The organism is Telluria sp. LT1R51-2 (genome assembly GCF_059685775.1).
Genome location: NZ_JCASIM010000001.1, coordinates 3780868 through 4009211 on the forward strand (window position 1 = coordinate 3780868; position 228344 = coordinate 4009211).

209 protein-coding genes, 2 tRNA genes, 1 pseudogene and 1 riboswitch (1 of these 213 running past the window's edge) are annotated in these 228344 nt (G+C 63.1%); of the genes and pseudogenes, 82 read left to right on the forward strand and 130 right to left on the reverse strand.

Going from position 1 to position 228344, the window contains the following annotated elements:
- Nucleotides 1-185: 185 nt before the first annotated feature.
- From AC56LH_RS16660 to AC56LH_RS16685, 6 genes are all read right to left on the reverse strand, one after another.
- Nucleotides 186-1457, reverse strand: a complete 1272-nt coding sequence (locus AC56LH_RS16660; RefSeq protein ID WP_499647831.1) for a glucan 1,4-alpha-maltotetraohydrolase domain-containing protein — start codon at nucleotides 1455-1457, stop codon at nucleotides 186-188.
- A 254-nt stretch (nucleotides 1458-1711) separates the two neighbouring features.
- Nucleotides 1712-3205, reverse strand: a complete 1494-nt coding sequence (locus tag AC56LH_RS16665) for an efflux transporter outer membrane subunit (RefSeq protein WP_499647832.1) — start codon at nucleotides 3203-3205, stop codon at nucleotides 1712-1714.
- Nucleotides 3205-6387, reverse strand: coding sequence for an efflux RND transporter permease subunit (locus tag AC56LH_RS16670; RefSeq protein ID WP_499647833.1), 3183 nt, complete (start codon nucleotides 6385-6387; stop codon nucleotides 3205-3207). The genes AC56LH_RS16665 and AC56LH_RS16670 overlap by 1 nt, the downstream gene beginning before the upstream one ends.
- A gap of 6 nt (nucleotides 6388-6393) precedes the next feature.
- Entirely contained in the window at nucleotides 6394-7593 is a 1200-nt protein-coding gene (locus tag AC56LH_RS16675) for an efflux RND transporter periplasmic adaptor subunit (protein ID WP_499647835.1), read from the reverse strand.
- Between the two features lie 416 nt (nucleotides 7594-8009).
- Nucleotides 8010-8855 carry an alpha/beta hydrolase gene (locus AC56LH_RS16680; RefSeq protein ID WP_183556212.1) on the reverse strand — a complete coding sequence of 282 codons (846 nt, stop codon included), beginning with the start codon at nucleotides 8853-8855 and terminating at the stop codon, nucleotides 8010-8012.
- Nucleotides 8852-9070, reverse strand: coding sequence for a hypothetical protein (locus AC56LH_RS16685; RefSeq protein WP_258835739.1), 219 nt, complete (start codon nucleotides 9068-9070; stop codon nucleotides 8852-8854). Before AC56LH_RS16685 ends, AC56LH_RS16680 begins: the two co-directional genes overlap by 4 nt.
- A gap of 140 nt (nucleotides 9071-9210) precedes the next feature.
- Between AC56LH_RS16685 and AC56LH_RS16690 the strand changes: the two genes are divergently transcribed.
- From AC56LH_RS16690 to AC56LH_RS16705, 4 genes are all read left to right on the forward strand, one after another.
- Nucleotides 9211-10164 carry a LysR family transcriptional regulator gene (locus tag AC56LH_RS16690; RefSeq protein WP_499647837.1) on the forward strand — a complete coding sequence of 318 codons (954 nt, stop codon included), beginning with the start codon at nucleotides 9211-9213 and terminating at the stop codon, nucleotides 10162-10164.
- Between the two features lie 62 nt (nucleotides 10165-10226).
- Complete coding sequence (locus AC56LH_RS16695; protein ID WP_499647839.1) at nucleotides 10227-10673, forward strand: Mpo1 family 2-hydroxy fatty acid dioxygenase; 447 nt, start codon at nucleotides 10227-10229, stop codon at nucleotides 10671-10673.
- Between the two features lie 81 nt (nucleotides 10674-10754).
- Nucleotides 10755-11693, forward strand: coding sequence for a DMT family transporter (locus tag AC56LH_RS16700; RefSeq protein ID WP_499647841.1), 939 nt, complete (start codon nucleotides 10755-10757; stop codon nucleotides 11691-11693).
- Nucleotides 11690-12181 (forward strand): GNAT family N-acetyltransferase, encoded by a 492-nt coding sequence (locus AC56LH_RS16705; protein ID WP_499647843.1) that lies wholly within the window; start codon nucleotides 11690-11692, stop codon nucleotides 12179-12181. Before AC56LH_RS16700 ends, AC56LH_RS16705 begins: the two co-directional genes overlap by 4 nt.
- A 249-nt stretch (nucleotides 12182-12430) precedes the next feature.
- Here the strand turns inward: AC56LH_RS16705 and hutI are convergent, their stop codons facing one another.
- The 8 genes from hutI to ada all read right to left on the reverse strand — a co-directional run bounded on the left by hutI (nucleotide 12431) and on the right by ada (nucleotide 22650).
- On the reverse strand, nucleotides 12431-13633 hold the full coding sequence (hutI, locus tag AC56LH_RS16710; protein WP_499647845.1) for an imidazolonepropionase: 1203 nt from the start codon (nucleotides 13631-13633) through the stop codon (nucleotides 12431-12433).
- Nucleotides 13626-14234 (reverse strand): HutD/Ves family protein, encoded by a 609-nt coding sequence (locus AC56LH_RS16715; RefSeq protein ID WP_499647847.1) that lies wholly within the window; start codon nucleotides 14232-14234, stop codon nucleotides 13626-13628. The genes hutI and AC56LH_RS16715 overlap by 8 nt, the downstream gene beginning before the upstream one ends.
- A 12-nt stretch (nucleotides 14235-14246) precedes the next feature.
- Nucleotides 14247-15605 carry a formimidoylglutamate deiminase gene (locus tag AC56LH_RS16720; RefSeq protein WP_499647849.1) on the reverse strand — a complete coding sequence of 453 codons (1359 nt, stop codon included), beginning with the start codon at nucleotides 15603-15605 and terminating at the stop codon, nucleotides 14247-14249.
- Complete coding sequence (hutG, locus tag AC56LH_RS16725; RefSeq protein WP_499647851.1) at nucleotides 15602-16390, reverse strand: N-formylglutamate deformylase; 789 nt, start codon at nucleotides 16388-16390, stop codon at nucleotides 15602-15604. Before hutG ends, AC56LH_RS16720 begins: the two co-directional genes overlap by 4 nt.
- A gap of 18 nt (nucleotides 16391-16408) precedes the next feature.
- Entirely contained in the window at nucleotides 16409-17941 is a 1533-nt protein-coding gene (hutH, locus tag AC56LH_RS16730; RefSeq protein ID WP_499647853.1) for a histidine ammonia-lyase, read from the reverse strand.
- A 4-nt stretch (nucleotides 17942-17945) separates the two neighbouring features.
- Entirely contained in the window at nucleotides 17946-19655 is a 1710-nt protein-coding gene (hutU, locus tag AC56LH_RS16735; RefSeq protein WP_499647855.1) for a urocanate hydratase, read from the reverse strand.
- A gap of 126 nt (nucleotides 19656-19781) precedes the next feature.
- The gene (locus tag AC56LH_RS16740) at nucleotides 19782-21449 is read right to left on the reverse strand and encodes an amidohydrolase (protein WP_499647857.1); all 1668 of its coding nucleotides are present in this window, start codon (nucleotides 21447-21449) and stop codon (nucleotides 19782-19784) included.
- Between the two features lie 97 nt (nucleotides 21450-21546).
- Nucleotides 21547-22650, reverse strand: a complete 1104-nt coding sequence (gene ada / locus AC56LH_RS16745; RefSeq protein ID WP_499647859.1) for a bifunctional DNA-binding transcriptional regulator/O6-methylguanine-DNA methyltransferase Ada — start codon at nucleotides 22648-22650, stop codon at nucleotides 21547-21549.
- 157 nt (nucleotides 22651-22807) lie between these two features.
- On the opposite strand from ada, the gene hutC reads away from it, so the two are divergent.
- The 10 genes from hutC to AC56LH_RS16795 all read left to right on the forward strand — a co-directional run bounded on the left by hutC (nucleotide 22808) and on the right by AC56LH_RS16795 (nucleotide 31237).
- Entirely contained in the window at nucleotides 22808-23521 is a 714-nt protein-coding gene (gene hutC / locus AC56LH_RS16750; RefSeq protein ID WP_499648505.1) for a histidine utilization transcriptional repressor HutC, read from the forward strand.
- Between the two features lie 85 nt (nucleotides 23522-23606).
- The gene (locus AC56LH_RS16755; RefSeq protein ID WP_499647861.1) at nucleotides 23607-24011 is read left to right on the forward strand and encodes a response regulator; all 405 of its coding nucleotides are present in this window, start codon (nucleotides 23607-23609) and stop codon (nucleotides 24009-24011) included.
- A 233-nt stretch (nucleotides 24012-24244) separates the two neighbouring features.
- Nucleotides 24245-24571, forward strand: coding sequence for a thioredoxin TrxA (gene trxA / locus AC56LH_RS16760; RefSeq protein ID WP_499647863.1), 327 nt, complete (start codon nucleotides 24245-24247; stop codon nucleotides 24569-24571).
- Between the two features lie 148 nt (nucleotides 24572-24719).
- Nucleotides 24720-25982: a transcription termination factor Rho gene (rho, locus tag AC56LH_RS16765; RefSeq protein ID WP_183556196.1), complete on the forward strand. Its 1263-nt coding sequence runs from the start codon at nucleotides 24720-24722 to the stop codon at nucleotides 25980-25982.
- Between the two features lie 188 nt (nucleotides 25983-26170).
- Nucleotides 26171-26440 (forward strand): type B 50S ribosomal protein L31, encoded by a 270-nt coding sequence (locus tag AC56LH_RS16770; RefSeq protein ID WP_183556195.1) that lies wholly within the window; start codon nucleotides 26171-26173, stop codon nucleotides 26438-26440.
- Nucleotides 26441-26581: 141 nt separating this feature from the next.
- The gene (locus AC56LH_RS16775) at nucleotides 26582-28300 is read left to right on the forward strand and encodes an ArnT family glycosyltransferase (protein WP_499647865.1); all 1719 of its coding nucleotides are present in this window, start codon (nucleotides 26582-26584) and stop codon (nucleotides 28298-28300) included.
- A gap of 267 nt (nucleotides 28301-28567) precedes the next feature.
- A complete protein-coding gene (locus AC56LH_RS16780; RefSeq protein ID WP_499647867.1) occupies nucleotides 28568-29035 on the forward strand; it encodes a hypothetical protein in 468 nt (155 codons plus the stop codon).
- A gap of 121 nt (nucleotides 29036-29156) precedes the next feature.
- A tRNA-Leu gene (locus AC56LH_RS16785) sits at nucleotides 29157-29241 on the forward strand.
- Nucleotides 29242-29415: 174 nt separating this feature from the next.
- Nucleotides 29416-30426: a tyrosine-type recombinase/integrase gene (locus AC56LH_RS16790; RefSeq protein ID WP_499647869.1), complete on the forward strand. Its 1011-nt coding sequence runs from the start codon at nucleotides 29416-29418 to the stop codon at nucleotides 30424-30426.
- 316 nt (nucleotides 30427-30742) lie between these two features.
- Entirely contained in the window at nucleotides 30743-31237 is a 495-nt protein-coding gene (locus AC56LH_RS16795; protein ID WP_499647871.1) for a hypothetical protein, read from the forward strand.
- Nucleotides 31238-31370: 133 nt separating this feature from the next.
- On the opposite strand, the gene AC56LH_RS16800 is transcribed toward AC56LH_RS16795, so the two are convergent.
- The 31 genes from AC56LH_RS16800 to AC56LH_RS16950 form a co-directional block, all read right to left on the reverse strand.
- The gene (locus AC56LH_RS16800; RefSeq protein ID WP_499647873.1) at nucleotides 31371-32435 is read right to left on the reverse strand and encodes an acyltransferase family protein; all 1065 of its coding nucleotides are present in this window, start codon (nucleotides 32433-32435) and stop codon (nucleotides 31371-31373) included.
- A gap of 123 nt (nucleotides 32436-32558) precedes the next feature.
- On the reverse strand, nucleotides 32559-32861 hold the full coding sequence (locus tag AC56LH_RS16805; RefSeq protein ID WP_499647875.1) for a hypothetical protein: 303 nt from the start codon (nucleotides 32859-32861) through the stop codon (nucleotides 32559-32561).
- A gap of 56 nt (nucleotides 32862-32917) precedes the next feature.
- Nucleotides 32918-33421, reverse strand: a complete 504-nt coding sequence (locus tag AC56LH_RS16810) for a hypothetical protein (RefSeq protein ID WP_499647877.1) — start codon at nucleotides 33419-33421, stop codon at nucleotides 32918-32920.
- Nucleotides 33418-34083 (reverse strand): glycoside hydrolase family 19 protein, encoded by a 666-nt coding sequence (locus AC56LH_RS16815; RefSeq protein WP_499647879.1) that lies wholly within the window; start codon nucleotides 34081-34083, stop codon nucleotides 33418-33420. Before AC56LH_RS16815 ends, AC56LH_RS16810 begins: the two co-directional genes overlap by 4 nt.
- On the reverse strand, nucleotides 34083-34463 hold the full coding sequence (locus AC56LH_RS16820; protein WP_499647881.1) for a hypothetical protein: 381 nt from the start codon (nucleotides 34461-34463) through the stop codon (nucleotides 34083-34085). The genes AC56LH_RS16815 and AC56LH_RS16820 overlap by 1 nt, the downstream gene beginning before the upstream one ends.
- Nucleotides 34464-34616: 153 nt before the next feature.
- Nucleotides 34617-35903 (reverse strand): phage head spike fiber domain-containing protein, encoded by a 1287-nt coding sequence (locus AC56LH_RS16825; protein WP_499647883.1) that lies wholly within the window; start codon nucleotides 35901-35903, stop codon nucleotides 34617-34619.
- 7 nt (nucleotides 35904-35910) lie between these two features.
- The gene (locus AC56LH_RS16830) at nucleotides 35911-36561 is read right to left on the reverse strand and encodes a DUF4376 domain-containing protein (protein WP_499647885.1); all 651 of its coding nucleotides are present in this window, start codon (nucleotides 36559-36561) and stop codon (nucleotides 35911-35913) included.
- A gap of 2 nt (nucleotides 36562-36563) precedes the next feature.
- Entirely contained in the window at nucleotides 36564-37271 is a 708-nt protein-coding gene (locus tag AC56LH_RS16835) for a hypothetical protein (RefSeq protein ID WP_499647886.1), read from the reverse strand.
- Entirely contained in the window at nucleotides 37271-37546 is a 276-nt protein-coding gene (locus AC56LH_RS16840) for a hypothetical protein (protein ID WP_499647888.1), read from the reverse strand. The genes AC56LH_RS16835 and AC56LH_RS16840 overlap by 1 nt, the downstream gene beginning before the upstream one ends.
- Before the next feature lies 1 nt (nucleotide 37547).
- The gene (locus AC56LH_RS16845) at nucleotides 37548-38987 is read right to left on the reverse strand and encodes a hypothetical protein (protein WP_499647890.1); all 1440 of its coding nucleotides are present in this window, start codon (nucleotides 38985-38987) and stop codon (nucleotides 37548-37550) included.
- On the reverse strand, nucleotides 38984-40369 hold the full coding sequence (locus tag AC56LH_RS16850; RefSeq protein ID WP_499647892.1) for a hypothetical protein: 1386 nt from the start codon (nucleotides 40367-40369) through the stop codon (nucleotides 38984-38986). The genes AC56LH_RS16845 and AC56LH_RS16850 overlap by 4 nt, the downstream gene beginning before the upstream one ends.
- A gap of 95 nt (nucleotides 40370-40464) precedes the next feature.
- The gene (locus AC56LH_RS16855) at nucleotides 40465-44379 is read right to left on the reverse strand and encodes a hypothetical protein (protein WP_499647894.1); all 3915 of its coding nucleotides are present in this window, start codon (nucleotides 44377-44379) and stop codon (nucleotides 40465-40467) included.
- Between the two features lie 12 nt (nucleotides 44380-44391).
- Complete coding sequence (locus AC56LH_RS16860; RefSeq protein ID WP_499647896.1) at nucleotides 44392-44736, reverse strand: DUF1799 domain-containing protein; 345 nt, start codon at nucleotides 44734-44736, stop codon at nucleotides 44392-44394.
- A gap of 17 nt (nucleotides 44737-44753) precedes the next feature.
- Nucleotides 44754-45086 (reverse strand): hypothetical protein, encoded by a 333-nt coding sequence (locus tag AC56LH_RS16865; RefSeq protein WP_499647898.1) that lies wholly within the window; start codon nucleotides 45084-45086, stop codon nucleotides 44754-44756.
- A 33-nt stretch (nucleotides 45087-45119) separates the two neighbouring features.
- A complete protein-coding gene (locus tag AC56LH_RS16870; protein WP_499647900.1) occupies nucleotides 45120-46082 on the reverse strand; it encodes a phage tail tube protein in 963 nt (320 codons plus the stop codon).
- 3 nt (nucleotides 46083-46085) lie between these two features.
- The gene (locus AC56LH_RS16875) at nucleotides 46086-46259 is read right to left on the reverse strand and encodes a hypothetical protein (RefSeq protein WP_499647902.1); all 174 of its coding nucleotides are present in this window, start codon (nucleotides 46257-46259) and stop codon (nucleotides 46086-46088) included.
- Nucleotide 46260: 1 nt separating this feature from the next.
- Complete coding sequence (locus AC56LH_RS16880; protein WP_499647904.1) at nucleotides 46261-46692, reverse strand: hypothetical protein; 432 nt, start codon at nucleotides 46690-46692, stop codon at nucleotides 46261-46263.
- A complete protein-coding gene (locus AC56LH_RS16885) occupies nucleotides 46689-46985 on the reverse strand; it encodes a head-tail joining protein (protein ID WP_499647906.1) in 297 nt (98 codons plus the stop codon). Before AC56LH_RS16885 ends, AC56LH_RS16880 begins: the two co-directional genes overlap by 4 nt.
- A 9-nt stretch (nucleotides 46986-46994) precedes the next feature.
- Entirely contained in the window at nucleotides 46995-47327 is a 333-nt protein-coding gene (locus tag AC56LH_RS16890; protein WP_499647908.1) for a DUF2190 family protein, read from the reverse strand.
- 40 nt (nucleotides 47328-47367) lie between these two features.
- Nucleotides 47368-49404: a prohead protease/major capsid protein fusion protein gene (locus AC56LH_RS16895; RefSeq protein WP_499647910.1), complete on the reverse strand. Its 2037-nt coding sequence runs from the start codon at nucleotides 49402-49404 to the stop codon at nucleotides 47368-47370.
- 119 nt (nucleotides 49405-49523) lie between these two features.
- Nucleotides 49524-49730: a hypothetical protein gene (locus AC56LH_RS16900; RefSeq protein WP_499647912.1), complete on the reverse strand. Its 207-nt coding sequence runs from the start codon at nucleotides 49728-49730 to the stop codon at nucleotides 49524-49526.
- Nucleotides 49730-52429, reverse strand: coding sequence for a hypothetical protein (locus tag AC56LH_RS16905; RefSeq protein ID WP_499647914.1), 2700 nt, complete (start codon nucleotides 52427-52429; stop codon nucleotides 49730-49732). The genes AC56LH_RS16900 and AC56LH_RS16905 overlap by 1 nt, the downstream gene beginning before the upstream one ends.
- Nucleotides 52430-52508: 79 nt before the next feature.
- A complete protein-coding gene (locus AC56LH_RS16910) occupies nucleotides 52509-52763 on the reverse strand; it encodes a hypothetical protein (RefSeq protein WP_499647916.1) in 255 nt (84 codons plus the stop codon).
- Nucleotides 52760-54226 (reverse strand): phage portal protein, encoded by a 1467-nt coding sequence (locus AC56LH_RS16915; protein ID WP_499647918.1) that lies wholly within the window; start codon nucleotides 54224-54226, stop codon nucleotides 52760-52762. Before AC56LH_RS16915 ends, AC56LH_RS16910 begins: the two co-directional genes overlap by 4 nt.
- Nucleotides 54226-54438, reverse strand: coding sequence for a phage head-tail joining protein (locus AC56LH_RS16920; RefSeq protein WP_499647920.1), 213 nt, complete (start codon nucleotides 54436-54438; stop codon nucleotides 54226-54228). Before AC56LH_RS16920 ends, AC56LH_RS16915 begins: the two co-directional genes overlap by 1 nt.
- 49 nt (nucleotides 54439-54487) lie before the next feature.
- Nucleotides 54488-54844 (reverse strand): Mor transcription activator family protein, encoded by a 357-nt coding sequence (locus tag AC56LH_RS16925; protein ID WP_499647922.1) that lies wholly within the window; start codon nucleotides 54842-54844, stop codon nucleotides 54488-54490.
- Nucleotides 54778-56775, reverse strand: coding sequence for a phage terminase large subunit family protein (locus tag AC56LH_RS16930; RefSeq protein WP_499647924.1), 1998 nt, complete (start codon nucleotides 56773-56775; stop codon nucleotides 54778-54780). Before AC56LH_RS16930 ends, AC56LH_RS16925 begins: the two co-directional genes overlap by 67 nt.
- Entirely contained in the window at nucleotides 56772-57332 is a 561-nt protein-coding gene (locus AC56LH_RS16935) for a hypothetical protein (RefSeq protein WP_499647926.1), read from the reverse strand. The genes AC56LH_RS16930 and AC56LH_RS16935 overlap by 4 nt, the downstream gene beginning before the upstream one ends.
- A gap of 118 nt (nucleotides 57333-57450) precedes the next feature.
- On the reverse strand, nucleotides 57451-58194 hold the full coding sequence (locus AC56LH_RS16940) for a hypothetical protein (protein ID WP_499647928.1): 744 nt from the start codon (nucleotides 58192-58194) through the stop codon (nucleotides 57451-57453).
- Nucleotides 58195-58452: 258 nt separating this feature from the next.
- Nucleotides 58453-61194, reverse strand: a complete 2742-nt coding sequence (locus AC56LH_RS16945; RefSeq protein ID WP_499647930.1) for a DUF5906 domain-containing protein — start codon at nucleotides 61192-61194, stop codon at nucleotides 58453-58455.
- A gap of 146 nt (nucleotides 61195-61340) precedes the next feature.
- Nucleotides 61341-61817 carry a YmfL family putative regulatory protein gene (locus AC56LH_RS16950; protein WP_499647932.1) on the reverse strand — a complete coding sequence of 159 codons (477 nt, stop codon included), beginning with the start codon at nucleotides 61815-61817 and terminating at the stop codon, nucleotides 61341-61343.
- A 459-nt stretch (nucleotides 61818-62276) separates the two neighbouring features.
- On the opposite strand from AC56LH_RS16950, the gene AC56LH_RS16955 reads away from it, so the two are divergent.
- The 14 genes from AC56LH_RS16955 (at nucleotide 62277) to AC56LH_RS17020 (ending at nucleotide 71958) form a co-directional block, all read left to right on the forward strand.
- Nucleotides 62277-63065 carry a S24 family peptidase gene (locus AC56LH_RS16955; RefSeq protein ID WP_499647934.1) on the forward strand — a complete coding sequence of 263 codons (789 nt, stop codon included), beginning with the start codon at nucleotides 62277-62279 and terminating at the stop codon, nucleotides 63063-63065.
- A gap of 111 nt (nucleotides 63066-63176) precedes the next feature.
- Nucleotides 63177-63608, forward strand: a complete 432-nt coding sequence (locus AC56LH_RS16960) for a hypothetical protein (RefSeq protein ID WP_499647936.1) — start codon at nucleotides 63177-63179, stop codon at nucleotides 63606-63608.
- 128 nt (nucleotides 63609-63736) lie between these two features.
- Complete coding sequence (locus AC56LH_RS16965) at nucleotides 63737-63886, forward strand: hypothetical protein (RefSeq protein ID WP_499647938.1); 150 nt, start codon at nucleotides 63737-63739, stop codon at nucleotides 63884-63886.
- Nucleotides 63886-64140: a hypothetical protein gene (locus tag AC56LH_RS16970; protein ID WP_499647940.1), complete on the forward strand. Its 255-nt coding sequence runs from the start codon at nucleotides 63886-63888 to the stop codon at nucleotides 64138-64140. The genes AC56LH_RS16965 and AC56LH_RS16970 overlap by 1 nt, the downstream gene beginning before the upstream one ends.
- A gap of 103 nt (nucleotides 64141-64243) precedes the next feature.
- Entirely contained in the window at nucleotides 64244-64432 is a 189-nt protein-coding gene (locus AC56LH_RS16975) for a hypothetical protein (protein ID WP_499647942.1), read from the forward strand.
- Between the two features lie 7 nt (nucleotides 64433-64439).
- Nucleotides 64440-65321, forward strand: a complete 882-nt coding sequence (locus AC56LH_RS16980; RefSeq protein ID WP_499647944.1) for a ParB/RepB/Spo0J family partition protein — start codon at nucleotides 64440-64442, stop codon at nucleotides 65319-65321.
- Between the two features lie 10 nt (nucleotides 65322-65331).
- Nucleotides 65332-65529, forward strand: a complete 198-nt coding sequence (locus AC56LH_RS16985) for a hypothetical protein (protein ID WP_499647946.1) — start codon at nucleotides 65332-65334, stop codon at nucleotides 65527-65529.
- A 2-nt stretch (nucleotides 65530-65531) separates the two neighbouring features.
- Nucleotides 65532-65900 carry a DUF551 domain-containing protein gene (locus tag AC56LH_RS16990; protein ID WP_499647948.1) on the forward strand — a complete coding sequence of 123 codons (369 nt, stop codon included), beginning with the start codon at nucleotides 65532-65534 and terminating at the stop codon, nucleotides 65898-65900.
- Nucleotides 65897-67777, forward strand: coding sequence for a DNA cytosine methyltransferase (locus AC56LH_RS16995; RefSeq protein ID WP_499647950.1), 1881 nt, complete (start codon nucleotides 65897-65899; stop codon nucleotides 67775-67777). The genes AC56LH_RS16990 and AC56LH_RS16995 overlap by 4 nt, the downstream gene beginning before the upstream one ends.
- Nucleotides 67778-67934: 157 nt before the next feature.
- Entirely contained in the window at nucleotides 67935-68222 is a 288-nt protein-coding gene (locus tag AC56LH_RS17000) for a hypothetical protein (RefSeq protein WP_499647952.1), read from the forward strand.
- Nucleotides 68219-68527, forward strand: a complete 309-nt coding sequence (locus tag AC56LH_RS17005) for a hypothetical protein (protein WP_499647954.1) — start codon at nucleotides 68219-68221, stop codon at nucleotides 68525-68527. Before AC56LH_RS17000 ends, AC56LH_RS17005 begins: the two co-directional genes overlap by 4 nt.
- Entirely contained in the window at nucleotides 68524-68829 is a 306-nt protein-coding gene (locus tag AC56LH_RS17010) for a hypothetical protein (RefSeq protein ID WP_499647956.1), read from the forward strand. Before AC56LH_RS17005 ends, AC56LH_RS17010 begins: the two co-directional genes overlap by 4 nt.
- A gap of 152 nt (nucleotides 68830-68981) precedes the next feature.
- Nucleotides 68982-70667, forward strand: a complete 1686-nt coding sequence (locus AC56LH_RS17015; protein ID WP_499647958.1) for an ATP-dependent nuclease — start codon at nucleotides 68982-68984, stop codon at nucleotides 70665-70667.
- A gap of 691 nt (nucleotides 70668-71358) precedes the next feature.
- Nucleotides 71359-71958 carry a DUF4114 domain-containing protein gene (locus AC56LH_RS17020; RefSeq protein ID WP_499647960.1) on the forward strand — a complete coding sequence of 200 codons (600 nt, stop codon included), beginning with the start codon at nucleotides 71359-71361 and terminating at the stop codon, nucleotides 71956-71958.
- A gap of 166 nt (nucleotides 71959-72124) precedes the next feature.
- Here the strand turns inward: AC56LH_RS17020 and AC56LH_RS17025 are convergent, their stop codons facing one another.
- On the reverse strand, nucleotides 72125-73393 hold the full coding sequence (locus tag AC56LH_RS17025; protein ID WP_499647962.1) for a sensor histidine kinase: 1269 nt from the start codon (nucleotides 73391-73393) through the stop codon (nucleotides 72125-72127).
- Nucleotides 73390-74931: an ATPase domain-containing protein gene (locus AC56LH_RS17030; protein WP_499647964.1), complete on the reverse strand. Its 1542-nt coding sequence runs from the start codon at nucleotides 74929-74931 to the stop codon at nucleotides 73390-73392. Before AC56LH_RS17030 ends, AC56LH_RS17025 begins: the two co-directional genes overlap by 4 nt.
- A 234-nt stretch (nucleotides 74932-75165) precedes the next feature.
- On the opposite strand from AC56LH_RS17030, the pseudogene AC56LH_RS17035 reads away from it, so the two are divergent.
- From AC56LH_RS17035 to AC56LH_RS17045, 3 genes and pseudogenes are all read left to right on the forward strand, one after another.
- Nucleotides 75166-77196, forward strand: a pseudogene (locus tag AC56LH_RS17035) (O-linked N-acetylglucosamine transferase, SPINDLY family protein); the annotation flags it as partial.
- A 201-nt stretch (nucleotides 77197-77397) separates the two neighbouring features.
- A complete protein-coding gene (locus tag AC56LH_RS17040; protein ID WP_499648507.1) occupies nucleotides 77398-78525 on the forward strand; it encodes a DegT/DnrJ/EryC1/StrS family aminotransferase in 1128 nt (375 codons plus the stop codon).
- 18 nt (nucleotides 78526-78543) lie between these two features.
- Nucleotides 78544-79728: an FkbM family methyltransferase gene (locus AC56LH_RS17045; RefSeq protein ID WP_499647966.1), complete on the forward strand. Its 1185-nt coding sequence runs from the start codon at nucleotides 78544-78546 to the stop codon at nucleotides 79726-79728.
- Here the strand turns inward: AC56LH_RS17045 and AC56LH_RS17050 are convergent.
- The 8 genes from AC56LH_RS17050 to AC56LH_RS17085 all read right to left on the reverse strand — a co-directional run bounded on the left by AC56LH_RS17050 (nucleotide 79725) and on the right by AC56LH_RS17085 (nucleotide 85723).
- Nucleotides 79725-80375 carry a hypothetical protein gene (locus AC56LH_RS17050; RefSeq protein WP_499647968.1) on the reverse strand — a complete coding sequence of 217 codons (651 nt, stop codon included), beginning with the start codon at nucleotides 80373-80375 and terminating at the stop codon, nucleotides 79725-79727. The two genes, AC56LH_RS17045 and AC56LH_RS17050, sit on opposite strands and share 4 nt — an antisense overlap.
- Nucleotides 80365-81513, reverse strand: a complete 1149-nt coding sequence (locus tag AC56LH_RS17055; protein ID WP_499647970.1) for an aromatic ring-hydroxylating oxygenase subunit alpha — start codon at nucleotides 81511-81513, stop codon at nucleotides 80365-80367. Before AC56LH_RS17055 ends, AC56LH_RS17050 begins: the two co-directional genes overlap by 11 nt.
- Nucleotides 81513-82160: a PglD-related sugar-binding protein gene (locus tag AC56LH_RS17060; RefSeq protein WP_499647972.1), complete on the reverse strand. Its 648-nt coding sequence runs from the start codon at nucleotides 82158-82160 to the stop codon at nucleotides 81513-81515. Before AC56LH_RS17060 ends, AC56LH_RS17055 begins: the two co-directional genes overlap by 1 nt.
- On the reverse strand, nucleotides 82151-82903 hold the full coding sequence (locus AC56LH_RS17065; RefSeq protein WP_499647974.1) for an SDR family NAD(P)-dependent oxidoreductase: 753 nt from the start codon (nucleotides 82901-82903) through the stop codon (nucleotides 82151-82153). Before AC56LH_RS17065 ends, AC56LH_RS17060 begins: the two co-directional genes overlap by 10 nt.
- On the reverse strand, nucleotides 82900-83646 hold the full coding sequence (locus tag AC56LH_RS17070) for an SDR family NAD(P)-dependent oxidoreductase (protein WP_499647976.1): 747 nt from the start codon (nucleotides 83644-83646) through the stop codon (nucleotides 82900-82902). Before AC56LH_RS17070 ends, AC56LH_RS17065 begins: the two co-directional genes overlap by 4 nt.
- On the reverse strand, nucleotides 83643-84680 hold the full coding sequence (locus AC56LH_RS17075) for a ketoacyl-ACP synthase III (RefSeq protein WP_499647978.1): 1038 nt from the start codon (nucleotides 84678-84680) through the stop codon (nucleotides 83643-83645). Before AC56LH_RS17075 ends, AC56LH_RS17070 begins: the two co-directional genes overlap by 4 nt.
- A gap of 4 nt (nucleotides 84681-84684) precedes the next feature.
- Nucleotides 84685-84909 (reverse strand): acyl carrier protein, encoded by a 225-nt coding sequence (locus AC56LH_RS17080; protein WP_499647980.1) that lies wholly within the window; start codon nucleotides 84907-84909, stop codon nucleotides 84685-84687.
- A gap of 115 nt (nucleotides 84910-85024) precedes the next feature.
- Nucleotides 85025-85723 (reverse strand): substrate-binding periplasmic protein, encoded by a 699-nt coding sequence (locus AC56LH_RS17085; protein WP_499647982.1) that lies wholly within the window; start codon nucleotides 85721-85723, stop codon nucleotides 85025-85027.
- 310 nt (nucleotides 85724-86033) lie between these two features.
- Between AC56LH_RS17085 and AC56LH_RS17090 the strand changes: the two genes are divergently transcribed.
- Nucleotides 86034-89396 carry an MHYT domain-containing protein gene (locus tag AC56LH_RS17090; protein WP_499647984.1) on the forward strand — a complete coding sequence of 1121 codons (3363 nt, stop codon included), beginning with the start codon at nucleotides 86034-86036 and terminating at the stop codon, nucleotides 89394-89396.
- The gene (locus AC56LH_RS17095) at nucleotides 89393-90388 is read left to right on the forward strand and encodes a response regulator (protein ID WP_499647986.1); all 996 of its coding nucleotides are present in this window, start codon (nucleotides 89393-89395) and stop codon (nucleotides 90386-90388) included. The genes AC56LH_RS17090 and AC56LH_RS17095 overlap by 4 nt, the downstream gene beginning before the upstream one ends.
- 398 nt (nucleotides 90389-90786) lie before the next feature.
- Here the strand turns inward: AC56LH_RS17095 and AC56LH_RS17100 are convergent, their stop codons facing one another.
- A complete protein-coding gene (locus AC56LH_RS17100) occupies nucleotides 90787-93099 on the reverse strand; it encodes an NADP-dependent malic enzyme (protein ID WP_499647988.1) in 2313 nt (770 codons plus the stop codon).
- A gap of 149 nt (nucleotides 93100-93248) precedes the next feature.
- Between AC56LH_RS17100 and thiL the strand changes: the two genes are divergently transcribed.
- Nucleotides 93249-94217 (forward strand): thiamine-phosphate kinase, encoded by a 969-nt coding sequence (thiL, locus tag AC56LH_RS17105; RefSeq protein ID WP_499647990.1) that lies wholly within the window; start codon nucleotides 93249-93251, stop codon nucleotides 94215-94217.
- On the opposite strand, the gene AC56LH_RS17110 is transcribed toward thiL, so the two are convergent.
- Complete coding sequence (locus AC56LH_RS17110; protein ID WP_499647992.1) at nucleotides 94199-96820, reverse strand: EAL domain-containing protein; 2622 nt, start codon at nucleotides 96818-96820, stop codon at nucleotides 94199-94201. The genes thiL and AC56LH_RS17110 overlap by 19 nt on opposite strands.
- A complete protein-coding gene (locus AC56LH_RS17115; RefSeq protein ID WP_499647994.1) occupies nucleotides 96817-98853 on the reverse strand; it encodes a sensor histidine kinase, YfiR-like protein-associated in 2037 nt (678 codons plus the stop codon). Before AC56LH_RS17115 ends, AC56LH_RS17110 begins: the two co-directional genes overlap by 4 nt.
- Before the next feature lie 401 nt (nucleotides 98854-99254).
- Here AC56LH_RS17115 and AC56LH_RS17120 point away from each other — a divergent pair, with 401 nt between their 5' ends.
- From AC56LH_RS17120 to AC56LH_RS17135, 4 genes are all read left to right on the forward strand, one after another.
- The gene (locus AC56LH_RS17120) at nucleotides 99255-99737 is read left to right on the forward strand and encodes a CinA family protein (RefSeq protein WP_499647996.1); all 483 of its coding nucleotides are present in this window, start codon (nucleotides 99255-99257) and stop codon (nucleotides 99735-99737) included.
- 165 nt (nucleotides 99738-99902) lie between these two features.
- Nucleotides 99903-102737 (forward strand): M16 family metallopeptidase, encoded by a 2835-nt coding sequence (locus tag AC56LH_RS17125; RefSeq protein WP_499647998.1) that lies wholly within the window; start codon nucleotides 99903-99905, stop codon nucleotides 102735-102737.
- A gap of 81 nt (nucleotides 102738-102818) precedes the next feature.
- Entirely contained in the window at nucleotides 102819-103169 is a 351-nt protein-coding gene (locus tag AC56LH_RS17130; protein WP_499648000.1) for an ArsR/SmtB family transcription factor, read from the forward strand.
- Nucleotides 103166-104179: a cation diffusion facilitator family transporter gene (locus AC56LH_RS17135; RefSeq protein ID WP_499648002.1), complete on the forward strand. Its 1014-nt coding sequence runs from the start codon at nucleotides 103166-103168 to the stop codon at nucleotides 104177-104179. The genes AC56LH_RS17130 and AC56LH_RS17135 overlap by 4 nt, the downstream gene beginning before the upstream one ends.
- 41 nt (nucleotides 104180-104220) lie before the next feature.
- Here the strand turns inward: AC56LH_RS17135 and AC56LH_RS17140 are convergent, their stop codons facing one another.
- Complete coding sequence (locus tag AC56LH_RS17140; RefSeq protein ID WP_499648004.1) at nucleotides 104221-104739, reverse strand: FKBP-type peptidyl-prolyl cis-trans isomerase; 519 nt, start codon at nucleotides 104737-104739, stop codon at nucleotides 104221-104223.
- A 48-nt stretch (nucleotides 104740-104787) separates the two neighbouring features.
- On the reverse strand, nucleotides 104788-105672 hold the full coding sequence (tcdA, locus tag AC56LH_RS17145; RefSeq protein ID WP_499648006.1) for a tRNA cyclic N6-threonylcarbamoyladenosine(37) synthase TcdA: 885 nt from the start codon (nucleotides 105670-105672) through the stop codon (nucleotides 104788-104790).
- 86 nt (nucleotides 105673-105758) lie between these two features.
- Between tcdA and pdxH the strand changes: the two genes are divergently transcribed.
- Nucleotides 105759-107045, forward strand: coding sequence for a pyridoxamine 5'-phosphate oxidase (gene pdxH / locus AC56LH_RS17150; RefSeq protein ID WP_499648008.1), 1287 nt, complete (start codon nucleotides 105759-105761; stop codon nucleotides 107043-107045).
- 3 nt (nucleotides 107046-107048) lie between these two features.
- On the opposite strand, the gene msrA is transcribed toward pdxH, so the two are convergent.
- A complete protein-coding gene (gene msrA, locus AC56LH_RS17155; protein ID WP_499648010.1) occupies nucleotides 107049-107591 on the reverse strand; it encodes a peptide-methionine (S)-S-oxide reductase MsrA in 543 nt (180 codons plus the stop codon).
- Nucleotides 107592-107747: 156 nt separating this feature from the next.
- Between msrA and AC56LH_RS17160 the strand changes: the two genes are divergently transcribed.
- Both AC56LH_RS17160 and AC56LH_RS17165 read left to right on the forward strand, forming a co-directional pair.
- Nucleotides 107748-108260 (forward strand): flavin reductase family protein, encoded by a 513-nt coding sequence (locus tag AC56LH_RS17160; protein ID WP_258835791.1) that lies wholly within the window; start codon nucleotides 107748-107750, stop codon nucleotides 108258-108260.
- A gap of 92 nt (nucleotides 108261-108352) precedes the next feature.
- Complete coding sequence (locus AC56LH_RS17165; protein ID WP_499648012.1) at nucleotides 108353-109546, forward strand: acyl-CoA dehydrogenase; 1194 nt, start codon at nucleotides 108353-108355, stop codon at nucleotides 109544-109546.
- Between the two features lie 37 nt (nucleotides 109547-109583).
- On the opposite strand, the gene AC56LH_RS17170 is transcribed toward AC56LH_RS17165, so the two are convergent.
- Complete coding sequence (locus AC56LH_RS17170; RefSeq protein ID WP_499648014.1) at nucleotides 109584-110462, reverse strand: LysR family transcriptional regulator; 879 nt, start codon at nucleotides 110460-110462, stop codon at nucleotides 109584-109586.
- A gap of 111 nt (nucleotides 110463-110573) precedes the next feature.
- Here AC56LH_RS17170 and AC56LH_RS17175 point away from each other — a divergent pair, with 111 nt between their 5' ends.
- The 4 genes from AC56LH_RS17175 (at nucleotide 110574) to AC56LH_RS17190 (ending at nucleotide 115300) form a co-directional block, all read left to right on the forward strand.
- Complete coding sequence (locus AC56LH_RS17175; RefSeq protein WP_499648016.1) at nucleotides 110574-111533, forward strand: 3-hydroxyacyl-CoA dehydrogenase family protein; 960 nt, start codon at nucleotides 110574-110576, stop codon at nucleotides 111531-111533.
- A gap of 2 nt (nucleotides 111534-111535) precedes the next feature.
- Nucleotides 111536-112228, forward strand: a complete 693-nt coding sequence (locus tag AC56LH_RS17180; protein ID WP_499648018.1) for an aspartate/glutamate racemase family protein — start codon at nucleotides 111536-111538, stop codon at nucleotides 112226-112228.
- 52 nt (nucleotides 112229-112280) lie between these two features.
- Nucleotides 112281-113246, forward strand: coding sequence for a Bug family tripartite tricarboxylate transporter substrate binding protein (locus tag AC56LH_RS17185; protein ID WP_499648020.1), 966 nt, complete (start codon nucleotides 112281-112283; stop codon nucleotides 113244-113246).
- An 89-nt stretch (nucleotides 113247-113335) separates the two neighbouring features.
- Nucleotides 113336-115300 carry a phosphatase PAP2 family protein gene (locus AC56LH_RS17190; protein WP_499648022.1) on the forward strand — a complete coding sequence of 655 codons (1965 nt, stop codon included), beginning with the start codon at nucleotides 113336-113338 and terminating at the stop codon, nucleotides 115298-115300.
- An 81-nt stretch (nucleotides 115301-115381) separates the two neighbouring features.
- Here AC56LH_RS17190 and AC56LH_RS17195 read toward each other — a convergent pair whose 3' ends face one another.
- Both AC56LH_RS17195 and AC56LH_RS17200 read right to left on the reverse strand, forming a co-directional pair.
- Complete coding sequence (locus AC56LH_RS17195) at nucleotides 115382-115729, reverse strand: hypothetical protein (RefSeq protein WP_499648024.1); 348 nt, start codon at nucleotides 115727-115729, stop codon at nucleotides 115382-115384.
- A gap of 245 nt (nucleotides 115730-115974) precedes the next feature.
- Nucleotides 115975-118251, reverse strand: a complete 2277-nt coding sequence (locus AC56LH_RS17200) for a DOMON domain-containing protein (protein WP_499648026.1) — start codon at nucleotides 118249-118251, stop codon at nucleotides 115975-115977.
- A gap of 560 nt (nucleotides 118252-118811) precedes the next feature.
- On the opposite strand from AC56LH_RS17200, the gene AC56LH_RS17205 reads away from it, so the two are divergent.
- Nucleotides 118812-120911: a putative bifunctional diguanylate cyclase/phosphodiesterase gene (locus AC56LH_RS17205; protein WP_499648028.1), complete on the forward strand. Its 2100-nt coding sequence runs from the start codon at nucleotides 118812-118814 to the stop codon at nucleotides 120909-120911.
- 48 nt (nucleotides 120912-120959) lie between these two features.
- Here AC56LH_RS17205 and AC56LH_RS17210 read toward each other — a convergent pair whose 3' ends face one another.
- The 11 genes from AC56LH_RS17210 to AC56LH_RS17260 all read right to left on the reverse strand — a co-directional run bounded on the left by AC56LH_RS17210 (nucleotide 120960) and on the right by AC56LH_RS17260 (nucleotide 132144).
- Nucleotides 120960-121643 (reverse strand): OmpW/AlkL family protein, encoded by a 684-nt coding sequence (locus AC56LH_RS17210; RefSeq protein ID WP_499648030.1) that lies wholly within the window; start codon nucleotides 121641-121643, stop codon nucleotides 120960-120962.
- Nucleotides 121644-121712: 69 nt separating this feature from the next.
- The gene (locus AC56LH_RS17215) at nucleotides 121713-123074 is read right to left on the reverse strand and encodes an SGNH/GDSL hydrolase family protein (protein WP_499648032.1); all 1362 of its coding nucleotides are present in this window, start codon (nucleotides 123072-123074) and stop codon (nucleotides 121713-121715) included.
- Between the two features lie 260 nt (nucleotides 123075-123334).
- The gene (locus tag AC56LH_RS17220) at nucleotides 123335-124366 is read right to left on the reverse strand and encodes an L-threonylcarbamoyladenylate synthase (RefSeq protein WP_499648034.1); all 1032 of its coding nucleotides are present in this window, start codon (nucleotides 124364-124366) and stop codon (nucleotides 123335-123337) included.
- A gap of 2 nt (nucleotides 124367-124368) precedes the next feature.
- A complete protein-coding gene (locus tag AC56LH_RS17225) occupies nucleotides 124369-125568 on the reverse strand; it encodes a 5-(carboxyamino)imidazole ribonucleotide synthase (protein WP_499648036.1) in 1200 nt (399 codons plus the stop codon).
- Nucleotides 125569-125572: 4 nt separating this feature from the next.
- On the reverse strand, nucleotides 125573-126070 hold the full coding sequence (gene purE, locus AC56LH_RS17230; RefSeq protein ID WP_332532801.1) for a 5-(carboxyamino)imidazole ribonucleotide mutase: 498 nt from the start codon (nucleotides 126068-126070) through the stop codon (nucleotides 125573-125575).
- Between the two features lie 3 nt (nucleotides 126071-126073).
- Nucleotides 126074-126970: a phosphoribosylaminoimidazolesuccinocarboxamide synthase gene (locus AC56LH_RS17235; protein ID WP_499648038.1), complete on the reverse strand. Its 897-nt coding sequence runs from the start codon at nucleotides 126968-126970 to the stop codon at nucleotides 126074-126076.
- Between the two features lie 149 nt (nucleotides 126971-127119).
- A complete protein-coding gene (gene fba / locus AC56LH_RS17240; protein ID WP_183556144.1) occupies nucleotides 127120-128184 on the reverse strand; it encodes a class II fructose-bisphosphate aldolase in 1065 nt (354 codons plus the stop codon).
- 109 nt (nucleotides 128185-128293) lie between these two features.
- The gene (pyk, locus tag AC56LH_RS17245; RefSeq protein WP_499648040.1) at nucleotides 128294-129742 is read right to left on the reverse strand and encodes a pyruvate kinase; all 1449 of its coding nucleotides are present in this window, start codon (nucleotides 129740-129742) and stop codon (nucleotides 128294-128296) included.
- A 53-nt stretch (nucleotides 129743-129795) separates the two neighbouring features.
- Nucleotides 129796-131010, reverse strand: a complete 1215-nt coding sequence (locus AC56LH_RS17250) for a phosphoglycerate kinase (RefSeq protein WP_499648041.1) — start codon at nucleotides 131008-131010, stop codon at nucleotides 129796-129798.
- A 38-nt stretch (nucleotides 131011-131048) separates the two neighbouring features.
- Nucleotides 131049-131393 carry an AzlD domain-containing protein gene (locus AC56LH_RS17255; protein WP_183556141.1) on the reverse strand — a complete coding sequence of 115 codons (345 nt, stop codon included), beginning with the start codon at nucleotides 131391-131393 and terminating at the stop codon, nucleotides 131049-131051.
- Nucleotides 131386-132144, reverse strand: a complete 759-nt coding sequence (locus AC56LH_RS17260) for an AzlC family ABC transporter permease (RefSeq protein WP_499648043.1) — start codon at nucleotides 132142-132144, stop codon at nucleotides 131386-131388. The genes AC56LH_RS17255 and AC56LH_RS17260 overlap by 8 nt, the downstream gene beginning before the upstream one ends.
- A 223-nt stretch (nucleotides 132145-132367) precedes the next feature.
- On the opposite strand from AC56LH_RS17260, the gene AC56LH_RS17265 reads away from it, so the two are divergent.
- The 3 genes from AC56LH_RS17265 to AC56LH_RS17275 are packed head-to-tail and all read left to right on the forward strand — an operon-like array spanning nucleotide 132368 to nucleotide 134185.
- A complete protein-coding gene (locus tag AC56LH_RS17265) occupies nucleotides 132368-132562 on the forward strand; it encodes a zinc-finger domain-containing protein (RefSeq protein ID WP_499648045.1) in 195 nt (64 codons plus the stop codon).
- A gap of 47 nt (nucleotides 132563-132609) precedes the next feature.
- Entirely contained in the window at nucleotides 132610-133593 is a 984-nt protein-coding gene (locus tag AC56LH_RS17270) for a YheT family hydrolase (protein ID WP_499648046.1), read from the forward strand.
- A gap of 4 nt (nucleotides 133594-133597) precedes the next feature.
- Nucleotides 133598-134185, forward strand: coding sequence for a DUF2946 family protein (locus AC56LH_RS17275; protein WP_499648048.1), 588 nt, complete (start codon nucleotides 133598-133600; stop codon nucleotides 134183-134185).
- A 51-nt stretch (nucleotides 134186-134236) separates the two neighbouring features.
- Here the strand turns inward: AC56LH_RS17275 and AC56LH_RS17280 are convergent, their stop codons facing one another.
- A complete protein-coding gene (locus tag AC56LH_RS17280) occupies nucleotides 134237-135823 on the reverse strand; it encodes a M48 family metalloprotease (RefSeq protein WP_499648050.1) in 1587 nt (528 codons plus the stop codon).
- A 75-nt stretch (nucleotides 135824-135898) separates the two neighbouring features.
- Here AC56LH_RS17280 and moaC point away from each other — a divergent pair, with 75 nt between their 5' ends.
- Entirely contained in the window at nucleotides 135899-136405 is a 507-nt protein-coding gene (moaC, locus tag AC56LH_RS17285; RefSeq protein ID WP_499648052.1) for a cyclic pyranopterin monophosphate synthase MoaC, read from the forward strand.
- Between the two features lies 1 nt (nucleotide 136406).
- Here the strand turns inward: moaC and AC56LH_RS17290 are convergent, their stop codons facing one another.
- Nucleotides 136407-137339, reverse strand: a complete 933-nt coding sequence (locus tag AC56LH_RS17290; RefSeq protein ID WP_499648054.1) for a MerR family transcriptional regulator — start codon at nucleotides 137337-137339, stop codon at nucleotides 136407-136409.
- A 168-nt stretch (nucleotides 137340-137507) separates the two neighbouring features.
- Here AC56LH_RS17290 and AC56LH_RS17295 point away from each other — a divergent pair, with 168 nt between their 5' ends.
- Both AC56LH_RS17295 and AC56LH_RS17300 read left to right on the forward strand, forming a co-directional pair.
- Nucleotides 137508-137963 (forward strand): fasciclin domain-containing protein, encoded by a 456-nt coding sequence (locus AC56LH_RS17295; RefSeq protein WP_183556134.1) that lies wholly within the window; start codon nucleotides 137508-137510, stop codon nucleotides 137961-137963.
- A gap of 156 nt (nucleotides 137964-138119) precedes the next feature.
- Nucleotides 138120-140186, forward strand: coding sequence for a S9 family peptidase (locus AC56LH_RS17300; RefSeq protein ID WP_499648056.1), 2067 nt, complete (start codon nucleotides 138120-138122; stop codon nucleotides 140184-140186).
- Nucleotides 140187-140293: 107 nt separating this feature from the next.
- Here AC56LH_RS17300 and AC56LH_RS17305 read toward each other — a convergent pair whose 3' ends face one another.
- The 6 genes from AC56LH_RS17305 to recA all read right to left on the reverse strand — a co-directional run bounded on the left by AC56LH_RS17305 (nucleotide 140294) and on the right by recA (nucleotide 145901).
- Nucleotides 140294-140767, reverse strand: coding sequence for a pilin (locus AC56LH_RS17305; protein WP_499648058.1), 474 nt, complete (start codon nucleotides 140765-140767; stop codon nucleotides 140294-140296).
- Nucleotides 140768-141073: 306 nt separating this feature from the next.
- Complete coding sequence (sucD, locus tag AC56LH_RS17310) at nucleotides 141074-141955, reverse strand: succinate--CoA ligase subunit alpha (RefSeq protein ID WP_332532790.1); 882 nt, start codon at nucleotides 141953-141955, stop codon at nucleotides 141074-141076.
- 19 nt (nucleotides 141956-141974) lie between these two features.
- On the reverse strand, nucleotides 141975-143144 hold the full coding sequence (gene sucC, locus AC56LH_RS17315; RefSeq protein ID WP_183556131.1) for an ADP-forming succinate--CoA ligase subunit beta: 1170 nt from the start codon (nucleotides 143142-143144) through the stop codon (nucleotides 141975-141977).
- A gap of 66 nt (nucleotides 143145-143210) precedes the next feature.
- Nucleotides 143211-143774, reverse strand: a complete 564-nt coding sequence (locus AC56LH_RS17320) for a DUF2889 domain-containing protein (RefSeq protein WP_332532788.1) — start codon at nucleotides 143772-143774, stop codon at nucleotides 143211-143213.
- A 513-nt stretch (nucleotides 143775-144287) separates the two neighbouring features.
- A complete protein-coding gene (recX, locus tag AC56LH_RS17325; RefSeq protein WP_499648060.1) occupies nucleotides 144288-144752 on the reverse strand; it encodes a recombination regulator RecX in 465 nt (154 codons plus the stop codon).
- Between the two features lie 75 nt (nucleotides 144753-144827).
- Nucleotides 144828-145901, reverse strand: coding sequence for a recombinase RecA (gene recA, locus AC56LH_RS17330; RefSeq protein ID WP_499648062.1), 1074 nt, complete (start codon nucleotides 145899-145901; stop codon nucleotides 144828-144830).
- A gap of 221 nt (nucleotides 145902-146122) precedes the next feature.
- Between recA and AC56LH_RS17335 the strand changes: the two genes are divergently transcribed.
- From AC56LH_RS17335 to AC56LH_RS17350, 4 genes are read left to right on the forward strand one after another with little or no spacing between them, the layout of a single operon-like run.
- Entirely contained in the window at nucleotides 146123-146863 is a 741-nt protein-coding gene (locus AC56LH_RS17335) for a response regulator (RefSeq protein ID WP_499648064.1), read from the forward strand.
- Between the two features lie 53 nt (nucleotides 146864-146916).
- Nucleotides 146917-148437, forward strand: a complete 1521-nt coding sequence (locus AC56LH_RS17340) for a sensor histidine kinase (protein WP_499648066.1) — start codon at nucleotides 146917-146919, stop codon at nucleotides 148435-148437.
- Nucleotides 148427-148741: a DUF4212 domain-containing protein gene (locus AC56LH_RS17345; protein WP_499648068.1), complete on the forward strand. Its 315-nt coding sequence runs from the start codon at nucleotides 148427-148429 to the stop codon at nucleotides 148739-148741. The genes AC56LH_RS17340 and AC56LH_RS17345 overlap by 11 nt, the downstream gene beginning before the upstream one ends.
- Nucleotides 148738-150804: a sodium:solute symporter family protein gene (locus AC56LH_RS17350; protein WP_499648070.1), complete on the forward strand. Its 2067-nt coding sequence runs from the start codon at nucleotides 148738-148740 to the stop codon at nucleotides 150802-150804. The genes AC56LH_RS17345 and AC56LH_RS17350 overlap by 4 nt, the downstream gene beginning before the upstream one ends.
- A 165-nt stretch (nucleotides 150805-150969) precedes the next feature.
- On the opposite strand, the gene tssK is transcribed toward AC56LH_RS17350, so the two are convergent.
- Nucleotides 150970-152445, reverse strand: a complete 1476-nt coding sequence (gene tssK / locus AC56LH_RS17355; RefSeq protein WP_499648072.1) for a type VI secretion system baseplate subunit TssK — start codon at nucleotides 152443-152445, stop codon at nucleotides 150970-150972.
- A gap of 52 nt (nucleotides 152446-152497) precedes the next feature.
- Here tssK and tssE point away from each other — a divergent pair, with 52 nt between their 5' ends.
- The 7 genes from tssE to AC56LH_RS17390 are packed head-to-tail and all read left to right on the forward strand — an operon-like array spanning nucleotide 152498 to nucleotide 162155.
- The gene (gene tssE / locus AC56LH_RS17360) at nucleotides 152498-152980 is read left to right on the forward strand and encodes a type VI secretion system baseplate subunit TssE (RefSeq protein ID WP_499648074.1); all 483 of its coding nucleotides are present in this window, start codon (nucleotides 152498-152500) and stop codon (nucleotides 152978-152980) included.
- Between the two features lie 20 nt (nucleotides 152981-153000).
- Nucleotides 153001-154842, forward strand: a complete 1842-nt coding sequence (gene tssF / locus AC56LH_RS17365) for a type VI secretion system baseplate subunit TssF (RefSeq protein ID WP_499648076.1) — start codon at nucleotides 153001-153003, stop codon at nucleotides 154840-154842.
- Nucleotides 154806-155912: a type VI secretion system baseplate subunit TssG gene (gene tssG / locus AC56LH_RS17370; protein ID WP_499648078.1), complete on the forward strand. Its 1107-nt coding sequence runs from the start codon at nucleotides 154806-154808 to the stop codon at nucleotides 155910-155912. Before tssF ends, tssG begins: the two co-directional genes overlap by 37 nt.
- 49 nt (nucleotides 155913-155961) lie before the next feature.
- Nucleotides 155962-158832, forward strand: a complete 2871-nt coding sequence (locus AC56LH_RS17375) for a type VI secretion system Vgr family protein (protein ID WP_499648080.1) — start codon at nucleotides 155962-155964, stop codon at nucleotides 158830-158832.
- A 45-nt stretch (nucleotides 158833-158877) separates the two neighbouring features.
- The gene (locus AC56LH_RS17380) at nucleotides 158878-160821 is read left to right on the forward strand and encodes a phospholipase D-like domain-containing protein (protein ID WP_499648082.1); all 1944 of its coding nucleotides are present in this window, start codon (nucleotides 158878-158880) and stop codon (nucleotides 160819-160821) included.
- A 1-nt stretch (nucleotide 160822) separates the two neighbouring features.
- Nucleotides 160823-161851 (forward strand): SEL1-like repeat protein, encoded by a 1029-nt coding sequence (locus tag AC56LH_RS17385; protein WP_499648084.1) that lies wholly within the window; start codon nucleotides 160823-160825, stop codon nucleotides 161849-161851.
- Nucleotides 161852-161876: 25 nt separating this feature from the next.
- Nucleotides 161877-162155, forward strand: coding sequence for a PAAR domain-containing protein (locus AC56LH_RS17390; RefSeq protein ID WP_499648086.1), 279 nt, complete (start codon nucleotides 161877-161879; stop codon nucleotides 162153-162155).
- A 37-nt stretch (nucleotides 162156-162192) separates the two neighbouring features.
- Here the strand turns inward: AC56LH_RS17390 and cysC are convergent, their stop codons facing one another.
- Together cysC and purM are read right to left on the reverse strand one after the other, a co-directional pair.
- Nucleotides 162193-162804 (reverse strand): adenylyl-sulfate kinase, encoded by a 612-nt coding sequence (gene cysC, locus AC56LH_RS17395; RefSeq protein ID WP_499648091.1) that lies wholly within the window; start codon nucleotides 162802-162804, stop codon nucleotides 162193-162195.
- 5 nt (nucleotides 162805-162809) lie between these two features.
- The gene (purM, locus tag AC56LH_RS17400; RefSeq protein ID WP_499648096.1) at nucleotides 162810-163853 is read right to left on the reverse strand and encodes a phosphoribosylformylglycinamidine cyclo-ligase; all 1044 of its coding nucleotides are present in this window, start codon (nucleotides 163851-163853) and stop codon (nucleotides 162810-162812) included.
- Nucleotides 163854-164043: 190 nt separating this feature from the next.
- Between purM and hda the strand changes: the two genes are divergently transcribed.
- From hda to AC56LH_RS17425, 5 genes are all read left to right on the forward strand, one after another.
- The gene (hda, locus tag AC56LH_RS17405; protein ID WP_183556114.1) at nucleotides 164044-164727 is read left to right on the forward strand and encodes a DnaA regulatory inactivator Hda; all 684 of its coding nucleotides are present in this window, start codon (nucleotides 164044-164046) and stop codon (nucleotides 164725-164727) included.
- The gene (locus AC56LH_RS17410) at nucleotides 164724-165398 is read left to right on the forward strand and encodes a histidinol-phosphatase (RefSeq protein ID WP_499648098.1); all 675 of its coding nucleotides are present in this window, start codon (nucleotides 164724-164726) and stop codon (nucleotides 165396-165398) included. The genes hda and AC56LH_RS17410 overlap by 4 nt, the downstream gene beginning before the upstream one ends.
- On the forward strand, nucleotides 165391-166854 hold the full coding sequence (pcnB, locus tag AC56LH_RS17415) for a polynucleotide adenylyltransferase PcnB (RefSeq protein WP_499648100.1): 1464 nt from the start codon (nucleotides 165391-165393) through the stop codon (nucleotides 166852-166854). The genes AC56LH_RS17410 and pcnB overlap by 8 nt, the downstream gene beginning before the upstream one ends.
- On the forward strand, nucleotides 166851-167324 hold the full coding sequence (folK, locus tag AC56LH_RS17420) for a 2-amino-4-hydroxy-6-hydroxymethyldihydropteridine diphosphokinase (protein WP_499648102.1): 474 nt from the start codon (nucleotides 166851-166853) through the stop codon (nucleotides 167322-167324). The genes pcnB and folK overlap by 4 nt, the downstream gene beginning before the upstream one ends.
- A 79-nt stretch (nucleotides 167325-167403) precedes the next feature.
- The gene (locus tag AC56LH_RS17425; protein WP_499648104.1) at nucleotides 167404-167943 is read left to right on the forward strand and encodes an NUDIX hydrolase; all 540 of its coding nucleotides are present in this window, start codon (nucleotides 167404-167406) and stop codon (nucleotides 167941-167943) included.
- Nucleotides 167944-168174: 231 nt separating this feature from the next.
- On the opposite strand, the gene AC56LH_RS17430 is transcribed toward AC56LH_RS17425, so the two are convergent.
- The 7 genes from AC56LH_RS17430 to AC56LH_RS17460 all read right to left on the reverse strand — a co-directional run bounded on the left by AC56LH_RS17430 (nucleotide 168175) and on the right by AC56LH_RS17460 (nucleotide 173518).
- The gene (locus tag AC56LH_RS17430; RefSeq protein WP_499648106.1) at nucleotides 168175-168546 is read right to left on the reverse strand and encodes a hypothetical protein; all 372 of its coding nucleotides are present in this window, start codon (nucleotides 168544-168546) and stop codon (nucleotides 168175-168177) included.
- Between the two features lie 200 nt (nucleotides 168547-168746).
- Nucleotides 168747-169160, reverse strand: coding sequence for a DMP19 family protein (locus tag AC56LH_RS17435; protein WP_499648108.1), 414 nt, complete (start codon nucleotides 169158-169160; stop codon nucleotides 168747-168749).
- Nucleotides 169161-169894: 734 nt separating this feature from the next.
- Complete coding sequence (locus AC56LH_RS17440) at nucleotides 169895-170440, reverse strand: hypothetical protein (RefSeq protein ID WP_499648110.1); 546 nt, start codon at nucleotides 170438-170440, stop codon at nucleotides 169895-169897.
- A gap of 166 nt (nucleotides 170441-170606) precedes the next feature.
- Entirely contained in the window at nucleotides 170607-171326 is a 720-nt protein-coding gene (gene arsH / locus AC56LH_RS17445) for an arsenical resistance protein ArsH (protein WP_499648112.1), read from the reverse strand.
- 13 nt (nucleotides 171327-171339) lie between these two features.
- Complete coding sequence (locus AC56LH_RS17450; RefSeq protein ID WP_499648114.1) at nucleotides 171340-172620, reverse strand: arsenic transporter; 1281 nt, start codon at nucleotides 172618-172620, stop codon at nucleotides 171340-171342.
- 56 nt (nucleotides 172621-172676) lie between these two features.
- Entirely contained in the window at nucleotides 172677-173156 is a 480-nt protein-coding gene (locus AC56LH_RS17455; protein WP_499648116.1) for an arsenate reductase ArsC, read from the reverse strand.
- Between the two features lie 35 nt (nucleotides 173157-173191).
- A complete protein-coding gene (locus AC56LH_RS17460) occupies nucleotides 173192-173518 on the reverse strand; it encodes an ArsR/SmtB family transcription factor (RefSeq protein WP_499456810.1) in 327 nt (108 codons plus the stop codon).
- A gap of 208 nt (nucleotides 173519-173726) precedes the next feature.
- Between AC56LH_RS17460 and panB the strand changes: the two genes are divergently transcribed.
- Nucleotides 173727-174614 carry a 3-methyl-2-oxobutanoate hydroxymethyltransferase gene (gene panB, locus AC56LH_RS17465; RefSeq protein ID WP_499648118.1) on the forward strand — a complete coding sequence of 296 codons (888 nt, stop codon included), beginning with the start codon at nucleotides 173727-173729 and terminating at the stop codon, nucleotides 174612-174614.
- A 13-nt stretch (nucleotides 174615-174627) separates the two neighbouring features.
- On the opposite strand, the gene AC56LH_RS17470 is transcribed toward panB, so the two are convergent.
- Nucleotides 174628-175779, reverse strand: coding sequence for an MFS transporter (locus AC56LH_RS17470; RefSeq protein ID WP_499648120.1), 1152 nt, complete (start codon nucleotides 175777-175779; stop codon nucleotides 174628-174630).
- Nucleotides 175776-176552 (reverse strand): DeoR/GlpR family DNA-binding transcription regulator, encoded by a 777-nt coding sequence (locus tag AC56LH_RS17475; RefSeq protein ID WP_499648122.1) that lies wholly within the window; start codon nucleotides 176550-176552, stop codon nucleotides 175776-175778. The genes AC56LH_RS17470 and AC56LH_RS17475 overlap by 4 nt, the downstream gene beginning before the upstream one ends.
- 181 nt (nucleotides 176553-176733) lie before the next feature.
- On the opposite strand from AC56LH_RS17475, the gene AC56LH_RS17480 reads away from it, so the two are divergent.
- The 3 genes from AC56LH_RS17480 (at nucleotide 176734) to AC56LH_RS17490 (ending at nucleotide 180051) form a co-directional block, all read left to right on the forward strand.
- Nucleotides 176734-177795, forward strand: coding sequence for a sensor histidine kinase (locus tag AC56LH_RS17480; RefSeq protein ID WP_499648124.1), 1062 nt, complete (start codon nucleotides 176734-176736; stop codon nucleotides 177793-177795).
- Nucleotides 177792-178532, forward strand: a complete 741-nt coding sequence (locus AC56LH_RS17485; RefSeq protein WP_499648126.1) for a LytR/AlgR family response regulator transcription factor — start codon at nucleotides 177792-177794, stop codon at nucleotides 178530-178532. The genes AC56LH_RS17480 and AC56LH_RS17485 overlap by 4 nt, the downstream gene beginning before the upstream one ends.
- Before the next feature lie 76 nt (nucleotides 178533-178608).
- Nucleotides 178609-180051 (forward strand): high affinity choline transporter 1, encoded by a 1443-nt coding sequence (locus AC56LH_RS17490; protein WP_499648128.1) that lies wholly within the window; start codon nucleotides 178609-178611, stop codon nucleotides 180049-180051.
- Nucleotides 180052-180108: 57 nt separating this feature from the next.
- On the opposite strand, the gene AC56LH_RS17495 is transcribed toward AC56LH_RS17490, so the two are convergent.
- A complete protein-coding gene (locus AC56LH_RS17495) occupies nucleotides 180109-180909 on the reverse strand; it encodes an SDR family NAD(P)-dependent oxidoreductase (protein ID WP_499648130.1) in 801 nt (266 codons plus the stop codon).
- A 66-nt stretch (nucleotides 180910-180975) separates the two neighbouring features.
- Here AC56LH_RS17495 and AC56LH_RS17500 point away from each other — a divergent pair, with 66 nt between their 5' ends.
- Nucleotides 180976-181584 (forward strand): TetR/AcrR family transcriptional regulator, encoded by a 609-nt coding sequence (locus AC56LH_RS17500; RefSeq protein WP_499648132.1) that lies wholly within the window; start codon nucleotides 180976-180978, stop codon nucleotides 181582-181584.
- Nucleotides 181585-181689: 105 nt separating this feature from the next.
- Here the strand turns inward: AC56LH_RS17500 and AC56LH_RS17505 are convergent, their stop codons facing one another.
- Together AC56LH_RS17505 and AC56LH_RS17510 are read right to left on the reverse strand one after the other, a co-directional pair.
- Nucleotides 181690-183060 (reverse strand): glutamine synthetase family protein, encoded by a 1371-nt coding sequence (locus AC56LH_RS17505; protein ID WP_499648134.1) that lies wholly within the window; start codon nucleotides 183058-183060, stop codon nucleotides 181690-181692.
- 55 nt (nucleotides 183061-183115) lie between these two features.
- Nucleotides 183116-183886 (reverse strand): gamma-glutamyl-gamma-aminobutyrate hydrolase family protein, encoded by a 771-nt coding sequence (locus AC56LH_RS17510; protein ID WP_499455813.1) that lies wholly within the window; start codon nucleotides 183884-183886, stop codon nucleotides 183116-183118.
- Between the two features lie 251 nt (nucleotides 183887-184137).
- Here AC56LH_RS17510 and gabD point away from each other — a divergent pair, with 251 nt between their 5' ends.
- A complete protein-coding gene (gene gabD, locus AC56LH_RS17515) occupies nucleotides 184138-185592 on the forward strand; it encodes an NADP-dependent succinate-semialdehyde dehydrogenase (protein ID WP_499648136.1) in 1455 nt (484 codons plus the stop codon).
- Between the two features lie 13 nt (nucleotides 185593-185605).
- Here the strand turns inward: gabD and AC56LH_RS17520 are convergent, their stop codons facing one another.
- The 10 genes from AC56LH_RS17520 to AC56LH_RS17565 form a co-directional block, all read right to left on the reverse strand.
- On the reverse strand, nucleotides 185606-186001 hold the full coding sequence (locus tag AC56LH_RS17520; protein ID WP_499648138.1) for a nucleotide pyrophosphohydrolase: 396 nt from the start codon (nucleotides 185999-186001) through the stop codon (nucleotides 185606-185608).
- On the reverse strand, nucleotides 185964-186662 hold the full coding sequence (gene can / locus AC56LH_RS17525; RefSeq protein WP_258836003.1) for a carbonate dehydratase: 699 nt from the start codon (nucleotides 186660-186662) through the stop codon (nucleotides 185964-185966). The genes AC56LH_RS17520 and can overlap by 38 nt, the downstream gene beginning before the upstream one ends.
- 226 nt (nucleotides 186663-186888) lie before the next feature.
- Complete coding sequence (gene dnaJ / locus AC56LH_RS17530; protein WP_183556085.1) at nucleotides 186889-188016, reverse strand: molecular chaperone DnaJ; 1128 nt, start codon at nucleotides 188014-188016, stop codon at nucleotides 186889-186891.
- Between the two features lie 119 nt (nucleotides 188017-188135).
- Nucleotides 188136-190088: a molecular chaperone DnaK gene (gene dnaK / locus AC56LH_RS17535; RefSeq protein WP_183556084.1), complete on the reverse strand. Its 1953-nt coding sequence runs from the start codon at nucleotides 190086-190088 to the stop codon at nucleotides 188136-188138.
- 93 nt (nucleotides 190089-190181) lie between these two features.
- Nucleotides 190182-190748: a nucleotide exchange factor GrpE gene (grpE, locus tag AC56LH_RS17540; RefSeq protein ID WP_482896417.1), complete on the reverse strand. Its 567-nt coding sequence runs from the start codon at nucleotides 190746-190748 to the stop codon at nucleotides 190182-190184.
- A gap of 196 nt (nucleotides 190749-190944) precedes the next feature.
- Entirely contained in the window at nucleotides 190945-192054 is a 1110-nt protein-coding gene (gene hemH, locus AC56LH_RS17545) for a ferrochelatase (protein WP_499648140.1), read from the reverse strand.
- 147 nt (nucleotides 192055-192201) lie between these two features.
- On the reverse strand, nucleotides 192202-192630 hold the full coding sequence (locus AC56LH_RS17550) for an organic hydroperoxide resistance protein (RefSeq protein WP_499648142.1): 429 nt from the start codon (nucleotides 192628-192630) through the stop codon (nucleotides 192202-192204).
- A gap of 77 nt (nucleotides 192631-192707) precedes the next feature.
- On the reverse strand, nucleotides 192708-194372 hold the full coding sequence (gene recN / locus AC56LH_RS17555; protein WP_499648144.1) for a DNA repair protein RecN: 1665 nt from the start codon (nucleotides 194370-194372) through the stop codon (nucleotides 192708-192710).
- A gap of 76 nt (nucleotides 194373-194448) precedes the next feature.
- Nucleotides 194449-195351, reverse strand: coding sequence for an NAD kinase (locus AC56LH_RS17560; protein WP_499648146.1), 903 nt, complete (start codon nucleotides 195349-195351; stop codon nucleotides 194449-194451).
- A 130-nt stretch (nucleotides 195352-195481) separates the two neighbouring features.
- Complete coding sequence (locus AC56LH_RS17565) at nucleotides 195482-196369, reverse strand: DUF3667 domain-containing protein (protein WP_499648148.1); 888 nt, start codon at nucleotides 196367-196369, stop codon at nucleotides 195482-195484.
- A 117-nt stretch (nucleotides 196370-196486) separates the two neighbouring features.
- On the opposite strand from AC56LH_RS17565, the gene AC56LH_RS17570 reads away from it, so the two are divergent.
- The 4 genes from AC56LH_RS17570 to ribB all read left to right on the forward strand — a co-directional run bounded on the left by AC56LH_RS17570 (nucleotide 196487) and on the right by ribB (nucleotide 198772).
- Entirely contained in the window at nucleotides 196487-196855 is a 369-nt protein-coding gene (locus AC56LH_RS17570; protein WP_499648150.1) for a hypothetical protein, read from the forward strand.
- A gap of 2 nt (nucleotides 196856-196857) precedes the next feature.
- Nucleotides 196858-197289 (forward strand): OsmC family protein, encoded by a 432-nt coding sequence (locus AC56LH_RS17575; RefSeq protein WP_183556076.1) that lies wholly within the window; start codon nucleotides 196858-196860, stop codon nucleotides 197287-197289.
- A 93-nt stretch (nucleotides 197290-197382) separates the two neighbouring features.
- The gene (gloA, locus tag AC56LH_RS17580) at nucleotides 197383-197796 is read left to right on the forward strand and encodes a lactoylglutathione lyase (protein WP_183556075.1); all 414 of its coding nucleotides are present in this window, start codon (nucleotides 197383-197385) and stop codon (nucleotides 197794-197796) included.
- A 71-nt stretch (nucleotides 197797-197867) separates the two neighbouring features.
- A riboswitch (FMN riboswitch) is annotated at nucleotides 197868-198020 on the forward strand.
- Nucleotides 198021-198124: 104 nt separating this feature from the next.
- Nucleotides 198125-198772: a 3,4-dihydroxy-2-butanone-4-phosphate synthase gene (ribB, locus tag AC56LH_RS17585; RefSeq protein ID WP_499648152.1), complete on the forward strand. Its 648-nt coding sequence runs from the start codon at nucleotides 198125-198127 to the stop codon at nucleotides 198770-198772.
- Between the two features lie 60 nt (nucleotides 198773-198832).
- Here ribB and AC56LH_RS17590 read toward each other — a convergent pair whose 3' ends face one another.
- From AC56LH_RS17590 to AC56LH_RS17605, 4 genes are all read right to left on the reverse strand, one after another.
- The gene (locus AC56LH_RS17590; RefSeq protein ID WP_499648154.1) at nucleotides 198833-200191 is read right to left on the reverse strand and encodes a TolC family outer membrane protein; all 1359 of its coding nucleotides are present in this window, start codon (nucleotides 200189-200191) and stop codon (nucleotides 198833-198835) included.
- Nucleotides 200192-200230: 39 nt separating this feature from the next.
- Nucleotides 200231-200554 (reverse strand): rhodanese-like domain-containing protein, encoded by a 324-nt coding sequence (locus tag AC56LH_RS17595; protein WP_499648156.1) that lies wholly within the window; start codon nucleotides 200552-200554, stop codon nucleotides 200231-200233.
- A gap of 10 nt (nucleotides 200555-200564) precedes the next feature.
- Complete coding sequence (locus AC56LH_RS17600; RefSeq protein ID WP_499648158.1) at nucleotides 200565-201218, reverse strand: protein-L-isoaspartate O-methyltransferase family protein; 654 nt, start codon at nucleotides 201216-201218, stop codon at nucleotides 200565-200567.
- Nucleotides 201219-201401: 183 nt separating this feature from the next.
- On the reverse strand, nucleotides 201402-202052 hold the full coding sequence (locus AC56LH_RS17605; protein WP_499648160.1) for a TetR/AcrR family transcriptional regulator: 651 nt from the start codon (nucleotides 202050-202052) through the stop codon (nucleotides 201402-201404).
- 182 nt (nucleotides 202053-202234) lie between these two features.
- Here AC56LH_RS17605 and AC56LH_RS17610 point away from each other — a divergent pair, with 182 nt between their 5' ends.
- Nucleotides 202235-202534, forward strand: a complete 300-nt coding sequence (locus AC56LH_RS17610) for a YkgJ family cysteine cluster protein (protein ID WP_499648162.1) — start codon at nucleotides 202235-202237, stop codon at nucleotides 202532-202534.
- Here the strand turns inward: AC56LH_RS17610 and AC56LH_RS17615 are convergent.
- Complete coding sequence (locus tag AC56LH_RS17615; protein WP_499648164.1) at nucleotides 202531-202968, reverse strand: hypothetical protein; 438 nt, start codon at nucleotides 202966-202968, stop codon at nucleotides 202531-202533. The genes AC56LH_RS17610 and AC56LH_RS17615 overlap by 4 nt on opposite strands.
- A 176-nt stretch (nucleotides 202969-203144) precedes the next feature.
- Here AC56LH_RS17615 and AC56LH_RS17620 point away from each other — a divergent pair, with 176 nt between their 5' ends.
- Complete coding sequence (locus AC56LH_RS17620; protein ID WP_499648166.1) at nucleotides 203145-203978, forward strand: undecaprenyl-diphosphate phosphatase; 834 nt, start codon at nucleotides 203145-203147, stop codon at nucleotides 203976-203978.
- 58 nt (nucleotides 203979-204036) lie between these two features.
- Nucleotides 204037-205881 (forward strand): DNA helicase RecQ, encoded by a 1845-nt coding sequence (recQ, locus tag AC56LH_RS17625; RefSeq protein WP_499648168.1) that lies wholly within the window; start codon nucleotides 204037-204039, stop codon nucleotides 205879-205881.
- A 57-nt stretch (nucleotides 205882-205938) separates the two neighbouring features.
- On the opposite strand, the gene trmB is transcribed toward recQ, so the two are convergent.
- Nucleotides 205939-206619 (reverse strand): tRNA (guanosine(46)-N7)-methyltransferase TrmB, encoded by a 681-nt coding sequence (gene trmB, locus AC56LH_RS17630; protein ID WP_499648170.1) that lies wholly within the window; start codon nucleotides 206617-206619, stop codon nucleotides 205939-205941.
- A 154-nt stretch (nucleotides 206620-206773) separates the two neighbouring features.
- Here trmB and AC56LH_RS17635 point away from each other — a divergent pair, with 154 nt between their 5' ends.
- Nucleotides 206774-207889, forward strand: a complete 1116-nt coding sequence (locus tag AC56LH_RS17635; RefSeq protein WP_499648172.1) for a succinylglutamate desuccinylase/aspartoacylase family protein — start codon at nucleotides 206774-206776, stop codon at nucleotides 207887-207889.
- On the opposite strand, the gene AC56LH_RS17640 is transcribed toward AC56LH_RS17635, so the two are convergent.
- From AC56LH_RS17640 to leuS, 16 genes are all read right to left on the reverse strand, one after another.
- Nucleotides 207861-208544, reverse strand: coding sequence for a DUF6064 family protein (locus tag AC56LH_RS17640; RefSeq protein WP_499648174.1), 684 nt, complete (start codon nucleotides 208542-208544; stop codon nucleotides 207861-207863). The genes AC56LH_RS17635 and AC56LH_RS17640 overlap by 29 nt on opposite strands.
- Nucleotides 208541-209470, reverse strand: a complete 930-nt coding sequence (locus tag AC56LH_RS17645; protein WP_499648176.1) for an aldo/keto reductase — start codon at nucleotides 209468-209470, stop codon at nucleotides 208541-208543. Before AC56LH_RS17645 ends, AC56LH_RS17640 begins: the two co-directional genes overlap by 4 nt.
- A 377-nt stretch (nucleotides 209471-209847) precedes the next feature.
- A tRNA-Gly gene (locus tag AC56LH_RS17650) sits at nucleotides 209848-209921 on the reverse strand.
- Between the two features lie 93 nt (nucleotides 209922-210014).
- The gene (locus AC56LH_RS17655; protein ID WP_499648177.1) at nucleotides 210015-211232 is read right to left on the reverse strand and encodes a TraB/GumN family protein; all 1218 of its coding nucleotides are present in this window, start codon (nucleotides 211230-211232) and stop codon (nucleotides 210015-210017) included.
- Nucleotides 211210-212754, reverse strand: coding sequence for a UdgX family uracil-DNA binding protein (locus tag AC56LH_RS17660; RefSeq protein ID WP_499648179.1), 1545 nt, complete (start codon nucleotides 212752-212754; stop codon nucleotides 211210-211212). Before AC56LH_RS17660 ends, AC56LH_RS17655 begins: the two co-directional genes overlap by 23 nt.
- Nucleotides 212751-213980, reverse strand: a complete 1230-nt coding sequence (locus AC56LH_RS17665; protein WP_332533217.1) for a putative DNA modification/repair radical SAM protein — start codon at nucleotides 213978-213980, stop codon at nucleotides 212751-212753. Before AC56LH_RS17665 ends, AC56LH_RS17660 begins: the two co-directional genes overlap by 4 nt.
- 108 nt (nucleotides 213981-214088) lie before the next feature.
- On the reverse strand, nucleotides 214089-215639 hold the full coding sequence (locus tag AC56LH_RS17670; RefSeq protein ID WP_499648181.1) for an SEL1-like repeat protein: 1551 nt from the start codon (nucleotides 215637-215639) through the stop codon (nucleotides 214089-214091).
- A gap of 6 nt (nucleotides 215640-215645) precedes the next feature.
- Nucleotides 215646-217847: a GGDEF/EAL domain-containing response regulator gene (locus tag AC56LH_RS17675; RefSeq protein ID WP_499648509.1), complete on the reverse strand. Its 2202-nt coding sequence runs from the start codon at nucleotides 217845-217847 to the stop codon at nucleotides 215646-215648.
- Nucleotides 217848-217876: 29 nt separating this feature from the next.
- Nucleotides 217877-220048 carry an HDOD domain-containing protein gene (locus AC56LH_RS17680; RefSeq protein WP_499648183.1) on the reverse strand — a complete coding sequence of 724 codons (2172 nt, stop codon included), beginning with the start codon at nucleotides 220046-220048 and terminating at the stop codon, nucleotides 217877-217879.
- Nucleotides 220049-220335: 287 nt separating this feature from the next.
- The gene (locus AC56LH_RS17685) at nucleotides 220336-221619 is read right to left on the reverse strand and encodes a multidrug effflux MFS transporter (protein ID WP_499648185.1); all 1284 of its coding nucleotides are present in this window, start codon (nucleotides 221617-221619) and stop codon (nucleotides 220336-220338) included.
- A 13-nt stretch (nucleotides 221620-221632) separates the two neighbouring features.
- Nucleotides 221633-222835, reverse strand: a complete 1203-nt coding sequence (locus AC56LH_RS17690; protein ID WP_499648187.1) for a THUMP domain-containing class I SAM-dependent RNA methyltransferase — start codon at nucleotides 222833-222835, stop codon at nucleotides 221633-221635.
- 99 nt (nucleotides 222836-222934) lie between these two features.
- A complete protein-coding gene (locus tag AC56LH_RS17695; RefSeq protein WP_258835892.1) occupies nucleotides 222935-223348 on the reverse strand; it encodes a CopD family protein in 414 nt (137 codons plus the stop codon).
- A 25-nt stretch (nucleotides 223349-223373) separates the two neighbouring features.
- Complete coding sequence (locus tag AC56LH_RS17700; protein ID WP_499648189.1) at nucleotides 223374-224639, reverse strand: glutamate-5-semialdehyde dehydrogenase; 1266 nt, start codon at nucleotides 224637-224639, stop codon at nucleotides 223374-223376.
- Between the two features lie 82 nt (nucleotides 224640-224721).
- The gene (gene holA / locus AC56LH_RS17705) at nucleotides 224722-225735 is read right to left on the reverse strand and encodes a DNA polymerase III subunit delta (RefSeq protein WP_499648191.1); all 1014 of its coding nucleotides are present in this window, start codon (nucleotides 225733-225735) and stop codon (nucleotides 224722-224724) included.
- A gap of 3 nt (nucleotides 225736-225738) precedes the next feature.
- Entirely contained in the window at nucleotides 225739-226302 is a 564-nt protein-coding gene (locus AC56LH_RS17710; RefSeq protein WP_499648511.1) for an LPS-assembly lipoprotein LptE, read from the reverse strand.
- A gap of 2 nt (nucleotides 226303-226304) precedes the next feature.
- Nucleotides 226305-228344: the 3' portion of a leucine--tRNA ligase gene (gene leuS / locus AC56LH_RS17715; RefSeq protein ID WP_499648193.1), read on the reverse strand. 603 nt of this gene lie beyond the right edge of the window; only the last 2040 of its 2643 coding nucleotides appear in the window; the start codon falls outside the window, past its right edge; the stop codon is at nucleotides 226305-226307.

Genomic DNA, 228344 nt, shown 5'->3' on the forward strand with positions numbered 1-228344 from the left:
GCGTCGTTCGCAGTGAATTGGTAGAAAGAACACGTGGCGTCGATGACGGGTGCAAGACAGGTGAGCACACATGCGGGTGCGCCCGCCATGGCTGCATTGTAACGCTGCCACGCACACGCCGCACCGCAGCGGCGTGCGAATAACCGGCCGCTGCCGTCAGCGGCCGGTCCGGCGACTGCGCCGCCCTACTTCATCCACACCGCGTAATTGCTGCCCGACGTCTGCAGCACCCAACCCGTGCCGGCCGGGCTCCAGGCGTTCGGCCCGATCTTCATCGCGAGCTGGCGCGTGTTGCCCGTGACGACTGCCGCATACAATCCCTGCGCTGCCTGCTGGATCGCCACCGGCGACGTCGATGTCACGCCAGCCGCCCGGCGTGCTGCCATCAGCGCAGCGATCGGGGTCTTCAGGCCCCAGTTGTAGATGTGCGGGTAGTACACGGTCGGAATGCCCGGGTGGCTCAGCACATAGGCGTAACCCTCCATCACCGCGCCACACGGCACCGCCCAGTGGTTCTGGCCGTTGCCGCAGCTTTCGGACGGACCGGTGTCGTGGTTGTCGACGAAGGTCACTGCCATCGCTGGCCACCAGCCAATAGCGCCCTGCGGCTTGCCGGCGGCATCCTTCAGGCGCCAGTAGTTGCCGTTGGCCAGTGCGTCGTTGAGCAGGCCCTTGGTAGTGAAGTCGAATGCGCCGCAGCTGTTGCTGGTCCCGTTAATCCAGTTCATGATTTCCTGGCGGTGTGCATCGACGTTGTTCAGGTTCAGGTCGTTCCACAGCTCGCCGACACAGAACTCGGCGTTGAAGGCATTCGCATACTGCCCGACGTAGCTGGGGCTGAAGCCGCGTACATAGTCCACCCGCATGCCGGTAAAGCCCACGGGTTTGAGCGTGTAGTTCAGCCACGTGGTGATGCCGTTCTGGACTTCGCCGACGTTGCGGTGGTCCAGGTCGCGCCCACCGTTGAAGCCGAGCGCCGTATCGGCGCTGCCCAGGCCGCAGTTGCACTCATCGTTGTTGACGATCGAATACGTGGTCCAGTTGGGATTGGTGAAATCCGACCAGCCGGTGGTGCCGACGCGGTGGTTGACGACGACGTCGGCCACTGCCTTGATGCCGCTGTTCGTGAAGGCGCGCACGACGTTGGTCAGTTCGGCCGAGCTGCCATAAGCGGAATTCAGATTGTTCAGCTGGCGCGGCAGATAACCCTGCGAGGCCGCCGAATCGGACGGCGGTGGGAACCAGACGTGGCTAAAGCCCATGGTCTTCAGCTCGCCAACATTGCCCTGCAGGGTGTTGTACCAGTTCGGGCTCCTGGCGCTCGACGAGTTCCAGTGGAAGCCCTGCAGCAGCACGGCTGAACTGTTGCCCGCCTGGGCAGGCGGGGTGGCGGCCAGGGCCGGGTTGCTCAGTGCCACAACGCTGGTGGCAAGCATGGCGATGATGCTTTTCTTCATTTTGTCTCCTCCGGTGTAATTGATGTGTTTCAGTCCTTCAGGACATCGACGGACGTACTGTTGGTCACGTAGATAAACTACGTAACCGGTTGCCGTGGTCTCTGAGCGGACACTTTCGGCCCACAGATTCTGTTCTTGTCGTTTAACCGAGTCAATTGAATCTGAATATTTTTGTAGTTTTGCTACACCGACGAAAAAAGCGGCGGTGCGTTCACACGCACCGCCGCAAAGGGCAAACAATTTTTATTCAGGGATCAGCGTTGCGCCACCGCCGCATTCACTGGCTGCGTCGCATCCCAACCGCCGCCCAGCGCGCGAATCAGCGCCACTGTCGTCAATGCGCGCTCGCCGCGCAACTGCACCGCCGTACGCTCCACGACCGCCAGGTTGCGCTGGGCGTCGAGCAGTTCCAGATAGCTCGAGCGGCCGGCGTCGTACAGCTTTTGCGCCAGATCGGCCGAGCGGCGCGCCGAGACCACGGCCGCGTCGATCTCACCGGCCTGCCCTGCCAGGATGCGCAGGCCGGCCAGGTTGTCCTCGACCTCGGCAAACGCCACCAGCACGCTCTGGCGATAGGTACCCACCGATTCTTCGAGCACCGCTTCGCTGCGCACGATGTTGTTGCGGTTGCGGCCACCGTCGATGATCGGCATCGAGGCCAGAGCCCCGAGCACCCACGAACGGCTGCTCCACTTGAACACTTCCGAGAACACGCCGCCCACGCCGCCGCCATCGGCATTGATGGTCAAGGCAGGGAACATCGCCGCGCGCGCCACGCCGATGCGGGCGTTCGACGCTTCCATCGCGCGCTGGGCGGCAACAATGTCGGGCCGGCGCTCCAACAGCGATGATGGCAGGCCGGCAGGAATTGCCGGCATCAGGCTCGCATCGAGCAACGGGCTCGGACCGGCCACGTAATCGGCTGCCGGTTTGCCCAGCAGGACTGCGAGCGCGTGCTCGGTCGTGGCGCGCTGGCGCTGCACGCCGATGGCTTCGGCGCGCGCCGTGGACAGCTCGGTGCGGGCCCGCGACAGATCGAATTCACCGATGTCGCCCAGATCGAAGCGGCGCTGCGTGACCTTGATGCTTTCTTCACGCAGCCGCACCGTGTCGGCCAGCGTCACCAGCTCGGCATCGAGCGCGCGCAGCCTGAAATAGGTCTGCGCAACGTCGGCCTGCAAGGCCAGCAGCACCGAGCGGAAGTTGGCTTCGGACGTCGCCGCATCGCCCCGCGCCGCCGACACGCCGGCTGCCACGCGGCCGAACAGATCGACTTCGTAGCTGGCCGACAGGCGCGCGCTGTAGCTGGTGTAAGCATCGGTCCCCACGCCTTGCGGCAGGTTCGATTCGCGCGGCGACAGGCGTGCACGCTGGGCGCCGATGCCCACGCCGACCTGCGGGATGCGGTCCGCTTCGGCGATACCGGCAATCGCGCGCGCCTGCTTGACGCGGCTGGCCGCAACCGACAGGTTGGCATTATTGGCGGCGGCTTCGTCGATCAGAGCCGTGAGGGCCGGATCATTGAAAGCCAGCCACCATTGGCCGCGCGGCTGCTGCTCGGCCGGCTGCGCCGGCTTCCAGCGCGCGCCGTCGATGCCGGCTACTTCCGCTGCCGGCACTGGTGCCTGCGACTCGCGGAAGGCGTCCGGCGTAGCGATGTGCGGCTGCACGAAGTCGGGCGTGGCGCAGGCCGTCAGCAGCAGCGCCGCCAGCAGGGGCGCGACGCCCTTTGCAATCATCGTATTCATCAGTGCACTCCTTCTGCGCTGTGCGCCACCGCAGGCGCGGTGTGCGCGGGTTTTTCAAAACGCTTGGCCAGCGAGCGCAGCAACACGTAGAACAGCGGCGTGAGGAACAGGCCGAAGAAGGTCACGCCCAGCATGCCCCAGAACACGGCGACACCGATGGCGTGGCGCATCTCGGCGCCCGCGCCGCTCGAGAACACCAGCGGCACCACGCCGGCGATGAACGCGATCGACGTCATCAGGATCGGCCGCAGACGCAGGCGACTCGCTTCCAGCGCAGCTTCGACGACGCTGCGGCCATGGTCTTCCAGCTCGCGGGCAAATTCGACGATCAGGATCGCGTTCTTCGACGCCAACCCGACCAGCACGAACAGTGCGATCTGCGTGAACACATTGTTGTCGCCACCGGTGAGCTTGACGCCGATGAGCGCGCACAGGATCGACATCGGCACGATCAGGATCACCGACAGCGGCAGCGTCCAGCTTTCGTACTGGGCCGCCAGCACCAGGAACACCAGCAGCACGCACAGCGGGAACACATAGATCATCGTGTTACCCGACAGGACGTCCTGGTAGGTCAGCTCGGTCCACTCATACGACACACCCTTTGGCAGAACTTCCTTGGCGATGCGTTCCATCGCCGCCTGCGCCTGGCCGGAAGACACGCCGGGCGCCGCGCCGCCATTCATCTCGGCCGACACATAGCCGTTGTAGCGCGTCACGCGGTCCGGACCATACGTGTCCTTCACGCGCATCATCGACGACAGCGGAATCATTTCGCCCGTATTGCTGCGCACCTTGAACTGCTCGATCTGCTCGCGCTGCGAACGGAACGGCGCGTCGGCCTGCACCCGCACCTGGTACGTGCGGCCGAACTGGTTGAAGTCGTTCACGTACAGCGAGCCAAGGTTCACCTGCAAGGTCTGGTTGATGCTCGCCAGCGGCACGCCCAGCTGCTTGGCTTTCACCCGATCGATGTCCGCGTACAGCTGCGGCACGTTGATCTGGAAGCCCGAGAACACGCCGGCCAGTTCCGGCGTCTGCGCGGCCTTGGCCGTCAGTGCCTGGACTGCCTTGTTCAGCTCTTCGTAGCCGACGTTGCCGCGGTCTTCGATCATCATCTTGAAGCCGCCCGTCGTACCGAGGCCATTGACCGGCGGTGGCGACAGCACCATGACGAATGCATCTTCGACGGCGCCCATGCGCTTGTTGATCTCGGCGGCGATGGCTTCGGCGCTTTTCGCCTTGTCCTTGCGCTGGTCGAACGATTTCAGGCCGACGAACACGATGCCAGCGTTCGGCGCATTGGTAAAGCCGTTGATCGACAGGCCCGGGAAGGCGATCGACGATTCGACACCGGGAATCTCCTGGGCGATCTTCGACATCTGGCGGATCACGGCGTCGGTGCGGTCGAGCGAAGCGGCGTCCGGCAGTTGCGCGAAGCCGATCAGGTACGCCTTGTCCTGCGGTGGCACGAAGCCCGGCGGCACTGCCTTGAACATGAACACCGCAGCCACAGCCAGCGCCAGGTAGACAGCGACCGAAGCGCTCTTGCGACGCAGGACACCCTTCACGCCATGTTCATAGCGCACCGACGAGCGGCCGAAGAAGCGGTTGAAGGCGCCGAAGAAGCGACCCAGCACGGCGTCGATCATGCGCGTCAGGCGGTCTTTCGGTGCGTTGTGCGGCTTCAGCAAGGCAGCCGACAGGGCCGGCGCCAGCGTCAGCGAGGCAAACGCCGAGATCACGGTCGAAATCGCGATGGTCAGTGCGAACTGGCGATAGAACTGGCCGGTCAGGCCCGACACGAACGCGATCGGCACGAACACGGCGCACAGTACCAGCGCGATGGCGATGATCGGGCCGCTGACTTCCTTCATCGCCTGGATCGTCGCATCGCGCGGATTCAGACCATCGGCGATATTGCGCTCGACGTTTTCCACCACCACGATCGCATCGTCGACCACGATACCGATGGCCAGCACGAGGCCGAACAGCGACAGCGTATTGATCGAGAAACCGAAGGCCAGCATCACGGCAAAGGTACCCACCACCGACACCGGCACGGCCAGCAGCGGAATGATCGAGGCGCGCCAGGTCTGCAGGAAGATGATCACCACCAGCGCAACCAGCACCACCGCTTCGAACAGCGTCACGATGACCGAGTTGATCGACTCGCGCACGAACTGGGTCGGGTCATACACGATCGAGTACTTCACGCCTTCCGGGAAGTCCTGCGACAGCGCTTCCATCGTCGTGCGCACGTCGGCGGACAGCTGCAGATCGTTCGCGCCAGGGGCGGCAAAGATCGGGATCGCGACGGCCGACTTGTTGTTCAGGAGCGAGCGCAGTGCGTACGAGCTCGAACCGAGCTCCATGCGCGCGACATCCTTGAGCAGCGTGGTGCCGCCTTCGGCATTGGTCTTCAGGACGATGTCGCCGAATTCGTCGGTGCTTTGCAGGCGCCCCTGCGTGTTGACGGTGAGCTGGAAATCAGCGTCCTTGGCCGGCCCCTGGCCGATCACGCCGGCCGCGACCTGCACGTTCTGTTCGCGGATCGCGTCGATGACGTCGCCCGCGCTCAGGCCGCGCGCGGCGACCTTCTGCGGATCGAGCCAGATACGCATCGCATAGTCGCCCGAGCCGAACAGCTGGACTTCGCCCATGCCCTTGATGCGGGCCAGCTGGTCCTTCACGTTCAGCACCGCGTAGTTGCGCAGGTACAGGTCGTCGTAGCGGCCATCCGGGGAGTTCAGGTGGACCACCATCGTCAGGTTCGGCGACGACTTCACGGTCGTCACGCCGATCTGGCGCACTTCTTCGGGCAGCCGTGGCAGCGCGCGCTGCACGCGGTTCTGCACCGCAGTCTCGGCCTGCTCGACATCGGTGCCGATTTTAAACGTGACGGTCAGCGCCAGCGCGCCGTCGGACGTGTTCTGCGACGACATGTACAGCATGTCTTCGACGCCGTTGATCTGCTCTTCCAGCGGCGTGGCCACCGTTTCGGCGATGACCTTCGGGTTCGCGCCCGGATACTGGGCGCGCACCACCACCGATGGCGGCGTGACTTCAGGGTACTCGGAAATCGGCAGCATGAAGATCGAGATCAGGCCGGCGACAAAGATGATCACCGACAGCACGACCGCGAAGATCGGTTTGTCGACAAAGAATTTAGGAAAGTTCATGGTGACTTATGCTCCCGTTGCGGCCGCTGGGGTGGCTGCGGCCGCAGCCGGTGCGGCGTTGGCCACCATCGGCACGACCTGCGCGGCGATCGGAGCGCCCGGACGCACGCGCTGCAGCCCGTTCACGACGATCTTCTCGCCTGGTTTCAGGCCTTCGCGCACGATGCGCAAGCCATCGTCCAGGGGCCCGAGTTTGACGCTGCGGTATTCGGCCTTGCCATCCTTGTCGACGACATACACGAACTTGCGGTCCTGGTCGGTGTTGATGGCGCGGTCGACGATCAGGATCTGCGGGGTCGGCGCACCGCCGGCGATCTGCACGCGGGCAAAGAGGCCCGGCGCCAGCGCGCGGTCGGTGTTGGCTAGCGTGGCGCGCATGCGTACGCTGCCACTGCGGCTGTCAAGCTGGTTGTCGACGAATTCGAGCTTGCCACTGTGCGGGAAGCCTTCTTCGCCGGCCAGGCCCACCTTTACGTCCACCGGCTGGCCGGCGTTGGTGCGGCGCGACACGCGCAGGTAGGTGGATTCATCGCCATCGAAGCTGGCGTAGATGCGTTCGAGCGAGACCACCGAGGTCAGGACTGCAGTGGCATCCACCAGGTTGCCCAGGGTGATCTCGGCTTTCGACACGCGGCCGTCGATCGGCGACGTGACACGGGTGTAAGCCAGGTTCAGGCGCGCCGTTTCGTGCTCGGCCTGGGCGGCGCGCACGCTCGCATCCAGTTCTTTCTGGCCGGCCGAACGTTCGTCGAACTCGCGCTGGGCGATGGCCTTGTCGGCCAGCAGGCGCTCGGCGCGCTGCAATTCCAGGCGTGCCAGGTCGGCGCGTGCCTGTGCAGCCGCGGCGACGGCCTTGGTGCGGTCGGCTTCGGCCTGATACGGCCGTGGATCGATCACGAACAGGACCTCGCCCTTTTTCACTTCGGCGCCCGGCTTGAAGTTCACGGCCGTGATGTAACCCGACACGCGGGGGCGGATTGCAACGACTTCGATCGCTTCCAGGCGACCGGAGAATTCCTGCGTTTCGGTCACGGCGCGCTGAATGACGACGGCGCTCGTGACTGGCGGCGCACTCGGTGCTGCCGCTGCCGGTGCGTCGTCGCTGGTGGCGTCCGCGCAGCCGGTGATACCGGCGCCCGCGAGACCTGCGATTGCCAGCGCGGCGATGATGACGCGCAGTTTGCCCATCCCTGATTGGTTATTCATGATTAACCCTTTTATTAGAAAAGATGAAGTACGACGATGAAGTACGACGATGAAAAAAAAGACAATAGAACCCCGTCCCGCGTCGCTGGCATGTCGGGCCAGACGAAACGCAGGCAAAACGAATCCCCTTCCGCGCCGGGGCGTGGAAAAATTTCTGTTATCTGATGTAGGGCCGGTGGCTTAGTCCGGCGGGTGGCTGTGCGTTATGTGCAGAGCAGGTGCTGCGACTGGGCGTTGTGATTCATTTGCACTCTCTTATTGTGATGAACTCTTACTTACCATTCTGGCGGCACCTGTAGGGTGGATGGCTACGCCGTCCACGCGTTCAAATCCATATGGTTTTGTGGCACGCCATCGTCCGTCGAACGCGTGGACGGGAAACCCGCCTCGCCGGCCGCGTCCACCCTACGGCGGCATCAAGCCCCCTGCCGCCCCTCCAGCCGCGCCAGGAAGTTGGCAATCTCGCCCATCGCCTGCCATTTGCAGGCGCATTCATTGCGGCCGTTCGGGTCTTGCAGATCGGCGGGCGCCATGCGCCGCACCGTGGTGCAGATGCCCGCATTGATCAGTTTTGCGCCATACAGCTCGGCTTCATCGCGCAGCGGGTCGTCTTCGGCCGACAGGATCAGCGCCGGTGCCAGGTTCTTCAGGCGGCTCGAATGCAGCGGCGCCGCGTAGGGATGCGAGCGGTCAGCGGCATGGGGCAAATAGCCGCGATAGGCTTCGGCGCAGATCGTGGCGGCCTTTTCGCGGTCGGAGCATTGCGTAAGCTGGCGCATCGAACCGGTGCTCAGGGCCGGATCGAGCATTGGCATGACCAGGATCTGGCCAGCGAGTGCCGGACCACCTCGATCACGCGACATCAGCGCGCACACGGCCGCCAGGTTGGCGCCGGCTTCGATGCCGGCCGTCACCAGCAGCTTGCCGTTCCAGCCAAGCTTGGTCTTGTTCTTCTTGGCCCACTGCAGAACCGCATGCGCATCCTCGACGGCGGCCGGGAACGGGCTGACGGTGGCCAGCGTGTAGCTCGGCGCCAGCACCAGCGGCAGGTGATCGCATTCGGCCAGCGAGCGCAGGAAGTCGTCCGCCTCGTCGAGGTCGCCGCTGTCGAAGCCGCCGCCGTGGTAGAACACGACGAGCATGTCGCGCTTGGCGGCCGGGCCGGCAGCGTACAGGCGCGCCGGCAGCGGGCCGGTGGCGCCCGCAACCTCGAGGTCGCGTACCTTCAGCGCGCGCTCCGGCATGTCGCCCACGGCATTCATCGCGGGACCTGCCCGAGCTCGAGTTCGACGATGCGTTCGTCGACGACGGCGCAATCGCCGACGCAGCTCATCTGCATCTGCATCGACAGCGCCCGCACGCCGCGTGCTTCGGCGCCGGCGGCGCGGGAGTAAGCATCCGTGCAAAGCAATCCCGCCAGCGCGACGCCGCTAAGCGTGACTGCAACCGTGGTAAAAATGCCATCTCGAATACTCATGTCCTGCTCCGTCTTCTCAAGTAAATACTTTGTTGCGATGCACACATAATAGTCTTGATCCCCAATCGGATAAAGATGACAATACCGAATTGATTGTTCAGATTCCTGAACAATGTCACCAATTTCAAATCAAAATCCGGATGAACAAGCTGCAAGCCATGGAAGTGTTCGTGCAAGTCGTCGATGCGGGCAGCTTCACGCGCGCTGCCGACACGCTGCAAATGCCCAAGGCGACGGTATCGACACTGATCCAGGCGCTCGAAACGTCGCTCGCCTCGCGCCTGCTCCACCGCACGACCCGCCACGTGTCCGTCACATCCGATGGCGCCGCCTATTACGAGCGCTGCGTGCGGATCCTGTCGGACGTGCGCGACGCCGAAGAATCGCTCACGCGCCACCGCTTCAGCCCGAGTGGCCGGCTGCGGGTGGATGCGCCCACGGGCCTGACCTGCGAAATCCTGATCCCGGCCCTGCCCGATTTTTTCGCGCGCTATCCCGATATCACGCTGGAGATGGGCAGCACCGATCGCCCGGTCGACCTGGTCGAGGAAGGCGTCGATTGCGCCGTGCGCGGTGGCGACCTGATCGACAGCAACCTGATTGCGCGCCGCGTTGGCGTGATCAACTTCGTCACCTGCGCAGCGCCCTCGTATATCGAGCGCTTCGGTATGCCGCTGCATCCGAACGATCTGGAGCGCCATCGCTGCGTCAATTATTTTTCTTCCAAGACGGGCAAGGTCAGCGGCTGGGATTTCACCCGCGACGGCGAGCGCATCGAGGTCATGCTGCCCGGCGCCATCGCGCTCAATGACTCGAATGCCTATATCAAGGCGGGCCTGGCAGGCCTCGGCGTGATCAATATGACCGACTATCTTTTGTCCGAGCAGCTCGCGACCGGCAAGATGGTGCGGCTGCTGCCGGATTGGCGCTGCGATCCGATTCCCGTCCACGTGGTGTATCCGCAGAATCGCCATTTGTCCGCCAAGGTGCGCGTATTCGTCGAATGGATCGCCGAGCTGTTCGCGAACCATGCCCATCTGCGCGTGCAACCGGCCGACACCATGGCGCCCACGCCGGCGCTGCCGCCACGATAGGCCGGCGAATGGGGGACAGCGGCGGTAGAATCGTCCTTACAACAATACAGGGAGACGCCGCCATGTACACCGCATCCACGCCCCGCGCCATCGATGTCCTGCTGGCGCGCTATGGCGAAAGCCACCGCAATCCCGTCAATGAACTGATCCACATCGTCTGCATCCCGGCAATCGTGTTCAGCATGCTGGGCATCCTGTGGGCGATCCATCCCGCGATGGCGCTGCTGGTCATGGCGGCGGCACTGGTGTATTACGTGACCCTGTCGCGCACGTTTGCCCTTGGAATGGGCGTGATGGCCGGCGCCATGCTGCTGGTGCTGACCATGTTGCCGGATGGGACCGTGCTGCCGACGTCGATCGGCGTGTTCGTGGCGGCCTGGCTTGGCCAGTTCGTCGGCCACCATATCGAGGGCAAGAAGCCATCGTTCTTCGACGATCTGCGCTTCTTGCTGATCGGGCCGCTGTTCGTGCTGAGCATCCTGTACCGGCGCATCCGGCTCGCGTGGTGATGTTGCATTTCTACTACATCGGCTGCTTGGGTCGATGAACTGATGCCGACAGGACCTTAGCGGGCCATCTATACTCCCGCGATGTCTTCCCCCATCCTCTTTACCATCGCGTCCCTGATCTGGGGCTCGACCTTCTGGGCCATCACCTTGCAACTGGGACACACCGCACCGGCGGTGTCGGTGGCCTACCGTTTCTTCCTTGCCGCCGCTGCCTTGTTTGCCGTATGCATCGCACGCCGCGAACGCCTGAGCCTGCCTTGGCGCACGCACCGCTGGATGGCGCTGCAGGGCGGCCTGACGTTCGGCATTTCGTATATCTGCACCTACCACGCGGAGCAGCATGTTGTCTCCGGCCTGGTGGCCGTGATGTTTGCGCTGATGGTGTTCTGGACGCCCATCTGGAGCCGCCTCTTCTTCGGCAGCGCCATCAACCGCCGCACCTGGACCTGCGGCGCGGCCGCCACGGTGGGCGTCGCGCTGCTGTTCTGGCACGCCATTGGCGACGCCTGGCAGGCGATCCAGGCTGGCGGCAACGGTCACTTCATTGCGGGCGTCGTGCTGGCGCTGGCCGCGACCATGGCCAGCGCGGGCGGCAGCATCGTCGTCACCAAGGTCAAGCAGCAGTGCGCGAACCTGCCGCTGACGATGGCGTGGTCGATGCTGTGGGGCGCGTCGATGGTGACGCTGTGGTCGCTCGCGAACGGCGACGCCTTCACGCTGCCCGACAGCGGCACCTACTGGGCCGGCCTGTTTTATCTGTCGATCTTCGGCTCCGTCATCGCCTTCTTTGCCTACTTCACGCTGATCGCCCGCATCGGCGCCAACAAGGCCGTGTACGTCACCGTCGTCACGCCCGTGCTGTCAGTACTGCTGTCGGTGCTGCTTGAAGACTACCGCCCCGGTGCGCTCGAATTTCTTGGCATGATCGTTTGCCTGGCGAGCGTGGCCTGGGCCGTGCGTGCGCCTGCGCCGAAGATCGTCCAATCCGCTAACCTGAACAATCCCATCGAATCACCATGACCGCTGCCCCATTTTCCATCCGCCCTGCCCGCCCAAGCGACGTCACCCACATCCACGCCATGATCGTGGAACTGGCCGTGTTTGAAAAACTCGAACACATGGTGGTCGCCACCGAAGCGCTGCTGCACGAAGGCCTGTTCGGCGCGCATCCATCGTGCGAAGCCATCGTCGGCGAAGAGAACGGCGAGGTGGTCACCTTCGCGCTGTTCTTCCATAACTTCTCGACCTTCCTGACCAAGAAAGGTTTGTACCTTGAAGACCTGTATGTGAAGCAGGCGCATCGCGGCAAGAACATCGGCACGCGCATGCTGCAACGGCTGGCGCAGCTGGCGGTCGAGCGCGGCTGCGGGCGTTTCGAGTGGTCGGTATTGGACTGGAACGAGCCTGCAATCAATTTCTACAAGGCGATGGGCGCTGACGTGATGCCCGAGTGGCGTATCTGCCGCGTGACGGGCGAGAGCCTGACGGCGCTGGCCGAACGCAGCTGATGTCGGCTGATTCGGCTGACGCTAAATCCGACCGACAAAGAAAAACCCACGACGCGTTGGCGCCGTGGGCAAACCCATTTTGGCAAATGGGGAGGGGAGAAGTTGAATCACGAGAAGGACTATAGCCAGCGATCCTTAACGATTGATTAAGCCTTACATTTGCTTACGGCCGTCGCCGTTTTTTTTTTACACGTCTTTAGATTCATGTTCTCCGAAACGTAGATGACAGCCTTGCGGGCGATCAAGCGCTCAACCGATGGTGCGCAGGACGCCGCCATGGATGACAGCCTGGCAGGGATTCAAACCCATCGCGTAGGCGAGATCGGCGGGGCGCGCGATGTTCCATAACGCCAGGTCGGCGCGCTTGCCGACCGTGAGCGTGCCGATCTCATCCTGCAGACCGAGCGCACGCGCGGCGTGCGCGGTCACGCCCAGCAATGCTTCTTGCGGCGTGAGGCGCCACAGCGTGCACGCCATGTTCAGCGCCAGCAGCAATGACGTCAGCGGCGAGGTGCCGGGATTGCAGTCGGTGGCCACGGCCATCGGCACGCCGGCAGCGCGCAATGCATCGATGGGAGGCATGACCGTTTCGCGCAGATAGTAATAGGCGCCCGGCAGCAGCACGGCCACCGTGCCGGCGCGCGCCATCGCGGCGATGCCCTCTTCGCTCAGATGTTCCAGATGATCGGCAGACAAGCCGCCATGGCGCGCCACGAGTGCGGCGCCGCCCTGGTCGGACAACTGCTCGGCATGGAGCTTGACGGGCAAGCCCAGCGCCCGTGCCTTGTCGAACACGCGCGCGGTCTGCGCATTGGTAAAGCCGATGCGCTCGCAGAATGCATCGACTGCATCGACCAGGCCCTGCTCCGCCAGCGCGGGCAGCATGACGTCGCAGACCTCGGTGAGGTAGTCGTCCGCGCGCGCCGTGAATTCGGGCGGCAGCGCGTGCGCGCCCAGAAACGTGGTGACAACGCGCACCGGCAGCAGTTCGCCGATGCGGCGCGCCGCGCGCAGCATGCGCTCTTCGGCATCCAGTGCCAGACCGTAGCCCGACTTGATCTCGAGCGTCGTCACGCCTTCGGCCAGCAAGGCCTTCACACGCGGCAGGCTGGCCGCGACGAGTGCATCGATGTCGAGCGCGCGCGTGGCGCGTACGGTGGCCATGATGCCGCCACCCTGGCGCGCGATGTCTTCATAGCTGGCGCCGTTCAGGCGTGCTTCCCATTCGTCGCTGCGGTTGCCGCCATGGACGATGTGCGTGTGGCAGTCGATCAGGCCGGGCGTGAGCCAGGCGCCGCCGCAGTCATGTTCGCGCGCGGCCGGCGGTGCATCGCTTCGCGCGCCGATCCAGGCGATGCGGCCATCCTTGACCGCCAGCGCGGCGTCGTGCAGCACGCCATAGCCGTTGTCCATCGTGGCCAGGTGCACGTTGGACAGCAGCAGGTCAGTCATACATTCCCATGTCGTCATCGTCCTCAGAGTAGTAGTGGACGTCGACGATATAGATGGTGGCCTGCCCGGCCTCGAGCGTCCACACGGTGCCCTGGTCGAGCACCACCGCGTCGTAGCGCACGAGGCCAATGCGCTCGTTGTCGCTGGCCAGCTGCAGGCTGTCGCCTTCGGCCAGGAACAGCACCGTGATCTCGGCGCGCGCGATGAAGGTCGAGTCGCCGCTCAGGCGCCGCCGCCCGAACTGGTGATAACAGCGCTCGCTGCGCGACATGACATTGAAGTCGGTCGTCGGCCCGCGATTGAGCTTGGCCCGCACTTCGGAGCTGCCGTCGAACGCCACGACCGGCTCGGCGTGCGTGATCAGCGTCGGCTCGCCATCGATATGCAAGGTCATGCCGTGCCCGTGGACCAGCGCCAGCGTGCGGTCGACGCCCTCGAACTGCGAGAACGCGCCGTCTTCAGCGATGGTGGCGAGGCTGACGCGCCAGTCGAAATCGTCGAAGCCGGCATCGAGCGGGCCGATCGCGATCTCGGTCGTGTTGCCGCCGCCGTTCTTCCACGGTACCGGGGCCAGGCCTGCAAACGGAATCAAGACAGTCATGTGGTCACCTTTCTAAGAACGCAAATCCCTGAGCGCCTGGCGGTAGCGCGCCGCAATCGCCTCCTGCGCCCGATGGCGGCCGCTTTGCACCACCCAGCGGCCGCCACACAGCACGTCGCGCACGAGGTTATCGTTACCGCAAAATACCATGCGGCCAAGGACCTCGGCGTGGTCAACGCCGTCGAGGTTCGGATGCTGGGCATCCAGCACCAGCAGGTCGGCGCGCCGCCCTGCCGCCAGTGCGCCGACGCGCCGGCCAGTGGCCTGCGCGCCACCAATCAACGCAGCTTGCCACAAAAAGTCGCCGACGCTGCGCTGCGCTGGCACGTGCGCCACATTGCGCTGCCGGTGCTGCAGGCGCTGGCCGTATTCGAGCCAGCGCAATTCTTCGACGGGACTCTGCGATACATGGCTGTCGCTGCCGATGCCGAAGCGCCCACCGGCGGCGATGTACGGCGCCAGCGGAAACAGGCCGTCGCCCAGGTTGGCTTCAGTGGTCGGGCACAGGCCGGCCACGGCGCTGCTGGCCGCCACCGCCGTCACTTCGGCCACATCCAGGTGGGTGGCGTGCACGAGGCACCAGCGTTCATCAGGCGCAAGCTGGTCGAACAGGTAGGCAACGGGCCGCTGGCCCGTGTGCGCGATGCACTGCGCCACCTCGGCCTCTTGTTCGGCGATGTGGATGTGCAGCGGCCGCGCGGCGGGCAAGCCGGCTGCCAGCGCGCGGATCGCATCGATGCCGGCCGCGCGCAGCGAGTGCGGCGCAGCGCCCACTTCGAGCTGGCCGCTCCGCAGCGGCGCCAGGCTCTCGACGATGCCCAGCACGTCGTCGACGTCCGTGCGAAAACGCGCCTGCCCCGGCGTGAGCGGCTGCGCGCCGAACCCGGCGTGGCTGTACAGCACCGGCAGCAGCGTCACGCCCATGCCGGCCAGTTGCGCGGCCGCGGCCACGCGCTCGGCGGTTTCGGCGGGCCGCGCATAGCTGGCGCCGTCGACCGCGCGCTGCAGGTAATGAAACTCGCAGACCGATGTGTAGCCATGACGCAGGCACTCAGCGAACAGCTGCGCGGCGATGGCTTCGATTTGCTCGGGCGTGATGCGCGCGGCGAAGCGGTACATCAAGTCGCGCCAGGTCCAGAAGCTGTCCGGCCCTTCGCTGCCCCTTTCGGTCAGGCCGCCCAGCGCGCGCTGGAACGCGTGTGAGTGCAGATTGACCATCCCCGGCAGCACGTACTCGGCGCGCGCCACGTTCAGCGGCGGGCGCGCGCCGGGCGCAACCTGCGTCAGGTCGCCCCCGCTGTCCCACTCCAGCAGCACGTCGCGCTGCCAGCCCTGCGGCAGCAGCGCGTGGCGCGCGAACAGCGCTGTCATGGGCGCACCCAGTCGACGGCGGCCTTGACCATGTCGCGCAGCAGCGGCTGCAGCGTCGCAGCGACCGCTGGCCGGTATTCAAACGGCGGCGCTTCGTTCATGTACAGGTACTGGCATTTCTCGAGCTGGATCGCGTGCACGCCCGATGCCGGCTGGCCGTAGTGGCGCGTGATGTGGCCGCCCTTGAAGCGGCCGTTGAGCGCGATCGAGAAGCGCTCCTGCGCGCGCGCCACGTCCAGCACCGCGGCTTCGAGGCCCGGGGCGCAGGACGTGCCTTCGGCCGTGCCGAAGTTCAGGTCGGGCAGCTTGCCGTCGAAAAAGCGCGGGACAACAGAGGCGATGGAGTGCGCTTCCCACAGCACCACGCGCCCGTGCTCCATCTTCAGGCGGTCGAGCTCCGCGCGCAACTGCGCGTGGTACGGCTGCCAGTAGCGCGCCAGGCGCCGCTGCACCTCGGCCCCGTCGGGCGCCATGCCATCGTGGTACAGGCGCTCGCGCCCGAACGTGTCGAGCGGGCACAGGCCGGTGGTGTCCAGGCCCGGATACAGGTTCGTGTCTTCGGGCGGGCGATTCAGGTCGATCAGGTAACGCGACCAGCGCGCCGAGATGGTCGAGATGCCCATCTCTTCGAGAAAACTGTACAGCTCGGGCAAGTGCCAGTCGGTGTCGGCGCGCGCAGCGGCGCACGGCGCCAGCGTGTGCGCTACCTCGTCGGGAATATCGGTGCCCGCATGCGGCATCGATACCAGCATGGGAAGCCTGCCTGCCTTGAAGCGAAATTCCATCGCAACTCCCTGGTCGATTTACGGATGCAGCGCCGTAAACAGCGCCTTGCATGACGCCGACAACGCGCCCTGCCACACCATCGTGCGCGCCGCCTCGATGTCCGGCGCAAAGAAGCGGTCGGCGTCGTACGGCGCAACCTGCTCGCGCAGCTGCGCGTGGACCGATTCCAGCGTCTGCGAACTGCGCAGCGGACGGTGAAACTCGATGCCCTGGCACGCGGCCAAGAGCTCGATCCCCACGATCACGCAGGTATTGTGCGCCATCTGGTGAAGACGGCGCGCCGCGAAGGTGGCCATGCTGACATGGTCTTCCTGGTTGGCCGATGTCGGCAGGCTGTCGACGCTGGCGGGATGGGCCAGCGACTTGTTTTCGGACGCCAGCGCCGCCGCCGTCACGTGTGCGATCATGAAACCCGAATTCAGGCCCGGCTCGCGCACGAGGAAGGCCGGCAGGCCGGACAGGTTGGCGTCGATCAGCAGCGCGATGCGGCGTTCGGCCAGCGCGCCGATTTCGGCGATGGCCAGCGCCAGCGCGTCGGCGGCAAACGCCACCGGCTCGGCGTGGAAGTTGCCGCCCGAGAGGATGACGCCATCGTCGAACAGCAGCGGATTATCGGTGACAGCATTCGCCTCGATCAGCAGCGTGCGGCCGGCATTGCCGATCAGGTCCATCACGGCGCCCATTACCTGCGGCTGGCAACGCAGGCTGTACGGGTCCTGCACGCGTTCGTCGCCAACCAGGTGCGAGGCGCGGATCGCGCTGCCGGCCACCAGCTCGCGGTAGATGGCCGCCGCCGCGATCTGGCCCGGCTGCCCGCGCACGGCGTGGATGCGGGCATCGAACGGCGCGTCGCTGCCACGCGCAGCGTCGACCGACAATGCACCGGTGACCAGCGCCGCCTCGAGCAGGCGTTCGGCCAGGAACAGGCCGTGCAGCGCCAGCGCGGTCGACACCTGGGTGCCGTTGATCAGCGCCAGTCCCTCTTTTGCACCCAGCACGACTGGCGCGATGCCGGCCGCCGCCAGCGCATCAATGGCGTCGACCAGCACGCCGTTGTGACGTACCTGGCCCACGCCGAGCATCGCCAGCGTCATGTGCGCCAGCGGCGCCAGGTCGCCCGATGCGCCGACCGATCCCTGCACGGGAATGGCCGGCATGATGTTGGCGTTGTAAAGGGCAATCAGCGTCTCGACGATCAGCGGGCGCACGCCCGAGTACCCGCGCGCCAGGCTGCCGATCTTGGTCAGCAGGATCAGGCGGACAATCTGGTCGTCGATCAGCGGTCCCGTGCCCACCGCATGCGACAGGATCAGGTTGCGCTGCAGCGTGGCCAGTTGCTCGACCGGGATATGGGCCTTGGCCAGGATGCCGAAACCCGTGTTGATGCCGTAGGCCGGCTCGCCCTTGGCGACGATGGCGTCGACGGCCGCACTGGAGGCGGCGATGTCGCGCCAGGCCCCGCTGGCCAGGGTCAATGGTGCGTGCGCGCTCCAGGCGGCGCGCAGGTCGCCCAGGGTCAGCTGGCCGGGTTGCAGAGTGAATTCGTTCATGGGTTTATTTGATCATCGGAAGATTGAGGCCATTGCGCCGGGCGCAGTCGATGGCGGTGTCGTAGCCGGCGTCGGCGTGGCGCATGACGCCCGAGCCACAGTCGTTGACCAGCACCCGCGCCAGGCGCTTTGCGGCGGCATCCGTGCCGTCGGCCACGATGACGACACCCGAGTGCTGCGAATAGCCCATGCCCACGCCGCCGCCATGGTGCAGCGAGACCCAGGTCGCGCCGCCGGCTGTATTCAGTAAGGCGTTCAGCAGCGGCCAGTCGGATACGGCATCGGTCCCGTCGCGCATCGCTTCGGTTTCGCGATTCGGGCTGGCGACCGAGCCGGTGTCGAGGTGATCGCGCCCGATGACGATCGGCGCCTTCAGTTCGCCCGTGCGCACCATCTCGTTGAACGCGAGGCCCGCCAGATGGCGTTCGCCCAGGCCCAGCCAGCAGATGCGCGCCGGCAGGCCCTGGAACGCGATGCGGTCGCGCGCCATGTCGAGCCAGCGGTGCACGCGCGCGTCGTGCGGGAACAGCTCCTTGATTTTCGCATCGGTCTTGTAGATGTCTTCCGGGTCGCCCGACAGCGCCACCCAGCGAAACGGCCCGCGCCCTTCGCAGAACTGCGGCCGGATATACGCCGGCACAAAGCCCGGAAAGTCGAACGCATCCCCCACGCCTTCGTCCCTGGCCACCTGACGGATGTTGTTGCCATAGTCGACCGCGTGGCAGCCCATCGCCTTGAAGTCGAGGATGGCGCGCACGTGCTGCGCGCAGGATGCCGCCGCGTTGCGCGTCAGGCGCGCGTGCTGCGCCGGGTCGCGCTGCGCCGCCTGCCATTCGGCCACGCTCCAGCCGCTTGGCAGGTAGCCGTTGATCAGGTCATGGGCCGAGGTCTGGTCGGTCACCAGGTCGGGCTTGATGCCGCCGGCCCGGGCACGGCGCACCAGTTCGGGCAGCACGTCGGCGGCGTTGCCAAGCAGGCCAATGGAGACGGCCTCGCGCTGCGCCGTGTGCTGCTGCACCAGCGCCAGCGCTTCGTCGATGTCGCGCGCCTGCTTGTCGAGGTAGCGCGTGCGCAGCCGGAAATCGATGCTGCTTTGCTGGCACTCGATGGTGAGCGACACGGCGCCGGCGAAGCTCGCGGCCAGCGGCTGCGCGCCGCCCATCCCGCCCAGGCCCGCCGTCAGGATCCAGCGGCCTAGCATGTCGCCGCCAAAATGCTGGCGCCCTGCTTCGGCAAAGGTTTCGTAGGTGCCCTGCACGATGCCCTGCGTGCCGATATAGATCCAGCTGCCAGCCGTCATCTGGCCGTACATGAACAGGCCACGGCGATCGAGTTCGTTGAAGTGCGCCCAATCGGCCCATTTCGGCACCAGGTTGGAGTTCGCCAGCAGCACGCGCGGCGCGTCCGGGTGGGTCTGGAATACGCCGACCGGTTTGCCGGACTGGATCAACAGGGTCTGGTCGTCATCGAGCTCGCGCAGGCTGGCCAGGATCTGGTCGTAGCAGGCCCAGTTGCGGGCTGCGCGGCCGATACCGCCGTAGACGACGAGGCGCTGCGGGTTTTCCGCGACCTCGGCGTCCAGGTTATTTTGAATCATGCGGTAGGCCGCTTCGGTCAGCCAGCTCTTGCAACTGAGCGTGGTGCCGCGCGGGGCCTGGATTACGCGCGAAGGGTCGAAGCGGGGATCGTCGACAACATCAGCATTGTGGTTCATGGCGGCTCCTTCGATAAGGAATGGGCTCCGCGTGCGTACCGGATGAGTTGGGTGCCAACCATCACCGCGTGGACGGAGAATCCATCCACCCTACCGCATCCAGGTTGTCTATACAACCCTCTCTAATTACTTTTTGAAGACCTGTTTGCCAGCCACCCAGGTTTCGAGCACGCCGGTCTTGTGGATGTCGTACGTCGGCATCTTGAACAGGTCCTGGTCAATGATGATGAAGTCGGCCTGCTTGCCCGTTTCGAGCGAACCAAGGCTGTCTTCGCGGTGCCCGGCGTATGCCGCGTCGAGCGTGAAGCAACGGAACGCTTCCTTCAGCGACATTGCCTGGTTCGGGTACCAGCCGGCCACCGGCTGGCCCTGCACATCCTGGCGCGTGACGGCGGCGTGCAGGCCGAAGAACGGATTCGGCGCTTCGACCGGGAAGTCCGAACCGCAGGCGATGCGCGAACCCTGATGCAAGAAGGTGCGCCACGCATACGCGCCCTTGATGCGCTCGGGCCCGACGCGGGTTTCGGCCATGTTTTTATCCGACGTCGCGTGGGTCGGCTGCATCGACGGGATGATGCCGATCGACTTGAAGCGCGGGATGTCGCCCGGCTGCACGACCTGCGCGTGCTCGATGCGGTGACGCTGCGCGCTGCTCTTGGTCGCCGAGACTTCTTTCTGGTAGATGTCGAGGATCTGCTTGTTGCCGGCGTCGCCAATCGCATGCACATTGACCTGATAGCCGCGGCGCATCGCCTTCGTCATCATGGTGTCCATCTGCCCGCTCTTGAAGAACAGCAGGCCGTGCGAATGCGCGTCATCGCTGTACGGCTTGATCAGCGCCGCGCCGCGGCTGCCCAGCGCGCCATCCGAATACAGCTTCACGGCGCGCAGTGCGTACATGCCGTTGCCATAGTCGTTCAGCGGGCCATTCTTGGCCAGCACATCGAAGTCCGCGCCGGCGCCGCCGATCATGCCGTACACGCGCGTTGTCAGCTTGCCTGCATCGGCGTAGGCGCGGTACAGGCGGTCCTGGGTCACGTCCACGCCCGCGTCGTGCACGCTGGTGAGACCCACGCGCGCCAGTTCGCCCAGGGCGCGGTCGAGGATCGTGCGCGATTCGGCCTCGGTCTGCGCTGGCAGCACTTTGGTCAGCAAATCCTGCGCGGTATCGACCAGGACGCCGGTGGCTTCGCCATTGGCGTCGCGCACGATCTTGCCGCCGACCGGATCCGGCGTGGCTTTCGTGATGCCGGCCAGCGCCAGCGCGCGGCTGTTGGCCCAGCCGGCGTGGCCGTCGACACGTTCCAGCCACACCGGCCGGTCGCTGACAACGGCGTCGAGTTCCGCCGCGGTGGGGAAGCGCCCCAGCTTCCAGTTTTCCTGGTTCCAGCCACGCCCGCGCAGCCATGGGTGCCCCGGATTGGCGCCCGCATACTCACCGATCGACTTGAGCGCGCCGGCCAGCGACGTGCTGTTGAACAGGTCAAGCTGCGTCAGTTGCTGGCCCAGGCCGAACACGTGGCCGTGGGCATCGATCAGGCCGGGCAGCAGCGTGCGGCCACCCATGTCGATGCGTTTGGCCTGCGGCGCCTTGGCGGCGACATCCGCGCTGGCGCCCACGGCGATGATGCGGCCCGCGTCATCAAAGGCGAGCGCAGTGAACTGCACCAGGTCGCCCTTGGTGTTGAGGGTATAGCCGTTGGCGTTGTCGATCAGGGTTGCGGCGTGGGCCGGCAGGCTGCCGGCAACGGCCAGGACGATCAGGGAACACAGGGGGGTCAAGCGGGCGCGCATGCGTGGTTTTCTCCGTCGGTTGGGATCCCGCGCCTCGTGGGCGCAGCTCGGCAGAGTGTATCGAAATTTGCATGCCCGGCATAGCACCGGCGCCCGCTCAATCCGGGCTGGATGCGGCCTGCTCGTCTTCCCGTTCGAGCAGCGTGCGCTTGCGCTCGATGCCCCAGCGATAACCCGACAGCGCGCCGCCCGTGCGCACCACGCGGTGGCAGGGAATCGCCACCGCGATCGGATTGGCGGCGCAGGCCCCGGCCACTGCGCGCGCGCCGCCGGTTACTCCGACGATGGCGGCCAGCTCGGCGTAGCTGACCGTGCGGCCGGCGGGGATGCTGCGCAGCGCCTGCCACACGCGCTGCTGGAAGGCAGTGCCGCGCACATCCAGTGGCAACTCGAAACCGATGCGCGGCGCTTCGACCAGCGCGACCACCTGCGCCACGGTCTGTCCAAACGCCGCATCGGCGCCTTCCAGCGCGGCCTGCGGAAAGCGCGCCTGCAGATCGTCCAGCAGCGGCGCTGGCGCATCGCCGATCAGGATTGCGCAGATCCCGCGCGCGGTCGTAGCCACCAGGATTGCGCCCAGCGAGCACTGCCCGATGGCGAAGCGGATCGTCTCACCGCGCCCGCCGGCCCGGTAGTGCGCCGGCGCCATGCCCAGCACCGCCTGCGCGCCCGCATAAAAGCGCGTACTGGACCCATAGCCGGCCTCGAACAACGCATCGAGCACCGGCGCGCCCTGCGCCAGCCCACGCCGTACGCGCTCGCCGCGCCGCGCCGCCGCATACGCTTTCGGTGTGATCCCCGTCTGCGCCTTGAATACGCGGTGAAAGTGAAAGCGGCTCATGCCGGCCGCCTGCGCCAGGCTGTCGAGGTCCGGCGCTTCGTCGGCGGCATCGATCAGGCGACAAACCCGTGCAACGGCGTCGCGCTGACGCTCGGCGAGCGGCGGCAGGTGCGGCGCGCAGCGCAGGCAGGGCCGAAAGCCAGCCGCTTCGGCGGCATCCGGGCCTGCATGAAAGGCCACGTTGGCGCGCCGTGCCGCGCGCGACGGACACGATGGCCGGCAATACACGCCGGTGGTGCGCACCGAATACACGAAGCGGCCGTCGAAGGCCGGGTCGCGCCGCTGTACGGCAGCCCAGCGCGGATCGGCGCTGTCGGCGCCGGCATCGGCATCGGCATCGGCATCGGTGGGAATGGTCATGTTCATCTCCAGGGGTCAGGCGGCAAGCCTATCGTAGCGCCATGCCTGGTGCTATGCACGCCGGGTCTTGCTTTCGAATCGAATGCTAGAATCTCGGCTGGTCAGACAGGCCGTCACTTCGGAGAACCGCTTGGACCCAAGGACCACACACGATCCCCTGCAAGACAGCCCACCGGACAAAGCACCCATTTTCCGGCAAATCAAGGATTACCTGGTCGGCGAAATCGCGGCCGGGCGCTGGAAGGAAGGCGACCTGGTGCCGTCCGAACAGGCGCTGGTACGCCTGTTCGGCGTCTCGCGCATGACGGTCAACCGCGCCGTGCGCGAACTCACCGCCGAGCAGGTCCTGGTACGGCGCCAGGGCTCGGGCACGTATGTCGCGCCGCAAAAGTACCAGGCCACGCTGGTCGAGATCCGCAATATCGCCGACGAGATCCGCGAACGCGGCAGGCAGCACACCAGCCGCGTGCTGGTGCTCGAGGCCGGCGTGGCGGACGATGCGCTGGCCGCCGAATTCGGCCTCGACGCCGGCAGCACGCTGTATCGCTCGCTGATCGTCCATTTCGACAACGACGTCCCGATCCAGCTCGAAGACCGCTGGGTCAATCCGGCTTGCGCCCCGGCTTATCTGGAGCAGGATTTTTCCAGCATCACGCCCAATGAACACCTGATGGTGAGTGCGCCGCTGCAGGGCGCGACCTATGCCATCGAGGCGCTGCCGGCATCGGGCGAGACGGCGCAGCGCCTGGGCATCGCGCCCGGCGCGCCGTGCCTGGTGCTGCACCGGCGCACGACGTCGGCCAGCCGGATTGCCTCGGTGGCGACGTTGTGGCACCCAGGCCACCTGGCCCGCTTCACGGGCAACGTCTGAAAATAATCATGCAAACAGACAACAAACCATGTCACACTCCGGCCATATGGCGAACCCGCCATCCTCTTCTCTGCCGGGTATGACCATGCCAATCCACGCCACCGACGCACCGTCCCTTGACGCGCCCCTGCAGGTCCTGGTGCTGGACGACGATCCGCTGTTGCTGGAAGTAATGCATGAAATGCTGAGCGCATGCGGACCGCACACGGTCGTGCTCGAAAGCGAAGCGCGCCGTGCGTTGCAGCACTTCGATCACGCGATGCCCGATGTCCTGATCTGCGACCTGATGCTGCCGGAAATGGATGGCATCGAATTTCTGCAAGCCGCCGCAGCGCAAGGGTATCAAGGCAAGGTGATCCTGATCTCGGCACTGGAAGATGGTGTGCGCGAAGCGGCTGGCGAACTGGCGCGCGCGCTAGGGCTGCAAGTCGTCGGGTCGTTTCGCAAGCCGCTCGGACAAAACCAGTTGCGCGCGGCATTGGCCTGTTGAAATTTAGTACAAGCGGCTAAACACTTTTCAAAAAAATGCGGTATTATTCGCCTCATTCCCCGCCTGACACCCTCTAGCCGTTCTTCCAATATTGAATTTTGCACACAGTGCCTCCACCATTGTGTAGTAACAATATTAAGCAGCACAGGAAGATACCCCCTAGCCGGTAGAGACGTTCCCCATGTCCTGTCTCAAGGCGTTAATCACAGTTATTACCTCTTATTGAGGAAACCATGAGCGAAAACATCAAACACATCAGCGACGCATCCTTTGAATCCGACGTGCTCAAGTCCGAGCTGCCGGTGCTGGTCGATTTCTGGGCCGAGTGGTGCGGTCCTTGCAAGATGATTGCCCCGATCCTCGAAGAAGTCGCCAAGGAATACGGCGGCAAGATCACGATCGCCAAGATGGACGTCGATGCCAACCAGGCTGTTCCAGCCCAGTTCAGCATCCGCGGCATCCCGACCCTGATCCTGTTCAAGAACGGCCAGGTCGCTGCGCAAAAAGTCGGTGCACTGGCAAAAGGTCAATTGACCGCGTTCATCGACAGCAACATCTGATTCAGCTGATACAATAAGCGGCGACGACGCGCCCGCGTCATCGCCTCCCGGCCGGGAGGGCCCACGGCTCATTGCCACCTTCCCGCCTTGATTAACCCACGCAGTTCCCTCCCCTACCTTTTTTACCCGTCACGGGTTACCCACACACATGCATTTATCTGAACTGAAGGCGATGCACGTTTCCGCGCTGCTGGAAATGGCAATCGGCCTCGATATCGACAACGCAGCCCGCCTGCGCAAACAGGAATTGATGTTTGCAATCCTGAAAAAGCGCGCAAAAGGCGGTGAGCAGATCTTCGGCGACGGCGCTCTCGAAGTGCTGCCGGACGGTTTCGGTTTCTTGCGCTCGCCAGACGCGAGTTATATGGCCTCGACCGACGACATTTATATCTCGCCGTCGCAGATCCGTCGTTTCAACTTGCATACGGGTGACTCGATCGAAGGCGAAGTACGCACGCCAAAAGACGGTGAACGTTATTTCGCGCTGGTCAAGGTCGACAAGGTCAATGGCGAATCGCCAGAAGCCTCGAAGCACCGCATCCTGTTCGAGAACCTGACGCCGCTGCACCCGAACGAGCCGCTGCGCCTCGAGCGCGACATGAACGGCGCTGAAAACATCACCGGCCGCATCGTCGATCTGATTTCGCCGATCGGCAAGGGCCAGCGCGGCCTGCTGGTAGCGTCGCCAAAGTCCGGCAAGTCGGTCATGCTGCAGCACATCGCGCATGCCATCACGGCCAATCACCCCGACGTCACGCTGATCGTTCTGCTGATCGACGAACGTCCGGAAGAAGTGACCGAGATGCAGCGTTCGGTGCGCGGCGAAGTCGTTGCCTCGACCTTTGACGAACCAGCGACCCGCCACGTGCAGGTTGCCGAGATGGTGCTGGAAAAAGCCAAGCGCCTGGTCGAAATGAAAAAGGACGTCGTGATCCTGCTGGACTCGATCACCCGCCTGGCGCGTGCCTACAACACCGTGATTCCTGCCTCGGGCAAGGTCCTGACCGGTGGTGTCGACGCCAACGCGCTGCAGCGTCCGAAGCGCTTCTTCGGTGCGGCCCGCAATATCGAAGAAGGCGGCTCGCTGACCATCATCGCGACCGCGCTGATCGAAACCGGTTCGCGCATGGATGACGTGATCTTTGAAGAATTCAAGGGTACCGGCAATATGGAAGTGCACCTCGAGCGCCGTCTGGCCGAAAAGCGCGTCTACCCGTCGATCAACCTGAACAAATCGGGCACCCGTCGCGAAGAGCTCTTGATCAAGCCGGACCAGCTGCAAAAGATCTGGATCCTGCGCAAGCTGCTGTACTCGATGGACGAAATCGAGGCGATGGAGTTCATCCTCGACAAGATGCGCGCAACGAAGAACAACGTGGAATTCTTCGACATGATGCGCCGCGGCGGCTAAGCCGCTGCAACGCAGCACGCGCACAGGCAGCCTTCGGGCTGCCTTTTTTGTCGGGCATTGCCGGAAGGTGAAAACCAATTTATAATCGCCGGTTCTGCCCAACCCTGGCAAGTGATCGGCAATCGGGTCAAGAAGCGAGACGACCGACGAAGTGCTGTTTGGCTACCAACTCAATAGAAAGCAAGACCATGAAAACTGAAACTCACCCAGAATACCGCGACGTCGTGTTCCATGACGTGTCGTGCGACTTCAAGTTCATCACGCGCTCGACCATCAACACCCGCGACAAGATCGAACACGAAGGCAAAGAATACCCACTGGTCAAGATCGAGGTGTCGGCTGAATCGCACCCGTTCTTCACCGGCAAGCACAAGATCGTCGACACCGCTGGTCGCGTCGAGAAGTTCCGCCAGAAATTCGGCGCAGTTGGTTCGAAGACCTCGGTCGCCAACGGCTAATTGCCGATGTAATACCGTCAAAGCCGTCACCGGCTTTGTCCAGACAGCCGGCGTTGCCGGCTTCAAAAAAGAAGCCGCTGACCCGGCTTCTTTTTTTTTCGCGGCTATACTACGCGCTCATTTCCGCCATCAGACTTATCGATGAAACCAGTCCGTCTTCCCGCCGCCGCCACTCTTGCACTGCCCCGCTGGGCCCTGCTTGCGCTGGGCCTGTTCTACATCCTGCCAGGCCTGATCGGCCGCGACCTGTGGAAGGAAGACGCCGCCAGCTTCGGCATCATGTGGACGATGGCGCATGGCACGCTGGCCGACTGGTTGTATCCGAACATCGCAGGCCTTGCCAGCGTCGACGAAGGCCCACTAGCATTCTGGCTCGGCGCCGTGTGCATCAAGCTGTTCGGCTGGCTGCTGGGCGACGTGCTGGCCGCGCGCGTCTCGACCGTCGGCATCTTCGTGCTGGGCACGATGTCGCTCTGGTACACCGCCTTCCATCTGGGGCGGCGCGCCGAAGCGCAACCGCTGCGCCTGGCCTTCGGCGGCCAGCCCGAGCCGGACGACTACGGCCGCACGCTGGGTGATACTGCTGTCCTGATCTACCTCGGCAGCCTGGGCCTGCTGCTGCAAAGCCACCTGACGCTCGCAGCGACCCTCCAGGGCGCGCTGCTCGCCTTCTTCCTGTACCGCGCCGTGCGCTACGTCGAGCTGGCCAGCACGCGCAATGCGGTGCTGGTAGGCCTTGCCCTTGGCGCACTGACGCTCACGCAAGGCTTCCTGCCGCCGCTGGTGCTGATCGTGGCGCTGTTCGCCTGCACACGCTACCTCGAGCTGCCAACGCCGCGCGCACTGCGCGACCTGGCAGTTGCCGCCGGTGTCGGCTTCGGCCTCACGCTGATCTGGATCGTGCCGGCCACGGTATTGCAGCCTTATGGCCTGTCGCCGGTCGCCGACTGGCTCGACTGGAACGCGCGCCAGATCGGACCGCCCGGCTGGCCGGCGCTGAAAGCGTTCTTCCGGATCGGCATCTGGTTCTTCTGGCCGGCCTGGCCGTTCGCCCTGTGGGCGATCTGGGCCTGGCGCCGTCAGCAGATGCTGCACATCGTGCTACCCGTATTCTTCTTCCTGGCCCTGGTGCTGCAAATGCTGGCCGACCCCGCGCCCGAAAACAGCGACTTCCTGAAAATGCTGCCACCGCTGGCATTGATGGCCGCCTTCGGCCTGCCGACAATGAAGCGCGGCGCGATCAATGCCATCGACTGGTTCTCGGTGATGGTGCTGACGATGCTGAGCGCGATCATCTGGCTGTTCTGGGTCGCCAAGCTGACCGGCTGGCCGGCGCAGCTGGCCAAGAATGCGCTCAAGCTGGTGCCTGGCTTCACGCCGGAAATCGGCGTGGTCACCTTCATCGTGGCGGCCGGCGCCAGCGTCGGCTGGATCATGCTGGTGCACTGGCGCCTGTCGCGCCAGCCGGCGGTGCTGTGGCGCGCCGTGGTGCTGTCTTCCGGCGGCCTGATCCTGCTGTGGGTGCTGTTGATGACGCTGTTCCTGCCCGACCTCAACTACGGCAAGAGCTACGCCGGCGTGGCCCAGCAGATCGCCGCACGCCTGCCCGCTGACGCGAACTGCATTGCCACCAACGTCGGCCCGGCACAGCGCGCCTCGCTGGCCTTCTACGGCCGCCTGCCGTTCGTCACGCTGGCCGGCGGCAAGTGCGACTACATACTGCTGCAGGACAGCCTGCGCAACCGCATGGATGCGACCCTGCTGCGCAAATGGGACGTGCGCGACGCAACGCCGCTGTGGGAAGGCCGGCGTGCGTCGGACCGGGACGAACGCTTCCGGCTATTCCGTCAAAAACGCTGAGCGCTTTCCCGACAAGCCGCACTTTTGTGCGGCTTGTTCGTTTCTGGCCGATGGATCGACTGAAATCCACCTGTGCGCGGCAAGTGTTGTCTTTATGAGAAGCTGGCTTCAACGAATGCGTGTTTGCGCGCAGTCAAACGCCAGCCACTGAGCGCTGGTCACAATGATCAAGTCAATGACGATTCAAATAATAGTTGGCTGGATATTGCACCAATTTTCTTGATCGGCGTGAATACGGACGAATGCCGGCAGCCCGGGGAGAGCACCATGAACAGCGTGACATTTTCTGAAATCGAGCGCGTCAGCAAACGCCCTGGCTTCCTGCAGCGCATCGATACCTGGCGCCAGTCCCTGCCATGGGCCCTCACACTGCTGGCCGGCCTGCCGCTGCTGGTCATGGCCCTGCACCTGATCGATCCCGGCACCCCGATGCCTTTCCTCGTGGTGCCAGCCGTGGTGGGCGGCCTGCTCCCCATCTGCATGCTTGGCCCGGGTCGCTTCGAGATGCGCAGCCGCGTCGATGCCCGCCAGATGATCGACAGGCTAGACGAAGCACTCGGAGCGCTTGGCTATCGCCGCGCCGCCACCGACAGCACCAGCATCCGCTACTTCCGCCCCCGCGCCTGGCTGCGCGGACAGGAAGGCGCAATCGATGTCGCGGTGCGCGAGCACGTGCTGGAGATCGTCGGGCCGATGGGGAGCTTGCGGTTGTTGCAGCATCGGATGACGTGTTAGGAGGAGTGCGCTATGCAATCAGGGCATACGCTCAGCCGCATCTATCGTGGACTCATACGATGAGTTTCGCCGCACTGGCCAGCTGAGCAATCAATGTGCTAAGATACCCGCCTGCGATTGGGCCTCTGTGGCGGAATTGGTAGACGCACTTGACTCAAAATCAAGCGCCGTAAGGCGTGCCGGTTCGATTCCGGCCGGAGGCACCACCTACTCGCAGCGCAACACCCCGCTTTATGCAGTTTCCTAAGTAGTTTCAAGCACTTAAGGCCCATCGGCCTTGATTCTAGCACCGTCCAAATACCACCTTGCACCACCTTTTATTGTGTTGAGTTACGCACGATTTACGCACACAATTACGCATTCACTTAACGTAGGCGTATATGGCATCGATAGCCAGGCTAAGCAAAGGGTGGCGTGCCCAGCTCGCCATTAAAGGAACGCGCGAGTCAAAGGTGTTCTCCACAAAGGCTGAAGCGGTCAGCTGGGCGAGCAAGCGCGAGACAGAAATTCGTGAGGGCGATACGACTGGTATACAGAAGGGCCGCACGCTTGACGAGGCATTCCGCAGGTATGAGAAAGAAGTGTCAGTCCACAAGCGCGGGACACGCCACGAGGTCCTACGTATGGGCGCGATCGGTCGATACGAGATCGCTGGCACGCCGCTTGGTGGCATGAAGCTGGTCGATATCACTTCAGACATCCTGGGCCAATGGCGCGACCAACGCCTCACCGTCGATAAGGTAAAAGGCTCGTCCGTCAACCGTGACCTCAACCTACTCTCCCACGTGTTCGCATCCGCCACGAGGGAATGGAAGTGGATCGCCAAGTCACCAACCACCGACGTTCGGCGCCCGGCCGATCCTCCAGCGCGCGATCGTTTGTATTCAGACGACGAGATCGAACGCATCTGCTTTGCACTCGGCTTCGACCAGGAGGAGACGAAGCTTGCCATTACGGGATACCAGCGCGTTGCTGTCGCATTCCTATTCGCTATCGAGACGGCGATGCGAGCTGGCGAGATCTGCGGCCTGGTGGAGACTGACATAGTAGGTCGAACTGCTACTCTGCAGCAGACCAAGAATGGAACAAAGCGGGCCGTGCCGCTGTCGCGCCGTGCGGCCGAGTTGCTGCGCGTGCTACCAGAGGCGCCAAAGGGTGAGCCGCTGTTCGACATGACGGCACGCTCGCTCGACGCCCTTTTCCGCAAAGCGAAGAAACGCGCATTGATTCAAGATGGCACGTTCCATGACACGCGGCACTTGGCGATCACCCGCCTTGCGAAGAAGCTCAATGTGCTTGACCTGGCACGCATGGTGGGACACAAGGACCTACGGCAACTGCAGGTGTATTACAACGAGACGGCCGAGACAATGGCAACTCGCCTAGACTAATTATCTACTTCTTCGATCTGTAGAAATTTTGTTAATGCCTCGCAGATAAGTCATTAGCTAAGGGTTACAATTGGTTATCTGAACGGGCATATGGGATGCTCAGAGGAATGATTTCTACAGGGAGTTCACAATGGTAACTCGTAAAATTGGACGCGACGCCGGAACTGGCCAGTTCAAACCGGTAAAGGAAGCACAAAAGGATAAGCAAGGATCAGTTGTCGAGACGATCAAAGTGCCGGCAAAGCCGCCTGCCAAGAAGAAGTAGTGTATTTGCGGGCGCAGGTTGCGTCCGCTTTTATTACCCATAGGAAACTATATGAGCCTCGGAACATTCCCTGCGAAGACAATGGACATTTCCTTGTTTTCTGATGTAAGAAGTACCGCACCCGCTGCAGAGAAGATAAAGCGGCTCTTCAGGACTATGGGCACGCCGCAAGCATTGCAGGACAGCGTGTTCGAGGACTATGAAGGGTTAGAGGTAGCAATGGATGCGAACGGATTGGGCGTTTGCGTAAAGCACTTTGGAACGACGATTAAGTTTCAATGCCTCATTGCGCTGGCCCCAAACAACGAACCTATCGCTCGAGTTATTTGTAGTTTGGATCATCTGCCCTTGAGTTCTACTTTTCCGTTGTTGCTCGGCTCCTTCACTTTTACGCTAAACGGCATGACGGACTTGCCTGGCGACGAACGAGGCAAACCAACTAACTTGCCAGCCGATGCTGACCGTATCATTGCTTATTTTCTTCATAAGGCACACCGGACCAACGCTACACTCTTCGCAAGTGATACGGCAAATCCAACAGAGTAGTTTTGATACGCGATGCACACCCCCATGATGCATGGGGGTGTGCTCCTATAACCCAGTGAGGCATTCGGAAGAACCTACGCTGAAAGTTACGCCAACTGGGTTGCTACTTTACTGCTGGTCCGCACCAACGATGTCAGCGCCCCTCGGGAGAAGTTACGGGTCGTGGTGGGTTCTTAGCGCGTCTGTGGACAATGACACTGATCGGCTTTTCGACGACAACGTAGAAAGCACACCCCAGCACTATCGCTGTGATTGTAAGCAATATCCCAGTCAGATCATTCTCTTGTGCGCCCCGTCCAATAACCAAGTATTTCCAATGGGCGACCACTGCGTGAACTAAGTAAATGCTGTAAGACGCACTTCCAAGAAATAACAGTGGCTGAATTAACCTTTTCATTTCGAATTCAGCGAATAAGAAGATGAGAACAATTGCGCCGGCAGGGAGCCCTAGACTTATAAATCGAGGAAATCCGAACTTCCCCATCAGTAATGCAATCATCGTCAACGCGACTACTGCGCCCATTGCCATCCAAGTTGAAAAGATGGGACGATAATATTTCTTCCAAACAAAATAGCAAATACTACCAATGACAAAATTAAGCATCAGCGTGTCGCCAACTATGTACTGAAAGTTCGACCACTGTAGACGAGCGCCTTTCAAACCAAAGAGATTTACAAGTGCGACCATCAGCACAATCGAGCTCATGACGACATATATTGCGCGATTTTTGGATGCTGACAAAACCATTGCTCCTGCAAACAGCACATAAAAAAACAATTCATATGTAAGCGTCCAGGCGGGACCGACAAGCATTCGGTAGTTTGCCCCATCGAAAAATGATGGCAGCAAAAGTAGATTTCCAATGATTAGCATCGGATCGACAAGGTCATTTGCACTACTACTTTGGGCGAGATACTGGATCAAGAACGGAATCAGAACCAGTAAGTATATAGGGTAGATCCTATAAATTCGCTTTTTCAAAAACTGTACACTATCACCAGGCGAAATTCGATCTCTTATCGAATAGCACATGATGAAGCCGCTAATGATGAAGAAGATGTCGACACCCAGACCGCCAATTCGACTAAACCTGAAAACTGACGAAATTACTCCTTCGCTCCACAGATGTGTCACCACGACGAGCATCGCAGCATATCCTCTGAGGATTTGTACGCCTTCTAGTTTGTTGGACGACATTATCTACTCGCTTAAATGTTGGCAATAAATTATTTTTATTGCCGAAGTTTAATCGAGATTGGATAGAAGAGTGAGAGATTTCTTCCGACGCGAAGAATATTTTGCGAAGGGGCAACTTCGGATCTAGCTGCCAGAATCTTTCGTCCGTACCGACCACTCTTGCACGTAGGCTAGGCCAGCATCACCTTGCGGCCGCTCTTCGCCCTTGAGCAAGAACCCAGGTCCATGCATGGCCGTCAAGCGCACCTCATAAAGCGTGGGCAATAATGGATCGCCGACCTGGCGGTTCGGGTCAGTGACGCTGGCCCAGATCGTTGTGCCCACTCCGTAGACCGTCACTTCGCCTTCGACGGCTGGCGCCGCACCGATCTCCCGATCTGACAATCTCTTGCCAAGGTGGCGTAGCCGTTTGACTTTTCCGATCATGACCGAAGTTTAGCACCACTAATTTTGGTCAAACTTCGGTTATGGTTAGGACGGTACTATCTTGCGTTCACTGCGCGACATGCTTCGAATCGCTCGACGACACGGTCGTATTGCCGCACGACTCGCTCAACGTCTGAGGCGATGCCGATAAGATCAGCAGCAGCCTCTGGCATAAGCTCCGGTCCTTTGGCGTCAGATGCAGGTCCGCTGGCAACCGATCGATCATTGGTCGCGGAGGTGGCTGGTACTGGCCTTGCGGGGCAGCGCAAGCTGTCAGTACCAGTAAGAATGCGGCGCTGAGCAGCCGCGAGAGATAGTGCATGGTCCTTCTCCTTTTTCAATGCAGCGGTGTCTTTAATGCCGAGCTGCGTGCGCAAGTCAATTTCGGTTTGCCGGTTGATTTCTGCATCAGCATCGCGCCGCTGCTTGCCAATCGTGATCGCGGCATCAAAGCCCTCTTCGTAGCGCTTGACGCCATAGTCAAGTAAATTAAGCCAGCCAAACAACGCCAGGCCAATAAGGACAATGAGGCCCATCAACAGTTTCTCGATGCTGGTCATGCGATCACCTTCCTTGTTTCGTCGGTGAGGAATCGCCGCTCCTGGTAACCGATCGCGTCGCCAATGGCCGAGGTCTTGCGACCAATGTTTACGCAGTCGGAAATCCCGTCAACGTCGTCCAGGTCAGCGAACCGGTTTAGGTTGTTGATGTGCCAGAACCATCCGGCGGAAAGCGCCGCGCCGGAATCGGTGGCCAGCCAGTCACCGACTACGCTGCGGGGGATGCTGAAGAAGTCAGCACAGGCATTGTGGTTTGTGGTTCCAGTTAGCTGCATCCAACCGCCGCCGCGAGTGCGCCAACCATCACCGCTCTTCGCATCGCCGTTTCCCATGCGATTTGCGTAAGCGATGTTGGCAATAGCCGGCTGATCAGCGGCATGCGCCGCAGTGCGCCCGTACTGCTCTGCCTGGGCCGGCGTGAAACGCTTTACCTTGGCGGTATTGAAGGTGGCCAAGATGGCTTCTGGCTTATAGTTCAGGTTCTCGCGCTTGCGCACGAAGCCGCCACTTTCGTGTGCGACCTGGGGAAGAAAGTGGATCAAGCGCAAACGCGTGTTGATTCCGAAGCGCTCGATCGCGGGGGCGAGTGCAGCAGCAACAGCACCGGCATTGGTCCCGCACTGGGGAGCGATGCGACGAATGAGGTCTGCCGAGATTTGCATTACAGCACCTCTTTCACATCGCGTACCAACTCGGCCAGATCAGCGTCTTTACGCCTCTCCAAGAACTTGAACAGCGCGCGAATCAGTGCCCAAGCTGGCAGGCCGCACGTGAACATGAGCGCGCCTTGCGCAGTCAGGCCGAGGATGTCGTGTGACCAATGTTCTACCGCCAGGTATTTGATCAGCACGGCACCACCGCCGATCGATCCAGCAAAAGTGCATGCCAACGCAACACGCCACTCCTGCTCAGAAGCTGGCTTCGTCATTGCCATTACGACGAAGGCGGCCAGACCGAGGCCGATGGCTCCCATTCCGGCAAGACCGCCGAGAATTTTCCAGCCCGCTACGCCGGCTGCTGTGCCGGAAATTGGTTCGCTCATGAGTCTCTTTCAGGGAGGTATTCAACCCGGCAAGAAACTCCATCGCTATGTTGCGTATCGAGCCACCGGGAAACACCAGTGTCTCGATATGCGTATTTCATTTCTAAGAAGTTTGAGAAAATTTCTAAAGTGAATGTTGCGATTTGGTATCAACTAAATTTCCTCAACCTCCAGCGTCGTTGTATACGCATTCGCATATTGATACGCGATGTCAGAATCTTTTGTTCGGCGGCCGTAGACCATGAAATCGCGCTCTAGGGCGGCGTCGGCATCCATCGGGAATACCGACAGCAGGATGGGATACGCACGGCTGTTACGCGCCAGGCTGAGGAACCTGGCGCGATCCGCCGGCGGCATGGTGCGCAGATCGACCGGGACCTTGCGGCACATCGTACCGGGGTCGGCCAGCTGGCCGCCGGCGGCGCTGCGCGAAATCTCGGTACGGTCGACCATCGCCACCGACGCAGCCGAAGCGTTGTAGGTCAGGGACCAGAACGAACCGGCCACCATGCAGCCGCCCTCGATGTAGCCCTGTAGGTTGCCCGGATCCGTGATGTCAACCGCCACGGCGCGCGCGGCGATCTCGACCGGCAGCCAGTGGCGTGCGTACGCGCCGCCACCGTAGGCGTACGCGCTGGCGGCCTGCGCTGGCGTGAAGCCGCGCAGCCGAACCGCCGGCGCTGGGCAGGCCAGTACCAGGCCGCTGTCGTAATCGTACGACTGCCAGTTATCGATGTGGCCAGCTGGGCGTGTCGCCGCCGCTGCTGCGGTCGGGTAGTAGCTGGTCGTCAGCGCTCCTGTTTCGAGCTGCGCGCCCCACACCTGTAGATCTCTCGCTGTCGCGCCGCCAAGGGTGCTGATCGTGAAGGCGCCGCCTGTGGCTGTCTTGTTGTTCGCCTGCAGGTGCTGCCATGCGCCGGAGAGAACGAACAGCTGGTCGACCCCGCCGGAGGAGACGGTGATGCTTTGCCCGGCCACTCCCTTGGCCCACACCGACCCTGAGCACACCGTCCCGGCAGCAAGCGACGTCCCCTGGGACAATGAAAGGTTCGCGGCGGTGAATTGCAGACGGGACGCATTGGTCGAGCCACTTGGCGAACCACCGTAATTCGCTGTGACCGTGACGCCCGCTACCTTGGTCCACGCCGCATTATCGAATGCCTCGCTGTACCGGACCAAGTTGGTCGAGGACTGCTCCCCGCTGATCCGAACTCGCATCTGCGCCGTCGGCGACAGGTTGCAGAATGGCAGGCCAACGAACCCGATCGGCTCGACGTCGGCGAATACGGCCGTGACCCGGGCATCGCGCGCGGTGGCGCGCCACACCGGGTAGACCTGCGCAGCGGCAAGGTTGCCGACGGCCAGGCCGCCCGCTGTGCTCGAGGCAGTAAGGGTGGCGCGCTCGATGGCGTTGTCAGAAACAATTCTCAGATTGGGCATCCGGTGCTCACCAGGTGATTGATTCGATTTCGGCGGCGGTGGTCGCCAGATCCAGCTGCGCCTTCAGCTCCTGCGCGTGCTTGAAATGCGCTGTGCCGCGCTCGGCGATGGCCACATTGAATGCGATCCATGCCCCAATGTCCGGTAGTGGCACCCATTCGTTGTCGATGGCTTTCCAGGCTGCGGGCCAATCTGGGTTGGTGGGCATTGCACTTGTCAGCGCAACGACATTGTTTATGCCTTGAATGTCTACTCGATCTGACTCCGTGTAGGCAATGCGTTTGCCGCCGAATTCAAAATAACCGTTATTCGCTGCCAGCCACCACGCGTTGATTTCCGCCCGCTTCCGCACTTTGATAGACGAGAGTGCATCCGCTGCATCTGACACGATACCACCGCCAATAAACGGCGAACCTGTGACGTCAGCAAGCGCCTTTTCAATCGCAAGAATCATTGACGGCACACCCATAGCCTCGGCCGACGGAACAAGATGCCATTCCCATGCCACAGGCAATTTTGCAATCGCGTCAGCCTCTTCGCCATAGGACTGGACACGTACGGAAATTACTCCCGCTACTGCATCGATTTCGATTGCACGCACGCGGTGATAGCCCAACGTGACGCCGTTGTCGGCCCTTACTTGCTTGATGATCGGCATAGCTATAATCCTGAAGTTGAAATAATGATTACTATGGAATTGCGCATGATATCTACGGACCCGAATGACGTATCCTCGCGCGTCCAAAGCCTTAGCGAATCGGTTTTGCTTAATGTAGACGCGCCATTCCAAAGCCACGACTTATCATAAATTCGATTGACATATAAGCTACCGTCATAATTAGACGTGGTTCTGTAATCATCCGGACTCCCGATTACAGCCATTGGGCCGATATTGCCGGGTATTTGCGCGCTGCTCTGATTGCCGTTAAAAATCGCCAGTGCGTTAAACGTCATCGGCCTGCGCATCAGGTCGGCGGTAATTGTGGCCCCGTCAGCACTGAATAAATTGAATCCAGTCAGTACACCTTGCTGCGGTGCGGCAAAAACGAACACCTCGACGGGTTCCAGATTTTCAAACCCTACGCCGTCATACGTGCCATTTCCGCAGGACACGTAGAGAATCCACGTGTTGCCTTCCCTGAACATGGAACTGATATAGACCGGTCGGCCAGGGTGCAGCGCGATTGCGGGTAATATCTCACCGGCCCATTCGATACGATAAATCGCGTAGCCTCGGGCGCGATATGACGCCGAGCCCTGCGGCGTGTCAACTGCGAGGTACTGCGCGCGCCCAATGTAGCCGTACGTGATCGCGTCGGCCGATAGGGTCAATTCGCCGCTAGTGTTTGTAAAAGTAAATTCGGCCATTATCGGACCAATAAAAGGATGCTTCGGTCGCGGTTTGCTACACGGACGATCACGCGCGGGTATCCAGCGTCCATATTAAGGTCGACGCCCGGATCGCCTTCGGACGGCAAGCCGATGGTGTTGACCATGAACGCCTGACGCCCTGCGAACGCAGGGTAGCCCCATACGCCCGTCGTCGTCGGTCCGAAACTCAGTGTCGCCGCGATTACGCCGCCAGCGACGCTGTCGGTGTCCCACACATAGTTCCCGTTGCCGTCGTATATGGTCAGAGGCATATCACGAGGCGGTGATTCTAAAACGGCGCGTATTATTCACATTGAAGCCTTCGAGAATGTTATCGCGAATTTCAATCCGTGCGCCGCTATCAGCCGTGGCAAACCGTCCGATAATACCGCTAATTGCGGAAATCTCCGACACGTTCATTCGGTCGGCCGTCATGGATTTAGCCTTGACATGCCGCGCGTCGACCGCACCGTTTTTAATTAAAACGCCGTCTGTCAAACGGATCAGATTGAATGCCCCAATTTCGCATGTGCCCGAACGAATACTGCGCAAAATAATAAAAGAACCTTCCGTGACAGCAGCCAAGTTCTCAGGGATTGTAACCTCGACTGAAACTCTGCGCCAATCGCGGGTGTACGCCGGGTATTGGATGCCTTCACCATTATTGAACTTATACGGTGAATCCGGAATAAGCCCAAGTCCACCCAAAAGATTACCTGTCCAGTTAGCGGCGCTGAACCAGATTGATAAGTCACCGTCCCAATCGTTGTGGAACAAAATATCGTATTCAATACGGTATGTCGCACCGGGAACTAGTGGCATTTTCTTTGTTTCGGTGTTGTACTGTATGCCCTCGGTCGACTGGAAATACGTAGACACGTTGTATCTCGGCCACGATCCTTGCGCAGTTCCATTCCAATCGACAGGGGTGACGCCCGCACCACTGGGGCCGGTTAGACCCCACCATGTAAGGTCTTTATACCGCGGATCACGCACCGAGTTATTTTGGTCGCCGCCGACTTGCAGGCTGCTGGCTCGCACAATCCCGCCGAAGTCACCGTTTGCGCCGAGCAACAACCTGCCATCCGGTGCGCGAATGTCGAGCGTGCCGGCCTTGATCGCAGCGCCGTGGATCGACCCTGTTACGAACAGGCTACCGTCAAAGATCGCGCCCATTACCAGCCAACTCGCGCCGTCCCATCGCTTGGTCATCGCGTAGGTGCCGTTGTTCGAGATCGTAACGACATCGCCTAGCACGTTGCCGCCCGGCGTGGCTGCGTCAGCCGTTCCATCCGACCAGGCATTGCCAGAGGCGAAATACATACCGGCACCGCGCGCGCCAGACCCGCCATCCGAACCGTTAACGCCATCGCGCACGACGGCAATGATGCAGCTCTGCGAGAAGGTCTGGCCGCCGGCGACGAGCCGCGCGGTGACGATGGCTGCAGGCCCCTGCATATCGGCATAGCGCACTACAGCGCTCTTGCCGGTCACGGCGGTGAGCGCCGCGCCGTCAGCTGTGAAGGTCACGTCACCATCTAGGCCGACCAGCGTCGCGGTGACCGTGATGGTGGCCACGTCGACGGCGCCACCGGCATTGAGGTGAAACAGCGATGACGATGCGTTGAGCAGGATCGAAGCGTTCTTCGGGTTGATGACCCGCACCGAGGCGGCCTGCAGGATCGCGTCGCGGTCGTTTAGTGCTGTGCTCATACGAGGAATCCAACGGCGACCCGGCCGGTTTCCCAGTCAGGTGCGAGTGAAATAACGATGCCGGCCACACCGGCGTCCATGCCGAAGCGCGGTGCGTAGACCGTGACGGCCTGGCCCAGCTCGAGCGAGAGCAGTTCCGGTACGCCCTCGAATTCGTATGTGGTGCGCGGGACCTTCCACAGGTCTAGCCGGCGCTGCGCCTCGGCGTCGGCGTCGGCTCGCGTGAGCAGCATGGTGTCGACCTGGACCGGCTCGGCGTTCAGGCGGTATGTGGCCAGCGTCACCTGGTCGGTCTTCGTGGTGGACAGCCACTCTTCGGCGAACAGCGTCTTGTGCACCTCCGGCAGGTTCGCCAGCGTGCCGGCATCCTGCACGGTCCAGGCGCGGGCAAAGCCGAGCTTCACTGCCCCAACAACGTCCGTGCGTGCCGCCGGCTGCAGCGTGCCATCAACCATGTGCTCGGGCCGTATCACCACTGGCGCGCCGGCAGCCGGCAGAGCGACCTTAATCAGCCGAGCCAGGCCGAGCCGCGACATCACCAGCTGGGCGCCGACGCTGCTCAGCAGCATCTGGCAGGCGGCCAGCACATTCTGGCGCGCCGTCGAGTACACGCCTAGCTGCTGCTGGTGCGCGGCATCGAACGCGGCGATGTTGGCTAGGTCGAGGTCAGCGTCATCGAAACGGTCAGACGCCTTGCCGTAAGTGGTAACCAGTCGCTTGACCAGCTGCGCCGCAGTGTCGACGTGGCCACCGGCCGAAGCGCCGCGCACGGACGCAGTGACCACGCCCACCGGATCCCCGCGCGGCGGCAATTGGAACGTCCCGGTGGCAGGGTCAGCGGTAAACGCTACCGGTGCGCCGTTGTCGCGCACCTCGATGATCGAGTCGATCATGCCAGCATGTACTTGATACTTCAGGATTGAGCCATTGATCAGCAGCGGCGTCACGTTGAAAACCTGACCCAGCGCGATCGGCAGTAGTGCATCTCGCTGCTCGCCCGTGCCGCCCAGCTTGACCTCGCTCATCGCTGTATCCAGGCGCTGCAGCTTGTCACGCAGCTTGAGCGCCAGCGCCTGGCGGCCGCGTGGCGCGATGTCGGCCACAATGCCGTTGAAGATCATGCGGAAATCCGCGCGGCTCCAGCGCACATCACCGATGTACGCCTTGATCGCACGATTCTTCCAGACGTAACCAGGGCCGGCCCATACATCGCGTGTGCCGCCGACGTTCTCGATCTCGAGGTCGCCAGCGGACAGGCCTCCCTCCCCGTTTAGCGACAGCTGCTCGGTAAACAGTTTGCCGACTGTGGCGATGGGCAGGTATGTGGTGTTTGCCGGCGCATCGCCGGGCCCGGTGGTAAAGGGTTTCGTCGCCAAGTACACGACGGAATCCATCCCATTGATCTGGACGGCTGCCTCAATGAGGACCACACGATAGGCGGCAGAGCTTTTCAGCCAAGCCAAGAATGCTACATCTGTCATGAGAACGCCACCCACTTTTCACTGTTAGAAACGGACTTCACTGCCGTTGTATTGGCCTTGGCTATGGCCTCAGCCGATTCCCTGGCTGCAGTTGCGTTGGCTTTGATAATGTCGCCAGTCTGCGAGTTCTGCTCTGCCGTGAGTTTTTCGACCAAGACATTCAGGCGCTTGATCTCCGAAACCAGCGCAACCGAGCTGTCGGTGCCGTATGAGGAATACATAACCGGAGTCGGCATGTAGATCTGCGGCCCGGGCAGAGCGACCGGTGCCGGCGGCGCGGTCGTGCCCATGACCTGGTGCATCTGCAGGATCGCATCGCGCACCGACAGAACCGACTTGTCGAGCGTGATCAGGCCGCTCACTGACAGCTTCAGCGCGTCCAGCTGCGCCTTGCCGACGTCGACTTGCGCACTTGCCCACCGCTCTGTCTCTGCAGTAGATGCCTGCGCATACGCAAAATCGGCTTGGTACTGTGCACTACTGGCGAAAACGGCACGTGATGCTGTGAGGAACGAATTGAATGCGGCTGAATAATTCGACTGCGCCGATTCGTCTCCGCCACGCGCTGCAGCCAGCACCGACTCGTACTGCGCTTTTGCCTCGACATATTTCTCCTGCGCCGACAGTGGCGACAGCTCTCCCAACAGCGCGTTCTCGCGAACGCTTTTCAGGCTTGCTGCGAACGAGCCCATGCGATCGGTGGTTGCACTGATGGCATCGCTCTCGGCTTTATAAGCATCGGTCAGCGCCGAGCGCGCATCAGCCAGACTGGCCTCAAGGTCCGCGTTCTTGTCCGTCGCGATCTGCGCCTCCGCAGTGACCTGAGCGAACGCAGCTGCGGAAGCGAACAGAACAGCCACTGACTCAGCGCCGGCCGGGCCAAGCTTCATCTGTGCTTCAAGCAACGCGCGGTATCCCTCCTTGGTGGCAGGCATCTGCAGGTTTACCGCCGCCAGGGATTTGGCCACCTGCTCGGTGACGACTGCGTTTTTCTCTGCCTCGGTGTAAAAGGCGTCGTAATACGCACTGGCATTGCCGAACAGCTTGTCAATGCCGCCAGCGGCCGCCATCAGGGCGCTGACTGCGCTATCGCTCATGCTAGAAAAACCGATCAGCTGCGACCGCATCGCACCCAACGCCACCTGCGTGACGTTGATCTGTTCAACCACTTGCGCCAAGTTCTCAAGCGAAGCATTCGAGGCAACGCCGTCGAGCATCGTGCGCGCCCAGTCAGGCAGGCCGATCGCGTTCAACGCGCCGCGCACAGACGAAGTCAAAGCGGTCAGATATTGCTCTTGCCCCTTCTCACCGTCTGCGAAGGTCTTCGGCGCCCACTTGGTGCCGCCGCGGGTGTCCTGCCAGTTCACGACAGTTTGGCCCAGCTTCTGGATCATCAGCGAGCCCCAGGCTCCATCTTTGCTGGTGTCGTCAGCGAATGCCGTCGCGGCCGTATAGCCTGCCGTCTTGCCGAATGCCAGCGCGGTGCTGTCTAGGATGCCGACAATGCCTTGGGTCAGGCCCTCAACCATTTTCTGAGACTCGACACTGGTGGCGATGTCCGCCATGTTCAGTGACTGGGCCTTAATTGCCGACGTGCCCGCGCTGCTGGACGTCGCAGCGCCGCCAGTGTGTTTCGTTCCAGACGTGTCGAACTTTTTCCAGATCGCGACAGCCGCCCCGATGCCGAGGGCGATTGGCCCCAATGCGCCAGCGATGGTTCCCATGCCAGCAGCAATGCTCGCCCCTGTGCCCGCGCCGATCGCCGCAATGCCACCCGATACCGCCGCGCCGATCCCGGCAAACCCGCTCGACATAAGTGCGCCGAAGCCAGCCTGCAGGCCGAGCCCACCGGCACCCAGAAGACCGACACCGGAGCTTAGCGACCCCAGCGTGCCAAGACCGCTGACGACACCGCCAACACCAACGCCGCCTCCGGTCGCCGCCTGCGCGGTTCCAGCCAGTCCCATCGCGCCAGTGACGGCGCTCGCCACCGGATTGACGATGGCCGAGATTACCGGGCGCAGCACAAGGGTATTGAACATGTTCTTTAGCGTCTCGACGAAATTCCTGCCGAAGCCATCGCCGGACTCAAAGCCACGCAACAGTGCATCGGTCAAGGATTGCTCGATCGATTCCGAGGTACGCTTCCATTCCTCTGCCGCTTTCTTTGCAGCGTCGACTTGCTCAATCGCATTGACCGCCACTGCGTTGCGCTTCTTCGCAGAGATCAGCTTCTCGAGTGTTTCGATTTCGTCCAGCGTCAGGCCCAGCGTCGAGCGCTGCGCCAGCTGCTCTTCCAGGCGCGCCAGTTCGAGCGCCTCGACTGCGGACTTGGTCATGCCGTACGTGAGTGCAAGTTCTTCGTTGCGCACCGCTTCGGTTAGCGCGGTCTCAATGGACTTTGCGACACTGTTTTCATAGGTCACCATTGACTTCGTGTACGACGCCAGCCCCTCGGCCGCACGCTTGTTCGACTCGATCACCTCAAGTTTCGTGACCAGTTCCTTGCCCTCGCTTTCCAGCAACGCGTACTGGATCGGCGTAAGTTTCCCCTTCATCTCCGCCAACTGCTCGGTCAGCTTGAGCTGCTCCTGCTGGCTGGCCGCCAGTGGCTCCCCGGCGCTGAGCTCAAGATTGGCTTGAGCAATTTTCGCCTGGATAGCCTTCACCAGATTTTGATAAGCGTTCGCGATTTTTTCTGCGTCCTTGTCCGCCTCGTCGCCACTGGATTTGTAGGCGAGCGGTTCGGTGCCTCGGACGGCTGTTGGATCTTCCGGGGCCGCACCTGGCCCAGCAGCAAGAAAACCCGCTACCCTACTGGAGAAAACGTCAGCCCGGGCGTTAACGAAATCCGACCACTTTTTATTCGCGTCCTCCAGAATTTGATTACGCTCTGCAACCGTTTTCTTGAGTTCCTCCAAAGGCGAACCACCATTCGCTGCGCTATAGGCCATCCGCGCGGGCGAGGCCGTCCATAGCACCTTGAGGTCAGCGGCTACAACCTGCACGCTGCTTGAAATTGCTGAGAAGCTTCGAACTGCCAACAACGCAACATCGGCAACACGCGCGATTCCCATTGCCGCCATCCGGGCCCAGTCGGCAATTTCGCCGCTGTCGATCAGGCCATCTTGTTTCTGTAATGCGTCGGCGAAGCCGTTAGCCAAAGCCGACAGGGCTGGCAGCGCGGCAGTGGTCACAGCTTCAAAAGCTTCATCAGTGCGGACACCCAACATGCCGAATTGATCTTGAAGCGAAGCAACTTGATCTACGGACTTGGCCGAGATCGTTGAGAAACCATCGACGGTTTCTGCCAGGTCGTTTAAGAACGGCAGTAAGTCTGCAGCGGACTTGCCGAACAGGTCATTGACGAGAGCGGCTTTGGCTGACCCATTCTCGTACTGCTGCAGGCTCTTAGCCACCTCGATCATGATTTCGCCGGGATCGCTCAACGCGTTCGCGGAAATGCCAAGGGCCGCGAGCGCCTTGCCCGTCTTACTCGATTTCTCGTCGACAGTGGTCAGCCCGCGCGCGAGTTTGGTCAGCGCTGGATCGACGCTGCCGGCGAAGTCCGCACCGAATGCTTTGGCTACCTTTTGAATTTGGGACAAGCGCTCAACGCTCGTGCCGATCTTTTGCGAGAGGTCGTCGAGCTCGGCCATGGAATCCATGGTGTCCGTGATCCGCGCCGCCAGGCTAGCCAGCGATACACCTGCAATGGCGAAACCAGCGACGTTGCCGATGGTCGACTGCAGGTTGGAATAACGTTCACCGAGACTGTTCATCTGCCCCGAAATGCGATCGAGCGATTCACCGTTCATGCGGCGCAGGGCATCGGCTATCGAGTCGATCTGCCGCTGGCTTTCTGCCGCCCCTTCTACAGCCATTTCGATAAGTGCGCGCGGCAGTGCCATCGTCCCGGTTCCCTAGTTCTTGCGTTGGCGAGCCCACTCTTCAAGGCTCGCTCGTTCCATCATTTGAATCAGCAGAAACAAGCTCGCTCGGGCCTTCTTCTTCAGGCCCCGCAGCCGCATGCACGTTTCCACTCCCGGGTAGTTCAAGCCTGTTATCCCACCCATGCTGACGGCCCATTGCGTCTGGATGGCAAGCCACATGTCAAATGCATCGCTGCTCTCGGGCCAGAGCCAGAACTCGTCTTGGTCTAGCGCAACGCCCTCTACGGCGTACAGGCCAAGAGCAGCGAGCGCATCGTTGACATGATCAAGTTCAGCGGGCGCATCGCAGCCAAACTCGATTTGGCCGCGCGCCATAAGACGCGCGACCTCTGTCAGTTTTTTGCGACTGCTGCCACCTGCTCCAGGTAGGAGCGCATGATCACGACCGGCATGCCGACGTTGTTGATCATGTCGTCGAACTGCTCCGGCGAAAAGTCCAGGGGTGTACCGGCATCGGCAAGGACGCCTTCCCAGCCTTCGGCGATATCACGGATGAACTTTTTCACATCGCCGTTTTTATCTTTGATAGCAGCATCGACTTCATCCTGGTTCAGGCGGCGGCAGTGCAGCTTGAAATCGAAATTGACTGGCTTGCCGTTCTCATCAGGCAGCGTGCCTTTGACGGTGACCGCGATCTTGTTGCGCTTTACGAGCTTGAACGCCATGGCGTTTCCTTTCAGTTGTGGAATGGGTTGGTGTTACAGAACGACGATGCGCCACTCGTCGTTGCCGTTGACCGGGATCAGGCGCACGTCGAAGCCGATCAAGCGCTTGCCGTTCAGTTCCGATTTCCGCGGGTTGGTCAGCTGGGCGGCGGGTGCGAAGACGAGTACCTTGTTGCCGGCAGCGGTGCCGATGGTGAAGCCCAGTGCCTGCGTCTCGTTGGCCTTGACCGACGCCATCAGCGCGACCTCCTGCGCGGCCGTCAGTTCCAGCTCGATCGTCGCGGTCGACTGGCGATCCGAGATATCGACGGTCTCGGTGCTGAGCATCGCGCTGAAGTTGACAACGTTGCCGAAGTTCAGCTCAAGGCCGGTGCTGTTGTAGACGGTACCGCCACTGAGCGCGCCGGCAGCGTAGGTGCCACCCAACGTGATGTCGATGACGTTCGCCTTGGTCAGGGCAACAGGCTTCTTCCACGGCGTGAAGACACCGGTAGCGTTTGGCGCCACGGCAATGCCGCCGTCCAGGCCAGTCCATTCGAAGCGCAGCATCGGGCGTTCGCCTACCTTTGCGGACAGGGTGCAGTTACCCATCGAGTCCAGCAGCTTGTGCAGCGCGCCATCGTCGTAGTAGTACTGCGTGAGCATTTTGAGCGACGTGGACACTGGCATGTATTCCACACGCGCTGGCGTGGTCAGCATGCCTTCAGCGACGGCGCAGCCCTGCAGCAGCTGGCCCCACGCGGGGGCAGTGCCGGCCACGCCGGAACCAGCCAACTCGACAGCGTAGGTAAGCTTGACGCTGGCCGGGCCAACGAGCTGCTCGCTGCCACCGAAGTAGCCGCGGATCAGCGAGCGGTCAATAGCCTGCGCGTCGAGCGGCGTGATGCTGCCTTCCGACATGAGCACGGCATTGGCCGCGCCGGTCGGCGCCGCATCCACGCCAGCAGTCGTCTGCACCTTGGCAGTGACGATAGTGTTCTTGATCAGACGGGGCATTGCTTACTCCTGGCTGGCCGCGTCGTCGTACTCGACGGCAACGGCTGGGGTTTCGTCGGCAGGAACTGGAGCCGGGTCGTTGGAGACCCACTTCCAATCGGCCCGGTCAAATGTCCAGGAGCCACCACCAGGTGGCGGCGGGATCTCGCGCTCGGTTTGCGTCTTGTCGATATTCATGTCAGCTCAATGTGAAGTTGCTGGTGCGGTGATCTGCGGTATAGGTGAGACGAACCCACCCGGTTTTTTTTCCGTCTGTCGTGTTCTCGGCTTCGACGCCGATCACCTGCAGATCGGTAACGACGCCATCCAGCGTCGAGTTGGCGGCCAAGCGTTCGAACACCGCCTTAAGCAGCGGGTCGACTGCGAGGTCGCCGCTTTCGCTCGTGCCGCTCGCATAGCATTCGACGGTGAGACGGGTTGTCCAATCGATTGGCGCACCGTTGATCGTGCCGCCGGTTGGCACCGACTGCTCCCACTGCACGCTGATCGCCAGCTTGTCCTGCTCTGGCACTGCCATCGCCCGGGCGCGGTAGATCGCGTTGCACACGGGCGGCTGCGCCTCAAGTGCTGCGATGACCGCAGTGACGATGTTTGCGAAGGCAGTTCTCATCGCACGATGGTCAGAGCAAGAATCGTCAGCCCGGTGTTATCTGGATCTGCCGTGAGAATCTCGTACCGCACTGCATCGATCGTGATCTCCTGCCCCACCGGCTCAGCCATCACTGCGCTGCTTGCGACGGTCACGACCGGACTGCTCGATGCGACACCGCCACCCAGTTGCGCTTCGCTGGCCAGGTTGCGGAAGATGCCCGGCACGACCGCGCCACCGATCGTCACCTGCTTGTTAGCAAGGTGATTCAGGACGGCGCTGTTCGCGGCCAGCTGGAGGTTAGCGAAGAGCATGCGCGTGAGTTAGCGGATGACGCCGTCGAGCAGCACGGTCGCGCTGGTCTCGGTGCCGCCCTTGGCTGCGGTCAATGCGCCGACCAGGGTGTTGCTGGTAGCGGTCGTGGTCAGACGTTTCGCGGTGTTGTCCCAGTAGATCTTGGCGCCGGCCGCGCCGGTATCGGCAGTTGTAGCCGCGAGGGAGTACACGCCCGTGCGCTTGATCTCGACCTGAGTACCCTGCAGGGCGTCGTTGCCGGCGATGCCGAAGAGCGCGCCGACCAGTACCGCCTGGCCGCCCAGCACGTTGGCTGGCGCAATGACGGTGAGCGTGTCGCCGGTCTGGATGAAATTCTTCATGTTCGATTCCTGTGATGGTGGATGAGCTGGCAGCAGCGGCTTACTTGCCGACGCCCTGGTACAGACCACGGTGGTCCACAACCTTGGCCGCGAAGTCGAGGCGGCACTTCCAGGTCACGCCATCGATCTCGAAACCGTTTTGGCTTTCGATGACCGGGCCTTCCGCGCCGTCCAGGTAGCAGTACTCGACCGTGTCGATCTGGCTGTTGTTGCTGCCGAGGTACCATGCGGTTTCGCTCGCACGATCCAGGATAGGCTCGACGATCGGCTCAACAGCCGTGCGACCACCAGCGCGGAATTCGTTAATGTCGGCCTGCTTGGCCGGCACGTAGTTCGCACTGGTCAGCGCGTAAGCTTCCTGTTCGAGCGAAGCCGGAACAATCAGGAAGTTGGGCGCCAGGTTGAGCTCTTCGTCCTGCAGCCCTCGTTGCAGGCGAATCGCTTTGCGGCCGGCCTTCAGTGCGTCCAGCGTCAGCGCCGAGCCGACGCCCGAGCCAATGTTTTTGTGGTCGGCGCTAAACAGTGATTTGCCATCGCCCATAGCCGGATTGCTTGTGAGCTGGCTGTACACCAGGCGGTTTTCCAGGCGACTCGCACTTGCGCCAAACGCAGTCACCAGCTTCTCGAATGCGCGCAGGTCGTCGTTGACAATAGCTTGACGAGTCAGCGCAACCATACGGCCGAAGGTAACGAGCGAATAGAACTGACCTGCGTCGCTCATCGTGCCGTACGTGAATTCTCCATGCTCGTTGGTGCGCAGCAGCTCCGGCGCGCCGGACATCTGCACGACGCTGATGTTCTTGAAGTCGGGCGCGTTCGGTGCTTGGCGTGCCCACTGCGTGTAGGTGCCGGCGTTTTCGGCGTAGGCATCCCGCATGCGCTTGTTGGCAACGTTGCCGAACAGAGCTGCGAAGTCGCTGGTGCCATGCATGCCGGCCGAACGGAAGTTCAACATATTTGTGGCCAACTGCATTCGATCCATGCCACGCGTCGAAACACCACGCGCTTCCAGGAAGTCGCGCCCCAGCTCGAGCAGGCTCATGCCACGGAACTGCGCGCCGTTCTCGGTCATCTTCGTACGGGCGTAAACGCGGTGCATGATCGCTTCTTCCATGCCGGCCATGCGCGTTTGCTCCACGTCGCCCACCAGCTGAATGCGGGTGTTCTGGTGGCCGCCGCCCGCGGTCGAGTTGCGGGCCATCTCGTCCAGCACGGCGGCGCGTGCTTGATCGACGGAGCTGCCACCACGGATCAGACCGGCGGCCAGGTTGGTGACGCCGTGACGGGCGCACAGATCGATAATGTCAGCCGAGCGAGCGACGGCATCCTGCGCAGCGCGCGAGGCAACATCATCGGTGACGGCTGGCACGACCGGCGCTGGCGCCGACACTGGTGCAGGGGCTGGCGCAGGAGCAGGCGCAGGAGCGGCGCGGGTTGGATCGATAGGCGCTGGATTCGGGGCGCCCGGCTGGGTGGTATTTGGCATATTGTCTTCCTGGTTGGATGGAGCGGAAAGGGCCGGCGCCCGGGTGATGAATTCGCATGGGTGACCGTTCTGAGGTGCACTGCGCGAACTTGCGCCGGCGTCGAACGGGACGGTCACGAAACTGATTTCGTACGGCTCCCACGCGACGGCGCGGTACAGCGGCACGTTGATGCCATCGGTGCGGTCGATGGCGCGAGTGATCTCGTATTTGGAAACGCGGTAGGTGAAGCTGATCGAGCGGATGATCCCCGACCGAATGTCGGCGACGATGCCGGCCAGCTCGGGCCGGGTCGATAACCGCAGCGTTGCACTGCCTTCGCCGTTCTGGATGCTGCCACGGGTGGCGATACCGAGGATCGACTTGAGGCCACCCTGAATATCGTGGTTGTCGATGACCTGGACGACACCCTTGTCGAAGCGCGTCATGTCTACGGCTTCGGGCGTGACGACCAGTTCTTCGTCGTACGGGGTATCGTTGTACCAGTCGTAGCGCCGGCCCATCGCGCCAGTCGTCCAGACGACATCGATCGTGTTGTCGATCTCGTTGTAGGTCGATGGGACGAGTTCCGCGCCACGCGAAAGCGGTGGCATGATCCGGGGATCGGTAGCGGAGCGGCTGTCGTTCGGCTGAGTGGTTGGCGTAGGCATATCCGCATGATGCGGATTTCCGATTCTCAACTCTTTAAAAGCTGAGAAGAATTTCCAAGCAGCTAGCTGCTGGGGGTGACAACGTAATAGCGGCCGTTTTGGAGCGCCATCTCCTTCGGCGCCAAACCACCGCCTTGCGCATTCTTGATTGCGCCCAACTTAGTTTCTTCCCGCTCAGTCGCGGTGCTTTCAATTCGGCTTGGCGGTGGCTGGCCAACATCGGCAACGGGTACTACCGGTACCCTCGGAAATTTGGAAGCGTCGATCATCAGTTGTCCACCCTATTAAATTGAATGCTTCGGTAGAAGCGCTCACCATTGGCGCAGTCAATACGGAAATCGCAGTAATTGACGCCAGCCGGCAACGTGTCCATCCCGCCCAACTTCACTAGTATCAAAGAGCCCTGAAGCACAGCAGGTACAAGCTCCTCCACACCGACCGGGAATGCTTTCACACCGGTAGCGGTAGTGCCGCTGTCGGTCAAGTCATTACCAATATCGGCCACGTAGAAGCTTTGGTCATCGGCGTCCTTGTTGATCCACCAAGCCCCGGCCGGTTGCTTGAACCAGATCGTGCGGTCGAACCGTTCGCCATTCGCGCACGTGATGCGGAACGTGCAGAAGTTGACTGCACTCGTCGCTGCATTGAACCCGCTCAGCTTTACCGGGATCAGCTTGCCCTGGATGACGGGATCCTGAAGCACTGTCACGCCAGCGACGATGGCGTCGACCTTCACGGCGGTAGTGCCGCGCTCGGCCAGATCAATCGTAACGTCAGCTACCCAGTAGCGTTCGTCGAGCGGGTGTTTCTCGCTCCACCATTTGCCTGCATCCAGGTAGGGAGCGTTTGGCGTGCGCGCGCCTGGCACGCTGCCGAACGCCACCACGCGGGTACCGCCCGGGAATGCGACCCGGCGGGATTCGGCAACCGTCGAGGCCACCACCACATTCTGCGCAGGCTGCTCGGCCAGCGTGGTGAAGCTTGCCGACAGCGGCGTGGCGCGGTTTCCAGCGGCATCGAAGGCGCGCATGCGCACCGCGTGCGCAGTGCTTGCAGGCCGACCGGAAACCGCGACTGAACGAGCGGCGTTGGCAATGACGGTGTAGCTCGTGCCGCCGTTGATGCTGTATTCGTAGCCAGTGACGCCCACTGCATCTGTCGCCGCCGGGCACGACAGCGTGGCGCCCGACGTGGTGATGGCGGAAACCGTAATATCGCCGACCATCAGTGGCGCCGTGGTGTCGCCTCCCGGAACCGGCATTTCCCAAATAACCGAATTGGGCTGCGCCTCAAAATCAGGCAGCAGGCGCAGCTTGTTGTCCAAACGGAGCGAAGCTTGGTCTATGTAAGCGCCGCTGTACGCGCCCGCTGGGTGTGTGATCGCATACTTTTTCCACGTCGCACCAGAGTCGGTGGTGGTGAAAAGGTAAAGTTGGTTTGCAGTACCCAGCGTGGCCGGTACATTGTCATCGGTCGTCGCAGCGGTGACGAAGATCTTCCCGTCGTGATATGCAACGTGCGGCGTGCCCGCATCCTGCAAGCCATTGTGCGCCATCAGGCGCGTGCGCACCCACTTGTTGGTTGTGGTGTTGTACTTGGCCACCCACAGGCTACGGAAAGCTTCGTCCGGGTGCTGCCAGCTTGCGACCAGCAGCGGCTGGCCATCAGCGCCAATGCCGATACGCGCGACGCTGGAGTTGTGGTTAAGGTTGTTATTCGGGAATGCAATGTCGCTATCATCCGTGCCACTGACTAGTGGAAGATTCAGCGCCTTGCCGCGCATGGTAGTGAAGGTAGCCCCGCCATCCGTCGACTTGATCAGATTGATGTTCTGACGCGGGTAGCCCGACATCGTGAACGGCCCGTCGCCCTGCAGGAACTCCGTCGTGACGTATAGAGTGTCAACGCTCGCAAAGGCGATCTCCATACCGTAAGAGCCGAGATACGAGGCCGCATTACCAGCGAGGAAATCAGTACCTTTGCGGTCGAACGTGGCGCCGTTCCATTTGTAGATGCCGGCCAAGTAGCCATTACCGCGTGCGCCCATCCACATGCTGCCGTCGAACTGGTTGCGGAAGAAGCGGCGGTACGAGCAATTCGTCTCCAGGCCGGTAGGCGCAGTTGTTGCAGCGAGCGCCGAAATGTCTTCGGTGGGCGACGACAGGCCCTTCCATGGAGTGTGGTGCGCCTCGCCGTACGTAATGACCTTGCCGTCGTCCGTCACACACACGCTACCGTCGCGGTGCCCGATCGTGGTGTCGTGCGTGCCCGTGCCGATCTGAACGTCCTGCATCATCTCGTACGTGTTCTTGTTCAGCTTGGCCAGACGCGATTGCTGCACGCCGCCAACGGTCACAGGTGCGACGACATAGACTGCGTTAGCCGTAGTCCAGATCGGCGTGTACAGCGATAGCAGCGAGATCACCTTGGTGCCTGAGTACGGCGTGTTGAAGCTTGCCGGCGACAGGTTGCCGGCAGGCGAGACGCTTGCTTCAACCAGGGCAGGGGTCGGGACAAGCTCGAATCCTCGGATGCGCATCGTGCCGCCCACGGAGTCCTGCTGGCGGCCAATCTTGAAGTGCGAAACCCGGCCCGCATCTTCGCGGGTAAACGAAAATGGCAGCTGCGACCGCTCAACGATGCCAGACCCTTGCGGCGGAACTAGGTTAATCACCTTGTTCGCATAGACAGGTTTTGAAGATTCAGTCCACGGCTCATAGGCCCCGTAGAATCTAACCGATGCAGGCGATGGCTGACCCGGCGTGCCAGCCATGGACCACAGTACATAGATGTCATACTTTTGCCCCACGACTGCAGTATCTGCCGTGAAATGAATTTGCCCCTGCGCGTTCGGGAAGGCGTAGGTGGCCACTCCGTCGACGTCTGTCGCGGTATATGGCGAACCGGTGCTGACTGCCATCTTCGATGGCGTGATCGTGATTGTGGGGTTAACGACGTCAGTACCCATCACGACACCTGAATATAAATTGCGGCGCCCGTGTCAGTAGCGGTTAATTTCAAACGGTCTGCAAATTTCATTCCGTACCTTATAGCTGGATGGTTTTCATTTGCCCGCGGCGCTCGTACATCACCGTGGTGATGCCGCGCTTGCGGAGCATGTTCAGTGCGCACTCGTAGTCAGCGCGGTCGATCTTGCCGACGGCGCCGTGCACATACGCGATGCTGCTTGTCAGGTGCGTGACCGTAATGATCCCGTCGTACGCGCGGCGCGCTTCGTAGCCGCCCGGCGCGGAGTACGCGCGAATGGTCGAGACCTCGGTGGTCATGTGCAGGTGGGTCATGTGGCAGCACTATCAGCAGGCGGCGTGGGCATATTCCCTCGCTGCATAAACAGCATCGTTTCGAGAATGCCCAACTCCTTCAGCCTGGCGATATCCTTCGCGAGCTCTGTGTACACGACCTCCGGGTCGTAGCCGCGCTGCCGCAGCTTTTCGCTGAAGCTCGACAGGCCGCCGCTGATCTCGGCGAGGTCGGCTTTCACATCTGCCTCAGGGTTCACGTAATCCCACTTCGGCGGGCTGAAATCGACCGCCTTGTCGCGCGACTTGATCTGGCCAGCCAAGTACGCATGCTCGATGAACGCGTCATGGATGGGCACCAGCAGCTTCGGGATCAGGGTCAGCCACTGCATCTGCGTGACCGCGCGCCGGAAGTCCAACAGCCGCACCCGGGCGCTGCTGAAGTTCACCTCGTTCATGTCGCCGGTAAGCAAGTGATAAGGCACACCGATGCCCGCTGCAATCAGGTGCAGCTGAAACTTGACGTATTCGACGTAGCCTGGCGCAGCTTTCGGTTCAATGACCGTGAAGTTCATCCCTGGTGGCATGCCGACGATGTTGCCACCGCCCAGCTCGCCCAGGTCGTGATGGCCGCTAGACTGGCCCTCGCCTGCGTTGCCCATGCTGGCCGGGTTCTCCGCACCGCTGATGTCGCCACTGGCCAGCACCGAAAGGCGGGCTTCCAGATTCTTGCGCGCCTGCTCGGCATCTTCGTACAGCTGCAGGTCGCGCACGCGTGCGATCACTGGCGCCAAGCGGGTGAAGCCCCTACCCTGCCCCGGGCGGCCCGGGTTGAACAGGTGGATGATCTGGTTTGCCGGCACCCGCTGGCTCTGCGAACGACCGCGCACGGCGGCGACATCGCCGGGGTGCTGGTCCCACAGATAGTACGCGGCGACCGCGCCGAGCACGTCGTACTCGATGCCGTTGACAATCGAGTTGCCGTTTAGCGTGCCCGACCGGGCACCGTCGAGCCAGTCGATTTCGAGCAGCTGCAACTGGAGCGGGACAGCCATTCCGGAACTGGCGCTACGGGTACGCTTGCGCACCAGCACTTCGCCGTCCTGCTCCATAGCCATGTAGGCAGCTTTCACGAATCCAAAGAAGTCGAAGCGGCCATCGGCATCGCACACCTTGAACCAGGGGGTAAGCAGCTCGTTGATCTTTTCTTTGTCGCGGCCAGTGGCACGCGGAATAATTCCCGACCCGACTGTCGCCACCGCCAGGCCGTCCATACCGGCCCAGATGTACGGAACATTCTGGACCAAGGCGCGCGCCTTGCTGCGGAGCGCCTTGGCATCGGCTTGGTGATCGGCGTTCGCGCTCGCGCCGGCCCGGCGCGGGCGCCAGGTGTCACGCGGGCTGGCGGCCTCGTAGGCGCGCTGCAGCTGGCGGCGCGCGAAGTGCCGTGCGATACCGGCCTGCGGACTGACGAAGCCGATGACGCGATCGATGAAATTCATCATCAATCGCCCCGACTCGTTGTAAAGCGGAAGCCAAAGATGTAGGGAACGGTGCGCCGGACGTTACCGCTCATGACCTGCACCGCATGTGTCCGGGCAGCGATCAGCTGCGCCGTGTTTTGGTAGGTAATGCGCCGCCCGTCGAATTCGACCGAGAGCGCGCCGGATACGATCGCGGCGTCGAGTGCATCAATGTCTGATTGGGAGATAGCCATGTCGCCCACGGTAGCGACATAGCTGTTTTGATTCTTTAAAACTTGAGAATTATTTTTTGCTGCCGGGCTTCTTGATGATTCGGTAGACCGACGCTGTGCTGATGTTCAGTTTGCGCGCGACCTCGGCAACGTTGCGCCCGGTGAACAACACCGCGACTTCGGCCGCGATACGGTCTCGTTCGGACTGTGATCGGCGGGGAATGTAGGTCAGGATGCCAGCGAATTCACGACGTGCGAGCTGCTTGAGCGCAGGCGCACGCTGGCGCATCTCTGGGAATTCTTTCTCGATGAAATCGAAGATGGTGTCGATCAGGTCTGCGTTGTCAAGCAGCGCAGCGGTCACCACTGCCTCCCGACTGGCCGGCGCTGGTGGGGTGATGGGGTCGAAGGCGGTTTCGGTTTCCATGGTTCGTTTGCTGGTTGCGCTGTTGTAGTTGGTAGTGGGGTGATGACAGTGGTGGGCTGATCCCCATCCAGGGCGGGCTGGTCGACCGGGGCGGCATCGTTGAACAGGTCGGACGTGGCAGGGCAAACCTTCTCTCGAACGAGCTGCCATTGGCTAGGCGTTTTCTTGTGCAAGCCGAGGTAGTGCGCAGCGGCCAGGTTGTAGACCATCAGGTCACCCGCCTCGTTGCGGTCGCTCTTCTTCTTCTGCCATACGCGCACCTTCCGGCCGCGCTTGTAGACGATGACGCTGAACTCGGCGGTCAGCTGGTCGTAGTAGTCGTCTGGCAGACCGTCAGGGAAGTGCGTGGCGCCCGGGCCGTCGGCTAGGTGGTAGCGGCTGGCCAGGTAATCCTTTGCGGTATCGGTACCGATCAACCACATCTTAGCGCCGTGCGGCATCACCTTGCCCATCCAATTCACGTCGACCAGCGTCGGCTTGACTGCGAGGATCGGCTTATTCGAAGTCGATGCGCCCTTGACCGCGTAGATGTTCCGGTGCTGGCGGGTGCGCGTAAAGTTGTAGACCTCGTTGGTGTGGGCGCCACCCGAGTCGATTAACGTCGCGCCGATGCCGAGCATGCGCCCGCCGGCGTGCTGGTACCGGCCCAGCAATAGCGCGTCGAGCTTGTCCCACGTAGCCTGCTCGGTCGGCGATCCCCACACGACCTGGTAGTCGACGATCCAATCTTCCATGCCCTCGCCCCAGGCCACGACCTTGAGCTCGAGGCGATCGTTCTGCGTATCGACCGATGCGGTCAGGATCAGGCCGCGCATCGGCACGGTAGCCAGCTTGTAACCTCCGGCCCGCGCCTTGAGTTCGGTCGCCTTGGTCTGTTCCTTCTTGCGCTCCCAGCAGCGCGCCAGGCGCGTGTTGTAGAAAACGATCATCAGCTCTTCGCTGCCCTCGTCCAGCTTGGCCCGGGCTGCTCGGTACTCACGCAGCAGGGCGATCCAGGTGAGCCAGCCGTACGGCGCGAACATCGCGCTGATCGTGAAACTCACCGTCTCGCCATCACCAGCCACACCCGCTGACCATGCGCCGCGCGCGAACATGCGGTTCTTGTCGGTCTCGTACATGACAACGCCACACGCGCTGCATGGGTAGACCGCCTGGCCGGCATCATCCTCATCCAGGCGCTCGAACACCAGCGGCTGCTCGTGGCCACAGTGCACGCAGTCGGCCAGCGCCTCCTGGCGCGTGCCCTGCAGGTACAAATTCTCGATGATCGACTGTCCGGTGATCGTCGGTGAGCTGGGGAAGTACGATTTGCGGTTGCGCTCGAACGACGTCTGGCGCGCCTTTGCCAGTTGCACCGGATCACCCTCGCCGTTCACGTTGGCGTTGGCGCGGTCGACCTCGTCAAACAGCACGCGGCGCGCCGGGATCTCAGACAGGTTGGCGGCCGCGCCGGCGGTAACGATGTGCAGCGCGCCGCCAATGTATTCTTTTGTGTCGAGCGTGTTAACCGAATCGCGCGAGCGCGGCGCGGCCACGCGATCGCGCACCTCGTGCACGGCGGCGATGGTCTTGCTCACGCGTGCGCTGGTGCGCTTGGCTAGTTTGCCGGTCGGCAGGATCCACAGGAAGTTGGCCGGGGACTGGTGCACCGTGGAGCAGAACCAGTTCAGGCCGACTTGCGTCTTGAGCATCTGCGATGCGCCCATCAGGGCGACGGTCTTGCACCAGTGCTTGTCGGACAGCGCGCGCATCACCTCGCGCGCGTGCGGCGTGCGGTCGGTGCGGTACTTGCCCGCCTCGTTGGCGCCGGACTCTTTCGGGATCACCATGTGCAGGTCCGACCATTCATCGACCGTCATGTTTGGGTCAGGCTGCAGGCCACGCGCGATCGCCGGGCGCAAGATGACGGCAGCTGATGCGAGGCCAATCATCCGGCATGCTCCTCGATTTGCACGTCCAGACGCTCGTTAAATGCGTGCGCCATGCTCTCGAGCAGGATGCGGTGTTCGCGCTCGATCACTTCCTCGCACTCCTCAGCGGTACGTAACGGCGCCACGTCGGCAGCGATGCGACGGGCGCAGTTGAGCAGCCCATCGCGCAGCGCACGTGCCGCCTCGAACACAGCCGAATCGACGTCGTCCTTGAGCAGGAACCGACCCGACATTTCGGCCAGCTTGATCTCGGCAGCTGCTGCCTCCGCCGCCTCCCGACGCGCGCGGCTGCTGTCGTAGCCCGGGACCTTGGTCACAGACTCCGGACCTCCCGTACCCGCCGGGGTGTTGGGCTGCGCCCCACTTGCCATGGGGTCAGGGCGTTGACCGTTCGCGCGCGGGCGGGTATGTTTTTTGTAGAGGTGCGTCGCGTACTCCGGGTCGACCTTCCCATCGGTCACCGGGATCCCGCACCTGGTCACCGCGTCGTACGCGGACTGGCGCGAGATGCCTTGCAGCTTTGCCCACTCGGCGACGGTTGTCAGGTTTTGCGTCATATTTTTTCGTTGTCAGGTCAGTTGTCAGGAAATGTTTTTTGGTTCTGCTAGTGCGATGACGTGGCCTGAATTACCCTTGCTAGCCCTGCTCCAGGAAGAACCTAACCCCGGGGGGGTTTCAGGTTGAACCCGGGCGCGGGCGATTGAACTCAGCGTCGAAGTGACCGACGAACTTGGCATCAATGATGGCCTGGCCGATCTCGTGGAAGCGCAAGCGTGTCTTGTACTGTGCCTGCTGCACGAACACGAACATCGGCTTGATCGCCGTGCCGTGCGCGAAGCGGCGCTTGATGTACACGCCTGGTGGCAGTCCACGGTTACCGTTCGGCAGCACGAAGTACGTCACGCCCTGACGTGCGATGGTGCGATTCGAGCGCGTGCTTCCCGATGCCCGCGACTCGTGACCAGCCCCGCGCTGGACCCTCAGCTGCGACAGCATCTGGGTGATCTGGGCACGGCGCACGTTGCCGTTCGCATCGAGCGTCGCACCGTCACCAGGCATGGCAAACCAGCCCTTCGGCATCATGCCGTTGGCCTGCAGTAGGCGTTCCATCCCCTTGAGGCCACGGTTGCCGCCGAAGATTTGCGGACCGAGGAAGCGGTCAGCAGGCGTGCCCTTGCCCCATGGGTCATCCTTGACCCAGACGCGCGCCTCGAGGCTGGTCTTGGTGGCAGGCTTGAGGAACGTGCCGTTGAGCGCGTACGGCGTTGGACGATCGAACACCGAACGCATCTCCGCCTTGATCGCAGCCTGGACGTCCTTGGCCGTGCGGGTCAGCGCAATCGCTGCCACGATCGGGCCACGCCGGCCCAGCTCTTCGATCCGTGCGGCCACGGCAGGGAAGTCAGTTCGCAGATTCATTCGCATCGTTTCACTCCTTTTTCCGGCTTTGCAGCCTGTTATCCAAACCCTGCAAGTCTGTAACCCGCATGGATACTGATTCTTGGCAGGGTATGTAGGGTTGCAGGGTTGTTTTAGATGTGAGCATCAAAAAAAACACATCGGCATATCAACATCGTTTCGCGCCTACGTGCGCTAAACCCCGCAAACCCTGCATACCCTGCTGAAACCCGCATGGAGACTGGCTCTCCGGCTTGCAGGGTTTGTTCCCTACCCTGCTTAACCCTGCAATGCCCGGTCCGCACGTACGTCGCCAAGCTTCCTAAACTTGGCGATCTGCTCATCTAATGGGTCCGGGAAATCAGGGTTGTCCACCACGAACACCATTCGGGTCTTCTTATGCTTGCTGTCGACAGCCACGCTCTTCTTCGACTTGGTCTCGCGACTGCCGATCAAGCCGGCGAACTTGCATAGCGTCAGCGGCTTCTCCCCACTCTTGTCGCACCACCGCTTGTAGATGATGTACAGGTCTTCGGACAGGCACGACGTGTACGGCGCGTCGAGGTAGCCGTCCTTCCAAGCGCGATGGAACGACATCCAGCCAGCCAGGCCGAACTCGATCACGCGCTCTTTGGCCAGCGTCATCGGTGGCTTGGTGTGTTCGTTGAAGCCGTCGAGCGGCAGGTTCAGCAGGAAGTGATAGAACGCCTGGATGCCACCGGCCGCGACGGAGCGTTGCACCTCGGCATAGAACGCCGGGTCCTGCTTGCGCCGCGCCTCAATCACCATGAAGCGGCGGTCCTCCAGCTCGATCGGGATCGGCTGCGGCTCGTTCGAGAGGAACGTCGCGTTCATGTGGTTGCGCTCGTCACGCAGCGGCAGGTTCTTCTCGTTGATCGAGGTGGTCTTGCCGGTAATCATGTACTTGAGCGTGCCGTTGTGGGAGTACTTGTCGTCGCGCGACAGCACCTCTTCGAACAGCACGAATAGCTTGCGGCTGCGCCAGGCGGTAAAGCTCGACTCCAACTGGTGCTGACTGGCCACCGTGCCGTAGTCGCCATAGATCGGCTGCATCACGTCTTGGAAGAACAGCGACTTGCCGGTGCCTTGCTTCTCTCCGAACATCAGCAGCGCGGTCTGCATCTTGGCGCCCGGGTGCTGCAACGGGTACGCAAGCCAGCGCAGGATCCATTCCATGGCTTCGTCGGCCCTGTCCTCTGCATCGCACAGTGAGGCCAGGAGCGCGAGGATCGGGCCGACGAGCGCGTCGTCCTGCTTGGGCGTCAGCGGCCAGCCGAGGAAGATGTTGACGTGACTGACCGGGTCGGCCTGCTGCGTCGGATCGAACACTAGATTGCGTGCCTCGATCGTCTTGCGCTGGGCATGCTCTTGCCACTTGCCGGTCAGCTCGGCGGTGTAGTCGGCGCGCACGGCGCCCAGCGACATGACCTGCTGGCCGATGCCGTCCCACACCGTTTCGGTGCCGCGCAGGAGCGTGAGGTTGTCGAGCATCTCGCCCAGCTTGCCGCCGCCCGCGCCTTCGACGGCCTTGCCGCCAATGAGGGTAGGAAGGGATTCGCGCATGATAGTGCGGCGCGTCGTGTCTTTCTCCCAGGCGCTGGCCAAGTCCTTGCCCACCCATGCGGCAAAAGCTGACTTCTTGAGCCGCTGCTTGCGCAGGCCATCCCAGATGTCCGTCGTTGGGTAGATCAGCTGCATGTGCGCGAGCAATACTTCGAGCGTCGGCACGCGGATGGAGGTGGCCACGTCGACGGGCGCCTCGGCAGCGGGTGCGTCTGGCATCGGCACATCGTCCAAGTAAGCCGGCGGCTCGGCGTCTGTCGGGCCCGATGTCGGAACCTGCGCCATCGTGAGGGCGAGGGAGCGCGCGGCCCGCACCTGGTCGCGCACGACGTTGAGCGATTCAGCCAGGTACAGGTCGTTGAAGTCTGAATCCTTGCTGTCGGCCCCACGCACCGCGAACGACGGCACGACCACCGAGGCATTGCCGACGATGCGGACCGCAGCGCGCGATCGCGACACACCAGCGTTCTCGAACTTGAGCAGGCGCACCATGCGGCCCGCGCGCAGGTCGGCCTCGACGTACGGCGTGCCGGCGGCATCTTCGCGCCAGGTCGCGCGTACGCGCACGATATCGCCCTTGGTCGACGTGAGCTCGTGATCGGCGCCGTCAATGACGGGCGTCCATTCGACGTCGAAGTCGGCCAGCAGTGACTCGGCCAGGCGCGCCACGACCCGCATGTCATCATCGGCAAGGAACAACAGATGGGCGGCGGGGAAGTCAGCGCGCAGACGCTTGGCGACGGGCAGCAAGTTGCCCGCGTTGAACGCCACCATGACGGGCAGGTCGAACTCGGTGGCCATGCGGACGGTTTCGCAGGTGGCATAGCCCTCGCCGATCGCGATCAGCGCAGGCGCATCCGTCGTCTTGCCCAGCAGGCAGCAGCCAGCAGCCATGTCGATGCCGGTGCTGAAACGCTTCTCACCATCCGGCTGGATGCGCTGCAGTCCGGCCAGCTTGGCACCCGTCTCGCTGTATTTGAAGACCGGGACGAGCAGCACGCCGTCGGCATCGACGCGGGTCTTTTCGCTGCCGACGCGCTTGCGCGCCAGGTAGGCCGAGGGTTGATCGCTGTCCGCAGCTGCGGCCCAGGCCATGCGCGCGCGGCTTGCCGCCATCTCGGATTTGCGCTGCTTGCGCTCAGCCTCGGCGCGCTCGTAAGCTGCCTGCTTGCGCTCGGCCTCGGCGCGCTCTTCGGCGGTGACGCCTTCCCAGTCCATCGTGACCGAGATCGCGTTCTGGCTCTGGCCCTGCCACACGCCGAAGGCGCCAGTGACGACACGGAGGCCTGAACTCAGATCAATTTCACGTAGGACGTACCACGCCTTCTTCTTCGGGCCGAAGCGGGTGATCTTGCCGTTGAAGAGGGGATGTCCGTCAGGCAGTGCAGGCAGGCCTTCGGCCTTCATCTGTTCGATGACCTGGTCAAGTGTTGCCATGGTCGCCTCCATTCGATGCGCGAAGCTGGGCCAGCATGCATTGCAGGTGCGCGAGGATGCGCGCCTTTTCTTCCGGGGTGCGCTCAACCGGATGGTCGTCGCACGCATCCCATTGGGCCCGGACGACTGGCCCAGGCGGTTGCTGATCAGCTGTCATTGGATTGATTCGGTGAAACGCCGGCCACGGCCGGGCGGCAATAAACTTGGAACATCAAGCCCATCAGCTCTTTCATGGTCTTGTGCATCTGCTGCGAAATGTCCTCAAGCTCAGACCGCTCGCGTCGGTCGATCTCGCCGTCTTTGATCGCATGGGTATAGGTGCCGGACAAGCGACCCAGCTCGGTGTACAACTCGTGGAACTTGTCATGCAGGCCCTCGCCAGTCGCCCCGTCACCCGTCGGCAGCTCGACAAATACGCCGCCGCTTGCGGCTGCGATCGCCTGTGCGAAGTGTGTAGTGCCAGCATGCGCCTGGATCAGCAACGCGGTATCAACGCGCATGCCGGAGCCTTTGACTTCGTACACGCGCGCCTCCAGCTGCGACCTGGTCATGCCAAGAGTCGCCGCAGTCCCGGTCCAGCCGTGAACCTTGATCATTTCCTGATAAGACGGCAAGAGTTCCATAGTGTTTCCTTCCGATTCTTGGGTATTGCTTTTCAAGCAAGGCGCTTAATATTTAGCATCATTTCCTAAATAATATTTCCTATGTGCAACTTAGAGAGCGCAATAAAATCCACTTGCTCCAAGAGCCAGCGGCCTAACGATTTGGTTATTCGGTTGACGGTTTGCGTCCAATCTGGCGAGCTAGTGTCTCTATCGGCTACCAGGGACGGGGGAAAGTTGAAATGGTCCTATGAACTCGGGCCCGGGGCGTTGGCCGCTAGCTCTACAGGTTCGGTCGAAACCTGATGAGCTGCGGCCAGCTTCTGGAGCGCACTCACAACAGCGTAGGACGGTCGCTTAATGCCCGCCTTACCAGCCTCCATATCGCTGATTGACGTTTGCTTGAGCCCAACGGCGCAACCGATCTGCGTTTGGGTAAGCCCAGCCTTCCGGAGGCTCGAAATTGTGTAAGGGATGTCCATGAACACCATTATGGGAACTCCGGTATTTTCTGTCAACCGGAAAACCGGTTTAATGCTGCGCGATAATACCGGTATGTCGATAAGCGCACGTTTAAAGCAAGCCCGGAAAGATGCCGGCATGACTCAAGGTGAGTTGGCCGCACGCAGTGGGCTGAAGCAAAGTACTATTTCCGACCTCGAGACTGGAAAATCACAGGGGACAACTTACGTTGCGTCCCTCGCACAGGCTATGGGGGTGAGCCCTCTATGGCTGGAGGCCGGAAAGGGTGCCAGGAACGTAGACTTGCCTGGTCCTCCAGCTGCCCTGAAGGACGACAGCCCATTTCTAAAGAGCGTCGTCCCAATCCGTATTGGCGATGAGCCAGAAACTGTCCCCATACGCAAAGTGAAACTTAAACTGCGCGCTGGGGTGGCAGGGTATGAAACTGAACCGATCGCTGACGATGGCGGCGTACTCCATATGCCGCTCTTCCTCATCGAAAGTAATAACTTGGTGCCGCATCAGCTCCTGGCGATGCCTATTAAAGGCTGTAGCATGGAGCCAATGCTATTCGAGGATGATCTGGTCGTGATCAATACTGCCGACCGGGAGCCAAGAAGCCGAGAGCTGTATGCTGTGAACTTCAACGGCGAGGCATGTATCAAGCAGCTGATACACAAGGCTGGCGAATGGTATCTGCACTCATTGAATCCTGACTTCGGCCCGTTGAACGTCCGTAGCGGCCAGTGCGATATCGTTGGGCGGGTTGTCTATCAACCTGGACGCATGGTCACAGGCAGGCTATAACATGTGTAACTGGAGAAACCATTGGCGTTGAAACCTTGTGCAGAGTGCGGTGCGCGGATTAGCACCGAGGCGGAAGCGTGCCCACATTGTGGTGCCAAGCCACGCGTGAGCATGGGCCCCATTGGGCGGGTCATTTTGGGACTCATCGCCGTGAGCGTCGGAATCTCAGTGTTCTCATCAAGAGGTGATGAAAAACCCGTCGACAAGCCCCGTCCGATTGCCAAAATACCAGAGCAAATTGAGGCCGAAGCAGCGGATAAGTCACGCTCTCAGCGGGCGATTTTCGTAGTGACTGCCCTTAGGCACGGCCTGCGCGATCCCGACTCAGTAAAGTGGGAATCCATTTCCGTGAGTGACGACGCAAGCGTAGTGTGCGTCGAGTACAGGGCAAAAAATGGCTTCGGTGGCGTTAATTTCGAGCAGACTGTCTATACAAAAGGGAAGTTCAGCACTGCCGCAAAGCCATGGAATCGTCACTGTGCAGGCAAGCAACTGAACGATCTAAAGCCCATGGTTGAGTACGTCTTGAAACGATCTAGCTAATCGCAAGCATTGGCACCACCCTGAGCCTCGCTATCGCGGGGTTTTTTTTCGTCAAGAATATGGGAAAACCGGTTGACTTGAAATACCGGAATCCCCATAATTGCTCCATCAACTTCGATGGAACTCGCATGAACACCTACCAAGTCACCGTCCGTACTGCCGGCACCGCGCACGTGTTCAGCGCAATTGCCGCGTCATCTGCCGATGCCTTTGAGGACGCCGCAGCTAAGTTTGCAGACGTCCCCTGCGGTATCACTGTCATGACCAAGGCAGGCTGATGATCACCGTCGCCAGCCTTCGCACCGCCATTGCTAACTGCGTTGCCCAGGTAAGCAAAGACGCGCCGACCGACGCCGAGCTGCGCGTCACTTCATTCGTCGCGCGTCTCTCCGGCAGCATGGAATCGCTCGGCGACCACGAGCTTGACGCGATGATCTGGGGCCTGTTCGACATACCGCCTCCTGCCCCGCTGTGCGCCGCACGCGTAATCAATCCGATTCCGATGCCCGATCCTGCGCGGTTCTGGGGGTAGTCATGGGCTTCCTATCCCTATACCGCTACTACCGCTTCCTCGGCATGCCGCTCGTTCAGTCGATCCGCCTGGCGCGCCATCATCGGATACACGTGAGCTGACCATGCAACGTATCTCGCCCGACAGAGCGTCCCTTGAAATTGTGCACCGCGCGCTTCACACGGACGCCCGACTGGACGAGATGCTCGAACACCCGGCCCTCAAGATCATCTTGGAGGCTCTCGCCCGCCGGCACATGCAGCGCCGCGCACGGATCGATGTGAAGAAGCTGCAGGCCAACGACCACGATTGAACACCCGATGACTACACCGAACAGCCAGCCCCCGAACAATGCCTTCGTTTCGCTCAAGGTCGCCGCCGAGAAGAAGATTCACGGCGACGACGTCTCGAAGGTGACGTCGTTTGCCGTCGCCCCACACCTCCTGGAGATCGAGGAAGGCTTCAATGCCCGCCCGCTGAACCCGGAACACGTGGCGGAGATGTCGCTGGCCATGCGCAACGGCGCCACGTTCCCGCCGCTCGAGGTGCGCGTCGACGATGGCCACATCCTGATTGTTGACGGTCACCACCGCCACGCCGCAGCGCTCAAAGCGATTGCCGACGGCTTCGAGGTCAAGGCACTGGACTGTCGCCACTTCCGTGGCAACGACGCCGACCGCGTCGCGCACATGCTCAACAGCGCATCCGGCCTCGCGCTCACGCCGCTACAGCTCGGCGTCCAGTACCGCAAGCTGCTTGGCTTCGGCTGGACCGAACCGCAGATCGCGAACCGTCGCGGCAAGTCGGTCCAGCACGTCAAGGACATGGTCCAGCTGGCCGAGGCCAACAGTGACGTGCACCAGGCGGTGAACGCTGGCCTGATCTCCGGTACCGCCGCACTCAAGATGGTTAAACAGCACGGCAGCAAGGCCGGCGCAGTCATCCAGGAAGGCCTGGAGCAGGCCAAGGCCGAGGGCAAGGAGAAAGTCACTCCTCGCGCACTGGCACGCCGCTCCAGCCCCAAGGTGACAGACAAGCAGATCGTTGACTGGATGGTTGAAAACATCAAGTTCAGCCAGGCATACATCAGTGACAAGGCGCGCTACTACGAGCTCGACCTGTCCGTGCCCCACGGATCAGCAGACAGTGACGATCTGCGCACCCTTATCGCCAACGCAATTTCCTACAGCACTACCACCTGAAAGGACCACCATGAATCGCAAAACCATCGGCCCCGGCTCGCCTGTCACCTTCGACAGCGAAGTGGGACCACAAAGCGGCACCGTCATCGAATTGAAGACGGACATCGGCAACAGCGCTCGCGTCGCGTTCGTACGCGTCAATGGCACTCTGGACGGTGCACCGTGGCGCGTCCCGGTGAACGAGCTGCAACACAAGGAGGTCGCGTAACCATGAATACGACTGCCATCTCCGCAACGCTGGCTCGCCTTGGACATGCCCACCTCGACGCGGTGGAGACGGCAGAATGTCCTTCCAGTAAATCGCATCGCGACGCTAAGCGATCGTTCCGCAAGCACATCGACATGGTCACCAGTGCCGTGGCTCTTCTTGAACAAGAGCGCGAGAAAGCCTGGACGCCTGTCGACGAGCGACTGCCCGACAACGACCTACTGGTGCTTATTGCGGTGAACGATGACGATACATGGACCGGTTACCACGTCAATGGAGCGTGGCGATATTCGGATGGATTCCCGATCGAAAAAGAACGCGTAACGCACTGGATGCCGATGCCGACGCCACCGGCAAGGAAGCCAGAATGAAGCGCGACGATTTCACCTTCTCCCTGGGCTTCGGCCACGAGCGCATCGCGGACAACTTCGCTGGCGGCGGCGGCGCAAGCGAAGCAATCCGCCAAGCCTATGGCCGCGATCCCGACATCGCCATTAACCACGACGGCGAGGCACTGGCGATGCACGCAGCGAACCACCCGACCAGTCGACACATCCGCGAGGACGTGTTCTTGGTCGACCCGATGAAGGAGATCGGAGACGGCCCGCTCGGCGCGGCGTGGTTCTCACCGACCTGCACGCACTTCTCCCGCGCAAAGGGGTTCAACATACTCGACCAGACCACGCGCGGCCTAGCATGGGTCGTCTTGAAGTGGGGCGTGCTGCTGGCACCGCGCACGATCTACTTGGAGAACGTCGAGGAGTTCCAAGGCTGGGGACCACTGGACGAAAAGGGCCGACCGATCAAGGAACACAAGGGCCGCACCTTCGCCGCGTTCGTGCTGGCGTTGACCACTGGCCTGCCGAAGGACCACCCTGACCTGGCCGAAATCCGTGCAACGCTGGGCGATGACTTCTCGCTCGAGCGAATCTACGCAGGCCTCGGATACAAGGTCGAATGGCGCGTACTGCGCGCCTGCGACTTTGGCGCCGGCACCATCCGCAAACGCCTGTTCATGGTGATGCGCCGGGACGGCATTGCGATCCGCTGGCCAGCACCGACGCACGGCGATCCGGCCTCGAAAGAAGTCAAGTCCGGGAAGCTGCTGCCGTTCGTGACCGCCGCCGACTGCATCGACTGGTCAATCCCATGCCGGTCGATCTTCGACCGCAAGAAGCCGCTGGCGATCAACACGCTGCGCCGAGTGGGCCGCGGGTTCGAGCGATACGTGAAGGACGCTGCACGGCCGTTCATCGTCCCGCTGACGCACCAAGGCGCCGACCGCATCAATTCCGTCGATGCGCCACTGCCGACGATCACGTGCGCGAACCGTGGAGAGCTTTCGCTTGTCTCGGCCTCACTCGTTCAGATGGGTTATGGAGAGGCGCCCGGCCAAGCGCCGCGCGCGTTGGACATCGAGGAGCCGCTGGGCACGATTGTCGCCGGTGGCATCAAGCACGCGATGGTCGCAGCGTCGCTCGTCCAATACTACAAAAGCGGTAGCCAGAACGTCGCAGTCGACCGGCCAATGCCGACCATTGTCACGAAGGACCGCGTCGGCGTCACGTGCGCCTACCTGTGCAAACACTACCAGGGCGGCGTCGGTGTGCCCGTCGACCAGCCAGCGCCGACCGTGACGACGTCCGACCACAGCTCGCTGATCACCGCGCACCTGGTCGGCATTGACAATCAGAGCAACGGCGATCGTGACACCTGGGACGTGGCACGCCCACTCGGCACGGTGGTCACCGAGAACCGCCATGCGGTCGTGACGAGCAACCTGGTGAAGCTGCGCGGCACCAGCACCGCGGCCGCAACCGACGAACCGCTCGGCACCGTCAGCGCAGGCGGCCAACACCACGCGGAGATGCGCACCACGCTCACGCCGCCTGGTTTGACCGCCGAGCGCCGCCAGCAGATCCGCGCCTTCTTGCGCGAGTACTGCCCAAGCCTCAAAGATGCCGACCACCCCGAACTAGTGACGATCAATGGCGAGCTGATGGAAGTCGCCGATATCGGCCTGCGCATGCTCGTGCCACGCGAGCTGGCCAACGCGCAAGGGTTCCCGCCCGACTACATCCTTGACCCCTTCTACACGAAGGCCTGCAAGCGTGGCCGCACGACCACGAAGCGCCTTTCGGGTAGCGCCCAGGTGCGCATGATCGGCAACAGCGTGTCGCCGCCGCCGGCCGTCGCCGTGCTGCGCGCGAACAACGCTCACGAGCAGCTGATGGCGAGGGCGGCATGACCAGCTGGGGAACCCCGAGCAGGATCAGCTCAGATCTCTATCGCGAACGCACGGCAGCGACAGCGCCTGTCTCGCTTCGCCGCCGCCGGTGCACGTGCGGCAAGGTAGTCACGGCAAAGCAGCTGACGCAGTACGGCGCGTGCGCCGCGTGCGTGCTATGCACGCCAAGCCAGGCAAAGGAGGCGCGGTGACAGGACCTGTACCGAACAACCAGGACGAGCCGAACGATGTCGAGGCATACCGGCACCATTTGCTCCTGCTCAAGTCCATGCACTGCTGCCGGCCAGTGGTCTACCAGGGTTTGAACCAATACATCACCTGCCTGACCGCGAACCGCGACGGCGGGCGCATCTCGATGACGGTTTACCTGGCCGGCAAGCCGGGCGCCATCGACAGCAGCCAGATTCAAATTCAACACGCAGCCCAAGAACGGAAGACAGCATGACGAAACAATCAACCAACACGCCGCAGCAGTCGCTGCGTGCGCTGATCGCAGACAACGCGTACGTCGCAGGGTTCCAGACGATGGGGCAGTACCGCGCGGCCCTACTGCAGCAAGCCGATGACGACGCAAAAGACGCTGTGCGCTATCGCTGGTTACGAGACAAGAGCGAGCCGGGGATCTGCGCCTTCTATATGTCTGTTGGGCAGGCGTTCAAGGGCGTCAAGTTTGCGCAGGAGACTGTGGATGAAGCTATAGACGCAGCGCGTGCCACCCAGATCGACGGCAGCCCTGGAAAAGAGGCATGAATACTGCTATCAACGCAGGAGGCACACCGATGTACAACGACAGCGACCTCATCACCCGACTCGCCGCCGAGCTGGCAAAGCAACTCAGGCCGGCATTGCCAATTGAAATCGACTTGTGGGATATCGCAACCATTGCAAACTACCTCAAGCGCAGCGAGTCAGTCGTGCGCGAGCGCATGGCGTGTTTGCCTGACTTTCCGAAAGCGATCCGGTTGCCGTCGACCCGATCAGCGCGTGGCCAAGCATTGTACCGAGCTAAGGAGGTCATTCAATGGGCCGCTCGATATCAGGATAAAAACTGAATTGAAACTGACAAAAATTTGAACCCTACGTTGCCAACGATTTGCTCATCGCGTATTATTTGAAACGGAAATTCCTCCTCACCATCTACGTTGTTAAAGTAAAAGTTTAATCTAGTTATTATTGATTATAATAATTTATTGATAGGGACTACATGATTAAGGCTCATTTGAGTTTGCTACAGTTTTTTGATGACACAGTTATTCCTATGAAAGAAAACAGTGTAGTTGTCATCGTAGGTCCAAACAATTCGGGGAAAAGCTCGGTGCTTGCAGCAATCCGGTATAAATTGACAGGACAGGCGAGTGGCCCAGGACCGCTCAAGTCTATCTCACTGCAAAAAACGACAACAATTAAGCAAATTGAGAATGCGCTTGGCCCGTATTTGGATGGACAAGGTAATTATCAGATCCCTGGGTACGGTTTTCACATATCTCATCTCGGAGGGTGGTGGGAGGGTCCTGGCCCCGACGTGGGTCCATATTTTTCTAGTCAGCTCCTATGTGAACTAACAACCAGATCACGCTTAGCAGATTGTGACCCACAGCCATCTGGTGATATTAGGGTCTCGCAAGCTCTAACTCATCCTTTTCAAAAAATGTATCGGGATGAGAGTCTAGAAAAGAGAACTTCAGAAATCTTTCGAAAAGCCTTTAAACGCGACTTGGTTGTGCATAGAGGAGCGGGCAACATTATCCCGGTTTATGTCGGAAGCAGCCCTCAAGTTGAAGATGGGGAAGATAGAATCTCATTAAGCTATCTCAAGCGAGTCGAAGCTCTCGACAAAATTGAACTGCAGGGTGATGGCATTCGTAGCTTTACATCTATTGTAAGTCGGGTAATCACTGAAAGTCGGCCAATCCAACTGATCGACGAGCCAGAAGCGTTTCTTCCGCCACCACAAGCTCGGCTGCTTGCACGAAGCATTCTGAACGAATCCACAGAGCGGCAGACAATCATCGCGACACACAGTAGCGATGTGCTAAGAGGGTTACTTTCTGACGACACTGCTAGGCTCAGCGTAGTAAGGTTAATGCGCCCATCGGGTGAGACACGCGCCCATCATCTAGAAGCGTCACAAGTGACCGAGCTCTGGCGCGATCCTATTCTACGATTTAGCAACGTCCTTGACGGGCTATTTCACGATGGCGTAATCCTCACAGAAGCAGATGCTGATTGTCGGTTTTATGAAGCACTTTCTGTTGCTTCTGTCAGTGACGAAGATCGGCCAGACATTCATTACTCGTATACTGGAGGAAAGGATCGTTTGCCGGTAGTTATTAAAGCCTTATATGCACTTCAAGTTCCTGTCGCTACCCTTACCGACTTTGACGTACTCAATAATGAGCAGCCATTGAAGCGAATTGTCGAAGCACATGGAGGGGAATGGAACAACGTCGATGCGGACTGGAAGATTGTCAAGAAAGCTGTGGAAGAAAATAAGATGTTCACAGATGGTGACAGCTTTCGAGAAAAGATTACAAAGGAATTACAAACTTACGCAACGGGCACGGTAGTTCCAAAGGCAACTTTGAAGGCTATTGAGAAGTTGACTAAAAGTGCATCCGCGTGGAGCTATGCTAAAGATAGTGGTATTGCAGCAATTCCACCTGGCGAACCCACAGTAGCTGCGAATCGCCTACTTGGTAAGCTGAAAAAGTTAGGAATCTTTGTTGCTCCTAATGGGGAGATGGAGGGCTTCTGCCGTTCGATTGCTGGACACGGTCCTCGATGGGTTGAAGCAGCGGTAACGCAGAGAAACCTGGCAACGGATATAGAGTTCACAGCTGCACGCAATTACGTTAAGGAAATTAACACTTACCTTCGTGGCATAAGTTGAGGCTGGTTAGTAATCAATTTAGGAAATCACTTACGATAGCTCTACTCATCTACAGACCAACACAGTTACTCATTAATTACGCATTGCGCGTCTAACATATTGATTTCATTGGTTAGGCGATTCCGGCCGGAGGCACCACCTACTCGCAGCACTTAGTCGTATCACGCTAAAACCCGTTACCTTTTTAAGGAAGTGCGGGTTTTTTGCTATCCCCCCTCAGCATCATCAAGGTTGACTGTCCAGCACCTTCGCAGGTGGCCTGATCGTCAACATCGATCTATTCCTTCCTGCACTACCGACATTGAGCATGTGCTCGTTGTCCCAAATCTAAACCCAGGTGCTGACTTGACTCGTGCAAAGCTGAGGCCGTGTCCGAATGTCAGACCTGACCCCAGCTCCTATGCTCGTTGTGCCAAATCTAAAGCCAGGTGCTGACTTGACTCGTGCAAAGCTGAGGCCGTGTCCGAATGTCAGACCTGACCCCAGCTTCCCCAGCTTCCTATCCAGGCGCACTTCGTTGCCTCCGGGCTACGATCCCTACGCGTCATCACGTCAAATTTGTCGAAGATAATTACACTACCCTTGATCACAATCAAAGCGGTACTCATAAGTCATTGATTTCTCACCAATTCTCACATTGGCCTAGTTATTGCTTAGTTAAGGAGACAAACCAATATTTTAAGGAATAGTAATGAAAAGCATTTTTATGACACTGGCAGTGGCTGGCGTGATGGCAATGAGTGGCGCCGTTCAGGCTGCGCCGATCTTGTATTCGCAAGTCGGCACGCAGAACACTGCGACGTACAGCTTCACTGCAGCAACGACCGGCAATCTGACCGGCTATTTTGCTGGTTCCAAAGCTGACTATGAGAACGAAGTCGGCATGATGGTCAATGGCGTCGCTACCGGCCTGTTCGGCTTGAACAACAAGACCTCGGCATATGGTCAGGCCTTCAACTTCGGTAACGTTGTTGCTGGCGACGTCCTGGTCTTTGTGTTGTCGAATATCAAGCCAGGCAACATCGGCCCTTGGTACTCGCAAACGAATCTGAACAGCGATCTGACCAACCACGTCTATTCGTCGTATTACGCGGGCGATGACCGTCTGAGCGCCGGTACGTATGTTGCATTCGAAGACAAGCCACGTGGTGGCGACTTCAACTACAACGACATCAGCTTCGTGTTCTCCAATGTCACGACGGAAGTGCCTGAGCCTGCGTCGATCGCTCTGCTGGGCCTGGGTATCGCAGGTCTGGGTCTGAGCCGTCGCAAGAAAGCGATCAAGGCATAACGATCGCCTGCTGCATTGTCAGGCAAGCGGCATGCGTGCTGCGGGCCTGACCTTCGCACAGTCGCGTGGTTGATCAAGCGGCGCAATATGCCAGAACGGCAGTAAGCCGCCTGCATTCGTACCACACCAAAAACTCGTCATCCTCCCAGGATGCGCGGGTTTTTTGCTATCTGCCGGCCGGATCCACAGGCGCGACCGATGCTGCGCCCTCCACAGGCAGCCGAATCGCAAAGGTCGCTCCCCGTCCCCGCCCTTCACTGCTGACACTGAGCGTGCCCTCATGCAGCTCGACGATGCGCCGCGCAATATACAGCCCCAATCCCAGCCCGGTGGCATTGTCATGCTGCTGCAGCTTGAACGCGCCAAACACGTGCGGCAGATCGTCCGCTTCGATACCCTGCCCCGAATCGGCGATATCGATCTCGACCCATCCCTCGCTGCGCCGGATGCCGATGCGGATCACCCCGCCGACCGGCGTGAACTTGACCGCATTGAACAGCAAGTTCCAGCACACCTGCTGCAGCCGCTGCCCATCGGCCTCGAAGCGGATGTCCGCGCCATAATCGGCGGGCGTCACCTGCATCAGTATCTGCTTGGCATGCGCGTGCGGCTCCACCGTGGCGATGGCTTCGCGCAGCACTTGCCCCAGCACGATCGGCTTGCGCACGATGGACATCTGCCCGGTCAGCGTGCGCGCCGCGTCGATCAAATCGTCGACCATGCCGGCTTCCTGGCGCACGTGCACGCGCATCGATTCCAGGCCGCTGACGGCCTTTTCCGGCAGGTCGGGAATCGTGCGCAGCATCAGCTCGATGCGCATCGACAGCGCCGACAGCGGCGTGCGCATCTCATGCGAGACGGTTGCCAGGAACAGCTCGCGTGTGCGGTTCACGCGCGTCAGATCATCGATCGTTTCGCGCTGGCGGTCGAGCGTGCTCGAGAGCGTAAGCAGCAGGGTTTCATAGGTGGCCATGCGCTGCGCCGATACGGGCGCGTCGAGCCGCACCTCGCTCCACAGCAGATGGCCCGACACGCCGATCTGTCGGCCGATGCGCTCGCAGGCCAGGGGCGAGCTGAAATCGGCAAAGCGCCAGCCGAACACCAGCACGCCATACACGTCGCCATGCAAGAGCAGCGGCAACGCGCGCACGCAGAAGCCTTCGCTGAATTCGCTGGCGCCCGGTGCGCCCTGCTGGCAGACGTCGCGCGCCAGGCTGCGCTCGAGCGCAGTACCGGGGCCATCCTCGGCCCACAACGTCGACTGCTCGGCGAGGAAGGTCGACATGCGCGAGCCGGTCAGCGGACCGATGCGGCGCACGCCGGTCGCATCGTAGACGGACGTCACCAGCCCGGTCGCCTCAGTGTACTGGCGCAGCGGCGCGCGCCAGTCGTCCCAGTCGATGGGTGGCTTGTCGGGCAGGTCGACGGTGATCACCGGTTCGTTTCAGCCGGTTGGTGCGTCGACTCGGGCATGGGCTCGCCATGGGCGACGGCCTCCTCGATGATCGGGCTCTGGCGCGATGGGGACCGCGACAACAGGCCGTAATACGACGAGAACGGCAACTGCGGTACAGCCTGGGTATTGTTGTCGCTTTCGTCCAACAGACTCAGGCCGCCCACGCCGATCGTGTATTCGCGCGTGACTTGCAGGTTGCGGCTGCCGCGCACTTTCGGTACCGCCAGCGCACGCCGCAGCACGGTGGAGATTTCGACGTAGTTGAGCAGGATGATGTTGTCGACCAGGTGCGAGCCCTTGAGCTCTTCGCTGATCTGCGACACGCCCAGCAGTTCCGGGCTTTCGTAGTTGAACAGCGTCGTGGCCAGCCGGTTCTTGAAGAAGCTCGCCAGCGCGTACAGGTAATCGGCTACTTCACTGCGGCTGGTCATTTCATACACGGCGATCGAATCGAACACCACGCAGTCGATGCCTTCCTTTTCCACCAGCTTGATGATGCGGTCGAAGTGCACGTCCAGCTCGAGTTCGAGCGGCGACTCGTAATGGATGAACAGGTCGCCCGCATCGACCAGCGCCTGCAGATCAAAGCCGAGGGGCTTGGCGTTGCGCATCAGCTGGCGTGCGTGTTCGTCCAGGCTTACCAAGAGCGCCTTGTGGCCGTTCTTGATCGCGTCGCTCAGGAACTGCACGCTGAGCACCGTCTTGCCGGTGCCGGAAATGCCGCTGACCAGCGTCACCGAGCCCTTGTAGATACCGCCGTCCATCATCTTGTCGATCGCGGGCGAGCCGGTCGACAGGCGTTCTTCCGAGGTCGGCTGGTCGGGCGAGATCACCGGGCGCGACTGGGCGCGGCGGTACACGTGCACGCCCTGATGCGCCTCGATGCGCATGGTGTGGCTGCCGCCGATGAAATCCTGGCCGCGCGACTTGGCCACCGTCAGGCGGCGATGCACGCGGCGGCGCGCTTCTTCGAGCGTGAGCGAGATGATCGTGTCGAACACGAAGCGTTCATGGGCCAGCACGCCGCCGAGCGACGCGTCCTTTTCGGCCGTGACCATCGTCGTCACGCCCAGGCGCGTGAGGCCTTCGATCAGCAGGTGCACGTCTTCGCGGAACGGGATGTCGTTGCCTTCTGCGTACAGGCGCAGTGGCGTCAGGCCGTCGATCAGCAGGCGCCTGGCGCCCATCGCCAGCAGCGCCGCCGAAAATGCCCCGTCGCTGCTGCGAAATTCGCTCATCAACACTGCCGGACTGGTCTGGATGATCTTGATCCTGCCCTGGTCGATCATGCCCTGCAGATCCCAGTCGAAGCCGGCGGCGTCGCGCAGCAGCTTGGCCGGGTCGAGCTCGAACGAGACGATGGCGCCCGGCTCGTCGAAGTCGACGGCGCCGCGGTAGATGAAGCCCAGTCCCAGCGTCGTCTTGCCCGCACCGGGCGGCCCTTCGACGAGCAGGTTGTTATTGCGTGGGATACCACCGTGCAAGATCTCGTCCAGCCCCACAATCCCTGTCTTCACCAACCCGCTCATGAACTCACCTTTTTTGCAGAATGAACCAGCTTATCATGTGTACAAGCTGCGCTCCAGCAGTAGCGGCACGTGGCCGATTCTTGACCCTGGCAAGCCCATGATCTATTGTGTCGAATGATGCTGTAGAACAATCCTGCCTGCGCTCTCTACTACCCCGCGCCGGTCGTCATATCCGTACTTCCTGTACGCTCTCCCGATACGCAAAGGCCGCCGCCCGCATCCATGGAACAACAGCACACTCCCCTCAGCGACGCGGTCCGGCACATCGTCGATGAAGCATTGCAGGCCGCCGCACACGAAACCGCAGCCGGCCAGCCGGCGCAGGCCGAGGCGCTGTACCGCGCCGTGCTCGACCTTGCTCCCGGCTATCCCGATGCCCACTTTGGCCTTGGCATGCTGGCGCGCCACGCAGGCGACCTGGCCACCGCGATCCCGCACCTGACCGAGGCCCTGCAGGGCGCCACGGACGAAGGCCGTTACTGGCTCGCGTACATTGAGGCGCTGATCGCCGCGCGCCAGTTCGCCACGGCGACCGACTTGATCGCCCTGGGGCGCAGCCATGGCCTGGCCGGGCCAGAGGTCGATGCGTTCGAACAGCAACTGGCGACGACCGGCACGCCAGACCCCGACACCATCGACGCTGCCACCGCGCTGTTCGCATCCGGGCGCCTGGACGAAGCCGGCTATGCGGCGCAGTTTCTGACCGAGCAGTTTCCACAGCATCCATTTGGCTACAAGCTGCTGGGCGGCATCCATCATCTGCAGGGCAATCTGCAGCAGGCCCTCGAGTCGATGGAGGTCGCCGTGCAGTACGCGCCGGACGACGCCGAGGCGCTGAGCAACCTGGGCTTGCTGCTGCGGAGCGCAGGCCGGCTGGCCGACGCGCAGGCCGTGCTCGAACGCGCCGTCGCGTTGCGGGCCGACGATGCCCACGCCCACAACCACATGGCGCTCACCCTGCTCGACGCCGGGCGCTTGAACGAAGCGCATGCCAGCGCCAGCACCGCGCTCGCGCTCGATCCGGGCCATGCGCAGGCCGGCAATACGCTCGCGATGATCCTGCAGCACCAGAGCCGCGCGCTCGAAGCGGTCGCTGCTTACCGCAGCGTGCTGGCGCGCGATCCGCACAACACCGATGCGCACAGCAATATGCTGTTCTGCATGAGCCAGGTGAGCAGCATCGGTCCCGATGCCCTGTTTGCTGCGCACCGCGCGTTCGGACAGCAGCTCGAAGCGCGCATCGGCGCGTCGCGCACCACCTGGGCCAACACGCCGGACCCCGAGCGCCCCCTGCGCGTCGGCCTCGTCTCGGGCGACCTGCGCAACCATGCGGTGGCCGCGTTCATCGAACCGCTGCTGGCGCGCCTGGCGGACCGGCCCGGCCTGGCGCTATACGCCTATTACAACTATCCGGTGCACGATGCGGTCACCGCGCGCTTGCGCAGCCACATGGCGCAGTGGCGCGACGTGGCCGGCCTGGACGACACTGCGCTGGACGCGCAGATCGTCGCCGATGGCATCGATATCCTGATCGACCTGGCCGGCCACACCGCCCACAACCGGCTGCCGGTTTTTGCGCGCAAGCCTGCGCCACTGCAGGCGACCTGGATCGGCTATCCGGGCACCACGGGGCTGGCGGCGATGGATTACTACCTGACCGATCGCTTCATCCTGCCGGCCGGCCAGTACGACCACCTGTTTACCGAAAAGCTCCTGCGCTTGCCCGTCTCGGCGCCGTTCCAGCCGGCCGCCGACGCGCCCGACGTCGTCGCGCCCCCGGCGCTGGTCAATGGGTACGTCACGTTCGGCAGCTTCAATCGCCTTAGCAAGATCAGCCGCGAAGTCGTCGCGGCCTGGGCCGGCTTGCTGCGCGCCGTACCCACTGCGCGGCTGCTCGTGGCCGGTCTGCCCCAGCACGGTCACGAGAGCCTGCTGGCATGGTTCGCCGAAGAAGGCATCGCGCCGGAGCGCCTGTGCTTTCATGGCCGCACCGGCATGCACGATTATCTGGCCCTGCACAACGAGGTCGACATCTGCCTCGATACCTTCCCGTACTCGGGCGGCACGACAACGCTGCACGCGATGTGGATGGGCGTGCCGACGCTGACGCTCGCGGGCGAAACCGCCGCCGGCCGCCAGACGGCCTGCATCCTCGAACACAATGCACTGCCCCAGTTCATCGCGCACGACGCCGCCGCCTTTGCCGCACAGGGCGCGGCCGCGTGCAGCGACCTGCCCGCACTGGCCGCGCTGCGCGCCGGCATGCGCGACCGCTTCCCGCCCACCACGTCCGGTCCCATGAACCGGATCGCCGACAGCGTCGAGCACGCGTTGCGGCTGATCTGGCGGCGCTGGTGCGCAGGCGAGCCGGCTACCAGCTTCGACGTGCCGATGCCGCCAAAGCGCAAGCCGCAGCACGAGCCACACCAAACGCTGCCTCAGCAAACCGATGATGTGCCGGTCCCGGTGCCGGTGCCGGCCGCAACCCCGATCCGCGTCACCCAGCCGCACCTGCCGCCGCTGGACGATTTCATTCCCTACCTCGAGCAGATCTGGGAGAGCAAATTCCTGACCAATGGCGGCCAGTTCCACCAGCAGCTCGAGGCGGCGCTGTGCGATTACCTGAGCGTCGCGCATATCTCGCTGTTCGCCAATGGCACGCTGGCCCTGATGACGGCCTTGCAGGCGCTGGGTATCGAGGGCGAGGTAATCACCACGCCGTATTCGTTCGTCGCCACCAGCCACGCACTGCTGTGGAACGGCCTGCAGCCGGTCTTTGCCGACATCGACCCGGTCACGTTCAACCTCGATCCGGCCCGCATCGAAGCGGCGATCACGCCGCGTACCACGGCCATCATGCCGGTGCACTGCTACGGCATCCCGTGCGACGTGGCGGCCATCGAGCGCATCGCCCGCAAGCACGGCCTGAAGGTCATCTACGACGCGGCCCATGCGTTTGGCGTGCGCCAGAATGGCGCCAGCATCCTGCGCCACGGCGACCTGTCGGTGCTGAGTTTTCATGCGACCAAGGTCTTCAATACCTTCGAAGGTGGCGCGATCATCTGCCACGACGCCGCCACCAAGCGTCACATCGACCTGCTCAAGAACTTCGGCATTCAGGACGAGCAGACGGTCGTGGCGGCCGGCATCAACGGCAAGATGAACGAGGTGAGCGCCGCCTTCGGCCTGCTGCAACTGCGCAGCATCGACGCCGCGCTCGCGCAGCGCCGCCAGATCGCCAAGCACTATCGGCGCCTGCTGGCGGCGGTTCCCGGCATCGATCCGATGCCCGAACTCGGTGACGACGCCAACAACAGCTACTTCGCGGTGCTGGTGCGCGACAACTACCCTCTCAGCCGCGATGCGCTGCACCAGAAGCTGCACGACGCAGGCATCCACGCGCGCCGGTATTTCTACCCCCTGATCAGTCACTTTCCGATGTACCGCGCCATGCCATCCGCAGCGCCTGCAAATCTGCCCCACGCCAACGTGATCGCAAATCAGGTCATCTGCCTTCCCATCTATCCGGCCCTCGCAGCGCAGGACGTCGAGCGCATCGTCGGCCTGCTCGCGTCATCCTGACGAACCACAGGACACACCATGACCATCCAGCCATTTCACCATGCGACGCTTGCCGATTTCAACGCGCTCGCCAGCCACGCCGATACCGCCTTCGACGACCTGCATGCGTTCGACGAGGTCTACTTCCTGGGCGACCATACCGGCAGCTTTGCGCTGCGCGCCAACACCATCGCCAGGTCGCTGGCCAATTTTGCCGGCATCGCCGTGTTCTCGGTCTCGCCCGAAAAGCGCACCCGCATCGCGCAGCAGTTGCCGCTGCGGGTCAACTGGGGATTCATCGAGATCGCCGACCTGGTCGCGCGCGCGGCCAGCAAACGCATCGTCGTCATCGATTTCAACGACAACCTGACCGGCAAGCAGGTCGGCGCGAAGATCGCGGCGCAGGGCGTGCCGGTGCGCGACTGCCTGTACGCGATGCACCAGCTGGATAACGTCCACACCTACCAGACCGTGCGCGAGGAGCGCGAGCACGTGGTAGCCAACCTGCCCCAGTTCATCGCGCTGGCCGGGCGTTTCAGCGACGACTGGTCGCGCACCACGCTGCTGGCGCGCCTGCGCGCCTTTCTGACGCTCGATCGCCGCCCGCTGATCGAAGCGGCGTTCCCGCTCGCTGAATTCATGAACAGCTTTTCCACCCAGGCGGGGCTGAAGGTCGGCACAAACGACATCTTCATCGATGCCGGGGCGGCGCACGGCGACACGGTATCCCACTTCTTCCACATCGCGCGCGGCCAGTACCGCGCGGTGCATGCGTTCGAGCCCGACGCCACCAACTTCGCGGCGCTGCGCAACCTGGCCGCGCACCTGCCTGACGTGCACCCATATTTCGCTGGCCTGGGCGCAGAAGATGGCGAGGTCGATTTCTACGAAAACCCGGACAACCGTTTCGGCAGCAACTTCGCCGGCGGTGGCATCAAAACCACGATGAAGATCATGACCGTCGACAGCGTCGTCGATGAAGCCACGGTCATGAAGATCGATGTCGAAGGCTGGGAAGCACAGGTGCTCGAGGGCGGCGCGCGCACGATCGCCGCCTGCAAGCCGGACATGACCATCTCGGCCTACCACTATGCGAAGGATATTCCGGCGCTGCTGGCCACGATGGATGACATCGCCCGCTACCAGCACGTGGCGCTGCGCCACTACTCATCGAGCCTGTACGACACCCAGCTGCTGTTCTCGGACCGTCAGGACTTCAGCTAGGCGCCGATGATCACGATCGGCTGGGCGTGGGTCGCATGGAGGAACGTCCTGGCGGCGATGTCCTGCTCGATGCGCCCCGCCTTGTCGACGATGCACAGCTTGCCGATCTGGCGGCCATGACCGACGATCACGCCCAGGCCGAGCGTGACCTGGGCGCCGATGCGCGCACCGCGCCCGATCACCACGCCCTCGTCGATCCAGGCCGAGTGCCCGACCGTGACGCCGCTGCCGACGATGGCGCCGGCGCCGATCACGGTGTTGAAACCGATCCGGCTGCCATGCTGGATGATTGCGCCGGCGCCGATCCAGCAGTTGTCGTCCATCCGCACACCGGCGGCCACCAGGGCGCCCGGTTCGACCAGCGCCGGCATGGCGATGCCGCGCAACCGCAGGCTTGCCATCAGGTCCAGGCGCATGCCGTTCAGGAAGCGTGCGTCGAGCGCGATGAAGGCGCTGGCGCCCTCGTCGTCGAGCCCTTCAAGACCGTCCAGCGCTGCCGCCAGCGCGGCCTGGCTGGCTGCCGGGTCGAGTTCCAGCGGCCGCAGCTCCAGCGCCGCGGCTGGCGCCGACGACAATGCAACAGAGCGCCACGCGGCCAGCGCGCGCGCCAGTTCCGGCCCATGACCGATCACGTGCTTACAAGGCAAATTTCCCCTCCATCAGGTCCAGGTACCAGAGCTCCAGGCTGGCGTTGATGAATTCGTAATCGCCCAGGTGCGGTGGGCGCGCGTCCGGATGCAGCGTGCGCTGGATCTGTTCCATCACCTCGATATCTTCGCGCATGACAACATCGGCGCCCATCATGTGCGCATGCAAAACCGCAGCCGACGACGCATACGGCTGCTTCTTCTTCGCCGTCAGGTAATACACCACCAGGTCGGTGCGCCCGGCCGCCACCGGGATGTGGTGCTCGATGATGAACGCATGGCCGCCATTGGCCGACGCGATGTGCAGGTTCGGGAACGCCAGCCAGTTGTAGTACCAGTCCTGGTCGCGGTAGCGCTCGACGTGGGCGTGGTACGGCTCGTCCGGAGGCGCCGCCATCGGCGCATCGCGCCCGCCGCCGCTGAAGCTGCGCATCAGGCCCAGCGCGCGGGTACGCTCGCCAATGCCGGCCTGCTGCAGGCGGCGCAGGCCCGCCACGCCCTCTTCGCTGATGCTGGCCTCGAACTTGACGTCCTGGTACAGCGAGCGCGCATGCAGGTAGCGCGGGTGGTGGCCGTCGCGCAGGTTTTCGTAGGCCAGCTTCCAGTTGAAGTGGCCCTCGTAGGTCGTCATGATCACTTCGCTGTCGTAGGCCAGCGACGAGGCCGTGAGCGACGCGAGCATCGCCGCACCGAACTGCTGCTTGATCGGCAGTGGCGTCTCGGCCAGGCACACGAACACCAGGTTGCCGACGACTTCCAGCGCAAAGCGGCGCAAGTGGATGCAGGCCCGCTCTTCCTGCGGGAAGCGGTACAACGCGTCCTCGTGCGGGATGCGCGTGGCGCCCTCGCGATCAAAACTCCAGCCGTGGTAGCCGCAAAACAGCGGCCGCACGCCATGCGGCGCGACCTGGATCGGATTTTGCCGGTGCGGGCAGATGTTTTCAAATGCGCGCAGTTCGCCATGAAAGTTCTGGACCACGACGGGGATGCCAAACAGCGTGCGCGTGATGAACGCGTTGTGCTTGTCCAGCATGACCTTCAGGCCCACGAACTGCCATAACGGCTTGAACAGCAGTTCGCGTTCGCGCGCGAACCAGGCCTCGTCGATGTACGCCTGCGGCGGCATGCGTGAACGCATTACCTGAACCTGAAGATCTTGGCCGGATTGCCGATCATCGTCACGCCCGGCGGCACGTCGGCCATGACGACGGCGCCGGCGCCGATGATCGCGCCATCGCCCACCGTCACGCGCGGCAGGATGGTCGCATGCGGGTGGATGATCACGTCGCTGCCGATCCGCGCGCCACCGCCGACGAACACGAAACTGCCGATCGTCGTGTAGTCGCCGATCTGCACTTCGTAGCCGATCACGCTGGTCGACTGGACGAACACGAAGTCGCCCAGGCGCGTGTCCACGCCCATGCGAACCTCGGGTTCGAACAGGCAGCCGGCGCCCATCTCGACGCCGATCGCCTTGTGCAGGCCGGTACGCAGGCTCATGAAGGTTGCGCCCTGCGCCAGCAGCGGCGCGGCAAAACGGCGGCGCTGCGCCGGCTGGCCCAGCGCGCAGAGAAATTCTTCGTGCGGACTCGCCTGCCAGGTCAGCGGGTCGCCCAGCACTGGCAGCGGCGTGCTGGCCGCCAGGTCGCTGCGGCTGTCGAGAAAGCCGGTGACGGCCCAGTCGACGCCATTGGCAATATCGCTTTGCATGATGTTGTAGACGCTGCGGCCAAAGCCGCCGGCGCTGATGATCAATGCTTCCTTCAGGCGGGGCGTCACGTCCATGGAATGCCTCCGTCCAGGTGCAGCTGCGTGCCCGTCACCTTGCGGCTGATATCGGCCAGCAGGTAGATGGCCGCGTACGCGACGTCTTCGGGCTTGCCCAGGCCCAGTGGGTACATTTTGGCTTTTTCGTCGAGCCAGGCGCGGTCGTCGTTGACGAGCGGCGTATCGACCAGACCAGGTGCGATGGCGTTGGCGCGCATGGCGCGCGGCGCGATTTCCAGCGCCAGCGGGCGGATCATGCCTTCGAGCGCCGCCTTGGACGCCGAATACGGGCCCACACCGACGGTACCGGTGTGCGCCGCGATCGACGACATGAACACGAGCGAGGCGCCGTTGCGCAGCGTTTTTTTGGCCAGCAGCTGCTGGGTGAGCATCAGCGGCGCGAGAAAATTCGCATCGAGCACCGTCTGCATGAAACTCTGGCGCAGCATGCGCAGTGGCGTCACGCCATGCACGCCTGCCGCATGCACGACGCCGTCGAGCTCACCGCATGCAGCCACCAGCCGCGCCATCTGCGGCGGATCGGTCAGGTCGGCCACGCAGGCCACGTGATCAAGCCCCGCATTGAGCAGGGCGAGCGTATCGCCAAGTCGCGATGCATCGCGGCCGTTGATGACGACACGTGCGCCGGCGCGGGCGCATTCGACGGCGACGGCGCGCCCGATGCCGCTGGATGCGCCGGTAACCAGCACGGTCTTGCCGCGCAGGTGGAACGGATGCTGGAATGTAGTTTCGTCGTTCATCGCACGTGCAGGGTCAGGCCAGAATCGATGACCAGGGAAGTTCGTGATACCCAGCGGCTGGCAGGCGCCAGCAGCCAGGCGATGGCGCCTGCCACGTCGCCCGGTTCGATCATGCCCAGTGGTGCAAGGGCTGCCTTGTCGTCCGTTCTCATCACATTCTGCAGGCCATCGAGCATCGGCGTGGCGACGTAGCCGGGCGAGACGCAGTTGGCGCGTATGCCCTGCTTTGCGTGTTCGACCGCGATCGTGCGCACGGTGGCGGTCAGCGCTGCCTTGGCGCCTGAATAGATGCCGGTGGCGTGCGGCGCGACGTGTTCGGCCACCGCCGTCACGTACACGAGCGATGCATTGGCGGCGACCTTGCGCCTGGCCAGCAAGGCCTGCGTGAGCAGCACGGGCGCGTCGTAGTTCACGGCAAACAGCTGGTCGAGGTGGCGCTGGGTCACCATGCGCATCGGCGCGAGCTGCGCGGCGCCAGCGCTGAACACGCAGCCGTCCAGGCTGGGCGCAGCATCGACGAGCGCCTGGCGCGCGGCCGGATCGGTCAGGTCGCCGATGATGGCCTGGTGGTCTGCGCCGGCCAGGCCACCCACGACGCGTGCCAGGCGCTCGTGATCCCGGCCGCAGGCGAGAATGCGCGCGCCCATGCCTGCACACAGGCGGGCCGTGGCTTCGCCGATGCCCGACGACGCGCCGGTGATCAGGATCGTCCGGCCCGCGAGGCTGAACGGCGATGCATTCATGATTCGACCAGCGCCGGGAACACCGCGCGGTCGATGTCGACGATGCAGCTGCCCCACGACAGGCCGATGCCAAAGCCCGACATCAACACCTTGTGCTTGCCGCTCTGGAGTGCGTCGCGGATGCGCGCCGTCATCGTCACGGGGATCGAGGCCCCGCTGGTATTGCCGAAGTCGTGCAGCGTCGATGGCACCTTCTCGACCGGCAGGCCAAGCTTCTTGCGGATGGTGTCGTTGATCATCCGGTTGGCCTGGTGGAAGATGAAGTAGTCGACAGCCTCGATCGGGCAGTCCGCATACGCCAGCAGATCGCGCACGGCGGGCGGCACGCGCTGTGTCGAGAAGCTCAGCACCGCCGGGCCGTCGAGCACCAGTGCGGCCGGACTGCGCAGGATCCCGTCCTCGTCCTTGTACGGCACCAGGTGCTGCAGGCCGATCGGTTCGCGATGCCCGCCCGCTGGCAGCATGATGGCGCGGTAACCGCTGCCGTCGCTATTGAGGTCGAAGTACATCGGCGGCGCAGCCGGATCGTATTCGAGTGCGGTGGCGGTGCCCGCGTCGGAGAACAGCGGCTCGACCACGGTGGCGGCCCTGTCGCCCACCAGCAGCAGCGCCTTCTTGATGCCGCCCGAGGCCATCATCGCACCCAGTACGTGCAGGCCGAAGGCGTAGGCCGAACAGCCCAGATTGATGTCGAAGGCGATCGTGCCGGGCTTGAGGCCCAGGCGGTCCTGCAGGATGATTGCGGTGGCGGGAATCAGATAATCGGGCGACTGGGTGATGACGATCAGTGCGTCGATCTCGTCCTTGTTCCACTGCAGCTCGGCCAGCAGGCGCTCAGTGGCATCGAAGGCCAGGTCCGAAAAGGTTTGCCATTCGGGACAGATGCGGCGCGTCTCGATGCCGATATTGCGCACTACCCGTTCGCGCGCGCTCTTGATCTGCGGCGGGCAGTCGTGGAGGTTGGACAGGACACGCCGTGGCACGCAGGACGCCATGCCGGCGTAACGGACATTGCGGATGGTCGCCTGGGCCATGAGATCAGCCGATCAGTTGATAGACGTCGCTCACGAGCTGGCACCCGACCAGGTCCTTGCCGGTGATGGCCTTGTCGTACTCCATGTCGAACATGATGATCACGCCCAGCGCCGCCAGCGAATCCCATTCGGCCAGCGTCTTGAGATTGGTGTCGCCGGTCAGGTGGACATCGTCCTGGAAGTCGACCGCGTTCTTGAATTTTTCGACGAATTGCTCGAGTGTGTCCATTGCTGCCTAGTGAAATCGTGTACCTGCAAAAAGTAGCGTCAACAGCGTCGTGAAAGACAATTTCGCTTGATTGACGACAATCATGACGCACTATAAATCAAAACGAAAGGCCCTGTCACCGTGAACTGGCACGCCGTTCGTAGCGTCGCTCGATGGCACTTGCCGTGCCATCACGCTCGATCGTTTCAAACTCCGCATTCAGGCGCTTGACCAGCGCGTCGGGCACGGCCCGGTTGCAGGCCAGGTAGACGGCGACCCGGTTGAACACGAACACCGGCACGATCTGTTTGTCCCAGCCATTCCTGACCAGCACGTCGCTGCCCGCGCGCCAGCTGGCGGCCCACAGGTCGATGCGGCCCTGCAGCAGCTTGGGCGGATTGAGCATGTCATGGGGCGACGTATCGACGATATGGCCCCGGCTGCGCAGATAGGTGTCGCGGGCGTCGCCGGCATAGGTGCCGATGCGCAGGCCGCGCGCGTCTTCCAGGCTCGTGATGCGCCAGGCCCGGTCGGCGCGCCCCATCAGGACCCACTGCGCCTCGTCGGTCGGCCCGATCCACTTGAACAGGGCTTCCCGTTCCGGCGTGCGGGTGGCGGAGTACACGCAGCCGTTGGCCTGCTGCAGTGCGGCCGCGTACGCGCGCTTCCAGGGCAGCAGCGTGATGTCGTGGGTGACCCCGGCACGTTCCATGACAACCCGGATCTTGTCGGTGGCAATGCCGACCACGCGCCCGTCCTCGAGCATGCTCGACGGGGCCGAGCTCTCGGTGGTGATCGACAGGTAGGGCGCGGCCGGCGCCGCCGCCGCGGTCATGGACGACACACTGCACGACAGGATCGCAAGGCCAGCACAAAGTTGCCGAAATCTCATTTAATTCTCTTGAAATAACTGCCGCAGACGTGGCGCGCGAGGGCCACGGGACGCACCTTGCCGCGCCTTCAGCATACCAGTGAGCATGATTTTTACGCAATGAACAGCCTGAGATGGTCGCTTGGAAGCGACAGAACACAACAATTCGTCCAGCATTCTCACGCGCAGCGCCACACCAAATTCGGAAAATGCGATACTTTGGAATAATGCCCTGCGGAAGTTTTTTTTACCTTGAAACAACCTGACCTTCACTATGCTGCCTTCGTTCGCCGTTCCTGAAGATCCATCCCTGCTCACGTACGGGATGTATGACCCTACCCTGGTGGCGCTGTCGCTGCTGGTGGCGATCTTCTCGTCGTGGATGGGATTGCAGGTGACCGGACAGGCCAGCGCCCACCCGTCGCACCGCGCCATCGCGCTCGGTACAGGCAGCCTGGCGCTCGGCGCCGGGGTCTGGGCGATGCACTTCATCGGCATGCTCGCCTTCGACCTGTGCACGCCGGTGCACTACGACCACTGGACGACGCTGCTGTCGGCGCTGCCCAGCATCGGCGCGTCGTGGGTGGCGCTCAGCCTGATCTCGCGTCCCGAACTGCGCCTGTCGCATTTGCTGGTGGGCGGCGTGCTGGTTGGCGCCGGCATCGGCGCGATGCACTACGCCGGCATGGACGGCATGCGCATGCGCCTGTCACTGCACTACGACCCGTTCATGTTCGCGACCTCGATTCTCGTGGCCGTGATACTGGCCACGCTGGCGCTGAGCGTGCGCCACGGCCTGTCGCGCTTCCAGTCGGTATCCGAATCGCGCCGCCTGCTGCTGTCGGCCTGTGTGATGGGCTGCGCGATCGCCGGCATGCATTACACCGGCATGGCCGCTGCGCGCTTTTCGGGCACGGTCGATCCGGGCGGCGCGGCCGACGCCAACAGCGGCTTTCTGGCGCTGTCGATTACGGTGACCACGGTGGCGCTGTCGGTGGCCGTGCTGGGTGTGAACGGCCTGCTGCGCTATCGCCAGATGTTCCATGATCTCTCGCGCAGCGAAGCCTGGATGCGCGCCCTGCTCACCACCACGGTCGACGGCGTGATTACGGTCGGACGCGATGGCATCATCACTGAATTCAATGCCTCGGCCGAGCGCATTTTTGGCTGGCGCCGCGATGAAATCGTCGGGCGCAGCATCGGGCTGCTGCTCACCGCGCGCGGTCGCGCCGCCAACTTCAACGTGCTGACCGTGCTGGCGCGTGGCAGTCTCGACGGCCTCAAGACCAGCACCGAAACCTGGTGCCTGCACAAGGATGGCCACGAAGTTCCGGTACGCGGCGCGATCGGCCATGCGCGGCTGGGCGAGCAGGACCTGTTCGTCTGCTTCGTCACCGACATCAGCGAGCGGCGGGCAATGGAAAGCGCGCTGCAGGCCAGCGAGCAGCAGTTCCGCTCCCTGATCGGCAATATTCCCGGCATCTCGTACCGCAGTGCGATCAACGACGAGTGGCCGCTGATCTTCATCAGCGATGCGGTCGAACGCGTCACCGGTTACCCGGCGCGCGACTTCCTGGGCAGCCCGCCGCGCCGCGTGTTCGGCGCGATGATCCATGCCGAAGACCGCCTGCGGGTGGGCAAGGAAACCAGCGCCGCGATGCGCGAAGACCGGCCGTACCTGGTCGAATACCGCCTGCTGCACGCCGACGGCAGCGTGCGCTGGCTCTGGGAAAACGGCAACAGCGTGCATGACGATGCAGGCAACGTCCAGTACCTCGATGGTGTCATCCTCGACATCACCGAGCGGCGCGAGATGGAAGAAGCGCTGCGCTGCGCCAAGGAGAAGGCCGAGCAGGCCGCGGCCGCCCGCGCCACCTTCGTGGCCAACATGAGCCACGAGATCCGCACGCCGATGAATTCGATCCTGGGCTTTACCGACGTGCTGCTTGATGGCGAACTCAATCTCGAACAGCGCCGCCACCTGGACACCGTGCGCAGCGCGGGCCGCGCCCTGCTGCGACTGCTCAATGAAATCCTCGACACGGCCAAGCTCGAAAAAGGTGCGGTCGAACTCGAACAGAACGACTACAACCTGCTGTCGCTGATCGATGAACTGTCGTCGACGCTGGCGGCCAATGCGCGCGCCAAGGGCCTGCACCTGGATATCCAGTACGACCCGGCGCTGCCTACCGGCCTGCGCGGCGATGAACTGCGCATGCGCCAGGTGCTCACCAACCTGCTCGACAATGCCATCAAGTTTACCGCCACCGGCGGCGTGACGCTGACCGTGAGCGCCGATGTCGACCAGCTGTGCATCGCCGTGATCGACACCGGCATCGGCATCGCGCCCGACCGCCTGGCCGCGATCTTCGATCCGTTCACGCAGGCCGACGCGTCGATGACGCGCCGCTTCGGCGGCACCGGGTTGGGCACCACGATCAGCAAGCAGCTCGTCGAGCTGATGGGCGGGCGGATCTGGGCCGAGAGTACGCCGGGCCAGGGCGCGACCTTCCACGTGCGTGTGCCGCTGATCCTGGCGCGCTTTTGCAATCACGCGCCGCGTGTGCGCAGCGCTGCCGTGCTGCCGCCGCTGCGCGTGCTGGTGGCCGACGACGTGCCGCAGAACCTCGAACTGATGCAGCTGTTGATGACGCGCCGCGGCCATACGATGACGGCCGCGCGCGACGGCGGCGCAATCGTCGAACTGGCCACCAGCGGCGAATACGACGTGGCGCTGATGGACTTCCAGATGCCGGTGATGGACGGCCTGGCTGCGACCCGCGCCATCCGCGACCACGAGGCGCGCCACGGCACGACGCGCCTGCCGGTGATCGCGATGACCGCCAGCGTGCTGGCCGAGCACCGCCAGGCCAGCGTCGATGCCGGCATGGACGGCTTTGCCAGCAAGCCGGTCGACTGGTTCGCCCTGTCGCACGAGATCGCGCGCGTGCTTGGTCTGGAAGGCGGTGTGCCGGTCGATGCTGCCGCCGTATCGACGGCGCCGCGCGAAGTGCTCAACCGGCGCGCCGGCCTGCATCGCTGGAGCAACCGTGAAGACGCCTATACCGAGGCGCTCGAACACTTCCACCGCCAGTACGCGCAGCTGGACGGCGCGATGCGCCTGCATGCCGCCGGCGGCGATCACGTGCAGCTGCGCATGCTCGCGCACAAGGTGCGCGGCGCTGCCGCCAACGTCGGCCTGGAGCGCTTGTCCGACGCGCTGGCCACGCTGGAGCAGGCGACCAATGCAGTGCCGACCGACGAGCGGCACGCGGCCGATGCGCTGGGCGTGGCAACGCAGGCGCTCGAGGCGGCGCTGGCTGCGATCGGCAACGTCGCCGTCACGCCGGCGACGGCAGCGTCGGGCAGCACGGTCGACCTGGCACGTGCACGGCGCGCTGGCGGCGTGCTGCTTGAAGCGCTGCGCCGCGGCGCGCTGAGCGATGGCGCCATGACCAGCCTGGCCGTGGCGCTGGCCGCCCATCCGGTCATCACCCGCGTGGTACAGGTACAGTCGGCCATCGCCGATTTCGACTTCGATCTCGCCCTCGATCATCTGGAAGCCGTGATGGCCATCCTCGGGGACGAACCCTCTGACGGCGCGCCTGGCGACGCCACCAACAATCCTTCCGCATGAACCAACCGAATACCCGGCCACTGATCCTGGCCGTCGACGATGAAGCCAGCAACCTGCAGCTGCTGCGCCAGATCCTGCAGGACCACTACCGCCTGCTATTTGCCAAGGATGGCGCGCGCGCGCTCGAACTGGTGCGCCAGGAGCAGCCCGATCTGGTGCTGCTGGACGTGATGATGCCGGGGATGTCGGGCTACGAAGTGTGCGCGGCGTTGAAAGCGCATCCGGCCACGGCCTCGGTACCGGTGATTTTCGTGACCGCCCTGACCGAGACTGCCGACGAAATCGAAGGGTTCGAGGCCGGCGCCGTCGACTACATCACCAAGCCGGTCAGCCCGCCGGTGGTGCGCGCGCGCGTGCGCACCCACTTGTCGCTGGTGCGCATGGAAGCGCTGCGCGCGAGCCGCCTGGAGATCGTCCAGCGCCTGGGCCTGGCCGCCGAGTACAAGGACAACGAGACCGGCCTGCACGTGATCCGCATGAGCCATTTTTCGCGCGTTCTCGGCATCGCGGCCGGCCTGAACGAGCTGGAAGCGGATGACCTGCTGCACGCGGCGCCGATGCACGACGTGGGCAAGATCGGCATCCCGGATCGCATCCTGCAAAAACCGGGGCCGCTCGACGCCGACGAATGGAAGATCATGCAGAGCCACGTGACGATCGGCGCCGAGATCATCGGCGAACACACCAGCGGCATGCTGGCGCTGGCGCGCAACATCGCGCTCACCCATCACGAAAAATACGATGGCAGCGGCTACCCGAACGGGCTGGCCGGCGAAGCGATCCCGCTGGTCGGCCGCATCGTGGCCATCGCCGACGTCTTCGACGCCCTGACCTCGGTACGCCCCTACAAGAAAGCCTGGACCGAAGAAGACGCAGTCGCCTTCCTGCACGACCAGAAAGGCCGCCACTTCGACCCCCAGCTCGTCGACCTCTTCACCACCCGCCTCCCCGCCATCCGCGAAATCCGCACCCGCTGGGCCGAAACCACCTGACCCCAAAACCCAATGAGGGTCAGAGTAGAATTGTTGGGCAATTACCCAAAGTTGCCAAACAATTCGACTCTGACCCTCATTGTTTTGGTGGCTTTTTCGACGGTGGGCGGCGTTTCTGATGCCGTCAGTAATTGAATTTCTCGAGAGCTTTAAATAAAACGCCAAACTGGCAAAAATTAATTAGGGTCAGAGTCGATTTATTGGGCAATTCCTCAAAGTTGTCAAACAATTCGACTCTGACCCTAATTGTTTTTCAAGGGTTTTTGGGCATGGATTTGCGTTGCTGACGTGATTGGGGATGCGATCGGCGTTGCCGATCAAACCGTGACAAGCAGAGACAAGGTGCGTGAAGGGTGTCGCGTGGACGGCGCCGCCATCCACGCGTTTGCCGCTGAACCTCAGCGTGGCGACACCGCCTCGACAACGGCCAGCGCCGTCATGTTGACGATCCGGCGCACGGTGGCCGACGGGGTCAGGATATGCACCGGCCGCGCGCAGCCCAGCAGGACCGGGCCGATGGCGATGCCGTTGCCGGCCGCTGTCTTGACCAGGTTGTAGGCGATGTTTGCGGCGTCGATGTTCGGCATCACCAGCAGGTTGGCGTCGCCCTTGAGCGTCGAGTTCGGCATGATCTTGGCGCGCATCTTGGCGTCGAGCGCCGTGTCGCCATGCATCTCGCCATCGATTTCGAGGTCAGGCTTCTTCTGCTGCACGAGGGCCAGCGCGGCGCGCATCTTTTGCGCCGACTCCGAATTGGCGCTGCCGAAATTCGAGTGCGACAGCAACGCTGCGCGCGGCACGATGCCGAAGCGCTCCATCTCTTCGGCCGCCATCACCGTAATTTCGGCCAATTGCTCGGCGTTCGGATTTTCGTTGACGTGGGTATCGACCATTGCCAGCTGGCGCTCCGGCGTGATGACGAAGTTCATTGCCGCATACACCTTGGCGCCAGCGCGCTTGCCCAGCACCTGGTCGACGAATTCCAGGTGCATCTGCGTGGTGCCGTAGGTGCCGCAGATCATGCCGTCGGCTTCGCCCTTGTGGATCATCATCGCGCCAATGAGCGTGTGGCGGCGGCGCATGGCCAGTTTGGCCAGGTCTTGCGTGACGCCCTTGCGCATCACCATCTGGTGATAGCTCTGCCAGTAATCGCGGTAACGCTCGTCGAAGTCGGGATTGATGACATCGAAGTGCACGCCGAGTTTCAGGCGCAGGCCAAATTTCTCGATGCGCTGCTCCAGCACGGCCGGGCGGCCGACCAGGATCGGACGCGCCAGCTTTTCGTCGACCACCACTTGCACGGCGCGCAGCACGCGCTCTTCTTCGCCTTCGGCGTAGACGATGCGCTTGAGCTCATCCGGCGCGCTCTTGGCGATCGTAAACAGCGGCTTCATGAACGTGCCGCTGCGATACACGAACTGCTGCAGGCTCTCGGCGTAGGCACCCAGGTCCTCGATCGGGCGGGCGGCAACGCCACCGTCCATCGCGGCCTTGGCCACGGCCGGCGCGATATGGGTCAACAGGCGCGGATCGAACGGCATCGGGATCAGGTATTCCGGACCGAACGACAGGTTCGAGATGCCATACGCAGAGGCCACGATGTCCGACTGCTCGGCGTGCGCCAGGTCGGCAATCGCGTGGACCACGGCAATTTCCATTTCGCGCGTGATCGTCGTCGCGCCACAATCGAGCGCGCCGCGGAACATGTACGGGAAGCACAGCACGTTGTTGACCTGGTTCGGATAATCCGAACGGCCGGTGGCGATGATCGCATCGCTGCGCACGGACTTGACGTCTTCGGGCAGGATCTCGGGGTTCGGGTTGGCCAGCGCCAGGATCAGCGGGCTCGGGCCCATCGATGCGACCATTTCCTTTTTGAGCACGCCGCCAGCGGACAGGCCCAGGAAGATGTCGGCGCCCGGGATGACCTCGGCCAGGCTGCGGTGCGGCGTGTCCTGGGCGAAGCGTTCCTTGTCCGGGTCCATCAGTTCGACGCGGCCCTTGTAGACCACGCCGGCCAGGTCGGTGACGAAGATGTTTTCGATCGGGAAGCCCAGGTCGACGATCAGGTCGAGGCAGGCCAGCGCGGCCGCACCGGCGCCGGACACCACCAGTTTGCACGACGTGATGTCCTTGCCCACGACTTTCAGGCCATTCATGATCGCGGCGCCAACGATGATCGCGGTGCCGTGCTGGTCATCGTGGAAGACCGGAATCTTCATGCGCTCGCGCAGCTTGCGCTCGATGTAGAAGCACTCGGGCGCCTTGATGTCTTCGAGGTTCACGCCGCCAAAGGTCGGCTCGAGTGAAGCAATGATGTCGACCAGCTTGTCGGGATCGGTTTCGTTGATCTCGATGTCGAACACGTCGATGGCGGCAAATTTCTTGAACAACACGCCCTTGCCTTCCATCACTGGCTTGGAGGCGAGCGGGCCGATATTGCCCAGGCCCAGCACGGCGGTGCCGTTGGTAATGACTGCTACCAGGTTACCGCGCGCCGTGTACTTGTAGGCGTTGGCCGGATCCTTGACGATCTCTTCGCATGGCGCAGCGACGCCCGGCGAGTATGCCAGCGCCAGGTCGCGCTGGTTCAGCAGGCCCTTGGTGGGCGTGACGCTGATCTTGCCGGGACGTGGGAACTGGTGATATTCGAGCGCTGCTTGGCGCAATTGCTGACGCAATTCTTCTTTTTTGTCAGATGACGAATCCATGCTGAAAGGCCTTCCTGGTGCGAAACGGGGCTTTCGATTCTATCAGAGAGGGTCTTGGCAACGACTACGTATTTTCAACATGCTTATGTGCGGTTGCAGCAAAATCGCTTCAGCGCCCCCGCCGTTTGTGCCACGGTACAATCGCCGCCATGCTCTCCGAATTCGATCTCATCAAGCGTTACTTCAAGCGCGACCGGCCTGGCCGCGCGCCCCTGGGCATCGGCGACGACTGCGCCCTGCTCGCCATCACGCCGGGGCGCCAGCTTGCCATTTCGTCCGACATGCTGGTGGAAGATCGCCACTTCTTTGCCGGCGCCGACCCGCGCATGCTGGGCCACAAGGCGCTGGCCGTGAACCTGTCCGACCTGGCCGCCATGGGCGCCCGCCCCGTCGCTTTTACCTTGGCTCTGGCACTGCCCGAAGCCAACCCGGACTGGCTCGCCGGCTTCTCGCAGGGCCTGTTCGCACTGGCCGACACGCACGAATGCGAGCTGATCGGGGGCGACACGACCAAGGGGCCGCTGAACATCTGCATCACCGTGTTCGGTGAACTGTCGCCCGGCCACGCGCTGCGGCGCGATGCGGCGCAGGCGGGCGACGACATCTGGATCTCGGGCACGCTGGGCGACGCCCGGCTGGCACTGGCGGGGTACTGGAACGAACTCGAACTCGACCCGGCATTGCACGCAGAGGCTGCCACGCGCATGCACCTGCCAACGCCGCGCGTGGCGCTGGGCCTGGCGCTGGCCAGCCTGCCCGTCGCCCACGCGGCGCTCGATATTTCGGACGGGCTGGTGGGCGACCTTGGCCATATTCTGCAGGCCTCGCGGGTAGGCGCGACGCTCGACGTCGATGCGCTGCCGGCCGGCCCCGTGCTGGCACAGCAGGCGCCGGCATTGCGGCGACGCTTCACGGCGGCCGGCGGTGACGATTACGAGTTGTGCTTCACGGCGCCGCGCGCCGCGCGCGAGGCCGTGCTGGCGGCGGGTGCGCAGGCCGGCACGCCGGTGACCCGGGTCGGCACCATCGACGCCGCGCCGGGCCTGCGCCTGGTCGATGCGCACGGCGCCCCCCTCGATCTGGCGCTGTCAGGCTGGGATCATTTCAGCGGCGCCTGAGGCGCCGCGTCCTGTCCGGTGACATCGTCGTCGCGCGGCGCCTTGCGGTCATCATATGGGCCATGCGTCATCCAGTAATGGCGAAACGCCAGCCGGATATTGTCGCGCAGTGTCATGTCGTCCCACGGCTTGGTGTAGAAGCGGTAGATCGCGCCGCGGTTGATCGAGTCGAGCACCGCCTCCACGCCGGTGTCACCCGACAGGATGATGCGGATCGTGTCCGGATACATCTCCTTGACCTTGCTGAGAAACTCGGTCCCGCTCATCACCGGCATGCGCTGGTCGCACAGGATCACGTGCACGTGGTACAGCGCCAGCAGTTCGAAGCCTTCGGCGGGCGACCCTGCGGTCAGCACGCGGTAGCCGTCGCGCCGGAACAACCGGTGCAGCGCCGCCAGCACGTTCGGATCGTCATCGACGATGAGCAGCGTCTGCACATTGTCGACCACTTCCGGCAGCTGGTCGGGACTGGCGCGGTTCGACACCACGAGCGTGGCCAGCTGGCCTGCCGGCAGCGCGCGTGAAAAGTAGAAGCCCTGGATTTCGTCGCAGCGGTTGCGCCGCAGGTAGGCCATCTGGGCGCGCGTCTCGACGCCTTCGGCGACCACCTGCATGTGCAGGCTGTGCGCCATGCTGATGATGGCCAGCGCGATCGCGGCGTCGTCCGGGTTGGTGACGATGTCGCGCACGAACGCGATGTCGATTTTCAGCTTGTCGATCGGGAAGCGCTTCAGGTAAGCCAGGCTCGAGTAGCCGGTGCCGAAGTCGTCGATCGCGATGCGGATCCCCAGCGCTTTCAGGCGCGTGAGCACTTCGGTGGTGCGCTCGGCATTTTGCATCAGCGCGCTTTCGGTCAGCTCCAGTTCGAGCAGGCCCGCCTCGATGCCATGGCGTTCAAGGGCGCTGCGCACCACGCCTTCCAGGTCGCCCTCGACGAACTGGCGGCTCGAGACGTTCACCGCCACCCGCACGTCGCGCACGCCGGCCGCATTCCAGGCCGCGATCTGGCGGCAGGCTTCGTCGATGATCCAGTCACCCACGCGCACGACCAGGCCGGTTTCTTCCATCACCGGCACGAATTCGGCCGGATACACGAGGCCATAGCCGGGCCGGTTCCAGCGCAGCAGCGCTTCGCTGCCGGCGATGCGGCCGGTATTGAGTTCCATCTTGGGCTGGTAGTGCAACACGAACTGGTTGTCCGCCAGCGCGCCGCGCAGCGCCAGTTCGAGGTCAAGACGCGCCAGCACCTGCACGTTCATGCCGGCGGTGAAGAAGCGGTAGCCGTCGCGCCCTGCTTCCTTGGCCCGCACCATCGCCGTGTCGGCGTACTTGACGAGCGTGCCCGGATCGATCGTGTCGTCCGGGTACATCGCGATGCCGATGCTGGCCGTGAGCGCGGCCTGCTGGCCGTGCAGGTCGAACGGCAGCCGCAGCGATTCGCGCACTTCGTTGGCCATGTTCACGGCGTCCTGCTGCTCGCGCGGCATCGTCAGGATCAACGCGAATTCATCGCCGCCCAGGCGCCCGACCGAATCGCGCACCCTCACGCAGCGCACCAGGCGCGTGCTGAACTGGCGCAGCAGCTCGTCGCCCGGCGCCGTACCGAGCGAATCGTTGATCACCTTGAAGCGGTCGAGCGTGATGCACAACACCGCAACGCGCCAGTTCTTGTCCTGGGCCAGTTCGATCGTGCCGCGCAGGTTTTCAAAGAACAGCGTGCGGTTCGGCAGGCCGGTCAGCGCGTCGTAGCTGGCTGCGTGGCGCAGCCGCTCCTGGGCCAGCAGGCGCTCGCTGATGTCGCGCGCCACGGCAATGAGCATGCGCTGGGCGTTGCGTTGCCCTTGCGGGTCTTGCAGCTTCCAGCTGATTTCCACCGGCACCGAGCCTTCGCCACCGGCGCGCAGCAGGTCGGTCTCGACGATGTCGGGCTCGGGCGGCCCGCCCTGCGCGGCCGCGCCGATATGACGTTCGAGCTGCGAGCGCGAGGCCAGGCCCAGCGCCACCGGATCGATGCGCAGCAGTGCGTCGCGTGAAAAGCCCAGCATGCGACAGGCGCCTTCGGACACGTCGACCATCGCCATGCTGGCCGTATCGATCAGGAACAGCGCATCGGGGGTGGCGTCCATCGCGCCGCGAAAGCGCGCCAGTTCGGCGGTGCGCTCGCGCACCTGGCGTTCGAGTTCACTGCCGTAGTCGAGCGATTCGCGGTGCAGCAGGCGCACCTCGAGCAGGTTGCGGATGCGCGTCATGACTTCGACCGTGTCGAACGGCTTGCCGATGAAGTCGCGCGCACCGGCTTCGAGGGCCGCCAGTTTCTTGTCCGGTTCAGCCGTGACCACCAGCACTGGCAGCCACGAATCGCTCTCCAGAGGCTTTAACGCCTCCATCACGTCAAAGCCGTCCATGCCCGGCATGTGCAGGTCGAGAATGATCAGGTCGAAGCGGTGCTTCAGATGCAGCGCGACGACCTGGCGCGGGTCGAACGTCGAGAGGACGTTTTCGTAGCCGGTGGTCTTGAGGAGGTATTCAAGCAGTTGCACGTTGACCGGTTCGTCATCGACGACCAGGATGCGGGCCCGTCTGATGTCGGACAGGGAAATCATGGATAGGTCCTTTCGCCTGGCGCGGCCAGCGTCGGCCCCTCCGCCAGGGTGCTGTTGATCGCTTCAGTAAATTTTTCGATGTCGATCGGCTTGGTCAGGTAGCGGTGGAACCCGGCCGCCACGCCGCGCTCGATATCGCGCGGCATGGCGTTGGCGGTCAGCGCGATGACCGGAATCTGCGCGGTTTCGGGATCGGCGCCAAGCTGGCGCAGGACCTCGAAGCCGCTCATGCCGGGCAGGTTCAGGTCCATCAGGATGATGTCGGGGCGATGCGCCCGCGCCAGTTGCAGGCCCAGGTGGCCGTCGTGCGCCGCCAGCAGGCGCAGGTCGCGCCGGAACGCCACGATCTCTTCGACCAGGCGCAGGTTGGCCGGATTGTCCTCGACGTACAGCAACAGGCGCGGCGCGGCTTCGGCCGTGGACGCGGACGGCGCCAGCGCACCGGCGGCGGGCGCCGCCCGTTCCGCCAGACCCGATGTGCGCGGCGCGGTACTGGCCAGCTCGATCCAGAACACGCTGCCGACACCGGGGCTGCTGGTCACGCCGATCTCGCCGCCCATCAGTTCCACCAGGCGCTTGGTCACCACCAGGCCGATGCCGGTGCCTTCCTGGGTGCCGGACTCCTGCCCCAGCCGGTTGAATGGCTGGAACAGGCTGGCGACCTGCTCGGGATTGAGACCATTGCCGGTGTCCTGCACCGACAGGCGCATGCGCGTGGGCGTGGGCTGGTCGCAGGCAAGCACCACGGCGCCCTCGTCGCGGTTGTACTTGACGGCGTTCGACAGCAGATTGAGCATGACCTGCTTCAGGCGAGTGCGGTCGGCCAGCACCACTGCGCCATCGACATCGGGGAACAGCACCCGCACCTTGCGCGTGGCGGCAATCGGCTCGATCATCGTGCGGCATTCAAGCAGGATGTCGGCCAGCGCCACCGGCTCCATCGACAGCGTGATGGTGCCCGATTCGACCTTGGCCAGGTCGAGGATCTCGTTGATCAGCGTGAGCAGGTGGCGGCCCGACTTGAGGATGTGGTTGGCGAACTCCTTCTTTTGCTCGAGGGTCGACGGCAGCGTGTTGGACGTCAGGATCTGGGCAAAGCCCAGGATCGCATTGAGCGGCGTGCGCAGCTCGTGGCTCATCGACGACAAAAACGCCGACTTGGCCTGGTTGGCGCTGCGCGCTTCTTCATTGGCGTTAGCCAGTTCGGCGTTGGCCAGCGCCAGTTGCAGGGTGCGCTCGTCGACGCGCTGCTCGAGCTGCTCGTTCAGGCGCATCACTTCCTGCTGGGCGTGTGAGCGTTCGGTGGCCGAGCGCAGGGTGGCGTTGTGCGAGTCTTCGAGTTCGCGCGTGCGACCTTCGATTTCGGTGAGCATCGTGTTGAACGAGTCGGCCAGTTCGGCCGCCTCGTCGTCGCCGATGCGCGGTGCGCGGCGTGAATAATCGCGCGTGGCCACCACGTCGCGCGCCACTTCGGTGATCGCAATGATCGGCGACGTCAGCACGCGTCCGAAGCGCCGCATCATCAGGTAAGCGATCGCCATGGCGATCAGGGTCACGCCGGCGGCAATCGCAAGATAATCGACGAAGCGCGCCAGCATGCGGTTTTCGGCGCGCATCACGACAGTGCCGACCGCCTCGCCATTTTCGACGATCGGCTGGCTGACCACCATGATGCCGTCGCCGCTCTGGTCGATCGCTTCGAGGCGTCTGGGCACGGGCCGCTTTTCACCGGTCGCGGAATACGAGGCGAACAGCTGGCCACGCGCATCGTAGATGGCTGCGCCGCGCACCAGCGGACTGGCGCGCAGCAGCAGCAGGTCTTCGTTGGCAAGACGCGGGTCGTCGAAGGTGAGCGCGGCGGACGTCATGTGGCCGACCAGTTCTGCGTTGGTCGACAGGTCGTTCATGAGCGTCCGGTGATAGCTACGCAGGTCGTATGCCACCACGAGGGCGATCGAGACCAGCAGTGCGACGAATGTCGTCGTCATCACCATGGCTACCAGCTTCTTGCGGATCGAGCGCTGGCGGCTCATGCTTCCTCCCCGAGCCGTTTCACGAAACGGCTACGCGTGTGCGCGGGGCGCTGACCCGGTTGGGCTGGCGACTTCACGATCGGGCCAACCCTGGCTGGCCACATGCGATGCGTCCGTACGGCATTGTAAGATCTATGTAAAACAAAAAAGAGGCATCTAGCCACAGAGGCCAGCTGCGTTCCAGCATAGCAGTCCGGCCAAGCCGCATGTCGCACGGAACATCGATCAGGACCCGACAACAAATTTGCCTTCGATGCACCCATGCCGGGAGCATAGCATCTTTACGTATGGCAATATCCAACCCGAGGCTGCTCTGCAACCAGCATGCCCTAGCGGCACACTGCGCGCTAGAATGGGATCACCCGGACAAGCCCGTCCGCCGACTGCACAAGGAGACGCACGTGACGCATGAACTTACCGATCTTGCAAATCAGGTCAGCCAGACGCTTGGCGCCAAAAAACTGATGCTGGCCACGGCCGAATCCTGTACCGGCGGCGGCATCGCCCAGGCGCTCACCGACATTCCCGGCTCGAGCGACTGGTTCGATCGCGGCTTCGTCACGTATTCGAACACGGCCAAGAACGACATGCTGGACGTCTCCGACGCCGTCATCGCGCAATTTGGGGCTGTCAGCGAAGAAGTGGCTGCCGCCATGGCTACGGGCGCCGTCGCCAACAGCAGCGCCGATGTGGCCGTCTCGACGACCGGCATCGCCGGCCCGAGTGGCGGCGTGCCCGGCAAGCCAATCGGCACCGTGTGCTTCGGCTGGGCGCGGGGCGAGCATGTGCAGACCGAGCGCCTCGTGTTCCAGGGCGATCGCCAGGCCGTGCGCGCGCAGGCCGTGGCGCATGCGCTGCGCGGGCTGCTGCGCTTTGTCGAATAGACGGGCAATGGCAGCGCCTGCCCACGCCTTTCGTGCGTATCCGCGATAATAGCGTGTTGTGCGCGGCCAGTTCGACGGTGTCCTGCCGCCCCCTACCCTGCCGGCTGGCCGGGGCGTCGCCTGGCCGACGCCGGCGTCGTTGCCAATGAATTATCTGGAGAATGCTTGAATATTCCTACCCTGATGGTCCCGCTGATGCTGGCCGCTGCGCCGGCCGCCGGCCCGGCCCAGGCGCAGCCCCCCGCACCTGCATCGTCACCGGCATCCGCGCCGGTGCCGTCGATCGCCTTTGACAAGCTGGTGCTGCCCAACGGCCTGCAAGTGATTCTGGTCGAAGACAAGCGCCTGCCGATCGTGGCCGTGAACCTGTGGTACCACGTCGGCCCGGCCAACGAGGCGCCCGGCCTGACGGGCTTTGCCCACCTGTTCGAGCACATGATGTTCGCCGCCACCGCGCACATCCCGCGCGGCATGGCCGATCGCCTGCTCGAAGGCGCCGGCGCGACCGACAGCAATGGCGGCACGGGGTACGACAGCACCAGCTACTACGACACCGTGCCGTCGAACCAGCTCGAACTGGCGCTGTGGGTGCACGCCGACCGCATGGGTTACCTGCTCGACGTGCTCGACCAGCAGGCGCTGACCAACCAGCAGGACGTGGTACGCAACGAGCGGCGCCAGACCGTCGAGGGCGAGCCGTACGGCATCGTCGAGGAAGCGCTGGCGCGCACGCTGTTCCCGCAGGGGCACCCGTACGCGGCCTCGATCATCGGTTCGCATGCCGACATCCAGAGCGCGCGCCTGGAAGACGTGCGCGCCTTCTTCACCCAATACTATGGCCCGAACAATGCCAGCCTGGTGATCGCCGGCGACATCGACAAGCAGACCGTGCGCGAGCTGGTCACGCGCTACTTCGGCGGCCTGCGCCGCGGGCCGGACGTGGTGCGCCCGCACGTGGTCACGCCGCCGATCACGGCCGAACGCCGCGTCGTCGTGCGCGACCGCGTCGAGCTGCCGCGCGTGTTCATGGGCTGGCTCACGCCGCCCGCCTATCAGCCAGGCGACGCCGAACTGATGGTGGCGGCCACGATCCTGGGCGGCGGCAAGTCGAGCCGCCTGTACAAATCGCTCGTCTACGAACGCCAGATCGCACAGGATGTCTCGGCCTCGCAAGGCTCGCTGGGCTTGGCCTCGACCTTCGTCATCGACGTGACGGCGCGCGCCGGCCACACGCCGCAAGAGATCGAAGCGGCGATCGACGCCGAACTGGCCCTGCTGCGCACCGAAGGCCCGACCGCGCGCGAGGTCGAACGCGCGCGCAACAGCCTGGAAACGTCGCTGCTGGCCTCGCTGGAAAAGCTGGGCGGCGACGGCCTGGCCGAGCAGCTCAATCACTACAACCTGTACACGGGCGACCCGGGCTACCTGGACAAGGACCTGGCGCGCCTGCGCCGCATCGACGCCGCCGCCGTCCAGCGCGCTGTGCAGACCTGGCTGCCGCAACAGGCGCGCGCCGTCGTCACGGGCGTGCCGGGCAAGCCGAAGGTGGACGATCCGCGCATTGGCAAGGCCGCCCGCACCGCGGCCGCACCAACGCCGGTGGCGCCGGTCAACGTGGCCGAAGCGTGGCGTGCGACGCCGCCCAAGGCCGGCCCGGCGCCGCGCTTCAGGCAGCCGCGCGGCGAGACCTTCACGCTGGCCAATGGCCTGACCGTCATCCACTACCGCAATCCGGCGCTGCCGCTCGTGTCGAGCCAGCTCGTGGTGCGCAGCGGCGGCGCCGCCAATCCATCCGACCTGCCTGGCCTGGCCGGATTTACCGCGCAGATGCTGGAGGAAGGCACGGCCACGCGCAGCGCACCGGCCATCGCCGACGACATCGCCCAGCTGGGCGCCTTCATGGACACGGGCAGCAGCGACGACGTCTCCACCGTCTCGCTGCTGGCCCTGACATCCACCTTTGCGCGCGCACTGGAAATCGTCGCCGACATCGTCCAGCGCCCTGCTTTCCCGGCTGCCGAGATCGAGCGCCAGCGCCAGGATCGCCTCGGCGCGCTCACGCAGCAGCGCGACGACCCGGAAACCGTCGCGGCGCTGGCGGCGGCAGGCGCGCTGTTTGGCGCGGGCCACCCGAAAGGCTATGGCCAGCTTGGCCTGGAGCCGGCCATCCGGCGCACGACGCGCGACGACATCGTCGGCTTCTGGCGCCGCCATTACGTGCCGTCGAACGCGGCGCTGGTGGTCACGGGCGATATCACGCGCGCCGAACTGGAAGCACTGGCGCAGGCGCAGTTCGGCGGCTGGACGGCAGCCGAGGCACCAGCGGCTGCGGTTGGCGCGGCCAAACCGACGGCTGCGCGCCTGGTCGTGATCGACCAGCCGGACGCCGGCCAGACGGCGCTGCAGGTGGCCACCATGGGCCCGGCGCGCGACACGCCCGACTTCCCTGCCCTGCAAATCATGAACGGGGTGCTGGGCGGGATGTTCTCGAGCCGGCTCAACAACAACCTGCGGGAGACGCGCGGGCTGACTTATGGCATCCATTCGCACTTCGACTACGACCGTCAGCCGGCGCCGTTTTCGGTGGAAGCCAGCGTGCAGCAGGATGCGACCGGTGAAGCGGTGCGCGAAATCCTGCGCGAAGTCGCGCTGCTGCGCGAGCAGCCGATCTCCGCCGACGAATTGGCGGCGGCGCGCAATGCGCAGTTGCTGTCGCTGCCGGGGCAGTTCGAGACCAACGCCGACATTGGCGCGAGCCTGACGGAGTTATTCGTCTATGGCCTGCCGGCGGATTACTACGACAGCCTGGCCACGCATCTGGCGGGTGTCGGTGTCGACGACGTGCAGGCGGTCGCGCGCCGCTGGCTCGACCCTGACCGGATGATCGTGGTGGCGGTGGGCGAACGGCGCAAGATCCTGCCACAGTTGCAGAAGCTGGGGCTGGGTCAGCCGGAGATGCGGGACGACGACGGTCAGGTGCGCGACAAGCCACGTCACTGAACCGATATACCGCCACGGCGTGCTTGCCCGCCACAGTTCTTTGCACTAACATGTGAACACCTATTCACATGTTAGAGTCGCATGCACGAACATACCCACACGCACCCGGCCGCCCAGCCGATCGCCCCGCCACCCGAGGAAGCGATCGGCCAGCTGGCCGACCTGTTCCACCTGCTGGGTGACGCAACGCGCCTGCGCATCGTGCTGGCCTGCCTGACGCAGCCGACGGCCGTGGGCGATATCGCCAGCGCGCTGTCGCTGTCGAGCTCACTGGTCAGCCACCACCTGCGCCTGCTGCGCGCGGCCCGCATCGTCAAGGCCGAGCGCCAGGGCAAGCAAGTCTTTTACGCAGCCGCCGATGCCCACATCAGCAGCCTGCTTTCCACCATGTTCGAGCACATTGCCGAACCCGCCATTGGAATCGACGCATGAGCCAACATCACCAGCACGATCATGACCACGATCATGGTCACGATCACAAGCACGATCACAAGCACGACGACGACAAGCACGACGACCATGACCACGGTCATGGCTTTGGCCACCATCACCACCACATGCCCTCACCTGAAGGCAACGGCCGCGCTTTCGCGCTGGCGATCGGGCTCAACATGGCCTTCGTCATCATCGAATTCGCCTACGGCTTCATCGCGCACTCGACGGCGCTGATGGCCGACGCCGTCCACAACCTGTCCGACGTGCTGGGCCTGGTGCTGGCCTGGGGCGCGGCGGTGCTCGCCAAAAGCGTGCCCACCGGCCGCTACACCTACGGCCTGCGCGGCTCGTCGATCCTGGCGGCAATTGGCAACGGCCTGCTGCTGATGGTGGCGTGCGGCGCCATCGCCTGGGAAGCGGTGCAACGCTTTGCCGAACCGGCGCCGGTGGCCGGGGCCACGGTGTCAATCGTTGCCGCCATCGGCGTGCTGATCAACGGCTTCTCGGCCTGGCTGTTCTTGGCCGGCAGCAAGGGCGATCTGAACGTCCGCGGCGCCTACCTGCACATGGCGGCCGATGCGGCGCTGTCGCTGGGCGTGGCGATCTCGGGCCTGATCATCATGTTCTGGGGCTGGACCTGGATCGATCCGGCCGTCAGCCTGGCGATCGTGGTGGTGATCGTGCTGGGCACGTGGTCGCTGCTGCGCGAATCGGTGCAGCTGTCGATGGCGGCCGTGCCGCCCGGCGTGGACGCCGACAAGGTACGCGCCTTCCTGCTCGCGCAGCCCGGCGTGGCCGACCTGCACGACCTGCACATCTGGGCGCTGAGCACGACCGAAACAGCGCTGACGGCGCACGTCGTGATGCCCGCCGGGTATCCGGGCGATGCGGCAATCGATGCGATGGTGGACGGGTTAAGCGCGCAGTTCGCGATTCATCACTGCACGCTGCAGGTCGAGGAAGGCACGACCCATCATCACTGTACGCTGCAGGGGCACGCGCACTGACAGACTGACGTGGCCCGGAACCGGGCCACGTTACAACAGCATTACTTCACGTTGAGCAGTTCGACGTCGAAGATCAGGTCCGAGTCCGGCGGAATCGACCCGCCGCCCGCGCCACGCTTGCCGTAGGCCAGCGCGCTCGGGATGATCAGCGTGCGCTTGCCGCCGACCTTCATGCCGGCCACACCCTGCTCCCAGCCCTTGATCACGCGGCCCGCACCCAGCTGGAATTCCAGCGGATCGCGGCCATTGTCGAGCGACGAGTCGAACTTGCGGCCGCGCTGCTGCTTGGCCAGCGGCTTGTGGAACCAGCCCGTGTAGTTGACCACGACATTGCTGCCGAGCGATGCTTCCTTGCCGGTACCGACCACGCGATCAACGATCTCGACCTGCGGCGCCTGCGTTTCAGCGGCGACGGGCGGCGTGACCGGGACTGGTGGCGTGGCTGGCTGCTGCGCTTCCGGCGGCTGGGTCGCTGGCTTGCTGGCGTCCTGCGCGCCTTCCTGGGCCTGGGCGCTGCCTGCCACCAGGAACAGGGCGATGACTGCGGATCGACGAATCATGTGTGCTCTTCCATCAAAAGGTTGCAACCGGGCGGTTGCATCTGGCACCTATGATAGCAAGGCGGCCTCGGCTTGCACAGTTTGCACCGGAGCGGCATTAGTAGCCGCAGCCTGGGCGTTGGCCGCCTCGGCCAGCCGGCGCAGCACCTGCCCCGCCGTCACCATGCCGAAGGTAGCGGTTACCACCATGCACGAGCCGAATCCGGCGCAGTTCAGGCCCGTGATGCCGCTGTCGTCGATCTCGCAGGCGTCTCCCGTGTCCGGATACCGCAACGGTTCCATCGAAAACACGGCGTCGATGTGGTACTTCTGCTTTTCGCCGCGCGAAAAACCGTATTGCGCGCGCAGCAGCTTGCGCACTTTTTTCAGCAGCGGTTCCTGCTCGGTGCGGGCCAGGTCGCGGATTTCGACCTTGGTCGGATCGATCTGGCCCCCGGCGCCGCCCACGACCACGAGCGGCATCTTGTTGGCGCTGCACCAGGCGATCAGCGCCGCCTTCGGCTTGACGCTGTCAATGGCATCGACCACGTAGTCGAAGCCCTGGTTGGCCACCAGCGTCTCGATGTTCTCCAGGTCGATGAAATCCTCGACCAGGGTCACCTGGCAAAACGGATTGATCTCGGCGATGCGCTGGCGCAGCGCTTCGATCTTCGGCATGCCGATGGTCGATGACAGCGCCTGGATCTGGCGGTTGATGTTCGATTCGGCCACGTTGTCGAGGTCGATCAGGGTCAGGTGGCCGATGGCGCTGCGCGCCAGTGCCTCGACCACCCACGAACCGACGCCGCCCACGCCGATCACGCAAACGTGCGCCGCGCGGAAACGTTCCAGCGCAGGCTCACCATACAGGCGCCCGATGCCGCCGAAGCGGCGCGCAAAGTCGACATCCTCCGTGGGCATCAGCGCCGCCCCTTGCTCAAGTAATTGATTCATCCCGATATTGTAGCGGACAGGTGTTTCGCGACTACACTAGAATAATCGTTCGTCAACCAAATAACCTGCGTGTCTCCCACAGAACAATGACCTCTCTCCTGCCCGACACCGCCCCTGATTTCTCCCAGCCGATCGCCGTGCTCAAGCACTGCCATGGCCGCATCCGCAAACAACTGTCCACCCTGGAAAAACTGCTGCCGCACCTGGCCGAACATGGCGTGGACAAGCAGGCGCGCGACGCCGCCGGCGCCGTGCTGCGCTACTTCGACAAGGCGGCGCACCTGCACCACGACGACGAAGAGCAGGACCTGATCCCGATGCTGCGCGCCACCGCGCAGGGCGACGACGCCGCCACGCTGCAGGCGCTGGCGCCGACGATCGTGCAGGACCACAACGACATGGACGCGCTGTGGCAAGACCTGCACGAACAACTGACCGCCATCGAAGCCGGCACCGGCACCGGCCCCATGCTCTCCAGCACGGCCGTCGAGCGCTTCGTCGCCCGCTACACGGCGCACATGGAGCGCGAGGAAAGCACGATGGCGCCGATGGCGATGCGCCTGTTCTCGCCCGAGCAGATGGCGCAGCTGGGCCAGGCAATGCAGCGCCGCCGCGGCCTGCTGGCGCCCGAGGCGTTTGACCAGCCGGTGGCATCGGCCACAGGATCGACCACAACAGCGGCCACAGCATTGGCCACACCATCGGCCACAACAGCAGCCAAGGCAGCCGGCGTCGGCCAGGCAGTGGCCGACCTGCGCCAGGATTACGGCCAGGCCAGCCTGAACGAAGACGATGTGCTGGACGACCCGATCGCGCAGTTCACGGCGTGGTTCGAGCAGGCACTGGCGGCGCAGGTGAACGAGCCGAATGCGATGACGCTGGCAACTGTCGGCCCGGGCAACCGGCCGAGCTCGCGCATCGTGCTGATCAAGCAATTCGATCCGCGCGGTTTTACCTGGTACACCAATTACGACAGCCAGAAGGCGCAGGAACTGCGCGGCAATAACCAGGCCGCCCTGCTGTTCTTCTGGAGCGAGCTCGAGCGCCAGATCCGCATCGAAGGCCGTGTCGAAATGACGTCAAGCGAAGAAAGCGACCATTATTTCCGCAGCCGGCCGCTCAAGAGCCGGGTCGCGGCGATCGCGTCGCAGCAGAGCAGCCCGATCGCCAATCGCGCCGCGCTCGAAGCGAATTACGACGCCGTGGCGCAGGCCGCCGGCGACGATCCGGCGCGCCCGGACAACTGGGGCGGTTTCCGCCTGGTGCCGGAGCGCATCGAGTTCTGGCAAGGCCGGCGCTCGCGTTTTCATGACCGGATCGTCTACCAGCGCCAGCCGGATGGCAGCTGGACGCGCTCGCGCCTGCAACCGTAATCGTTATGCCTTGAGGCGGTCGCTGAAGGTCGCGCGGAACTTGCCGACCTTTGGCGCCACCACGAACGCGCAATAACCCTGCAGCGGGTGTTGCGCAAAGTAATTCTGGTGATAGTCCTCGGCCTTGAACCAGGTTTCCTGTGGCAACACTTGCGTCACCAGCGGCGCATCCCACACCATGGCCATCTCGGCCATCACGGTGCGCGCGACGGCGTCCTGCTCGGGCGACGTCGTAAAGATCACCGACCGGTATTGCGTGCCAACGTCATTGCCCTGACGATTCAATGTCGTCGGATCGTGGATCGTGAAAAAAATCTCGAGAATGTCGTGGTAGCTGATCACCGATGGATCGAATTCCAGGCGCACGACTTCGGCGTGGCCGGTGGTGCCGTTGCAGACGGCCTCGTAGCTTGGATGGTCATCGTGCCCGCCCATATAACCCGACTCCACGCGCGTAACGCCGCGTGCTTCGAGAAACACCGCCTCGATACACCAGAAGCAGCCGCCCCCGAGGATGGCCACGTCGCTTGCTGTTTGCTCACTCATGATGGACCTTGTGTTCTTAAAATTTCGATAACCTTAATGTAGCGCAAAGCCCGGCTTCCCGCATTTGTTGACCCGCTGACGATACAGGCGGACAGCATGGACCGGCAAGCTTGGACAGGACGGTGGCATAATGAGCGTCACAGTTCCAGGAACACCATGAATACACTTTCTGCCCGCGCCACTACGCGCGGCTTCGATACCACGCATTTCCGCCAGGCGCTGTCGCAGTTTGCGACCGGCGTCACCGTCATTACCACACGCCTGGCCGACGGCACCTTCCGCGGCCTGACGGCCAGCTCGTTCAACTCGGTCTCGCTCGATCCGCCGCTGGTGCTGTGGAGCCTGGGTGCCGGCGCGAACAGCATGCCGATCTTCAGCGGCAACTCGCACTACGTGATCAATGTGCTGTCCGCCGGCCAGGAAGACCTGGCGATGCGCTTTGCGCGCCGTGGCGAGAACCCGTTCGAGGGCGTCGACTACGAGCTGTCGCGCACCGGCCTGCCGATCCTCAAGGGCGTGTCGGCCTGGTTCGAATGTCATAACCGCAGCCGTTACCCGGAAGGCGATCACGTCATCTTCGTCGGCGAGGTCGAAGAATGCCAGTTGCAGCCGCAGCCGGCGCTGATCTTCCACGGCGGCAAGTTCGGCAGCACCGCCAGTCAAAAATGAAAATGCCTGTCGCAGTTTGAAAAGATCGGGCTGCGCCACGTTTCTATAATGGTCAGGTAACTTCTAACCAGAATTCAGAGACAGGATTTCCGATGACCCGTACCGACTCGCCCAAGAAAGCCGCTTTTCACTGGGATGACCCGCTGCTGCTGAACAGCCAGCTGACCGACGAAGAGCGCATGGTGCGCGACGCCAGCGCCGCCTATTGCCAGGACAAGCTGCGCCCGCGCGTGCTCGAAGCGTTTCGCAACGAGTCGATGGATGTCTCGATCTTCCGCGAAATGGGCGAACTGGGCCTGCTCGGTCCGACCATTCCCGAAGAATACGGCGGCCCCGCAATGGGGTACGTCGCCTATGGCCTGATCGCACGTGAAGTCGAGCGCGTCGATTCCGGCTACCGCTCGATGATGAGCGTGCAGTCGTCGCTCGTCATGGTGCCGATCTTCGAATTCGGCAACGAAGCCACCAAACAGAAATACCTGCCAAAGCTGGCCACCGGCGAATGGATCGGCTGCTTCGGCCTGACCGAACCGAACCACGGCTCCGACCCTGGGTCGATGATTTCGCGCGCCCGCAAGGTCGAGGGCGGCTATAGCCTGTCCGGCGCCAAGATGTGGATCACCAACTCGCCCGTGGCCGATGTGTTCGTCGTGTGGGCCAAGGACGACGAAGGCGCGATCCGCGGCTTCGTACTCGAAAAGGGCTGGAAAGGTTTGTCGGCCCCGGCGATTCACGGCAAGTTCGGCCTGCGCGCGTCGGTCACCGGCGAAATCGTCATGGACAATGTGTTCTGCCCGGAAGAAAACGCGTTCCCCGACGTGCGCGGCCTGAAAGGTCCGTTCACCTGCCTGAACTCGGCCCGCTACGGCATCGCCTGGGGCGCACTGGGTGCAGCAGAAGACTGCTGGCACACGGCGCGCCAGTACACGATGGACCGTCAGCAATTCGGCAAGCCGCTCGCGGCGAACCAGCTGGTGCAAAAGAAGCTGGCCGACATGCAGACCGAAATCACGCTCGGCCTGCAGGGCTGCCTGCGCCTGGGCCGCATGAAGGACGAAGGCACGGCGGCGCCGGAAATCACGTCGATCATGAAGCGCAATTCGTGCGGCAAGTCGCTCGACATCGCCCGCATCGCGCGCGATATGCTGGGCGGTAACGGCATTTCAGATGAGTTCGGCATCATCCGCCACATGGTCAACCTCGAGGTCGTCAACACCTACGAGGGCACGCACGATATCCACGCGCTGATCCTCGGCCGTGCCCAGACCGGCATCGCCGCGTTCTGATCAGGTAGCCCCCACGGCGCGGCAATCGCTGCGCCGTTCAAGAACCATCCGCAATCTGCGCCTGCAACAGGTCCAGCATCGCCTGCGCGGCGGGCGTGAGCGCGCCTTCGCTGCGCCGGACCACGCCGATCGAACGGCGGATGACAGGATCGACCAGCTCGCGCCGCACCAGCCCGGCGCTGCCAATGACATCGGCCGCCAGGCTCGGCAGGGCCGCCACACCCAGCTCCTCGACCACCATGGCGCCGATCGTGGCCAGGTGATCGACTTCAAACGCCGGATAAAAATTGATCCCGGCCTGCAGCGCGGCCGCGTCCACGTATTGCCGTACGCTGGTGTGGCGTGACATCGAAATATGCGGGTAAGGCAGCGTCTCGGGCAGGCGGATCGGGCTGCTGTCGCGGCCCAGCAGATGCCCCGGCGCGGCCAGCAACACGAACTCGTCGGTTGTCAGCGGGATGTATTCCAGATCCTGGTAGGCCGGATTGGCGGCAGTGATGGCGAAATCGACGCGGCCCTGGCGCACCAGCTCGAACGCCGGTTCGGACAGCGTGTCGGCCAGCGACAGCGCGATGTCGGGATGGCGCGCATGAAAGACACGGAACAGGCGCGGCACGAGGCGCGCTGCCAGCGACGGCATCGCGGCCAATGCCACCCGGCCCCGGTGCAGCGCCGTCACGTCGCGTACCGCCGCAGCCGAGCGCTCGATATCGGCGAGCAATTGCTGGGCGTGCAGGACCAGCACTTCGCCGGCGGCACTCAGGGCCACCGAGCGCGTGGTACGCGAAAACAGGCGACTCCCGAAGCCCTCCTCCAGACGACCGATGAGTGTCGACAACGCCGACTGCGACAGGCAGACCTGCTGCGCCGCCTTGCTGAAGCTGAGCGTGTCCGCTAGCGCAAGAAAGGCACGCAACTCACGCGCGGATAGATTTATTTCCATAATCGATAAGTTTATAGAAAAAATGCATTTCTCAGATAATTTGATAAAGCGCAAACTAAGTTCATTCTCTTTTCGAAAATGATCATGGAAAACTCGACACTTCCCAAGCCTGCGCAAGCGCTGGCCCTCGTCGCAGGCGGTGGCACAATGGGCGCCGACGTCGCCATCGTGCTGGCGCGTGCGGGCTGCCGCGCGATCGTGCTCGAACCTGGCGCCACGCGCCGCGACGCGCTCGATACCTACTTTGGCGATACCCTGCGCAAGCTGGGGCTGGAACACAAGCGCGAGCGCATCACGACCTGCGCCAGCCTCGACGAACTCGACTGGCAGGCAATCGACCTGGTCATCGAGTGCATCCCGGAAAAGCTGGCGCTCAAGCAGGCACTGTTTGCCGAGCTGGTCCAGCGCGCGCGCCCCGATACTCTGCTGTGCAGCAACAGCTCGAGCTTTCCCATCTCGGCCATCGGCGAACACCTGGAAACGACCGGGCGCATGCTGGGCCTGCACTTCTTCATGCCGGCGCATCTGGTGCCGCTGGTCGAGGTCGTGCTCGGCGCGAACTCATCAAGCGAGCTGGCCGAGTCGTTGATGACCTTCATGCGTGCCTGCGGCATGGTGCCGGTGCTGGTCCGCAAGGACCTGCCGGGTTTCCTGGCCAATCGCCTGCAGCATGCCCTGGCGCGCGAAGCGTTTGCGCTGATCGACGCCGGCATCGCAACGGCCGAGGATGTCGACGCTGCGGTGCGCTTCGGCTTCGGCTTTCGCTTTCTTGCGGCCGGCCCGGTGCTGCAGCGCGACCATGCCGGCATTGACGTGCACTACCCGGCAGCGACCACCATGTACCCGTCGCTGGCGGCCAACACCACGCCGGCCCGGGTGCTGGCGCAGCGCTACGACGCCGGCCATTACGGGATGAAAACGGGCGAAGGTTTTTATCGCTGGACGCCGGACACCATTGCCGCCGAGCGCGCGCGTTACGATGGCCTGTTGATGGCCGGCTTGCGCCTGCTGGCGCCCGAACTGCCACGGATCGAGGAACAATGACCATGTCTGCCCTCTCTTCAGCGGCTGCCCGCCCGGCGCCGCGCATCGCCCTGATCCACGCCCTGAGCCATTCGGTCGAGCCGATCAATGCTTTCATGGCAGAACAATGGCCCGAAGCCACGCGCATGAACCTGCTGGACGATTCGCTGTCAGCCGACCTGGCCCGGTCAAGCCGTGGCCTGGACGCTGCGATGCACAAACGCTTTGCCGATCTGGCGGAGTATGCGCTTGGCAGCGGGGCCGAGGCCATCCTGTTTACCTGTTCAGCCTTCGGTCCGTGCATCGAAGCGGTGGCGCAGCGCTATCCGCACATTCCCGTGCTCAAGCCGAACCAGGCCATGATTGCCGATGCCGAGGCCGGTCAGGCGGCCGGCCCGGTGGGCCTGATCGCGACATTCGGCCCGACGCTGGCCTCGATGCCACCTGAGTTTCCGGCGCGCGTGGCACTGCGCTGCGCGCTGGCCGAAGGTGCGCTCGATGCGCTCAACCGGGGCGATGTCGAACTGCATGACGAGCTGATCGCCGACAGCGCACGGCGGCTGATCGACGACGGCTGCGCGACGATCGCACTGGCCCAATTCAGCATGGCGCGCGCGCATGACGCCTGTGTCCGTGCCGCAGGTGCGCCGGTGCTGACCACGGTGCACAGCGCCGTGCATGAACTGAAACGGCGCCTGGCGCAGCAGACGTCCTGAACGACAACGTACCACCCCACCAAAACAAAACAAGACAAACCGGAGACAAAGCATGCTCAAGAAGGTACTTCTCGCAACGCTGTTCATGACCCAGGCGCTTGTCGCCGGCGCCGCCGACGTGTATCCGTCCAAGCCAATTCGCTTCGTTGTGCCCTACCCGCCAGGCGGGCCGACCGACGCGATGGCGCGCCTGATCCAGGGGCCGCTGCAGGCGAAGTTCAAGGTCCCCGTCATCATCGACAACCGGGGCGGCGCCGGCGGCAATATCGGCACGGGCATGGTGGCCAAGTCGGCGCCGGACGGCTACACGATCCTGCTGGCGGCCAGCGGGCCGATGGCGGTGAACAAGACGCTGTACAAATCGATCCCGTTCGACCCGGACAAGGATTTCGCCCCGGTGATCCAGATCTCGGCGTTCCCGCTGGTGCTCGAAGTGCACCCGTCGGTCACGGTCAAGAACGTCAAGCAGTTCATTGCCATGGCAAAGGAGCAGCCCGAGATGCTGAGCTTTGCCTCGGCCGGCAACGGCACCCCGCAGCACCTGGCGGGCGAACTGTTCAACACTGCGGTGGGTACCAGGCTGCAGCACGTTCCGTACAAGGGCGCTGGCCCGGCGCTGAACGATGTGCTCGGCGGGCACGTCAAGGTGATGTTCGACATCCTCGGCAGCTCGGTCCAGTACATCAAGACAGGCAAGCTGCATCCGATTGCCGTGACGACGGCCACGCGCGTTCCGAGCTTGCCGGACGTGCCGACGCTGGCCGAGTCGGGCCTGAGCGGTTACAACTTTACGGGGTGGCACGGCATCGTGGCGCCGGCCGCCACGCCCAAGCCGGTGGTGATGCGCCTGAACCAGGCGCTCAACGAAATCTTTGTCGACCCGGCCTTCCGCAAGAAATGGGAAGAGCTGGGCACGCCGGTCGTCGGCGGCACGCCGGAAGCGTTTGGCACCCTGATGCGCACCGAATCGGTCAAGCTGGGCAAAGTGGTCAAGGACGCCGGTGTGACGGTCGATTGATGCAGTGCGGGGCGTGGGCGTCATCATGACGTCACACGCACTTCTTATCATCCCTTCAATTTTCGCCTCACCACCATTGAAGGGTTCACATGCATCAGGTCGTTCTCCGCCGTCTTCCGCTTGCCGTCGCCATCGGCGCCGCACTGGCCCTGTCCGCCTGCGGTGGTTCCGACCACCATGACGACGCCGCCGCTGCCGATGTCGCCATCGTCATCCCGGCCGCGCCAGCCGACCAGGGCGCGGCCGACACTGCGCCGGTGCCATCGGTCCTGGCTTTTGTCGACACCGCCGCCACCAACCAGCGCGGCGATGCCCGCTACGCCACGCTGGCCACGAACGCCGGCGTGCGCGTGCTGGGCGGCATGCTCGCCATCTGGAAGCCGGTAACCGAACTGGTCGATGCAGGTCAGACGGCCCCGGCCGTCGACGGCTTCCCGGCCGTGGCCGCATCGACCTGGACCGGCGTGCCGAACGACGGCACGAATGGCGGCACGATCATCAACGCCGCCGTGCACAATGCCAACATCGATTACGTGGTCAAAGCCACCGCCAGCCGCACCTCGGAGCAGGCGCTGCTGGCGTATCTGGACGACCGGCGCGGCAAGGGCTACAGCGTCACCGGCGGCATGGGCCCGCTGACCGATGCGTGGCGCAGCGCCTCGCGCGCGACCACCACCATCAACGACATGCCGGCGGATGCCACCAAGGTCAAGTACGAAGACGGCGGCAACAACAACGGCGTCGGCGGCGCCGCCAATGCCGAGTTCGGCAAGGTCGTCGACCTGGTCAATGCGATGGGCGGCAACGGTTCGACCGAGCCGGCCAAGCGCTTCTACAAATACGCGCGCCCTTACCGCTGGAGCAGCGCGGTACAGGTCGTGCCGCAACTCGAACCGGCCAAGAGCGCAACGCCAAACACCGACGGCGGCTTCACCAGCGGCCACTCGGCCGAGGCCGTGCGCAACGCCGTCGCGATGGCCTACGTGCTGCCGGAGCGCTACCAGGAACTGGTCGGCCGTGGTCTCGAACTGGGCGAGAGCCGCATCCTGGCCGGCATGCACTCGCCACTGGACGTGATCAGCGGCCGCGTGCAGGCGCAAGCCGTCGCCGCCGCCAACCTGATCGCCGCCGGTGCCACCACGCGCGCTGCAGCCCGCGAGCAGGCCCAGACCACCTTGATGAAGCTGACCGGCACCACTGCCAGCACCTTCCCGAGCTACGCGATCTCGGGCACGCCGGCGAACGACCGCTTCGCCGACTACGCTGCCAGCCGCGCCAATTACCTGCGCCGCCTGACCTTCGGCCTGCCGCTGATCGGCTCGACCACCGCGCCGGCCGTCGTGCCGAAAGGCGCCGAAGTGCTGCTGGAAACGCGCCTGCCGTACCTGACCGACGCACAGCGCCGCGTGGTGCTGAAAACCACCGCGATCGGTTCCGGCTATCCGGTCCTGGACGATGCTGAAGGCTGGGGCCGCCTGAATCTGTTTGCTGCGGCCGAAGGTTATGCCGTCTTTAACGGCAACGTCGTGCTGAACATGGACGCGAGCAAAGGTGGCTTCAACGCAGCAGACCGCTGGCGCAACGACATCACCGGCAGCGGCAAGCTGGTCAAGCAAGGCACGGGTATGTTGAAACTGGGCGGCAAGAATGCCTGGACCGGCGGCACGCAAGTGGACGCGGGCAGCCTCGAAGCGCTGTCGACGACCGCGTTCGGCACGGGTGACGTGTATGTCGCCGGCGGCGGCACCGTGATCAGCAACGCACCGGCCACGCTGGTCGTGGGCGGCAAGTACACGCAGCTGACCGGCGCAGCGCTTGAACTGCGCCTGGGCGCGGCCCAGGGCGGGCGCCTGAGCATCACGGGCGCGGCCACCATCGGCGGCGGCACGCTGCGCATCAAGTTCCAGGACGGCGTCAAGCCAGCCGTGGGCGACACGCTCACCGTCATCAGCGCGGCAAGCCTGAAGGGCAAGTTCGAGACCATCACGGTCGACGGCTTTACCGTGACGCCGACCTACACCGACACCGGCCTGCAACTGCGCCTGGGTTCGTAAGCGCAGCGCAGGTTCTGCGAAAATGGGGCCGGGTTCGATGACGAACCCGGCCCCATTGTGTTGCCACATTGCTGCCGCAGCTTATTCGTCGAACTCTTCGGCCAGATTCTTCCAGCCGCGGCTCTTGGCAAACGCGGAAAATTCTTCCGGCGCCTCGAGCACGATCAGACGGCTCTCTTGCAGGCCCGGGTCGCTGTGGCCAAAGTCAGGCCCCACATACCCGAGCGTACGCAGGCGCTCGACGAGTTGGCGCACCAGAACGGTGTCCTTGTAGGCATCCGGTTCGAGCTTGGCAGCAAACTCCACGTACACATCGATGATCCCGTAACCCTCGTCGAAAATGCGGATCTCTTTGACGTCGAGGGTACGGCCGTTGCTGTCCTTGGCCTGGAAGGCGCCGGACAGTTCAATATCGGTATCAGTAGTCATGGTGAAAGCATAGCACCGAGCCGCAGGTTGCGTAGCGCACGCCAACATCGCAAAACAAAAGCGGGGGTCAGGTCTGACATTCGGACACGGCCTCTGCACTGGCGTCTATCTTTCGATTTCCCAAAAGCGACAATTCCGAACGGATCATTTAATCCCGCCCTCGAATTTCAAGGCGATCCTTCAGTCAAGCAACTAAGGTTGAGGTCGTGTCCGAATGTCAGACCTGACCCCGGCTTTGATGGCGGTTACACTTCCCATTGCAGCTTGAAGGTCAGCGACCTGCTGCGCTCGTCCACCAGCGGCAGCTTGTCATCCACGATTCCCAGCGACACCGTGCGGCCGTGCCGCCACTGGTAGCGGTACAGCAGCGAGCGGTGTATCTGGCGGTCGTTCCATGCTTCGAGCTGCGTCACGCCGTCGTCGCGGCGTGCGGCCCAGGTGTTCTGCGCCAGCAGCCGCACCGAATCGCGCGGACTGAAATGGACGATGGCCAGCGCGCGCCAGGCCGTGTCGGAAAATGCCGGCTGGCCCAGCGTGCCCTGCACCCAGGCGCGATTGACGTGGTTGTCGAGCTCGAGGGACCAGCCGCGCGGCAAGGGAAAGCGCAGGCCGACGTCCAGGATCACGTTCCCGCCCGGCCCAACGCGGTCGGCATCGGCGTCCAGCTGGCGGCCCAGCGCCGCTTCCAGTGCGATCTTCGAAATCCATGGCGCGGGCGTCGTCTCGATGCCGACATTGATGACGCGCGTATCGTGCAGGCGCCCAAGGGGCCGTGCGCGCTGGCGGTCAAAGCCCAGCTCGCCCCACACGCCCGTGCGCCGGGTCGCGGCCAGCCAGACGCCGGGACGCAGCTTGCGCTCGACCGCTTCGCCGCCGGCCTGACCCGTCACCCGATCGGCCAGCGTGCGCATCTCGTGCAGCACCAGGTAGGTCTCGAATTCGTACAGCGCGATCCCGCCGAACGACTGCGGTCCCAGGATGCGGTTGATCGAGCCGGTGGCGCGGGCGATGCCCGCTTGTGGCACGAAGCCGTTATCGTTGACGAAACCGGGCGCGATCGCTTCGACCTCGGCTTCGTACCACCAGCGTTCGGTCTTGTGCAGGGACTTGCCCCACAGGTAGCCGCCCGAGCGCCCTGCCACCCGCGCCGGCACATCCTCGTCGACAAAGCCCGCGGTCGTGCGCGACACCATCGCCACGCCGGACAGTTGCTGCTGCTCGCCATCCGCCCCTTCGCCGCGCCACTGGGCATCGATGCCGACGACGTCGTTGCCGCCGAAACGGTGGTAGTCGCGCTGCGAGGCAAATGCGCCCAGCAACAAGCCCTCCCCGTGCCAGCGTGCGCGCACCAGGCTCGCGACCGTCCGCTTGGTCTGCCCGTATTCCAGCGTTTCGTACGGCTTGCCGCGCAGGATCAGGCCGCCCGGCTCGTCGCGCAGGCTCATCGCCGTGGCGTCGGCCTGCGCCCCGCGCCAGGTCGCGCGCAGGCCGTATTCGGGATCGTTCACGGTGCGCGAATAAAAGGCTGGCAGGCTCAAGCCGAGCACGTCCGCGCTCTCCAGAAAGAACCCGCGCTTCTCGGGCAGCGACAGTGCAATATTGCCGGCGCCCTGCGACACCGGCTCGTCGATCTCGACCTGCGAGTAATCGGGATTGATGGTGGCATTGAAGACCCAGTCGGCGCGCGGACGGCCATTGATTTCCAGGCCCAGTTCAGCCTGACTGCCGCGCGTGCGCATCCCCGGCATGACAGCGCGTTCACTGCGCACCGTCAGTTCGGGCCGCAGCTCCAGGAAGCTGCGGTCGCGCACCGCTGCCACGGTGGCCTCCATGCCGTCGATCTCCTGCAGAAAACTGAGATGGCTGAGCGCGTCGATCCGCCATGGCGCCGTCACCAGCAGCATGCCGTCGGCATGCGGGATGCTGCGCTCGACCATCAGGCGCCAGTTACGGCCATCGGCGTACGGAAAGCGCAGGCTCGACAGCGGCCAGCGCACTTCCATGCTGTAGCCGTCAGGCAGGATGGTCACGGCCGTCTCGACCGGGAAATCCGGCCCCAGATCGGATTCGTCATCCTCGGCGCGGTGGATGCCGTCGCTGACCACGCCGGTGGTGTTGATGCGCACGAACTGGGCATTGCGGCCATGGCCGGCCGGGTCGATCCAGATACCGATGAAATCCTGGTCAACACCGACCTTGTCGCGCCGCGCCAGCAGGCCCCGGCGCAGATGCGGCGCGTCATCCCAGGCGCGGATACCGAACACCAGCGCGCCGTCGTCCACCAGCACTTGCACGCTGGTCTTCAAGGCACCGGGCGCAGCCGTGCCGTCGCGCGGCTGGTGCTTGTGGAAGTCCTGGTAGACGGGCGCGCCGCGCCATGCGGGGTCATCCAGGGCGCCGTCGATCACGGGCGTGTCGCCCGCCGCGATGCGCAGCGCGCGCAGGCCGGCACCATGCGCATCGCACGCATGCAGGGCAGCACAAAGCAACAGGCCGATACAGGCAAACGAGGCGGGAGACATGCGCGGCACCGTAAAAATGAGCCGCTCAGTCTAGCACGCAGCTTGCTAAAGAGAACACATTTCGGGCATAACCTCCCCGTTCTGACCGGCCGCTGGCACTGGTCAATTGTGACACCCAAAACCGGGGTCAAAGCCGGCGAAGCCGGGGTCAGGTCTGACATTTGGACACGGCCTCTGCACTGGCGTCTATTTTTTCGCTTTCCTGAGAAAGAAAATTCCGGGAGGATCGTTTAACGCTGCCACGAATCTCAACATGATCCTTCAGTCAAGCGACTAAGGTTGAGGTCGTGTCCGAATGTCAGACCTGACCCCAGCTTTTGAGCACGCAGCTTTTCAAAGAGAACACTTTTCGGGCATGGCATCCCCGCTCTGACTGGCCGCCGGCACCGCCCAATTGTGACAACTTGCTAATGCCACGTCACCTTGCGTGGCATACGGGATGCATCTGATGACGATTCGTCTTCTCACTCGTACTTGGGACTTGCTACCGGCCCGATTTGCGCTACCATCGAATGCATGTTGCATGGCCTGTACAGGCCGGCGCGATTCACGGCAGAGGCATGATGAGCTTGACGCAACCCGCATCCGATTCGTCCGCATCCACTCGCAGCGATGCCTTGTCGCTTGACCTGCTGCTGAGTAACTTGCCGGGCGCAGCGTACCGCTGTCGCAATGACAGCGAGTGGAGCATGGTGTTCATCAGTGACGGCATCGAAAAAGTGACCGGCTACTCGGCGGCGGCGTTCACCACCCAGCCGGGTCTGTCGTTTGCCAGCATCATCCTGCCGGAAGACCGCGACCAGATGCATGCGGCCGTGGCGATCGCCCTGGCCCAGAACCAGCCCTTCCAGGTCACGTACCGGATCCGCACTGCTGACGGCCGCATCCGGTGGATCTGGGAACAAGGGGCCCTGAACCGGCAGGCCGGGATGCTCGAAGGATTCCTGGCCGATTTCACACGGGTCAAGCATGCCGATCTCGTCATGCTCGAACAGGCGTCGTTCCTGCAGCAGGCGCGCGACGCGATCATTGCGATGGACATGACCTCGCGCATCAGCTACTGGAACCATGGCGCCGAGCGCCTGTACGGCTGGCGCGCGCAAGAGGCGATGGGCAAGCGCTTTTGCGAGCTGCTGTGCGACGAACAGGCACACTACGAAACCGCCTTGGCGCACACGCTGGCCGATGGCGAATGGTCGGGCGAACTGGCCCACGTGCGGCGCGATGGCTCGAAGGTCGACACCGACACCCGCTGGACCTTGCTGGCGCCCGATGCCGTGCCGGGCGCATGCCAGAAGATCCTGGTGATCGGCACCGACATCAGCGAGCGCAAATCCAGCGAAGCGAAGATCTTCCGGCTGGCATTCTTCGACCACCTCACCGACCTGCCCAACCGCGCCAACCTGCTCGACCAGCTGCGCCGCGCGCTGGTCGGCAGCGCCCGCAGCGGCAAGTGCGGTGCGCTGATGTTCTGCGACCTCGACAACTTCAAGTACCTCAACGACAGCCAGGGGCACGCCGCCGGCGACCTGCTGCTACAGGCCGTGGCGCGTCGCCTCGAAGGCTGCGTGCGCGAAACCGACATGGTGGCGCGCCTGGGCGGCGACGAGTTCGTGGTGCTGATCCGGCCCGTCGACGAGTCGCGCGCGGTGGCCGCGGCGCAGGCCGAGACCGTCGCCAAAAAGGTGGTGGCGGCGCTGGCGGCGCCGTTCCAGCTGGGCGAACTGCATTACACGCTGTCGGTCAGTGTCGGCGTGGTCACGCTGTGCGGCCTGCAAGACACGGTGGAATCGACCTTGCGTCAGGCCGACGCCGCGATGTACCAGGCCAAGGCCGCCGGGCGCAACACGTTTCGCTTTCACGACCCGGCCGCGCAGGCCGCATGGCTCGCGCGCGCCGAACTCGAAAGCGGCTTGCGCCGCGCGCTGCAACGCCATGAATTCGTGCTGCACTACCAGCCGCAGCTCGACCGCTCGGGGCACGTGATCGGCGCCGAAGCACTGCTGCGCTGGCGCCAGCCCGATGGCAAGGTCCTGCTGCCGCCCGACTTCATCCGCATCGCCGAAGAAAGCGGCCTCATCATCGAGATCGGCGCCTGGGTCATGCGCACCGCCTGCCGCGAGCTGGCGCGCTGGCAGCGCCATCCCGATACCGCAGGGCTAACGCTGTCGGTCAACGTCAGCGCGCGCCAGTTCACCGAACCGGATTTCGTCGCGCTGCTGGAGGCCATTTTTGCCGAAACCGGCGTGCAGCCGTCAGGACTCAGGCTCGAGCTGACCGAAAGCCTGGTGGTGACCGATTTCGCGCTGGCCGCGCAGACGATGGGCGCACTCAAACAGCAGGGTCTCTCGTTTTCACTGGACGACTTCGGCACCGGTTACTCGTCGCTGGCCTACCTGCGCAAGCTGCCGCTCGATCAGCTCAAGATCGACCGCTCGTTCATGCGCGACGTGCTCACCGACCAGAACGACGCCTCGATCGTGCGCTCGATCATCGCGCTGGGCGAGAGCCTGGGGCTGGAAGTCATGGCCGAAGGTGTCGAAACAGCGGGGCAGCGCCAGTTTCTGGCCGATGCGGGATGCCACCTCTACCAGGGCTTCCTGTACCAGCAGGCCGTCAGTGGCGAGACATTCACGCAGTACGTGACAGGCCCGCATTAAAAAAAAGCCCGCACGCGGCGGGCTTTCATCAACCGGCTTGCGCCGTGCTTAAAACTTGTAACCCACCGCCAGCACGATCGCCACCGGATCCAGTTTCATGAACTGGGTCTGGCCGGTCGAGAAATGCACGTCGGTGCGCAGGCGCGTCTTGATGACCGTCGCGTCGGCGAACCAGCGCTCGTCGAAGTTCATCGCGATACCGACTTGCGCGCTGTAGGTCAGCTTGTTGTCGATCTTGAAGGTGGTCGGCACATCGCTGCCCGGATTGGTAATCGAGGTCAGCTTGCCATTACCGCGTTCCTTCATGAAGTACGCGTAGGTCGGGCCCACACCAATGAACGGACGGAAGGCCGCGGTCGGCGCGAAGAAACGGTACTGGAAGAACGCGGTCGGCGGCAGCGCCTCGACCGTGCCCACCGAACCCACGCCGTCGATCGCGCCCGCACCGTAGATCTGGTGCTTGTACGGCGTGCCGAGGGCACCCTCGACCGACAGGTTGTCGGTGAAGCTGTACGACAGGATGACCACTGGCTGCATGTCGTTGCCGACGTCGGCCTTGGTGCCTGGCAGTGCAGGCGCGCTGATGTCACCGCTTTCGACTTTCGGCATCAGGCGGTTGAAACCGACCTTGGCGGTGATCTGGCCGGCCGATTGGGCCGATGCGCCGGTGGCGAACGCCAGTGCGGCAGCGACACCCGCAACCTTGGCGATACTGCTAAAACGAACTTTCATGACTTCTCCTGATAGATGTGTGAGGGCCCGCCGCCAGGGCAGGCCCGCCGCTCGTTGCTGAGAACCTGCTTACAGCCAGCCCTTGATAGCCATGTCCTTGAAGACGTAGCGGGCGATAAGGTCGTTCTCGAACGGGGTCGGATGGATCCCGTCGGCGAACATGTAGCGGCTCACATCACCTGCCACCGTGTTGTTGGCGGTGCAGATCAGCGAGGTCCCACCCAGCGCGTTGTTGGCGCACGCCGGGGTGCTGGTGTTGGTCAAGCCATACGGGCCAGGATTTTTCACCTGGTCGTTGCTGACCGAGTACAGATCGGAGTACAGCACGCGCGCATCGTCGGCGCCCAGGCCGGCCTTGAGCTGCGTGTTGAAAGCATTGACCATCGCGGCGACCAGCGACTGGATCGCAGCCGGACGCGATTTCGCGGTCGGCGTGCTGGCCACGTCAGGCAGGTTGGCAACGATCACGTACTTCGCGCCCTTGGCCAGCAGTTCGGTTTTGACCAGGCCAGCCATCTGCGCACCGGCGGTGCCCAGCGCTGTCACCATCGCCGTAGCGTTCGCGGTAGCGTAAGCGCCGGCGGCGGTGTTGCCAGCAGCGGTGCCGTCTGCTTGCGCGGCGGTCACGAGCGGACCGTACACGGCAGGTGCGGCAACCGCCGAATTGCCCGGCTGGGTAGCGGCAGCGCGCACGGCGGCAGCGACCAGCGTTGCATCGGTCTTGCCTGGACGGGCATTCTCGGTAGCGATCGCGGCCAGGATTGCCTGGGTAGCCGTTTGCGGGTTGGTGGCGGTGGCGCCGAGGCGGGTGGCCAGAGCGACGGCGAAGGCTTGCGCGCCGGCGGCGGTGCCGGCGTTGGTCACGGCTGCCAGTTGCATCAGCACGTCATTGCCGCCCGACAGGACCGTCACGAGCTCGGTGCCGGTGAACTTGTTGCCAGACCGGGCCAGGTGGTTGGCGATCTGGGTGACCATCGGGGTGGTCATTTCGCCGATCGGCGAGCCGGTCGCGGCATTGCCCGGGCCGATCGGATTGATCACGCGCGAGCCGCCCTGGGCGTAGTTGAAGCAATTCGGATTGTTGACAATTGGAACCGAGAAGCCGAGCGATGCGTCACCTTGCAGGCCGGTCTGGGCAGCGCATGGCGCCGGCAGTTTGAGCTGGGCAGCCATGAAGTCGAGCCAGATCTTGCCGTTCAGGTCTTCGCTCTTGGCGGTGCTGTCACCATTGATGGTGAACTTGCCGCCACCGGCCGCTGCCACGGCGCCGACACGGTAGGTGCCGACATCCGACAGGCTGTCGCCGAACGAGACCTGCTTGGTGAACGTGACCTTGGTCGCCTGGTCGCCGCCCGCCGGGCTCGTGCCGCCGCCGCACGCGGACAGCAACGCTGCCGTCAGCACGGCCAGCGCAAAATTGGTTTGACGCATTGTGTCTCCTGAGTTTAATTTTTTCTAAACGAACGCTCGTGCTATTCGCCGCTTCATTACTATGCCAGCGTTCATTACCCATGTATAGCAAAATCCATTGCTTCAATGGTTGTTGCAATTCGTACCTATCAGATGCGATGGGTCTGGCTGTTGGGGTCGGATTATAACCAGCCTTTACTCGGCAGAAAGTGGGGAATTTGTAACGGGGGCCGCTAACAGGCGGGGCACTGATGCCCCGTCAATCGATCCGGTGATGTAAATCAAACGTTTGGTTGAACGTTGAGCAAACCGTGGACGATGCCCGTCGATCCATGCGCGGCGCGGCGCAGGCGATCGTTGACGCCCAGCCACTCACCCTGCTGGGGCGGTGACTCGACCAGGATGACGTCGGCGCCCTGCCCGTCCATCGCGCGCAGCGCGGCGTACAGTGCGTGGGCAAAGCCGGCAGGCCGCGGCGGCAGGCGCTGCGCGGCGTGGGTTTCCGGCATGGTGCTCACGTGAATCAGCGCGACCTTGCGCCCGGCTGCGTGCAACTGTTCGATCGTCTCGAGCAGCATCGCGCGCGCCTGCATCGCCACCGGCGTGTGCGGCGCGTAATGCGATTCGAGCGTGCCCGAGGCGCGCGGCGCCGCCGCATCGGCTGCGGCCGGCAAGCGGTCGATCACGGCCGCGATCGCCTCGGCGCTGATGTGGCCTGGGCGCAGCAGCACCGGGCCAAGTGTGTCCAGGCGCGACAGGTCGACGATGGTCGATTCGATGCCGACCTGTGACGGGCCGCCATCGAGCACCATCGCCACCGTGTCGTCCATCGCGAATTCGTCGACGACGTGATCAGCCAGCGTCGGGCTGACATGCCCGAACTTGTTGGCCGACGGCGCGGCGATGCCGCCCTTGCCGCCCTTGAATGCACGCAGCAGCGCCAGCGCCACCGGGTGCGCCGGGCAGCGCAGGCCGACCGTGTCCTGGCCGCCGCTGACGGCGTCGGGAATGTTCGGCGCGCGTTTCAGGATCATCGTCAGCGGGCCGGGCCAGAAGGCCGCGGCCAGCGCGCCGGCTTCTGGCGGGATGTCGCAGGCCCAGTAAGTGAGCGGGGCTTCCGGCGCCAGGTGCACGATCACGGGATGGTCTTGCGGCCGGCCCTTGGCGGCGTAGATGGCGGCCACGGCGGCCGGGTTCTCGGCGTCGGCGCCCAGGCCGTACACGGTCTCGGTCGGAAACGCGACCAGCTCGCCCGCTTCGAGCAGGCGGGCGGCGGTGTCGATGACCGACTGGTCGATCTGCAGGTCGGTCATGGTTATGCGGCGATGCCGAGGATGGCGCAGACGGCGCGCAGACTGGCCTGCGCTTCGCCCAGGGTCGGCGCGACGAAGGTCACGTGGCCCATCTTGCGGGCGCGGCGCGGATCGTCCTTGCCGTACAGGTGCAGGTTGGCGCCCGGCAGCGCCAGCACGCGGTCCCAGGCCGGTTCGCGCGTGTTGTCAGTGTCACCGTCAAACCAGACGTCGCCCAGGATGTTGAGCATGACGCTCGGCGAATGCTGGCGCACGTCGCCCAGCGGCAAACGCGCCATTGCGCGCACCTGCTGCGCGAACTGGCTCGTGATGCACGCGTCAATCGTGTAGTGGCCACTGTTGTGCGGGCGCGGGGCCATCTCGTTGACGACCAGCGTGCCGTCGGCCAGCACGAAGAACTCGATGCACAGCACGCCGACGTAACCCAGCTGGTCAACGATCGCGCGCGCCGCATCCTGCGCCTGGCGCGCGCATGCCGGCGACACATTCGGGCCCGGTACGGTGGTGGTAAACAGGATGCCGTCGCGATGCACGTTTTCGGCGATCGGGTACACGACCGAGGCGCCATCAATGCCGCGCGCGGTCAGCACCGACACTTCATAGGCCAGCGGCAGCATCTTTTCGAGCATGCAGGTCACGCCGTCCATGTCGTCAAACGCCGCGCGCACATCGTCGCGCGTGCGCACGCGCACCTGGCCCTTGCCGTCGTAACCCATGCGCACGGTTTTCAGGATACCCGGCAGCAGGTCGTCACCGATGGCATCGATGTCGGCGTGCGAGGCGATCGTCTTGTGCGGCGCCGGCATCACCTTCGACGTAGGCGCGCACTCGACAAAGAAACGCTTTTCGGCGATGCGGTCCTGGGCGATCGACACGCACGATGCGCCCGGTGCGACAAAGCTGCCTTCGGCCAGCAGTTGCAGGCTGTCGGCCGGCACGTTCTCGAACTCGGTCGTCACGGCGGCGCACAGCGCGCGCAGTTCGGCCAGCGCCGCCGCATCGTCGTATGTGCCTTCGATGGTGCGATCGGCAACCTGCCCGGCCGGGCAGTCGGCGCTCGGTTCGAGCACGGCAACCTGGTAGCCCATGCTTTGCGCGGCATGCGCGAACATGCGGCCAAGCTGGCCGCCGCCCATCACCCCGAGCCAGGTGGACGGATCGGCCGATGGAAGAATTGGAGAAGTCTGCTGCGCTTGGGTCATCGGATCAAACAGGTAAGGTCATGGCCTGGGCGGCGGCGGTCTGGTCGCGGCGGAACTGCTCCAGTTTGTCGGCCAGCGCCTCGTCATTGGCAGCAAGGATCGCCACGGCGGTCAGCGCTGCGTTGGCGGCGCCTGCTTCACCGATGGCGAACGTCGCCACCGGCACGCCTTTGGGCATCTGCACGATCGACAGCAGCGAGTCTTCGCCACGCAGGTACTTCGATGGCACGGGCACGCCCAGCACCGGCACGATGGTCTTGGCGGCCACCATGCCAGGCAGGTGCGCCGCGCCACCAGCGCCGGCGATGATCGCGCGCAGGCCGCGCGCGCGGGCTGTCTCGGCGTAGGTGAACATTTCGTCCGGCATGCGGTGCGCCGAAATCACCGACGCTTCGAACGGCACGCCGAACTGCTTCAGGATCGCGACCGCGTTCTGCATCACGTCCCAGTCGGACGACGAGCCCATGATGACGCCGACGAGCGGCTTGGATTGCTCGGTCATCGCTTATGCCTTCAGCTTTTCGCCGGTCAGGCGTTCGATGGCCTCGAAGTACTTGGCCTGGGTTTTGTCGATGACCTCTTGCGGCAGGCTTGGCGCCGGTGCGGTCTTTGGCCACTCGGTCAGCGTTTCGAGATAGTCGCGCACGAACTGCTTGTCGAACGACGGCGGCGACATGCCCGGCGCGTACGAGTCGGCTGGCCAGAAACGCGACGAATCGGCGGTCAGCACTTCGTCCATCAGGTGCAGCACGTTGTTGTCGTCCAGGCCGAATTCGAACTTGGTGTCGGCGATGATGATGCCGCGCGTGGCCGCGTATTCGGCAGCGGTGGTGTAGAGCTTGATGCTGATGTCGCGCATTTGGGCAGCCAGCTCGGCGCCGATTTTTTCTTCCATCTGGGCGAACGAGATGTTTTCGTCGTGCTCGCCGAGGTCGGCCTTGGCAGCCGGCGTGAAGATCGGCTCCGGCAGCTTTTCAGCCTGCTGAAGACCGGCTGGCAGCGCGATGCCGCAGATGGCGCCGCTTTGCTGATAATCCTTCCAGCCCGAACCGATGATGTAGCCGCGCACGACGGCTTCGACCATGATCGGTTTCAGGCGCTTGGCCACGACCGCGCGGCCCGTCACCTGCTCGACCTCGTTTGGCGCGACCACGCTTTCCGGCGCGACGCCGGTCAGGTGGTTCGGCACGATGTGGCCGAGCTTCTCGAACCAGAAATCGCTCATCTGGTTCAGTACCTTGCCCTTGCCGGGAATCGGCTCGTTCATGACCACGTCGAAGGCCGACAGGCGGTCGGTGGTGACGATCAGGATCTTGTCGTCGCCAACGGCGTAGTTATCGCGCACCTTGCCGTGACCGAGCAGTGGCAGGGACTGAATGGAGGATTGGTAGAGGCTGTTCATAGATGGGGTATCAGGAAAGCGGAACCGGCGGAACGGGCCGCCGGTTGTGAAAGTCAGGCGGTAAAGCCTGGTCAATGCGATATTTTACGTCAATTTGCGACGCGGGCGATCGAACCCGGGGATGGCGGCGTTACCGCCATCCGTGCGGTTTATTGAACGATCTGCGACAGCTCGCCCGCCTTGTAGCGCTCGGCCATCTTGTCCAGCGGGATCGGCTTGATCTTGTCGGCCTGGCCTTCGCAGCCGAACGACAGGAAGCGCGCCTTGCACACGTCCATTGCCGCTTCGCGCGCCGGCTTCAGGTAGTCGCGTGGATCGAACTTCGACGGATTCTGGAACATGTACTTGCGAATCGCTGCCGTCATCGCCAGGCGAATGTCGGTGTCAATGTTGATCTTGCGAACACCGTGCTTGATGCCTTCTTGAATCTCTTCGACCGGCACGCCGTACGTTTCTTTCATGTCACCGCCGAATTCGCGGATGATTGCCAGCAGCTCCTGCGGCACCGACGACGAACCGTGCATCACCAGGTGGGTGTTCGGGATGCGTGCGTGAATCTCTTTGATGCGGTCGATTGCCAGGATGTCGCCGGTTGGCTTGCGCGTGAACTTGTATGCGCCGTGCGAGGTGCCGATGGCGATGGCCAGCGCGTCGCACTGGGTGCGCTTGACGAAGTCGGCGGCCTGGTCGACGTCGGTCAGCAGCTGCTCGCGGGTCATGGCGCCGTCGGCGCCGTGGCCGTCTTCCTTGTCGCCCATCATCGTTTCGAGCGAACCGAGCACGCCCAGTTCGGCCTCGACGGTCACGCCGATCGAGTGCGCAAACTTGACGACTTCTTGCGAGACAGCGACGTTGTATTCATAGCTGGCGACGCTCTTGCCATCGGCTTCGAGCGAACCGTCCATCATCACCGACGAGAAACCCGAACGGATCGCGGCCATGCAGACTGCCGGCGACTGGCCGTGATCCTGGTGCATGACGACCGGGATGTGCGGGTACGCTTCGACCGCAGCGTCGATCAGGTGACGCAGGAACGCTTCGCCCGCGTACTTGCGCGCGCCGGCCGAGGCCTGCATGATCACCGGGCTGTTGACAGCGTCGGCGGCAGCCATGATGGCCTGCACCTGTTCGAGGTTGTTGACGTTAAATGCCGGCAGGCCGTAGCCGTTTTCGGCGGCGTGGTCCAGCAACTGACGCAGTGATACGAGTGCCATGGTAGTACTCCAAACAATAAAGAAACTTGTCGGGAAGTGGCGCGCGCCGAGCGCAGCATGCCGAACTGCCGGCATGCCGTGAACGCATCAGGCGCGGCGCCCCATCCCGTTAATCATATTCGCCCACACGCACGATCTTGAGCGCATTGGTGCCGCCGGCCTCGCCCATTGGCGAACCCCACGTCACCACGATCAGGTCGCCCTTGCGCACGTAGCCTTCGTTCATCAACAGCTCTTCGGCCTTGCGCAGCACGGCGTGGCTGCCGCCTTCCTGCTCCAGGTGGAAGGCGCGCACGTTGCGGTACAGCGAAGCCTTGCGCTCGGTGGTCTTGAGCGGGGTCAGCGCCAGGATCGGCGTGTCGATGCTGTGACGGCTCATCCACAACGCGGTCGAGCCCGATTCGGTCAGCGCCACGATCGCCTTCACGCGCAGGTGGTGCGCGGTAAACAGCGTACCGTATGCAATGGTCTGGTCGATGCGGGTGAACTGTTTGTTGAGGAAGTCGACGTCGACCTTGTTGTATTCGGACATCTCGGCTTCGAGGCAGACCGCCGCCATCATTTCGACGGTTTCGATCGGGTACTTGCCCGATGCGGTCTCGGCCGAGGTCATGACAGCGTCGGTGCCATCCAGCACGGCGTTGGCGACGTCCGACACTTCGGCGCGGGTCGGCACGGCGTTGACGATCATCGACTCCATCATCTGGGTCGCGGTGATGGCCAGCTTGTTCGAATCGCGCGCCATGCGGATCATGCGCTTTTGCAGCGCCGGCACGGCAGCGTTACCGACTTCGACGGCCAGATCGCCACGGGCGACCATGATGCCGTCCGACGCATCCAGGATCTCCTGCAGCAGCGGAATCGCTTCGGCGCGTTCGATCTTGGCGATCATCATCGGCTTGTGGCCGTATGGCTCGCCGGCGATATTGGCCAGCTGGCGCGCCATTTCCATGTCGGTCGCGCTTTTCGGGAACGAAATGGCCAGGTAGTCGGCCTGGAAGCTCATCGCGGTCTTGATGTCTTCCATGTCCTTCGACGTCAGGGCCGGCGCGGTCAAGCCGCCGCCCTGGCGGTTGATGCCCTTGTTGTTCGACAGCTCGCCGCCGACCTTGACGGTGGTGCAGATTTCGTGACCGGCGACGCGGTCGACGATCAGCACGATCAGGCCGTCATTCAGCAGCAGCCTGTCGCCTGGCTTGACGTCGCGCGGCAGCGCCTTGTAATCCAGGCCCACGCGCTCCTGGTTACCCAGTTCGCCGTTCTCGCCCCACTTGGCGTCCAGGATGAACCGGTCGCCATTGGTCAGGAAAATCTTGCCTTCTTCAAACTTGCCGACGCGGATCTTCGGACCCTGCATGTCGGCCATGATGGCCACTTCACGGCCGCACTCGGCGGCGGCGCGGCGTACCAAGGTGGCCCGGTCGATATGATCCTGGGCCTTCCCGTGCGAAAAATTCAGGCGTACGACGTCGACGCCGGCGCGGATCATTTTGACGAGAATATCGAAGTCGGTCGATGCTGGGCCGATGGTTGCGACGATCTTGGTGCCACGGTACATGAAGTGTCCTTGTAAAAAACAAAGCGCAGCCACAGGCTGCGCTAGGGTCTCATTTATGCTGCAGACTGCGCGCTGCGTTGCAGCAGGATATCCACCGCCGGCAGCGTTTTTCCTTCGAGGAATTCCAGGAAGGCGCCACCACCGGTCGAAATGTAGCCGATCTGGTCGGCGATCTTGTATTTTGCAATCGCGGCCAGGGTGTCGCCGCCACCGGCGATCGAGAAGCCCTTGGAACCGGCGATGGCCAGCGCCAGGGTCTTGGTGCCCTCGGCAAACTGGTCGAATTCGAATACGCCAACCGGACCGTTCCAGACGATCGTGCCAGCCGTGGCGACCTGCTCTGCCAGCATGGCGGCGGTCTGCGGGCCGATGTCGAGGATCATGTCGTCGTCTTGCACGTCCGCCACCAGCTTGACGGTAGCGACGGCCGTTGGCGCGAATTCCTTGGCGCACACGACGTCGACCGGAATCGGCACTTGCGCGCCGCGCGCGGCCATCTTGTCGATGATCGCCTTGGCTTCGTTCACCAGGTCGTTTTCAACGAGCGATTTGCCGATGTTCAGGCCGACGGCCTTCATGAACGTGTTGGCAATGCCGCCGCCGACGATCAGGTTGTCGACCTTGTCGGCCAGGCTTTGCAGGATCGTGAGCTTGCTCGAGACTTTCGAGCCGGCGACAATCGCCAGCAGCGGACGCTGCGGCTGGCCGAGGGCCTTGCCCAGCGCGTCGAGTTCAGCGGCCAGCAGCGGACCTGCTGCGACGATCGGTGCGAACTTGGCGATGCCGTGCGTGGTGGCTTCAGCGCGGTGCGCAGTGCCGAACGCGTCATTGACGTACACATCGCACAGCTTGGCCATTTTCTGGGCCAGTTCGTCGTTGTTTTTCTTTTCGCCCGCATTCACGCGGCAGTTTTCCAGCAGCACGACCGAACCCGGCGCGACATCCACGCCGTCGACCCAGTTTTGCTTGAGTTCGACCGGCTGGCCGAGCAGCTCGGACAAGCGCGCGGCGACCGGCGCCAGGCTGTCTTCCGGCTTGAAGGCGCCTTCGGTCGGCCGACCCAGATGCGACGTCACCATCACTGCCGCGCCCGCCTTGATGGCGGCCTGGATCGCCGGCACCGAAGCGCGAATGCGCGTGTCTTCAGTGATGTTGCCGGCGTCATCTTGTGGCACATTCAGGTCGGCGCGAATGAAGACGCGCTTGCCCTGCAGGGCGTTCTGATCGATCAGGTCTTGCAAACGGGTGAAACGGCGGGAAGCGTCCATTGGTCAGCGTGGCAATAGTGAAAAAACGTCATTGTACATCAGGGGGTGCCGCCAAAAACGTGCAGAACACGCAGTGCCGTAAAGACAAGCATGCCGAATAAAATCGTTAGCAGCATGTTACGGCGCCACACATAGAACGCAAACGCGGCCAGCCCCGCCAGCAGCTTCGGGTTGGCCAGCGTGAACTGCAGCCCGCCCTGCGGATCGATCAGAAAATCGGGCCCGATGATGGCTGCCAGCGCGCAGGCCGGCGCATAGCGCAGCATTTCCTGCACCCGTGGCGGAATCGATACGCGGTGGCCGATCAGCCAGAATGAACTGCGCGTGGCGGCCGTGGCCACGCACAGCACGCCAATCACCACCCAGATTTCCCAATCAGCCACGGCGCGCCTTTATCTTGTTCATTGTTTCTTCGATGACCATCGCTGTCACCATCCCGACCAGCACCGCCAGCAGCAAGCCCAGCTTGTAAGGCAGCTTATAGGCCAGCACCGAGACCGTGCCCGCCACAAGCACGCCGCACAAAGCGGCGCGGTTGATCATCAGGGGCACCATGATGCAGAGAATGGCCAGCGTGCCGGCAAAGCCCAGGCCCCACTCGGCCGGCACGGTGCTGCCCAGGAACACTCCGATCACCGAACCAATTTGCCAGGCGCCCCAGTTCGGGAACATCAGGCCCTTCAGGTACGACAGCTTGCCCACCGCCGGCGTCGGACTCGGATATTTCTGCAAGAACAAGGCCACGGAAATATCGCCCGAGATATAGCCGAGATACAGGCGCTGACGCCACGGCAAGTGGGCAAAGTGTGGCGCCAGCAGCGCCGAAAAGATCACGAAGCGCAAATTGACGACCAGCGCCGTGGCGAAGATGACCCAGATCGGCGCCTGCGCCGCAATCAGCGGCAGCGACGCCAGTTGCGCCGAGCCGGCGAACACCAGCAGCGTCATGCCCAGCGCCTGCGGTACGGACAGGCCACTCTTGACCATGGCGATGCCCACCACCAGGCCCCAGGCGGCGATGCCGAACAGCGTTGGCAGGCCGGTCTTGAACCCGTCGCGAAATGCGTCGCGATCGGGCGCGTCGCCGATGGTGACCGGAAGCTGGCCCGCCGGCTCGCCGGCGTTCACGGACATGACGGTGTGGCGATCGTGCAACTTCCGGGCATCGGAATGACGGCTAAGACGACCGCAGCGGTCTGGAAACAGTGGGGCATGAAACGCATGGAATGGGGCGACGCCACTTGAGAAAGGGGCGCTTGGGCTCAATATGTTGAGCGCATTATTTTACGGTCATTTCGGCAATAGGGGGAATCCGTTAGAATCCTGTCTTTGCCCACCTGCCAGACGGAGACACCAGATGACCCAAAAGACGATACCAATCGTGGAACTCACGGCGAAAGACTTGCCGGCGCACTGCCCGAACCCGGCCATGCCGCTGTGGTCGTCGCACCCGCGCGTGTTCCTCGATTTCGACCACCATGGCGAGGCAAAGTGCCCATACTGCGGCACCGGCTACCGCCTGGCGCCAGGCACGGTGCTCAAGAACCACTGATCTTTTGGGGCGTACGCGATTGCCGGCGCCCCTCTCCTTCCTTCTTCATGCCCTACCGCGCACCGCGCTGGCTGCCTGGCGGCCATCTCCAGACCATCTACCCGGCGACCTGCATCGCCAAGCCGCCCGTTGCCTACCGCCGCGAGCGCTGGACGAGTGCGGACGGCGATTTCGTCGATCTCGATTTTGTCGACGGCCAGCCGGGCCAGCCGCTGGTGGTGCTGTTTCATGGGCTGGAAGGCTCGTCCGACAGCCATTACGCACGGGCGCTGATGGCGGCCCTGGCCACGCGCGGCTGGTCGGGCGTGGTGCCGCATTTCCGCGGCTGCTCGGGCGAGCCGAACCTGGCACCCCGCTTCTATCACTCGGGCGACGCGGCAGAAGTCGAGTGGATCGTGCGCTCGCTGCGGGCCCGCCATGCCGGTGTGTTCTACGCGGCCGGCGTGTCATTGGGTGGCAACGCGCTGCTGCGCTGGCTGGGTGAATCAGGCCATGGCGCCTCGATTGTCGATGCGGCGTGCGCGGTCTCGGCCCCGCTCGACCTGGCGCGCGGCGGCGCGGCGCTGTCGTCGGGCTTCAACATGATTTACACCCGGATGTTCCTGCAGACGCTCAAGCCCAAGTGCCTGGCCAAGCTCGACCAGTTTCCGGGCCTGTTCGACCGCGCCGCGCTGCTCGCCGCGCGCGACCTGTACGCGTTCGACAATGTAGTGACCGCGCCGCTGCACGGCTACCGCGACACCGACGACTACTGGCACCGCGCCAGCGCGCGTCACGTGCTGGACGCGATCACCGTGCCGACGCTCGTGCTCAATGCGCGCAACGATCCGTTCCTGCCGGGGATGTACCTGCCGGCGTCGGCATCGGCTGCGGTAACGCTCGAGTATCCGGCCACTGGTGGGCACGTGGGCTTTCCGACCGGGCCGTTTCCGGGGCGGATCGACTGGCTGGCGCAGCGCATCCTGCAGCATTTCGACGGCGTGGCGGGCACCCGCGCGCTGACCGGCGCCGAACTGTGCGATGCTGGCTGACACTATGGACGATATCGTAAAACAGGCAATGGCCAAGTGGCCAAACGTACCGCACTGCTATGGCTGGCTCGCGCTCGATGCGCGCGGCCACTGGCGCATGCGCGACGAAGCGACCCAGCAGGCCGGCTTGCCCGGCGACCGGCTCGAGAACGAGAAACTGGTGGGGTTCATCAACCGCAACTACCTGCATGACGAACGGGGCAACTGGTATTTCCAGAATGGCCCGCAGCGCGTGTACGTGAATCTGGAGGCCGCGCCGTTCATTGCACGTACCGATCCGCAGCAGGGCTTGTTGCTGCAGACCGGGCAGGCGCTGACGGCTGTCGAGCAGGTGTTTCTGAGCGATGCCGGCGCCGTGCTGTTTGCGGCTGGCGAGATCGTGGCGCAGCTCGATGACCGCGATGTGGCGCAGGTCCTGGGCCAGTTCACGCTGGATGGCCGCAGCGCATCGGACGACGCCGTGATGGCGTGGCTGGGCGGCGGCGCTGGCACGCTGGCGTTGCCGTGGCAGGGCAAGATCTTCACTGTAGAACGGGTGGCGGCCGCCGACTTGGCGCAGCGGTTCGGGTTCAACAGGATGCCATCGCCCTGAGCCGGTGATCGTTGCCGGCGCTGGTTTCGGGCCGGATGATCTGGCTGCCCGTCAATCGTCCTTCTCTTCCTTGTCCTTCTTCTGCTGCGCCTCGAGTTCGCGGGCGCGCGCATCGATCACGGCCTGGTCGTAGAACGATGCGTCGCGCGCCTTGCGCGCCAGTTCCAGCTGCGCCATCGCGGCCGGTGTGGCGCCGGCCAGCACATACGATTCGGCCAGTGCCATGTGCTGCAGCGCGATCTTGCCCTGCTTCGCGTAGGCCTTGGCCAACAGATCCTGCAGCTTGTATTCCTCGCGGTATTGCTGCGACTGGTCACGCAGAAAGCGCGTGGCCTCGTCGAGTTTGCCGGTCGCAATCATGGCGTCGGCGTACTGGTGCGCCAGAGAACGCGACAGCGGGAAGCGGCCATGCATCGTCTCGGCTTCCTTTACGGCCTCGGCCAGCACCGATGCCGGCTGACTGGGTGCCATCTTGATCTCGATCGCCAGGCCCGCGTACATGGTCGCGCCATCACCGACGTTCGACGCCACCGACAGCACACCTTCGCGTGGCTTCATCGTTTCGCGCGACTTGTCGAGCCAGCTCTGCGCGTCGGCCAGGTTGCCCTGCTTGAGCGCCAGGTAGGCCAGGCCATATTGGGCGCCGGCCTGCTGATAGCGGTGCGTTTCCTTGAGCTGCGTGTTGAATGCGCTGCGCGTGTTGCGTTGGCCCTGCTCGCTTGGCTCCTGCAGCACGCGGATGCGTGCGCGCACCAGATGAAAGTCGAGGCTGTCGACGCGCTGCTTCTTGGGCATCTCGCGGATGCGTGCCTGCATGTCGCTGATGCGTTCCTGGGTCAGCGGGTGGCTGCTCAGGTTGCTCAAGCCGGCCGGCAGGTCGCCATACAGCTTCGTGGCATTCTGCAAGCGCCTGAAAAACGCGACGATACCGGTCGTGTCATAGCCGCCCGCCTCCATGATCTGGAAACCCACGCGGTCGGCTTCGCGCTCGGCCTCGCGGCTGAAGTTCAGCTGACGCTGGACCACCAGGCCCTGACCGCCCATCAGCACGCCCATCGCCGCGTCCGAGCCGGCCTTGGCCGCGAGTGCTGCCAGAATCATCGACGCCAGCGGCAGCAGGATATCCTGGCGCTGCTGGCCCAGCATGCGCGCGATATGGCGCTGCGTGACGTGGCCGATCTCGTGCGCCACGACGCCGGCCAGCTCGGATTCGGTCTGGGCTGCGATGACTAAGCCCGAGTGCGCACCGATGAAGCCGCCCGGCAGCGCAAACGCATTCAACGCCGCATCGCGCACGGCAAAGAAATGAAAATCGGCATTGGTTTCGCCCCGCGCACCGGGCGCTGCGGCAACCAGGCCATTGCCGAAGTTGTTCAGGTATTCGGAGATCGGCTCGTCGTCGAGGTAATCGCGGTCGCGCCGGATGTCGCGCATGATCTCTTCGCCCAGCTTGCGCTCGACGACCGGCGACAGGTCGACGCGCGCGGTGTCGCCCAGCGTCGGCAGGTGGATGGGATCGGCACGCTTGAGCGGATCGGATTGGGCGGCCACGGCAAAGGCCGCCGTCGTGCACAAGGCAGCGGCAGTCAGGACGGGGCGCCAGTGGCGCACGGATGCTGGTCGGACGGCAGATTTCACGGTGCTATCATAACCGTATCCGCATGCACGCTGCTGCTCCCAGAACACTTTGTTACCCAACGATACCAACCCTTCATGACGCCTTCCAGCCCGACCGCAGACCATCTGACCCACTTCGACGCCACCGGCCAGGCCCATATGGTCGATGTCGGCGCCAAAGAGGATACGCACCGCATCGCGGTGGCCGCCGGCACCATCCGCATGCAACCGGCCACGCTGGCCCTGATCACGTCCGGCAGCGCAAAGAAAGGGGACGTGATCGGCATTGCGCGCATCGCCGCGATCATGGCCTCCAAGCGCACGAGCGACCTGGTGCCGCTGTGTCACCCGTTGCCGATCACGCGCGTGGCGGTCGATTTCGAGATCGATGCGGCGGCCAACAGCATCCATTGTCGGGCGCAGGTGGAAACCATCGGCAAGACCGGCGTCGAGATGGAAGCGTTGACGAGCGTGCAAGTCGGCCTGCTGACCGTGTACGACATGTGCAAGGCGGTCGACCGCGGCATGGTCATGACGGATGTGCGGGTGCTCGAAAAGCACGGCGGCAAGAGCGGCGACTGGACTGCCGCCATAGACACCTGAGTCAGTTAAGGGCTTTCGGCAACGGCAACCCTTCCGTAATGGCCAGATGCTCCATCGCATCTTCCATCACGACGCGCGCCCGCCCTGCCGCCATTTTCAGCCGCGCATGCAGCACCTCGTCTTCCGGATTGCGGTGGGCGCACTGGTCGCTGTAGCGCTCGAAGCTGGAAATCATCATCAAGATCTCGGACAAGTGGCGCGGGCATTCGCAATTGAGGCGATTGGCTGCCGCCGTCATGATGTTGCCCAGCGCCTCGTCGTCGAAACGGGGCGGCGCCACGGGCGGCAGTGGCTGCTCCTGCAGCGGTGGACGGTGGCCGGTCAGGGCCGACTGGCACAGCAACGCCAGTTCGGACAGGTCAGCCGGAATGCGCGCGACCAGGCAACCTTGCGCGCGCAGGGCACGAATCGTGGCACTGGAACAAAAGCGGTACAACACCACGACGGCCGCGACGCCGCTGGCCTCGCGTGCGGCGGCGATCGGCGCGATGCCGGAATCGTCGAGTTCGGACTGCTCGATCACCAGCACGTCAGCCCCCACGTCGCGCGGCAATCCCAGCGCTTGCACCAGCGTAGCGCAATGACCGCGCACGTCCAGTCCGAGAGAAGCTTGTCCGGTCGCGGCGATACGCCGCGACAGCATGGCGCCAACCAGCAGCACGCGCGCTGGCGACGTAGCGATCGCCCTGGACTGGCCATCCAGGCCCAGCATCGATTGGAGCTGCTCACGGTTCAAGCCCGCCAGCACGCCGATCGAATGGCCCTGGTCGACCAGTTGCTTGAGCAGGCCCAGGCGCGCAACCTGCTCCGCCGAATACAAGCGCTGACCGCGCTCGGAGCGCTGCGCATCCGACAGGCTGTAGCGGCGCTCCCAGACGCGCAGCGTTTCTACCGGCAAACCCGCCAAGCGCGCAGCTGCGCCGGTTCGGTACATGATCGGTTCATGATGTAATCTTAGCGAGTTTTCCATAATATCGTCCCTTGATTGAACCTTTATTATCCTACAGAAACGGTGCACACGTTAGACAATTGAGAAAAATCAGCCTACATTACTCCTAACGCGGTTCATACTGAGCTGCGAAAAACCACATGGAGTCATACGATGAAAAAATTTCTGATCGCACTGCCACTCGCCTTCGCCTTCGGCGCCGCCAACGCAGCAGATATCGTTGATACCGCCAAATCGGCTGGCACGTTCAATACGCTGGTCACGGCTGTCCAGGCTGCCGGCCTGACCGACACCCTGAAGGGTCCGGGTCCGTTCACCGTGTTCGCGCCGACGGACGCAGCATTTGCCAAGATTCCAAAAGCCAAGCTCGACGCACTGCTGAAAGACAAGGCCGCGCTGACCAAGGTGCTGACGTACCACGTGGTGCCAGGCACCGTGAAGGCAGCCGACGTCAAGCCAGGCGACGTCAAGACCGTTGAAGGCAGCGCCTTCAAGGTGAAAGTCGCTGGCGGCAAAGTCATGGTCGACAAGGCCACCGTCACCAAGACCGACATCGTCGCCGACAACGGCGTGATCCATGTCATCGACACGGTCATCATGCCAAAATAATCACAAACGTCCTGTACGTCAGGGAACGTTGAAGCGCCCCCGCTGTCCGGCATTGCCGGCAGCGGGGGCGTTGTCGTTATGGGCTGGCCCGGCACGCGTGGTACATTCCCGGCTTGCCTGCGGCACCCGGCCGCGGGACTGATCGACGAGGATGGCATGAAATTTCGTTTGATGACGGTGGCAGCGGCGACCCTGGCCGCCACCACCGCAATGGCCGCGCCGCGCGGCTTCACTGTGGAAGACCTGGTCAATATGGAACGGGTCGGCAGCCCGGCCGTGTCGCCCGACGCCACGCGCGTGATTTACACCGTGCGCAGCACCGACATGGAAAAGAACCGCGGCAATACCCAACTGTGGATGATCGACCTGCGCGCCGCCAAGCCGACGCCCCAGCGCCTGACCGACCATGCGTCGAGCAGCGCCGATCCGGAATGGTCGCCGTCGGGTGACGCCGTGTATTTCCTGTCCGCGCGCTCTGGCTCGTCGCAGGTATGGCGCCAGCCGGTGGCCGGCGGCGCGCCCGTCAAGGTCACCGACCTGCCGCTGGACGTCGACAATTTCCGCCTTGCGCCCACGGGCGACCGTCTGGCGTTCAGCCTGGCGGTATTCCGCGACTGCGCCGACCTGGCCTGCACCAAGGCCCGGCTCGATGCGAAAGAAAAAGAAAAGGCCACCGGCAAGGTGTATGACCGCCTGTTCGCGCGCCACTGGGATACCTGGAACGACCACCGCAATGCAGTGTTGTTCTCGGCGCCGATCGGCGCAGCAGGCGCGATCACCGGCGAGCCGGTCAGCCTGTCGGGTTCGCTCGACGGCGACGTGCCCTCGAAGCCTTTTGGTGACCGCGAAGAATACCGCTTCAGCCCGGACGGCAAAACGGTTGTGTTCTCAGCCCGCATCGCTGGCAAGACCGAAGCCTGGTCGACCAACTTCGACCTGTACAGCGTGCCCGCCACAGGCGGCACCGCGCCGCGCAACCTGACGGCGGACAATCCGGCCTGGGACACCAAGGGCACGTTCTCGCCCGATGGCCGCACATTGGCTTACCTGGCGATGGCGCGCCCTGGCTTCGAGGCCGACCGCTATCAGATCATGCTGATGGATGTGGCGACCGGCACCAAGCGCCCGCTGGCCGCCAACTGGGACCGCTCGGCCGGCAGCCTGGTCTGGCGTGCCGATGGCAAAGCGCTGATCGTCGATGCGGAAGACATCGGCCAGCACCGCCTGTTCTCCATCGACGTGGCCGGTGGCAAGGTCACGCCGCTGACCGACACCGGCGCCGTGGGCGCGTTCGATCTGCGCCGCGATACGCTGGTCTATACCCATGCGAACTTGTCCGCTGGCGCGCAGTTGTTCTCGATGAAGCTGGGCGCCAAGCCGAAGCAGCTGACTACGTTGAACACCGAGCTGTTGAAAGACGTGCGCTGGGGCGAGGCCGAGCAGTTCTCGTTTGCCGGCGCCAATGGCGACACCGTGTACGGTTACGTGATGAAGCCGTGGAATGCGCAGCCTGGCCAACAATATCCGGTGGCGTTCATCGTCCACGGCGGGCCGCAAGGCAGCTTCGGCAACAGCTGGAGCTACCGCTGGAATCCGCAGACCTATGCCGGCGCCGGCTACGCCGCCGTGTTCATCGACTTCCACGGTTCGACCGGCTATGGCCAGAAGTTCACCGACTCGATCAGCAACGACTGGGGCGGCAAGCCGCTGGTCGACCTGCAAAAGGGCTACGACGCCGCGGTGAAGAAGTTCCCGTGGCTGGACCGCTCACGCGATTGCGCGCTGGGCGCGTCGTATGGCGGCTACATGATGAACTGGATCGCCGGTAACTGGTCGGATGAGTTCAAGTGCATCGTCAATCACGACGGCGTGTTCGACACGCGCGGCATGGCGTACTCGACCGAGGAGCAGTGGTTCACGGACTGGGAAAATGGTGGGCCGTACTACAAGGTGCCGGAGAACCATGAGCGCTTCAATCCGGTTCATCACGTTGCGAAGTGGAAGACGCCGATGCTGGTGATCCAGGGCGATCTGGACTTCCGGATTCCAACGGCGCAGGCGCTGGGGACGTTCACGGCGCTGCAGCGACAGGGTGTCGAGAGCAAGCTGCTGGTGTTTCCGGATGAGAATCACTGGGTGCTGAAGCCTGCCAATTCGGTGCAGTGGCATCACACGGTGAACGGGTGGCTGGATCGGTTCCTGAAAATACAGCCCGTAAAGTAAAGCTGCAATGCAAAAGCCCGCTGAAAGCGGGCTTTTTGCGATGAGGAAGTTACACTTAAAGTCTAACCTCCCCCCATCAGACCAAGCTGATCAAACTATTGCCAACGTTAGACTTTTGGCAAGAACTTAGCTGGCACTTGACCGGTAACGTCGGTCGTTGGCAGCGTGGTCTTGCACTGAGCACCTTCAACACAGGTGATCGTGTAGACAATCGACTTGCCGTCAATTGCCGAGTTGCTGGTACCTTGCATGACAACCGTCACAGTGCCAGTGGTTGCAGAAGTACCGGCAGCGGTAACCGACGTGACGTATTTACTCGTGATTGCGGTAGCATCTGGCAGACCCAGCAGTGGATTGGTAGTAGCGGTAGCCAGCGTACCTTCGTTAAACGCTTGTGCCACAGCCAGACGCGCAGGTGCCGAGATCGAGGCTGCTTCGCTGACTTTCGCTTTAGCGGTGTAGTCGCTGTATGCTGGAATCGCGACAGCCGCCAGAATACCGATAATGGCAACGACGATCATCAGTTCGATCAGGGTGAAGCCGCCTTCGGCCTTTTTGGTTTGCATTTGCTTGAAGTTCATTTTAAATCTCCGGGTTGGGTAGTTCAAAAAAGTGGACCTACGTATCTTGTGCTGCTCACTGCTACGCTTTCTTATATGCAAGCGCTGTGCCAGCCCAAAAATGGCGTAAAACGGTCGATTTTATGAACAACAAGCCAACAAACGCCTGCTTCAGCACAAAAAACGGCACGCTGAATGACAAAATTTGTCAGTGCCGCACGGCAATTTTTGTCATTCACGGTCTGGATCAACAAAACCTGTCGCACCAAATAGAAAACGGGGAGCTCGCGCTCCCCGTTTTATCTTACGACCAACAGATCGTCAGAATTACAACATGGCCTTCAGCAGACGCGCCATTTCCGACGGGTTCTTGGTAACGGTGATACCGCAGGCTTCCATGATTTCCAGCTTGGCTTGCGCAGTATCTGCACCGCCCGAGATCAGCGCGCCGGCGTGGCCCATGCGCTTGCCTGGTGGCGCGGTGACGCCAGCGATGAAGCCGACGACTGGCTTCTTCATGTTGTCCTTGATCCAGTAAGCCGCGTTGGCTTCGTCCGGACCACCGATTTCGCCGATCATGATGACCGCGTCGGTATCAGGATCGTCGTTGAACATCTGCATGACGTCGATGTGCTTCAGACCGTTGATCGGGTCACCGCCGATGCCGACTGCCGACGACTGGCCCAGGCCCAGTGCGGTCAGCTGTGCAACTGCTTCATACGTCAGGGTACCCGAACGCGAGACGACGCCGATGCGGCCCTTGCGGTGGATGTGACCTGGCATGATGCCGATCTTGATTTCGTCAGGGGTGATCAGGCCTGGGCAGTTAGGGCCCAGCAGCAGGGTCTTCGAACCCGCTTTGGCCATACGGTCCTTGATTTCCATCATGTCACGAACTGGAATGCCTTCGGTGATGCAAATTGCCAGGTCCAGCTCGGCTTCGACGGCTTCCCAGATTGCAGCGGCTGCGCCTGCTGGTGGGACGTAGATGACCGACACGTTGGCGCCGGTTTCTTTTTTCGCTTCAGCAACGGTTGCGAAAATCGGGATGCCTTCGAAATCTTCGCCGGCTTTCTTCGGGTTCACGCCAGCAACGAATGCTTCCTTGCCGTTTGCGTACTCGCGGCACATGCGGGTGTGGAACTGACCGGTCTTGCCGGTGATGCCCTGGGTGACTACTTTGGTATCTTTGTTGATCAGAATCGACATTTTTTTATTTCCTTAGCAATTAGGCTTGACCGGCAGCAGCGGCGACGACCGACTTGGCTGCGTCTTCCATCGTGTCTGCGGCGATGATTGGCAGGCCCGATTCGGCCAGCATCTTCTTGCCCAGGTCTTCGTTGGTGCCCTTCATGCGCACGACCAGCGGCACTTGCAGCGAAACGGCTTTCGATGCAGCGATCACGCCTTCGGCGATGACGTCGCAACGCATGATGCCGCCGAAGATGTTGACCAGGATGGCTTTCAGGTCAGGGTTCTTCAGCATGATCTTGAACGCTTCGGTGACTTTCTCGGCCGTGGCGCCACCGCCGACGTCGAGGAAGTTGGCTGGCTCGCCGCCGAACAGCTTGATGGTGTCCATGGTGGCCATGGCCAGGCCGGCGCCGTTCACCAGGCAGCCGATGTTGCCGTCGAGCGAGATGTAGGCCAGGTCGAATTTCGATGCTTCGACTTCAGCTGGATCTTCTTCGTCCAGATCGCGGTAAGCGACGATTTCAGGACGGCGATACAGGGCGTTCGCGTCAAAGTTGAACTTGGCGTCCAGGGCGATGATCTTGCCGCTGCCGGTGACGATCAGCGGGTTGATTTCGGCCAGCGATGCATCGGTTTCCCAGTAGGCTTTGTACAGGCCCTGCAGGTTCGCGCGTGCGTCGGCGATCGAGCCGGCTGGCACACCGATCTTGGCGGCGACGTCGTCAGCCTGCTCATCGGTCAGGCCGACTTTCGGGTCGATGATGACGTTGTGGATTTTTTCCGGGTTGCTGTGCGCGACTTCTTCGATGTCCATGCCGCCTTCCGACGAGGCCATCAGCACGACTTTCTGGCTGACGCGGTCGGTGACGAGCGAGACATACAGTTCTTGTTTGATGTCGGCGCCTTCTTCGACCATCAGGCGACGGACTTTCTGGCCTTCCGGGCTGGTCTGGTGCGTGATCAGTTGCATGCCCATGATCTGGTCAGCATATTCCTTGACCTGCTCGAGCGATTTGGCGACCTTGACGCCGCCGCCCTTGCCGCGGCCACCAGCGTGGATCTGCGCCTTGACGACCCAGACCGGACCACCCAGTTCTTCAGCAGCTTTGACAGCCTCTTCGACCGACATGCACGGAATGCCGCGCGGAACGGTCACCCCGAATTTTCGGAGGATTTCTTTGCCCTGATACTCATGGATCTTCATGCTGGCTTCCCTTCTATCTATTACTGAATTAGAAACGGTTGAACTACAAAAAAAACAAACGACGACTTAACCCGCCACAGCCTTGATGGACCAGCGCGGGTAATATTTGGCCACGGCGGGGCCGTCGCTGCGCAGGGCATGGCAACGGTCGAGCTCAAATGGACGGTCGGATGACGTGACGCCTTGCCCGCCTGGGGCATCGACGGTGTCGTCAGCAAAGGCTTGCAGCGCTGCGGTGGGCAGCACCTGGGCCAGTTCGGTCAGATGGGTGCAGCCGAGCACGCCGGATAGGCGGTCTTTCAGATGCAACCGGAAATGGTTCACGAGCGAGAGCCCGATCAACTTCTTGTAGGCAGGGCCGATGGTATCGCAAAAGCCCGGATACGGGACGGCATCGGATGCGGCTTCGGCATCAACGATGTTCAGGTCACGGTCGATCGTGACGCGTAGCTTCAGGTCGTGCACTGGCGTGCCGCCGGGCCGTTCGCCGGAAGCAAGTTCAACAGTACGCGTTTTCACATCGCGGATGCTGGCATCAAGATCCCACATGCCATCGTCGCGCGCATAGGCGTCGACTGTGATGGCGCGCGTATGCCGGAGCGAGCGCGATACGGGAAGAGACAAAGGCATAAATACCAGTGCCGTCGAGACGGCGGTTAGTGATGCAGCCGGTGTGCTAGTGCACGTCACCGCAGCTTCTGCGGCAACAACCGCTCATGCGGCGCTGCTTAAACCCGTAAAGTTTATCACAGCGTCCCGCCCGGCGCATCGCTAAAAGGGCACATCACTGCCTGCGTCGCAGGAGATGCCCGGACTTGGCAGGCGCTTGACAGCGTGTTTGACGCATATGGTATGCGCATGAAGGCCAGCTAACCATTGCTGCCATTCATGAAGTGAATAAGAGATATGGCGTTTGTTTGTCGAGCATCGCCGACGTATGAAGGCGCCAGCGTGCAGCGCCATCGCCCGTTGAGGAATATGCGTTCGCATATCGGGGATGACGCTCCACGCTGGCGCCTGGGCGCAGCATGAACTTGTTGCATGCGCGATCACTGTCGGAAGTGAAGGCAAGCGGTGACGATCAGCAATAACGACACGGGATCACTACAACCGATGACTGCAGCCGCTGATTGCCAGCGCTAACTAGTCGGGAAACTCGTCGTCGTCAGGCGTGCCCTGCATCGCCGCCCGTGCGGCGCGCTGCGAAAAACCACGCTGCAGCAAGAACCGCATCTGCTTGGCGCGCGCTGCGGCATCCTCGGCAACCGTGCCGAACTTGCGCTGCCAGATTTCGACCGCACGCGCGGTCTCGCTGTCGGACAGCCCGGCCTCGATATCGACCAGGGCCTCGCTCGTTAATCCATGACTTTTCAATTCGGCCATCACGCGACTGTCGCCATAACGGCTCGCTTTACGGTTGACCAGGGATTCGGCAAAGCGCTCCTGCGACAACCAGTTATTTTTTTCAAGAAAATCGAGCAGCGCATCGACGTCATCGCCCTCTTCCGCATACTTGGACAGCTTGCGGCGCAATTCAAAGCGGCTGTGCTCGCGCTGCGACAGATAACGCAGCGCGCGGCCCTTGAGACTGAGTACGGGTGCTCGCATGGGTAACGTCAGCCCATCAGCATGGCGCCAGGCGCCGGTGGCAAGCTGCTGCCACTGCGCCCGGCGCCAGACTGATTATTCACCAACCGCCTGCAGCTTCGGCTTGTCGTCACCACCGAGCGTTGGTGGCAGTTCGCGCACACCCAAGGCGGTACGGACCTTGTTTTCGATCTCGCGCGCCAGGGCTGGACGGTCGCGCAGGAACTGACGCGCGTTGTCTTTACCCTGACCGATACGCTCGCCGTTATAGCTGTACCACGAGCCCGACTTCTCGACGATTTTGTTATCTGCGCCGAGATCCAGAATTTCGCCTTCACGTGACGTGCCTTCTCCATAAAGAATGTCGAAGTGCGCTTCTTTGAATGGCGGGGCGATCTTGTTCTTGACGACCTTGACCTTGGTTTCGTTACCGATCACCTCATCACCCGACTTGATCGAGCCGGTACGACGGATGTCCAGGCGCACCGACGCGTAGAACTTCAGCGCGTTACCACCGGTGGTGGTCTCAGGGCTGCCGAACATGACGCCGATCTTCATGCGGATCTGGTTAATGAAAATGACCAGCGTGTTGGTGCGATTGATCGAGCCGGTGAGCTTGCGCAGCGCTTGCGACATCAGACGTGCCTGCAGGCCTGGCAACGAGTCGCCCATGTCGCCTTCGATTTCGGCGCGTGGCGTCAGGGCCGCGACCGAGTCGATGACGACCAGGTCGACACTGCCCGAGCGCACCAGCGCGTCGGTGATTTCAAGCGCCTGCTCGCCGGTATCCGGCTGCGAAATCAACAGTTCGCTCAGGTTGATGCCCAGCTTTTGCGCATAGGTGACGTCGAGTGCGTGCTCGGCATCGATGAACGCGCAAGTGCCACCCAGCTTTTGCATCTGGGCGATGGTTTGCAGCGTCAGGGTGGTTTTACCCGACGATTCAGGACCGTAGATCTCGACGATACGGCCGCGCGGCAGGCCACCGACGCCCAGCGCGATGTCCAGGCCCAGCGAGCCGGTGGAGACCGTTTGTACTTCTTCGACCGGTGTGTTCGCATCCATGCGCATCACCGAGCCCTTGCCGAACTGCTTTTCAATCTGCGCCAGGGCGGCAGCCAGCGCCTTGCCCTTATCAGCGGCGTTCAATGCGGTTTTTTTGTCGTCCATGGTGTACTTTCTGTCGTGGAGTAGGCAAGGTGTGGGCGGTCACGCGCACTTCAAGAGCCAGTACTGTATAAAAATCCAGTGGTTTTTGCAAGCAAAAAGACGTGGTTATCTTACCAACAATCGCTCGGGACTCGCATTGTGGCGGTAAATCCAACACAATGAGAGCCGGTTCGATCACGCGTGTTCGATGAACAAGCGACAACGTCAATAAGAGGTGCCCCATGCGAATTCTGCTCGCCGAAGATGATAGCGTACTTGCCGATGGCCTGACGCGCTCCCTGCGCCAGTCCGGCTACGCCATCGATTGTGTCAAGAACGGCCAGGACGCCGATACCGCCCTGTCCACGCAGGAATTCGATCTGCTCATTCTCGATCTGGGCCTGCCGAAAATGTCCGGGCTGGAAGTGCTGCGCCGCCTGCGCGCGCGCGCCTCGCTGCTGCCGGTCCTGATCCTCACTGCGGCCGACTCGGTCGAACAGCGCGTCGAGGGCCTCGATCTGGGCGCCGACGACTACATGGCCAAGCCGTTCGCGCTGGTCGAACTCGAAGCACGGGTGCGCGCGCTGACCCGGCGCGGCGCCGGCGGCGGCGCGGCCGTCGTACGCCATGGCCCGCTGGTATATGACCAGGTGGGCCGAAGCGCCTACATCAACGACCAGATGCTCGACCTGTCGGCGCGCGAGCTGGGCCTGCTCGAAGTGCTGCTGGCGCGCACCGGGCGCCTCGTCTCCAAGGAACAACTGGTCGACCACCTGTGCGAATGGGGCGAAGAAGTCTCCAACAATGCCATCGAGGTCTACGTGCACCGCCTGCGCAAGAAGATCGAGGTCGGTGGCGTGCGCATCGCCACCGTGCGCGGCCTGGGCTATTGCCTCGAGAAGTTTTCCGAGGCCAGCGCCGCCGCTGCCGCCGCGGCCGCAGCGAACGATGCCCGCATCGCCACCACTGCCACCGACAAGTGAACGCCGGCTTCACGCCAGAACCCGGGCCCGCGCAGCCACAGCCGGGCCCACACATGCCGGCGTCGTTCGAGCCGCTTTACGTTCCACCCAATCCCGAGCCGGACGAAAACATCCGTCACTCGCTGTTCGGCGAAATCCTCGACTGGATGCTCGCGCCGTTGCTGCTGCTGTGGCCGATGAGCATCGCGATCACCTATCTGGTCGCAAAGTCGATCGCCAACCAACCGTTCGACGACGCGCTTGAAGACCGGGTCACGGTGCTCGGCCAGCAGATCCGCACCGTGGACGGCAAGACGGTCGGCCAGCTGCGCACGGCCGGGCGCGACATCCTGCGCGCCGACGACGTCGACAGCGTGTATTACCTGCTGGCCGGTCCGGACGGCGAACACCTTGATGGCGACCGCGACCTGCCGCGCCCGCGCGCCAACCGCGCCGGCGAACCGGCCCGCAGCGGCACGGTCGAATTTCGCAATGACACCATCCACGGCACGCCGATCCGCGTGGCCTACGCGTATGTGAATCTCGATCCACTGCATGAGCGCACCGCCTCGCCGGCGCCGACGCCGCCGCTGGCACTGGTGCAGGTGGCCGAGACGCTCGACAAGCGCGCGCACCTGGCCAATGAAATCATCAAGGGCGTGATCCTGCCCCAGTTCATCATCCTGCCGGTGATCCTGGCGCTGGTCTGGTTCGCACTCTCGCGCGGCCTGAGTCCGCTGGCCGAGCTGCAGCAGCGCATCCGCGCGCGGCCGCAGGACGATCTGTCGCCGATCGATCCGCGCCAGGTGCCTGAAGAAATCTCGCCGCTGGTCGGCTCGTTCAACGACATGCTCGAGCGCCTGGGCAAGACAGTGGAAATGCAGAAACGCTTCATTGCCGACGCCGCGCACCAGATGAAAACGCCGCTGGCCGGCATGCGCATGCAGTCAGAGCTGGCCCTGCGCGAAGTCGACCCGGCCGAAATCCACCGCTCGCTCGAACAGCTGGCCAAGAGCTCGGAATCGGCCACGCGCCTGATCAATCAGTTGCTGGCCCTGGCGCGCGCAGAGAACCAGCCGCAGGCGGGCCTGGCGTTCGACGAGATCGACCTGGCCACGGTGGCGCGCGAGACCGTGCAGGATTGGGTGCAGGCGTCGTTCGCCCACCAGATCGACCTGGGGTTCGAGCCGCCCGCCAATGACGACGAGCGCGTGACGATCGCCGGCCAGCCCCTGATGCTGCGCGAGATGCTGTCGAACCTGATCGACAATGCGCTGCGCTACACACCGCCCGGCGGGAGCGTGACGGTGCGCGTGCGCAGCAGCGGCGAGCACGCGCTGCTCGAAGTCGAAGACACCGGCCCCGGCATCGCGCCGGCCGAGCGCCTGCACGTGTTCGAACGCTTCTACCGCATCCTGGGCAGCAATACCCAGGGCAGCGGCCTGGGGCTGGCGATCGTGCGCGAAATCGCGCAGCAGCACGGCGCCGACATCGACATCTTCAATAATCCACGCAGCGTGTCGCCGCGCTTTCCGGGCAGCCTGTTTCGCCTGACCTTCCCTCCGCCTGTGGGCCAACCCGACCATGCCGACTGATCCGATCCCCGAACCAAGCCTTGAAACTGTCGCGCGCGCGCGCCTCGAACACGCCCGCGCCATCCACTGGGACCGCACGCGGCGCATGTCGCTGCTGCTGCTGACGGTCTGGCTGGTCACGGGCTTTGGTACCGTGTTCTTCGCGCGCGAGCTGGCGCGCTTCGAGGTGTTCGGCTGGCCGCTGTCGTTCTACATGGCCGCGCAGGGCGCTGCGCTCGTGTCGCTGACGATCATCGCCGTCTACGCCTGGCGCATGCGCCGGCTCGATCGCGACTACCACGCCGCGCTGGCGCCGCGCGCATGAGCACGAACCCCACGCCCGTTGTGAAGCACGGCTATTTCAGGAAGCTCTCGCGCTACTACCTGTGGTACACCGGCGCCTTCGGCTTGTTCCTGGCGGCCCTCGCCCTGCTCGAACAGGAAGGCATGCCACGCCTGTGGATCGGCTACCTGTTCATGTTCGCTACGATCGCGCTGTACGCGGTCATCGGCGTGATCTGCCGCACCTCGAACGTCACCGAATACTACGTCGCCGGCCGGCGCGTGCCGGCCATGTTCAACGGCATGGCGACGGCGGCCGACTGGATCTCGGCGGCCAGTTTCATCAGCCTGGCCGGGGGCCTGTATCTGCAGGGTTTCGACGGCCTGGCCTTCATCATGGGCTGGACCGGCGGCTTCGTGCTGGTGGCGCTGCTGATCGCGCCCTACCTGCGCAAGTTTGCGCAGTACACGGTGCCCGACTTCCTGGCGGCGCGCTACGGCGGCGGCGCGGGCGGGCGCGGCGGTCCGGTGCGGGCGCTGGCGGTGAGCGCGACCATCCTGGTGTCGTTCACGTATGTCGTGGCGCAGATCTATGCGGTCGGCCTGATCGCGTCGCGCTTTACCGGCGTGGATTTTTCGGTCGGGATTTTCCTGGGCCTGGCCAGCATCCTGGTCTGCTCGTTTTTGGGCGGAATGCGCGCCATCACCTGGACCCAGGTGGCGCAGTACATCATCCTGCTGGTCGCGTTTCTCATTCCGACCATGTGGCTGTCGGTGAAGCACGCAGACAATCCGATTCCGCAGGTGGCGTACGGATCGCTGCTGCCCAAGCTCACTGCGCGCGAAGCCGAACTGGCGAAGGACCCGCGCGAAGCCCAGGTGCGCGCCGAGTTCCTGCGCCGCGCCGACGGCTACGCGGCGCGCGTGGCGGCCCTGCCCGAATCCTGGGAAGCGGGCAAGCTCGATGCCCAGCGCGCTCTGGCCGCAGCCCGCGCGCGCAACGCGTCGCTGACCGAGGTGCGTCAGGCCGAGCGCGCGCTGACCACGTATCCCAACTCGGTCGACGACGCCCGCACGCTGTGGCTCGAACGGCGTGACGCCAACCTGGCACGTGCACGGCCGCCCGAGCCACATGCGCAGCCCTTCCCCGGCGCGACGCCGGAAGAATCCGACGCGCGCCGCAACAATTTTCTGGCGGTGGTGTTCTGCCTGATGTTCGGCACGGCCGCCCTGCCCCACATCCTGATGCGCGCCTACACGACGCCGTCGGTCCACGAAACACGTGTATCGGTGTTCTGGACACTGTTCTTCATCCTGCTGATCTACCTGACGATTCCGGCGCTGGCCGTGCTGGCCAAGTACGACATCTACACGTCGCTCGTGGGCAGCGATTTCTCGGCGCTGCCGACCTGGATTTCGTACTGGGCCAATGTCGACAAGGCCAATCCCCTGATCAGCGTGGCCGACATCAACGGCGACGGCATCGTGCAGCTGGCCGAATTCGCCATCGATGCCGACGTGCTGGTGCTGGCCACGCCCGAAATCGGCGGCCTGCCGTATGTGATTTCGGGCCTGGTCGCAGCCGGCGGCCTGGCGGCGGCGCTGTCCACGGCCGACGGCCTGCTGCTGGCCATTTCCAATGCGCTGTCGCACGATGTGTATTACAAGATGGTGGAACCGGGCGCATCGACCCAGAAGCGGGTGACGATCTCGAAGCTGCTGCTGCTGGCGGTCGCCTTCATCGCGGCGTATGTGGCGTCGCAAAAGCCGGCCGACATCCTGTCGCTGGTCGCGGCGGCGTTCTCGCTGGCGGGGTCCACGCTGTTCCCGGTGCTGGTGCTGGGCGTGTTCTGGAAGCGCGCCAACCACATCGGCGCCCTCACCGGCATGGTCACCGGATTTGCCGTGTGCCTGTACTACATGCTGCGCGCCAGCCCGGTCCTGGGCGGCAATGCGCTGGAAACCTGGTTCGGCATTCTGCCGATGGCGGCCGGTGTGTTCGGGGTGCCGGCAGGCCTATGCACGGTGGTGGTGGTGAGCCTGCTCACGCCCCGCCCGAGCCGCGCCAGTGCGGGCATGGTCGACTATATCCGGGCGCCCGAATGACGCCGGCAGGTGGGAATTGAAGAGATTTTTTTGATCGTACCAATGCTATTCTGCGCCGCCGCCAACCCATGCTCGCTTCGCAGCTAACCCTTGCACAAGCACCGCCAGCCCGGCCGCCCGCATACCATCGGTAGCGGGGCGGTACGCTGACATCGCGGTGCTTGACTAAAGCACCACGACCAAGTCGATTTTCAGTCCCGGGATCCCGTCCGGCGCATACACCGCCAGCACGCCTGCCTCGAGTGCCTTGTCGTACAAGGGATTCTTGGTAGACAGCGAAAAATAGTAGGTGTTGGGCCGCACCGGGATCGCCGGGGGCACTTGCGGCATGTGCGCGATCGGTATGCCCGGCAATGCTGACCCGATAATACTTTCCATATTCTCGGGCGCAGCGACCTTGAGCCGGATCGGCACCGTCGCCACCAGATCAAGGCCCGCCATATCGGCAGTAATCGCCAGATAAAGCTGGCTTTGTTTCGTGACCTTGGCCGGATCCAGGATCGCCTGCGAGAACGTACGCCGGCTCTTGTCGGCCACAAACGGAATGATGAGATAGTTGGTGCCGATCGCCGTATCGACCAGATCGCGCAGCAACGCGTCGAGCTCGGCAAATGCCTCGCCCATCGCTTCGTGGCGGTAGGCGGGCAGGTCGGCCGTTTTGTAGCGATCGGAAAACGTCATCAGTCCGCCCGCGGCGGCAAGCATTTGCCGGAACATCACTTCGGGATGAAACCCGGGCGACCTGGCGCAGTGCATCAGCAGCGCATTGGCCGTGCTCAGGATGTTGAGCATCCACCACGACGAGATATCGCCCGCACCGGCTTCGTACATGCTGTTGTTCGTCATGCGGTGCGTGCGCTGGAGCGATTCGATCTTCGTCGTGATCACACTGCTGAGGCTATCGAGCATGCGCACCAGGCCTGGCGCTGCGCCCACCGTGACGCTCGGCGGAATGAACTCCGGCACCAGCTCGAAGCCCCCTTCCGCTACCCGCCGCAGCCGCACCACCGGAATGCTGGCACGCGCCCCATGCGGCTCGGCCTGCAGCAACAGCCGCACCTGCTTTTTAAGAAAGGGCACCTCGATCGACAGCGCATCACTGAACAGGTCAGTGGTATCCAGGTCGCAGCGCACGTAGCGGCTGTTGTCGTCGGCATTGCCCCCATGCGGCTTGACCAGGGCCAGGGCTGCGTAGAACGTGAATGATTCTTCCTCTGGCGGCAGGCGTGTGAGATCAACCGGCTCGGGCAGCAGGTCGGCGCCGGGCGCCTCGACGATGTCCCCGTCGGGATAGATGAGCGACATCGTGGTCGCGGTCAGGCGGTTGTGTCCCAATCCGTCCACATTCCACGTCACCTTGCACACCCCCCAACAGTAAGGATTGAGGGCCGAAGCGATGCGCTGGAGCCGGGTTTCGTGATAGAGATCCTGACGCTGAAAGTGCTGCGGCCCCAGCGTCAAGCCTTCCGACCACAGGACCTTCGATGTTGCGCTCATGGTTCCTCCCGTTGAAGTTTCGCTGGACACATTCTCGGAAGGATGGCGTCGCGTCTGAGGCGCGATATTGATTTCGCGCAGCCAGGCAGCGTATCGATCAACCGGTGCATTCCCTTGTGGCGGCGCAACATTGCTGAGATTCACGATCCGACAATGGCTGCCGTGGGTGTTGTCCCGCTTTGACGAGAGGAACGCGATGCGCGGCTTTACTTCCGGTCTGTTCGACCGCCTGGACGACACTGGTGAGCCCCCATCGGGTAACCGGCGCGACGCCCGTGTGCGCTCTGTCGAGCATGCACTGTGCAGCGTCACGCGTGATCTGCAGGCATTGCTCAATACCCGCTGCGGTGTGCACCAGGCATCGTTCAGCCCGCTCCCGGCGGTATCGGGCTCCATCCTGAACTATGGCCTGATCGACTTTGCCGGCATGTGCATGAACAGCGATACGGACCAGCAGGAAATCTGCAAGGCCGTCCAGCTGGCCATCCAGCGCCATGAGCCCCGGCTGCACAAGGTCCTCGTGTCACTCCGGGGCGCCAAAAGCGCCAGGGGCACCATCAACCGCGTGGAATTCGTGATCACTGCGCAGCTGAAACATGCGTCGATGTCCGAGGCGATGTCGTTCAATGCGGTATTTCGCCCCTCGCTCCAGCAGTATTCGATCGAAGGTGCCAACTAGAGGGCGCAAGCGCTGATCCCATGGACGAATTGTTGACAAAGTACGAGCGCGAACTCGTCATTCTCAGGTCACTGTGCAGGGAATATGCGCAGCGCTATCCCAAGGTTGCCGCCAGATTGCAAATGGGTGGCGATACTTGCGACGATCCGCATGTCGAACGCCTGATCCAGAGCACGGCCCTGCTCAGCGCGCGCGTGTCGAAGCGACTGGACGATTCGTACCCCGAATTCACTGAAGCCCTGCTCAACCTGCTCTATCCCCACTACCTGCGCCCGTTTCCGTCGTGCGCAATCGTGCGCGTTTCCAGCACACTCGATCGCCCGGACACGATCCCCGCCATGCCGCGCGGGACGTTGCTGGAATCGAAGCCAGTCCACGGCGTGGCATGCCGCTTCAAGACCATCCACGACATCAAGCCCTCGCCTGTCGCACTGCGCGCCGCAAGTTTCGAAACCGTCATCCAGGCGCCGGTCGCAACACGCCTGCCGGATGACGTTACATCGTCGCTGACGCTGACATTCGGCGCCGCCGGATGGGGGCCGCTGCCGGCGCCGGATGCGGCGACCGTGCTGCGCGTGTATGCCGATGGCGATGCCTCGTTCTGCGCCACGCTGCGCGATGCGCTCTTCATGCACACCGCGGCGGCGTACGTGCAGATTGACGAGGACGGCCCGTGGGAACGGTTACCTTGTATACCGATCGCACCGGCTGGATTTGCCCCTGACGATGCCCTGATTCCGTTCGACGCCCGCTCGCATGGGGCTTACCGCATTCTTGCCGAGTATTTCGCCTTCCCCGAGAAGTTCAATTTTTTCGACATCGATATTCCCCTGCTGCTGGCACGTGTACCTGCCGGCTGCGCCAGTGTCACGTTGCGCCTGGGCCTTGCCGGCATCCGGCCCGACGCCGACAAGGCGCGGATGCTCGCCGGCCTGTCGACACAGCATCTGGTGCAAGGTTGCACGCCTGTCGTCAATTTATTCCAGCAGCCAGGCGTGCCGATCACGTACGACCAGCGCGCGGCCGACTACACACTTCTGGCGCACGCCAATTTTCCGCAGGCATATGAGGTGTATTCGGTCGATGCGGTGCACCTAGTGCGCCAGAACGGCAACGACACGTCGATCACGGCATTCCAGCCGTTCTATGCGCTTCGGCACGGCGCACAATACGCCAGCGAGCAAGGACGTTACTGGTTCCTGCGTCACGACGAGACGCTCGCCTTGTGCAGTCCGGGCCATGAAAAATCGATCACTCTCGTCGGTGCCGATTGCGACCCGTTCGAGATCGAAAGAAATATCCTGTCGGTTGAACTGAGCTGCACCAACCGTGATCTGCCCTGCTCACTGGCCATCGGTGCGCCTGAAGGCGACCTGTTCATTCCCGGCGCAACACGCAACGCAGCGATCCGCATGGTGCGCAGGCCAACCCGCCCTGCGCGCTTGACGAATGACTCAGGCATGCACTGGCGCCTGATCTCGCACCTGGCGCTGAACCATCACTCGCTGATGGACGACGGCGTGCACGGCCTGCGCGAAATGCTGTCCCTGTACGACCTGGCCTCGTCGTCCGTCTCTCGTCGGCAAATCCGCGGCATCATCGCGCTCGCCCAGCAGGACACCACGGCCTGGATCAGGCACAAGAACGGCACGTCACTGGTGCACGGCCTTGAAGTACGCGTCACGCTCGACGAAGAAGCGTATGCCGGCGCCGGCCTGCACCTGTTCGTCCAGGTTCTGCACCAGTTCTTTGCGCTGTACGTTCAGCTGAACAGCTTCGTCGAACTCGTCGCCCTCTCGCATCAAAGCGGAAAGGAGCTGATCCGATGCGCCCCACGAAGCGGAAGCATGAGCCTGCTGTAATTGCCCAGCTCCTGGCTGAACCATACCGGTTCAGCTTCACCCAGCTGGTCAGCATCCTGCTACGTGCGCTACAGCGCCAGGGGATCGGCCGCGAACGCGCCTTGCGCACCGTGCTGTCGTTTCGCAACAGCCTGTCGCTGTCGTTTCCTGCCAGCGAAATCGAAGCGCTCGACGTTGAGCCGGCAACACGCGATCCACTTGGCGCGCTGCGCTCGGGCACGATACGTCGCGTCCGGATCACGCCCGCATTCATCGGCCTGCTCGGCGCCAGTGGCACCCTACCAGTGCACGATACCGAACGGATCGCAGCACGCAAGTCGCTTGGGGACGATGCCAGCCAGCGCGAACTGCTCGATGTCATGTCGACCCGGTTGATCGGGCTGTTTTATGAGGCATCGGTCAAGTATCGGGTCGAGCACGATTTGTCGATTGGCGATGGGGACCGGTTGCTGCCGATGATGACTGCCTTGGCAGGCACGTGCCCACCACGGGCCACAAGCACCGGGCAACCAGTCAGGCACGTCAGACAGGACACCGCAGCCTGTTTCGCTGGCCTGCTGCGCACCCGCCCGGTGGCGGCCGGCACGGTCGAACAGGTGTTGAGCAGCTATTTCGACGTGCCGGTCAGACTCGAACAATTCGTCGGCTGCTGGGATCCGGTTCCCGAAAACCGGCGCAGCACACTGGGCGTCACCAGGCCCGTGCTCGGCATCAGTACGGCACTGGGCACGCGCTTGTGGCGACATGACATCTGCGCGCGTCTGCATGTTGGGCCACTGGATGAAGCGCAAGCACGCAGTTTTCTTCCCGGCGGCGCGGCGCTGGCGGCATTGCGGGAAATGACGAGGATGTTTGCGGTGCCGACCTTGCACTACGAACTACGGTTGCTGCTTGCGCCGCCTGTCATCAAGCAGCTCACGCTGAGCACGAAGACGCCGTCGCGTCAGCTCGGCTGGAACACGTTTCTTACCGCGACACCAGGCATCACGGATCGTCCCGACGTCCGGTTGATGCTGCAGACTCCGATGACTCGAAAAAGAGACAGACAGGAAAACGGTGCCGTGGCTTAAAAAACGGCGTTGATGCCAGTCAATTGAGGCTGCGTGACGGCGGGCTACCGTGGTCGCTGACCATGTCGATTATTTCAACTGCGGCCGTGCAGCGGCCATCGGGAGCAACGCAATGGGCGACAGCCAGACCATCGCAGCCGGCGCCGCACTATCGGCATTTCGCGGCAACGCGCAGCACAACCGGCTGATGCGACTGGACTTTCCTTTCGAGGATGGGCCGCCCGCGATTTTGCTGCCAAATAAACTGGTCGCCCACGAGGAAGTCTCACGCGGATTCCGGTTCGAGGTCGACGTCCTGTCGGACGACCCGCGCATCCCGCTCAAGATGCTGATGGGCCGGCTGGTCACGATTTCGCTGGTGCGCCAGGACGGCTCGCTGCGTTACTTCAACGGGTACATCACGCAGTTGTCGTTCTTGCGTGCCGATGGCGGCTTTGCCTTTTACCGGATCGTGCTCGAGCCCTGGCTTGCCTTCGCGCGCCTGCGCAAGGACAACGTGTCGTTTCATGGCAAGAGCGTGCAGCAGATCACCGAAGCAACGCTCAAGCACTACCGCCAGGCCGACTGGCACATGCATGTCTTCGAAGAAGATCCGCCACTGACCGTTGCCAATCAATACAACGAGACCGACTACAACCACCTGCATCGCCGTTGGGAAGCGCGGGGCATGCATTACTGGTACGAACACCGCTTCGACGGTCACAAGCTCATGCTCTCTGACAAGAGCTTCCATAACGAGCCGATCGATGCCACCAGTTACGACGACGTGGACGTCATTGCGTTCCACGACAAGAGCGGCTCGCTCGAAGATGACGGCATTCATCAATGGAGCGCGAGCCGGCGCCTCGGCTCCGGCACGACCATGCTGGCCAGCGCGGACTACAAGAATCCCGGCGCGCAGCGCGCCACTGGTTACTCCGCCAACCGGCAAGGCGACATAGTCGCCTACGAAGTGTACGAAGACAGTGGCGCCTACGGCTTTCGCATGCGCAGCGATGGTGAACGGCTCGCAACGCAGCGCATGGTGGAGCAGGACAAGGATACGCAGACGTTCGATGCCACCAGCAATGCCCGCAGCGTCCAGCCCGGGCGCACCTTCAAACTCGGCGGGCATTTCAGCGCCGAGCCGCGTTCGATGGACTACGACCCCGAGCCGCGCCGCAGCATTGGCGACCGCAGCTACCTGATCCTGTCCGTCGAGCACGAAGCCACCAACAACTACCAGGCCGGCGCAGGCGCCCCGTCGCACTACGAGAACCGGTTCACCTGCATCAACAGGGACATCCGCTGGCGGCCGGGTCGCGACTTCAACAGCGAACCGGGCGCCTACATGGGCTTGCACACGGCGACGGTCGTCGGTCCGGCTGGCGCCGACATCCACACCGATGGCTTCGGCCGGATCAAGCTGCAATTTCACTGGGACCGGCTGGGCCAGCACGACGAGAACAGCTCGCCATGGATTCGGGTGTTGAGCCCGGCCGCAGGAAAGGAGTTTGGCCACATCCGCTTGCCGCGCGTGGGCGAGGAAGTCGCCGTTGTCTATCCAAACGGGAATATCGACCATCCACTGATACTGGGCGCCCTGTACAACGGCACACACATGCCGCCATGGGCGCTGCCGGCGCAATCGGCCCTGGCAGGCTTGCGCAGCCGCGAGCTCGGCAGTGGTGCACGCGGTAACCACCTGGTGCTGGATGACACGAAAGAGATGATTCAGGCGCAGCTGAAGAGCGATCACCAGTGCAGTCAGCTGTCACTCGGGCATATCACGCGGATCGAGGACAACGCTGGGCGCAAGGATGCGCGCGGGGAAGGCTGGGAACTGCGTACGGACGGGCATGGCGTCGCGCGGGCAGCCAAGGGGCTGTTGATCACGACCGAGGCGAGGCAGGCGGCGCGTGGGGCGATCAAGGATATGGATGAGACAGCGCGCCGGCTCACGCTCGCTACCGAACAGCATCAATTACTGGCGGAGATCGCGCAAAAGAACGGTACCCAAGAGCCTGTCGACAATCAGAACGACGTTGCCGCACTCCTGCAAGCGCAAACCGATACGGTGCAGGGGGCCGGATCAAAGGCTGGCAGCTTCCCGGAACTGGGTAAACCGCATCTGGTTCTGGCGAGCCCCGCTGGCATCGCCACGACAACAGCCGGCGACACGCACATCGCTAGTGATCGCCATACCGCCTTCACATCTGGAAAAAGTCTGTCCCTGGCTGCCGGTACGCACTTCTTTGCCAGCATCCGCCAAAGCTTCCGGCTGTTTGTCCAGAAGGCCGGCATGAAAATGGTCGCTGCCGCTGGCGACATCGATCTGCAGGCGCTGACGGACAACATCAAGCTTCTGGCAAAACTGGACATCACGCATACGGCCAATCGGATCACGATCACCGCCAAGGAAGAAGTCGTCATCAACGGCGGCGGCAGCTACGTCAAATTTACTTCTGGCGGCATTGAGCATGGCACCAATGGGACATTCGTCGCGCACGCTGCGAATCACAGTCTGCTCAGCGCAAAGAACATGGCGATGGCGGTCAATATGCCGCCGGTGGCCGACGTCTTGCGCAATGGGAGCGGCACTCTGAACATTGGTAGCCATGCCGAGACCGCCGGGCGCATCAGTGCCGGGCTGCCCTTCAAGCTGTTCAAGAACGGCGCATTGGTCGAGCAGGGACAGTTCGATGCCAAGGGAAATATCGGGTTCGCACACGAACTCGATGCCATGGCGAACTACAAGGTTGAGCTTCCAACTGGCCCGTCCTTTGACATCGCGCCCGATGATCACGCCGAACAGCATGAAATCAATGCGGGCGTGGGATACCACGGCTACGAGAATCCCGGCGGACTTCTGCCCGAAGACGTCGTGTCTTCAGAACAGGATCGCATCGATGCCAGTCCCTTGACAGGCGAGAAGCCTTGATGCGGTCTTTCATAGCAGCCCTATCCAAAGAGGATCCCAATGGGAATGGACGAGAATGCAGGACTGTACACGCAGAAGCTCAGCTACAACAAGACAATGGGGCCGTACCAATGCCTGTCCAAACCCTGGTGGATACGGACTGGCAAACACGCAATATACCCGCCGCGCCACGCATGCTGCCTTGAGGCGCTCGTCTGTGGCGAAGAGGTATTTCGCAGCATACAGACCGACCTTCTGGCAGCACAGCACAGCGTAGATATTATCACCTGGGGATTTGATCCGGGCATGGTGCTGGTTCGCACTGGCGCAGGCGAAACCGGCCTACGCTACGGAGACCTGCTCAAGCGGATTGCGACACGCAGGGACAACCCGGTCATGGTTCGTCTTCTTTTATGGAACGACGACGTTGCCTCGCACTTAATGGCCAAGAACAACCCCGGCTACTACGGGGGCCGTATCCCGACTATCAAAGGCTATGCCGGTTTTTTCGGCGAACTGCACGAACGCTATAACTGCGAGTGGTTCAAGGACATCATCGGGGGTAAGGTAGCGAATATTGTGCTGCAGGGGCGTGAAGTCGCATTGAAATGTCGCGGCCCTGCGCTCGAAGGAGAAAACTACAAAAGCAGCGCCAAGGGCATGCTCGGATCCGCCTATCCGACACACCACCAGAAGTCGCTGCTGATCGACTACGAAACGCCAGCGAGTGCCGTTGGTTACGTGATGGGTCATAACTCGACGACCGACTTTTGGGACACGATCGAGCATCGCTTCCACGACCCGAATCGTGAAATACTCTTCAATAAAAATCCGGCCGAAGCGATCAGCCAGTATGCGGCCACGATCGATGAAGCCCACGATTGTTACGAACAAATGGCTTATTCCGCCACCCCTTTTCAACCGGGACTCAGGCGGGCCGGGCGCATGGCTAAATTCGCGGAAAAGCACGCCTTTGTCGCCAAACCCTACCAAGATGTATCGCTGCGCGTGTGCGGCCCCGTCCTTTACGACCTGAATCACAATTTCTGCACTGGCTGGGCCGAAACCGGGTCGGTGAAATCGACCTTCAGCACGGCCTTGGGCCTGACCCCAATTGGCCTTGCAGTCAAGGCGACACAGGCCATTGTCGGGGCGATCGTCACCGCAGCGCCGCGCCTGCCCGATCCGGCGCAGAGCAGGAAGCACATCAAGGCAGCCGAATTCATCGTGCGCAGCGCTCGCCACAGTGCGCAGCTCCTACGCACCTACCCGGCCACGAAAGAAAAAGCGATCAAGGAATGCTATGCAAATCTGAATCGGCTCACCGAGCACTACCTTTTTATCCAGAACCAGTACGTCCAATATGAAGACTGGGCCACCCATCTGACCGAGTGCGCCGACAAGCTACGTAACGCCGGCTATCTCAAGCCGATCTACGTGTTCATCGTGACGTCGACCCCAGAGTCGGATGGCATGGATCTGGCGACCTACGACATCGCCTTGCGGCTTGGGAGCAGTGAGAAGATGAAGGTGGAGCACAAGGAAACCGTGGCACAGGCAATGCGGGGCAAAACCACGATGCCGATAACCGCCGACGCATTGGCTGAGAGAGGTATCCGTGTCCTGATGGCGTCGATGTGGAGCGGTGCCGCCAAGCCGACGTCAATTGACGACTACGAGGAAACCTATATCCACGCCAAGGTAGCGATCGTCGATGACGCCGCTTTCACGGTCGGGTCGGCCAACCTGAACGTGCGCAGCATGGCATTGGACAGTGAGCTGAACATACTCAGTCAGGCCATGGATGTTGCTTTCGATTTACGCCGGAAACTCTTCAAACAATGCGCTAACGATGAAGGGCCGGCGCAGTTCGGAGATATGAATAAGACGTTCGAAAAATGGCTTGATCTAATGGCGAAGAACACCAAGGCGATGTCGAATTGCTCGCCTTTATCTGGCCAGATTGCTACTTTTCAAGTCAGCAGAGAACCCGGCTGGCCAGTGATCTGATATGCGTCTGACACGTCGCCGCTGGATTTACACCATCGTCGTGCTGATCGCCGTCGCGACCGGCGCTTATTTCTTGCAACGACATTTGGAGTACGTGAAGATGCATACGATCCCTGCCGGCTTGCGCGCGTTCGATATCAATGATCCGATCCCTACCTGCGGCCGCTGGAAAGACACGATGCCGAAGGCTCGAGATGCTAATGCCTATCGACTCTATATCAATGCCCGCAAATTATGGCGCAGTAAAATTGCTTGGCAACTGACACATGAAGAATTCCTTAGCATTTTTCACGCTGTGCAGACGGCGGCAAACCAGGGGGATTGGGGAGCGCGCGCCTTGTTGGCGCACTTCTACCGATCTGGCCTCGGTCCTCTCAAATCCAACCACACGCTGGATATCGACCTCGACAAATCGGTCGCAATTATCCGAAACGCTGTCGCGGCAGGCCAGGCTTGGGGTTACTACGATCTCGGTGTAGCTCACGAGCATGGCTACGGACGCGCGGTACACGATAGGAAAATCGCGTGGGCGTACTACCTGAAAGCTGCAGAGCTTGGCAGTCCAGAAGCCCAGATGGCATTGGCAGGAGCCTACCTGAAGGCACAGCTTCGCGATGCTGAGCATACGATGGTGATGTGCGCATATAAACAGGGTCACGGCCCTGCGGCATACGATCTTGGAATCTCAGCTGAGCTTCAAAAAAACTTCAAGCTGGCGCTGGAATATCACCAGGCGGGAACAAGATTCGGTAGCAAGAATTCCGCAGTATCACTGCGGATGATGTTTGACATCAGGGAATGGGACCTACGCGACAAGCAGGATCAGGCTGCCTTTAAAGAGTTGCAAATTCTGCCCGATCCGGAACGCGAGCATCGGTACGACCAGCTCGCCGACGCGCTCGACCTCAACCCAGATCTAAAACTTTCGCGATTGGATCAGGTGCTGCCATTGCCCCCTGCCGAACTGCCTGCATGGCAGAGCATCAATAACGCGATCGAGCCGGAGCCGGCCGGGCCCCCGACCTACTGACATCAACGACTTCAAGGAGAACGACGTGTCCCTGAAAATCATCACCGTCGGCGACAAGACCGATCACGGCGGAACCGTCATCAGCGGCGCGCCCAACCAGAATATTCATGGCCGCGCGGTCGCAAGGCTTGGAGATAAAGTCGACTGTCCACAGTTCTACCCTGGAGGAAAACCACACGGCGTCAACAAAATCGTTACCGCCTGTAATACCGTCACGATTAACGGCGTACCTGTTGCTGTCGAAGGGTGCACAACAGAGTGCGGATGCAAACTGATCGGCAGCCAGCCCGCCAGCGTCGGTTAGCGATTCTGCATCGATGTTTGAAATGCCTGCGACGGGATTACGCGCCGTCGGCGCTTGAGGTATTGATTATGCCGTGCTGCCGCAGCCTGGCCAACACCTTACCCACCCCATCATCAACCGAAGCAGCAGCACTATCAACAACCACCTCAGCCGCCTCCGGCGCCTCATACGGCGATGAAATCCCCGTAAACTCCGCCAACTGCCCTGCCCGCGCCCGCCGGTACAACCCTTTCGGATCGCGCGCCTCGCACACCGCCAGCGGGCAGCGGCAATACACTTCGATGAACTGCGGCGCCGGCACCAGCGCGCGAGCACGGTCGCGGTCCGCGCGCATGGGTGAGATGGCCGAGACGATCACGATCTGGCCGGCCTGACAAAACAGGTGCGCCACTTCGCCGATGCGGCGAATGTTTTCGGAACGTTCAGGAAGGGAAAAACCAAGATCGGCGCACAGGCCGTTGCGCACCTTGTCGCCATCGAGCGCGAATACCTGGCAGCCCAGGTCGAACAGCGTGCGTTGCAGTGCGTCGGCCAGCGTGGTCTTGCCGGCGCCGGACAGGCCGGTGATCCAGACCACGGCACCGCCGTGGCCAGCCCGCTGGCGCCGTTCCTCGTCGCGAATGGACAGGGACGGCGCCAGGGGTGTCATCGCGGTTAGACGACGATGGTTTGCGCTTCGCCGTCGGCGCGGGCGCGGATTTCGCCGATGCGGTAGACGGTTTCGCCAGCCGCTTCGAGCTGGGCAAAGGCGGCGTCGGCGTTCTCTTTCGAGACGATGACGGTCATGCCGATGCCGCAGTTGAACACGCGGTGCATTTCGGCGTCAGCCACGCCGCCGTGCTGCTGCAGCCACTGGAACAGCGGCGGCATCATCCACGACGAAGCATCCAGCACGGCCGTCAGGTGATCCTGCAGCACGCGCGGGATGTTCTCGACCAGACCGCCGCCGGTGATGTGGACCAGGCCCTTGACTTCCATCGACGCCATCAGCGCCAGCAGCGGCTTGACGTACAGGCGGGTTGGCGCCATCAGCACGTCAGCCAGCTTGCGGCCGTGGAAGTCGCCGTCGAGGTCGGGCTTGGCCACCTCGATGATTTTGCGCACCAGCGAGTAACCGTTGGAGTGGATGCCCGACGAGGCCAGGCCCAGCACTACGTCGCCCGGCACGATCTTGCTGCCGTCGATGATCTGCGATTTTTCGACGGCGCCGACGGCGAAGCCGGCCAGATCGTATTCGCCGTCCGGGTACATGCCCGGCATTTCGGCGGTTTCACCGCCCAGCAGCGCGCAGCCCGACTGTTCGCAGCCCAGGGCGATGCCCTTGACCACGGCGGTGGCGGTGGCCACGTCCAGCTTGCCGCAGGCGAAGTAGTCGAGGAAGAACAGCGGCTCGGCGCCTTGGACCAGGATGTCGTTGACGCTCATGGCCACCAGGTCGATGCCGACCGTGTCGTGGCGGTTCAGCTCGAACGCCAGGCGCAGCTTGGTGCCCACGCCGTCGGTGCCCGAGACCAGAACCGGTTCCTTGAACTTCTTGCTGATTTCGAACAGACCGCCGAAGCCGCCGATGCCGCCCAGTACGCCCTCACGCATGGTGCGCTTGGCAAGTGGCTTGATCGCTTCGACCAGCGCGTCGCCGGCATCGATATCAACACCCGCATCGCGGTAGGAGAGAGAAACATTAGATGGTTGGTTCATGGTATTTGGCAGCGGAGGCGGTAAAATAGGAGGCGACCGGCGAAACTGGTCAATCCACTATTTTAGCAAAACGGCTTCCCCTGTATTCCTTTTATAGGCCGACCGCTGCCGTTTAACGTACATAACAACGAAAACTTATCCTTACTGGCATGCCCATTCCTCCATCTTCCGGCATGAATCGGCCCTCGCGATGAAACAGCTGGTGCTCGATTTAGGCGCCGAACCGGCCCAGAGCCTCGACACCTTCCAGGTCGGGGCCAATGCCGAGCTGACGCACCTGATGCACCTGTTCGCCGAGCGCAGTTCGCGCGAGCATTTCGCCTATCTGTGGGGCGACACCGGCGCCGGTAAGACCCACCTGCTGCAGGGCCTGGCCGCCAGCCCAGGCGCGCGCTACATCCCGTTCGATGCGCCGGCCAGCCAGTTCGTGCATGCCGCCGGCACCACGCTGTACCTGCTCGATGACTGCCATCGCCTCAGTGCCCGGCGCCAGATCGATGCGTTTGCGCTGTTCAACCAGATCCGCGAACACGGCGCCTACATGGTCTGCACCGGGCCCGTGCCGCCGGCGGTGCTGCAGGTGCGCGAAGACCTGCGCACGCGCATGGGCTGGGGCCTGGTGTACCAGATCCACGGCCTGTCCGACGACCAGAAGATCGAAGCGCTGACGCACGCCGCCGAGGCGCGCGGTTTGACGCTATCGGCCAGCGTGTTACCCTATTTGTTGTCTCATTTCAAACGCGACATGCGTTCCCTGTCGACGATGCTCGATGCGCTTGACCAGTATTCGCTTGAAACCCAGCGCCCGGTCACGCTGCCGCTGCTGCGCGACCTGCTGTTGCAAGAAAACCTGCCGCTCGAATCCAAAGAATGAAAAACCTCGCCCTGTTTGACCTCGACCACACGCTGCTGCCGATCGACTCCGATCACGAATGGGGCGAATTTCTGGCGCGGGTTGGCGCGGTCGATGGCGACGCCTACCGCGCCCGCAACGACGCCTTCTTCGCCCAGTACAACGCCGGCGTGCTGGATCCGGTCGAGTACCTCGAATTCGCACTTGGCACCCTGGCGACGTTTCCGCGCGCGGAACTCGACGCACTGTATGCGCGCTATATGCGCGAAGTGATCGAGCCGGCCATCACGCCGCAGGCCATCCAGCTCGTGCGCGATCACCAGGACGCCGGCGACCTGGTGGCGATCATCACAGCCACCAACCACTTCATCACGGCGCCGATCGCGGCGGCCTTCGGCGTCGAGCACCACATCGCCGCGATGCCCGAATTCGACGCTGCCGGCATGCTCACCGGCCGCCTGACCGGCACGCCGACATCGGGCCCCGGCAAGGTCGTTCACATGCACGCCTGGCTCGAACGCCTGGGGCAGCCGTTCGACAGCTTCGGGCGCAGCTACTTCTACAGCGATTCGCACAACGACATCCCGCTGCTGTCGATCGTGTCTCACCCGGTCGCCACCAATCCCGGCAAGGCGCTCGCAAGCCACGCGCGCGAACAGGGCTGGCCAACCATCCAACTATTCAATGATTAAAACCTTCATCCGTAAAATCCTGGGTGTGAAAGACCAGCGCGACCCGACCGAGCCGGTCATCCTCGGCCCCGACGAACATGGCATCGACCCGCGCAGCGTGTCGTCCAACGCGATCCGCGTGACGCAGGCACTGCAGGAAGCCGGTTACCAGGCCTTCGTCGTCGGCGGCGCCGTGCGCGACATGCTGCTGGGCGTCAAACCCAAGGACTTCGACATCGCCACCGACGCCACGCCCGAACAGGTGAAAAAACTGTTCCGGCGCGCCTTCATCATCGGCCGGCGCTTCCAGATCGTGCACGTGATGTTCGGCCAGGACCTGCTCGAGGTGACCACCTTCCGCGGCAACGGCAGCGACAACGCGCCGAAGGACGAGCATGGCCGCGTCCTGCGCGACAACAGCTTCGGCCCGCAGCACGAAGACGCGGCGCGCCGCGACTTCACCATCAACGCCCTGTACTACGACCCGGCCAGCCAGCAGGTACTCGATTACCACGGCGGCATGGAAGACATCCGCAACAAGCTGCTGCGCATCATCGGCGTGCCCGAAGAACGCTATCGCGAAGACCCGGTGCGCATGCTGCGCGTCGTGCGCTTCGCGGCCAAGCTGGGCTTCTCGATCGAGCAGGCCACGCTGGCACCGATCCCTGTCATGGCCCCGCTGATCGACAACGTGCCGGCTGCGCGCGTGTTCGACGAGATGCTCAAGCTGCTGATGTCCGGCCATGCGCTGGCGTGCCTGCAGCAACTGCGCTCGGCCGGCCTGCACCACGGCCTGCTGCCGCTGCTGGATGTCGTGCTCGAGCAGCCGATCGGCATGAAGTTCGTCACGCTGGCGCTCGAGTCCACCGACAACCGCATCAAGGCCGGCAAGGGCGTCTCGCCGGGCTTCCTGTTTGCGGCGCTGCTGTGGCACCAGGTGCTCGAGAAGTGGACGGCCTATGTCGCTGGCGGCGAGTCGCCGATCCCTGCCCTGCACCTGGCGGCCGACGACGTGCTCGAAACGCAGACCGAGAACCTGGCCCTGCAGCGCCGCATCGCCACCGACATGCGCGACATCTGGGCCATGCAGCCGCGCTTCGAGCGCCGCGCCGGCCGCGCGCCGTACAAGCTGCTCGAACACCCGCGCTTCCGCGCCGGCTACGACTTCCTGCTGCTGCGCTGCGAATCGGGTGAACTCGACATGGAAATCGGCGACTGGTGGACCGATTTCTACGCCGCCGAAGGTGGTGACCGCGAGCGCCTGGTCGAAGTGGCTGTCTCGCGCGAGCGCGAAGGTGGCCCGGCCAAGAAGCGCCGGCCACGGCGCGCGCCACGCAAGAGCGGCGGCGAAGGCGATGTCGGCGGCGCCGTGCACGCGCCGGACCCTGACGACGGCCTGACCGCCGAAGACCGGGCCCGCGACGCTGCCTATGCGGCGCACGAAGAAGCCAAGTACCGGGCGATGCGCGGCAAATGATCGCCTATATCGGCATCGGTGCGAACCTGGGCGACGCGCGTGGCAACGTGCTCGACGCGCTCGCGCGCCTGGCGCGCATGGACGGCGGCATGCTGCTGCACACGTCCAGCATGTACCGCACTGCCCCGATCGACTCGAGCGGCGATGATTACATCAACGCCGTGGCGTGCCTGGACACGTCGCTCGGCGCGCACGAGCTGCTGGCGGCCCTGCAAGCCATCGAGCAGGCGCATGGCCGCGAGCGCCCGTACCACAACGCCCCGCGCACGCTCGACCTCGACCTGCTGCTGTACGGCGACGAGACGATCGCCAGCGACACCTTGACCGTGCCGCATCCGCGCATGCACGAACGCGCATTCGTGATCGCGCCGCTGCTGGAAATCGCACCGGACATCGTGATCCCGGGCCACGGCGCCGCACGCGACTTCGCGCAACTGGTCGCCGGCCAGACGATCGCCAAACTCGACTGATACCCGTGCGTCAGGCGCAGCATACTCGTCATGGCCTTGTCACCACCGCGCGCACTTTAACGAAGTACCAGGAGCTTTTGTGACGCTGCTGCATACACTGACCCATCCCGGCCTCTCACTCGAAGGCACCATCTTCGAACGGCAGGCCGTGCGCGCCATCATCCTGCGTGGCCGCGACATCTTGCTGCTGTATACCCGCCGCTACGATGACTACAGCTTCCCGGGCGGAGGATTGGATGCGGGCGAAGACCCGATGGACGGCCTGCGCCGCGAACTGCTGGAAGAAACGGGCGCCGCCAACGTCACTGTCGAAAGTTACGTCGGCTATCTCGACGAGCATCGCCCGCCGCTGAAAAGTGGCTACGACGTGCTATTCATGCGCTCGCACTTCTATCGCTGTCACGTTGACGGCCAATTGGGCGCGACCTCGCCCGAAGCGTACGAGGTGGCCAACGGCATGGTGCCGCGCTGGATCGATATCGATGCCGCCATCGAACACAACGAGCGGATACTCGGTACCAAGCCGGCGCACATGGGGCTGTCGATCGCGCGTGAAACGTGGATGCTCAGGTACGCGCTCGCCATGCTGGCGGCAGGCGCTGCTGTGGGCGGACAATAAAGTTCGACGCGAGCACGGCTATGAGGCGAACGATGTCGACATGCTGGGCATGCAGGTAAAGTTTGACGCAACCTGCTGGTTCCTTCGCCCTATTCGGCCGGTTGAATCTAAGGCCGATGGCGGCCGTTCAGTTCGAGCATAGCAGGTCGCCATGAGCGGAAAATCGTAGACTGTTATGGAGGACCGGATCCGACCCAGAGCGGACTATCGCGAAGTCGATGATGGCCATGGTCAGATATGCCTTATTACACCTTTACGTTCCAATTCTTTCAGTAGTGACGTCGGAACAATCTGCCAGACCCGTACGCAATCTTTGTGAAAGTTATCGCAGGCGCTGAAGATCAACTGCTCTTCTGTAGCCAATTGAGTGTGCACAACCACACCATATTTTCCAAGAATTCTTGGCAACGAAAGCTTCGTCTTCAGCGCTTTTATCGTTTCCTCGTTAATTGGAACGCTCCAGAAATCGCTTCCCGACCCATCATCCTCACGCGTAAGCGCCGCCGTAACGCAATTACTTGCTCCCGGTACTTCATGCAGATGCAAAGACGAAAGCCTCCCTTTAAAAGAAGCGAACGCCACGCCTTCGTAAGCGACATACATCGCCCAAAGAAACGTTTAACAGTCTCGAACGGAAATCCAACGGAATGTTTCGGTCTGGTTATTCATTGCACCTGCCTTCCACGGTATCTGTGCCATCGATGAACTACTCCGGTTCGTCTGCTTGGCCGGTTGCAGACCTTCGGTCGCGTCAGCTTCCGACCCCATACGATAGGATGGACTCCTGCTCCCCTTGAGGGCACTTAGCTCTTACCAGGCACTTGCAGGAATGAGTTCAACGTTTGCTCAATGTTCTCATGTGCGAAAAAGATATCGTCGAGCTCCTCCATCGACGTGATAAAGCTACTCGGTCGTGAGTCAATGAAGTCTTGTCTTTCCTGAGGGAACTTATGCGGATCATCGAACGGAAATAATGAGACCAGTTTTGAGAAGCGTAGTGCGATCTCAGTGAGGCCAACGCTACTGAACGCCTGAACGAAGACGTCATACGGTGGATCACCAGGGAAGTTGCTCTCAAAGAAATATTGGAGCCCGCCGTTCTCAATGATTCCCCACGCTGAATACACCATAACGACCTTACGGCATGATTGGTCTAAATTTCCACCTTGCTGAACCTTGTCGAGTGCGTCAAAACATGTAGCAATGCTTGAGGACATAGTCGCAATTTTCTCCTGTGCACATGAACATTAAATTATGCTGCCAATGTCTGCTTCTGGCCTTGGATCCAGCCGGTTGAGGCAGCATAGCAGGTTGCCAGTTTAAAAATTCAGCAGTAGCCGCGGCAGGCCGAAACCGACCCGAATCAGCCGTTCCCGCTCCGCTTACACGGCCGTTCGTTCTTTATAAACAGGCCAAACGCTTATCTCGTTAGTCACGGCAAACTAATTTCAATGGCACTCCGTCTTTGTAAGCAAAATATTCCGTGCAGTGGCGCCCATTGTCTACGATTATTCGTTTCCCGAATGAGGATGCATATTCCGCTTCACTGAATCTCACCATGCCCTCCTGATTGAAGTCCATCGAATCGTATGCAATGCACGCAAGGAATGTCAGATGCCCATAACGGCTTCGAAGAGATGCCGAATCCACTGCCCAAACACAAGTCGTTTGGACTCACCTCGCCTTAGCCGATGCGTCAATAGCCAAGTTGCGTACAAGACGACCATAACTACGCACGCTGCGGCGAGAATGGTCGTAATGATTTCTGTGGCAAGCAGCATGAGGACACTTTCTGATTAGTTGCTCATTTGATCGATCGCCATTAGCCATCTCATCACGGGCATCCGCTTCTGGCCAATCTCGCCCCTTCAGGCCAGCATAGGAGGCTATCAACACCGCAAAATCGCAGACTATCCCAAGGACCAGTTCCGACCATTGCAGACATTGGCGGCTAGGAGAAAAGCGGCCGTGGATTGAACTCGTTGATTACTTCTGTTGCGCTAAAGAATCGAGCCATCTCATCAAGAGGATATTGTGATACACGAGCTGTTTGAAGATGTTTGCATTTCTCAAGTGGGACGAGCGATTTATCCGGAGGACATACGCCTAAAAGTTCCAAATAGGTCAGCTGAGAAAGATGGGACAATGGATCAAGCGACTGGATGGTTGTTGTTTTTCTCGAAGCGTCCCAACTTGGGAGTGTCGACAGGGAGAGTGCCGTCAGCCGTTGCAGCCTGCTTAGTGGCGAGATATCGCAGATCTTCGGCATGTGCACTATTTGTAGAAAGCGCAGTTCACTGAGCTTGCCGAGAAACTCGAAAGACTCATCAGGAAAAGTAGCAATTACCAGCTCCTCCAAGTTACACAGAGCGCCCAGGGGTACAAGGCTCTTGTACTTGCAATGCCATACCCTTGCGCTACGTACTAATTCGGTATCTGCAACTGATGGGAATTTGCGAGCAGGGTCGCGTATTAAATCGAGGTGTACATCTGGCATATCGTTTTCCCACATTCCTGCGCTAGTGCGATATCTGGCATCTGCTCTCGGCCAAAAGCGGAAGTTCGCCAGAGCATATCCGCCCTGGCCTCTTGTGTCGAACTTTATTGTTTTTGTCCGACGTTATTGTTTGCCCATAGCCGCGCCAGGCTGACATCGATGTCGTTCAAATCTTCCCAATCTGCCGGTCAATCGCCTTGAGCGCACGTTCGTTACGCTCGCTATACCGATCAGTCAGATAATCGCTCCGCCCCCGGGTCAGCAGCGTAAACTTGACCAGCTCCTCCATCACGTCCACCACACGATCGTAATACGCAGAGGGCCGCATCCGGCCTTCGTCATCGAATTCCTTGTACGCCATCGGCACCGACGACTGGTTCGGAATCGTGATCATGCGCATCCAGCGCCCCAGCAAGCGCAGCGTGTTGACCACGTTGAACGATTGCGACCCGCCGCAGACCTGCATCACGGCCAGCGTCCGGCCCTGGCTCGGGCGCACGGCGCCCTGCTCCAGCGGGATCCAGTCGATCTGGTTCTTCATCACGCCGGTCACCGTGCCATGCCGCTCGGGGCTGCACCAGACCTGGCCTTCCGACCACAGGCACAACGCGCGCAGTTCGACGACTTTCGGGTGCGTCTCCGGCACGCTGCCCACCATCGGCAAGGTCATCGGATCGAAGATTTTCACCTCGGCGCCGAAGTGCTCGAGAATGCGCGCGGCCTCGAAGGTAAGAAAGCGGCTGAAAGAGCGTTCGCGCAAGGAACCGTACAGCAGCAGGATGCGCGGCGGGTGATTCATCTCCCCTACCGGCTCGAGCTTGTCGATGGTCGGCATGTCCAGCAACTCAGGCCGGATATTCGGCAGGTTCGGGATCGTGTCGTTCATGGCGATACCTTTCTTAGCTCAGGCGCAGCGCAAGCGCGCACAGGGTGATGAACAGAATCGGCAAGGTCAGCACGATGCCCACCCGGAAGTAGTAGCCCCACGAGATACGGATATCCTTTGCTGCCAGCACATGCAGCCACAGCAGCGTGGCCAGGCTGCCGATCGGGGTGATTTTTGGGCCGAGGTCGGCGCCGATGACGTTCGCGTACACCATGGTCTCGCGCACCACGCCGCTGGTCGTGGTGGCGTCGATGGCCAGAAGGCCCACCAGCACCGACGGCAGATTGTTCATGATCGAGGACAGGATCGCCGTGATGAAGCCGGTACCAAGCGCAGCGCCCCAGACACCATATTGCGCGCACCAGTTCAGCAGCTCGGTCAGATACACCGTCAACCCGGCATTCCTCAGGCCGTACACGACCAGATACATGCCGAGCGAAAAGATCACGATCTGCCACGGCGCATCGCGCAGCACGGCGCGTGTCGAGATGCGGCTTCCGCGCGCCGCCACTGCCAGCAGCAGTGCTGCGCCGGCCGCCGCCACGGCGCTGATCGGTACGCCCATGTCGTCAAGCCAGAAGAAGCCGACCAACAGGATTCCCAGCACCCACCAGCCGGTGATGAAGGTTGCCCGGTCATGAATGGCATCATCCGGGCACTTCAATTGCGCCATGTCGTAGTTCGCCGGGATGTCCTTGCGGAAGAACCAGATGAGTGCGCCAAGCGTTGCGGCCACGGCGACCAGATTGACCGGCACCATCACCGACGCGTAGCGGGAGAAGCTGATGCCGAAATAGTCGGCCGAGACGATGTTGACGAGGTTCGACACGACCAGCGGCAGGCTGGCCGTATCGGCGATGAAGCCGGCCGCCATGACGAAGGCCAGCGTCGCCTTGGGCGTGAAACGCAGCGCCAGCAGCATCGCGATCACGATGGGCGTCAGGATCAGGGCTGCGCCATCGTTGGCAAACAGGGCTGACACGGCGGCACCCAGCAGCACGAGCAGGATGAACAGGCGCAGGCCATTGCCCTTGCCCCAGCGCGCGACGTGCAGGGCCGCCCATTCGAAGAAGCCCGCCTTGTCCAGCAGCAGGCTGATGATGATGATGGCGACGAATGCCCCCGTCGCATTCCAGACGATGGCCCAGACCACCGGGATGTCGGCGACGTGGATGACACCGGTCAGCAGCGCGACCGCAGCGCCGGCCGTGGCGCTCCAGCCGATGCCCAGCCCCCGGGGCTGCCAGATGACGAGAACGAGTGTTGCAAGAAAAATCAGTGATGCGATCAGCACAAAGGGTCCTAGTGAACAGGTCAATCAATTACAGCGTCGGCAGTGCCGGATGCCGCTCAGGGCAACAAGGTGCCGATGCGGTCGAGCTCGGCCTTGAACCGGTTGCGGTCAGCTTGCAGTTCCTCCAGCGGCAGCGCCAGGAAGGCGTGTATGCGGGCCAGGATGATGGCATAAGTACGCTCGAACGCCGCTTCGATTTGTTCGTCGGTACCGACGACGTGACCTGGATCGTCCAGGCCCCAGTGCGTCCGCAGCACCGGGCCGAGATAAGCAGGACAGGTCTCGCCGGCCGCGCTGCCGCAGACGGTCACGACGATATCGGGCGTGACCGGCAAGTCGTCCCACGACTTGCTGTAATAGCCCTCGGTCGAGATGCCCTTGCGGTGCAGGAGCGCGACAGCGCGCGGATGCAGCGTGCCCGTCGGCTGGCTGCCGGCGCTGATTGCCTGCCACCCCTCGGGCGCCAGATGGTTGAACGTGCCCTCGCTGAGGACGGAGCGGCACGAATTGCCGGTGCAGAGAAAGAGAATGTTCATGGGATGGTTGGTCTGGGTAAGGGTCATGTGCCGCGTCAGTGCGGCTTGCAGGCATCGCCCGTGGCCGCGTCGCACGGGACGCCACCGCAGCAATTCTCGGTCAAAAAGCCGACCAGGCCATTCATCGTCGCGATGTTGGCCGAATAGATCACGAAGCGCCCGTCCTGCCGGGACGACAGCAAATCTGCGTGCGACAGCTCTTTCAGATGAAACGACAGCGCCGACGGCTGCACATCGAGGTGCTCGGCAATCCGGCTGGCCGCCAGCCCCGCCGGCCCCACCTGGACCAGCAGCCGGAAAATCGCCAAGCGGCTCCCCTGCGACAACGCTGACAGGGCGGCAAGTGTGGCTTTGGTATCCATGGGGGTTCCGATTGATGCATTACAAGACATGCGAATGATAGACGAACGATACAACAATTCAAAGAATATTGAAGTATTTTGACGGCTTGATGACATGGGGCTAGCCGTGTCAGGAAAGGCAGGCTGCAGTAGAATGCGCGCTGACTGCAGCTTCGCAGGCGCCCCATTACACTGAGCGCCAAGACGTATCGTTTTAAAGGATTTCTTCATGAGTGGATATTTGCAGGGTAACGAGATGACGGCTGGCGCAGGTGCACCCACGCCCGCCGCTGTGCCCGCGCCCGCGGCCCCCGTACCGGCAACCCCGAAAGCCGTCACCGTGCCATCGCTGCTGGCCATGCGCGCAGCCGGCAACAAGATCGCGATGCTGACCTGCTACGACGCCAGCTTTGCGTCGCTGATGGACCGCTGCGGCGTCGAGATCCTGCTGATCGGCGATTCGCTGGGCATGGTCTGCGCCGGTTACGATTCGACGCTGCCGGTGACGGTGGCCGACATGGTCTACCACACGGCCTCGGTCGCGCGCGGCAACAAGCACGCACTGGTGCTGGCCGACATGCCGTTCGGCGCCTACGGCAACCCACAGCAGGCCTATGACAGCGCCGTGCAGCTGATGCGCGCCGGCGCGCAGATGATCAAGATCGAAGGCGGCGCCTGGCTGGCCGATACCGTGCGCCTGCTGGTCGAACGCGGGATTCCGGTGTGCGCGCACATTGGCCTGACGCCGCAGTTCGTGCACCAGCTGGGTGGTTTCCGCGTGCAGGGCAAGACCGACGCGGGCGCCGACAGCCTGAAGAACGATGCGCTGGCGCTGCAGGCGGCCGGCGCGGCGCTGATCCTGATCGAAGCGGTGCCCGCAGCGCTGGGCAAGGAAGTCACCGAGCTGCTGTCGGTGCCGACGATCGGCATTGGCGCCGGCCCCGATTGCTCGGGCCAGGTGCTGGTGATGCACGATCTGCTGGGCGTATTCCCGGGCCGTAAGGCGCGCTTCGTGAAGAACTTCATGGATGGCCAGACCAGCATCGACGCGGCCGTCACGAGCTATGTGACGGCCGTGAAGGATGGCAGCTTCCCGGCTGCCGAGCACTGCTTCTGATCGTGATGACGCCCTAGCGCCGGATCACACGGGCGCTCAGGGCGATCACGAGGCCCGATAACGACAGTCCGCCCAGCGCCACCATAATGCTCGAGTGCATGGCAACCCAGCCCAGCACCGGCGGCGCCAGCAGCAAGCCACCGTAGCCGAGCGTGGCCACCGCCGCCACGCCGTTCCCGGCGCTCATGCCGGGGATGCGCGCGGCGGCCCCGAACAGCAGCGGCACCACATTCGCCGCGCCCAGTCCCACCAGCGCGAAACCGACCGCCGACAGCACGAAGTGCGTGCTGGCCACTGCCAGCGCCAGCCCGGCGAACATCGCCAGGCCCCCAATGACCATGATGCGCAGCGCGCCGAAGCGCACGATCAGCCGGTCGCCGGCGAAGCGGCACGCCGCCATCGCAATCGAAAACGCCGAGAAGCCCAGCGCCGCCGACGCCGGCGTGGCGCCGGTGCGCTCTTGCATCAGCAACGCGCTCCAGTCGACCAGCGCGCCTTCCACCGCAAAGCACAGCAGCGCCAGCAAGCCCAAGCTCAATGCCGCGCCGCGCGGCAGCGAGAAGTGACTGCCCGCGCCGTGGCTGGCCGCGAAGCCCATCACGCGCGGCGCAGACAACGCCAGCACGACCGCCGTGACCACGCCGACCATCAGCGCGCCCTGGCCATGGCCCAGGCCCTGCCCGACCAGCAACCCGCCGATGCCGGCGCCAAACAGGCCACCGAGGCTGAAGAAGCCGTGGAACGACGACATCGTCGGCAGGCCGCGCGCGGTTTCGACTTCACTCGCGTTGGCATTCATTGCCACGTCCAGCGCGCCGTTGCTGACGCCAAACAGAAACGCGGCGATGAACAGCAGCGGCAAACTCGGCGCGCCCATGATCAACGGCGTCATCGCCGCAAAGGCAAAGCCCGACAGCAGCACCATGCGGCGTGTGCCCCAGCGCCCGGTCAGGCCGCCCATCAGCGGCATCGCCAGCAGTGCACCGGCAGCGACGGTCAGCAGCACCATGCTCAGCATGCCGGTATCGATCCCCATGCGCGCCTGCACGGTCGGTACGTGCGCGGCCCACAGGCCGATGCCGGCGCCATTAAGAAGAAACACGGTGGAGATGGCCCAGCGCGCCGCGTCGATGCTGCGCGGATTGGCGGTAGATACGGGATTCATGCGGCAGCCTTCGTCGTAATGGTGATGTCGAGTGCCGGATGGTGCTGGCGCAGCAGGGCAATGCTGGCGGCTGGGGCGTCGTGCTCCACCACCAGATGGTCGATCTCTGACAGCGCACCGAACAGGAACGCCGCGCTGTCGTCGAAGCGTTCGTTGAGCGCCGCGACCGCGTGGCGCGTGCTGGCGGCGAACATCGCGCGTTTGAGCGCCGTTTCTTCGGGATCGGATGCACTCACACCACGCGCGGGATCGAGACCGCAGACGCCGACGAGCGCCAGATCGAGCCGCAGGCGGGCCACCTCGGCCAGCGTGGCCGCGCCGACCGTCGCGCCGAGCGCAGGATGGTAAGTGCCGCCCAGCAGCACGATGCGCGTGAGCCTGAATCCCCCCAGCGCCAGCGCAATCTGCGGGCTGTTGGTGACGATCGTCGCGGCGCAGCCGTCGTCGAGCAGGCGCGCCAGCGCCAGGTGCGTCGAGCTGGCATCGATCAGGACCGTATCGTCCGGCCGGATGCAGGCGCGCAGACCATGCGCCAGTGCAGTCTTGCGCGGCAGGTCGGTGATTGCACGCTCGCTGAAGCTGGCCTCTGGCTGGCGCCGGATCGCGCCGCCATGCACGCGGCGCAGCAGGCCGGCTGCATCCAGTTCGCGCAGGTCGCGCCGGATCGTGTCTTCCGAGGTGGCCAGGCGGGTGGCCAGTTCTGCTGCCAGTACCCTGCCCTCGCGCTCGACGGCATAGACGATGGCATCACGCCGTTCTTCGGCTAATTGCATGGCGTTCTCCTTGTTCTAGACACGTCACTGTACACAAACATGCACGTTCGTGCAATAAAGTGCATAAAAACGCAAAAGCGTGATCCGTGTCTCGATGACGCAATCCTGCAGTTCGCACCGGATTCCCGCATTTCGGCGCAAGACCCGCCGCAGCGCGGTTTTTCTGCGCGATACTCGACAGATGACCACGACCAAGTCTTACGTCCTCTCGCCGATGTGGCGCCTGTACATCGCCGCCTGGCTGAGCTACATGCTGGTGATTGCGCTGGTGATGCAGGCCGACACCCTGTTGGCGGGCCGGCTCGACCCATCCCTGTTCTGGCGAGCCTTTGTGAGCATTGCGCCATCGGCTGCGATGCTGGCCCTGCTCTGGCCGCTCAGTGGCCGCTTCGAACGGCGCGCCGTACCCGGTGTGCAACGCTTCGTCATCCACGTCGTGGCGGCAGTGGCGTTTGCCACCTATGCGCATACGGTGCTGGTGGTAACGCAGAATCCGCCACCCCATCCGCTGTCCTGGCACCTGTGGCCCTTCCTGTACAACATGATGAGCTACGCCGTGGTGGCGGGTGTCTTTCACCTGGTGCGCGCCAACGCCGCGACCCAGCGCCAGGCCCTCGCTACGCAGCAGGCGCAGACGCTGCTGGTGGCGAGCGAACTGGGCGCACTGCGCAGCAAGCTCAATCCGCACTTCCTGTTCAACACCCTGCACTCGATCATCGCCCTCACCGGCCGCAATCCAGAGGCGGCGGAGACGGCGCTGTTCCAGTTTTCGAACATGCTGCGCTACGTGCTCGACACCGAACGCGCTGGCGTCGATCGCGTCACGCTGGACGCCGAACTCGATTTCGTGCGCGACTACCTGGAACTGGAAAGCCTGCGCCTGGGCGAGCGCCTGCGGGTCGAGTGGGATCTCGACCCGGACCTGGGCGATTGTCTGGTGCCGGCCCTGAGCCTGCAGCCGCTGGTCGAGAACAGCATCAAGCACGCGTTCAACCCATTCACCCGCCATGGCGTCCTGCGTATCGAGAGCCGGCGCGAACCCGCTACCGGCCTGCTGCGTGTGACGGTCCGCGACGACGGCCCTGGCGCTGCAGCGGCCACGATCGAGGCCTCGCCCGGCCTGGGCATCCGCACCATCGGCCGGCGCCTGGATCTCGACTACGCCGGCCGCGCCGCGCTGCGCATCGACTCCCAACCCGGCGCCGGCTTTGCCGCCTGCGTCACCGTGCCCACGACGCCATGACCACAAAGACCGTATTTTTCGCCGAAGACGAACCGCTCGCACGCGACGTGCTGCGCGACGCCATCTACGCCCATCCGGGCCTGCGGCTGGTGGGCGAAGCGGCTGACGGCGCGAGCGCGCTGGCGCGCATCGGGGCGCTGCGGCCCGACGTGGTGTTCATGGATATCCAGATGCCCGAGATGACGGGGCTCGAGGTGCTGCGCCAGCTCGATTACCTGCCGCAGATCGTCTTCACGACCGCTTATGATCACTATGCGGTGGCTGCCTTCGAGCTGCACGCCGTCGACTACCTGCTCAAGCCGTTCACGCGGGCGCGCTTTGCCGACAGCGTGGCGCGTCTGCTCGATGGCGCGCGGCCCGAACGCGCGGCCGTCGACGATGCGCTGGTGCGTGCCAGCACCGGGCCGGCGCCACTCGATCGCATCCTCGTGCGCGACCGTGGCCGCATCTTTCCGCTCGCGGTGCACGAGATCGAATACATGAAGGCTGATTCGAAGTACACCGTGATCGCCGCGCGCGGCCAGCATTTCCTGGTGCGCATCGGGATGTCGGAACTCGAAGCGCAGCTCGATCCACGGCGTTTCATCCGCGTGCACCGCTCGGCGCTGGTGAACCTGGACTTCGTCGAATCGATGCGCGCCGACGACCAGTCGCAACTGCAGATCTTCATGCGCGACGGGACCTGCATCGGCGCCAACCGCGAGGCTTCCCGACTGTTGCGCGAGATGGCAATTTAGGCCGCCGGCCAGGTTTCGGATTTATAATCGCGGAATTTTCCGCTCATAAATTCCCTGGCCTCGGAGCACCTACTGCATGAACCTCACTTTGATCACCTTCGTCGTGCTTTATTTGCTCGGCACGCTGGCTCTCGGCATGTGGGCGGGTACGCGGATCAAGAACACCAGCGACTTTGCCGTCGCCGGGCGCAGCCTGCCGCTGGTCATGGTGATCACCACCACATTTGCGACCTGGTTCGGCGCCGAGACGGTGATGGGCATCCCGGCCAAGTTCGTCCAGGGCGGCCTGAACGCTGTGATCGAAGACCCGTTCGGGGCCGGCATGTGCCTGGTGCTGGTGGGCCTGTTCTTCGCCACCAAGCTGTATAAACTCAACCTGCTCACGATCGGCGACTACTACCGCCAGCGCTACGGCAAGGGCATCGAGATCTTCTGCTCCGTCGCAATCATCATGAGTTATCTCGGCTGGGTCGCGGCGCAGATCACCGCGCTGGGCCTGGTGTTTTCGGTTCTGACGGCCGGCGCGATGTCGCCGGCGGCTGGCATGATCGTCGGCACGCTGACGGTGCTGATCTATGTGGTCGTGGGCGGCTTCCTGGCCGTGGCGATCACGGACTTCATCCAGATGATCGTGCTGGTCGTGGGCATGAGCGTGATTGCCTGGTTCGCGGCCGACCTGGCCGGCGGCGCCGGCAACGTGATGGCGATGGCGCAGAACGCCGACCTGTGGCGCGTGTGGCCCGAGCCGAGCTTCACTGACATCATGTTCTTCATCGCCGCGGCTGTGACGATGATGTTTGGCTCGATCCCGCAGCAGGACGTGTTCCAGCGCGTGATGTCGGCCAAGGATGCCCCGACCGCGCGCACCGGCGCCGTGATCGGCGGCGTGAGCTACATTCTGTTCGCCTTTGTGCCGATGTTCATCGTGGCCGCTGCTGTGGTGGTGATGGGCGGCCAGGCGCTCGAGATCGCGCAGAACGACTACCAGCGCCTGCTGCCCACGTTCGTGATGACCAAAATGCCGCTCGTGATGCAGATCCTGTTCTTCGGCGCGCTGCTCTCGGCGATCAAGAGCACGTCGTCGGCCACGCTGCTGGCGCCGTCGACGAGTTTTGTCGAGAACATCCTCAAGAATATCCGGCCCGGCATGACCGACCGCCAGCAGTTGCTGGCGATGCGCGTCACGATCGTGATCTTTGCGACGCTGGTGCTACTGTATGCGATCGCGATGGAAGGCACGTCGATTTACGAGCTGGTCTCAAGCGCGTATCAGGTGCCGCTGGTGGGGGCGTTCGTGCCGCTGGTGATGGGTCTGTACTGGAAGCACGCTACCACCCAGGGTGCGATCCTGTCGATCGCGGGCGGCTTGCTGACGTGGGTGCTGTTTTTCGAACAGGTCACGGGGTGGGGCGTGCATTTCCCGGGGCAGCTGGCCGGGTTGATCATGGCGTTTGTCGGCATGGTTGTCGGGTCGCTGGCGCCGCAGGTGCTGGTCAATCGCCGCGAAGTGGCAGCGTAAGCATTGGTTGAACGCGTGGACGGCGGAGCCGTCCACCCTACGCTGGCCATTAGGGCATTACCAGGGGACCATGCCGTTCTCGTCCGAAAAAGTACCGGTCGGGCCATCGTCACCGATCAGTGCCAGGCGCACCGGCTCGCGTGCCCCTTCCTCGACGCTGCGCGTCCCGTTGAAATTGTTCAGCGCCGTCGACGTGAATCCCGGGCAGGCCGCGTTCACTTTGATCCTGGTGTGTTCGAGGGCGAGCGCGAAGGACAGCATCACGGCATGGACTGCTGCTTTCGACACCGAGTAATTGCCAAACATGCGCCGGTGCGCATTCGATTCGTCCGAATTGAGCGTCAGCGATGCGCCGGAACTGCCGGTCATGACAATCCGGCCGGCCGGCGCTTCAGTTAACAACGGCAGCATTGCCTGCGTCACGGCGATCACGCCAAACACATTGGTCTCGAACACTTTGCGCACATTCTCGAGCGGCGCAGTCGTCAACAGGTTGGTGTTTACCGCTTTCTCGAATGACTGGTTTGACGCCGCACGCGAGATGCCGGCATTGTTCATCAACACATCCAACCGGCCGAACTCGCGCCGGATCCGGTCCGCTGCTGCCTGAATCGACGCCGCATCGGTGACATCAAGCTGGATAGCATGTGCACGATCGCCAATTTCACGCGCGGCGGCTTCGCCTTTTACCAGGTCGCGCGCGCCGACCAGGACGGTAAGTCCTTTTGCAACCAGCTCCTTTGCGATCTGCAACCCGATCCCTTGATTTGCGCCGGTGACCAGAGCGACACGTTGTTCGTCCATGAGAATGACCTTTCCAAAATGACGACGAGTGCCGCCTGCTGGTATGATCACCATAAGCGGAACGTCATTCCGGCTTTATACGGAACAACGTTCCGCTTGTCAACGGGATCAGGTGGCCATTTGTCGGACGAAGAAACGGGTAAAGCAACAATGAGCGATGCAACGGGCCGCCGTGTACGGGCAGATGCGCTGCGCAATATCGATATCGTGGTGGAGTCGGCGCGCGATATATTTGCCGAGCAGGGTGTGGACGCACCGATGCGCACGATCGCGCAAAAAGCTGGCGTGGGTGTGGGTACCATCTACCGGCACTTCCCACAGCGGGCTGATCTGATAGCGGCAGTGTTCCGGCATCAGGTTGATGCCTGCGCCGACGCAGCAGCGTCATTTTTGCAGCAGTATCGGCCGGGCGAAGCGCTGGATCTCTGGATGCAGCGCTATGTCGATTTCATTGTGGCCAAGCGTGGGCTGGCGGCATCGTTGTATGCAGGCGGCACCGCCTTCGAAAACCTGCCAGCGTATTTCGACAGCCGTTTTGAGCCAGCCCTTCAATCGCTTCTCGATGCTGCCGTGGACGCCGGCGAGTTGCAGGCAGGCGCCGACCCTCGTGATCTGCTTCGCGCTATTGCCAGTCTGTGCATGCCGACCAGTAATGGCGATCCAACCTCTGCGCGCCGCCTGGTTGCACTGCTCGTCGATGGTCTGCGTTACCGTGCGGTGCCAAGATAATCATGCAAGTCCTGCTTGCAATGGCATCCACCATCTACGTTCCCCCCCCTTCACCGCGCCATGCATCCAGACCGGCGGCATACGGTGAACGGGGTCAACGACCGATCAAACGTGCAGCAGCAAATGCTCGCGTTCCCACGGGCTGATCACCCGCATGAACTCCTGATGCTCCAGGTCTTTCACCGCCGTGTAGACGTCGATAAAGCGCTCGCCCAGCACGTCGCGCAGGCGGTCTTCACGGCGCAGCACCGTGATGGCTTCGGACAGCCCTTGCGGCAGATCCACCGGCATGTCGTAGGCGCTGCCTTCAACCATCGCTGACGGCTCGATCGCTTCGACCATCCCCAGGTAGCCGCAGGCCAGCGTGATCGCCAGCGCCAGGTACGGGTTGGCGTCGGCGCCGATCACGCGGTTCTCCACGCGCCGGTCTTGCGAACCCGACACCGGCACCCGGATGCCCACGGTGCGATTGTCGATCCCCCACTGCAGATTGATCGGCGCGGCCGTATGGCGCACGATGCGGCGGTACGAGTTGACATACGGCGCAACGATCGCCATCGCCGACGGCATGTAGCGCTGCAGGCCGCCGATATAGTGGTGGAACAGCTCGGACGGCGCGCCGTCTTCGGTGCTGAAGATGTTCTTGCCCGTTTCGCCATCGACCACGCTCTGGTGCACGTGCATCGCCGAACCCGGCTCATTGGCCATCGGCTTGGCCATGAAGGTCGCGTACATGTCGTGCTTGAGCGCTGCTTCGCGCAGCGTGCGCTTGAAGTAGAACACCTTGTCGGCCAGGCCCAGCGGCTCGCCATGCTGGAAGTTGATTTCCATCTGGCCGGCGCCGATCTCGTGAATCAGCGTGTCGACGTCCAGGTTCATCAGCTCGCAGTAATCGTAGATGTCTTCGAACAGCGGATCGAACTCGTTGACCGCATCGATGCTGTAGACCTGGCGGCTCGTTTCGGCGCGGCCGCTGCGGCCGATCGGCGGCACCAGCGGCAGGTCGGGATCGATGTTCTTGGCCGTGAGGTAAAACTCGAGTTCCGGCGCCACCAGTGGCTTCCAGCCGCGCTGCTCGTACAGCTTGAGCACGCGGCGCAGCACGCTGCGCGGCGCAAAGTCGACCAGGCGGCCGTCGGCGTAATAGCAGTCGTGGATCACTTGCGCAGTGGGGTCGACGGCCCACGGCACCATCGTGATGGTGGTGGGGTCGGCCTTGAGGATCATGTCGCGGTCGATGCTCGAGATGGCGCGCTCGTAGGCATCGTCACGTTCCGGCGTGTTGCCGGTCACGGTCATGCCCAGCACGACTTCAGGCAGGCGCATGCCACGGTCGTCCGTGAACTTCACGCGCGGCAGGATCTTGCCGCGCGCAACGCCGGTCAGATCGGGCACCAAGCATTCGATTTCGGTGACCCGCTTTGCATCGAGCCACTCGTCCATATCGGTATAACTGAAATTTTCGCGTATTGCCATTATTGCCTCATGTCGGTAGTCGATTGCGCGCCCGCTTCACGCCGGGCGCGCCGGGTCATTTCAACAGCGAGCCGCCGTCCAGGCGTTGCTCGCGGTAAGCGCGGCAGGCGTCGCCAAAGGCGCGGAACATCTTCATCGAATACGGGTTGTGCTGGATGCGCCATTCGGGATGCCACTGCACGGCCAGCGTGAAGCCGGGCGAGGTCGACACGGTGAACGCTTCCACCAGGCCGTCTTCGGCCACGGCTTCGACCGACAGGCCCGGCGCCAGTTCATTGACGCCCTGTCCGTGCAGCGAGTTCACGGGGATCTCGGCCGCGCCGAGAATGGCTTCCAGCATGCCGCCGGGGGTAACGGTGACGTTGTGCGCGTCACCGTATTGCTCGTCCATGCCGAGCTCGGCTTTTTCGCGGTGATCGAACTTGCCGACGACCGTCTGCACCGCCTGGTGCAGGCTGCCGCCGAGGGCCACGTTCATTTCCTGGAAACCGCGGCAGATGGCGATGATCGGCACGCCGCGGCGCACCGCTTCGCGGATCAGCGGCAAGGTAGTCTGGTCGCGCGCCGGGTCTTGCGGCAGCGTCGGATCCAGCACTTCTTCCGAGTAGTAGCTGGGATGCACATTGGAGGCCGAGCCGGTCAGCATGATGCCGTCGATGGTGCCGAAGATGGTTTCCAGATCCAGCGATTCGCCGGACGATGGCAGGATCAGCGAGGCGCAATCGGCGCCCAGGGTGACGGCGTCGACATACTTGTGCTGGGCGGCGTGATACGGATGTTCGCCGAAATCACGCGTGCATGCGGGGACGATTACGATAGGGCGCATGGTGTTGTCCTTCTCTTTGAGGCGCGCGACCACAAGGCATTCAAAGGGTCGGGCGCGGGGGAAATTTCATGTCAAAAGCTTAACTTCATTCGGCTGAGGCAGCCCACACGTTTCCAAAAGTCATCACAATTTCGAGAATCTCAGTATGCAGGAATCGGGCATGGCGGCACGTTCGTTTGCAAATGGGTCTACCATAACGGCTTGCATCCGCGCCCTGCAGCCGATGCTCGACATGAATTGACGAGGACACTATGCCGAATTTGAAAGACCCTTCCCTGCTGCGCCAGCAAGCCTTTGTTGGCGGCGCCTGGTGCGACGCCGACGACGGCCAGACCATTGCCGTGATCAATCCCGCCAACGGTGAGACCGTGGCCAGCGTGCCGCACATGGGCGCTGGCGAAACCAAGCGCGCCATCGATGCAGCCAATGCCGCCTGGCCGGCGTGGCGCAAGCTGCCTGCAAAAGAACGCGCCGCGATCCTGCGCCGTTGGTCCGACTTGATGCTGGAAAACGCCGACGACCTGGCGCTCCTGATGACGCTGGAACAAGGCAAACCGCTGGCTGAGGCCAAGGGCGAAGTGGCCTACGCCGCCTCGTACTTCGAGTGGTTTGGCGAAGAAGCCAAGCGCGTGGCCGGCGAGACGCTCGCTTCGCCGTGGCCGGATAAACGCATCGTCGTGACCAAGGAGCCGATCGGTGTGTGCGCCGCGATCACGCCGTGGAACTTCCCGGCCGCGATGATCACCCGCAAGGTCGCGCCAGCGCTGGCCGCCGGTTGCCCGATCGTGCTGAAGCCAGCCGAACTCACGCCCCTGTCGGCGCTGGCGCTGGCCGTGCTGGCCGAGCGCGCCGGTGTACCGAAAGGCGTGTTCAGCGTCGTGATTGGCGACTCGAAAGCCATCGGTGGCGAAATGACGGGCAATCCGCTTGTGCGCAAGCTGAGCTTTACCGGCTCGACCGCCGTGGGGCGCCTGCTGATGGAACAGTGCGCGCCGACGGTCAAGAAAATTTCGCTCGAACTGGGTGGCAATGCGCCGTTCATCGTGTTCGACGATGCCGATCTGGATGCGGCGGTCGAGGGCGCAATCGCCTCGAAATTCCGCAATGCGGGGCAGACCTGCGTCTGCGCCAACCGCTTGTACGTGCAGGATGGCGTGTATGACGAATTCGCGCGCAAGCTCGCCGTGGCGGTGGGCAAGCTCAAGGTGGGTGATGGCCGCGAAGAAGGCGTCACGCAAGGCCCGCTGATCGAAGAAAAAGCCGTGCGCAAGATCGAGCAGCACATCGAGGATGCGCAGGCCAAGGGCGCCAAGCTGCTCCTGGGCGGCAAACGCCACGCGCTGGGGCACAGCTTCTTCGAGCCGACGGTGCTGACCGATGTGACATCAAGCATGCTGGTGGCGCACGAAGAAACCTTCGGCCCGCTGGCGCCACTGTTCCGCTTCAAGACGGAAGACGAAGTGATTGCCATGGCCAACGACACCGAGTTCGGGCTGGCATCGTACTTCTATGCGCGCGACATCGGCCGCGTCTGGCGCGTGGCCGAGGCGATCGAAAGCGGGATGGTGGGGGTCAATACCGGCATCATCTCGACCGAGGTCGCGCCGTTCGGCGGGGTCAAGCAATCAGGCCTGGGGCGTGAAGGCTCGACCTACGGGATGGACGATTACCTGGTCGTGAAGTACATCTGCATGGGCGGCATGTAAGCGGCGCCGGCGATCACGTTTTTTTGTACTCTTTGTACTCGTAATACTTGCGTGCATCGCCGCGCACCAGCTCGGCCGGATACTTCGCCCGGTTGAGCACCATCTTTTCTTCGACGGCAGCGACCAGGTCCACGTCGAGCTTGTCGGCCAGCCGCACGAGATACACCAGCACATCGGCCATCTCGTGCCGCACCTCGACCAGTTTAGCGGCGCCAAGTTCTTCGGCGCGGCCCGACTGCAGCCACTGGAAATGCTCCAGCAGCTCGGCTGCCTCGACCGTCAAGGCCGCCGCCAGGTTCTTCGGCGTGTGGAACTGATCCCAGTCCCGCTCGTCGACAAACGCGCGCACCAGCGCGCGCAGTCGCATCAGATCACTGTCCACGCCGCTCTTCACGCACGACGCCGTCATCGACGTAGCCGTCAAGCACCCGGCGCAACTTCGGTTCGATCTCTTCGAAGCTGCTCACGGTGATGCCCAGGTCGCGCAGCAGTCCGTCGTGCACGCCGTACACCCAGCTATGGATGGTCAGTGGCTGGCCACGTTCCCACGCATCGCGCACGATCGTGGTGTGGGCCGTGTTCATGACCTGCTCGGCCACGTTCAGCTCGACCAGGCGGTTGGTGGCGGCGCGGCCGCTCACGTGGCCCAGGTACTTGCCATGCTTGTCGCGCACGTCGCGCACGTGACCGAGCCAGTTGTCGGCCAGGCCCACGCGCGCATCGGTCAGCGCCGCGTGCACGCCCGAGCAGCCGTAGTGGCCGCAGATGATGATGTGCTTGACCTTCAGCACGTCGATGGCGAACTGCAGCACTGAGAGGCAGTTCAGATCGGAGTGCACGACGACGTTGGCGATATTGCGGTGAACGAACAGTTCGCCCGGCGCCATGCCCAGCAATTCGTTGGCAGGAACGCGGCTGTCCGAGCAGCCGATCCACAGGTATTCCGGCGCCTGCTGTTCCGATAGCGCCTTGAAGAAGTTCGGGTCCTCGGCCACCATCGTGGCGGCCCACGTACGGTTGCGTTCGAACAGCTCTGCCGCGGTCAATCCCTTGGTCTTGTATTTGTCCATATTGGTTCCTTATGTTTATTACCGTCCCGGAAGGGGCGTTGCCACGCCTGTTCTGAAGCAGGCTTGCATGGCGGGTAGGTCTCGAAACAGGGGGAGTATAACCGTGTTGGCGGACGCCGTCGTCAATACGGCAGCGACCAGCCTGATGCGCCAGGCGTTGGCAAGATGCCAACCGCGTGGACAAAAAAAACCGCTGAAGGCATATGCCGTTCAGCGGTAAGTAGACTTACTCGAAGAAGTCCTTGACCTTGTCCATCCAGCCCTTGCTCTGCGGGCTGTGCTTGGCGCCACCTTCGATCGTCAGGCGTTCGAACTCGCGCAGCATGTCCTTCTGCTTGTCGGTCAGCTTGACCGGCGTCTCGACGATGACGTGGCAGAACAAATCGCCCGTGTAGCCCGAACGCACGTTCTTGATGCCCTTGCCCTTGAGGCGGAAGGTCTTGCCGGTCTGGGTGCCTTCAGGCACCGTGAACGACACCTTGCCGGTCAGGGTTGGCACTTCGATTTCGCCGCCCAGGGCCGCTTTCGAGAACGAGATCGGCATTTCGCAGTGCAGGTCGTCGCCTTCGCGCTGGAACACGGTGTGCGGCTTGATGTGGATCTCCACATACAGGTCGCCCGCCGGCCCGCCATTGGTACCCGGTTCGCCATTGCCCGACGAGCGGATGCGCATGCCGTTGTCGATACCGGCCGGGATCTTCACTTCCAGCGTCTTGTTGCGCTTGATGCGTCCGGCGCCGCCGCAGGCCGCGCACGGCTCGGGGATGATCTTGCCACTGCCATGGCATTTCGGGCAGGTCTGCTGCACGCTGAAGAAGCCCTGCTGCATGCGCACCTGGCCGTGACCGGCGCAGGTGGTGCAAGTCACAGGCTGGGTGCCCGGCTTGGCGCCGCTGCCGTGGCAGGTGTCGCACTTGTCCCAGCTTGGCACGCGGATCGTCGTGTCGAAGCCGTGAGCGGCCTGTTCCAGCGTGATCTCGAGGTTGTAGCGCAGGTCGGCGCCGCGGTACACCTGCGGGCCGGCACTGCGCCCACCACGGCCACCGCCAAAGATGTCGCCGAAGATGTCGCCGAACGCATCGCCGAAACCACCGGCGCCGCCGCCCATGCCGCCCATGCCGCTGTTCGGATCGACGCCCGCGTGACCGTAACGGTCATACGCTTCGCGCTTCTCCGGGTTGGTCAGCATCTCGTAGGCCTCTTTGACCTCCTTGAACTTCTCTTCCGCTTCCTTGTTATCCGGATTGCGGTCAGGGTGGAACTTCATCGCAAGCTTGCGATAAGACTTCTTGATCTCGTCTTCCGACGCACCCTTCGCGACCCCAAGGATCTCGTAAAAATCACGCTTCGCCATGGTCGGCACCTAAGTTATCTGAAAACTGAATTCTTTAAACCAAAAAAACCGAGCCGAGTACCTGAAAGGTGTCGGCTCGGCCTGTACGCGAAGGCATCAGGCCTTCGCGCCGGAGACGCTTACTTCGCGTCCTTGACTTCCTTGAAGTCGGCGTCGACAACGTCGTCGTCCTGCTTGCCCGACTGCTCGCCACCAGCGGCACCGGCGCCAGGGCCACCGGCCGCGCCAGCACCACCAGCCTGCTGCGCCTGCATGTCGGCGTACATCTTCTCGCCCAGCTTCTGCGACGCGCTCGACAGGGCTGCCGTCTTGGCATCGATGTCCGCCTTGTCGCCGCTCTTGATCGCGCCTTCGAGGTCGGTGATCGCTGCTTCGATCTGCTCTTTCTCACCGGCTTCCAGCTTGTCGCCGTATTCGGTCAGCGATTTGCGGGTCGAGTGCACCAGAGCGTCGCCCTGGTTGCGCGCTTCCGCCATTTCCTTGACCTTCTTGTCTTCTTCGGCGTTCAGCTCGGCGTCCTTGACCATCTTCTGGATTTCTTCTTCCGTCAGACCCGAGTTCGCCTTGACGGTGATCTTGTTCTCTTTGCCGGTGGCCTTGTCTTTCGCGCCGACGTGCAGAATGCCGTTGGCGTCGATGTCGAAGGTCACTTCGATCTGTGGCGTGCCACGCGATGCTGGCGGGATGCCTTCCAGGTTGAACTCGCCCAGGCCCTTGTTACCGGCTGCGATTTCACGCTCGCCCTGGAACACCTTGATGGTCACGGCCGGCTGGTTGTCGTCGGCAGTCGAGAACACCTGCGAGAACTTGGTCGGGATCGTGGTGTTCTTGTGGATCATCTTGGTCATCACGCCGCCCAGGGTTTCGATACCCAGCGACAGTGGCGTCACGTCCAGCAGCAGCAGATCCTTGCGCTCGCCCGACAGGACCGAACCCTGGATCGCAGCGCCAACAGCGACGGCTTCGTCCGGGTTGACGTCCTTGCGTGCTTCTTTACCGAAGAACTCCTTGACCTTCTCCTGCACCTTCGGCATACGGGTCATACCGCCGACCAGGATGATGTCGTCGATGTCCGAAACCTTGACGCCGGCATCCTTGATGGCCATGCGGCATGGCTCGATCGTCTTGATGATCAGCTCTTCCACCAGCGACTCGAGCTTGGCACGGGTCATCTTCAGGTTCAGGTGGACCGGCGCGCCGTTCGCCATGGCGATGTACGGCTCGTTGATTTCGGTCTGCTGCGACGACGACAGTTCGATCTTGGCGCGCTCGGCCGAAGCCTTGATGCGCTGCAGGGCGATCGCGTCTTTCGACAGGTCCAGGCCGTTGATCTTCTTGAACTCGTCGATGATGTAATCGATGATGCGCTGGTCGAAGTCTTCGCCGCCCAGGAACGTGTCGCCGTTGGTCGACAGCACTTCGAACTGCTTTTCGCCATCGACGTCAGCGATTTCGATGATCGAGACGTCGAACGTGCCGCCGCCCAGGTCATACACGGCGATCTTGCGGTCGCCCTTGTCGGTCTTGTCCAGGCCGAATGCCAGTGCGGCAGCGGTTGGCTCATTGATGATGCGCTTGACGTCCAGGCCCGCGATACGGCCGGCATCCTTGGTTGCCTGGCGCTGCGAGTCATTGAAGTACGCCGGCACGGTGATGACCGCTTCGGTGACTTCTTCGCCCAGGTAGTCCTCGGCGGTCTTCTTCATCTTACGCAGGACTTCAGCCGAGATCTGCTGGGCAGCCAGTTTCTTGTCGCGCACGCCAACCCATGCGTCGCCGTTGTCGGCCTTGACGATGGCATATGGCATCAGCGAGATGTCTTTTTGTACTTCTTTTTCATCGAACTTGCGGCCGATGAGACGCTTGACTGCGAATAGCGTGTTCTTCGGGTTGGTCACGGCCTGGCGCTTGGCCGGCGCGCCGACGAGGATCTCGCCGTCTTCCTGGTAAGCGATGATCGATGGCGTGGTACGCGCGCCTTCGGCGTTTTCGATCACTTTTGGCTGACCGTTTTCCATGATGGCCACGCACGAGTTCGTGGTGCCAAGGTCGATACCGATAATTCTGCCCATGATGTATTCCTTTTTATATGCTGAGTTTCTGATGGATTCAATATTGGGAAAAACGGCGTGCTTTCAAGAGCATTACGCGGCACGCGGCCATTCTTATTTTGGTGCTGCTGCCGTCACGATGGCCGGACGCAGCAGGCGGTCGGCGATCATGTAACCCTTTTGCAGCACGGTGACCACGGTATTGGCTTCCTGCTCCGCCGGCACCACGGCAACGGCTTGGTGCTTGTTCGGATCCAGCTTGTCGCCCACTTGCGGCAGCACCTCGACCAGGCGGTTCTTTTCGAACGCGCTGGTGAGCTGCTTGAGCGTCATTTCAACGCCTTCCTTGATCGATTCGACCGTCGGCGCTTCGACCTTCAGTGCCATCTCCAGGCTGTCGCGTACCGGCACCATGGCCTCGGCGAAGCTTTCGATGGCAAATTTGTGGGCCTTGCTGACGTCTTCCTGGGCGCGGCGGCGGATGTTTTCCGCGTCGGCCTTGGCGCGCATGAAGGCGTCGTGCATCTCGGCCAGTTTGGCTTCGGTGGCGCTCAGTTGTTCTTCGAGGCCCGGCGTACCTGCCTGCGCAGCAGCGCCAGCGGTAGCACCATCGTTGATGTCGGCGCCAGGCGCCTGTACATCCTGCTCGTTGCTCATCTCTTTGTTTTCTTGGTCTTGCATCGGAAAAACTCCTGGAATCAAGGACTTGGCTGATTTAAAAACGTATCCTGATTGATACACAGCGCACCAGATGGGGCGATCTCCTACAATTACAAGGGGAATTGCAGGAAAGCCATCTGAAATTCAGGCAAATGCGGCCCTGCAGCGCCAACAACCCGCTATTTTAGCAGGTTGTCAACAGGCAAGTCGGTATGGACTAGTTGGGAGCGCCGAGGCTCTTGGCGCGCGCGGCGCCACGTTCGGCATCGATGCGGCGCGCTTCGCGCTGCGCCGGCGTGAGGATGGTCGGCCAGCCGATCAGGTGCTGCTCGGCGATTTCGGCCAGGCCGCGAATCCAGGCAGGCGACGCGTTCAGGCACGGGATGTAATGAAACTCCTTGCCGCCGGCCGCTTCGAAATCGTGGCGCACTTCCATCGAGATTTCTTCCAGCGTTTCCAGGCAATCGCTGGTAAAGCCCGGGCAGATCATGTCGATGCGTTCGAGGCCATCGCGCGCCAGTTGCGCCACGGTCGGCGCGGTGTACGGCTGCAGCCACTCGGCCTTGCCGAAGCGCGACTGGAACGTGACCATGTACTCGTCCTGCGACAGATCGAGCGCGGTAGCCAAGAGGCGCGCGGTTTTATAGCACTCGCAGTGATACTGGTCGCCCAGCAGCAGGGTGCGCTTGGGCACGCCGTGAAAACTCATCACCAGCTTCTGGCCACGGCCATGGTTGTCCCAGTGCGCCAGCACATTGTCGCGCAGCGCGTGGATATAGGCTTCATGGTCGTGGTAGTGCTTCACCAGGCGCAGCTCGGGGATGTTGCGCACTTTGGCATAGTGCTGGAACACGGCATCCCAGATCGAGGCGGTGGTGGTGCCGGAATATTGCGGATAGGCGGGCAGCACGACGATGCGGTCGACGCCCTCCTCTTTCAGGCGATCGAGCACCTCGGGCATCGATGGCGAGCCGTAGCGCATCGCCATCGCCACACTGACGTCTTCGTGGCCGCGTTCGGTCAGCATCGCTTGCAGGCGCGTGGCTTGCAGGGCCGTGTTCACGCGCAGGGGCGAACCGTCGCGGGTCCAGATCGTGCGGTATTTCGCGGCCGACTGGCCCGAGCGGAACGGCAGGATGATCAGGTGCAGGATGCACCACCAGACCAGGCGCGGCACCTCGACCACGCGCGGATCGGACAGGAACTGCTTCAGGTAGCTGCGCACCTTGCCGCGCGTGGGCTCGTCCGGCGTGCCGAGGTTGACCAGCAAGACCGCGCTGCGCGGGATAGTACCGTGGGTATAAGGCGGTTCAGGGCGAAATGACATGAGGGTGCTTTGAGGACAGGATCTGGCCATTATAAGTCTGGCATGTCCTGCCCGCAGGACCCAACAGCGGGTCAGCGCGCTTTGGGTTGCCGGTCCGTGGTGTTCGAACCACGGACCGGCAAGACTAGCACGAGGTCAGAATCAGAATCAGGTGCTCACGTGCAGGCGCACGTCGATGTTGTTGCGGGTGGCGTTCGAGTACGGGCACACGATGTGGGCCTTGTCGACCAGCTCCTGCAGCTGGGCCTGGTCCATGCCCGGGCCCTTGATGCTCAGGTCGACTTCGATGCCAAAGCCCGTCGGAATCTGGCCGATGCCGACGTCGCCCGTGATGGTCAGGTCGGCCGGCAGCGTGACCTTGGCCTGGCCCGCGACAAATTTCAGCGCGCCCAGGAAGCAGGCCGAGTAACCAGCGGCAAACAGCTGCTCGGGATTGGTGCCCGCGCCGCCACCGCCGCCCAGTTCCTTCGGCGTGGACAGCGTCACGTCCAGGGCGCCGTCCGAACTTTTCGACGTGCCTTCACGGCCGCCTTGCGACGTGGCTTGTGCGAGATACAGGACTTTTTCGATGCTCATGCGAGTTCCTTCCGGAGTGGTTGATGGGAATGTTTACTGTGCCACAAAAACACCCGGACCCCGCGCCATGCAAGGCATCACGACGCCAGCAACTCCCTTGCATGCTTGCGCGTGGTCTCGGTAATCTCGATGCCGCCCAGCATGCGCGCCACTTCTTCGACCCGCGCGCGCTTGTCAAGCACATCGATGCGCGAGACCGTGCGGCCGGCATCGGTCGTGCCCTTGGCCACCTGGAAGTGCTGGTTTGCCTGGCTGGCCACTTGCGGCAAGTGCGTCACGCACAGCACCTGGCGTTGCTGGCCCAGGCGCTTGAGCAGGCGCCCCACCACCTCGGCCACGCCGCCGCCGATGCCGGTGTCGACTTCGTCAAAAATCAGCGTCGGCACCGTCGTTGCATTCGACGTGATGACCGAGATCGCCAGCGAGATACGCGCCAGCTCGCCGCCTGACGCCACCTTGGCCAGCGCGCGCGGCACGACGCCCGCGTGACCGGCCACCAGGAATTCAATGTGCTCCAGGCCATGCGCGCCCGGCTCGCCACGGTTCAGGCCGATGGCGAAACTGCCGCCACTCATGCTCAGCTCCTGCATCGCCGCCGTGACCTGCGTGCCCAGCTCGTGCGCCGCTGCCGCGCGCCGCACCGACAGGCGCCCGGCCACGTCCATGTACGCCGCTTCCGCTTTTTCTTCCTGCTTGCGCAGGCCGTCGATGTCGGTGGCGTCGGCCAGCTGGCGCAGCTTGGTGGCCAGCAGCGCGTGTTCGTCCGGCAGTTCTTCAGGCGTGACGCGGTACTTGCGCGCGGCCGTGTGCAGCGCTTCCATGCGCGCATCGACTTCGCGCAGGCGCGCCGGGTCGAGCTCGACCTTGTCGATATACGTGTTCAGCTCGGACACCGCTTCCTGCAGCTGGATGCGCGCCGGCTCCATGCAGTCGAGCACCGATTGCAGCTGCGTATCGACGTCGACCAGCTTGCCCAGCTTGGCGTTCAAGGTCGACAGTTGCGACAGAATCGGATGGTCGGATTCCGAGATCGCCGCCAGCGCTTCCTGCGCGCCTTCGAGCAGCGTCGCGGCATGCGACAGGCGGCTGTGCTCGTTGCCGATCTCGAGCCACTCGCCGGCCTTCGGGGCGAGCTTGTCGAGTTCAGCCACTTGCCACTCGAGGCGTTCGCGCTCGATCAGCACGTTCTTGGCATCGGCTTCGTATTCTTCGCGCTGGCGCACCAGCGCGCGCCAGGTGCGCCAGGCTTGCGACACTTCTTGCGCCTCGATGCGCGCGGCCGGATCGCGCACGCCGATCTGGTTGTCGAGCAGCGCGCGCTGGGCGTCGGGCTTGAGCAGGCTCTGGTGCGCGTGCTGACCATGGATGTCGACCAGCAGGTCGCCCAGCTCGCGCAGTTGCGCCGCCGTGGCGGCGACGCCGTTGATATAGCCCTTGGAGCGGCCGGCGTTGTCGATCACGCGGCGCAGCAGCGCCCCGCCCTCATCGGCGCTGAAGTCGTGTTCGGCCAGCCAGACACGCGCCACCTCGGTCGGTGCGAAGTCAGCGGTGATGTCGGCTTTGGCGGCGCCTTCGCGCACCATGCTGGCGTCGCCGCGGCCGCCCAGCGCCAGCTGCAGCGCATCGATCAGGATCGACTTGCCGGCGCCGGTTTCGCCGGTGAACACCGAGAAGCCGTTCGAGAATTCCAGTTCGATGGCGTCGACGATGACGAAGTCGCGGATGGTAAGTGTGCGCAGCATGAAAAATCGGGTCTCCGGCGGTTAGGGCGATTCTTTGACGACTCTGTAGCAAATGCGGGCGGCTGCGATGGCTAGCTTACTTGAGCCTGCCGTCGTTGGTGGGGTACTCGTTCCAGTGCAGCTTCTGGCGCAGCGTGTGATAGTAGCTCCAGTCGAGTGGGTGCAGGAACGTGATCGTGTGCGGCGAGCGCGAGATCACGATCTGGTCGCCCAGCTGCAGGCTCGTAAAGGTCTGCATGTCGAAGTTCACGCTGATGTCGCGCCCGCTGACCAGTTCGACCACGATCTCGCTCGTGTCGGGCACCACGATCGGCCGGTTCGACAGCGCATGTGGCGCGATCGGCACCAGCACCGTGCCGCCCAGGCTCGGATGCAGCAATGGTCCGCCGGCCGACAGCGCATACGCCGTCGAGCCGGTGGGCGTGGAGACGATCAGGCCGTCCGAGCGCTGGTTGTACATGAATTGACCGTCGACGCTCAGTTTGAGTTCGACCATGCCGGCGCCCGTGCCGCGCGCCACCACCACGTCGTTGACGGCCACGCTGGAAAAGATCAGCACTCCATCGCGCATGACGCGCGCTTCTAACAGCGTGCGCTCTTCGCGCCGCGCGCGGCCTTCCAGGATGTTGCTCAGTTGGGGCAGCATGTCGTCCAGCGCGATGTCGGTGATGAAGCCCAGGCGCCCCAGGTTGATGCCGATGAGGGCGATATCGTATTCGGCCAGCTGGCGCGCGATGCCGAGCATGGTGCCGTCGCCACCGACGACGATGCCGATCTGCGCCTGGACGCCGATCTCGGCCACGGTCATCGACTCAAGATCGTCGAGCGCGAGATTGGCGGCGGTATCGGCCTCGAACACGACGCGGTAGCCGGCCCCGGCCAGAAAATCGCGGATGCGGCTAACCGGCTCTTCGACGCCTGGCGTGTTATGCCGCACCACGAGCGCGATGATCTGTTGCGGTTGGGGCGAAGCGGGCATGGCGATCTCGGCAGTAGTAGGTTAACAACACGCTGGAGATTAACCGATAATTCCTGCGGCTGCCATAGCAGCGCTCGGCAAACACTGTACAGATGCACAGTATACCGGTCACCGCCCCGGTCCCGCAAGTTCAGCCTACCAGTGCCGCGCCCATGGCCATCATCACCGCCAGGATCAGGCTGAGTACATGAAGCAGGCTCAGCACGACCCAGCGCAAGCCAGTGGCCAGGCGCGCGCCGCCGTACACCCTGTGCATCGCCAGCGGCAGATACAACAGCAGCCACAGCGACAGCGGCATTTCCAGAAAGTCCAGCATCGGCGGCAGCGTCAGCAGCACGCTGAACATCAGGAAAGCAAATGCATTGGTATGCAGCGCAAACAGGAAGTGCTCGCCATAGCGCCGCCCCGTGCGCATGTACAGGATCCGGAGATAAAAGGCGAACACTGGCATCAGCGCGAATACCGCATACGGCGTATAGCTGAAGAACGCCCCCTTGAGCGCTACTTCCTGATCGCGCCGCGGCAGGTCGAGGAAGTGCTGGACCTTCTGGCCCAGGGTTGCGTTAAAGGATCCGGCGCCAGTCACGAGCGGTGCGACGGCGCGCTTGAATTCAGTGGCAGGCTCGGGGGCTTCTTTCGTGTCACCCGACACGACGACGGCCGACGGTGGGATCTCTTCGCCGAGATTGATCACTTCCATCCCGCTGAACTTGAACAGCGCAAAAAAGATGATGCTGAACGTCAGGTACAGGCGCAGCGGCTGCAGGTAGCGTGCGCGCCGGCCTTCGATGTATTCGCAGGTGAGAAAGCCCGGCTTGAAGAGTAACCCGCCAAGCGACTTCCACAGCGTGCCTTCGAGCGCCACGTAGTGCGCGATGAATTCGTGCAGGAACTCGCGCGCACTCGGCACGTGCAGGTGTGTGGCCTGGCCACACTGATGGCAATAGTTGCCATCGGTGGCGGCGCGGCAGTTCTTGCAGACCGAGGTGGCGTGCTGCGGCAGGGTGTCAGGCGTCACGGTACATCTTCCGTAGAGACATTCAGTATCCTATCTTAGCCAAGTAATTGCAAAAAAGCATCATATTTACAAAGTTCAATTGAGCGACCGTTTTGGGCGTGGGCAGTTAGGATGAGGATGACGAAAATACAAAAGGAGATCGCGATGGCGACCAATGCAAAAGACCGCGCCGTGAATACGGACGAACCGATGGGCAACGATGGCGTCAAACGCCAGCCGCACGAACGCGATGAGACGCCGGACGGTCAGGACACCGAGCCGCGCGGCATCATGAAGCAGGCCGCAAGCGACCTCGAACAAGGCCTGATCGATACCGAAGCACGCGGCACGCCCGGCATCTCGGCGGCTGTCGATGCGGCGCCCGGCGCGAGTGGCCAGGCCACCCCGCTACCGGACCGCCATCGCGACATGCGCGACCACGAGGCCGAACCGGCGCCCGAGGCAAAAGACGACGACGATACTGACAACACCAACGAAAGGAAATAAACATGACGATCAAACGCGACGGCAGCGCCGTATGGAGTGGTGGCATCAAGGATGGCAAGGGCCAGGTGTCGACCGGCAGCGGCGCACTGAAGGACCAGCCATATGGCTTCAACACCCGCTTTGAAGATGCACCAGGCACCAACCCCGAAGAACTGATCGGTGCGGCGCACGCAGGCTGCTTCACGATGGCACTGTCGGGCCAGCTCGGCCAGGCCGGCCTGACCGCCGACGAACTGCGCACCAAGGCCACCGTGTCGATGGAAAAAGTCGAAGGCGGCTTCTCGATCACGGCGATCCACCTGGAACTGCGCGCGAAGATCCCGGGCGCGAGCCAGGAAGCCTTCGACAAGGCAGCGACCACGGCAAAAGAAAACTGCCCGGTGTCGAAGCTGCTGAACGCGACCATCACGCTCGACGCCAAGCTCGAGAGCTGATAGCGCGATTGGATGCGCATCGGGCCCTGTCCGGCAAGGAAACTGTCAAAGGCATAAAATGACGGTCTTTCCGAACCACATAAGGCACACACGATGCGCATCCTGCATACCATGTTGAGGGTCGGCGACCTGCAACGCTCCATCGACTTCTACACCACCGTGCTGGGCATGAAACTGCTGCGCACGAGCGAGAACGCCGAGTACAAATACAGCCTGGCCTTCCTCGGCTATGGCAGCAATCCCGATCACGCCGAACTCGAGCTGACCTATAACTGGGGTACCGACAGCTACGACATGGGCACGGCCTATGGCCACATCGCCATCTCCACCGCTGACATCTACGCCACGTGCGATCAGGTACGTGCAGCCGGCGGCAACATCTCGCGCGAGCCAGGCCCGGTCAAAGGCGGCAGCACGGTGATCGCCTTCATTACCGATCCGGACGGCTACAAGGTCGAGCTGATCGAACGCGCCGACAACGCCAGCGGTGGCGGCCTGAGCAAGTAAGCCTGCCGCCTGCAGGGATCGCGCGGCGCTGCTACAATCGCCGCGCCTGCATCCTGCAGGCAACTACAAAATTACGTCTTCGGGGCGGGGTGGGATTCCCCACCGGCGGTATGACCGGCAACGGTCGAGCCCGCGAGCGCCTGCCCGGCATCATGCCGGGCAGGGTCAGCAGATCTGGTGCGATGCCAGAGCCGACGGTATAGTCCGGATGAAAGAAGATGTGCGCGTTCACGCGCCCGGCCTGCCCTGCCTTGCGTGGGGGCAGACGGGCGTGCGGCTGCGCTTTGCCCTGATGCGTTTTTCGCCCACTTTGCGAGGAGCGTTTCACATGCTGGTTTCTACCCATACCCTTTTCAGTCACGACCTGGAAGGCCGCATCGCCGCGGCGCTGGACGCCATGCGCGCCGGCATTCCGGTCATCCTGCTCGACGATTTCGATCGCGAAAACGAGGCCGACCTGATTGTCGCTGCCGAACACATCACCAGCGACACCATGGCCCTGATGATCCGCGAATGCAGCGGCATCGTCTGCCTGTGCCTGCCGGACGACAAGGTCCGCGCACTCGAACTGCCACCGATGGCGCCGGACAACGGCAGCCGCTTCGGCACGCCGTTCACGGTCTCGATCGAGGCGCGCCATGGCGTGACCACCGGCGTTTCGGCCGCCGATCGCGTGACCACGATCCGGGCTGCCATCGCGCATGACGCCCGGCCGGACGACGTCGTGCGCCCTGGCCATGTATTCCCGCTGCGCGCCACGCCCGGCGGCGTGCTGGCGCGTGCCGGGCACACTGAAGGTTCGGTCGACCTGGCCCGGCTGGCCGGTCTGCAGCCGGCGGCCGTGCTGTGCGAATTGATGAATCCCGATGGCACGATGATGCGCGGGGGGCAGATCGAGCAGTTCGCCGCGGAGCGCGATTTTCCGATCCTGACGATTGCTGAACTGATTCAGTGGCGCAAGGCGCGGGCGCTGTAAAACAAAAAACCCGGTCGCCACTTGCGTGGTCGACCGGGCTTGCATGATGCAGCAGAAAAATTACTCTACCAGCAAGCTGTTCACCGGCGTCAGGTCGGTCTCGCGGAGCGAACCTGCCGCCGCTTTCAAACGCAAGCCATTGACGATCACGTCATAGCGCGCACGCGACAGGTCGGTGCGGGTCTGGTACAGCTGGCGCTGCGCATTGAGCACGTCGATATTGATCCGCACACCCACCTGGTAACCGAGCTTGTTCGATTCGAGCGCCGACTGGCTCGACACTTCCGCCGCTTCCAGTGCTTTGACCTGCGCCAGGCCGCTGCTCACGCCGAGGAACGACTGGCGCGCCTGCAGCGCTGCATTGCGGCGCGTTGCTTCCAGCTCGTTGCGGGCGCGGTCTTCCAGTGCGATCGATTCGCGCACGCGGCTGGTGACCGCGTAGCCGCTGAAGATCGGCACGCTCCACTGCAGGCCGATCGCATTGTTCTTGGTATCGCCCGAGCTGCCGGTGCGACCGTTGACGTCGCGACGGGTCGAGCTGGCCACGAGGTCGAGCGTCGGCATGTGGCCGGCGCGGTTGCGCGAGATGTCGCGCGTGGCAATTTCCACCTGGAGCTGGCTGACCGTCACGCCATAGTTCTGATTCTCGGCCGACGACACCCACGGATCGACCGTGGCCGGCTGCGGCACGGCCAGCGTGGTGCCGGGTTTCAGCGCTGCCAGGTTGCCCGGTGCGGTGCCAATGATGGCTTGCAGCGCGTTGCGCTTGTTGTCCAGGTCGTTGACGGCGGCGAATTCCTGCGCCAGCACCAGGTCGTACGCGGCTTGCGCCTCGTGCGTGTCGGTGATGGTCTGGGTACCCACTTCAAAATTGCGCTTGGCCGAGGCCAGTTGTTCAGTGGTTGCGTTCTTCTGGGCGCGTATCGATTCCAGCTTGTCCTGCGCGGCCAGCACGTCAAAGTAAGCTTGCGCCACGCGCGTGATCAGGTCTTGCTGGGCCTGGGCAAACTGGGCTTCGCCAATCGCTTGCTGCAGCTTGCTTTGCTGGTAGGTTTCCCAGCGATCCCAGCGATACAGCGGCTGCTGCAGCGCCAGCGTGTATTCGTTGGTGCGCAGGTTCGAGCCGCTGCTGCCGACGATGCCGGGCTGGCCATTCGGCAAGGTGCCGAGCTGGCCAGCATTCCATGGATCGAAGTCACTGTCGTTCTTGCTGAGAGCACCGCTGATGCCAACGGTCGGGAGTAGCCCTGCACGCCCCTGGATGATGCGCTCGCGGCTCGCCGACAGCGAAGCACGCGCACTGGCGTACGTCGCGTCATTGGCCAGTGCCTGCTGATACACCTGGATCAGGTCGGCAGCACCGGCGTTGAGCGAGAAGCACGCGCTCGCAAGCAGCACGGCGATAAGGGGTTTCTGCATTGCTATCTCCACAGGGGTCATCAAGTTTTTGGAATCAGGTCAGTACGTCGGCATCGACGGATCGACTTGCAAAGCCCAGGCGTGTATCCCGCCCGTCAAGTTGGTTACATTGCTAAATCCATTGCGCTCGAGGAAGGCAGCAACCTGCATGCTGCGCGCCCCGTGGTGGCAGATGCAGACGACCTCGCGGTCGTCGTCGATCTCGGTCACGCGCACCGGAATCAGGTTCATCGGAATCTGGGTCGAGCCGGCAATCTTGCACGTCTCGAATTCCCAGTTTTCGCGCACATCGAGCAGCAGAGGCTGCTCGCGCGCCGGGTCGGCCAGCAAGGCAGCCAGTTCAGGAGCAGTAATCTGTTGCATCACAGCGCCCTCAGAACGTGAAACCGGATGGCTTCGATGCGCCCGTCAGCGGCTTGGCGACGGTTTCGAACACGGTGACTGCGTCATGCGCGGTGGCCGAGGTGCGGGTGATCAGCTGGCACGTCATGGCCGGCGCAGCACCGACGATCGCGATCATGCGGCCACCGATTTTCAGTTGCTTGATCAGCGACTCTGGCAGCAGTGGGAGCGCGCCCGACACGACGATCACGTCGTAGTCGGTGCCGGTGGCCCAGCCCTGGGCGCCATTGCCCACCTCGACCGCCACATTGGTGATGCCGGCAGCGTCCAGGTTCTGCTTGGCCTGGGCAGCGGTTTCCGGCAGGATTTCAACGCTCGTCACGTGACGTGCCTTGCTCGCTAGCAGCGCTGCCAGGTAGCCGGAACCGGTACCGATCTGCAGCACGTTGTCGCCCTGCTTGACGCCAGCCTCTTGCGCCATGCGCGCTTCGACCTTTGGGTTGAGCATGGCTTCGCCGCCCGGCAGTGGAATTTCGGTGTCGGCAAATGCCAGGTTCTGGTACGCCTGTGGCACGAATTGTTCACGCTTGACCACATGCAGCAGGTCGAGGATATCCTGGTCCAGCACATTCCAAGGACGGATCTGCTGTTCGATCATATTGAAGCGGGCTTGTTCGATATTCATTTCAGTTCTCGGTGGAAAAATAAACAATCCGATATTCTAATCCGTGAACGGTGCTGGAACCTACCTGAATAGGTATCTCGAGGCACATCTTATCGACGCACGCCTTCCCCAGAGGAAAATTGCGACAGTCTGCAGTTTGGAGGGGATGAACGCCAGAAATCAGGTTCTGGCGTGAAGGGCCGTTCAGTGAGCTGCGTGGCCAGCCGGCACCAGGCCATTGAGAGTGATATCGAGGAAGGCGTCGAGGAACGCTTCGGGATCGAGGTCGCAGCGCTCGCACGGGGCGATGGTGTGCTTCCAGGTCGAGAGCATCAGCATCGGTGCGATCAGCACCTGGGTGGTCTGGGCAATATCGATCGCGCGAAACTCGCCGCGTTGCACGCCGCGCTCGAGCATGCTCGAAATCATGCGCATGCCGCGGCTCATGACTTCGGTCTGGTAAAAGCGCGCGAGCTCAGGAAAATTATCGGCTTCTGCAAAGATCAGCTTGCTGATACCGGACGCCTTGGTCGCGCCCACGCTGTGCCACCACGACAGGATCACACTGCGCAGCAGAACGGCGCTGTGGCCTTCGAACTCGGCCACCGAGACTTCGGCCTGGCCCAGCATCGGAACGATACTCTGACGCACCACGGCCTTGAACAGGTCTTCCTTGTTGGTGTAATACAGGTACAAGGTTCCTTTGGAAACGCCTGCGCGCTTGGCCACGTCTTCGAGGCGGGTCGAGGCAAAACCCCGCTCGACGAACAGCTCGACCGCAGCGGAGAGCAACTCCTGCGGACGTGCTTGCTTGCGACGTTCCCAGCGTGGCTTACCGTCTGTTTGGCAGTCCATGTCCCCACCCAGAAAATTATCTAAGGAACAACCAATATAGACCCCTCATGTTGCTGCCGTCAAGCGACCGTTGTGCAACCGAAACTATTTCTGTTGGAAGTGCACGAGAAGGAGACAATGCATCATGTCATCCCTGCAGCAGGGTCCGATGTATACTCGTGCTCTGCCACTTGTTGAACGCCATGCTGTCCACTTCCGCCCCCTTCGAATGCCGGCCACAATGCGGCGCCTGCTGTACCGCGCCATCCATCACGAGCCCGATTCCCGGCATGCCCAATGGCAAGCCGGCAGGTGTGCGTTGCGTTCAATTGGGAGACGATCAGCGCTGCCGCATCTTCGGGCAACCCGAGCGGCCGACCTTTTGCGGCGGGCTGCAACCGTCGCACGAGATGTGTGGCGATAGCCGACCGCAGGCAATGTTCTGGTTGAGTGAGCTGGAACGGCTGACGGCGCCGGATCCGATCACCGACGCGGTGACTTAGATCGCCGGCTTGCCGCGCGCCTGCTGCACGCGCTGGAACAGCCCGCCAAGGGTCAGACCATCGTGCCAGATATCGCCGAGCAGGACGCCGTAGCGTTCGCGCAATGCGCGTGCCAGCGGTTCGATGTCGGTGGCGTCGGGCATCCAGCGCGATGGTTTGGCCGCGCGCACGACATTGAGGACGGGGTCATCGGGACGCAGATGCAGGCGGTCGCAATCGCCAAAGGCGCAGGCCGAGCCGAACACGGCGAGGAAATCGCGGATGTCCTTGCGGGACGCGGAAGGGAAAGAACTGCGCCACGCCCGGCCCTGAAAAGGACGGTAGCGCAAGGCATTGGGCAGCTGCCAATCATGAAATGCTACCCAGGCCAGCGCAGCAAGAATGAGGACAAGAAAAAGACTCATGGGTCGAGTGTAGCACGCGTTTTTACCCATGACACATCTTTACAGCGAGATTAAAACGGGCCCCGATGCCATCCAGAGCGGCATGCCGGATGAAGCCCCTACGCGCAGTACGGTTCAGTTAGCACAACGGCAGCCGCCCCGCTCATGGTAAGCTTTGCCCCCTCGCATGTACCTCCCACTGTTCACTTCCACAGCATAAAAACACCATGGATATCGTTCTCGCCATTAAGGCAATCATCATGGGCCTGGTCGAGGGTTTCACTGAATTCCTTCCGATTTCGTCGACCGGCCACCTGATCCTGATGGGCAGCCTGCTCGATTTTACCGGCACCAAAGCCACCGTTTTCAAGATTGTCATTCAGGCCGGCGCGATGCTGGCCGTGGTCTGGGAATACCGCGATCGCATCGCGAAAGTATTTGGCGGACTGGTTGGTGATCCCGTCCAGCAGCGCTTCGCACGCAATGTCGTGATCGCGTTCTTCCCTGCCGCCATTGCCGGCGTACTGTTCAGCGCGGCGATTACCGAAGTGCTGTTCCACCCGATTCCGGTGGCCGTTGCCCTGGTGCTTGGCGGTATCGTCATCCTGTGGGTCGAACACCGCAACCGCCAGAACCCCAAGCCGGCGCGGGTCGAAACAGTCGACGACATGAGCATGCTCGATGCGCTCAAGGTCGGCTTCGCGCAAGCCTTCGCGCTGATCCCCGGCACCAGCCGTTCGGGTTCGACGATCATCGGCGGCATGCTGTTCGGCCTGTCGCGCAAGGCCGCCACCGAATTCTCGTTCTTCCTGGCCATGCCGACAATGCTGGGCGCCACGGTCTACTCGATCGCCAAGGAGCGCGACCTGCTGTCGATGGCCGATGTGCCGCTGTTTAGCCTGGGCTTTTTCTCAGCGTTTATTTCCGCATTCCTGTGCGTGCGCTGGCTTCTGCGTTACATCAGCACCCACGACTTCACGATCTTCGCCTGGTACCGTATCGTATTCGGTATCCTGATCCTCGTGACCGCCCAATTCGACCTGCTTACCTGGGCGGACTAAACCTGCAGCATCAGCCGGTCCAACACACAGCTTGAACACTCTGTCCGACATTGATCGTATGAATTCAGACACCGGCGCCGACACTGGCGCCGACCTCAGCGCGCGTGCGCTTCACGTGCTTGAGACCGTCTTTGGCTACCCCGCCTTCCGCGGCCAGCAGGGCGAAATCGTCGAGCACGTGGCCAGTGGCGGCGATGCGCTGGTGCTGATGCCCACCGGCGGCGGCAAGTCGCTGTGCTACCAGATTCCCGCGCTGCTGCGCGACGGCGTCGGCGTGGTCATCTCGCCGCTGATCGCGCTGATGCAAGACCAGGTCGACGCGCTCGAAGAAGTCGGCGTGCGCGCCGCGTTCCTCAATTCGACCCAGACGTTCGAAGAAGCCATGCGCATCGAGCGCCTCGTGCGCACCGGCGAAATCGACCTGGTCTACGTGGCGCCCGAGCGCCTGATGACGCAGCGCTGCCTCGAGCTGTTCGATGCATCGAAGATCTCGCTGTTCGCGATCGACGAAGCGCACTGCGTCTCGCAATGGGGTCACGACTTCCGCCCCGAGTACATCCGCCTGTCGATCCTGCACGAGCGCTTCCCGAACGTGCCGCGCATCGCGCTCACAGCGACGGCCGACCAGCAAACGCGTGCCGAGATCGCGCTGCGCCTGCAACTGGGCGAAGCGCGCCAGTTCGTCTCGTCGTTCGACCGCCCCAACATCCGCTACTCGATCGTCGAGAAAGCCAACGGTCGCAAGCAGCTGCTCGACTTCATCGCCGGCGAGCATTCGGGCGACTCGGGCATCGTCTACTGCCTGTCGCGCAAGAAGGTCGAAGAAACCGCCGACTTCCTCAACGAAAACGGCATCCGCGCCATGGCCTACCACGCCGGCATGGAATACGCGGTGCGCGCCAAGAACCAGGCGCGCTTCCTGCGCGAAGAAAACATCGTCATGGTCGCCACCATCGCCTTCGGCATGGGCATCGACAAACCCGATGTGCGCTTCGTGTGCCACCTCGATCTGCCCAAGAGCATTGAGGGCTATTACCAGGAAACCGGCCGCGCCGGCCGTGACGGCGGCCCCGCCAGTGCCTGGATGGCCTACGGCCTGCAGGACGTGGTACTGCAGCGCCGGATGATCGACGAATCCGAGGCCGACGAAACCTTCAAGCGCGTGCTGTCGATGAAGCTCGACGCCATGCTGGGCCTGTGCGAAACCCTGTCGTGCCGGCGCATGCGCCTGCTCGACTATTTCGGCGAACGCTCCGGCCCGTGCGGCAATTGCGACACCTGCCTGATCCCGCCGGTGAGCTTTGATGGCTCGGTGCCGGTGCAAAAGCTGCTGTCCACCATTTACCGGGTCGACCAGCGCTTTGCCGGCGGCCACGTGATCGACGTGCTGCGCGGCGCGACCACCGAGCGCATCACCCAGTGGCACCACGACAAGCTCACCGTGTATGGCGTCGGCGCCGACCGCAGCGAACAGGAATGGCGCGCCATCCTGCGCCAGGCGATCGCGCTGGGCCTCGTCACGGTCGATCACGACGCCTTCAGCTCACTCAAGCTGACCGACGCCGCGCGGCCGGTGCTCAAGGGCGAGCAAACGGTGCAGCTGCGCCAGTACCAGAAACCGGTCAAGGCCAAGCGCCCTTCCACGTCGCGCTCGACGTTCGAGGAAGTGGAACTGTCGCGCTCCGAGCAAGGCATCTTCGAGCGCCTGCGCTCGTGGCGCATGGGCACCGCGCGCGAGCATGGCGTGCCGGCGTATGTCGTGTTCCAGGATGCGACGCTGCGCGAGATCGCCAAGGTCAAGCCGACCTCGATCGACCAGCTGCGCGGCGTGACCGGCGTGGGCGAGAAAAAGCTCGTGTCGTATGGCGACGCGATCGTCGCAATCATCAACGAGATGCTGTAACGCTGTTCGCGAAACAGGCGCGCCTTATTTGCGCCTTATTTCCGCCTTATTTACGCGTTATTTACGCGTGAAGACCAGATCCCACACACCGTGACCGAGCTTGATGCCGCGGTTCTCGAACTTGGTCAGCGGACGGTAGGCCGGTTGCGGCGCGTAGCCGCCGGCAGTATTGGTCAATTCGGGCTCGGCGCTCAAGACTTCCAGCATCTGCACCGCGTAGTCTTCCCAGTCGGTGGCCAAGTGCAGGTAGCCGCCCGGTGCCAGCTTCTGGCACAGCAGCTTGACGAATGCCGGCTGGATCAGGCGCCGCTTGTTATGGCGCGCCTTGTGCCACGGGTCGGGGAAGAACACGTGCACGCCGTCGAGCGAGCCGTCGACGATCATGTGATTCAGCACCTCGAACACGTCATGCTGGATCAGGCGCAGGTTGGCGATATCCTGCTCGCCGATCTGCTTGAGCAGGCTGCCGACGCCTGGCGTGTGTACTTCGACGCCGATGAAATCCTTCTCGGGCATCAGCTTGGCGATATGGGCCGTGGTGTCGCCCATGCCGAAGCCGATTTCCAGAATTACTGGCGCGGTGCGACCGAAGGCCTGTGCCACGTCGAGCGGTTCTTTCTTGTACCCGATCAGGAACTTCGGGCCCAGTTCATCGAAGGCCCGCGCCTGCGCGGTCGACAGCCGGCCCGCGCGCGTGACAAAACTGCGGATGCGGTGTTCGGTGGGATCGTACAGCATGGACCGCGCCGGGCCATTGTTGGGCTTATCAAGAGACATGGGATGTGGGGACGAAGAAAGTGAAGAGGAAAATGCGGCTGTCATTATAGCCGACGCGCCGCGCCGCCCGGATCGGCCATAATCGCGTCTTCATCCAGCTTGCCGGAGTTTGTCCATGCATTCCACGAAACACCCGATCGCCATCGACGAGCATATCGCCGCCGTCAACCTGACCTCGTTCCATTACGGCGCGCCGGGCAGCGGCAAGAAGGTCTATATCCAGGCCTCGCTGCACGCGGACGAGGTGCCGGCCATGCTGGTCGCGCACGTTCTGCGCCAGGAACTCGAGCGCCTCGACGCCGAAGGCCGCATCAAGGGCGAGGTGATCCTGGTGCCGGTGGCCAATCCGATCGGGCTGGCGCAGGTGATCCACGGCGCGCCGTTCGGGCGCTACGACCTGGCGACCGGCACCAACTTCAATCGCGCCTACCGCCACGTGGCGCAGGATGTGATGGCGGCAGTCGATGGCCAGCTCGGGCAGGACGCCACCGCCAACGTCGCGCTGATCCGCGAGCATGCACGGCGCTCGGTGGCAAACTGGGAGCCTGGCAACCCTACCGCTACGCTCAAGAAAACGCTGCTCACGATGGCGATCGACGCCGACATCATGCTCGACCTGCACTGCGACACCGAGGCGGTGCTGCACATGTACGCCGGCACGCCGCTGGTCGAAGCAGTGCTACCGCTGGCCGCGCTGATGGAAGCGCGCGTGCTGCTGGTGGCGACGGAATCGGGCGGCGAACCGTTCGACGAAGCGTGCGGGCGCCTGTGGTGGGACCTCGCGCGCCGCTATCCCGATGCCGCAATTCCGCCGGCCTGTGTGGCCGTCACCGTCGAACTGCGGGGCGAGAACGACGTCAATTACGATTACGCGCGCAAGGATGCCGATGCGCTGCTGCGCTACCTGGCGCACCAGGGCGTGCTGGATATTCCGGTTGGCGACATGCCCGCCTACGCCTGCGCGCCGACACCGCTCGACGCGGTCGAACCATTGACTGCGCCGCATGCCGGCGTGCTGGTGCTGCGCAAGACTCTGGGGGACCGGGTCGAAGCGGGCGAGCCGATCGCGGACATCGTCAATCCAGTCAGTGGGCAGGTCACGCCCGTAGCGGCGAGCCGGCCGGGGTTGCTGTTTGCCTGCACCGCGCACCGGCATCTGCTGCGCGGGATGCACGTCTGTAAAGTGGCCGGGACGGACTCGTTCAGGATCGGGGATTTGCTGTCGAGTTGAGGCCACGCGGTTTTTTACTGCTCACCACTCGGGCAAGTACGGCTGTCAATGCGAGCGCTGGCAACAGCCATGCGTGGCCGATCTTCAGCTCCGTCAGCGTCGCACCGCTGACCAGGCACCAGCTTACCGGGATCAGCCAAAAGATCGCGGGCGCTCGCCATGCGAGCAGCACGCCAAGGGTGGCAACGACCGTGGGATCAGGGACGATGCCGAAGACTTCTGCCTGACGCCATTGGCCACCATCGCGAGCCAGCGCCAGCAAGAAATAGGCGAGGATGGCAAGGCCAGACAGGCCGAGTGCTAGAGGTTGAGGTGCTGGCGCTGCGTTACCTGGCCTGTATGCGAGCCAGCACAATAGCAGCGCCTGCACTGCGAACGCCGCAGCAAAGTATGGCGCCGCCGTGTTGATCTCGGCATAGCGCTCCAGCTGATACGCCCATGCGACCCAACCCCAGGCGGCTGCCAACACCAGCGCTGCTGATCGTTGCAGGTGCTGGCGTGGCCGCACGATGGCGACAATCACGACTAAGCCCGCCACCAGCGCCAGCAGATGTACAGGCCAGATGGCGGTGTTGTAGCTCTCGATAAGCCGGTAGTAGCTGCGGCTTGAGAACATCAAAAAATCGGACAGCGAATACGTCCACCACTCGCTCATGCCAGCCTTTCGACATCCTGCACGATACGCTTGCGCAGCGCCTCGTCCGGCATGCGGCCGGTGCCGGCCAGCAGATTCTCGCGCACGTGCGAGACGCTGGACGTGGCCGGAATCGCGCACGTGACAGCGGGATGCGTCACGATGAACTTGAGCAGCGCCTGCGCCCACGTCGTGCAGCTGATATCGGCCGCCCAGCCAGGCAACGGCTTGCCGGCCAGCGCCTGCGTCAGGTCGCCCTGGCGGAATGGCCGGTTGACGATCACGCCGATCTTGCGCTCGCGCGCCAGCGGCAAGATGCGCTGCTCGACGTCGCGATCGAGTGCGTTGTACGAGATCTGCACGAAGTCGATCGGCTGCGACGCCATGATTTTCTCGATCTCGGCGTGCCGCCGGCCTTCGGACGTGGTAATGCCGACGTAGCGCAGCCGCCCTTCCCGCTTCATCGTCAGCAGGATTGGCAAATGCTCTTCCCACGACAGCAGGTTATGCACCTGCAGCAGATCGAAGCGCGGCACGCGCCACAGCTTGCGCGACGCCTCGACCTGCGCCACACCACGCGCGCCGCCGCTGACCCAGACCTTGTCGGCCGAGAACAGCCGGGCAGGTTTGAGAGTTTGCACCGCGTCGCCGATCACATCCTGCGCCGAGCTGTACATGGGCGACGAATCGACCAGCCTGCCGCCACCAGCGAAGAACTGGCGCATTACGTCGGTAGATTCACGGCGACCTTGTGGGTCGCGCCCGACGTTGAAGGTGATCCAGCTGCCAAGGCCGATGACGGGGAGTTGTTCGCCGCTTGAAGGAATGGGGCGCGTGAGCAAGGGCGCGGGTAGCGCAGCGGCGAGCAACGGTGACAGGGCCAGGCCGCCCGAGGCGGCAATCATGGACGCCAGCAGATGACGGCGTGATGGGGAGGTCGGTGGCATGCAGAGCGCTCCTTGCTTGGACGGGTGAAACGCAAGGCTACATGGGCGCGACTGAACGTGGCGCAGCGCTACACGGTGAGATGCTGGGTCAGGCATCGTCTACACTACATCAACGCCGTAATCCGAGAAGCACGTGCCGGACCCAGTTTGAACGTAGAAAAAACGTCCAAGAAGTCAATGCGATGCCAAATCTAAGACCTGGAACGATCGTTCCAACACCGGAAGAAGATGCAGAAATTACAGCCGCAGCAATGGATGACCCTGATGCGCGTCCATTGTCCGATGATGAGTGGGAGCTGGTGAAGCCGATACGCAGCGGCGACGTGCCTGGCGATTCGGGGCAGTCTTGAACCCAGGCGTTCGCGTTAGGTCATGATTGGAGCGGGTGAAGGGAATCGAACCCTCGTCGTAAGCTTGGGAAGCTTCTGCTCTACCATTGAGCTACACCCGCGTTGCCAGCATTCTACGCGCGTTTGCGAAGGTTTGACAAATTCTCAACCGCAGTGTGCGCATGCTGCTCGCCAGCCATGCGCGCAGCATCACATCATTCAGGCGCCTCGACCTCATACCCCTTCGCCACCAGCGCCGCGATCACGCCTTTCGGGTCGAAAATATCGTCCATCGACAACAGCGCAAACGTCGAAGCATTGGTATCCAGCGCCTTCTCGGCTGACGCAATCCACTTCGCATTCGCACGCTCCTTCACGTTCTTCCATTCAGGCTCCGTATCGAGCGCGGCGCTGTTCATCAGCGCGCCGAAACACGCTTCCTCGCGTTCGGCGTAGTTCAGCTTGCGCATCTCATCCACGTCGCCCTTGGCCCAGGCATTGGCGCGCGCTGTTGCGCCGTCGAGATCCTGCTTCAGTGTGGCCATCGTTGTCCTCAGACAGGCGGCGTCAGCCAGATTCGACTTCTTGAAGTTCTTGATCAACGCGCGCGCATTGTCCGTCGGTAGTTCAACGTCCGTCGACGTCTGTTTCAGCTCACTCTTCTTGATCAGGGCGAGCAGCTGCTTGCGCACGGCGTAGCCGTTGACCAGGCCCGCCTCCTTGCGCGCCGCTTCCGTCAACGCCTGCGCGGCAAAGATTGGCCGCTCGCGTTCGACGTCGCTGTTCTCGGGCAGGTAGGTTGCCTTGAGCGTGCTCCACTGCGCGTAGTCTTCCTGCGGCAGAACATCACGCAGCTGCGCGCCATCCGGATTCTTGCGCATGCCGATCAGGCTTGGCAGCAGCGTGACCATTTTGAAAAAGCCCGGCTTGGCTGTGGCGCCTGGTGGTGACAGGTACTCCTGGGAATGCTTGATGACGTTTTCCACCTGCTGCGAACGCCATGTCATGTTCTTCGGCAGCGGCGCATAGGTGCCAAACACCCACAGCACATGATCGCCCTTCTTTACCTTCCACATGCCCGGGCCAGGGCGCTGGGCGACGACGTGAATCTGTTCCGGCGCAGGTTCGACCGCGTCCGTGGTGACAACAGCGGCAGGCGGGGCACCGGCCCCGTCAAGCGACTGTGCCCATCCAGGAGCAGCCAGTAACGACAAGCACAGTGCGGGAACGACGAGTGGGCGCATGAAGATATCCTGTTGTGAAAGTAGCCAGCGTGCGCCGATTATGAGGCGGCCATCGCGGCAATCACAAGGACTTTCGAATGCATACGCAAGGCGCAGTATGCGGATAAGGATGGCCTGGGAGGGGTGCCCGCCCGCCTCCGCACGCGTCACGATATCGCGACGTGGATCAGTTCTCGCCAGACTGCTCAAGCAGCGACTGCGCTACACGCAGGCCCTCGACCATCACGGCAAACGCTTCGTGCTTGGTCGCCTCGTCCGGCACGCGCAGCACGTACGACGGGTGATAGATCGTCACCACCCACGCGTCGCCATGGCGCACCGGTTGGCCGAGACTGTCCCTGAGCGTCACGTTCCCCTTCTGCAGCACCGATTTCAGTGCAGTAGCGCCCATCGCCACGATCACCTTCGGCTTGCGGGTAGCGATTTCTTTTTCGAGCCAGTAGTGGCAGGCCTCGATCTCTTTCTGCGCCGGCGTCTTGTGCAGGCGCCGCTTGCCGCGCGGCTCCCACTTGAAATGCTTGACGGCGTTGGTGATATAAACGCCCTTGCGGTCCACCTCCGCCTGCGCAAACACGCGATCGAGCAGCTGGCCGGCCGGGCCGATGAACGGCTGGCCGGACAGGTCCTCCTGGTCGCCCGGCTGCTCGCCGACGAGCATGATCTGCGCGTGGTCCGGTCCGATCCCGCCGACCGCTTGCGTCGCGTGCTGCCACAGTTCGCAGCGCCGGCATTCGTCGAGCTTTGACGGCTGTTCGCGGTCGGGCTGCGCTTTCTCGGCCGCGATCGGGATCGTCGTACCGCGGCGCTGGCCTACCTCGGCGACCTGGCCGATGCGGCGCGCGCCCAGGCCGGCCTGGCTGACCATCGACGGCACCAGCGCGCCCTCGGGCAGGTTCTTCCAGAAGCGCGACGGTACATGGCTTTGCATGACCTTCGTGTTCAGGCGCGCAGGGTTGAAGATGCTGCGGTAGTAGGTCAGCCACAGCGCCTCCCCGTCGTCTTCCAGGTCGGCCGGGCCGGACATCAATGGCCCGGCGTCGTGCAGCGTGGCGCCGTCCCACAGCACGCTGGCCTCGGGCGTGGCAATCATCCAGGTCATCTTGCCCATGCGGGCGACGAAATGTTCGGCCACTTGCGGCAGCACGTCGTGCGCGGGTTCGAACCAGGCGACGAACTGCGGCGGCCCGGCCTCGATCGGCCGTTCGCGAAAGCGGATATACGCAAACATGTCATGTACCTCGCGCCGCACCGCCTTGACCATCGACGTCAGCCGCGCGCCATCGGGGTCGGCGGGCGACTGCACGTCGTGCTCGCCCTGCTGCCAGCGCCAGACCACGCGGTACAGGAAGGCCCAGCGGTCGTGGTCGCGGTAGCAGGCGGCTGTCTGCAGCATCTCCATCAGGGAGCGCGGGACTTGCGGCCTGGGCGTGGCTTGTGCCACCCGTTCGGCAGGCGGGGCGGCGAGAAGGTCGCCAGTCGGCTGCACCGTCTCCAGAGCCGATGCCGGCGCTGCCGGCGCGCTCGAGAACAAATCGGCGCCAGGCTCGCCCCAGGTCACTGCTTCGGGCGGCACGCCAGCGCGCAGCAGGGCGCGGGCCGTGGCACGCCACTCGACGAACGAGGCCACCAGCAGCGGCTGGCCTGCGCGGACCGCGGCGACGGCCTCGCTGGCGACGACGGCTGCGGTGGCCGCGGTGGCCGCGGGGGTCATGCTGCCTGCAGCTCCGGCCATAGGTTCATCTGCTGCGGCGCGTCGGCCATGTGCTTGCGCAGCAGGTCGGAGCTGGTCGCGCCCTGCGCCGGCTTGTAGTCGGCGGTGACGACGAACGGCGCCAGCTTTTTCAGGCTGCAGCGCAGCCGCGATAAATCTTCCCAGCGGATGCGGCGAATACGGCGCAGGTCGGCAATGCGCTTGGCGTTGCGCAGGCCAATGCCGGGGATGCGCGCAATCAGCGTCGCATCGACGCGGTTCAGGTCCATTGGAAACTGGTCACGGTTCGACAGCGCCCAGGCCAGTTTGGGATCGATGTCCAGCGCCAGGTTGCCCGTCTGCGGCATGATCTCGCCGGCCGTGAAGCCGTAACTGCGCAGCAGGAAATCGGCCTGGTACAGGCGGTGCTCGCGCAGCAGCGGCGGGGGCGCGAGCGGCACGCTCTTGGGGCTTTGCGGGATGGGACTGAACGCGGAGTAGTACACGCGCTTGAGTTTATAGCTGCCGTACAGCGTCTCGGCCGTGTTGAGGATCGTGTGGTCGTCGCTGGCATCGGCCCCGACGATCATCTGCGTGCTCTGGCCGGCCGGCGCGAATGCGGGCGACCTTGGCTCTTCGGCTTTCTCATCGAGCTTGCGCCGGATGGAACCCATCGCCAGCTTGATCGTGTGGACGCTCTTTTCGGGCGCGAGCTTCGTCACGCTGTCGTGCGTGGGCAGCTCGATATTGACCGACAGGCGATCGGCCCAGCGCCCCGCTTCGGTAATCAGGAGCGGATCGGCATCGGGAATCGTCTTGAGGTGGATGTAGCCGCGGAAGTTGTGCACCTCGCGCAGGGTGCGCGCCACGGCCACCAGCTGCTCCATCGTGTAGTCGGCCGACTGGATGATGCCGGAACTGAGAAACAGGCCGTCGATGTAGTTGCGCAGGTAAAAATCCTGCGTCAGCTTGACCACTTCGTCGACCGCAAAGCGCGCGCGCGGCACGTTCGACGTACGGCGGTTGATGCAGTACTGGCAGTCGTAGATGCAGAAGTTGGTGAGCAGGATCTTGAGCAGCGAGACGCATCGCCCATCGGGCGTGTAGCTGTGGCAGATGCCCATGCCGGTGGTAGCGCCCAGGCCGTCCTTGCCCTCGGAGCCGCGCTTGGGCGCACCGCTGCTGGCGCAGGATGCGTCGTACTTGGCCGCGTCGGCCAGGATTTCGAGCTTGTCGTTGAGTTCCATCGGACGCCCGTGGCTGTATGGGCATACAGTATAGCGTGGCGTGTCATGACAGAGGGTGCGGCAGCGCACCCGTGCGGGGGTGGCGCCGGGTCAAAGACGGGACGCTAGTTAAGCGTGCAACAAGCTTTCGGCCTGCGATAACTGCTGCGCATCCATGCGGCGCGCGGTGCGGGCCAGGTAGTCGCGTGCCGGCCCGATGCCGGCGCCGCCCGCCCGATGCAGCCACGCATAGGCTTCGACCAGATCGCGCGGCGCGCCCTGTCCCGCCGCATACATCACGCCCAGGTTGAACTGGGCCCGTGCGTGGCCCTGGCGCGCCGCGCACAGGTACCAGAAATGGGCTGCTTCGTAATCCTTGTCCGCCCCCTTGGCGCAGTCGTAGCGCAGCCCCAGCTCGAATTGCGCCAGCGCGTGCTTCTGGTCGGCCGCCTTGTGCAGCCAGTCGGTGGCTTCGGCCGGGTCGCCCAGATCGAGCCGGTCGAGCAGCGTGGCTACCATGTACTGCGCCGCCGCGTACCCCTGGGCTGCGGCGCGCCGGTACCACGCGAGTGCCTGCACGCTGTCCTGCACTGCGCCGATGCCGTTTTCGTGGCGCAGGCCCAGGTCGAACTGCGCGCGCAGGTGGCCCTGCTCGGCCGCCTTGCGGTACCAGGCGGTGGCCTCCACCGCATCGCGCTCGACGCCGTTGCCCGTGTCGAGGAGCTGCCCGAGGTGGTACTGCGCCACCGGCAAGCCCTGTTCGGCCGCGCGGCGGTACCAGACGGCCGCCTGCGCCGCATCCTGCACCACGCCCTGCCCGTGCTCATGGCGCATGCCCAGACTGTCCTGCGCGCCCGCATGGCCCTGCTGCGCGGCGCGCCGGTACCAGATAGCGGCCAGCGCATCGTCCTGCGGCACGCCGTGGCCGGTGTCGTACATCAGCGCCAAATTGAACTGCGAGCTGGCATGGCCCTGGATGCCCGCACGGCCGTACCATAGCATCGCCTGTTCGCCGTCCGCCTCCACGTCCTGGCCCTTGTCGTAGCGCAGGCCCAGATTGAACTGGGCCGGCGCATAGCCCTGCAGCGCGGCCTTGCGCAGCCAGTCCAGGGCCTGCGCCGGATCGCGCGCCACGCCGTGGCCGCTGTCATAGCGCAGGCCCAGGCTGTACTGCGAACGGGCGTAGCCCTGGATGGCCGCGCGCCGGTACCATTCAAGGGCCGCGTCGTGGTCCTGCGCCACGCCCTTGCCGGTGTCGTACATCATCCCGAGATTGTGCTGGGCGCCTGCCTCGCCCTGCTCGGCGGCCTGGCGGAACCAGTACAGCGCGCGGCCCACGTTCTGCGCCACGCCCTGGCCCTTGGCGTACAGCCACCCCAGGTTGTACTGGGCCAGCGCGTAACCCTGGCTGGCCGCGCGTTCGTACCAGTGGGCGGCCAGCATGAAGTCCTGCGTCACACCCTGGCCCTTCTGCAGCATCACGCCGAGGTTGTACTGGGCCTGCGCCAGGTTGGCCGTGGCCGCGAGCCGGTACCAGCTCACCGCCAGTTCATCGCTTTGCGCCACGCCCTGGCCGTTCACGTACATGAACCCCAGGCTGTGCTGGGCCTCGGCCACGCCGCGCTCGGCCAGGCCTTTCACGCGCAGGAATTCGGCGCTGTACAACGGCGTGTCGGGCATGACCAATCAGGCCAGCACGGCGCGCAGATTCGATCCGGGGCGGGTGCGCAGCGCCACCATGAAGTCGCCCAGCGAAATCGGGCGGTAGAACAGGTAGCCCTGCATTGTCATGCAGCCGTTGGCGCGCAGGTAGCGCGCCTGTTCCTCGGTCTCGACGCCTTCGGCGATCAGGTTCAGGCCCAGGCCGCGGGCGATCGAAATGATCGCCAGAATCACCGGATAGTGGCCGTCTTCCTCGTGGATCTCTTTCACGAACGACTGGTCGATCTTGATCGTGTGGATCGGGAAGCGGTGCAGGTACGACAGCGACGAGTAGCCGGTGCCGAAGTCGTCGATCGCGATCGACACGCCCAGCTCGCACAGCTTGTTGAGCTGCTCGATCGCATACTGCGGGTTGCGGATGCAGATGTTCTCGGTGATCTCGACTTCGATCTGCTGCGGCGAGATCGCATAGCGCGCCAGGGCGCCGCGCATCTTCTCGAAGAAGTCGCCGCGATCGAGGTATTGCGGCGACAGGTTCAGCGAGAGCCGGATATCGTTGCCGCCAACGGCGTTCCAGCGCAGCATGTCGCGGCACAGCGCGCCGATCATCCAGTCCGAGATCGGCAGCATCAGACCGTTTTCTTCGGCAAACGGCAGGAATTCGCCGGCCGACAGGCGCCCGCGGGTCGGGTGGTTCCAGCGCATCAGCGCCTCGGCGCCCGTGATGTTGCCGGTCATGGCGTCGATCTGCGGCTGGTAGAACATCTCCAGCTCGTCGTGCTCGAGCGCGCGGCGCAGCGCCTGCTCCAGCGCGATCTTCTGGTGCGACACTTCGAGCATCGAGTCGTGATAGAAGCTGTGGCCATTTTTGCCAAGCGCCTTCACCTGGTACATCGCGATGTCGGCGTGGCGCAGCAGTTCGTCGATCGATTCGCCGTCTTTCGGATAGATCGCGATGCCGATCGAGGCCGAGATGTGCACTTCGTGGCCATCGAGGTCGAACGGCAGCTGCAGGCAGGTGAGGAATTTGTCGGCGACCATGCGCGCGTCGTCGTGGCTGACCAGCTCGGGCAGCACGATGGTGAATTCGTCGCCGCCCTGGCGCGCCAGCGTGTCGCCCTTGCGCAGGCATTCCTTCAGGCGGCTGGCCGCCTGCTGCAGCAGTTCGTCGCCCTTGACGTGGCCAAGCGTGTCGTTCACGAGCTTGAAGCGATCGAGGTCGATGAACATCACCGCGAGTTCGGTCTGCTTGCGCTTGGCCTGGATCACGGCCAGCCCCAGGCGGTCCTTGAACAGGATGCGGTTCGGCAGGTCGGTCAGGATGTCATGGTAGGCCTGGTAGGCGATGACTTCTTCGGCGCGTTTGCGATCGGTGATATCGCGCGCCACGCCGTAGGTGCCGAAGAACTCGAGCTTTTTGACTTCCTGGTCCGGCACGTGCATGCCGATCGCGTTCAGCGAGATCGTCATCAACGTCGTGTTGAAGGTGCGGTCGCTGCTGCTGTTGCCATTGCCGCCCCGGCACTTCAGGCGCAGTTCGACGTTGCGCGACGCGCGTTCGTCGATGCGGCGCTCATTGAACACGTAGCGCGCGCGTTCCAGGTCTTCTTCGTGCACGACGATCGAGTAATGCTTGCCGATCAGCTCTTCGCGCGTGTAACCGAGCAGCTGGTAAGCGCGGTCGTTGACGAACGTGAAGCGGCCTTCGTGGTTGAGTGTGTAGATGATGTCCGGCGACGAGTCGACCAGGTAGCGGTACATCTTCTCGGAGTTCTCGAGCTGGTTCGCGATGCGCGCGTTTTCCAGCGCCAGGCGCCGGCGCCCCAGTGCATTGCTGACGGTCGAGAGCAGCTCTTCGCGGCTGTACGGCTTGCGCAGGTAGCTGTAGGCGCCGCGTTTGAGCGCGCCGATCGCGGCGTCGATGCCCACTTCGCCGCTCATCACGATCACGTCGGCATCGATGCCCCTGTCGTTGATGAAGTCCATGATCTCGTGGCCGCCGATATCGGGCAGGCGCAGGTCGAGCAGGACCAGGTCGAAGCGCTGGCGCGACAGCTCTGCCAGCGCCTCGGTACCGCATGTTGCGGTCGTGAGGCGGTAGCCGCGCCCCTGCAGCAATTCGTACAACGACGACAGCAGGCGGGGTTCATCGTCGACCAGCAGCAGGCGTGGCTGGCTGTCGGCTTCGAGCGTCGGAGAAAACGGTGAGGGTTCACCAGGGAGCATGGTGGCTGGGTGCGCGTGCATGGTGAGGTTCAGGCGGAACCGAGCGCGCGCGCCGGCAGCGCAAGCGCATTGCCGACGCCGGTGTACGCCGGCAGGAGTATTTCAAACGACGTACCGGAACTGGCACTGCGGCAGGCGATATGGCCGCCCATCTTCTTGACCAGGCCATGGACGATCGACAGGCCCAGACCGCGCTTGCCGCCATCGAGCGCGCCTTCCTTGCTGCTCTTGACGGGCATGAACAGGTTGGCCAGCACCTCGCGCGACAAGCCGGGACCATTGTCGTTCACGCCCAGCTCGAGGTACAGATGGCGCTCGCGGTTGACGTGGCCGCGGTTGACGACTTCGATCCGGCCACCGTCCTTCTGCTGCGGCCCGAAGGCTTCGACCGCATTCTTGACCAGATTGACCAGGATCTGCTTGAGTACATCGGGGTCACCCTCGATCGCGCTGTCGCCGTCCATGTGCGCCACGATCTGCACGCCGCCCGGCACGAAGCCGCTGGTGCGGAACAGGCGCAGTACATCGTCGACGACGCGGGCGGCATCGACCGGCCGCGGACCGGTCTCCGGCACCTGCGGTTCAGCCAGGGAGCCGATCAACTGGCCCACGCGGTCGATCTCTTCGTTCAGGATCGACAACTCGCCGCCCACCGGCTCCTGGCGCGCCAGTTTGCCGTCCAGGATGCTCAGGTAATTCTTGATGATCGCCAGCGGATTGTTCACTTCGTGCACCACGCGGCGCGAGGCGTCGCGGAATTCTTCGGCCATGTTGGCCAGCTGGCGGCGCGCATGGCCGCGTTCGAGCAGCAGGTTCTCGAGGGCGCTGGCGGCCTGCGCGCCGAAGGCCTGCATGAACCGCTCGCGGCGCTGGCAATGCGGCAGCTGCCAGGCCGGCACGCCGCCCACCAGCACGCCCAGGCAGCGCGCACCAGCCACCAGCGGCACCACCACCAGGCTGTCAGTGCCCAGGATGCGCAGTAGCTGTTCTTCGGCCAGGCCAAGCTGCTGGCGTTCACCGCCCACGAACGCGGGCCGGCGCTCCAGCGCGCTGCGCGCCACGGGGCCGCCCTTGGCCAGCGACACCGAGAAATCGGCAATGCGCGCGACGCCCGGCGCCGGGGCGCCCGACAACAGGTGGCCGGTGGGGTTTTCGAGCAGCACGACGGCGCTCTCGAAATCAAACAGGATGCGGGCCGTGCGCGTCATCGCGTCGAGCAGGCCCGACTCACCCTGCTGGCGCGCCAGGGTCTGGCCGACCTCGGACACCAGCACCATATTGCGCACTTCTTCGTTCAAGCGCTTTTGCACCGGATCGACCGCTGGCGGCGGCGCATAGGCGGACGGGCGCGGCAGGTCGTCGGCGCCCGCCAGGTCGATCCCCAGGTGCGCGGCAGCCTGCTCGACCTGGCGCGCGGCGCCCTCGATCAGTTGCGCCGCGCGCGCGATGTCGATCCCGCACAGTGCGCAGGCATCGGGCACCATCGCCTCGTCGTCTGCATGGCAGGTCAGCACATGCGCCAGGCGCACGATGCGGATCAGGAGATGGCTGCCTTCCAGGCGATCGCCCGGCTCGTGGTGGTACAGCACCGCGTCGGCCAGGAAGGAATCGAGCTGCCAGCGTTCGATCAGCCAGGCACCGGCTTCGGCGTGGGTGATCTGGAGCGTGCGCTGCTCGACCGCGCACAGATCTTCGTCATCGATCGCGGTGAAGTTGAATGCGTATTCCTTGGGCGCGGCGGCCAGCAGCGCCAGGCGGCCGACGTTGTGCAGCAGGCCAGCCAGATAGGCTTCTTCGGGATGGACGTAGTCGAGCATGCGCGCCGCATCGCGCGCGATCACGGCCGCCGTCAGGGAGTTTTTCCAGAACGCGCGCAGGTCGATGCTGCCGGCATGCGGGAAGCTGTTAAAGGTCTGGAACACCGAGTCGCTGATCACCAGCGTCTTGATCATGTCGGTGCCCAGCGCCACCAGCGACTGTTCGAGGTTGGCGCTGCGCGTGCTGCGGTGGTAGGCCGAGCTGTTGGCAACGGCCAGCAGTTTGGCCGTCATGCCGGCATCTTTTGCGATCAGCGCGGCGAGTTCCGGCATGCCGAGATCGTCGGCCTGCAGGTGCTCGATCAGCTTGACCAGGATCTGCGGCATGGCCGGCAGCCGGGCGATCAGCAAGCGATTGCGAATATCCTGATCGGATAGGAGCATGTTATCAAGCACGGCCGCCACTTGTCGAAGGGTTCTGGTAGGTGGCGATCGCGCCCGAACAGGCATGCCACGTCGCCCTGCACTTCAGTGCATGGAACAGGCGAGAGGTTTGCCCACTGCTCCAGGTGATAAAAACGTATCGTAACATATATACATTTCTGATCAGGAACAATAGTTACGGGAATACTCGTTGCAATGGGCGTCCTCCGGGGGTAAACACAGCTGCCCTCGAAAACTTGTTGCAACGATACGACTATTTCTGCGATTCATGCTCACCAGATGCCTGTTCAGGGCGTGGATTCGCCCCGGGCGCGCAGCTTGCGGCGATGGCGTCGCGCGGTATCCCAGCACAAGAGCGACAGCAGCACGAAGAATGCCTGGCCGAGGGCCAGCGCCAGCACCGAATGCGACAGCGCGGGCGCCACGGCGCCAGCCACGATCGCGCCCAGCAGCGTCAGGATGAACGACTGGCACGACGCCACCGTGCCGCGGATGCGCGGGAACAGGTCGAGCGCCAGCAGCGTCGCGCCGGGCGCGATCAGCGAGCTGCCAAAGGTGAAGAAGAACATCGGCGCCACGGACCACGGCAGGGCTGGCGGGAAGAACGCGTGGTAGATCACGTTGAAGGTCACGGCGCCCAGCATGAAGAAAAAACCCATGCGGATCTGGCGCGCGAAATCCATCTTGCCAGCCAGCCGGTTGGCAACGAGCGAACCGAAGAAAATGCCGCTCACGGTCGGCACGAACAGCCACGCGAACTGGGACGGGCCCAGGCCCAGGCTTTCGGGCAGCATGACGGGCGCTGCGGCGATGTACAGGAACAGGCCGGCGAAGTTCAGCGCCGTCACGCCGGCCATCGTCAGAAACAGGAACGAGCTGAAGATCGCGCCATAGCTCTGGGCCAGGAAGCGCGGATTGAAGGGCTGGCGCTCGGCCGGTGGCACCGTCTCGGGCAGGTGCTTCCAGCAGAACCAGAACAGCAGCACCGTGTAGACGGACAGCGCCAGGAAGATCGCACGCCAGTCGAGCAGCGTGACGATCCAGCCGCCCACCACCGGCGCGATGGCCGGGGCGATCGAGAAGATCATCGTGACCATCGACAGCAGGCGCGCCGCCGCGGTATCCGAATACAGATCGCGGATGATCGCGCGCCCCACCACCACGCCAGCCCCGGCCGAGACGCCCTGCAGCACGCGAAACACCCACAGGTATTCCACCGAGGACGCCGAGGCGCAGCCGAAGCTGCCGATCGCGAAGACCACCAGCGCCACCAGGATCACGTTGCGCCGCCCGAACGCATCGGACAGCGCGCCATGCCACAGCACCATGACGGCAAAGGCCAGCATGTAGGCGGTGAGGGTTTGCTGGACCTGCAGCGGCGTGGCGGCAAGCTGGGCCTGGATCTGCGGGAACGCCGGCAGATAGGCGTCGATCGAGAATGGCCCCAGCATCGACAGCGCTGCCAGCAGCGTTGCCAGCCCGCCTGCCGAGAGCATCGCGATCTTGTGGGGTGGCGGCGCCGGCACGGGTGTGACGGGGTCCTTGGGCAGATCGGATGGTTCTGGCAGCATCGGGCGGTCCGGGTCAGTCCTGCTTTGGTTTGGCTTCCTCGCGGCGGTTGAAGCCCGCCACCATATCGAAGCGGAACAGGCGGCATTCGAGCGCGCCATTGAAGAACGGGGTCTTGCGCGACTCTTTCAGGCGCAGCATTTTCGGCAGGCCAAGGTCGGCCGTGAACAGGAAGGCGGTCCAGCCGGCAAAGCGCTGCTTGAGCGTCGTCGAAAACGCGGCGTAGAAGCCGGCCGCCATGTCGTCCTGCGGCACCGTGCTGTCCCCGCGCACGCCGATCCGCTCGCCGTACGGCGGATTGGTCAAGAGGATGCCCGGCGCGGTCGTTGGCGCCGACACGTGCTGCGCTTCGATCTGCTTGAGCGGCACGTCGAACAGGATGCCGGCGATTTTCAGGTTATGGCGCGTCATTTCGACCATGTCGCCCGAGATGTCCGAGCCAAAGATGGTCGGCTCCTGCGGCAGCACGTTCGGCTTGACCGCTGCCTTCATCGCGGCCCAGGCCTGGCGGTCGTGGTCGGCGAATTTTTCGAAGGCGAAGCTGCGGCGCGCGCCGGATGGAATCCCTTGCAGCATCTGGGCCGCTTCGACCAGGATCGTGCCCGAACCGCACATCGGGTCGAACAGCGGCACGCCCGGCTTCCAGCCCGACACGCGCAAGAGACCCGCAGCGAGGTTTTCGCGCAGCGGCGCGTCGCCCGTCTCTTCACGCCAGCCGCGCTTGAACAGCGCTTCGCCCGAGGTGTCGAGGTAGACGATGAAGTTGCGGGCGTCCAGAAAACCGACGATGCGCATGTCCGGCTCGCGCGTGTTGACCGACGGGCGCTTGTCATACTGGTCGCGGAAGCGGTCGCAGATGGCGTCCTTGATCTTGAGCGTCGTGAATTCGAGGCTGCGCAGCGGCGACTTGACGGCCGTGACGTCGACGCGGATCGTGTGATCGGGGCCGAACCAGTCTTCCCAGGTCTGCTCGAGCACCAGGTCGTAGATGTCGTTTTCGGTGGTGTAGCTGCGCTGCGCCATGCGCATCAGCACACGCGAGGCGATACGCGAGTGCAGGTTGAGCAGCCAGGCATCCTGCATCGTGCCCGAGCAGTGCACGCCGCCGGGCACCTGGTTGTGCACTTTCAGCGTGGTGCTTTGTGCGGCGATTTCGCCGATTTCTTCGGCCAGTGCCGCTTCCATGCCGCGTGGGCATGGGCAAAAATAGGAAGCCATGAGGGGTACCCTTTGTCCGTTGATGAAACGATGAAACGATGAAAAATTAAACGCGCCACTGGCCCGGGCCGATGACGCAGCAGTACAAAAAATGCAGGTTTAGAACGGCTTGACCGTCACCAGGATGACAATTGCCAGCATCAGCACGACCGGCACTTCATTGAACCAGCGATACCACTTGTGGCTGCGCGTATTGACGCCGCGTTCGAATTTCTTGAGGATGCCGCCGCACATATGATGGTAGCCGATCGTCAGGAACACCAGCAGCAGCTTGGCATGCAGCCAGCCGCCCTGAATGCCGTAACCCAGCCACAGCCACCCGCCCAGCAGCACCGCCGGCACCGACAGGATCATCGAGAAGCGGTACAGCCGGCGCGCCATGCCCAAGAGGCGGTCACGCGCCGCAGGGTTGGTTTCTTCGGCCAGGTTGACGAACAGGCGCGGCAGGTAGAACAGGCCGGCGAACCAGGACGCAATGAAGACGATGTGCAGTGCTTTGATCCAGAGGTACATGCTTTCCTTGTGGTGAATGTTGAATTCAGTTGCGGACTTCGCCGTGGCCAAACACGACATACTTGAGCGACGTAAGGCCTTCCAGCCCCACCGGCCCGCGTGCGTGCAGCTTGTCGTTCGAGATGCCGATCTCGGCGCCCAGGCCGTATTCGAAACCATCGGCAAAGCGCGTCGACGCATTGATCATCACCGACGCCGAGTCGACTTCGCGCAGGAAACGCATCGCGCCGCTGTGGTCTTCGGTGACGATCGATTCGGTGTGCTTCGACGAATACGCATCGATGTGGTCCATCGCCTCGTCGATGCCGGCCACCACCTTGATCGCCAGGATCGGGGCCAGGTATTCGGTCGACCAGTCTTCTTGTGTTGCCGCGACCAGATGCGGATAACCGGCCAGGATCGCGAACGCTTCCGGATCGGCGCGCAGCTCAACGGACTTGGTCGCATACAGCTCGGCCAGGCGCGGCAGCACGGTTGGTGCGATGCCGCGCGCGACCAGCAGCGTTTCCATCGTGTTGCAAGTGCCGTAGCGGTGGCACTTGGCGTTGAACGCAATGGCCAGGGCCTTGTCGATATCTGCCTTGTCGTCGATGTAGACGTGGCAGATGCCATCGAGGTGCTTGATCATCGGGACCGTGGCTTCGGCCATCAGACGCGCAATCAGCCCCTTGCCGCCGCGCGGGACGATCACGTCCACGTACTGCGGCATCGTGATCAGCGCCCCGACGGCGGCGCGGTCGACCGTATCGACCACCTGCACCGCCGCCTGTGGCAGGCCGGCGCCAGCCAGGCCTTCGGCCACCAGCCTGGCCAGCGCGCGGTTGCAGTGGATGGCTTCCGAGCCGCCGCGCAGGATCGCCGCATTGCCGCTCTTGATGCACAGGCCTGCCGCATCGACCGTCACGTTCGGGCGCGCCTCGTAGATAATGCCGATCACGCCCAGCGGCACGCGCATCTGGCCGACCTGGATGCCGCTCGGACGCACCTTCATGTTCGAGATTTCGCCGACCGGGTCGGGCAAGGTGGCGATCTGGCGCAGGCCCGCGACCATCGTCGCAATCGCCGCATCCGATAACGCCAGGCGATCCATCAGTGCCGGGGCCAGGCCTGCCGCCCCGGCGGCGGCCAGGTCTTGGGCGTTGGCAGCGCGCAGCGCATCGGCATCGCGTTCGATGGCGTCGGCAATCAGGTGCAGGGCGCGGTTGCGGGTAGCCGTGTCGGCGCGTGCCATGGCGCGCGCGGCGACACGGGCCTGCTGGCCCAGCTGGTGCATGTGTGCGGTAATGTCCATCGAGTTTCCCATTGCATTAACATGGCGCGCGCAAGGCGGCGATGGCCATCGGCGTCGAACAACGCCTTTACTGCGAAAGGCCTTACCGCGCCACCCGCAACGCCAGCTGCAACATCGCATCCCACGCGTCGCCCGCGAATTGTTTGGCGCGCAGGCCCTTGACCATGCGGTCGACCTGCGCCGCTTCTTGCAGCGCCGCTTCGAGCGTCGCGAGCGACACGCGGCGCAGCGCTGGCTCCATCATCCGCTCGCGCGGGCCCCAGATCCGGTATTCCTTGAGCAGGGCATTCAACGGCCTGCCCTGCCCCATCCCGCTCTTCAATTTTAGCAGCGTGCGGATTTCTTCGGCCACTGCCCACAAGACCAGCGGGAGCGCCTCGCCTTCGCCCTTCAGGCCTTCGAGCATGCGGACCAGGCGCGCGGTGTCGCCCGTGAGCATTGCCTCGGACAGCTTGAACACGTCGTAGCGCGCCACGTTCAGCACCGCGTCGTGCACCTGCTCGAACGTCAGCTTGCCCGGCTCATGCAGCAGGCCGAGCTTTTGAATCTCCTGGTGCGCCGCCAGCAGATTGCCTTCGACGCGGTCGGCGATGAAGTCCAGGCTCTGGCGCTCGGCGCTCTGGCCCTGGCTTGCTAACCGGTTGCCGATCCAGGCCGGCAGTTGTGCGCGCTCGATGTTCGGGATGTCGATGTACACGGCGGCCTGCTGCAGCGCCGTCACCCATGAGGCCTTGGCCGTCTGCCAGTCGAGCTTGGGCAGCGTGATCAGCGTCAGGTTGTCGGGGCTGAGGTCTTTTGCATACGCCTGCAGCGCGGCGCTGCCATCCTTGCCCGGTTTGCCGGTCGGGATGCGCAGCTCAATCAGCTTCTTGTCGCCGAACAGCGACAAGGCCTGATTGGCCGCCAGCAGTTCGCCCCACTTGAAAGTGCGCTCCACGCTGAGCACGTCGCGCTCGGTATAGCCCTGCGCGCGCGCCGCCTTGCGGATGCGGTCGGCCGCTTCCAGCGCCAGCAGATGCTCGTCGCTGGCGATCACGTACAGCTGCGCCAGGTTCTTGGCCAGGTGGCCATCGAGCGCTTCGAGCCGCAGTTGCATCGCTTACGGCGTCGGCAAGGCGGCTGCCGGCGTCGCTGGCGCTGCCACGGGCCCCAGCGGCTTGATTGCCACCAGGCGGCGCAGGACCTGCTGCACCAGGTCGGACTGCATGTCGCGGTACAGCAGTGCTTCTTCGGATTCCTTGGCCAGTACCTGCGATTCGTCGAACGCGATATTGCGGCGCAAGGTGATCTCGGTGGGCGCCAGCAGCTGGCGGTTGTTGGCGTCGCGCACCTGGAACACCAGCGTGTAGCTCAGCGAATATTCACGCACGCGGCCCAGACTGTTGAGCGACAGGATCGCCTTGCCGCGCGACTCGCTGATCACATCGAACAACGCCTCGGCCTTGGACGCATCGGCCTCGATGCGCACGTTGTCGCCCGCACGCAGGTTGCGCTTGAGCTCCGTGCCCAGCGGCGAGGCTTCGGTGAACGACAGCCAGATGCTCTGGAACGGCAGGGTGTACTGGCCATCGCTGCCGCGCAGCTTGAAGCCGCAGCCGGCAAGGACGGCGACCATCAGGACTGCGCCGAGGACGCGCACGAGGTAGTTATTCGAAGTGTTCATCATCAGACCACGATATTGACAAGTTTGCCCGGCACGACGATGACCTTCTTCGGCGTGCCTTCGATGAATTTCTGCACCGCTTCGCTGGCCAGCGCAGCCGCTTCGATGGTCGCCTTGTCGGCATCCTTTGCGACCTTGACCGAACCACGCAGCTTGCCGTTCACCTGGATCATCATGTCGATCTCGGACTGTTCGAGCGCCTGTGGATCGACTTCCGGCCATGGAGCGTTGAGCAGGTCACCGTGCACGCCCGCAAAGCCAAGTTCCTGCCACAGTGCGTGCGTGATGTGCGGCGCGACCGGGTTCAGCAAGCGCAGGAAGATCGAGAAGCCTTCGGCGATGATCGCGTTCGACGCCGCGCTGTCATCGAGCTTGCCCGATTCGAGCGTGTTGAGCATCTTCATGCAGGCCGAGACCACCGTGTTGTACTGGATGCGCTTCAGGTCGTAGTCGGCCTGCTGCAGGATCTTGTGCACTTCGCGGCGCAGGGTTTTCTGCGCATCGGTGTGCGTGCCCTGCACTTCACCGCCCAGTGCCGCGGCGATGCGTTCGCGCTGCGCGTAGCCGAAGGCCCACACGCGGCGCAGGAAGCGGCTGGCGCCTTCGACGCCGCTGTTCGACCACTCGAGCGTCTGTTCCGGTGGCGAGGCAAACATCGTGAAGAGGCGCGCGGTATCGGCGCCGTACTGCTCGATCTGCGCTTGCGGATCGATGCCGTTGTTTTTGGACTTCGACATCTTTTCGGTGCCGCCGATTTCCACCGGCTGGCCGTCGGCCTTCAGCACGGCGCTCTGCGGGCGGCCCTTGTCATCGAAGGTCAGCTCGACATCGGCCGGATTGAACCAGGTCTTCTTGGTCGATGCGTCTTCGCGGTAGTAGGTTTCGTTGAGCACCATGCCCTGCGTGAGCAGGTTCACGAATGGCTCGTCGAATTTGACCAGGCCGAAGTCGCGCATCACCTTGGTCCAGAAGCGCGCGTACAGCAGGTGCATGACGGCGTGTTCGATGCCGCCGATGTACTGGTCCATCGGCATCCAGTAATCGTTGCGCTCGTCGACCATCGCGTCATTCGAACCCGGCGACGTATAACGCATGTAGTACCACGACGAATCGATGAACGTGTCCATCGTGTCGGTCTCGCGGCGCGCAGGTTTACCGCAGGTCGGGCAGTCGCACTTGAGGAACGCTTCGTCCTTGTTCAAAGGGTTGCCGGTGCCGTCCGGGACCAGGTGCTCGGGCAGCACGACCGGCAGGTCAGCCTCGGGTACCGGCACGATGCCGCACTCGGCGCAGTGGATCATCGGGATCGGCGTGCCCCAGTAGCGCTGGCGCGAGATGCCCCAGTCGCGCAGGCGGAACGTGACCTTCTTGGCGCCCAGGTCCTGGCTCGCCAGTTCACCCGAGACCGCGTTGACGGCCGACGTGTAATCGAGACCATCGTACTTGCCCGAGTTGATCGTGCGGCCGTTGTCCTTGTCGCCGTACCATTCTTGCCAGGCGTCGAGCGAGAATTCCTGGCCTTCGACGGCCACGACCTGCTTGATCGGCAGATTGTATTTTTTGGCGAAGCCGAAATCGCGTTCATCATGCGCCGGCACGCCCATCACGGCGCCATCGCCATAGGTGATCAGGACATAGTTGCCGACCCAGACCGGGATCTGTTCTTGCGTGACCGGATGGGTGACGAACAGGCCGGTCGGCATGCCCTTCTTTTCCATCGTCGCCATGTCGGCTTCGATGACGGAACCGAGCTTGCATTCGGCGATGAATTGCTGCAGCGCCGGGTTGTTCTTTGCCGCGTGCTGGGCCAGCGCGTGCTCCGGCGCCACGGCGCAGAAGGTCACGCCCATGATCGTGTCGGCGCGCGTGGTGAACACGTACAACTTGCCGTCGTCGATCGGCGCGCCGGCGTCGCCCACGATCGTGTGCGGGAATGCGAAGCGCACGCCGGTCGACTTGCCGATCCAGTTGGCCTGCATCGTGCGCACGCGCTCGGGCCAGCCCGGCAGCTTGTTGTCGACATGGTCGAGCAGTTCGTCGGC

What these genes read in the sequence shown, in the direction of transcription:
- AC56LH_RS16660 (WP_499647831.1), bottom strand. Translation starts at nt 1,457, where the DNA reads ATGAAGAAAAGCATCATCGCCATGCTTGCCACCAGCGTTGTGGCACTG.
- AC56LH_RS16665 (WP_499647832.1), bottom strand. Translation starts at nt 3,205, where the DNA reads ATGAATACGATGATTGCAAAGGGCGTCGCGCCCCTGCTGGCGGCGCTG.
- AC56LH_RS16670 (WP_499647833.1), bottom strand. Translation starts at nt 6,387, where the DNA reads ATGAACTTTCCTAAATTCTTTGTCGACAAACCGATCTTCGCGGTCGTG.
- AC56LH_RS16675 (WP_499647835.1), bottom strand. Translation starts at nt 7,593, where the DNA reads ATGAATAACCAATCAGGGATGGGCAAACTGCGCGTCATCATCGCCGCG.
- AC56LH_RS16680 (WP_183556212.1), bottom strand. Translation starts at nt 8,855, where the DNA reads ATGAATGCCGTGGGCGACATGCCGGAGCGCGCGCTGAAGGTACGCGAC.
- AC56LH_RS16685 (WP_258835739.1), bottom strand. Translation starts at nt 9,070, where the DNA reads ATGAGTATTCGAGATGGCATTTTTACCACGGTTGCAGTCACGCTTAGC.
- AC56LH_RS16690 (WP_499647837.1), top strand. Translation starts at nt 9,211, where the DNA reads ATGAACAAGCTGCAAGCCATGGAAGTGTTCGTGCAAGTCGTCGATGCG.
- AC56LH_RS16695 (WP_499647839.1), top strand. Translation starts at nt 10,227, where the DNA reads ATGTACACCGCATCCACGCCCCGCGCCATCGATGTCCTGCTGGCGCGC.
- AC56LH_RS16700 (WP_499647841.1), top strand. Translation starts at nt 10,755, where the DNA reads ATGTCTTCCCCCATCCTCTTTACCATCGCGTCCCTGATCTGGGGCTCG.
- AC56LH_RS16705 (WP_499647843.1), top strand. Translation starts at nt 11,690, where the DNA reads ATGACCGCTGCCCCATTTTCCATCCGCCCTGCCCGCCCAAGCGACGTC.
- hutI (WP_499647845.1), bottom strand. Translation starts at nt 13,633, where the DNA reads ATGACTGACCTGCTGCTGTCCAACGTGCACCTGGCCACGATGGACAAC.
- AC56LH_RS16715 (WP_499647847.1), bottom strand. Translation starts at nt 14,234, where the DNA reads ATGACTGTCTTGATTCCGTTTGCAGGCCTGGCCCCGGTACCGTGGAAG.
- AC56LH_RS16720 (WP_499647849.1), bottom strand. Translation starts at nt 15,605, where the DNA reads ATGACAGCGCTGTTCGCGCGCCACGCGCTGCTGCCGCAGGGCTGGCAG.
- hutG (WP_499647851.1), bottom strand. Translation starts at nt 16,390, where the DNA reads ATGGAATTTCGCTTCAAGGCAGGCAGGCTTCCCATGCTGGTATCGATG.
- hutH (WP_499647853.1), bottom strand. Translation starts at nt 17,941, where the DNA reads ATGAACGAATTCACTCTGCAACCCGGCCAGCTGACCCTGGGCGACCTG.
- hutU (WP_499647855.1), bottom strand. Translation starts at nt 19,655, where the DNA reads ATGAACCACAATGCTGATGTTGTCGACGATCCCCGCTTCGACCCTTCG.
- AC56LH_RS16740 (WP_499647857.1), bottom strand. Translation starts at nt 21,449, where the DNA reads ATGCGCGCCCGCTTGACCCCCCTGTGTTCCCTGATCGTCCTGGCCGTT.
- ada (WP_499647859.1), bottom strand. Translation starts at nt 22,650, where the DNA reads ATGACCATTCCCACCGATGCCGATGCCGATGCCGATGCCGGCGCCGAC.
- AC56LH_RS16755 (WP_499647861.1), top strand. Translation starts at nt 23,607, where the DNA reads ATGCCAATCCACGCCACCGACGCACCGTCCCTTGACGCGCCCCTGCAG.
- trxA (WP_499647863.1), top strand. Translation starts at nt 24,245, where the DNA reads ATGAGCGAAAACATCAAACACATCAGCGACGCATCCTTTGAATCCGAC.
- rho (WP_183556196.1), top strand. Translation starts at nt 24,720, where the DNA reads ATGCATTTATCTGAACTGAAGGCGATGCACGTTTCCGCGCTGCTGGAA.
- AC56LH_RS16770 (WP_183556195.1), top strand. Translation starts at nt 26,171, where the DNA reads ATGAAAACTGAAACTCACCCAGAATACCGCGACGTCGTGTTCCATGAC.
- AC56LH_RS16775 (WP_499647865.1), top strand. Translation starts at nt 26,582, where the DNA reads ATGAAACCAGTCCGTCTTCCCGCCGCCGCCACTCTTGCACTGCCCCGC.
- AC56LH_RS16780 (WP_499647867.1), top strand. Translation starts at nt 28,568, where the DNA reads ATGAACAGCGTGACATTTTCTGAAATCGAGCGCGTCAGCAAACGCCCT.
- AC56LH_RS16790 (WP_499647869.1), top strand. Translation starts at nt 29,416, where the DNA reads ATGGCATCGATAGCCAGGCTAAGCAAAGGGTGGCGTGCCCAGCTCGCC.
- AC56LH_RS16795 (WP_499647871.1), top strand. Translation starts at nt 30,743, where the DNA reads ATGAGCCTCGGAACATTCCCTGCGAAGACAATGGACATTTCCTTGTTT.
- AC56LH_RS16800 (WP_499647873.1), bottom strand. Translation starts at nt 32,435, where the DNA reads ATGTCGTCCAACAAACTAGAAGGCGTACAAATCCTCAGAGGATATGCT.
- AC56LH_RS16805 (WP_499647875.1), bottom strand. Translation starts at nt 32,861, where the DNA reads ATGATCGGAAAAGTCAAACGGCTACGCCACCTTGGCAAGAGATTGTCA.
- AC56LH_RS16810 (WP_499647877.1), bottom strand. Translation starts at nt 33,421, where the DNA reads ATGACCAGCATCGAGAAACTGTTGATGGGCCTCATTGTCCTTATTGGC.
- AC56LH_RS16815 (WP_499647879.1), bottom strand. Translation starts at nt 34,083, where the DNA reads ATGCAAATCTCGGCAGACCTCATTCGTCGCATCGCTCCCCAGTGCGGG.
- AC56LH_RS16820 (WP_499647881.1), bottom strand. Translation starts at nt 34,463, where the DNA reads ATGAGCGAACCAATTTCCGGCACAGCAGCCGGCGTAGCGGGCTGGAAA.
- AC56LH_RS16825 (WP_499647883.1), bottom strand. Translation starts at nt 35,903, where the DNA reads ATGCCCAATCTGAGAATTGTTTCTGACAACGCCATCGAGCGCGCCACC.
- AC56LH_RS16830 (WP_499647885.1), bottom strand. Translation starts at nt 36,561, where the DNA reads ATGCCGATCATCAAGCAAGTAAGGGCCGACAACGGCGTCACGTTGGGC.
- AC56LH_RS16835 (WP_499647886.1), bottom strand. Translation starts at nt 37,271, where the DNA reads ATGGCCGAATTTACTTTTACAAACACTAGCGGCGAATTGACCCTATCG.
- AC56LH_RS16840 (WP_499647888.1), bottom strand. Translation starts at nt 37,546, where the DNA reads ATGCCTCTGACCATATACGACGGCAACGGGAACTATGTGTGGGACACC.
- AC56LH_RS16845 (WP_499647890.1), bottom strand. Translation starts at nt 38,987, where the DNA reads ATGAGCACAGCACTAAACGACCGCGACGCGATCCTGCAGGCCGCCTCG.
- AC56LH_RS16855 (WP_499647894.1), bottom strand. Translation starts at nt 44,379, where the DNA reads ATGGCACTGCCGCGCGCACTTATCGAAATGGCTGTAGAAGGGGCGGCA.
- AC56LH_RS16860 (WP_499647896.1), bottom strand. Translation starts at nt 44,736, where the DNA reads ATGGCGCGCGGCCAAATCGAGTTTGGCTGCGATGCGCCCGCTGAACTT.
- AC56LH_RS16865 (WP_499647898.1), bottom strand. Translation starts at nt 45,086, where the DNA reads ATGGCGTTCAAGCTCGTAAAGCGCAACAAGATCGCGGTCACCGTCAAA.
- AC56LH_RS16870 (WP_499647900.1), bottom strand. Translation starts at nt 46,082, where the DNA reads ATGCCCCGTCTGATCAAGAACACTATCGTCACTGCCAAGGTGCAGACG.
- AC56LH_RS16875 (WP_499647902.1), bottom strand. Translation starts at nt 46,259, where the DNA reads ATGAATATCGACAAGACGCAAACCGAGCGCGAGATCCCGCCGCCACCT.
- AC56LH_RS16880 (WP_499647904.1), bottom strand. Translation starts at nt 46,692, where the DNA reads ATGAGAACTGCCTTCGCAAACATCGTCACTGCGGTCATCGCAGCACTT.
- AC56LH_RS16885 (WP_499647906.1), bottom strand. Translation starts at nt 46,985, where the DNA reads ATGCTCTTCGCTAACCTCCAGCTGGCCGCGAACAGCGCCGTCCTGAAT.
- AC56LH_RS16890 (WP_499647908.1), bottom strand. Translation starts at nt 47,327, where the DNA reads ATGAAGAATTTCATCCAGACCGGCGACACGCTCACCGTCATTGCGCCA.
- AC56LH_RS16895 (WP_499647910.1), bottom strand. Translation starts at nt 49,404, where the DNA reads ATGCCACCGCTTTCGCGTGGCGCGGAACTCGTCCCATCGACCTACAAC.
- AC56LH_RS16900 (WP_499647912.1), bottom strand. Translation starts at nt 49,730, where the DNA reads ATGATCGACGCTTCCAAATTTCCGAGGGTACCGGTAGTACCCGTTGCC.
- AC56LH_RS16905 (WP_499647914.1), bottom strand. Translation starts at nt 52,429, where the DNA reads ATGGGTACTGACGTCGTTAACCCCACAATCACGATCACGCCATCGAAG.
- AC56LH_RS16910 (WP_499647916.1), bottom strand. Translation starts at nt 52,763, where the DNA reads ATGACCCACCTGCACATGACCACCGAGGTCTCGACCATTCGCGCGTAC.
- AC56LH_RS16915 (WP_499647918.1), bottom strand. Translation starts at nt 54,226, where the DNA reads ATGATGAATTTCATCGATCGCGTCATCGGCTTCGTCAGTCCGCAGGCC.
- AC56LH_RS16920 (WP_499647920.1), bottom strand. Translation starts at nt 54,438, where the DNA reads ATGGCTATCTCCCAATCAGACATTGATGCACTCGACGCCGCGATCGTA.
- AC56LH_RS16925 (WP_499647922.1), bottom strand. Translation starts at nt 54,844, where the DNA reads ATGGAAACCGAAACCGCCTTCGACCCCATCACCCCACCAGCGCCGGCC.
- AC56LH_RS16930 (WP_499647924.1), bottom strand. Translation starts at nt 56,775, where the DNA reads ATGATTGGCCTCGCATCAGCTGCCGTCATCTTGCGCCCGGCGATCGCG.
- AC56LH_RS16935 (WP_499647926.1), bottom strand. Translation starts at nt 57,332, where the DNA reads ATGACGCAAAACCTGACAACCGTCGCCGAGTGGGCAAAGCTGCAAGGC.
- AC56LH_RS16940 (WP_499647928.1), bottom strand. Translation starts at nt 58,194, where the DNA reads ATGAATCTGCGAACTGACTTCCCTGCCGTGGCCGCACGGATCGAAGAG.
- AC56LH_RS16945 (WP_499647930.1), bottom strand. Translation starts at nt 61,194, where the DNA reads ATGGCAACACTTGACCAGGTCATCGAACAGATGAAGGCCGAAGGCCTG.
- AC56LH_RS16950 (WP_499647932.1), bottom strand. Translation starts at nt 61,817, where the DNA reads ATGGAACTCTTGCCGTCTTATCAGGAAATGATCAAGGTTCACGGCTGG.
- AC56LH_RS16955 (WP_499647934.1), top strand. Translation starts at nt 62,277, where the DNA reads ATGAACACCATTATGGGAACTCCGGTATTTTCTGTCAACCGGAAAACC.
- AC56LH_RS16960 (WP_499647936.1), top strand. Translation starts at nt 63,177, where the DNA reads ATGGGCCCCATTGGGCGGGTCATTTTGGGACTCATCGCCGTGAGCGTC.
- AC56LH_RS16965 (WP_499647938.1), top strand. Translation starts at nt 63,737, where the DNA reads ATGAACACCTACCAAGTCACCGTCCGTACTGCCGGCACCGCGCACGTG.
- AC56LH_RS16970 (WP_499647940.1), top strand. Translation starts at nt 63,886, where the DNA reads ATGATCACCGTCGCCAGCCTTCGCACCGCCATTGCTAACTGCGTTGCC.
- AC56LH_RS16975 (WP_499647942.1), top strand. Translation starts at nt 64,244, where the DNA reads ATGCAACGTATCTCGCCCGACAGAGCGTCCCTTGAAATTGTGCACCGC.
- AC56LH_RS16980 (WP_499647944.1), top strand. Translation starts at nt 64,440, where the DNA reads ATGACTACACCGAACAGCCAGCCCCCGAACAATGCCTTCGTTTCGCTC.
- AC56LH_RS16985 (WP_499647946.1), top strand. Translation starts at nt 65,332, where the DNA reads ATGAATCGCAAAACCATCGGCCCCGGCTCGCCTGTCACCTTCGACAGC.
- AC56LH_RS16990 (WP_499647948.1), top strand. Translation starts at nt 65,532, where the DNA reads ATGAATACGACTGCCATCTCCGCAACGCTGGCTCGCCTTGGACATGCC.
- AC56LH_RS16995 (WP_499647950.1), top strand. Translation starts at nt 65,897, where the DNA reads ATGAAGCGCGACGATTTCACCTTCTCCCTGGGCTTCGGCCACGAGCGC.
- AC56LH_RS17000 (WP_499647952.1), top strand. Translation starts at nt 67,935, where the DNA reads ATGCACGCCAAGCCAGGCAAAGGAGGCGCGGTGACAGGACCTGTACCG.
- AC56LH_RS17005 (WP_499647954.1), top strand. Translation starts at nt 68,219, where the DNA reads ATGACGAAACAATCAACCAACACGCCGCAGCAGTCGCTGCGTGCGCTG.
- AC56LH_RS17010 (WP_499647956.1), top strand. Translation starts at nt 68,524, where the DNA reads ATGAATACTGCTATCAACGCAGGAGGCACACCGATGTACAACGACAGC.
- AC56LH_RS17015 (WP_499647958.1), top strand. Translation starts at nt 68,982, where the DNA reads ATGATTAAGGCTCATTTGAGTTTGCTACAGTTTTTTGATGACACAGTT.
- AC56LH_RS17020 (WP_499647960.1), top strand. Translation starts at nt 71,359, where the DNA reads ATGAAAAGCATTTTTATGACACTGGCAGTGGCTGGCGTGATGGCAATG.
- AC56LH_RS17045 (WP_499647966.1), top strand. Translation starts at nt 78,544, where the DNA reads ATGACCATCCAGCCATTTCACCATGCGACGCTTGCCGATTTCAACGCG.
- AC56LH_RS17055 (WP_499647970.1), bottom strand. Translation starts at nt 81,513, where the DNA reads ATGCGTTCACGCATGCCGCCGCAGGCGTACATCGACGAGGCCTGGTTC.
- AC56LH_RS17060 (WP_499647972.1), bottom strand. Translation starts at nt 82,160, where the DNA reads ATGGACGTGACGCCCCGCCTGAAGGAAGCATTGATCATCAGCGCCGGC.
- AC56LH_RS17065 (WP_499647974.1), bottom strand. Translation starts at nt 82,903, where the DNA reads ATGAACGACGAAACTACATTCCAGCATCCGTTCCACCTGCGCGGCAAG.
- AC56LH_RS17070 (WP_499647976.1), bottom strand. Translation starts at nt 83,646, where the DNA reads ATGAATGCATCGCCGTTCAGCCTCGCGGGCCGGACGATCCTGATCACC.
- AC56LH_RS17075 (WP_499647978.1), bottom strand. Translation starts at nt 84,680, where the DNA reads ATGGCCCAGGCGACCATCCGCAATGTCCGTTACGCCGGCATGGCGTCC.
- AC56LH_RS17080 (WP_499647980.1), bottom strand. Translation starts at nt 84,909, where the DNA reads ATGGACACACTCGAGCAATTCGTCGAAAAATTCAAGAACGCGGTCGAC.
- AC56LH_RS17085 (WP_499647982.1), bottom strand. Translation starts at nt 85,723, where the DNA reads ATGACCGCGGCGGCGGCGCCGGCCGCGCCCTACCTGTCGATCACCACC.
- AC56LH_RS17090 (WP_499647984.1), top strand. Translation starts at nt 86,034, where the DNA reads ATGCTGCCTTCGTTCGCCGTTCCTGAAGATCCATCCCTGCTCACGTAC.
- AC56LH_RS17095 (WP_499647986.1), top strand. Translation starts at nt 89,393, where the DNA reads ATGAACCAACCGAATACCCGGCCACTGATCCTGGCCGTCGACGATGAA.
- AC56LH_RS17100 (WP_499647988.1), bottom strand. Translation starts at nt 93,099, where the DNA reads ATGGATTCGTCATCTGACAAAAAAGAAGAATTGCGTCAGCAATTGCGC.
- thiL (WP_499647990.1), top strand. Translation starts at nt 93,249, where the DNA reads ATGCTCTCCGAATTCGATCTCATCAAGCGTTACTTCAAGCGCGACCGG.
- AC56LH_RS17110 (WP_499647992.1), bottom strand. Translation starts at nt 96,820, where the DNA reads ATGATTTCCCTGTCCGACATCAGACGGGCCCGCATCCTGGTCGTCGAT.
- AC56LH_RS17115 (WP_499647994.1), bottom strand. Translation starts at nt 98,853, where the DNA reads ATGAGCCGCCAGCGCTCGATCCGCAAGAAGCTGGTAGCCATGGTGATG.
- AC56LH_RS17130 (WP_499648000.1), top strand. Translation starts at nt 102,819, where the DNA reads ATGCACGAACATACCCACACGCACCCGGCCGCCCAGCCGATCGCCCCG.
- AC56LH_RS17135 (WP_499648002.1), top strand. Translation starts at nt 103,166, where the DNA reads ATGAGCCAACATCACCAGCACGATCATGACCACGATCATGGTCACGAT.
- AC56LH_RS17140 (WP_499648004.1), bottom strand. Translation starts at nt 104,739, where the DNA reads ATGATTCGTCGATCCGCAGTCATCGCCCTGTTCCTGGTGGCAGGCAGC.
- tcdA (WP_499648006.1), bottom strand. Translation starts at nt 105,672, where the DNA reads ATGAATCAATTACTTGAGCAAGGGGCGGCGCTGATGCCCACGGAGGAT.
- pdxH (WP_499648008.1), top strand. Translation starts at nt 105,759, where the DNA reads ATGACCTCTCTCCTGCCCGACACCGCCCCTGATTTCTCCCAGCCGATC.
- msrA (WP_499648010.1), bottom strand. Translation starts at nt 107,591, where the DNA reads ATGAGTGAGCAAACAGCAAGCGACGTGGCCATCCTCGGGGGCGGCTGC.
- AC56LH_RS17160 (WP_258835791.1), top strand. Translation starts at nt 107,748, where the DNA reads ATGAATACACTTTCTGCCCGCGCCACTACGCGCGGCTTCGATACCACG.
- AC56LH_RS17165 (WP_499648012.1), top strand. Translation starts at nt 108,353, where the DNA reads ATGACCCGTACCGACTCGCCCAAGAAAGCCGCTTTTCACTGGGATGAC.
- AC56LH_RS17175 (WP_499648016.1), top strand. Translation starts at nt 110,574, where the DNA reads ATGGAAAACTCGACACTTCCCAAGCCTGCGCAAGCGCTGGCCCTCGTC.
- AC56LH_RS17180 (WP_499648018.1), top strand. Translation starts at nt 111,536, where the DNA reads ATGTCTGCCCTCTCTTCAGCGGCTGCCCGCCCGGCGCCGCGCATCGCC.
- AC56LH_RS17185 (WP_499648020.1), top strand. Translation starts at nt 112,281, where the DNA reads ATGCTCAAGAAGGTACTTCTCGCAACGCTGTTCATGACCCAGGCGCTT.
- AC56LH_RS17190 (WP_499648022.1), top strand. Translation starts at nt 113,336, where the DNA reads ATGCATCAGGTCGTTCTCCGCCGTCTTCCGCTTGCCGTCGCCATCGGC.
- AC56LH_RS17195 (WP_499648024.1), bottom strand. Translation starts at nt 115,729, where the DNA reads ATGACTACTGATACCGATATTGAACTGTCCGGCGCCTTCCAGGCCAAG.
- AC56LH_RS17200 (WP_499648026.1), bottom strand. Translation starts at nt 118,251, where the DNA reads ATGTCTCCCGCCTCGTTTGCCTGTATCGGCCTGTTGCTTTGTGCTGCC.
- AC56LH_RS17205 (WP_499648028.1), top strand. Translation starts at nt 118,812, where the DNA reads ATGATGAGCTTGACGCAACCCGCATCCGATTCGTCCGCATCCACTCGC.
- AC56LH_RS17210 (WP_499648030.1), bottom strand. Translation starts at nt 121,643, where the DNA reads ATGAAAGTTCGTTTTAGCAGTATCGCCAAGGTTGCGGGTGTCGCTGCC.
- AC56LH_RS17215 (WP_499648032.1), bottom strand. Translation starts at nt 123,074, where the DNA reads ATGCGTCAAACCAATTTTGCGCTGGCCGTGCTGACGGCAGCGTTGCTG.
- AC56LH_RS17220 (WP_499648034.1), bottom strand. Translation starts at nt 124,366, where the DNA reads ATGACCGACCTGCAGATCGACCAGTCGGTCATCGACACCGCCGCCCGC.
- AC56LH_RS17225 (WP_499648036.1), bottom strand. Translation starts at nt 125,568, where the DNA reads ATGACCCAAGCGCAGCAGACTTCTCCAATTCTTCCATCGGCCGATCCG.
- purE (WP_332532801.1), bottom strand. Translation starts at nt 126,070, where the DNA reads ATGACCGAGCAATCCAAGCCGCTCGTCGGCGTCATCATGGGCTCGTCG.
- AC56LH_RS17235 (WP_499648038.1), bottom strand. Translation starts at nt 126,970, where the DNA reads ATGAACAGCCTCTACCAATCCTCCATTCAGTCCCTGCCACTGCTCGGT.
- fba (WP_183556144.1), bottom strand. Translation starts at nt 128,184, where the DNA reads ATGGCACTCGTATCACTGCGTCAGTTGCTGGACCACGCCGCCGAAAAC.
- pyk (WP_499648040.1), bottom strand. Translation starts at nt 129,742, where the DNA reads ATGTACCGTGGCACCAAGATCGTCGCAACCATCGGCCCAGCATCGACC.
- AC56LH_RS17250 (WP_499648041.1), bottom strand. Translation starts at nt 131,010, where the DNA reads ATGGACGCTTCCCGCCGTTTCACCCGTTTGCAAGACCTGATCGATCAG.
- AC56LH_RS17260 (WP_499648043.1), bottom strand. Translation starts at nt 132,144, where the DNA reads ATGTCCGTGAACGCCGGCGAGCCGGCGGGCCAGCTTCCGGTCACCATC.
- AC56LH_RS17265 (WP_499648045.1), top strand. Translation starts at nt 132,368, where the DNA reads ATGACCCAAAAGACGATACCAATCGTGGAACTCACGGCGAAAGACTTG.
- AC56LH_RS17270 (WP_499648046.1), top strand. Translation starts at nt 132,610, where the DNA reads ATGCCCTACCGCGCACCGCGCTGGCTGCCTGGCGGCCATCTCCAGACC.
- AC56LH_RS17275 (WP_499648048.1), top strand. Translation starts at nt 133,598, where the DNA reads ATGGACGATATCGTAAAACAGGCAATGGCCAAGTGGCCAAACGTACCG.
- moaC (WP_499648052.1), top strand. Translation starts at nt 135,899, where the DNA reads ATGACGCCTTCCAGCCCGACCGCAGACCATCTGACCCACTTCGACGCC.
- AC56LH_RS17290 (WP_499648054.1), bottom strand. Translation starts at nt 137,339, where the DNA reads ATGTACCGAACCGGCGCAGCTGCGCGCTTGGCGGGTTTGCCGGTAGAA.
- AC56LH_RS17295 (WP_183556134.1), top strand. Translation starts at nt 137,508, where the DNA reads ATGAAAAAATTTCTGATCGCACTGCCACTCGCCTTCGCCTTCGGCGCC.
- AC56LH_RS17300 (WP_499648056.1), top strand. Translation starts at nt 138,120, where the DNA reads ATGAAATTTCGTTTGATGACGGTGGCAGCGGCGACCCTGGCCGCCACC.
- AC56LH_RS17305 (WP_499648058.1), bottom strand. Translation starts at nt 140,767, where the DNA reads ATGAACTTCAAGCAAATGCAAACCAAAAAGGCCGAAGGCGGCTTCACC.
- sucD (WP_332532790.1), bottom strand. Translation starts at nt 141,955, where the DNA reads ATGTCGATTCTGATCAACAAAGATACCAAAGTAGTCACCCAGGGCATC.
- sucC (WP_183556131.1), bottom strand. Translation starts at nt 143,144, where the DNA reads ATGAAGATCCATGAGTATCAGGGCAAAGAAATCCTCCGAAAATTCGGG.
- AC56LH_RS17320 (WP_332532788.1), bottom strand. Translation starts at nt 143,774, where the DNA reads ATGCCTTTGTCTCTTCCCGTATCGCGCTCGCTCCGGCATACGCGCGCC.
- recX (WP_499648060.1), bottom strand. Translation starts at nt 144,752, where the DNA reads ATGCGAGCACCCGTACTCAGTCTCAAGGGCCGCGCGCTGCGTTATCTG.
- recA (WP_499648062.1), bottom strand. Translation starts at nt 145,901, where the DNA reads ATGGACGACAAAAAAACCGCATTGAACGCCGCTGATAAGGGCAAGGCG.
- AC56LH_RS17335 (WP_499648064.1), top strand. Translation starts at nt 146,123, where the DNA reads ATGCGAATTCTGCTCGCCGAAGATGATAGCGTACTTGCCGATGGCCTG.
- AC56LH_RS17340 (WP_499648066.1), top strand. Translation starts at nt 146,917, where the DNA reads ATGCCGGCGTCGTTCGAGCCGCTTTACGTTCCACCCAATCCCGAGCCG.
- AC56LH_RS17345 (WP_499648068.1), top strand. Translation starts at nt 148,427, where the DNA reads ATGCCGACTGATCCGATCCCCGAACCAAGCCTTGAAACTGTCGCGCGC.
- AC56LH_RS17350 (WP_499648070.1), top strand. Translation starts at nt 148,738, where the DNA reads ATGAGCACGAACCCCACGCCCGTTGTGAAGCACGGCTATTTCAGGAAG.
- tssE (WP_499648074.1), top strand. Translation starts at nt 152,498, where the DNA reads ATGCGCGGCTTTACTTCCGGTCTGTTCGACCGCCTGGACGACACTGGT.
- tssF (WP_499648076.1), top strand. Translation starts at nt 153,001, where the DNA reads ATGGACGAATTGTTGACAAAGTACGAGCGCGAACTCGTCATTCTCAGG.
- tssG (WP_499648078.1), top strand. Translation starts at nt 154,806, where the DNA reads ATGCGCCCCACGAAGCGGAAGCATGAGCCTGCTGTAATTGCCCAGCTC.
- AC56LH_RS17380 (WP_499648082.1), top strand. Translation starts at nt 158,878, where the DNA reads ATGGACGAGAATGCAGGACTGTACACGCAGAAGCTCAGCTACAACAAG.
- AC56LH_RS17385 (WP_499648084.1), top strand. Translation starts at nt 160,823, where the DNA reads ATGCGTCTGACACGTCGCCGCTGGATTTACACCATCGTCGTGCTGATC.
- cysC (WP_499648091.1), bottom strand. Translation starts at nt 162,804, where the DNA reads ATGACACCCCTGGCGCCGTCCCTGTCCATTCGCGACGAGGAACGGCGC.
- purM (WP_499648096.1), bottom strand. Translation starts at nt 163,853, where the DNA reads ATGAACCAACCATCTAATGTTTCTCTCTCCTACCGCGATGCGGGTGTT.
- hda (WP_183556114.1), top strand. Translation starts at nt 164,044, where the DNA reads ATGAAACAGCTGGTGCTCGATTTAGGCGCCGAACCGGCCCAGAGCCTC.
- AC56LH_RS17410 (WP_499648098.1), top strand. Translation starts at nt 164,724, where the DNA reads ATGAAAAACCTCGCCCTGTTTGACCTCGACCACACGCTGCTGCCGATC.
- pcnB (WP_499648100.1), top strand. Translation starts at nt 165,391, where the DNA reads ATGATTAAAACCTTCATCCGTAAAATCCTGGGTGTGAAAGACCAGCGC.
- folK (WP_499648102.1), top strand. Translation starts at nt 166,851, where the DNA reads ATGATCGCCTATATCGGCATCGGTGCGAACCTGGGCGACGCGCGTGGC.
- AC56LH_RS17430 (WP_499648106.1), bottom strand. Translation starts at nt 168,546, where the DNA reads ATGTATGTCGCTTACGAAGGCGTGGCGTTCGCTTCTTTTAAAGGGAGG.
- AC56LH_RS17435 (WP_499648108.1), bottom strand. Translation starts at nt 169,160, where the DNA reads ATGTCCTCAAGCATTGCTACATGTTTTGACGCACTCGACAAGGTTCAG.
- AC56LH_RS17440 (WP_499648110.1), bottom strand. Translation starts at nt 170,440, where the DNA reads ATGCCAGATGTACACCTCGATTTAATACGCGACCCTGCTCGCAAATTC.
- arsH (WP_499648112.1), bottom strand. Translation starts at nt 171,326, where the DNA reads ATGAACGACACGATCCCGAACCTGCCGAATATCCGGCCTGAGTTGCTG.
- AC56LH_RS17455 (WP_499648116.1), bottom strand. Translation starts at nt 173,156, where the DNA reads ATGAACATTCTCTTTCTCTGCACCGGCAATTCGTGCCGCTCCGTCCTC.
- AC56LH_RS17460 (WP_499456810.1), bottom strand. Translation starts at nt 173,518, where the DNA reads ATGGATACCAAAGCCACACTTGCCGCCCTGTCAGCGTTGTCGCAGGGG.
- panB (WP_499648118.1), top strand. Translation starts at nt 173,727, where the DNA reads ATGAGTGGATATTTGCAGGGTAACGAGATGACGGCTGGCGCAGGTGCA.
- AC56LH_RS17470 (WP_499648120.1), bottom strand. Translation starts at nt 175,779, where the DNA reads ATGAATCCCGTATCTACCGCCAATCCGCGCAGCATCGACGCGGCGCGC.
- AC56LH_RS17475 (WP_499648122.1), bottom strand. Translation starts at nt 176,552, where the DNA reads ATGCAATTAGCCGAAGAACGGCGTGATGCCATCGTCTATGCCGTCGAG.
- AC56LH_RS17480 (WP_499648124.1), top strand. Translation starts at nt 176,734, where the DNA reads ATGACCACGACCAAGTCTTACGTCCTCTCGCCGATGTGGCGCCTGTAC.
- AC56LH_RS17485 (WP_499648126.1), top strand. Translation starts at nt 177,792, where the DNA reads ATGACCACAAAGACCGTATTTTTCGCCGAAGACGAACCGCTCGCACGC.
- AC56LH_RS17490 (WP_499648128.1), top strand. Translation starts at nt 178,609, where the DNA reads ATGAACCTCACTTTGATCACCTTCGTCGTGCTTTATTTGCTCGGCACG.
- AC56LH_RS17495 (WP_499648130.1), bottom strand. Translation starts at nt 180,909, where the DNA reads ATGGTGATCATACCAGCAGGCGGCACTCGTCGTCATTTTGGAAAGGTC.
- AC56LH_RS17505 (WP_499648134.1), bottom strand. Translation starts at nt 183,060, where the DNA reads ATGGCAATACGCGAAAATTTCAGTTATACCGATATGGACGAGTGGCTC.
- AC56LH_RS17510 (WP_499455813.1), bottom strand. Translation starts at nt 183,886, where the DNA reads ATGCGCCCTATCGTAATCGTCCCCGCATGCACGCGTGATTTCGGCGAA.
- gabD (WP_499648136.1), top strand. Translation starts at nt 184,138, where the DNA reads ATGCCGAATTTGAAAGACCCTTCCCTGCTGCGCCAGCAAGCCTTTGTT.
- AC56LH_RS17520 (WP_499648138.1), bottom strand. Translation starts at nt 186,001, where the DNA reads ATGACGGCGTCGTGCGTGAAGAGCGGCGTGGACAGTGATCTGATGCGA.
- can (WP_258836003.1), bottom strand. Translation starts at nt 186,662, where the DNA reads ATGGACAAATACAAGACCAAGGGATTGACCGCGGCAGAGCTGTTCGAA.
- dnaJ (WP_183556085.1), bottom strand. Translation starts at nt 188,016, where the DNA reads ATGGCGAAGCGTGATTTTTACGAGATCCTTGGGGTCGCGAAGGGTGCG.
- dnaK (WP_183556084.1), bottom strand. Translation starts at nt 190,088, where the DNA reads ATGGGCAGAATTATCGGTATCGACCTTGGCACCACGAACTCGTGCGTG.
- grpE (WP_482896417.1), bottom strand. Translation starts at nt 190,748, where the DNA reads ATGCAAGACCAAGAAAACAAAGAGATGAGCAACGAGCAGGATGTACAG.
- hemH (WP_499648140.1), bottom strand. Translation starts at nt 192,054, where the DNA reads ATGTCATTTCGCCCTGAACCGCCTTATACCCACGGTACTATCCCGCGC.
- AC56LH_RS17550 (WP_499648142.1), bottom strand. Translation starts at nt 192,630, where the DNA reads ATGAGCATCGAAAAAGTCCTGTATCTCGCACAAGCCACGTCGCAAGGC.
- recN (WP_499648144.1), bottom strand. Translation starts at nt 194,372, where the DNA reads ATGCTGCGCACACTTACCATCCGCGACTTCGTCATCGTCGACGCCATC.
- AC56LH_RS17560 (WP_499648146.1), bottom strand. Translation starts at nt 195,351, where the DNA reads ATGCCCGCTTCGCCCCAACCGCAACAGATCATCGCGCTCGTGGTGCGG.
- AC56LH_RS17570 (WP_499648150.1), top strand. Translation starts at nt 196,487, where the DNA reads ATGACGAAAATACAAAAGGAGATCGCGATGGCGACCAATGCAAAAGAC.
- AC56LH_RS17575 (WP_183556076.1), top strand. Translation starts at nt 196,858, where the DNA reads ATGACGATCAAACGCGACGGCAGCGCCGTATGGAGTGGTGGCATCAAG.
- gloA (WP_183556075.1), top strand. Translation starts at nt 197,383, where the DNA reads ATGCGCATCCTGCATACCATGTTGAGGGTCGGCGACCTGCAACGCTCC.
- ribB (WP_499648152.1), top strand. Translation starts at nt 198,125, where the DNA reads ATGCTGGTTTCTACCCATACCCTTTTCAGTCACGACCTGGAAGGCCGC.
- AC56LH_RS17590 (WP_499648154.1), bottom strand. Translation starts at nt 200,191, where the DNA reads ATGCAGAAACCCCTTATCGCCGTGCTGCTTGCGAGCGCGTGCTTCTCG.
- AC56LH_RS17595 (WP_499648156.1), bottom strand. Translation starts at nt 200,554, where the DNA reads ATGCAACAGATTACTGCTCCTGAACTGGCTGCCTTGCTGGCCGACCCG.
- AC56LH_RS17600 (WP_499648158.1), bottom strand. Translation starts at nt 201,218, where the DNA reads ATGAATATCGAACAAGCCCGCTTCAATATGATCGAACAGCAGATCCGT.
- AC56LH_RS17605 (WP_499648160.1), bottom strand. Translation starts at nt 202,052, where the DNA reads ATGGACTGCCAAACAGACGGTAAGCCACGCTGGGAACGTCGCAAGCAA.
- AC56LH_RS17610 (WP_499648162.1), top strand. Translation starts at nt 202,235, where the DNA reads ATGCTGTCCACTTCCGCCCCCTTCGAATGCCGGCCACAATGCGGCGCC.
- AC56LH_RS17615 (WP_499648164.1), bottom strand. Translation starts at nt 202,968, where the DNA reads ATGGGTAAAAACGCGTGCTACACTCGACCCATGAGTCTTTTTCTTGTC.
- AC56LH_RS17620 (WP_499648166.1), top strand. Translation starts at nt 203,145, where the DNA reads ATGGATATCGTTCTCGCCATTAAGGCAATCATCATGGGCCTGGTCGAG.
- recQ (WP_499648168.1), top strand. Translation starts at nt 204,037, where the DNA reads ATGAATTCAGACACCGGCGCCGACACTGGCGCCGACCTCAGCGCGCGT.
- trmB (WP_499648170.1), bottom strand. Translation starts at nt 206,619, where the DNA reads ATGCTGTACGATCCCACCGAACACCGCATCCGCAGTTTTGTCACGCGC.
- AC56LH_RS17635 (WP_499648172.1), top strand. Translation starts at nt 206,774, where the DNA reads ATGCATTCCACGAAACACCCGATCGCCATCGACGAGCATATCGCCGCC.
- AC56LH_RS17640 (WP_499648174.1), bottom strand. Translation starts at nt 208,544, where the DNA reads ATGAGCGAGTGGTGGACGTATTCGCTGTCCGATTTTTTGATGTTCTCA.
- AC56LH_RS17645 (WP_499648176.1), bottom strand. Translation starts at nt 209,470, where the DNA reads ATGCCACCGACCTCCCCATCACGCCGTCATCTGCTGGCGTCCATGATT.
- AC56LH_RS17660 (WP_499648179.1), bottom strand. Translation starts at nt 212,754, where the DNA reads ATGACCCCCGCGGCCACCGCGGCCACCGCAGCCGTCGTCGCCAGCGAG.
- AC56LH_RS17665 (WP_332533217.1), bottom strand. Translation starts at nt 213,980, where the DNA reads ATGGAACTCAACGACAAGCTCGAAATCCTGGCCGACGCGGCCAAGTAC.
- AC56LH_RS17670 (WP_499648181.1), bottom strand. Translation starts at nt 215,639, where the DNA reads ATGCCCGACACGCCGTTGTACAGCGCCGAATTCCTGCGCGTGAAAGGC.
- AC56LH_RS17675 (WP_499648509.1), bottom strand. Translation starts at nt 217,847, where the DNA reads ATGCTCCCTGGTGAACCCTCACCGTTTTCTCCGACGCTCGAAGCCGAC.
- AC56LH_RS17680 (WP_499648183.1), bottom strand. Translation starts at nt 220,048, where the DNA reads ATGCTCCTATCCGATCAGGATATTCGCAATCGCTTGCTGATCGCCCGG.
- AC56LH_RS17685 (WP_499648185.1), bottom strand. Translation starts at nt 221,619, where the DNA reads ATGCTGCCAGAACCATCCGATCTGCCCAAGGACCCCGTCACACCCGTG.
- AC56LH_RS17690 (WP_499648187.1), bottom strand. Translation starts at nt 222,835, where the DNA reads ATGGCTTCCTATTTTTGCCCATGCCCACGCGGCATGGAAGCGGCACTG.
- AC56LH_RS17695 (WP_258835892.1), bottom strand. Translation starts at nt 223,348, where the DNA reads ATGTACCTCTGGATCAAAGCACTGCACATCGTCTTCATTGCGTCCTGG.
- AC56LH_RS17700 (WP_499648189.1), bottom strand. Translation starts at nt 224,639, where the DNA reads ATGGACATTACCGCACACATGCACCAGCTGGGCCAGCAGGCCCGTGTC.
- holA (WP_499648191.1), bottom strand. Translation starts at nt 225,735, where the DNA reads ATGCAACTGCGGCTCGAAGCGCTCGATGGCCACCTGGCCAAGAACCTG.
- AC56LH_RS17710 (WP_499648511.1), bottom strand. Translation starts at nt 226,302, where the DNA reads ATGAACACTTCGAATAACTACCTCGTGCGCGTCCTCGGCGCAGTCCTG.